Origin of the sequence: Maritimibacter sp. (assembly GCF_016774595.1) — a bacterium.
GTDB lineage: Bacteria > Pseudomonadota > Alphaproteobacteria > Rhodobacterales > Rhodobacteraceae > Maritimibacter > Maritimibacter alkaliphilus.
Map to the genome: position 1 here is coordinate 1 of NZ_JACBWT010000002.1, position 219,737 is coordinate 219,737.

The 219,737-nt window shown below is 64.0% G+C and carries 231 protein-coding genes, 2 tRNA genes, 2 pseudogenes and 1 riboswitch; of the genes and pseudogenes, 137 read left to right on the forward strand and 98 right to left on the reverse strand.

Translation table 11 applies throughout. From position 1 onward, the window contains the following. Positions 1–221: 221 nt before the first annotated feature. A complete protein-coding gene (locus tag HOY44_RS22715) occupies positions 222–488 on the forward strand; it encodes a helix-turn-helix domain-containing protein (protein ID WP_502710695.1) in 267 nt (88 codons plus the stop codon). Positions 489–636: 148 nt separating this feature from the next. Here the strand turns inward: HOY44_RS22715 and HOY44_RS11065 are convergent, their stop codons facing one another. Continuing rightward, a complete protein-coding gene (locus HOY44_RS11065; RefSeq protein WP_287434758.1) occupies positions 637–1,122 on the reverse strand; it encodes a hypothetical protein in 486 nt (161 codons plus the stop codon). 120 nt (positions 1,123–1,242) lie between these two features. Here HOY44_RS11065 and HOY44_RS11070 point away from each other — a divergent pair, with 120 nt between their 5' ends. After that, entirely contained in the window at positions 1,243–1,494 is a 252-nt protein-coding gene (locus HOY44_RS11070) for a helix-turn-helix domain-containing protein (protein WP_287434759.1), read from the forward strand. 156 nt (positions 1,495–1,650) lie between these two features. Here HOY44_RS11070 and HOY44_RS11075 read toward each other — a convergent pair whose 3' ends face one another. Together HOY44_RS11075 and HOY44_RS11080 are read right to left on the reverse strand one after the other, a co-directional pair. Beyond that, positions 1,651–1,887 (reverse strand): HGGxSTG domain-containing protein, encoded by a 237-nt coding sequence (locus HOY44_RS11075; RefSeq protein ID WP_287437215.1) that lies wholly within the window; start codon positions 1,885–1,887, stop codon positions 1,651–1,653. 86 nt (positions 1,888–1,973) lie between these two features. Continuing rightward, complete coding sequence (locus HOY44_RS11080; protein ID WP_287434760.1) at positions 1,974–2,501, reverse strand: hypothetical protein; 528 nt, start codon at positions 2,499–2,501, stop codon at positions 1,974–1,976. Between the two features lie 1,229 nt (positions 2,502–3,730). Here HOY44_RS11080 and HOY44_RS11085 point away from each other — a divergent pair. After that, positions 3,731–4,696 carry a UDP-glucuronic acid decarboxylase family protein gene (locus tag HOY44_RS11085; RefSeq protein ID WP_287434761.1) on the forward strand — a complete coding sequence of 322 codons (966 nt, stop codon included), beginning with the start codon at positions 3,731–3,733 and terminating at the stop codon, positions 4,694–4,696. 401 nt (positions 4,697–5,097) lie between these two features. Here the strand turns inward: HOY44_RS11085 and HOY44_RS11090 are convergent, their stop codons facing one another. Further along, positions 5,098–5,277 carry a DUF1674 domain-containing protein gene (locus tag HOY44_RS11090; RefSeq protein WP_008331954.1) on the reverse strand — a complete coding sequence of 60 codons (180 nt, stop codon included), beginning with the start codon at positions 5,275–5,277 and terminating at the stop codon, positions 5,098–5,100. Between the two features lie 65 nt (positions 5,278–5,342). Here HOY44_RS11090 and HOY44_RS11095 point away from each other — a divergent pair, with 65 nt between their 5' ends. The 10 genes from HOY44_RS11095 to HOY44_RS11140 all read left to right on the forward strand — a co-directional run bounded on the left by HOY44_RS11095 (position 5,343) and on the right by HOY44_RS11140 (position 17,469). Next, a complete protein-coding gene (locus tag HOY44_RS11095) occupies positions 5,343–6,605 on the forward strand; it encodes an RsmB/NOP family class I SAM-dependent RNA methyltransferase (RefSeq protein ID WP_287434762.1) in 1,263 nt (420 codons plus the stop codon). Positions 6,606–6,697: 92 nt separating this feature from the next. Then, positions 6,698–8,431 carry a heparinase II/III family protein gene (locus HOY44_RS11100; protein ID WP_287434763.1) on the forward strand — a complete coding sequence of 578 codons (1,734 nt, stop codon included), beginning with the start codon at positions 6,698–6,700 and terminating at the stop codon, positions 8,429–8,431. Between the two features lie 15 nt (positions 8,432–8,446). After that, complete coding sequence (purH, locus tag HOY44_RS11105; RefSeq protein WP_287434764.1) at positions 8,447–10,036, forward strand: bifunctional phosphoribosylaminoimidazolecarboxamide formyltransferase/IMP cyclohydrolase; 1,590 nt, start codon at positions 8,447–8,449, stop codon at positions 10,034–10,036. After that, complete coding sequence (gene lspA / locus HOY44_RS11110; protein WP_008331950.1) at positions 10,036–10,515, forward strand: signal peptidase II; 480 nt, start codon at positions 10,036–10,038, stop codon at positions 10,513–10,515. Before purH ends, lspA begins: the two co-directional genes overlap by 1 nt. 51 nt (positions 10,516–10,566) lie before the next feature. After that, a complete protein-coding gene (locus tag HOY44_RS11115; protein ID WP_287434765.1) occupies positions 10,567–11,100 on the forward strand; it encodes a DUF3035 domain-containing protein in 534 nt (177 codons plus the stop codon). Positions 11,101–11,253: 153 nt separating this feature from the next. Then, a complete protein-coding gene (locus tag HOY44_RS11120; protein ID WP_287434766.1) occupies positions 11,254–12,609 on the forward strand; it encodes a M16 family metallopeptidase in 1,356 nt (451 codons plus the stop codon). Beyond that, positions 12,606–13,916 carry a M16 family metallopeptidase gene (locus tag HOY44_RS11125; protein ID WP_287434767.1) on the forward strand — a complete coding sequence of 437 codons (1,311 nt, stop codon included), beginning with the start codon at positions 12,606–12,608 and terminating at the stop codon, positions 13,914–13,916. The genes HOY44_RS11120 and HOY44_RS11125 overlap by 4 nt, the downstream gene beginning before the upstream one ends. 110 nt (positions 13,917–14,026) lie before the next feature. Further along, on the forward strand, positions 14,027–15,859 hold the full coding sequence (mutL, locus tag HOY44_RS11130) for a DNA mismatch repair endonuclease MutL (RefSeq protein ID WP_287434768.1): 1,833 nt from the start codon (positions 14,027–14,029) through the stop codon (positions 15,857–15,859). Next, complete coding sequence (locus HOY44_RS11135) at positions 15,856–17,088, forward strand: DNA recombination protein RmuC (protein WP_287434769.1); 1,233 nt, start codon at positions 15,856–15,858, stop codon at positions 17,086–17,088. The genes mutL and HOY44_RS11135 overlap by 4 nt, the downstream gene beginning before the upstream one ends. A gap of 60 nt (positions 17,089–17,148) precedes the next feature. Next, entirely contained in the window at positions 17,149–17,469 is a 321-nt protein-coding gene (locus tag HOY44_RS11140; protein WP_008331939.1) for a DUF3775 domain-containing protein, read from the forward strand. A gap of 13 nt (positions 17,470–17,482) precedes the next feature. Here the strand turns inward: HOY44_RS11140 and HOY44_RS11145 are convergent, their stop codons facing one another. From HOY44_RS11145 to HOY44_RS11155, 3 genes are read right to left on the reverse strand one after another with little or no spacing between them, the layout of a single operon-like run. Then, positions 17,483–18,133, reverse strand: coding sequence for a histidine phosphatase family protein (locus HOY44_RS11145; RefSeq protein WP_287434770.1), 651 nt, complete (start codon positions 18,131–18,133; stop codon positions 17,483–17,485). A 57-nt stretch (positions 18,134–18,190) separates the two neighbouring features. Continuing rightward, positions 18,191–18,895, reverse strand: a complete 705-nt coding sequence (locus HOY44_RS11150) for a response regulator transcription factor (RefSeq protein ID WP_008331935.1) — start codon at positions 18,893–18,895, stop codon at positions 18,191–18,193. Beyond that, the gene (locus HOY44_RS11155) at positions 18,892–20,772 is read right to left on the reverse strand and encodes a hybrid sensor histidine kinase/response regulator (RefSeq protein ID WP_287434771.1); all 1,881 of its coding nucleotides are present in this window, start codon (positions 20,770–20,772) and stop codon (positions 18,892–18,894) included. Before HOY44_RS11155 ends, HOY44_RS11150 begins: the two co-directional genes overlap by 4 nt. 237 nt (positions 20,773–21,009) lie before the next feature. Between HOY44_RS11155 and HOY44_RS11160 the strand changes: the two genes are divergently transcribed. The 7 genes from HOY44_RS11160 to HOY44_RS11190 all read left to right on the forward strand — a co-directional run bounded on the left by HOY44_RS11160 (position 21,010) and on the right by HOY44_RS11190 (position 28,506). Beyond that, positions 21,010–22,986 (forward strand): long-chain fatty acid--CoA ligase, encoded by a 1,977-nt coding sequence (locus HOY44_RS11160; RefSeq protein WP_287434772.1) that lies wholly within the window; start codon positions 21,010–21,012, stop codon positions 22,984–22,986. Positions 22,987–23,017: 31 nt separating this feature from the next. Continuing rightward, complete coding sequence (locus tag HOY44_RS11165; RefSeq protein WP_008331932.1) at positions 23,018–23,839, forward strand: ABC transporter ATP-binding protein; 822 nt, start codon at positions 23,018–23,020, stop codon at positions 23,837–23,839. Positions 23,840–23,934: 95 nt separating this feature from the next. Beyond that, positions 23,935–24,921: a branched-chain amino acid ABC transporter permease gene (locus HOY44_RS11170; protein ID WP_008331931.1), complete on the forward strand. Its 987-nt coding sequence runs from the start codon at positions 23,935–23,937 to the stop codon at positions 24,919–24,921. A 2-nt stretch (positions 24,922–24,923) separates the two neighbouring features. After that, positions 24,924–25,172 (forward strand): hypothetical protein, encoded by a 249-nt coding sequence (locus HOY44_RS11175; RefSeq protein ID WP_138422470.1) that lies wholly within the window; start codon positions 24,924–24,926, stop codon positions 25,170–25,172. Further along, a complete protein-coding gene (locus HOY44_RS11180) occupies positions 25,172–26,248 on the forward strand; it encodes a branched-chain amino acid ABC transporter permease (protein ID WP_008331927.1) in 1,077 nt (358 codons plus the stop codon). Before HOY44_RS11175 ends, HOY44_RS11180 begins: the two co-directional genes overlap by 1 nt. Before the next feature lie 73 nt (positions 26,249–26,321). Next, entirely contained in the window at positions 26,322–27,608 is a 1,287-nt protein-coding gene (locus HOY44_RS11185; protein ID WP_287434773.1) for an ABC transporter substrate-binding protein, read from the forward strand. A 70-nt stretch (positions 27,609–27,678) separates the two neighbouring features. Further along, on the forward strand, positions 27,679–28,506 hold the full coding sequence (locus HOY44_RS11190; RefSeq protein WP_008331922.1) for an ABC transporter ATP-binding protein: 828 nt from the start codon (positions 27,679–27,681) through the stop codon (positions 28,504–28,506). Positions 28,507–28,547: 41 nt separating this feature from the next. Here HOY44_RS11190 and HOY44_RS11195 read toward each other — a convergent pair whose 3' ends face one another. Then, entirely contained in the window at positions 28,548–29,366 is an 819-nt protein-coding gene (locus HOY44_RS11195) for a hypothetical protein (protein ID WP_287434774.1), read from the reverse strand. 133 nt (positions 29,367–29,499) lie between these two features. Between HOY44_RS11195 and HOY44_RS11200 the strand changes: the two genes are divergently transcribed. Then, positions 29,500–30,720: a phenylacetate--CoA ligase family protein gene (locus HOY44_RS11200; RefSeq protein WP_287434775.1), complete on the forward strand. Its 1,221-nt coding sequence runs from the start codon at positions 29,500–29,502 to the stop codon at positions 30,718–30,720. 118 nt (positions 30,721–30,838) lie between these two features. After that, positions 30,839–32,485 carry a peptidoglycan-binding protein gene (locus tag HOY44_RS11205; RefSeq protein ID WP_287434776.1) on the forward strand — a complete coding sequence of 549 codons (1,647 nt, stop codon included), beginning with the start codon at positions 30,839–30,841 and terminating at the stop codon, positions 32,483–32,485. Between the two features lie 112 nt (positions 32,486–32,597). Here HOY44_RS11205 and ykgO read toward each other — a convergent pair whose 3' ends face one another. After that, positions 32,598–32,723, reverse strand: coding sequence for a type B 50S ribosomal protein L36 (ykgO, locus tag HOY44_RS11210; protein ID WP_005850168.1), 126 nt, complete (start codon positions 32,721–32,723; stop codon positions 32,598–32,600). A gap of 67 nt (positions 32,724–32,790) precedes the next feature. Further along, a tRNA-Val gene (locus HOY44_RS11215) sits at positions 32,791–32,865 on the reverse strand. Between the two features lie 147 nt (positions 32,866–33,012). Between HOY44_RS11215 and HOY44_RS11220 the strand changes: the two genes are divergently transcribed. After that, positions 33,013–33,873 carry an N-formylglutamate amidohydrolase gene (locus HOY44_RS11220; protein WP_008331910.1) on the forward strand — a complete coding sequence of 287 codons (861 nt, stop codon included), beginning with the start codon at positions 33,013–33,015 and terminating at the stop codon, positions 33,871–33,873. Here the strand turns inward: HOY44_RS11220 and HOY44_RS11225 are convergent, their stop codons facing one another. The 3 genes from HOY44_RS11225 to HOY44_RS11235 are packed head-to-tail and all read right to left on the reverse strand — an operon-like array spanning position 33,874 to position 36,402. Then, positions 33,874–35,127 (reverse strand): DNA polymerase IV, encoded by a 1,254-nt coding sequence (locus HOY44_RS11225; protein ID WP_287434777.1) that lies wholly within the window; start codon positions 35,125–35,127, stop codon positions 33,874–33,876. A 12-nt stretch (positions 35,128–35,139) separates the two neighbouring features. After that, positions 35,140–35,739, reverse strand: a complete 600-nt coding sequence (locus HOY44_RS11230; protein WP_287434778.1) for a Pr6Pr family membrane protein — start codon at positions 35,737–35,739, stop codon at positions 35,140–35,142. Between the two features lie 48 nt (positions 35,740–35,787). Next, on the reverse strand, positions 35,788–36,402 hold the full coding sequence (locus HOY44_RS11235; RefSeq protein WP_287434779.1) for a Pr6Pr family membrane protein: 615 nt from the start codon (positions 36,400–36,402) through the stop codon (positions 35,788–35,790). A gap of 74 nt (positions 36,403–36,476) precedes the next feature. On the opposite strand from HOY44_RS11235, the gene recO reads away from it, so the two are divergent. Next, positions 36,477–37,208: a DNA repair protein RecO gene (gene recO / locus HOY44_RS11240; protein ID WP_040884803.1), complete on the forward strand. Its 732-nt coding sequence runs from the start codon at positions 36,477–36,479 to the stop codon at positions 37,206–37,208. On the opposite strand, the gene HOY44_RS11245 is transcribed toward recO, so the two are convergent. Together HOY44_RS11245 and dapB are read right to left on the reverse strand one after the other, a co-directional pair. Next, positions 37,196–37,756, reverse strand: coding sequence for a TetR/AcrR family transcriptional regulator (locus HOY44_RS11245; protein WP_008331893.1), 561 nt, complete (start codon positions 37,754–37,756; stop codon positions 37,196–37,198). The two genes, recO and HOY44_RS11245, sit on opposite strands and share 13 nt — an antisense overlap. A gap of 196 nt (positions 37,757–37,952) precedes the next feature. Then, positions 37,953–38,762: a 4-hydroxy-tetrahydrodipicolinate reductase gene (gene dapB / locus HOY44_RS11250; protein ID WP_287434780.1), complete on the reverse strand. Its 810-nt coding sequence runs from the start codon at positions 38,760–38,762 to the stop codon at positions 37,953–37,955. 73 nt (positions 38,763–38,835) lie between these two features. Here dapB and rbfA point away from each other — a divergent pair, with 73 nt between their 5' ends. Then, positions 38,836–39,246 (forward strand): 30S ribosome-binding factor RbfA, encoded by a 411-nt coding sequence (gene rbfA / locus HOY44_RS11255; RefSeq protein ID WP_287434781.1) that lies wholly within the window; start codon positions 38,836–38,838, stop codon positions 39,244–39,246. Beyond that, positions 39,246–40,151: a tRNA pseudouridine(55) synthase TruB gene (truB, locus tag HOY44_RS11260; protein ID WP_287434782.1), complete on the forward strand. Its 906-nt coding sequence runs from the start codon at positions 39,246–39,248 to the stop codon at positions 40,149–40,151. The genes rbfA and truB overlap by 1 nt, the downstream gene beginning before the upstream one ends. A gap of 310 nt (positions 40,152–40,461) precedes the next feature. Here truB and deoA read toward each other — a convergent pair whose 3' ends face one another. Beyond that, a complete protein-coding gene (gene deoA, locus HOY44_RS11265) occupies positions 40,462–41,766 on the reverse strand; it encodes a thymidine phosphorylase (RefSeq protein WP_287434783.1) in 1,305 nt (434 codons plus the stop codon). A 77-nt stretch (positions 41,767–41,843) separates the two neighbouring features. Here deoA and HOY44_RS11270 point away from each other — a divergent pair, with 77 nt between their 5' ends. Continuing rightward, the gene (locus HOY44_RS11270; protein WP_287434784.1) at positions 41,844–42,350 is read left to right on the forward strand and encodes a DUF1643 domain-containing protein; all 507 of its coding nucleotides are present in this window, start codon (positions 41,844–41,846) and stop codon (positions 42,348–42,350) included. Between the two features lie 112 nt (positions 42,351–42,462). Here the strand turns inward: HOY44_RS11270 and serA are convergent, their stop codons facing one another. The 3 genes from serA to mobA form a co-directional block, all read right to left on the reverse strand. Beyond that, the gene (gene serA / locus HOY44_RS11275; protein WP_138422481.1) at positions 42,463–44,061 is read right to left on the reverse strand and encodes a phosphoglycerate dehydrogenase; all 1,599 of its coding nucleotides are present in this window, start codon (positions 44,059–44,061) and stop codon (positions 42,463–42,465) included. 94 nt (positions 44,062–44,155) lie between these two features. Further along, a complete protein-coding gene (locus tag HOY44_RS11280) occupies positions 44,156–45,301 on the reverse strand; it encodes a phosphoserine transaminase (RefSeq protein WP_287434785.1) in 1,146 nt (381 codons plus the stop codon). A gap of 159 nt (positions 45,302–45,460) precedes the next feature. Further along, positions 45,461–46,066: a molybdenum cofactor guanylyltransferase MobA gene (gene mobA / locus HOY44_RS11285; protein ID WP_287434786.1), complete on the reverse strand. Its 606-nt coding sequence runs from the start codon at positions 46,064–46,066 to the stop codon at positions 45,461–45,463. 104 nt (positions 46,067–46,170) lie between these two features. On the opposite strand from mobA, the gene HOY44_RS11290 reads away from it, so the two are divergent. Then, a complete protein-coding gene (locus tag HOY44_RS11290) occupies positions 46,171–46,881 on the forward strand; it encodes an AzlC family ABC transporter permease (RefSeq protein ID WP_040885664.1) in 711 nt (236 codons plus the stop codon). Then, positions 46,878–47,210, forward strand: a complete 333-nt coding sequence (locus HOY44_RS11295; protein ID WP_008331872.1) for an AzlD domain-containing protein — start codon at positions 46,878–46,880, stop codon at positions 47,208–47,210. The genes HOY44_RS11290 and HOY44_RS11295 overlap by 4 nt, the downstream gene beginning before the upstream one ends. On the opposite strand, the gene HOY44_RS11300 is transcribed toward HOY44_RS11295, so the two are convergent. Next, positions 47,207–47,839, reverse strand: a complete 633-nt coding sequence (locus tag HOY44_RS11300; protein WP_287434787.1) for a ribonuclease T2 family protein — start codon at positions 47,837–47,839, stop codon at positions 47,207–47,209. The two genes, HOY44_RS11295 and HOY44_RS11300, sit on opposite strands and share 4 nt — an antisense overlap. A 124-nt stretch (positions 47,840–47,963) precedes the next feature. Between HOY44_RS11300 and HOY44_RS11305 the strand changes: the two genes are divergently transcribed. Both HOY44_RS11305 and HOY44_RS11310 read left to right on the forward strand, forming a co-directional pair. Beyond that, positions 47,964–48,722, forward strand: a complete 759-nt coding sequence (locus HOY44_RS11305; RefSeq protein WP_287434788.1) for a DUF1013 domain-containing protein — start codon at positions 47,964–47,966, stop codon at positions 48,720–48,722. A 105-nt stretch (positions 48,723–48,827) separates the two neighbouring features. Then, a complete protein-coding gene (locus tag HOY44_RS11310; protein ID WP_287434789.1) occupies positions 48,828–49,391 on the forward strand; it encodes a DUF4453 domain-containing protein in 564 nt (187 codons plus the stop codon). Here the strand turns inward: HOY44_RS11310 and pbpC are convergent. Together pbpC and HOY44_RS11320 are read right to left on the reverse strand one after the other, a co-directional pair. Further along, entirely contained in the window at positions 49,388–51,445 is a 2,058-nt protein-coding gene (gene pbpC, locus HOY44_RS11315) for a penicillin-binding protein 1C (protein ID WP_287434790.1), read from the reverse strand. The genes HOY44_RS11310 and pbpC overlap by 4 nt on opposite strands. Next, positions 51,442–56,871: an alpha-2-macroglobulin family protein gene (locus HOY44_RS11320; RefSeq protein ID WP_502710696.1), complete on the reverse strand. Its 5,430-nt coding sequence runs from the start codon at positions 56,869–56,871 to the stop codon at positions 51,442–51,444. The genes pbpC and HOY44_RS11320 overlap by 4 nt, the downstream gene beginning before the upstream one ends. 142 nt (positions 56,872–57,013) lie before the next feature. Between HOY44_RS11320 and HOY44_RS11325 the strand changes: the two genes are divergently transcribed. Next, on the forward strand, positions 57,014–59,266 hold the full coding sequence (locus HOY44_RS11325) for an ATP-binding protein (protein ID WP_287434792.1): 2,253 nt from the start codon (positions 57,014–57,016) through the stop codon (positions 59,264–59,266). Here the strand turns inward: HOY44_RS11325 and yaaA are convergent. From yaaA to HOY44_RS11340, 3 genes are read right to left on the reverse strand one after another with little or no spacing between them, the layout of a single operon-like run. Beyond that, the gene (yaaA, locus tag HOY44_RS11330) at positions 59,251–60,027 is read right to left on the reverse strand and encodes a peroxide stress protein YaaA (RefSeq protein ID WP_287434793.1); all 777 of its coding nucleotides are present in this window, start codon (positions 60,025–60,027) and stop codon (positions 59,251–59,253) included. The genes HOY44_RS11325 and yaaA overlap by 16 nt on opposite strands. Next, complete coding sequence (gene recQ / locus HOY44_RS11335) at positions 60,027–62,072, reverse strand: DNA helicase RecQ (RefSeq protein WP_287434794.1); 2,046 nt, start codon at positions 62,070–62,072, stop codon at positions 60,027–60,029. The genes yaaA and recQ overlap by 1 nt, the downstream gene beginning before the upstream one ends. Before the next feature lie 36 nt (positions 62,073–62,108). Then, positions 62,109–62,396 (reverse strand): YggT family protein, encoded by a 288-nt coding sequence (locus tag HOY44_RS11340; protein WP_040884796.1) that lies wholly within the window; start codon positions 62,394–62,396, stop codon positions 62,109–62,111. Between the two features lie 125 nt (positions 62,397–62,521). On the opposite strand from HOY44_RS11340, the gene HOY44_RS11345 reads away from it, so the two are divergent. From HOY44_RS11345 to HOY44_RS11375, 7 genes are all read left to right on the forward strand, one after another. Next, on the forward strand, positions 62,522–63,055 hold the full coding sequence (locus HOY44_RS11345; protein ID WP_008331843.1) for an acyl-CoA thioesterase: 534 nt from the start codon (positions 62,522–62,524) through the stop codon (positions 63,053–63,055). 79 nt (positions 63,056–63,134) lie between these two features. Beyond that, positions 63,135–64,508 (forward strand): MFS transporter, encoded by a 1,374-nt coding sequence (locus tag HOY44_RS11350; protein WP_040884794.1) that lies wholly within the window; start codon positions 63,135–63,137, stop codon positions 64,506–64,508. After that, entirely contained in the window at positions 64,505–65,458 is a 954-nt protein-coding gene (mepA, locus tag HOY44_RS11355; protein WP_008331840.1) for a penicillin-insensitive murein endopeptidase, read from the forward strand. The genes HOY44_RS11350 and mepA overlap by 4 nt, the downstream gene beginning before the upstream one ends. Then, positions 65,431–66,387: an esterase-like activity of phytase family protein gene (locus tag HOY44_RS11360; protein WP_287434795.1), complete on the forward strand. Its 957-nt coding sequence runs from the start codon at positions 65,431–65,433 to the stop codon at positions 66,385–66,387. The genes mepA and HOY44_RS11360 overlap by 28 nt, the downstream gene beginning before the upstream one ends. Before the next feature lie 64 nt (positions 66,388–66,451). Next, positions 66,452–67,093 (forward strand): queuosine precursor transporter, encoded by a 642-nt coding sequence (locus HOY44_RS11365; protein ID WP_287434796.1) that lies wholly within the window; start codon positions 66,452–66,454, stop codon positions 67,091–67,093. 265 nt (positions 67,094–67,358) lie between these two features. Further along, positions 67,359–67,772: an alternative ribosome rescue aminoacyl-tRNA hydrolase ArfB gene (arfB, locus tag HOY44_RS11370; protein WP_008331837.1), complete on the forward strand. Its 414-nt coding sequence runs from the start codon at positions 67,359–67,361 to the stop codon at positions 67,770–67,772. A gap of 224 nt (positions 67,773–67,996) precedes the next feature. Then, on the forward strand, positions 67,997–69,088 hold the full coding sequence (locus HOY44_RS11375; RefSeq protein WP_287434797.1) for a hypothetical protein: 1,092 nt from the start codon (positions 67,997–67,999) through the stop codon (positions 69,086–69,088). On the opposite strand, the gene pncB is transcribed toward HOY44_RS11375, so the two are convergent. Then, entirely contained in the window at positions 69,085–70,377 is a 1,293-nt protein-coding gene (pncB, locus tag HOY44_RS11380) for a nicotinate phosphoribosyltransferase (RefSeq protein ID WP_287434798.1), read from the reverse strand. The two genes, HOY44_RS11375 and pncB, sit on opposite strands and share 4 nt — an antisense overlap. A gap of 38 nt (positions 70,378–70,415) precedes the next feature. On the opposite strand from pncB, the gene HOY44_RS11385 reads away from it, so the two are divergent. Further along, positions 70,416–71,342 carry an NAD(P)-dependent alcohol dehydrogenase gene (locus HOY44_RS11385; protein WP_287434799.1) on the forward strand — a complete coding sequence of 309 codons (927 nt, stop codon included), beginning with the start codon at positions 70,416–70,418 and terminating at the stop codon, positions 71,340–71,342. 238 nt (positions 71,343–71,580) lie between these two features. Then, positions 71,581–72,624, forward strand: a complete 1,044-nt coding sequence (locus tag HOY44_RS11390) for a patatin-like phospholipase family protein (protein ID WP_287434800.1) — start codon at positions 71,581–71,583, stop codon at positions 72,622–72,624. Here the strand turns inward: HOY44_RS11390 and pncA are convergent. Both pncA and HOY44_RS11400 read right to left on the reverse strand, forming a co-directional pair. Continuing rightward, positions 72,621–73,220 carry a bifunctional nicotinamidase/pyrazinamidase gene (gene pncA, locus HOY44_RS11395; protein ID WP_287434801.1) on the reverse strand — a complete coding sequence of 200 codons (600 nt, stop codon included), beginning with the start codon at positions 73,218–73,220 and terminating at the stop codon, positions 72,621–72,623. The two genes, HOY44_RS11390 and pncA, sit on opposite strands and share 4 nt — an antisense overlap. A 4-nt stretch (positions 73,221–73,224) precedes the next feature. After that, a complete protein-coding gene (locus HOY44_RS11400; RefSeq protein ID WP_287434802.1) occupies positions 73,225–74,604 on the reverse strand; it encodes a trypsin-like peptidase domain-containing protein in 1,380 nt (459 codons plus the stop codon). Between the two features lie 139 nt (positions 74,605–74,743). Between HOY44_RS11400 and HOY44_RS11405 the strand changes: the two genes are divergently transcribed. From HOY44_RS11405 to HOY44_RS11430, 6 genes are all read left to right on the forward strand, one after another. Beyond that, entirely contained in the window at positions 74,744–75,241 is a 498-nt protein-coding gene (locus HOY44_RS11405; protein WP_008331822.1) for a hypothetical protein, read from the forward strand. Positions 75,242–75,301: 60 nt separating this feature from the next. After that, a complete protein-coding gene (gene trhO / locus HOY44_RS11410) occupies positions 75,302–76,207 on the forward strand; it encodes an oxygen-dependent tRNA uridine(34) hydroxylase TrhO (RefSeq protein WP_287437218.1) in 906 nt (301 codons plus the stop codon). Between the two features lie 165 nt (positions 76,208–76,372). Continuing rightward, positions 76,373–76,768, forward strand: coding sequence for a hypothetical protein (locus HOY44_RS11415; RefSeq protein WP_287434803.1), 396 nt, complete (start codon positions 76,373–76,375; stop codon positions 76,766–76,768). 77 nt (positions 76,769–76,845) lie between these two features. Continuing rightward, on the forward strand, positions 76,846–77,574 hold the full coding sequence (locus HOY44_RS11420; RefSeq protein ID WP_138422503.1) for a ZIP family metal transporter: 729 nt from the start codon (positions 76,846–76,848) through the stop codon (positions 77,572–77,574). Between the two features lie 93 nt (positions 77,575–77,667). Next, positions 77,668–78,111, forward strand: coding sequence for a VOC family protein (locus tag HOY44_RS11425; protein ID WP_287434804.1), 444 nt, complete (start codon positions 77,668–77,670; stop codon positions 78,109–78,111). A gap of 8 nt (positions 78,112–78,119) precedes the next feature. Beyond that, a complete protein-coding gene (locus HOY44_RS11430) occupies positions 78,120–79,061 on the forward strand; it encodes a hypothetical protein (RefSeq protein WP_287434805.1) in 942 nt (313 codons plus the stop codon). On the opposite strand, the gene HOY44_RS11435 is transcribed toward HOY44_RS11430, so the two are convergent. Continuing rightward, positions 79,037–79,528, reverse strand: coding sequence for an MgtC/SapB family protein (locus tag HOY44_RS11435; RefSeq protein WP_287434806.1), 492 nt, complete (start codon positions 79,526–79,528; stop codon positions 79,037–79,039). The two genes, HOY44_RS11430 and HOY44_RS11435, sit on opposite strands and share 25 nt — an antisense overlap. Positions 79,529–79,679: 151 nt before the next feature. Here HOY44_RS11435 and HOY44_RS11440 point away from each other — a divergent pair, with 151 nt between their 5' ends. Next, entirely contained in the window at positions 79,680–79,949 is a 270-nt protein-coding gene (locus HOY44_RS11440) for a YMGG-like glycine zipper-containing protein (protein WP_287434807.1), read from the forward strand. 67 nt (positions 79,950–80,016) lie between these two features. On the opposite strand, the gene HOY44_RS11445 is transcribed toward HOY44_RS11440, so the two are convergent. The 4 genes from HOY44_RS11445 to HOY44_RS11460 are packed head-to-tail and all read right to left on the reverse strand — an operon-like array spanning position 80,017 to position 82,770. After that, positions 80,017–80,214, reverse strand: a complete 198-nt coding sequence (locus tag HOY44_RS11445; protein ID WP_008331802.1) for a CsbD family protein — start codon at positions 80,212–80,214, stop codon at positions 80,017–80,019. A 48-nt stretch (positions 80,215–80,262) separates the two neighbouring features. Continuing rightward, positions 80,263–82,044 (reverse strand): sensor histidine kinase, encoded by a 1,782-nt coding sequence (locus HOY44_RS11450; RefSeq protein WP_008331799.1) that lies wholly within the window; start codon positions 82,042–82,044, stop codon positions 80,263–80,265. Further along, positions 82,041–82,619 carry an RNA polymerase sigma factor gene (locus tag HOY44_RS11455; RefSeq protein WP_287434808.1) on the reverse strand — a complete coding sequence of 193 codons (579 nt, stop codon included), beginning with the start codon at positions 82,617–82,619 and terminating at the stop codon, positions 82,041–82,043. Before HOY44_RS11455 ends, HOY44_RS11450 begins: the two co-directional genes overlap by 4 nt. Next, on the reverse strand, positions 82,609–82,770 hold the full coding sequence (locus tag HOY44_RS11460; protein WP_008331795.1) for a NepR family anti-sigma factor: 162 nt from the start codon (positions 82,768–82,770) through the stop codon (positions 82,609–82,611). The genes HOY44_RS11455 and HOY44_RS11460 overlap by 11 nt, the downstream gene beginning before the upstream one ends. Before the next feature lie 139 nt (positions 82,771–82,909). Here HOY44_RS11460 and HOY44_RS11465 point away from each other — a divergent pair, with 139 nt between their 5' ends. Continuing rightward, positions 82,910–83,719 (forward strand): response regulator, encoded by an 810-nt coding sequence (locus HOY44_RS11465; RefSeq protein ID WP_502710697.1) that lies wholly within the window; start codon positions 82,910–82,912, stop codon positions 83,717–83,719. Positions 83,720–83,850: 131 nt separating this feature from the next. Then, complete coding sequence (locus HOY44_RS11470; protein ID WP_287434810.1) at positions 83,851–85,929, forward strand: SGNH/GDSL hydrolase family protein; 2,079 nt, start codon at positions 83,851–83,853, stop codon at positions 85,927–85,929. 65 nt (positions 85,930–85,994) lie between these two features. Here HOY44_RS11470 and HOY44_RS11475 read toward each other — a convergent pair whose 3' ends face one another. After that, entirely contained in the window at positions 85,995–86,165 is a 171-nt protein-coding gene (locus HOY44_RS11475; protein WP_008331790.1) for a DUF1328 domain-containing protein, read from the reverse strand. A gap of 214 nt (positions 86,166–86,379) precedes the next feature. Here HOY44_RS11475 and HOY44_RS11480 point away from each other — a divergent pair, with 214 nt between their 5' ends. After that, positions 86,380–86,679, forward strand: coding sequence for an ElaB/YgaM/YqjD family protein (locus tag HOY44_RS11480; RefSeq protein WP_008331788.1), 300 nt, complete (start codon positions 86,380–86,382; stop codon positions 86,677–86,679). Beyond that, positions 86,676–87,104, forward strand: coding sequence for a phage holin family protein (locus tag HOY44_RS11485; RefSeq protein ID WP_008331785.1), 429 nt, complete (start codon positions 86,676–86,678; stop codon positions 87,102–87,104). Before HOY44_RS11480 ends, HOY44_RS11485 begins: the two co-directional genes overlap by 4 nt. A 29-nt stretch (positions 87,105–87,133) precedes the next feature. Here HOY44_RS11485 and HOY44_RS11490 read toward each other — a convergent pair whose 3' ends face one another. The 4 genes from HOY44_RS11490 to HOY44_RS11505 form a co-directional block, all read right to left on the reverse strand. Beyond that, positions 87,134–87,574 carry a universal stress protein gene (locus HOY44_RS11490; protein WP_008331784.1) on the reverse strand — a complete coding sequence of 147 codons (441 nt, stop codon included), beginning with the start codon at positions 87,572–87,574 and terminating at the stop codon, positions 87,134–87,136. After that, complete coding sequence (locus HOY44_RS11495) at positions 87,571–90,189, reverse strand: TRAP transporter permease (protein WP_008331783.1); 2,619 nt, start codon at positions 90,187–90,189, stop codon at positions 87,571–87,573. Before HOY44_RS11495 ends, HOY44_RS11490 begins: the two co-directional genes overlap by 4 nt. A gap of 96 nt (positions 90,190–90,285) precedes the next feature. Continuing rightward, positions 90,286–91,251 carry a TAXI family TRAP transporter solute-binding subunit gene (locus HOY44_RS11500; RefSeq protein ID WP_287434811.1) on the reverse strand — a complete coding sequence of 322 codons (966 nt, stop codon included), beginning with the start codon at positions 91,249–91,251 and terminating at the stop codon, positions 90,286–90,288. A gap of 34 nt (positions 91,252–91,285) precedes the next feature. Then, positions 91,286–92,149: a MurR/RpiR family transcriptional regulator gene (locus tag HOY44_RS11505; protein WP_138422509.1), complete on the reverse strand. Its 864-nt coding sequence runs from the start codon at positions 92,147–92,149 to the stop codon at positions 91,286–91,288. Positions 92,150–92,282: 133 nt separating this feature from the next. Here HOY44_RS11505 and HOY44_RS11510 point away from each other — a divergent pair, with 133 nt between their 5' ends. Beyond that, positions 92,283–93,602, forward strand: a complete 1,320-nt coding sequence (locus HOY44_RS11510) for an aspartate aminotransferase family protein (protein ID WP_287434812.1) — start codon at positions 92,283–92,285, stop codon at positions 93,600–93,602. Beyond that, on the forward strand, positions 93,599–94,354 hold the full coding sequence (locus tag HOY44_RS11515) for a 3-keto-5-aminohexanoate cleavage protein (RefSeq protein WP_287434813.1): 756 nt from the start codon (positions 93,599–93,601) through the stop codon (positions 94,352–94,354). Before HOY44_RS11510 ends, HOY44_RS11515 begins: the two co-directional genes overlap by 4 nt. 238 nt (positions 94,355–94,592) lie before the next feature. Here the strand turns inward: HOY44_RS11515 and HOY44_RS11520 are convergent, their stop codons facing one another. Beyond that, the gene (locus HOY44_RS11520; protein ID WP_287434814.1) at positions 94,593–96,794 is read right to left on the reverse strand and encodes an NADP-dependent isocitrate dehydrogenase; all 2,202 of its coding nucleotides are present in this window, start codon (positions 96,792–96,794) and stop codon (positions 94,593–94,595) included. A gap of 318 nt (positions 96,795–97,112) precedes the next feature. On the opposite strand from HOY44_RS11520, the gene HOY44_RS11525 reads away from it, so the two are divergent. The 6 genes from HOY44_RS11525 to HOY44_RS11550 all read left to right on the forward strand — a co-directional run bounded on the left by HOY44_RS11525 (position 97,113) and on the right by HOY44_RS11550 (position 104,590). Next, the gene (locus tag HOY44_RS11525; protein WP_040884783.1) at positions 97,113–98,738 is read left to right on the forward strand and encodes a peptide ABC transporter substrate-binding protein; all 1,626 of its coding nucleotides are present in this window, start codon (positions 97,113–97,115) and stop codon (positions 98,736–98,738) included. Between the two features lie 79 nt (positions 98,739–98,817). Continuing rightward, positions 98,818–99,741, forward strand: a complete 924-nt coding sequence (oppB, locus tag HOY44_RS11530; protein WP_008331775.1) for an oligopeptide ABC transporter permease OppB — start codon at positions 98,818–98,820, stop codon at positions 99,739–99,741. 12 nt (positions 99,742–99,753) lie between these two features. Then, positions 99,754–100,686: an ABC transporter permease subunit gene (locus HOY44_RS11535; RefSeq protein WP_008331773.1), complete on the forward strand. Its 933-nt coding sequence runs from the start codon at positions 99,754–99,756 to the stop codon at positions 100,684–100,686. Between the two features lies 1 nt (position 100,687). After that, the gene (locus HOY44_RS11540) at positions 100,688–102,529 is read left to right on the forward strand and encodes an ABC transporter ATP-binding protein (protein WP_287434815.1); all 1,842 of its coding nucleotides are present in this window, start codon (positions 100,688–100,690) and stop codon (positions 102,527–102,529) included. Positions 102,530–102,595: 66 nt separating this feature from the next. After that, positions 102,596–103,639 carry a saccharopine dehydrogenase family protein gene (locus HOY44_RS11545; protein ID WP_287434816.1) on the forward strand — a complete coding sequence of 348 codons (1,044 nt, stop codon included), beginning with the start codon at positions 102,596–102,598 and terminating at the stop codon, positions 103,637–103,639. Between the two features lie 174 nt (positions 103,640–103,813). Then, on the forward strand, positions 103,814–104,590 hold the full coding sequence (locus HOY44_RS11550; protein WP_287434817.1) for a transglutaminase-like domain-containing protein: 777 nt from the start codon (positions 103,814–103,816) through the stop codon (positions 104,588–104,590). Between the two features lie 91 nt (positions 104,591–104,681). On the opposite strand, the gene HOY44_RS11555 is transcribed toward HOY44_RS11550, so the two are convergent. From HOY44_RS11555 to ectA, 4 genes are read right to left on the reverse strand one after another with little or no spacing between them, the layout of a single operon-like run. Next, positions 104,682–106,112: an aspartate kinase gene (locus tag HOY44_RS11555; protein WP_287434818.1), complete on the reverse strand. Its 1,431-nt coding sequence runs from the start codon at positions 106,110–106,112 to the stop codon at positions 104,682–104,684. Between the two features lie 16 nt (positions 106,113–106,128). Next, positions 106,129–106,524, reverse strand: coding sequence for an ectoine synthase (locus tag HOY44_RS11560; RefSeq protein ID WP_008331765.1), 396 nt, complete (start codon positions 106,522–106,524; stop codon positions 106,129–106,131). A gap of 6 nt (positions 106,525–106,530) precedes the next feature. Then, positions 106,531–107,832, reverse strand: coding sequence for a diaminobutyrate--2-oxoglutarate transaminase (gene ectB / locus HOY44_RS11565; protein WP_287434819.1), 1,302 nt, complete (start codon positions 107,830–107,832; stop codon positions 106,531–106,533). Between the two features lie 50 nt (positions 107,833–107,882). Further along, the gene (gene ectA / locus HOY44_RS11570) at positions 107,883–108,416 is read right to left on the reverse strand and encodes a diaminobutyrate acetyltransferase (protein ID WP_008331763.1); all 534 of its coding nucleotides are present in this window, start codon (positions 108,414–108,416) and stop codon (positions 107,883–107,885) included. 243 nt (positions 108,417–108,659) lie between these two features. On the opposite strand from ectA, the gene HOY44_RS11575 reads away from it, so the two are divergent. Then, positions 108,660–109,145: a MarR family winged helix-turn-helix transcriptional regulator gene (locus HOY44_RS11575; protein ID WP_287434820.1), complete on the forward strand. Its 486-nt coding sequence runs from the start codon at positions 108,660–108,662 to the stop codon at positions 109,143–109,145. 114 nt (positions 109,146–109,259) lie between these two features. Here HOY44_RS11575 and HOY44_RS11580 read toward each other — a convergent pair whose 3' ends face one another. Then, positions 109,260–110,240: an NAD(P)H-quinone oxidoreductase gene (locus tag HOY44_RS11580; RefSeq protein ID WP_287437220.1), complete on the reverse strand. Its 981-nt coding sequence runs from the start codon at positions 110,238–110,240 to the stop codon at positions 109,260–109,262. 5 nt (positions 110,241–110,245) lie between these two features. Next, positions 110,246–110,920: a COQ9 family protein gene (locus tag HOY44_RS11585; RefSeq protein ID WP_287434821.1), complete on the reverse strand. Its 675-nt coding sequence runs from the start codon at positions 110,918–110,920 to the stop codon at positions 110,246–110,248. Between the two features lie 154 nt (positions 110,921–111,074). On the opposite strand from HOY44_RS11585, the gene rpsU reads away from it, so the two are divergent. The 3 genes from rpsU (at position 111,075) to HOY44_RS11600 (ending at position 112,403) form a co-directional block, all read left to right on the forward strand. Further along, positions 111,075–111,281, forward strand: coding sequence for a 30S ribosomal protein S21 (gene rpsU / locus HOY44_RS11590; RefSeq protein WP_008331758.1), 207 nt, complete (start codon positions 111,075–111,077; stop codon positions 111,279–111,281). 136 nt (positions 111,282–111,417) lie between these two features. Further along, positions 111,418–111,948, forward strand: a complete 531-nt coding sequence (def, locus tag HOY44_RS11595) for a peptide deformylase (protein ID WP_138422519.1) — start codon at positions 111,418–111,420, stop codon at positions 111,946–111,948. A 2-nt stretch (positions 111,949–111,950) separates the two neighbouring features. Continuing rightward, positions 111,951–112,403 carry a hypothetical protein gene (locus tag HOY44_RS11600; protein ID WP_287434822.1) on the forward strand — a complete coding sequence of 151 codons (453 nt, stop codon included), beginning with the start codon at positions 111,951–111,953 and terminating at the stop codon, positions 112,401–112,403. Between the two features lie 3 nt (positions 112,404–112,406). On the opposite strand, the gene HOY44_RS11605 is transcribed toward HOY44_RS11600, so the two are convergent. Further along, positions 112,407–113,327, reverse strand: coding sequence for an alpha/beta fold hydrolase (locus HOY44_RS11605; protein ID WP_287434823.1), 921 nt, complete (start codon positions 113,325–113,327; stop codon positions 112,407–112,409). A 104-nt stretch (positions 113,328–113,431) separates the two neighbouring features. Here HOY44_RS11605 and HOY44_RS11610 point away from each other — a divergent pair, with 104 nt between their 5' ends. Then, a complete protein-coding gene (locus HOY44_RS11610; protein ID WP_287434824.1) occupies positions 113,432–113,788 on the forward strand; it encodes an ArsR/SmtB family transcription factor in 357 nt (118 codons plus the stop codon). 4 nt (positions 113,789–113,792) lie between these two features. Continuing rightward, positions 113,793–114,263 carry an SRPBCC family protein gene (locus HOY44_RS11615; RefSeq protein ID WP_287434825.1) on the forward strand — a complete coding sequence of 157 codons (471 nt, stop codon included), beginning with the start codon at positions 113,793–113,795 and terminating at the stop codon, positions 114,261–114,263. Here the strand turns inward: HOY44_RS11615 and HOY44_RS11620 are convergent. The 5 genes from HOY44_RS11620 to HOY44_RS11640 form a co-directional block, all read right to left on the reverse strand. After that, positions 114,260–114,898: an HAD family hydrolase gene (locus HOY44_RS11620; RefSeq protein ID WP_287434826.1), complete on the reverse strand. Its 639-nt coding sequence runs from the start codon at positions 114,896–114,898 to the stop codon at positions 114,260–114,262. The genes HOY44_RS11615 and HOY44_RS11620 overlap by 4 nt on opposite strands. A 152-nt stretch (positions 114,899–115,050) precedes the next feature. Further along, a complete protein-coding gene (locus HOY44_RS11625; RefSeq protein WP_287434827.1) occupies positions 115,051–116,046 on the reverse strand; it encodes a zinc transporter ZntB in 996 nt (331 codons plus the stop codon). 46 nt (positions 116,047–116,092) lie between these two features. Continuing rightward, entirely contained in the window at positions 116,093–116,221 is a 129-nt protein-coding gene (locus HOY44_RS11630) for a hypothetical protein (RefSeq protein WP_287434828.1), read from the reverse strand. Between the two features lie 116 nt (positions 116,222–116,337). Continuing rightward, positions 116,338–117,513 carry an elongation factor Tu gene (gene tuf, locus HOY44_RS11635; RefSeq protein ID WP_008331614.1) on the reverse strand — a complete coding sequence of 392 codons (1,176 nt, stop codon included), beginning with the start codon at positions 117,511–117,513 and terminating at the stop codon, positions 116,338–116,340. Positions 117,514–117,716: 203 nt separating this feature from the next. After that, the gene (locus HOY44_RS11640) at positions 117,717–118,472 is read right to left on the reverse strand and encodes a hypothetical protein (RefSeq protein ID WP_287434829.1); all 756 of its coding nucleotides are present in this window, start codon (positions 118,470–118,472) and stop codon (positions 117,717–117,719) included. Positions 118,473–118,570: 98 nt separating this feature from the next. Between HOY44_RS11640 and HOY44_RS11645 the strand changes: the two genes are divergently transcribed. Then, positions 118,571–119,932 carry a cytochrome P450 gene (locus HOY44_RS11645; RefSeq protein WP_287434830.1) on the forward strand — a complete coding sequence of 454 codons (1,362 nt, stop codon included), beginning with the start codon at positions 118,571–118,573 and terminating at the stop codon, positions 119,930–119,932. On the opposite strand, the gene HOY44_RS11650 is transcribed toward HOY44_RS11645, so the two are convergent. From HOY44_RS11650 to HOY44_RS11670, 5 genes are all read right to left on the reverse strand, one after another. Then, complete coding sequence (locus tag HOY44_RS11650; protein ID WP_287434831.1) at positions 119,929–120,720, reverse strand: endonuclease/exonuclease/phosphatase family protein; 792 nt, start codon at positions 120,718–120,720, stop codon at positions 119,929–119,931. The genes HOY44_RS11645 and HOY44_RS11650 overlap by 4 nt on opposite strands. 19 nt (positions 120,721–120,739) lie before the next feature. Then, positions 120,740–121,993 carry a M48 family metallopeptidase gene (locus tag HOY44_RS11655; RefSeq protein ID WP_008331735.1) on the reverse strand — a complete coding sequence of 418 codons (1,254 nt, stop codon included), beginning with the start codon at positions 121,991–121,993 and terminating at the stop codon, positions 120,740–120,742. Further along, positions 121,990–123,186, reverse strand: coding sequence for a DUF898 family protein (locus HOY44_RS11660; protein ID WP_287434832.1), 1,197 nt, complete (start codon positions 123,184–123,186; stop codon positions 121,990–121,992). The genes HOY44_RS11655 and HOY44_RS11660 overlap by 4 nt, the downstream gene beginning before the upstream one ends. A gap of 168 nt (positions 123,187–123,354) precedes the next feature. Further along, positions 123,355–124,140, reverse strand: coding sequence for a polysaccharide lyase family protein (locus HOY44_RS11665; protein ID WP_287434833.1), 786 nt, complete (start codon positions 124,138–124,140; stop codon positions 123,355–123,357). Positions 124,141–124,202: 62 nt separating this feature from the next. Next, positions 124,203–126,656, reverse strand: coding sequence for a DNA topoisomerase IV subunit A (locus tag HOY44_RS11670; protein WP_287434834.1), 2,454 nt, complete (start codon positions 126,654–126,656; stop codon positions 124,203–124,205). Between the two features lie 171 nt (positions 126,657–126,827). Here HOY44_RS11670 and HOY44_RS11675 point away from each other — a divergent pair, with 171 nt between their 5' ends. The 4 genes from HOY44_RS11675 to HOY44_RS11690 all read left to right on the forward strand — a co-directional run bounded on the left by HOY44_RS11675 (position 126,828) and on the right by HOY44_RS11690 (position 129,081). Further along, positions 126,828–127,403 carry an SH3 domain-containing protein gene (locus HOY44_RS11675; RefSeq protein WP_287434835.1) on the forward strand — a complete coding sequence of 192 codons (576 nt, stop codon included), beginning with the start codon at positions 126,828–126,830 and terminating at the stop codon, positions 127,401–127,403. Beyond that, entirely contained in the window at positions 127,400–128,236 is an 837-nt protein-coding gene (locus tag HOY44_RS11680) for an SDR family NAD(P)-dependent oxidoreductase (RefSeq protein ID WP_008331727.1), read from the forward strand. Before HOY44_RS11675 ends, HOY44_RS11680 begins: the two co-directional genes overlap by 4 nt. Before the next feature lie 63 nt (positions 128,237–128,299). Then, complete coding sequence (locus HOY44_RS11685; RefSeq protein WP_287434836.1) at positions 128,300–128,506, forward strand: twin transmembrane helix small protein; 207 nt, start codon at positions 128,300–128,302, stop codon at positions 128,504–128,506. Positions 128,507–128,508: 2 nt separating this feature from the next. Next, positions 128,509–129,081, forward strand: a complete 573-nt coding sequence (locus HOY44_RS11690; protein WP_287434837.1) for a cob(I)yrinic acid a,c-diamide adenosyltransferase — start codon at positions 128,509–128,511, stop codon at positions 129,079–129,081. A 67-nt stretch (positions 129,082–129,148) separates the two neighbouring features. Here the strand turns inward: HOY44_RS11690 and fmt are convergent, their stop codons facing one another. From fmt to def (HOY44_RS11705), 3 genes are read right to left on the reverse strand one after another with little or no spacing between them, the layout of a single operon-like run. Next, positions 129,149–130,048 (reverse strand): methionyl-tRNA formyltransferase, encoded by a 900-nt coding sequence (gene fmt / locus HOY44_RS11695; protein WP_287434838.1) that lies wholly within the window; start codon positions 130,046–130,048, stop codon positions 129,149–129,151. An 8-nt stretch (positions 130,049–130,056) separates the two neighbouring features. Further along, positions 130,057–130,551, reverse strand: coding sequence for a peptide deformylase (gene def, locus HOY44_RS11700; RefSeq protein WP_287434839.1), 495 nt, complete (start codon positions 130,549–130,551; stop codon positions 130,057–130,059). Next, the gene (def, locus tag HOY44_RS11705; RefSeq protein ID WP_008331722.1) at positions 130,551–131,072 is read right to left on the reverse strand and encodes a peptide deformylase; all 522 of its coding nucleotides are present in this window, start codon (positions 131,070–131,072) and stop codon (positions 130,551–130,553) included. Before def (HOY44_RS11705) ends, def (HOY44_RS11700) begins: the two co-directional genes overlap by 1 nt. Positions 131,073–131,165: 93 nt before the next feature. Between def (HOY44_RS11705) and HOY44_RS11710 the strand changes: the two genes are divergently transcribed. Continuing rightward, complete coding sequence (locus HOY44_RS11710; protein ID WP_287434840.1) at positions 131,166–132,341, forward strand: MalY/PatB family protein; 1,176 nt, start codon at positions 131,166–131,168, stop codon at positions 132,339–132,341. A 52-nt stretch (positions 132,342–132,393) separates the two neighbouring features. Here the strand turns inward: HOY44_RS11710 and HOY44_RS11715 are convergent, their stop codons facing one another. From HOY44_RS11715 to HOY44_RS11735, 5 genes are all read right to left on the reverse strand, one after another. Beyond that, positions 132,394–133,248, reverse strand: coding sequence for a LysM peptidoglycan-binding domain-containing protein (locus HOY44_RS11715; protein ID WP_287434841.1), 855 nt, complete (start codon positions 133,246–133,248; stop codon positions 132,394–132,396). 13 nt (positions 133,249–133,261) lie between these two features. After that, complete coding sequence (locus HOY44_RS11720) at positions 133,262–133,891, reverse strand: rhodanese-like domain-containing protein (RefSeq protein WP_008331719.1); 630 nt, start codon at positions 133,889–133,891, stop codon at positions 133,262–133,264. 248 nt (positions 133,892–134,139) lie between these two features. Further along, positions 134,140–135,375: a bifunctional folylpolyglutamate synthase/dihydrofolate synthase gene (locus HOY44_RS11725; protein WP_502710707.1), complete on the reverse strand. Its 1,236-nt coding sequence runs from the start codon at positions 135,373–135,375 to the stop codon at positions 134,140–134,142. A 32-nt stretch (positions 135,376–135,407) separates the two neighbouring features. Continuing rightward, positions 135,408–136,409: an acetyl-CoA carboxylase, carboxyltransferase subunit beta gene (accD, locus tag HOY44_RS11730; protein WP_287434843.1), complete on the reverse strand. Its 1,002-nt coding sequence runs from the start codon at positions 136,407–136,409 to the stop codon at positions 135,408–135,410. 30 nt (positions 136,410–136,439) lie between these two features. Beyond that, a complete protein-coding gene (locus tag HOY44_RS11735) occupies positions 136,440–137,354 on the reverse strand; it encodes a CPBP family intramembrane glutamic endopeptidase (RefSeq protein WP_008331715.1) in 915 nt (304 codons plus the stop codon). A 118-nt stretch (positions 137,355–137,472) separates the two neighbouring features. On the opposite strand from HOY44_RS11735, the gene HOY44_RS11740 reads away from it, so the two are divergent. Genes HOY44_RS11740 through HOY44_RS11750 form a run of 3 tightly spaced genes read left to right on the forward strand, consistent with a single transcriptional unit; the run spans position 137,473 to position 139,346 of the window. Next, positions 137,473–138,144 (forward strand): hypothetical protein, encoded by a 672-nt coding sequence (locus tag HOY44_RS11740; protein ID WP_287434844.1) that lies wholly within the window; start codon positions 137,473–137,475, stop codon positions 138,142–138,144. Between the two features lie 55 nt (positions 138,145–138,199). Continuing rightward, positions 138,200–138,973 carry a DUF6478 family protein gene (locus HOY44_RS11745; protein ID WP_138424544.1) on the forward strand — a complete coding sequence of 258 codons (774 nt, stop codon included), beginning with the start codon at positions 138,200–138,202 and terminating at the stop codon, positions 138,971–138,973. Position 138,974: 1 nt separating this feature from the next. Beyond that, complete coding sequence (locus HOY44_RS11750) at positions 138,975–139,346, forward strand: hypothetical protein (protein ID WP_008331704.1); 372 nt, start codon at positions 138,975–138,977, stop codon at positions 139,344–139,346. Between the two features lie 275 nt (positions 139,347–139,621). Here the strand turns inward: HOY44_RS11750 and HOY44_RS11755 are convergent, their stop codons facing one another. Continuing rightward, on the reverse strand, positions 139,622–141,259 hold the full coding sequence (locus HOY44_RS11755; RefSeq protein WP_287434845.1) for a thiamine pyrophosphate-binding protein: 1,638 nt from the start codon (positions 141,257–141,259) through the stop codon (positions 139,622–139,624). Between the two features lie 70 nt (positions 141,260–141,329). On the opposite strand from HOY44_RS11755, the gene HOY44_RS11760 reads away from it, so the two are divergent. Further along, a complete protein-coding gene (locus HOY44_RS11760; RefSeq protein WP_287434846.1) occupies positions 141,330–141,872 on the forward strand; it encodes an NADPH-dependent FMN reductase in 543 nt (180 codons plus the stop codon). Then, a complete protein-coding gene (locus tag HOY44_RS11765; RefSeq protein WP_287434847.1) occupies positions 141,869–142,648 on the forward strand; it encodes an HTD2 family dehydratase in 780 nt (259 codons plus the stop codon). The genes HOY44_RS11760 and HOY44_RS11765 overlap by 4 nt, the downstream gene beginning before the upstream one ends. Here the strand turns inward: HOY44_RS11765 and HOY44_RS11770 are convergent. The 3 genes from HOY44_RS11770 to HOY44_RS11780 form a co-directional block, all read right to left on the reverse strand. Beyond that, complete coding sequence (locus tag HOY44_RS11770) at positions 142,582–143,580, reverse strand: sterol desaturase family protein (protein ID WP_287434848.1); 999 nt, start codon at positions 143,578–143,580, stop codon at positions 142,582–142,584. The two genes, HOY44_RS11765 and HOY44_RS11770, sit on opposite strands and share 67 nt — an antisense overlap. Continuing rightward, a complete protein-coding gene (locus tag HOY44_RS11775) occupies positions 143,580–143,969 on the reverse strand; it encodes a hypothetical protein (protein WP_287434849.1) in 390 nt (129 codons plus the stop codon). The genes HOY44_RS11770 and HOY44_RS11775 overlap by 1 nt, the downstream gene beginning before the upstream one ends. Before the next feature lie 71 nt (positions 143,970–144,040). Continuing rightward, complete coding sequence (locus HOY44_RS11780; protein WP_287434850.1) at positions 144,041–144,598, reverse strand: TlpA family protein disulfide reductase; 558 nt, start codon at positions 144,596–144,598, stop codon at positions 144,041–144,043. Positions 144,599–144,622: 24 nt separating this feature from the next. Here HOY44_RS11780 and argH point away from each other — a divergent pair, with 24 nt between their 5' ends. From argH to HOY44_RS11800, 4 genes are all read left to right on the forward strand, one after another. Next, on the forward strand, positions 144,623–146,023 hold the full coding sequence (argH, locus tag HOY44_RS11785; protein ID WP_287434851.1) for an argininosuccinate lyase: 1,401 nt from the start codon (positions 144,623–144,625) through the stop codon (positions 146,021–146,023). Positions 146,024–146,075: 52 nt separating this feature from the next. After that, the gene (locus HOY44_RS11790; RefSeq protein WP_287434852.1) at positions 146,076–146,429 is read left to right on the forward strand and encodes a hypothetical protein; all 354 of its coding nucleotides are present in this window, start codon (positions 146,076–146,078) and stop codon (positions 146,427–146,429) included. 266 nt (positions 146,430–146,695) lie between these two features. Beyond that, entirely contained in the window at positions 146,696–147,778 is a 1,083-nt protein-coding gene (locus HOY44_RS11795; protein ID WP_287434853.1) for a Leu/Phe/Val dehydrogenase, read from the forward strand. Positions 147,779–147,785: 7 nt separating this feature from the next. Then, the gene (locus HOY44_RS11800) at positions 147,786–148,100 is read left to right on the forward strand and encodes a DUF2834 domain-containing protein (protein ID WP_287434854.1); all 315 of its coding nucleotides are present in this window, start codon (positions 147,786–147,788) and stop codon (positions 148,098–148,100) included. Between the two features lie 258 nt (positions 148,101–148,358). Here the strand turns inward: HOY44_RS11800 and HOY44_RS11805 are convergent, their stop codons facing one another. The 5 genes from HOY44_RS11805 to HOY44_RS11825 form a co-directional block, all read right to left on the reverse strand. Then, positions 148,359–150,386, reverse strand: coding sequence for an FAD-dependent oxidoreductase (locus tag HOY44_RS11805; protein WP_287434855.1), 2,028 nt, complete (start codon positions 150,384–150,386; stop codon positions 148,359–148,361). 286 nt (positions 150,387–150,672) lie between these two features. Beyond that, positions 150,673–151,281 (reverse strand): cob(I)yrinic acid a,c-diamide adenosyltransferase, encoded by a 609-nt coding sequence (cobO, locus tag HOY44_RS11810; protein ID WP_287434856.1) that lies wholly within the window; start codon positions 151,279–151,281, stop codon positions 150,673–150,675. 11 nt (positions 151,282–151,292) lie between these two features. Beyond that, a complete protein-coding gene (locus tag HOY44_RS11815; RefSeq protein ID WP_287434857.1) occupies positions 151,293–152,009 on the reverse strand; it encodes an LrgB family protein in 717 nt (238 codons plus the stop codon). Further along, complete coding sequence (locus tag HOY44_RS11820; protein WP_287434858.1) at positions 152,006–152,350, reverse strand: CidA/LrgA family protein; 345 nt, start codon at positions 152,348–152,350, stop codon at positions 152,006–152,008. Before HOY44_RS11820 ends, HOY44_RS11815 begins: the two co-directional genes overlap by 4 nt. A gap of 111 nt (positions 152,351–152,461) precedes the next feature. Next, complete coding sequence (locus HOY44_RS11825; RefSeq protein ID WP_287434859.1) at positions 152,462–153,667, reverse strand: TsoY family (seleno)protein; 1,206 nt, start codon at positions 153,665–153,667, stop codon at positions 152,462–152,464. Positions 153,668–153,802: 135 nt separating this feature from the next. On the opposite strand from HOY44_RS11825, the gene HOY44_RS11830 reads away from it, so the two are divergent. Next, complete coding sequence (locus HOY44_RS11830) at positions 153,803–154,096, forward strand: hypothetical protein (RefSeq protein ID WP_287434860.1); 294 nt, start codon at positions 153,803–153,805, stop codon at positions 154,094–154,096. Between the two features lie 108 nt (positions 154,097–154,204). On the opposite strand, the gene HOY44_RS11835 is transcribed toward HOY44_RS11830, so the two are convergent. From HOY44_RS11835 to cobW, 4 genes are read right to left on the reverse strand one after another with little or no spacing between them, the layout of a single operon-like run. Next, positions 154,205–154,669, reverse strand: coding sequence for a GNAT family N-acetyltransferase (locus HOY44_RS11835; protein WP_040884771.1), 465 nt, complete (start codon positions 154,667–154,669; stop codon positions 154,205–154,207). Further along, entirely contained in the window at positions 154,666–158,355 is a 3,690-nt protein-coding gene (cobN, locus tag HOY44_RS11840; protein WP_287434861.1) for a cobaltochelatase subunit CobN, read from the reverse strand. Before cobN ends, HOY44_RS11835 begins: the two co-directional genes overlap by 4 nt. Beyond that, positions 158,355–158,807, reverse strand: a complete 453-nt coding sequence (locus HOY44_RS11845) for a GNAT family N-acetyltransferase (protein WP_287434862.1) — start codon at positions 158,805–158,807, stop codon at positions 158,355–158,357. The genes cobN and HOY44_RS11845 overlap by 1 nt, the downstream gene beginning before the upstream one ends. Further along, positions 158,807–159,880 (reverse strand): cobalamin biosynthesis protein CobW, encoded by a 1,074-nt coding sequence (gene cobW, locus HOY44_RS11850; protein ID WP_287434863.1) that lies wholly within the window; start codon positions 159,878–159,880, stop codon positions 158,807–158,809. The genes HOY44_RS11845 and cobW overlap by 1 nt, the downstream gene beginning before the upstream one ends. 61 nt (positions 159,881–159,941) lie before the next feature. On the opposite strand from cobW, the gene HOY44_RS11855 reads away from it, so the two are divergent. Next, on the forward strand, positions 159,942–160,241 hold the full coding sequence (locus tag HOY44_RS11855; protein WP_287434864.1) for a DUF1636 family protein: 300 nt from the start codon (positions 159,942–159,944) through the stop codon (positions 160,239–160,241). Here HOY44_RS11855 and HOY44_RS11860 read toward each other — a convergent pair. The 3 genes from HOY44_RS11860 to HOY44_RS11870 form a co-directional block, all read right to left on the reverse strand. Then, a complete protein-coding gene (locus tag HOY44_RS11860) occupies positions 160,238–160,915 on the reverse strand; it encodes a CbtA family protein (protein ID WP_287434865.1) in 678 nt (225 codons plus the stop codon). The genes HOY44_RS11855 and HOY44_RS11860 overlap by 4 nt on opposite strands. A 15-nt stretch (positions 160,916–160,930) precedes the next feature. Continuing rightward, the gene (locus tag HOY44_RS11865) at positions 160,931–161,107 is read right to left on the reverse strand and encodes a CbtB domain-containing protein (RefSeq protein WP_287434866.1); all 177 of its coding nucleotides are present in this window, start codon (positions 161,105–161,107) and stop codon (positions 160,931–160,933) included. Between the two features lie 36 nt (positions 161,108–161,143). Beyond that, positions 161,144–161,361: riboswitch (cobalamin riboswitch) on the reverse strand. Between the two features lie 65 nt (positions 161,362–161,426). Continuing rightward, entirely contained in the window at positions 161,427–161,789 is a 363-nt protein-coding gene (locus tag HOY44_RS11870; protein WP_287434867.1) for a nuclear transport factor 2 family protein, read from the reverse strand. A 152-nt stretch (positions 161,790–161,941) separates the two neighbouring features. Here HOY44_RS11870 and smc point away from each other — a divergent pair, with 152 nt between their 5' ends. The 3 genes from smc to HOY44_RS11885 all read left to right on the forward strand — a co-directional run bounded on the left by smc (position 161,942) and on the right by HOY44_RS11885 (position 166,242). Continuing rightward, the gene (smc, locus tag HOY44_RS11875; protein ID WP_287434868.1) at positions 161,942–165,397 is read left to right on the forward strand and encodes a chromosome segregation protein SMC; all 3,456 of its coding nucleotides are present in this window, start codon (positions 161,942–161,944) and stop codon (positions 165,395–165,397) included. 63 nt (positions 165,398–165,460) lie between these two features. After that, positions 165,461–165,985: a YbjN domain-containing protein gene (locus HOY44_RS11880; RefSeq protein ID WP_008331659.1), complete on the forward strand. Its 525-nt coding sequence runs from the start codon at positions 165,461–165,463 to the stop codon at positions 165,983–165,985. Positions 165,986–166,056: 71 nt separating this feature from the next. Beyond that, the gene (locus HOY44_RS11885) at positions 166,057–166,242 is read left to right on the forward strand and encodes a hypothetical protein (RefSeq protein WP_287434869.1); all 186 of its coding nucleotides are present in this window, start codon (positions 166,057–166,059) and stop codon (positions 166,240–166,242) included. A 46-nt stretch (positions 166,243–166,288) separates the two neighbouring features. On the opposite strand, the gene HOY44_RS11890 is transcribed toward HOY44_RS11885, so the two are convergent. From HOY44_RS11890 to HOY44_RS11905, 4 genes are read right to left on the reverse strand one after another with little or no spacing between them, the layout of a single operon-like run. Beyond that, positions 166,289–167,482 (reverse strand): lytic murein transglycosylase, encoded by a 1,194-nt coding sequence (locus HOY44_RS11890; RefSeq protein ID WP_138424521.1) that lies wholly within the window; start codon positions 167,480–167,482, stop codon positions 166,289–166,291. A 45-nt stretch (positions 167,483–167,527) separates the two neighbouring features. Further along, positions 167,528–168,439, reverse strand: coding sequence for an adenosylcobinamide-phosphate synthase CbiB (gene cbiB / locus HOY44_RS11895; RefSeq protein ID WP_287434870.1), 912 nt, complete (start codon positions 168,437–168,439; stop codon positions 167,528–167,530). Beyond that, positions 168,436–169,380: a threonine-phosphate decarboxylase gene (locus tag HOY44_RS11900; protein WP_138424519.1), complete on the reverse strand. Its 945-nt coding sequence runs from the start codon at positions 169,378–169,380 to the stop codon at positions 168,436–168,438. Before HOY44_RS11900 ends, cbiB begins: the two co-directional genes overlap by 4 nt. Beyond that, a complete protein-coding gene (locus HOY44_RS11905; protein ID WP_287434871.1) occupies positions 169,377–169,751 on the reverse strand; it encodes a DUF1636 family protein in 375 nt (124 codons plus the stop codon). Before HOY44_RS11905 ends, HOY44_RS11900 begins: the two co-directional genes overlap by 4 nt. A gap of 168 nt (positions 169,752–169,919) precedes the next feature. Between HOY44_RS11905 and HOY44_RS11910 the strand changes: the two genes are divergently transcribed. Then, positions 169,920–170,309: a response regulator gene (locus HOY44_RS11910; protein ID WP_328591404.1), complete on the forward strand. Its 390-nt coding sequence runs from the start codon at positions 169,920–169,922 to the stop codon at positions 170,307–170,309. A gap of 63 nt (positions 170,310–170,372) precedes the next feature. Continuing rightward, a complete protein-coding gene (locus HOY44_RS11915; RefSeq protein WP_008331648.1) occupies positions 170,373–170,741 on the forward strand; it encodes an MAPEG family protein in 369 nt (122 codons plus the stop codon). Positions 170,742–170,827: 86 nt separating this feature from the next. Here the strand turns inward: HOY44_RS11915 and HOY44_RS11920 are convergent, their stop codons facing one another. Beyond that, positions 170,828–171,661: a class I SAM-dependent methyltransferase gene (locus tag HOY44_RS11920; protein ID WP_287434872.1), complete on the reverse strand. Its 834-nt coding sequence runs from the start codon at positions 171,659–171,661 to the stop codon at positions 170,828–170,830. 95 nt (positions 171,662–171,756) lie between these two features. Here HOY44_RS11920 and HOY44_RS11925 point away from each other — a divergent pair. From HOY44_RS11925 to nusG, 4 genes are all read left to right on the forward strand, one after another. Further along, positions 171,757–171,832 (forward strand) — tRNA-Trp (locus HOY44_RS11925). 141 nt (positions 171,833–171,973) lie between these two features. Continuing rightward, positions 171,974–173,716: a hypothetical protein gene (locus HOY44_RS11930; protein WP_287434873.1), complete on the forward strand. Its 1,743-nt coding sequence runs from the start codon at positions 171,974–171,976 to the stop codon at positions 173,714–173,716. 85 nt (positions 173,717–173,801) lie between these two features. Beyond that, complete coding sequence (gene secE, locus HOY44_RS11935; protein ID WP_008331634.1) at positions 173,802–173,999, forward strand: preprotein translocase subunit SecE; 198 nt, start codon at positions 173,802–173,804, stop codon at positions 173,997–173,999. Between the two features lie 189 nt (positions 174,000–174,188). After that, positions 174,189–174,722, forward strand: coding sequence for a transcription termination/antitermination protein NusG (gene nusG / locus HOY44_RS11940; protein ID WP_008331633.1), 534 nt, complete (start codon positions 174,189–174,191; stop codon positions 174,720–174,722). 54 nt (positions 174,723–174,776) lie between these two features. Here nusG and HOY44_RS11945 read toward each other — a convergent pair whose 3' ends face one another. Continuing rightward, positions 174,777–175,403: a YdeI/OmpD-associated family protein gene (locus tag HOY44_RS11945; protein WP_287434874.1), complete on the reverse strand. Its 627-nt coding sequence runs from the start codon at positions 175,401–175,403 to the stop codon at positions 174,777–174,779. Continuing rightward, positions 175,403–175,786 (reverse strand): VOC family protein, encoded by a 384-nt coding sequence (locus HOY44_RS11950; protein ID WP_287434875.1) that lies wholly within the window; start codon positions 175,784–175,786, stop codon positions 175,403–175,405. Before HOY44_RS11950 ends, HOY44_RS11945 begins: the two co-directional genes overlap by 1 nt. A gap of 214 nt (positions 175,787–176,000) precedes the next feature. On the opposite strand from HOY44_RS11950, the gene rplK reads away from it, so the two are divergent. Beyond that, positions 176,001–176,426 carry a 50S ribosomal protein L11 gene (gene rplK, locus HOY44_RS11955; RefSeq protein WP_008331629.1) on the forward strand — a complete coding sequence of 142 codons (426 nt, stop codon included), beginning with the start codon at positions 176,001–176,003 and terminating at the stop codon, positions 176,424–176,426. 1 nt (position 176,427) lies between these two features. Continuing rightward, a complete protein-coding gene (gene rplA, locus HOY44_RS11960; protein WP_008331628.1) occupies positions 176,428–177,126 on the forward strand; it encodes a 50S ribosomal protein L1 in 699 nt (232 codons plus the stop codon). An 87-nt stretch (positions 177,127–177,213) separates the two neighbouring features. Here rplA and HOY44_RS11965 read toward each other — a convergent pair whose 3' ends face one another. Next, positions 177,214–178,095, reverse strand: coding sequence for a hypothetical protein (locus HOY44_RS11965; protein ID WP_287434876.1), 882 nt, complete (start codon positions 178,093–178,095; stop codon positions 177,214–177,216). Between the two features lie 224 nt (positions 178,096–178,319). Then, positions 178,320–178,724, reverse strand: a complete 405-nt coding sequence (locus HOY44_RS22655) for a hypothetical protein (protein ID WP_353806642.1) — start codon at positions 178,722–178,724, stop codon at positions 178,320–178,322. Positions 178,725–179,494: 770 nt separating this feature from the next. Between HOY44_RS22655 and rplJ the strand changes: the two genes are divergently transcribed. The 4 genes from rplJ to rpoC all read left to right on the forward strand — a co-directional run bounded on the left by rplJ (position 179,495) and on the right by rpoC (position 189,159). Next, positions 179,495–180,007, forward strand: a complete 513-nt coding sequence (gene rplJ / locus HOY44_RS11975; protein WP_287434877.1) for a 50S ribosomal protein L10 — start codon at positions 179,495–179,497, stop codon at positions 180,005–180,007. A 71-nt stretch (positions 180,008–180,078) separates the two neighbouring features. Continuing rightward, positions 180,079–180,456: a 50S ribosomal protein L7/L12 gene (rplL, locus tag HOY44_RS11980; RefSeq protein ID WP_008331622.1), complete on the forward strand. Its 378-nt coding sequence runs from the start codon at positions 180,079–180,081 to the stop codon at positions 180,454–180,456. Between the two features lie 259 nt (positions 180,457–180,715). Continuing rightward, positions 180,716–184,858: a DNA-directed RNA polymerase subunit beta gene (gene rpoB / locus HOY44_RS11985; RefSeq protein ID WP_287434878.1), complete on the forward strand. Its 4,143-nt coding sequence runs from the start codon at positions 180,716–180,718 to the stop codon at positions 184,856–184,858. A gap of 53 nt (positions 184,859–184,911) precedes the next feature. Continuing rightward, positions 184,912–189,159, forward strand: a complete 4,248-nt coding sequence (gene rpoC, locus HOY44_RS11990; protein ID WP_287434879.1) for a DNA-directed RNA polymerase subunit beta' — start codon at positions 184,912–184,914, stop codon at positions 189,157–189,159. A gap of 91 nt (positions 189,160–189,250) precedes the next feature. Here rpoC and HOY44_RS11995 read toward each other — a convergent pair whose 3' ends face one another. Beyond that, complete coding sequence (locus HOY44_RS11995) at positions 189,251–189,886, reverse strand: hypothetical protein (protein ID WP_008331618.1); 636 nt, start codon at positions 189,884–189,886, stop codon at positions 189,251–189,253. A 397-nt stretch (positions 189,887–190,283) separates the two neighbouring features. Between HOY44_RS11995 and rpsL the strand changes: the two genes are divergently transcribed. The 9 genes and pseudogenes from rpsL (at position 190,284) to HOY44_RS12040 (ending at position 197,633) form a co-directional block, all read left to right on the forward strand. Beyond that, positions 190,284–190,655, forward strand: a complete 372-nt coding sequence (gene rpsL, locus HOY44_RS12000; RefSeq protein WP_008331617.1) for a 30S ribosomal protein S12 — start codon at positions 190,284–190,286, stop codon at positions 190,653–190,655. Between the two features lie 12 nt (positions 190,656–190,667). Beyond that, positions 190,668–191,138, forward strand: a complete 471-nt coding sequence (rpsG, locus tag HOY44_RS12005; RefSeq protein ID WP_008331616.1) for a 30S ribosomal protein S7 — start codon at positions 190,668–190,670, stop codon at positions 191,136–191,138. A gap of 26 nt (positions 191,139–191,164) precedes the next feature. Continuing rightward, complete coding sequence (gene fusA, locus HOY44_RS12010; RefSeq protein ID WP_008331615.1) at positions 191,165–193,288, forward strand: elongation factor G; 2,124 nt, start codon at positions 191,165–191,167, stop codon at positions 193,286–193,288. An 81-nt stretch (positions 193,289–193,369) separates the two neighbouring features. Beyond that, positions 193,370–194,545 (forward strand): annotated as a pseudogene (gene tuf, locus HOY44_RS12015) (elongation factor Tu). 73 nt (positions 194,546–194,618) lie between these two features. Then, complete coding sequence (gene rpsJ, locus HOY44_RS12020; RefSeq protein ID WP_040885642.1) at positions 194,619–194,927, forward strand: 30S ribosomal protein S10; 309 nt, start codon at positions 194,619–194,621, stop codon at positions 194,925–194,927. A 14-nt stretch (positions 194,928–194,941) separates the two neighbouring features. Beyond that, positions 194,942–195,814, forward strand: a complete 873-nt coding sequence (gene rplC / locus HOY44_RS12025) for a 50S ribosomal protein L3 (protein ID WP_008331609.1) — start codon at positions 194,942–194,944, stop codon at positions 195,812–195,814. Further along, on the forward strand, positions 195,811–196,428 hold the full coding sequence (rplD, locus tag HOY44_RS12030) for a 50S ribosomal protein L4 (RefSeq protein ID WP_008331607.1): 618 nt from the start codon (positions 195,811–195,813) through the stop codon (positions 196,426–196,428). Before rplC ends, rplD begins: the two co-directional genes overlap by 4 nt. Continuing rightward, entirely contained in the window at positions 196,425–196,721 is a 297-nt protein-coding gene (locus HOY44_RS12035) for a 50S ribosomal protein L23 (protein WP_008331605.1), read from the forward strand. The genes rplD and HOY44_RS12035 overlap by 4 nt, the downstream gene beginning before the upstream one ends. 177 nt (positions 196,722–196,898) lie before the next feature. Continuing rightward, positions 196,899–197,633: a L,D-transpeptidase gene (locus HOY44_RS12040; RefSeq protein ID WP_040884761.1), complete on the forward strand. Its 735-nt coding sequence runs from the start codon at positions 196,899–196,901 to the stop codon at positions 197,631–197,633. 2 nt (positions 197,634–197,635) lie between these two features. Here HOY44_RS12040 and HOY44_RS12045 read toward each other — a convergent pair whose 3' ends face one another. The 4 genes from HOY44_RS12045 to HOY44_RS12060 all read right to left on the reverse strand — a co-directional run bounded on the left by HOY44_RS12045 (position 197,636) and on the right by HOY44_RS12060 (position 199,392). Next, complete coding sequence (locus HOY44_RS12045) at positions 197,636–197,929, reverse strand: hypothetical protein (protein ID WP_138424449.1); 294 nt, start codon at positions 197,927–197,929, stop codon at positions 197,636–197,638. 208 nt (positions 197,930–198,137) lie between these two features. After that, on the reverse strand, positions 198,138–198,551 hold the full coding sequence (locus HOY44_RS12050) for an SRPBCC family protein (protein WP_138424450.1): 414 nt from the start codon (positions 198,549–198,551) through the stop codon (positions 198,138–198,140). A 3-nt stretch (positions 198,552–198,554) separates the two neighbouring features. After that, complete coding sequence (locus HOY44_RS12055; protein ID WP_287434880.1) at positions 198,555–199,058, reverse strand: SRPBCC family protein; 504 nt, start codon at positions 199,056–199,058, stop codon at positions 198,555–198,557. Next, positions 199,048–199,392 carry an ArsR/SmtB family transcription factor gene (locus tag HOY44_RS12060; RefSeq protein WP_287434881.1) on the reverse strand — a complete coding sequence of 115 codons (345 nt, stop codon included), beginning with the start codon at positions 199,390–199,392 and terminating at the stop codon, positions 199,048–199,050. The genes HOY44_RS12055 and HOY44_RS12060 overlap by 11 nt, the downstream gene beginning before the upstream one ends. A 108-nt stretch (positions 199,393–199,500) precedes the next feature. Between HOY44_RS12060 and HOY44_RS12065 the strand changes: the two genes are divergently transcribed. The 7 genes from HOY44_RS12065 to HOY44_RS12095 all read left to right on the forward strand — a co-directional run bounded on the left by HOY44_RS12065 (position 199,501) and on the right by HOY44_RS12095 (position 203,185). Beyond that, a complete protein-coding gene (locus HOY44_RS12065) occupies positions 199,501–199,851 on the forward strand; it encodes a DUF2200 domain-containing protein (RefSeq protein ID WP_138424453.1) in 351 nt (116 codons plus the stop codon). A gap of 321 nt (positions 199,852–200,172) precedes the next feature. Then, complete coding sequence (gene rplB / locus HOY44_RS12070; RefSeq protein WP_008331582.1) at positions 200,173–201,015, forward strand: 50S ribosomal protein L2; 843 nt, start codon at positions 200,173–200,175, stop codon at positions 201,013–201,015. A 3-nt stretch (positions 201,016–201,018) separates the two neighbouring features. Beyond that, complete coding sequence (rpsS, locus tag HOY44_RS12075; RefSeq protein ID WP_008331580.1) at positions 201,019–201,297, forward strand: 30S ribosomal protein S19; 279 nt, start codon at positions 201,019–201,021, stop codon at positions 201,295–201,297. Positions 201,298–201,300: 3 nt separating this feature from the next. Continuing rightward, a complete protein-coding gene (gene rplV, locus HOY44_RS12080) occupies positions 201,301–201,681 on the forward strand; it encodes a 50S ribosomal protein L22 (RefSeq protein ID WP_008331578.1) in 381 nt (126 codons plus the stop codon). Next, positions 201,681–202,388: a 30S ribosomal protein S3 gene (gene rpsC / locus HOY44_RS12085; protein ID WP_008331577.1), complete on the forward strand. Its 708-nt coding sequence runs from the start codon at positions 201,681–201,683 to the stop codon at positions 202,386–202,388. The genes rplV and rpsC overlap by 1 nt, the downstream gene beginning before the upstream one ends. 12 nt (positions 202,389–202,400) lie before the next feature. Then, on the forward strand, positions 202,401–202,814 hold the full coding sequence (gene rplP / locus HOY44_RS12090) for a 50S ribosomal protein L16 (protein ID WP_008331576.1): 414 nt from the start codon (positions 202,401–202,403) through the stop codon (positions 202,812–202,814). A 131-nt stretch (positions 202,815–202,945) separates the two neighbouring features. Continuing rightward, a complete protein-coding gene (locus tag HOY44_RS12095; protein WP_287434882.1) occupies positions 202,946–203,185 on the forward strand; it encodes a hypothetical protein in 240 nt (79 codons plus the stop codon). An 18-nt stretch (positions 203,186–203,203) separates the two neighbouring features. Here HOY44_RS12095 and HOY44_RS12100 read toward each other — a convergent pair whose 3' ends face one another. Further along, on the reverse strand, positions 203,204–203,827 hold the full coding sequence (locus HOY44_RS12100) for a TIGR02466 family protein (RefSeq protein WP_287434883.1): 624 nt from the start codon (positions 203,825–203,827) through the stop codon (positions 203,204–203,206). A gap of 104 nt (positions 203,828–203,931) precedes the next feature. Here HOY44_RS12100 and HOY44_RS12105 point away from each other — a divergent pair, with 104 nt between their 5' ends. From HOY44_RS12105 to rpmD, 15 genes and pseudogenes are all read left to right on the forward strand, one after another. Then, positions 203,932–204,615, forward strand: coding sequence for a cyclic nucleotide-binding domain-containing protein (locus HOY44_RS12105; RefSeq protein WP_287434884.1), 684 nt, complete (start codon positions 203,932–203,934; stop codon positions 204,613–204,615). 127 nt (positions 204,616–204,742) lie between these two features. Next, complete coding sequence (locus HOY44_RS12110) at positions 204,743–205,423, forward strand: Crp/Fnr family transcriptional regulator (RefSeq protein WP_287434885.1); 681 nt, start codon at positions 204,743–204,745, stop codon at positions 205,421–205,423. A 164-nt stretch (positions 205,424–205,587) separates the two neighbouring features. Then, positions 205,588–206,007, forward strand: a pseudogene (locus tag HOY44_RS22660) (acyltransferase family protein); the annotation flags it as partial. Positions 206,008–206,242: 235 nt separating this feature from the next. Beyond that, positions 206,243–207,463 carry an acyltransferase family protein gene (locus HOY44_RS12120; protein ID WP_287434887.1) on the forward strand — a complete coding sequence of 407 codons (1,221 nt, stop codon included), beginning with the start codon at positions 206,243–206,245 and terminating at the stop codon, positions 207,461–207,463. 169 nt (positions 207,464–207,632) lie between these two features. After that, on the forward strand, positions 207,633–207,836 hold the full coding sequence (rpmC, locus tag HOY44_RS12125) for a 50S ribosomal protein L29 (RefSeq protein ID WP_138424458.1): 204 nt from the start codon (positions 207,633–207,635) through the stop codon (positions 207,834–207,836). 14 nt (positions 207,837–207,850) lie between these two features. Beyond that, a complete protein-coding gene (gene rpsQ, locus HOY44_RS12130) occupies positions 207,851–208,081 on the forward strand; it encodes a 30S ribosomal protein S17 (RefSeq protein ID WP_008331559.1) in 231 nt (76 codons plus the stop codon). A 78-nt stretch (positions 208,082–208,159) separates the two neighbouring features. Then, positions 208,160–208,528, forward strand: a complete 369-nt coding sequence (rplN, locus tag HOY44_RS12135; RefSeq protein ID WP_005621870.1) for a 50S ribosomal protein L14 — start codon at positions 208,160–208,162, stop codon at positions 208,526–208,528. Position 208,529: 1 nt separating this feature from the next. Further along, entirely contained in the window at positions 208,530–208,835 is a 306-nt protein-coding gene (gene rplX, locus HOY44_RS12140) for a 50S ribosomal protein L24 (RefSeq protein WP_008331543.1), read from the forward strand. Next, on the forward strand, positions 208,835–209,398 hold the full coding sequence (rplE, locus tag HOY44_RS12145; RefSeq protein WP_008331541.1) for a 50S ribosomal protein L5: 564 nt from the start codon (positions 208,835–208,837) through the stop codon (positions 209,396–209,398). The genes rplX and rplE overlap by 1 nt, the downstream gene beginning before the upstream one ends. A 17-nt stretch (positions 209,399–209,415) precedes the next feature. Continuing rightward, positions 209,416–209,721, forward strand: coding sequence for a 30S ribosomal protein S14 (gene rpsN / locus HOY44_RS12150; protein WP_040884753.1), 306 nt, complete (start codon positions 209,416–209,418; stop codon positions 209,719–209,721). A gap of 12 nt (positions 209,722–209,733) precedes the next feature. Continuing rightward, positions 209,734–210,126, forward strand: coding sequence for a 30S ribosomal protein S8 (rpsH, locus tag HOY44_RS12155; RefSeq protein ID WP_008331536.1), 393 nt, complete (start codon positions 209,734–209,736; stop codon positions 210,124–210,126). 12 nt (positions 210,127–210,138) lie between these two features. After that, positions 210,139–210,672: a 50S ribosomal protein L6 gene (rplF, locus tag HOY44_RS12160; RefSeq protein ID WP_008331534.1), complete on the forward strand. Its 534-nt coding sequence runs from the start codon at positions 210,139–210,141 to the stop codon at positions 210,670–210,672. Between the two features lie 11 nt (positions 210,673–210,683). Continuing rightward, complete coding sequence (rplR, locus tag HOY44_RS12165) at positions 210,684–211,043, forward strand: 50S ribosomal protein L18 (protein WP_008331532.1); 360 nt, start codon at positions 210,684–210,686, stop codon at positions 211,041–211,043. A 152-nt stretch (positions 211,044–211,195) separates the two neighbouring features. Further along, positions 211,196–211,777, forward strand: a complete 582-nt coding sequence (rpsE, locus tag HOY44_RS12170) for a 30S ribosomal protein S5 (protein ID WP_008331530.1) — start codon at positions 211,196–211,198, stop codon at positions 211,775–211,777. A gap of 5 nt (positions 211,778–211,782) precedes the next feature. Further along, complete coding sequence (rpmD, locus tag HOY44_RS12175) at positions 211,783–211,971, forward strand: 50S ribosomal protein L30 (protein ID WP_008331528.1); 189 nt, start codon at positions 211,783–211,785, stop codon at positions 211,969–211,971. 405 nt (positions 211,972–212,376) lie between these two features. Here the strand turns inward: rpmD and HOY44_RS12180 are convergent, their stop codons facing one another. Beyond that, positions 212,377–212,691, reverse strand: coding sequence for a type II toxin-antitoxin system RelE/ParE family toxin (locus HOY44_RS12180; RefSeq protein ID WP_287434888.1), 315 nt, complete (start codon positions 212,689–212,691; stop codon positions 212,377–212,379). Next, positions 212,681–212,923 (reverse strand): type II toxin-antitoxin system ParD family antitoxin, encoded by a 243-nt coding sequence (locus HOY44_RS12185; RefSeq protein WP_287434889.1) that lies wholly within the window; start codon positions 212,921–212,923, stop codon positions 212,681–212,683. The genes HOY44_RS12180 and HOY44_RS12185 overlap by 11 nt, the downstream gene beginning before the upstream one ends. Before the next feature lie 151 nt (positions 212,924–213,074). On the opposite strand from HOY44_RS12185, the gene HOY44_RS12190 reads away from it, so the two are divergent. From HOY44_RS12190 to HOY44_RS12225, 8 genes are all read left to right on the forward strand, one after another. Further along, positions 213,075–213,863 (forward strand): MBL fold metallo-hydrolase, encoded by a 789-nt coding sequence (locus HOY44_RS12190; protein ID WP_287434890.1) that lies wholly within the window; start codon positions 213,075–213,077, stop codon positions 213,861–213,863. Between the two features lie 440 nt (positions 213,864–214,303). After that, positions 214,304–215,410, forward strand: a complete 1,107-nt coding sequence (locus HOY44_RS12195) for a Hint domain-containing protein (protein ID WP_287434891.1) — start codon at positions 214,304–214,306, stop codon at positions 215,408–215,410. Positions 215,411–215,476: 66 nt separating this feature from the next. Continuing rightward, positions 215,477–215,818, forward strand: coding sequence for a DUF1801 domain-containing protein (locus HOY44_RS12200; RefSeq protein ID WP_287434892.1), 342 nt, complete (start codon positions 215,477–215,479; stop codon positions 215,816–215,818). Between the two features lie 151 nt (positions 215,819–215,969). Next, entirely contained in the window at positions 215,970–216,434 is a 465-nt protein-coding gene (rplO, locus tag HOY44_RS12205; protein WP_008331514.1) for a 50S ribosomal protein L15, read from the forward strand. 105 nt (positions 216,435–216,539) lie between these two features. Then, positions 216,540–217,916, forward strand: coding sequence for a preprotein translocase subunit SecY (gene secY, locus HOY44_RS12210; RefSeq protein WP_040884751.1), 1,377 nt, complete (start codon positions 216,540–216,542; stop codon positions 217,914–217,916). Then, complete coding sequence (locus tag HOY44_RS12215) at positions 217,913–218,488, forward strand: adenylate kinase (RefSeq protein WP_008331507.1); 576 nt, start codon at positions 217,913–217,915, stop codon at positions 218,486–218,488. The genes secY and HOY44_RS12215 overlap by 4 nt, the downstream gene beginning before the upstream one ends. A 58-nt stretch (positions 218,489–218,546) precedes the next feature. After that, positions 218,547–218,933 carry a hypothetical protein gene (locus tag HOY44_RS12220; RefSeq protein ID WP_287434893.1) on the forward strand — a complete coding sequence of 129 codons (387 nt, stop codon included), beginning with the start codon at positions 218,547–218,549 and terminating at the stop codon, positions 218,931–218,933. Next, positions 218,918–219,301: a hypothetical protein gene (locus HOY44_RS12225; protein WP_287434894.1), complete on the forward strand. Its 384-nt coding sequence runs from the start codon at positions 218,918–218,920 to the stop codon at positions 219,299–219,301. The genes HOY44_RS12220 and HOY44_RS12225 overlap by 16 nt, the downstream gene beginning before the upstream one ends. On the opposite strand, the gene HOY44_RS12230 is transcribed toward HOY44_RS12225, so the two are convergent. Beyond that, positions 219,280–219,699 (reverse strand): BLUF domain-containing protein, encoded by a 420-nt coding sequence (locus HOY44_RS12230; protein WP_287434895.1) that lies wholly within the window; start codon positions 219,697–219,699, stop codon positions 219,280–219,282. The two genes, HOY44_RS12225 and HOY44_RS12230, sit on opposite strands and share 22 nt — an antisense overlap. Between the last annotated feature and the right edge of the window lie 38 nt (positions 219,700–219,737).

Here is a 219,737-nt window from a genome sequence, read left to right on the forward strand (position 1 = left end):
GTATGAGGATATCTACGCCCGGACCTAGCCGAACCTTGAGGTGTGGTCCCGCGTTGGGATGGGAAATGTCATAGTGCGCACGAATTGCATTTAGCCCAATCGCGTATTTGGTGTATTAGCGAAGAATGGCGCACCCTGTAGATGTTCAAATTGGCCTCAGAATTCGGGAAGAACGAGTGTCTGCGGGCCTCACTCAGAAAGAGCTATCAAGCATAATCGGAGTGAAATTCCAGCAACTTCAAAAGTATGAAACAGCCGCGAACCGCGTCTCCGGTTCTAGGCTATGGATGATCGCCAAGGCGCTTGCTGTCCCCGTTTCGACCTTCTTGCCTGACGACGATGAAACTTCCGAATCTGCGATTGAACGAGAACCTGCGAATGCTCGATTGATGAGGGATATTCTGAGGCTGGAGCCGGAAATAAGACGAGAGGTCGTCCGTTTCGTTCAAGCCATTTCCGGAGATCAAGATCAGACGGAAAACGACTGATCATTCAACCATCGTCCACCGCAAGCCACAGCATTGCAGTGGACTGATGGGGCAACAATCACCTCCTCTGTTATGGAGCTATCGCTGAAAACGTCCAGCGCCCGGAGAACCTGAGCAAAAAATCGCTCCATTCCCAGCTCCAAAGCGGCTAGGCCCAGCCGTTCTTCGTCGCGCCTGTAATGTTCACGAAGCACGGACTTAACACTTCTTGGTTCACCCCCATCCGAAAAAGATAGATTTTGCTATAGCCACGTCGGGAACCATACCCCCGAAAGGGCTCAATTAAGTAGCCTTCTCGGATCTTCGCGCGAACCGCCTTGACCATTTCATGCTTCTCCATGCCGAGGTCTGCGGCGACTTCTGGCAGCACGAGTCGTGATCCATTTCGCGCATCCAAGCTTGAGGGCTTCTTGAAATCCCGACTTATCTGGACAAGGATTTTGGTGTTTCGCTTGCGAAGGTGCGAGGGAAGGAAGCCGGTGATGTAAAGGTACGCCGCTCGGTCCCGTATTTGTTCACGCACCGCTTTTCCGGGCTCCATCAACTGGGCCCACTCACCGTACAACCTTTTTCGGTCGATCCGTGGCCCTCGGTCACGTGTTTTGGGCACTGGCTCGCCATAGAACGTGCTCATAAGTCCTCCTTCCATATTGTCAGGTTACGTCTCTGACACAGTCTATTTCACTCCCAATTTGGGGGCAATCCTGAAATGGGAGCATTTAGCCATATCGATTCGAAAAAGGACCATCGGTTCATGGCAGGCGCTGCGCGCTCAGAGTGCTATCAGGCAATGCTTAATGCCTTGATCGCGACCCGAAAGGATCGCAACCTATCTCAAGCGAAACTTGCCAAGAAGCTCGGCAAGCCTCCCTCTTTTGTCGCAAAGTACGAACTTGCAGAACGGCGTCTCGACGTGGTCGAATTCCTTGTGGTACTTTCAGCGTTGGACGAGGACCCGTTAGAATTCATCCAGCGTCAAATGACCTTAGTGCCAACAAAACTTTGATTTCGATTGGACTGATACCTTTGTGCGCACTTTCTTTGCTGACTCAACCCAGGGCACCCTTATCAACGAAGCGCGTTCTCGAAGTCTAGACGCAATAGAAGCGCACGCAGCAAGCGATTGCCGGTGCACATACAGTGCACATCAGCGAAAAAGTTATTAATCAACAATTTTTCGCAAGCGCGCATAGGCCTCAGAACGCTCGCGCCCAAGTGCGCGTATCTCTTGGACCTCCTTCGAATAGAGGCCGTGCTTGAACGCGTTTCGGTTCCCTGCGGGTGCGCCGCTCCCGGAGCTCCCGCCATGCATACGGCAGCGTGCCCGGCCACTGACCGCTGGCGACTTGCATGGCGTGCCCGATCTTGTTTTCGCGCCGCATCTTGGACTGGATAGCATGGGCTCAACGTTTCGCGCGTGGTGGCTCAAGTTTGTTTTGCTCCCTTGTGAAGGAACGTGTCCGGGAAGATCAACTGAGGCAGGCTTTACGAGGGCCGAGAGCGCGTGCGCACACGCGCGCTCTCGGCTGAGCTTGTCGACACGTTGCCAACAATGGCTTGGCCGCCCTTTTCAACATTCACATGCTCCACCGTGACCCTCTGCTGGGGTTGGCCGCGGCGCTTATCAAGTTTATTTGAAAATTCCAATAAACGCTTCTGGCAACGATCGGCCGACTTGAGCGCTTCGGCCTCTACGTGAGACCCATCAAGTGCGCGAACGGCCCTATGCGTCATAGCTATAAACAGTGCATGATTGACAACTATCTCGATGGCAAGAAGGACCTCAATTGGGTCTTTCGGATCGAGATCATTGTACATTTTGATCGAAAACGCGCAGCGGCGCTGAAAAGCCTCCCGAGTTTCGTCGGGAATTCTAGCCATGGCATGACAAATTTGGGAAACGACCTCCTCATGAACAAAATTCGGCCCAACTGAACTATGCAAGTAGCCAGCCGGGATCTTGTATTGGTTTTGAGGGAGGGTGCGCGAGCGAACTTGAGGGATCTCTGACATATAAATTTTCCTATCGAGGGTATTTGGCATCTATCAGGAAGGTCAAATACATTCCAGCAAAAACTTTTCTTCTTTGCATGGGGTTGACCCAGGAAAAACGCATCCCCCCCATACGATTGTTTTCCATCCGTGTAGCCGATCTAGTGGAGGCGACAAGCGTGGGTGGACCAAACGTTGCCCAGTAGCGGTACACCTTGTGATTTAGCAGAATTTTAGTATCCCCCCCCCCAAATAGTTTTCGTCCGGTCTATAATCCGAATTTCGATGGCAGAGACGCGTGGCTTCCGGATGGCGGCAACCAATAGTGTCTGCGAGACCACCAATCTGCGTTTGCGCGCACCGCGATTGAAAGAACGGAGGGAACTCCGGGTCTCAGTCCCTATTTCTTTGGGGGAAAGCCTCAATCCTTGCCAGTGCCACTGCTGGAACCTAGCTGATGTATCGAAGGGGTCGAGTGTCCGTCACGTCCGGCGGTCGAAGTAAAGAGCGCCTGATACCCTTACCCGCCGGGCTCGCCTTGCGATCAGTTTTTTGCAACCAGTTGCAACGGTTGCAACCAGCGGCTTGCAACGGGTTGCAATATTGCTGATGTAACGCGCTTAACAGCGCACAGACGAAGAGCGGGGTAGGTAGCCGCATCGGCGCTTTGAGGCTGCAATCACGAGCATCATGTCCAAATGTGCATATTTTTGGATTAGTGGGGCATCTAGGATAGATATGCGGGAAAGTCTTGAACTCTGATTTCCGAATAAAGATTGATTTAAAAGGTTTGGACCAGGAATGGTTTGGGAAAACAAAGTCTTATGTGTCCTGACAAACGCAAGTTCCGGTTCTATTGATCTGCGTGTGAAGGGCTTCTTCGTGGATATGCCTAATAACTCGTCCAATGTGGGTTGTGCAATTCGTCTCATTGCATTTTCTGCCTTCCATCCCGTCGTGGCGGCGTTCGGCGCTCTTCTAGCTGCGGAAGTGCGGAGTTTTATCGCAAGTGGTTCGAAACAAGTCGTTCGATCACAAAAAAATCCAGCCAAACTGTACGTCGGTGCTCATGGCCGAGTTCTCCGGCCGAGATGTCCAGCTGACCTCCGGTGCCTCTCATCAGCGCGACCCTTTCAGGTCGAAAGCTTTCTTGATCAAGGTAGCTCAAACCTGCAAAGAAGAAGAGGCCTGTCTGATTTCCATCATGGACTTGAAACCGGTTCATTGCGTCAGGGGTTAGGAAAGCGAAAGTGGCTCGCCTTTACGATAGTCGGAAACGTATCCTTGTGACCGGCGGGGCCGGGTTCATCGGTTCACACTTGATCGACCGGTTGCTGGCTGGCGGGCACGAGGTGATATGCCTCGATAACCTATTCACGGGCACGAAGCGCAACATTGATCACCTTCACGACAATCCGCGCTTCGAATTTATGCGCCACGATGTGACCTTCCCCCTCTATGTCGAGGTTGATGAGATCTACAATCTCGCCTGCCCGGCCTCACCGGTGCATTACCAATACGACCCAGTACAAACGACGAAGACCAGCGTGCATGGCGCGATAAATATGCTGGGGCTGGCAAAAAGGCTTCGATGTAAAATCCTGCAGGCTTCAACTTCTGAGGTCTACGGTGATCCAACCGTTCATCCTCAGGCGGAAAGGTATTGGGGCAACGTCAACCCAATTGGTCCGAGGTCTTGCTATGACGAAGGCAAGCGCTGCGCCGAGACGCTGTTTTTCGACTACCACCGCCAGCACGGGCTAGAGATCAAGGTTGCGCGGATCTTCAACACCTATGGGCCGCGCATGCACCACGCCGATGGCCGCGTTGTGTCGAATTTCATCATGCAAGCGCTGACAGGTCGAGACATTACGATTTACGGAGATGGTCAGCAGACACGGTCATTTTGTTATGTGGACGATCTTGTGGAAGGACTGCTCCGACTTATGGCGAAAGACAAAGATGTAACCGGACCAGTAAACCTCGGTAATCCGAGCGAAATCACGATTGCACAACTGGCAATGCACATAGTCGAAGCTACCGGGGCAAGTTCCAAGATCATCCACGCAAAGCTGCCGCGAGATGATCCCAGTCAAAGGTGCCCGGATATCGCGCTGGCGAAAACAGCTTTAGATTGGGAGCCATTGGTGACGTTGGACGCGGGGTTAAAAAAGACAGTTACACACTTTAGAAATGTTTTGAAGTCATTGAAATAAAGAAGGAAAGAGGCCTTCCGGGCGTTTGGAAGCAATCAGAAAAAACTGAAACATGTGGAACTCTGGTTCGTCACCTGATTTTGCTAATGTCGGGACCTCCCGCACGCTTTGGAATTCGTTTGGCTACAAGTGTTGCTACGAAGCCTTGAATGAGTCAGCCGAAAGATCGGGCAAAGATTGTCGGACCCGGCCTTGAAGACGAACCGGCAGGCCACGGCGACCGGTGTCTGATCCGGCTTGACGGCACGCATCACGTCGGGGTGGTTGAGAAGACCCATGAAGCAGCTCCTTGAACGGGGTGCGGGCGGCATTCGGATGAAGCCGCACATTCGATGGGTCTGATTTGAGGGAAGAGGAGTTAGGGCGGCGGAAATCGACCGCCCCGAGACGGTTAACGCCGTTCAGAAATCGATGGCGAGGCCCTTTTTCTCCCAGTCGCCATAGCGCACCGGCTCCGGCCCGTCGCGCCCGCCCAGCTCTTCGGGAAGCTTCAGGGCGGCGGCCTTCTTGCGCCGTTCCTCGGCCTCGGCCAGCGCCCGGATGGCGGCGGGGGGCAGGTCGCGTTTGGTTTCGTCACTCATGGCAGGCTTCCTTGTCTCGCGCCTTTGATATAGGCCGTCGCCACCGATTTGGCAAAGGAGGCCGCATGGCCGGTGATCCCAATCTGCCGCGCCGCGTCGCGCTGGACCTCATGGGCGACGTGATGGAGCATGGACGGCTCTTGCCGGAGGTGCTGCCGCGCCGTCTGGAAAAGCTCGCGCCCGAGGATCGCGCGCGCACGCAGCGGCTCGTCGCGACGGCGTTCCGAGTGATGGACCGTGCCGACCGCGTGCTCGGCCCGCACCTGCGCAAACGTCCGCCCCTGCGCATCCACAATATCCTGCGGCTGTCGGTCGCGGAAATCTGCGAACTCGGCGCCGCCCCGCACGGCGTGGTGAACACCGCGGTCGAACTTGCACGCGCCGACAAGAAAACCGCCGGGATGGCGGGACTGGTCAACGCGATCCTGCGCAAGGTCGACGCCGAAGGGTGGGCCGCGCTGCCCACGCCGCGCCTGCCCAAATGGCTGCGAAAGCCCCTGACCGACGATTACGGCAAAGACATCGTGGCGGCGATGGAGACGGCGTTCTACGCAGGGGCGCCGCTCGACCTGACACCCAAGGGCGATGCCGAGACGCTCGCGCAGGCGCTGGGCGGCACGGTGTTGCCCACCGGATCGGTGCGTGTGACGAACGCAGGTCAGGTTTCGACCCTGCCGGGGTTCGCCGAGGGCGACTGGTGGGTGCAGGACGCCGCCGCCGCCCTTCCGGCCCGCGTGCTGAACGCCCAGCCGGGCGAGACTGTGCTGGACCTGTGCGCCGCACCCGGCGGCAAGACGATGCAGCTTGCCGCCGCCGGGGCCGAGGTCACCGCCGTCGATATCTCGGAACACCGCATGGCGCGGGTGGGCGAGAACCTCGCGCGCTGCGGCCTGTCCGCCGACCTCGTCACGATGGACGCGCTGGAATACGAGGGCGGGCCGTTCGACGCGATCCTGCTCGACGCGCCTTGCACGGCGACCGGAACGATCCGGCGTCACCCGGATCTTCCATACGCCAAGGACGGGAGCGATTTTCCCGGCCTCTTCGAGCTTCAGGAACACCTGATCGACCGGGCGCTGGGTATGCTCAAATCCGGCGGGCGGCTGATCTATTGCACCTGTTCGCTGTTGATCGACGAGGGCGAGGAACAGGTGCGCGACGCGCTCGGGCGGCATGAGGGGCTTTCGGTGGACACCGCCGCGCTCGACCGCCCCGGCATCGACCCCGACTGGCGCACGGACGAGGGCGGGTTGCGCCTGCGCCCGGATTACTGGGCCGACAAGGGCGGGATGGACGGGTTCTACATCGCCTGCCTCGTTAAGGCATGACTCGCGCCCGCCCGACCTGTAGAGTGCGGCCAGAACCCGGTAAGGGTCGGCATCTGAGGTAAGGCAAGGCGACGTTGGCCAAGGATTTTCCCATGACCAGCCGCAGAACGCGGTGGCTCAACCGTTGGCACGCCCGGCGGGCGGCCCGCGCGAAGCCGGCGACGGGTTTCACGTCCAAGCCCGAACCGCGCACCATCGGCAGCTTCGCCAAGGGCAAACAGATGGTCGCGGGGAACTTCCTGTTCGCGGGGCACCTCGTCCAGTCCCCCGCCGACAGCATCTGGGCCATCACGCCCCCCTCCGACGATTTCGAAGCTGCGCTTCAGGGTTTCGGCTGGATGGACGATCTGGCGGCATTGGGCGACCGCGATGCGCGGGCGCGGGCGCAGTTCTGGACGATGGACTGGATCGACCGTTTCGGGCGGGGCACCGGCCCCGGCTGGGTGCCCGATGTCGCGGGCCGCAGGCTTATCCGCTGGATCAACCATGCCTTCCTGATCCTCAACGGGCAGGACAGCGACGCCTCGCTCCGGTTTCACCGCAGTCTTGGTCAGCAAGCGATCTTTCTGTCGAAGCGGTGGCAGGGCACCTCGCCCGGTCTGCCCCGGTTCGAGGCGCTTACCGGCCTGATTTATGCGGGGCTTTCGCTCTCCGGCATGGAGCATCTGACCGAACCCGCCACACAGGCGCTGGCCCGCGAATGCGACCGGCAGATCGACGCGGCGGGCGGCATTCCGACCCGCAACCCCGAAGAATTGCTCGAAGTCTTCACGCTCCTCAACTGGGCCGCCCTCGCGCTGCGCGAATCCGAGATCACGCCCAAACCCGCCCACCAGTCGGCCATCGAACGGATCGCACCCACGCTGCGCGCGTTGCGCCATGCCGACGGCGGTCTGGCCCGGTTTCACGGCGGCGGGCGCGGGGCCGAAGGGCGGCTGGATCAGGCGCTTGCCACATCCGGTGTGCGCGGTGGGCCGACGGATGGCCCGGCGATGGGTTTCGCCCGCCTGTCGGCAGGCCGCACCTCGATCATCGTCGATGCCGACAAGCCGCCGCTGGGGCCCGCGTCGTGGAACGCACACGCCTCGACCCTCGCGCTCGAGGTCACTTCGGGTCGTCGCCCGCTGATCGTGAACTGCGGGTCCGGGCGGCAATTCGGCGAGGATTGGGGCAAAGCGGGCCGCGCCACCCCGTCCCATTCGGTGCTTGGCCTGACCGGCGTGTCGTCCTCGCGCCTCAGCGATATGGAGGCCACGCCCTACGGGCCGCGCGCGCGCATGGTCGAAGTCCCGAACGAGGTCGAGGCGCGGCGGATCGGCGATGCCGACATGATCGGCCTCGTCAGCGGCCACGATGGCTATCAGCCACGGTTCGGTCTGGCCTATATCCGGCGGCTGGAACTGGCCGTGGACGGGCGCACCATCGCGGGCGAGGAAACGCTGGCGGCCGTGTCCGAATCCGAACAGGCCACCTTTGGCCGCGCGCTTGAACGCGAGGGCGAGAAAGGCGTGCCATTCAACATCCGCTTCCACCTGCACCCGGACGTGGACGCGACCATCGACCTTGGCGGCACAGCGGTGTCGATGGCGCTCAAATCCGGGGAAATCTGGGTGTTTCGCTACGATGGTGCGGCGAAACTGTCGCTCGAACCCTCGGTTTACCTCGAAAAGAACCGATTGAAGCCCCGTGCGTCGAAACAAGTGGTTCTATCCGGCGCGGCAATAGACTATGCGACGCGCATCCGCTGGTCCCTCGCCAAGGCGCAGGACACGCCCATCGGCGTGCGCGATCTGGTGCGGGATGAGGTGGACGAGCTGCCAGACTGACCCAAGGGACACCACATGACCGACCTTTCCCCCGTGCGCCGCGCGCTGATTTCCGTATCCGACAAGACCGGGCTGGTCGATCTGGGCAAGGCTCTGGAGGGGATGGGGATCGAGATCCTGTCCACCGGCGGATCGGCCAAGGCGCTGCGGGATGCGGGCGTTTCGGTCAAGGACGTGTCCGAGGTGACGAACTTTCCCGAAATGATGGATGGCCGTGTCAAGACGCTGCACCCGATGGTACACGGCGGCCTGCTCGCGCTTCGTGACAACGACGACCATGTGGCCGCGATGAATGAGCATGGCATCGGCGCGATCGACCTGCTGGTGGTGAACCTCTACCCGTTCGAGGCCGCTCTGGCCCGTGGCGCGGATTACGACGAGATGATCGAGAACATCGACATCGGCGGCCCGGCCATGATCCGTGCGGCGGCCAAGAACCACGGCTTCGTCACCACCATCGTCGATGTCGAGGATTACGGCGCGCTGCTGGACGAGTTGAAGACGAACGACGGCGCGACGACCTATGCCTTCCGCCAGCGTCAGGCGCAGATCGCCTATGCCCGCACCGGGGCTTATGACGCCGCCGTGTCCGGCTGGATGGCAGGCGCGATTGGCGAGGCATCGCCGCGCCGCCGCGTGGTCGCGGGCGAGTTGAAGCAGGTCATGCGCTACGGTGAGAACCCGCATCAGGATGCAGCGTTCTATGTCGATGGCTCGGCCCGCGAAGGCGTGGCGACCGCCGTGCAGCATCAAGGCAAGGAGCTGTCCTACAACAACATCAACGACACCGATGCGGCGTTCGAACTGGTCGCGGAATTCGACCCCGCCGATGGTCCCGCCGTCGCTGTCATCAAGCACGCCAACCCCTCGGGCGTGGCGCGGGGCGCGACGTTGCTAGACGCCTACAAGAAGGCGTTCGATTGCGACCGCACCTCGGCTTTCGGTGGCATCGTGGCGCTGAACCAGCCGCTCGACGTCGACACGGCGCGCGAGATCACCCAGATCTTCACCGAGGTCGTCATCGCCCCCGGTGCTTCTGACGAGGCGAAAGAGATTTTCGCGGCCAAGAAGAACCTGCGCCTCTTGACCACCGCCGGTCTGCCTGATCCGCTGATCGGCAGCCAGACGATCCGTCAGGTCGCGGGTGGCTATCTGTTCCAGAACAAGGACAACGGGCATATCGGGCTCGATGACCTCAAGGTGGTGACGAAGAAGGCACCGACCGACGAACAGCTCAAAGACCTGCTTTTCGCTTGGAAAGTGGCCAAGCACGTGAAATCCAACGCCATCGTCTATGTCAAAGATGGCGCGACCGTGGGTGTTGGCGCGGGCCAGATGAGCCGGCTGGACAGCTCCACCATCGCCGCCACGAAAGCGGGTCGCATGGCGGCCGAACTGGGCCTGTCCGAAAGCCCCGCCATCGGCTCCGCCGTCGCCTCGGACGCGTTCTTTCCATTCCCCGACGGCCTCTTGGAAGCCGCCGCAGCGGGTGCGACCTGCGTGATCCAGCCGGGCGGGTCGATGCGCGACGACGAGGTCATCAAGGCGGCTGACGAGGCCGGGCTCGCCATGGTGTTCACCGGTATGCGGCACTTCCGTCACTGATGCGCGCGCTGTCGATCACCGCGCTCATCGTCTTCGTCCTCGATCAGGTAACGAAATACTGGGTCGTGCAGGTGATGAACCTGAAGGAGGTCGGGGCGATCGACGTTTGGCCGCCCTTCCTCAACTACCGCATGGCGTGGAACGAAGGCGTGAACTTCGGACTGTTCTCGTCGTCTGAGGACACGATGCGCTGGATTTTGATCGGTGTGGCGCTCGCGATCTGTCTGGGCGTGCTATGGTGGGTGCGGCGCAAATCCATGACGCTGGCCGCACGCATTGCCGCAGGCGTGCTCGTCGGTGGTGCGCTGGGCAACGTGATCGACCGCGTGGTCTATGGTGCCGTCGCGGACTTTCTCAATATGTCCTGTTGCGGATTTACCAATCCCTATTCCTTCAATGTCGCTGATATTGCAGTGTTTGCCGGGGCCATCGGTCTGATCCTGCTGGCCGACAAAGCCGATGGGAAAAAGGCCCCGTGACGGGGCCCGCGAGTTGCGGTAAAGAGGTCGAAACGGGTGTTGGAGGCATAGATGCGGGTTCCTGCCATGAAATTCGGACTAGCCCTTGTGGGTCTCGGGCTGCTTGCGGCCTGTTCCAACGACGGCAATCCCGACCTCATGAACATCCGGTCCTCGACCCCGGACGAGTTTTCGATCCTGCCCAACAAGCCGCTTGAACAGCCCGAGGATTACAGCGCGCTTCCGACGCCGACCCCCGGTCAGACGAACCGCGCCGATGCCACGCCGACCGCCGATGCGGTGGCGGCCTTGGGCGGCAATCCCGATGCGCTCACCTCGGATCGCGCGAATTCCGGTGAGGGCACGCTTCTCGCCCATGCCGGTCGCTATGGCACCAACGGCAACATCCGCACGGTGCTGGCCGAGGAAGACCTGGAATACCGCCGCAAGAACAACGGCAAGCTGCTTGAGCGCCTGTTCAACGTGAACGTCTATTACGACAGCTACAGCCAGCAGTCGCTCGACCAGCAGCTCGAACTCGACCGGGTCCGCAATCGCGGGGTCTGGACCCCGGCGGCACCCCCCGATCCCGAGCGGTTCGAGTGAGGCGAAAGATGCGACGGGCCCGGCTGGGCCCGTTTCTTTTTCCCGCGCCACACAGGCGTGTTAACAACCTGTAATCCAATTCACACCACCGTCATGCGGGGTTGCTCCTCTGGCCGCTCCGGCTAACTGTGTCAGTGGAACGGAGGATTTCAGATGAAGCGACTTCTCTCGGCCTGTTTCGCCATCATGGCCGTCACGCTCCCTGCCACGGCGCAGGAGGTCACCGACTACACCCTCGACAACGGTATGGACGTAGTGGTGATCGAAGATCATCGTGCGCCGGTCGTGGTCCACATGGTCTGGTATCGCGCCGGGGCCGCCGACGAAGATCCGGGGGTCTCCGGCATCGCCCACTTCCTCGAACATCTGCTGTTCAAGGCGACCGACGACATGGAATCCGGCGAACTCAGCCGCGTGGTGGCTGAAAACGGCGGGTCTGACAACGCCTTCACCAGTCAGGACTATACCGCCTACTTCCAGCGCGTCGCCGCCGACCGGCTCGACCTGATGATGACGATGGAGGCCGACCGGATGCGCGACCTTCAGCTGTCCGAAGACGACATCGCGACCGAACGTGACGTGATCCTCGAAGAACGCGCGATGCGGACCGACAACTCGCCCGGCGCACTGCTGAACGAACAGATGCAGGCGGCGCTTTACCAGAACCACCCCTACGGCATCCCCGTCATCGGCTGGCGGCACGAGATGGAGCAGTTGGGGCTGGACGAAGCGATGGCCTATTACCGCAAATATTATGCCCCCAACAACGCGATCCTCGTGGTGGCGGGTGACGTGGAACCGGAAGAGGTGCTCGCGATGGCCGAGGAGCACTATGGCCCGCTCGAACCGACCGAAGGGTTGGAGCCGCGCGCGCGACCGCTGGAACCCGTGCCGCTTGCGGAACGCCGCATCACATACGAAGACCCGCGTGTCAGCCAGCCCTATGTCGTGCGCAGTTACCTCGCCCCTGAACGCAATCCGGGTGAACAGGAGGAGGCCGCCGCGCTCGTCTATCTCGCGGAAATCCTCGGTGGGAACTCGGCAACGTCGGTCTTCGGTCAGGCGTTGGAATTCGAACAGAATATCGCTGTCTCGACCTTTGCAGGCTACAGCGCGCTGAACCTCGACATCTCGTCGATCCGCATCGGCGTGGTTCCGGCGCAGGGCGTGTCGCTGGCCGAAGCCGAAGCCGCGATGGATGCCACCTTGGCCGAGTTCATGGAGAACGGGATCGACCCGGCGCAGTTCGAACGGATCAAGACCCGTATTCGTGCGGGCGATATCTACGCGCAGGATTCCATGCGTGGCCTTGCCAACCGCTATGGCGCGGCGCTGACGAGCGGTCTGACCATCGAAGACGTCAAAGCCTGGCCAGAGGTTCTGCAATCGGTGACGCCGGACGACGTAATGGCGGCTGCCGAGAAGGTTCTGCAACGCTCTCACGCCGTCACCGGTTGGCTGACCGGCCCCACCACGACCCCTGACACCGACGCGGAGGCCATCCAATGATCCGTCTCGCCATTGCGCTTTTCCTGATCGCCGCCGTTCCGGCCCGTGCTCAGGTTCCGATTCAGGAGGTCACGTCGCCCGGCGGCATCTCGGCCTGGCTGGTCGAAGAACATTCGATCCCCTTCGTCGCTCTCGAGCTTCGGTTCCGAGGCGGCACGTCGCTCGACCTGCCGGGCAAGCGCGGTGCGACGAACCTCATGGCCGGGCTGCTCGAAGAGGGGGCGGCCGACATGGACAGCCGCGCCTTCGCCGAGGCGAAAGAAGACCTCGCCACGTCGATCGACTTCGACGTTTATGGCGATGTCCTGACCGTGTCGGCCCAATTCCTGACCGAGAACATGGAGCCCTCCGTCGACCTGATCCGCGCCGCGCTGGTCGAGCCGACGTTCGATGATGTCGCGGTTGAGCGTGTGCGCGGGCAGGTCCTGTCCTACATCAACTCGCGCCAGACGGACCCCGACGAGCTTGCGGGCGATGCGATGAATGCCGCGGCCTATGGCGACCATCCCTATGGAAGCTTCGACGGGGGCACCGTCGACAGCGTAACCGCTCTGACCCGCGACGACATCGTGACCGCATGGGAAAACGCCATCGCGCGCGACCGGGTTTATGTCTCGGCGGTCGGTGACATCACGCCCGAGCAACTGGGCACGGTGCTGGACACCATTCTGGGCGATCTGCGCGAAGAAGGCGGGGCATACCCCGACCCGGTGCCTTTCGGCGCCACGCCCGGCATCTCGGTCGTGCCCTTCGACACGCCGCAATCGGTGGCGCGCTTCGGTCAGCCGGGCATGAAGATCGACAACCCGGATTTCTTCGCGGCCTATATCGTGAACACGATCATGGGCGGCGCGAATTTCGAAAACCGGCTGTTCGACGAGGTGCGCGAGAAGCGCGGCCTGACCTATGGCATCGGCACCTACCTGTCCGACAGCGACTATTCCGAAGTGCTGGGCGGCAGCTTTTCGTCGCAGAATGGCGTCATGGCCGAGGCCGTTTCGGTCGTGCAGGAGGAATGGGCCAAGATGGCCGAGGACGGCATCACCGAACAGGAACTGGCAGATGCCAAGAAATACCTGACCGGCGCCTATCCGCTGCGGTTCGACGGCAACAGCAACATCGCGAACATCCTGACCTCGATGCAGATGGACGGATACCCGATCGACTATCCGGAAACCCGGAACGAAAAGGTCATGGCGGTGACGCTGGAAGAGGCGAACCGCGTCGCGGCGAAGCTTTTCCAGCCCGAGAACCTGCGCTTCGTGGTGGTCGGCCAGCCCGAAGGTCTGGAGCCGACGGTGAACTGAGGGCCGCGCCCTTGCGGCGCTGAATACGACCGAAGACCCCTGTGAAAGACGGCCCTCGCGCCGTCTTTCGCGCTTTCAGAATCGCGCGTGCACATGCTAGGTCTAGTGGCATGCCCGACGACGCCCCCAATATAAGCCGGCCAGCCATACGCCAGCTTGATGACGCTGCAATCAACAGGATTGCGGCGGGCGAAGTCGTGGAGCGGCCCGCGTCAGCGGTGAAAGAGCTTGTCGAGAACGCCATCGACGCAGGGTCCACCCGCATCGATGTGGCCTATGCCGACGGCGGCAAGACCCTGATCCGGGTCACCGACGACGGGTGCGGCATTCCGGCCGAAGACCTGCCGCTCGCCATGTCGCGCCACGCGACCTCCAAGATCGACGGGTCCGACCTGCTCGACATTCACACCTTCGGTTTCCGGGGCGAGGCGCTGCCGTCGCTCGGCGCGGTCGGTCGGCTGACGATCACCTCGCGCTGCGATGGGGCGGCCGCCTGCATCCGTGTGGCCGGGGGCAAGGCCGAGCCGGTGAGGCCCGCGGCCCTGTCGCGCGGCACGGTCGTGGAATTGCGCGACCTGTTCTTCGCCACGCCCGCGCGGCTCAAGTTCCTGCGCACCGACCGGGCCGAGGCGCAGGCGATCACCGATGTGGTCAAACGCTTCGCCATGGCCGAGCCGCATATCGGCTTCACCCTGCGCGACGTTTCCGGCGGGGGCGAAGGGCGCGTGACCTTCCGGGCCGCGCCCGAGAACGGCGACCTGTTCGACGCGCTCCATGCCCGTCTGGGCGGTGTCCTCGGGCGCGACTTCGCCGAGAACGCCGTGCCGCTCGACGCGCTGCGCGAAGGCTTCCGGCTGACGGGCTACGCGGCCCTGCCGACCTATTCCCGTGGCGCGGCGGTGGCGCAGTTCCTGTTCGTCAACGGCCGCCCTGTGCGCGACAAGCTTCTGATCGGGGCGCTGCGCGGGGCCTATGCCGATTTCCTGTCCCGCGACCGCCACCCGGCGGCGGCGCTGTTCGTGACCTGCGACCCGAAACTGGTCGATGTGAACGTCCACCCGGCGAAGTCCGAAGTGCGTTTCCGCGAACCCGGTCTCGTGCGCGGGCTGATCGTCACGACGATCCGCCATGCGCTTGCCGAGGCCGGGCACCGCGCGTCCTCAACCGTCGCCCAATCCACGCTCGGCGCCATGCGGCCCGAGCCAACGCACGCCCGTGTGTACCAGATGGACAGACCGTCCCAAGTCGTCCTGCACACGGCACGCGAAGCCCAGTCCCCAGTGGGCTTCGCGGAAACTCCCTCGGCCCGGTTCGACCCCGTGATCGAACCGGAGCCGACACCCGAAACGCCGCCCGCCGAAAGCCTTCCGCTCGGCGCGGCGCGCGCGCAGGTGCATGAAAACTACATCGTCGCCCAGACCGAGGACGGCATGGTGATCGTCGATCAGCACGCCGCGCACGAACGGCTGGTCTATGAAAAGCTCAAGCGCCAGATGGCCGAAAACGGCGTGGCGTCGCAGGCGCTGCTCATCCCCGAGATCGTGGACCTGTCCGAGGGCGACGCATCCCTGCTTCTGGGCCTCGCCGACGACCTCGCCCGCTTGGGCCTCGTCATCGAGCCATTCGGCGGCGGCGCCATCGCCGTGCGCGAGACGCCCGCGATCCTGGGCCAGGTGAATGCCGAAGCCATGATCCGCGACATCCTCGACGAACTCGCGGACCTCGGCCAAAGCCAGACCCTTCAGGCCCGGATCGAAGCGGTGCTGTCGCGCGTCGCCTGCCACGGCTCGATCCGCTCCGGGCGCTGGATGCGCCCCGAAGAGATGAACGCGCTACTGCGCGAGATGGAGGCGACGCCCCATTCCGGTCAGTGCAACCATGGCCGTCCGACCTATGTCGAGTTAAAGCTGGCGGATATCGAACGGCTTTTCGGGCGCACATGATCCAGATCGGCGACACGACCCTCGACCTTTCCGACCCTCTGACCCTTGCCGCGTTCGTGGCCGGGGCGGTGCTGCTTCTGCTTGTCCTCCTGTTGATCGTTTTGCTCGTGCGGTCGGGCCGCGCCAGCGCCACCAATGCAGAGCTTGCGCGTCAGCTTGGTGGCATCGGTCATGCGGTGCAGGTGCTGGGGCAGGGGCAGGACCAGCTGTCGGGCGGCCTGCGCACCGTGTCGGACGCGCAGGCCAACGCGCAGAGCCGGATGATACAGACCATGGAAACGCGTCTCGCCGACGTGCAGCGGCAAATGCAGGACCGGTTGCACGAGAACGCGATGAAATCCGCGCGGGCCCTGTCCGACTTGCAGGAGCGGATGAACGAAACGCTCACGGGTTCGACCGTCAAGACCACCAAGTCGCTGACCGAATTGCAGGAACGGCTCGCCACCATCGACAAGGCGCAGGCGAATATCGAAAAGCTGTCGGGTGACGTTCTGAGCCTTCAGGACATCCTGTCCAACAAGCAGACGCGCGGGGCGTTCGGTGAAATCCAGTTGAACGACATCGTGTCCAAGGCGCTGCCGACCGACAGCTATGCGTTCCAGCATACGATGTCGAACGGAAAGCGGGCGGACTGCCTGATCCACCTGCCGAACCCGCCGGGCCCCATCGTGATCGACTCCAAATTCCCGCTGGAGCCGTATGAGGCGCTGCGCCGGGCCGAGACGCAGGCACAGGCCGCCGAGGCCGGACGGCTGATGAAAACGGCCGTGCGCGCCCACATCAAGGCGATCAGCGAGAAATACATCATCGAGGGCGAGACGGCGGATGGCGCGCTCATGTTCCTGCCGTCAGAAGCCGTCTATGCCGAACTTCACGCCAATTTCGCCGATGTGGTGCGCGAAGGGTTCAACGCCCGCGTCTGGATCGTCTCGCCCACCACCTGCATGGCGACGCTGAACACGATGCGCGCGATCCTGAAAGACGCCCGAATGCGCGAACAGGCGGGCGCGATCCGCAAGGAACTGCACCTGCTGTCGGCGGACGTCGGCCGGTTGGGCGACCGTGTCGCAAACCTCGACCGGCATTTCCATCAGGCCTCCAAGGACATCGCGGACATCAAGATTTCCGCCGAAAAGGCCGGAAACCGGGCCAAACGGCTCGACAATTTCGACTTCGAGGAACTGGCGCAGGACGACGCGGCAGCGGTGGTTCAGCTTCCCAAGACCTGATCCCTTGTCGCGCCCCCGCTTTCGCCCCTAAATGGGGGGCAAGCAATGAACAGGTCAGACATGCTCGAAATCAGCCCGTCCCGCGTCGCCCGCATCGCCATTCAGGCCCGCGAACTGCCCGACACCGAGAACGTGATCCGCAACTACATTTCGGATCTCAATACCGACGAACAGGCGAGCCTCGTGGCCGTCATGTGGATCGGGCGCGAGACGTTCGAAGCCGAGGAACTGGACGAGGCCATCGCGACCGCCAAGGCCGAGGCGACCGCGCCCACCGAGGATTACCTGCTGGGCGAGACGATGCTGGCCGACTATCTCGAAGCCGGGTTGGAAGCGTTGGGCTATGATGTCGAAGACCTTGAGGACGATCACCTGAAGTGATCCGCCGCCACCCTCAGATAAAGGTCTGGGCGTACTGACGATCCGGGTCGGCGAGATGTGGGACCGCGTTGAACTGGGTCAGGGTCAACCCGGCGCCGACCGGGTGCATCTGGTGCACAGAACTGTTCATGATGGTCAACGCCAGCCGCGCCATCGAATTCAGTTGCAGCCCCATGGCCACCTTGATCGACATGGCGATCCAGCCCCCTGAGGTCGAGACGAGCGCACGGCCCTTGCCCGCCGCGATTTCATGCAGCACGTCGTCCACGCGCCCTTCGAATTCGGCATAGGTCTCGATCGTGTCCTCGATCTGGCCCTCGCGCCATGCCGTGAAGACGAGCGGCAGGTGATTTACGAACTCGTCGCGGTTCTCGGGTGGCTTGATGCCCATCTGTTCGTGCATCTTCGCGGACAGATCGAAATAGGCGACTTCGTTCAGGCGCGGGTCTTGAACGGGTTCGGGAAACCCCATCGACTTCGCCGTCTCGACATGGCGGGTCAGAGTGCCGGAATAGATTCGGTCGAACCGTTCACCGACGCTGTCGAAATAGTTGCCCAGCCATCCGGTCTGCTGCCAGCCGAGGTCCGACAGCTTGTCGTATCCGTGTTCGTCGTTCGACCCGGAATTGGCCTGCCCATGCCGGACCAGCGTGACCTGTGACATCGTGTTCCCCCAACTGGCTCACCGGGTGCTAACCCGAAGACGTGACAGGGAAAAGACCTAGCGCCACGTGACGTCGCCCAGAAAGATGTATCCGGCGCCGTAGATCGTCTTGATGAGCTTGGGGTTCTTCGGGTCTTCGCCCAGCTTCGTGCGCAGGCGCGAGATGCGGACGTCCATCGCCCGGTCGAAGCTCTCGCCCGCAGCGCCTCCAAGGCTTTCCTGCATATGCGCGCGGGAAATCAGGCGTTTGGGCGCTTCGAGGAACAGGCGAAGCACTTCGCCCTCGGCATGGGAAAATCCGGTTTCGGCCCCGGTCGCGTCTTCCAGCACGTAACGGTCGAAATGCGCGGTCCATCCTGCGAAGCTCGCCGTGTTCGACTGGCCCGGCTTGGCCGCCTTGCCGACGCGCACGCGGGCGCGGACACGGGCCACGACCTCGGCCAGTTCGAACGGCTTGATGATGTAATCGTCCGCGCCAAGCTCCAGCCCCGTCACCCGGTCCTGAACCTGCGCGCGGCCCGAGATGATGATGATGGCGGCCCCGCTTTCCAGCGCGAGCCGGTGAACGAGCGTCAGGCCATCGCGATCCGGCAGGCCGAGATCGACGAGGCAGACGTCGGGCGCGGTCTTGCGCAACGCGGCCTCGAACTCGGTCGCGCGGCCGAACCCCGCGGTGCGGAACCCGGCGTCCTGCAAGGCGTCCGACAGCATTTGCCGGATCTCTGGTTCGTCATCCAGAATGGCAACCATCGGCGCGCTCATTCCGCCGCCTCCCGTGCAAGGGCATCGGCAAGGAACGCGGCAAGCTGGCCGCGCGTGAACGGCTTGGTCAGCACGGCATGGCCCGCCCGCCGCGCATCGCCCTGCGGCAGCGACGACATGAGCATCACGGGCGCTTCGATCCTGCCGACCAGCCGGTCCCCGGTCACTGCGCCGCCCAGCATGATGTCCGACAGAACCAGATCGATCCCTTCGATCCCGGCGAGGTCCAGCGCCTCTTCGCCCGAGGCCGCCTCGATCACCTGATGGCCGAGCGAGATGAGCATCTCGCGCACGTCCGCGCGAATGTCGTCCTGATCCTCGACCAGCAGCACGAGTTGCGGCGCGCCTGTCGCCACGGCGGGCTTCAACGGCACCCGGATCGTGACCCGTGCGCCCCGGTCTGTGTTGGCGAGCCGCACATGGCCGCCCGACATCTTGGCGTGGTCATAGACCATGGCGAGCCCAAGGCCCGACCCTTCGCCACCCTTCGTGGTGAAGAACGCGTCGAGCGCATGGTCGAGCGCGTCGGGGCTGAACCCAGGCCCCGTGTCGGTGACTTCGAATTCGATCCATGTCCCCGCCACTTCGCGCGCGACAATGGCGATCCGACCGGAGCCCGCCCCGATGGCGTCCTTTGCGTTCAGCACGAGGTTCAGGAGCGCATCCTGCGTCGCGCCCACGTCCAGCAACACCGGATGCGCCAGCCCTTCAACCTCGGTGGTCAGCGACAGGCCATCCGGCAGCGTCGGTTTCGCCAGCGTTTCGATCTCGGCCAGAAGGCGCGCGGCTTCGACTGGCTCCGGCCGCACCTCGCGCGCGCCGGACAGGGACGAGATCCGGTCGAGCAGTGCCCCGCCACGCCGGGCCGCGCCCGTCGTCGCCTGCACCAGCGCCTGCGCATCCTCGCCCAGAGGCATCGAGCCCAACCGCGCCTGAAGGCCGAGGATGATCGTCAACAGGTTCGAAAAGTCGTGCGCCATGCCCGATGTAAGCTGGGCGGCCAGTTCGCGTTTGCGGGTCTGGGTCAGCGCCGCCCGCGCCTGCGCCTCTTCGGTGACATCCATCGACAGGATATAGACCCCGGTGACTTCGCCGTTCTCGTCGGCATCGGGGGTGAAGGCCACGCGGATACGCCGGGCCACGCCTTCGTGTGCGAATTCCAAAACGCTGGCATCCCCGGCGAACGCACGCTCGAGGCTCGGCGTGATCTTCTCGAACGCCTCGTCGCCCAACGCGTCGCGGGCGTGCAATCCGACGATGTTGCGCGGCGTGAACGGCAGGATCGTGGCAAGCTGACGGTTGGAATAGGAATAGCGCCAATCCCTGTCGAGCCGCGCGATATGCGCGGGCATCATTTCGGCCGTGACGCGGGCGCGACTTTCCATCTCGGTCAATTGCCGCTTGGTTTCTTCGAGGGCCGCATTGGTCGCGGCCAGCGCCCGGTTGGTGTGCGACAACTCCTCGGCGTGTTCTAGAAGCTGATCCGACAGTTCTTCGGACCGCGATCTGAGCAGCGTTTCCTGCCGCTTGATCGCGGTGATGTCGGTATAGACCGTGACCCAGCCGCCTTGCGCCAGCGGCGACCCTTCGACCGAGATCATGCGCCCGTCGGCCCGCTGCCGTTCCACATAATGCGGTTCGAACGCCAGCGCCTGATCGACCTTGTCCTGCACGAAGGCATCATGGTCGTCGACCTCGCCGTATTCGCCGCGTTCGACCAGAAAACGGATCGTATCGTCGAACCGCGCGCCGCGTGTCACCAGACTGTCGGGCAGGCCGAACATCGTCTGGAAGGTCCGGTTGCCGACCACGAAGCGCAGGTCGCTGTCATAGATCGACAGCGCCTGTTGGATCAGGTTCAGACCGGCCTGCGTCAAGGCGGCGATATCGGTGTACTTGGTGTTCAGAGAACGTCCTCCCCCTTTCTCGCTAGCACCGTGGCGACCGCTCTGGAAGCCCCCGGTTTCGCGTCCGCAGCACCCGCAACAATTCGTTACATTCTGGAAAAACTACGGAAATGTTTGACGTGGAACTCTGCTTGGCAAGAATATTGCGTGTCGCCTTCGGGTGACGCGGAACGCCGGTCGGGGAGGGCCGGTGTGGGAGGAGACAATTTGGCACAGGTTCAAACCGCGACCAGCGGTCTGTCCTCGGTTCCGGCGCTTCTGGCCCGGAATGCGAAGGAGTTCGGCGGTCGTCCCGCTTATCGTGAAAAAGAGTTCGGCATCTGGCAGACATGGAGCTGGGCCGAGACCGCCGAGGAAATCGACGCGCTGGCGATGGGCCTGATCGCGCTGGGAATCGAACCCGGCGATCATGTCGCCATCATCGGCCGCAACCGCCCGGCACATTACTGGTCGATGGTCGCCGCGCAGAAATGCGGCGCCGTTCCCGTGCCGCTTTATCAGGACGCCGGCCCGGAAGAGATGGACTATGTCCTCGACCATTGCGGTGCGCGCTTCGTGATCTGCGGCGATCAGGAACAGGTCGACAAGGTCATCGAAGTGAAGGACCGCGTGCCGAAGATCGAGCATGTGATCTACGTCGACAAGCGCGGGATGCGCAAATACGACCATACGCATCTGAACTGGTTCGACGACGTTCAGGCCGAGGGGCGCGGCGGGCATTCGCGGCTCGAACCGATCATGCGCGAGCGCACCGAGAAGCTGGACTACGATTCCACCTGCGTGATGCTCTACACCTCCGGCACGACCGGAAAGCCCAAGGGCGTGGTGCTGTCGAACCGCAACGTCATCGAAAGCGCCAAGAATTCGTCCGAGTTCGATCACCTGACCGCAGGCGACGACATTCTCGCCTATCTGCCGATGGCCTGGGTCGGCGACTTCATCTTTTCGCTCGGTCAGGCCTACTGGACCGGGTTCTGCGTGAACTGCCCCGAGTCCGAAGAGACGATGATGACGGACCTGCGCGAGATCGGTCCGACCTATTTCTTCGCTCCGCCGCGCGTGTTCGAGAACCTTCTGACGACGGTCATGATCCGCATGGAGGACGCCACGCGGCTCAAGAAACGGTTGTTCGACCACTACATGAAGGTCGCGCGCCGGGTCGGTCCCGCAATCCTCGACGGTAAGCCGGTGTCGGGTGGCGACCGCTTTTCCTACTGGCTCGGCAATCTGCTGATTTTCGGGCCGCTCAAGAACACGCTCGGGTTCAGCCGCGTGCGCGTGGGCTACACGGCGGGCGAGGCGATCGGGCCTGAGATCTTCGATTTCTACCGCTCGCTCGGCATCAACCTGAAACAACTCTACGGCCAGACCGAGGCGACGGTGTTCATCACCGTGCAGCCCGATGGCGAGGTGCGGCCCGATACGGTCGGCGTGCCTGCCCCCGGCGTGGAACTGCGCATCGACGACAACGGCGAGGTCTATTACCGCAGCCCGGGCACCTTCGTGGAATATTACAACAACCCCGAAAGCACGGCGTCGACCAAGGATGCCGAAGGCTGGGTCGCGACGGGCGACGCCGGTTTCATCGAACCGGACACCGGGCACCTGCGGATCATCGACCGCGCCAAGGACGTGGGCAAGATGGCCGACGGGTCGATGTTCGCGCCGAAATACGTCGAGAACAAACTCAAGTTCTATCCGAACATCCTTGAAGCCGTGGTCTTTGGATCGGGGCGTGAGATGTGCACGGCCTTCATCAACATCGACCTGAACGCGGTGGGCAACTGGGCCGAGCGCAACAACATCTCCTATGCCTCCTATCAGGAACTGGCGAACCATCCGCAGGTGCTCGACACGATCCAGCGCCATGTCGAAGAGGTGAACGCGAGTGTGGCCGAGGATGAAATGCTGTCGGGCTGCCAGATTCACCGCTTCCTCGTCCTGCACAAGGAACTGGATGCGGACGATGGCGAGATGACGCGGACCCGCAAGGTGCGGCGCGGTGTGATCTCGGAAAAATTCGGCGATCTGGTCGAGGCGCTCTATTCCGGCAAGACCGAGCAATACACCGAAACCGAAGTCACCTACGAAGACGGCCGCAAGGGCAAGATCAAGGCGACGCTGGAAATCCGCGACGCCAAGGTGGTGCCGACCGCCCCGAAGCAGGGGATCGCGGCGGAATGACCTTCACACAATACGGAACCGGAGGGGCCCAATGAACGACATGAGCCCGGACAGCTACGTGACCGCGGACGGCCGGACTATCGGCGGCGTGGTGATGGAAATGAAGAACATCACCCTGCGTTTCGGCGGCGTGGTCGCGATCAAGGATATTTCCTTCGACATCCGCGAAGGGGAAATACGCGCGATCATCGGCCCGAACGGCGCTGGCAAGTCGTCGATGCTGAACGTCATCTCGGGCTTCTACGTGCCCCAAGAAGGCGAGGTGTGGTTCCGTGGCAAGCGCCGCCCGCAGATGAAGCCCTATCAGGTCGCCTCACAGGGTATCGCGCGCACGTTCCAGAACATCGCGCTGTTCGACGGTATGAGCGTTCTGGACAACATCATGACCGGTCGCCTGACCATGATGAAGACGGGTCTGCTCAGTCAGGCGATGTGGTTCGGCCGGGCGGAGAAGGAAGAGAACCATCACCGCGAGCAGGTCGAAAAGATCATCGACTTCCTCGAAATCCAGAACATCCGCAAGACGCCTGTTGGCCGTCTGCCCTATGGCCTGAAAAAGCGGGTCGAACTGGCCCGCGCGCTGGCCGCCGAGCCGAAGCTTCTGCTTCTGGACGAGCCGATGGCGGGTATGAACGTCGAAGAGAAAGAGGACATGAGCCGCTTCATCCTCGACGTGAACGACGAGTTCGGCACCACCATCGCCCTGATCGAGCACGACATGGGCGTGGTCATGGACCTGTCCGACCGTGTCGTCGTGATGGATTACGGCAAGAAGATCGGCGACGGCACACCGGACGAGGTGCGCGGCAATCAGGCGGTCATCGACGCTTATCTGGGGGTGGCACATGACTGACGCGACCTTCCTCGCCTCCGTCGGAGGTTCTTCGCAATACTTGGGCATGAACGGCGCCGCGCGCTGGACACGCCGTTTCGGGACGGGAGGAACCCATGCCTGATCAGCTTCTCTACGCGATGGAAGTCACCCTGAACGGTCTGATGGCCGGGGTGCTTTACGCGCTTGTCGCGCTGGGCTTCGTTCTCATCTTCAAGGCTTCCGGCATCTTCAACTACGCCCAAGGGGTCATGGCGCTGTTCGCCGCGCTGACGCTCGTGGGCATTCAGGACGGGCAGGTGCCGTTCGCCCACCTCATCAACGCGATCTTCGGGACCGACGTGCACCACTTCGGCTGGCATGTGCCCGCCATTCTCGCGATCCTTCTGACCGTGGTGGTGATGGTCGCCTTCGCATGGATCGTCGAGCGATACATCCTGCGACATCTGGTGAACCAGCCGGGCATCATCCTGTTCATGGCCACCATCGGACTTGCCTATTTCATGGAAGGCTTCGGCGACATGATGTGGGGGTCCGACATCAAGAAGCTGGACGTGGGGCTGCCGCAGGGCATCAACATCGCCATCGACGACACCACCTTCAACTGGTTCGGTTACGGCTTCTTCATCGACAATCTCGACATCTCGGCGACCATCGTGGCGGTGATCCTCGTCGTCGCGCTGACCGTGTTCTCGCAATACTCGAAGCAGGGCCGCGCGCTGCGGGCCGTGGCCGACGACCACCAGGCGGCGCTGTCGGTCGGCATTTCGCTCCGGTTCATCTGGGTGCTGGTCTGGTCGATCGCGGGCTTCGTCGCACTGGTCGCGGGCATCATGTGGGGGTCCAAGTCGGGCGTTCAGTTCTCGCTCTCGCTCATCGCGCTCAAGGCGCTGCCGGTTCTGATGCTGGGCGGCTTCACCTCGATCCCCGGCGCCATCGTCGGCGGGCTTATCATCGGGGTGGGTGAGAAGCTGTTCGAATTCGCCATCGGCCCGCTGGTCGGCGGCGCGACCGAGAACTGGTTCGCCTATGTCCTCGCCCTTCTGTTCCTCGTCTTCCGCCCCCAAGGGCTGTTCGGCGAAAAGATCATCGAGAGGGTGTGACGATGCAGAAACTCATCGCCATCGCCAACACCGTCGCATGGTCCGGCTTCTGGGCCTTCGGCTACCTCGCCCTGTCGGCCCCGACCGATACCGGCAATCAGGCGCTCGTCGCTTCGCTGCTGGCGGCCGTCGGTGCCGCCATCGGCCTCGCCTGCTGGTTCCAGCTTGTCCGCCATTCGGAAGCCACGGGTTACGCCAAACGCGCGAACCGCGTGCCTTCACACCTCAAAACTGACGGGGAGATCGCCTGATGCTCTATCGCGAGGCCGGAGATTTCAAAACCTCCTACCGGGACGACAGCCAGACGTTTCCGATCAAGTTCGACCGGATCGCCTATTACGTGCTGATCGCGGTCGCGCTCATCGTCGTGCCCTTCGTCATCAACGACTACTGGGCCAACGCGGTGCTTCTGCCGTTCCTGATCTACGCCATCGCGGCGCTGGGGCTGAACGTGCTGACGGGCTATGCGGGTCAGGTGTCGCTGGGCACGGGCGGTTTCATGGCCGTGGGCGCTTATGCCAGCTACAAGCTCATGACGTCCTTCCCGGATGTGAACATCTTTTTCCACATCATCCTGTCGGGCGGGATCACCGCGCTGGTGGGGATGCTGTTCGGTCTGCCCTCGTTGCGGATCAAGGGCTTCTATCTGGCCGTGGCAACGCTTGCCGCGCAGTTCTTTCTCGTCTGGCTGTTCAACCGGGTGCCGTGGTTCTACAACTACTCCGCCTCGGGCCAGATCAGCGTGCCGGAACGTGCGGTGTTCGGGATCAAGGTGACCGGACCGCAGACCGAGGCCTGGGCGACCTACCTCTTCTGTCTCGTGTTCGTGTTCCTGTCGGCCTGGATCGTGCGCAATCTGACGCGCGGGTCGACGGGGCGCAAATGGATGGCGATCCGCGACATGGACATCGCCGCCGAGATCATCGGGGTGAACCCGCTGACCGCCAAACTCAGCGCCTTCGCCGTTTCGTCGTTCTTCGTGGGCGTCGCGGGTGCGCTGTTCTTCTCGGTCTACCTTGGCGCGGTCGAAGTGGGCGAGGCGTTCGGCATCCAGAAATCGTTCCTTGTCCTGTTCATGATCATCATCGGCGGGCTGGGCTCGATCTTCGGCAGCTTCGCGGGCGCGGCCTTCATGGTCCTCATGCCCGTGCTTCTGAAAAACACGCTCGTGGGCGGACTGGGCTGGGCCACGGACCTTGCCGCGCATCTTGAGTTCATGATCGTCGGCGGGCTGATCCTGTTCTTCCTGATCGTGGAGCCGCACGGACTCGCCGCGCTGTGGAAGGTGATGAAAGAAAAACTCAGACTCTGGCCTTTCCCGCACTAGGGCGGGGCCGGGCAATAAGCGGGGCGGGAACCCCGACTGGAAACATCGGACCAACCAAGGGAGGAGACACCCGATGAAAATGAAACTTGCAACTGTCGCACTGGGCGCCGCGGTCGCGGCCAGCCCGGCTTTGGCCGACCTGACGTTCACCGCGCTCAGCTACCGGACCGGCCCCTACGCCGCGAACGGTATCCCGTTTGCGGATGGCTATGCCGACTACTTCACGCTTCTGAACGAGCGTGACGGCGGCATCGGTGGCGAGATGATCGAACTGATCGAATGCGAAACCGGCTACAACACCGAAAAGGGTGTCGAATGCTACGAGTCGACCAAGGGCTCCGGCGCACTGGTCTATCAGCCGCTTTCGACCGGCATCACCTACCAGCTCATCCCCAAAGCGACGGCGGATGAGATCCCGGTGCACTCGATGGGCTATGGCCGGACCTCGGCCAAGAACGGCGAAGTGTTCAACTACATCTTCAACTATCCCGCCAACTACTGGGATGGGGCCTCGGTGGCGATCAAGTATCTGCTGAACGAAAACGGCGGCTCGCTGGAAGGCAAGAAGATCGCGCTGGTCTACCACAACTCCGCCTACGGGAAGGAGCCGATCCGCACGCTGGAAGAGCTGTCGGCAAAGCATGGCTATGAGCTCATCACGCTGCCGGTCGACCACCCCGGTCAGGAGCAGAAGTCGCAGTGGCTTCAGATCCGTCGCGACAAGCCCGACTACACCCTGATGTGGGGCTGGGGCGTCATGAACCAGGTCGCCATTCAGGAAGCGGTGAACATCCGCTACCCGATGGAAAACTTCATCGGCATCTGGTGGTCCGGCTCTGAAAACGACGTGCTCCCGGCGGGCGAAGGTGCGAACGGCTACAAGGCGCTGACCTTCCACAATGTCGGCTCCGACTACCCGGTCTTCGACGACATCCAGCAGTACGTGGTGGATGCGGGCAAGGCTGCGGGCGCCGGCGACCAGATCGGCACCGCGCTTTACAACCGGGGCCTCTACGCCGCCATGCTCGCCGCCGAAGCGGCCAAGACGGCGCAGGAGATGCACGGCACCTCGACCCTCACCCCGCAGCAGATGCGCGACGGGATGGAGAACCTCGAGATCACCGAAGCCAAGATGACCGATCTGGGTCTGCCGGGCTTCGGGCCGGAGTTCTCGGTGTCCTGCCAGAACCACGGCGGCGACGGCTATGCAGCCGTGGCGCAGTGGGATGCGGCAGCGGGCGAGTGGAGCCTGATCACCGACTACATGCAGGCCGATCTCGACGTTCTGTCGCCGCTGATCGAGGAAGACTCGGCAGCCTTCGCCGCGGAAGCCGGCATCGAACCGGGCTGCGCGATTTAAGCCCTCCCCCCCCGGCCCGCATGTCCCGCGGGCCGGGGACCACGACCACGACGAACAGACGGATTTCGCCATGCTCGACGCCCAGCCGACCCAGACCGAGACAGTGCTCGAGGTCAACAATATCGAGGTGATCTACAACCACGTGATCCTCGTCCTGAAAGGTGTGAGCCTCACGGTGCCCAAGGGCGGCATCACCGCGCTTCTCGGGGGCAACGGGGCGGGCAAGACCACCACACTCAAGGCGATTTCCAATCTCCTGCGCTCCGAGCGCGGCGAGGTGACCAAGGGGTCGATCCAGTATCGCGGCGAAAAGGTGCAGGATCTGTCGCCCGCCGACCTCGTGACCAAAGGGGTCATTCAGGTGATGGAGGGGCGGCATTGCTTCGAACACCTGACGGTGGAAGAGAACCTTCTGACCGGCGCCTATACCCGCAAGGCCGGGCGCGGCGACATCGACGCCGACCTGAACATGGTCTACGACTATTTTCCGCGCCTGAAAGAGCGCCGCAAAAGCCAAGCCGGCTATACCTCGGGCGGTGAGCAGCAGATGGTCGCCATCGGCCGCGCGCTCATGTCCCGTCCCGAAACGATCCTTCTGGACGAGCCGTCGATGGGCCTGGCCCCGCAGCTGGTCGAGCAGATTTTCGAGATCGTGAAGAACCTGAACGAGAACGAGGGATACACCTTCCTTCTGGCCGAACAGAACACCAATGTGGCGCTCCGCTATGCGCATTACGGCTATATTCTGGAATCCGGCCGGATCGTGATGGACGGCCCCGCCGCCGCCCTGCGCGAGAACCCGGACGTCAAGGAATTCTACCTCGGCATGTCGGACGAAGGGCGCAAGTCCTTCCGCGACGTGCGCTCCTACCGCCGGCGGAAACGCTGGCTCTCATAATGACCGAACACAGCGCGAACATAACCGTCAGGTGGGCAGACCTAATGCTCCGCCATCTCCGACTTCATCTCGTCGATGCGCGCCAGCGCCTCTTCGCGGGTGTTGCGGATGTTCGGGCGGAACTGCTGGCTTTCGGCCCGCATACGGATGGTTTCCTCGGTTTCCGAGCCGGGGGCGTAGCGCACCGAGCCCATAGACCAGCGTTCGTTCAGTCGCTTGCCGCGCCGGGCATAGGCGACCCAGGCTTCTTCGAAGATCCGGCAACCCTCGTAGTTGATGAGGAAGAACCAGCGCACCGCGGTCTCTTCCAGCCGCGCCTCGATATGATCGTAGAACGCGTTCACGTCGGCGGAATGGTGAAACACGAAGTTCGAGAAATCGACGTTCATGATTTCGGCCGCCCCGTCGAACGAAATGCGCTTGGCGAATTCCGCGTACGAATAACCCATGTCGTGAACGACCTTCGCGCGACGTTTCGACGGAAGCTCGGCGACCCGCGCCAGCGCGCCGTCACGATCCGCGAACAGGTTGGGATCGAAGCTTTCGGTCTCCGCCGTGCGTTCGATCTGGCGCTGCGTTTCCTCGCTCATGTCGAAGCGGACCGTGCCCATGCTGTGACCGAGGTTCAGCGCCTTGCCGCGCCGGTGGTGGGTATACCAGGCGTCGCTGTCGATCCGGAAGTCCGAGTAGTTGATGACGAAAAACCACAGCTCTTCACCGGATTCCGCCAAGGCCGCTTCGATCGCATCGTAAAGCGCGTTCACCTCGCCCGACGTGTCCAGCCGGAGGCCGGACAAATCGATCTCGGCCACCTGAAGATCGTCGTTCAGCGTTACGCGATGCAAATACCTATGCGGCATATAAGTTTCTCCCGAATCACAAATCAGCTTACTCAACGTCAATTTAACCAGATCGTCCACGCGATACTTCCGCGCAGGCCGTTTGGGCGGATTGTCGCAGAAACCGTGCAACACCCGGGAAAGGGGCCCTGTCATGTCTGAGTTCTTCGACGACCTCGAAACCCGTTCGGCCGACGAGCGCGCCGACGATATCGCCCGCGCCCTGCCGCGCCAGATCGCCCGCGCCAAGGCGTTGCCGGGGTATGCCGACAGTCTGCGCGACGTGGACCCGGCGGCGATCACGAGTGTCGAGGCCCTGTCGGCGCTTCCCGTCCTGCGCAAGTCGGAACTCGGCAAGTCGCAGGCCGCCCATGCTCCGCTGGGTGGCTTCGCGGCGAAAAAGACGCATGAGTATGGCCACATCTTCCAAAGCCCCGGTCCGATCTATGAGCCGGGTGGAATCGGTGATGACTGGTGGCGGATCGGGCGCTTCCTGCACGCCGCGGGCGTGGGCAAGGGCGATATCGTCCAGAACTGCTTTTCCTACCATCTGACCCCCGCCGGCATGATCTTTGAAAACGGCGCCCGCGCTGTCGGGGCCGCCGTCGTGCCCGCCGGCATCGGACAGACCGAGTTGCAGGTGCGCGCCGCTGCCGACATCGGAACGACTGCTTATGCGGGCACGCCCGACTACCTCAAGATCATTCTCGACAAGGCCGAAGAGATGGGCGTGAGCCTTGGCATCACCAAGGCCACGGTCGGCGGTGGAGCCCTGTTCCCGTCGCTCCGGCAGGAATACGCGGATCGGGGCATTCGCTGCCTTCAGAACTACGCCACCGCCGATCTGGGCAACATCGCCTACGAATCCCCCGCGATGGAGGGGATGATCGTGGACGAAGGCGTGATCGTCGAAATCGTGCGCCCCGGCACCGGCGACCCCGTGGCACCGGGCGAGGTGGGCGAGGTGGTCGTCACCAGCTTCAACGCCGACTATCCGCTGATCCGTTTCGCGACCGGCGACCTGTCGGCGGTGATGGAAGGGGCAAGCCCCTGCGGGCGCACCAACCTGCGCATCAAGGGCTGGATGGGCCGGGCCGACCAGACGACCAAAATCAAGGGCATGTTCGTGCGCCCCGAACAGGTCGCGGATTTCGTCGCCAAACACCCCGAGATCGCCAAGGCGCGCGTCGTGGCCAGCCGCGAGGGCGAGGCGGACGTCATGACGGTGCAGGTCGAATCCAACGGCGGCGACGCAGATGCCTATGGCCGGACCATCGCCGATGTCCTGAAGCTCAAGGGCAAGGTCGAGATCGTGGCGCCCGGCGCATTACCCAACGATGGCAAGGTGATCGACGACGTGCGCACCTACGACTAGGGGCCGTGAGCGGCGGATCACCGCCGGAACATATCCCATAGCAACCCGTTGATATTGGATATCGGGGCGGGACGGCACAGGTTTGCAGCAATCGCGACCCTGACCAATGGGAGGTTCCATGCGACACAAACCCTTCGCCACGCTGGCGACCAGCTTCGCCGTTCTGGCCACAGTCCCGCAGATCGCCGCCGCCGACGCGGCTCTCATCATCGTGCAATCCGAATACGAAAGCCTGCCCGACGTCTCGGGCGCGGCGCAGGCCGTGACACTGGCCCAGAAACTCGAGGACAGCGGTTTCACCGTCACTTCGTCGCTCGATCAGGAGGCGGACGATGTGCGCGATGCCGTGCAGGAGTTCCGCGAGGACGCGGAAGGGGGCGACCGCGTGTTCGTCTACCTTGCCGGACATATGGTCGGCGGTCCGCGCGACAGCTACCTCCTGACGCACGAGGCGGACCGTCCCAACGCCGTGTCGGTGGCGGGCGAGGCGCTGGCGATCGGCCCCATCCTCGACGTTCTGGCCGAGTTCCAAGGGCAATCCATCCTCATGGCCGCCCCTGCCGGCGAGGAAGTGGCGGGAACGGGCCTGTCCGACACGTTCGAGCTTGAGGCGCCGCAGGGTGTCACCATCCTGACCGGACCCGTCGACCGCATCATCCGCGTCGCGAACGAAGTGGTTCTGGTGCCCGGCCTGCCCTTGGGCGAGGGTCTGGACGGCGGGCCGGGTGGCGTCACCGCGACCGGGTTCGTCTCCAACGTGGTTCCGTTCCTGCCCGCAGGCGACGAGGGCCGGGTGGTGATCGAGCGCACCGAGCAATCGCCCGACGATGCCTTCTGGGTCGTTGCGCGCACGATGGACGGCGAGGAGGGGTATTCGCTCTACCTCGAATACTTCCCCAGAGGGGCCCACAATCAGGAAGCGCGCGCGGCTCTGCGCCAGATCGAAGACAACCGCGCCAATCGCGATGAGACGGCCGAGGCGGCGCTGAACCTAAATCAGGCCGCACGCCGTCAGGTGCAGCGCAACCTCGCGCTTCTGGGGCACGACCCCAAGGGCATCGACGGGATCTTCGGCCCCGCGACCCGTGCCGCGATCCGGTCCTACCAGTCCGCCAACGATTTCACGGTGACGGGATACCTGAGCCGCGACATGCTGGCCCGGATGACCGCACAGGCGGACGCCCGCGCCGAGCAGTTGGAACGCGAAGCCGCCGAGCGGCAGGCGCGTCAGGAACGCGAGGATCGGCGGTACTGGGAACAGATCGGTCAGGGCCGGGACGAGGCCGGGCTTCGCGCCTATCTCGACCGTTACCCGGACGGGCTCTTTTCCGAGGTCGCACAGGATCGTCTGGACGACATCGAGGCCGCGAAACGGTCGGAAGCGCAGGCGCAGGAGCGGGACTTCTGGGATCGCGTCCGTAACGAGGACAAGCCGGGCAGTTACCGCGCCTACCTCGACCGTTATCCGAACGGGCTGTTCGCGCAGGAGGCGCGGGCGCGGCTGGATCAGCTTTCGCAGAACCAGCAGAACGAGGCCCAGATGGCGGCGGCGGAACGAGAAGAGCAGACCGTGGCCGGAAATCAGGTGACGCGGCTGTTGGTCGAAAACAGGCTGGTCAGCCTTGGCTTCGACATTCCCGAGGTCGATGGCGTGTTCGGCCCCACAGCCCGCCGCGCGATCCGCCGCTTCCAAAGCTCGCGCGGGCTGCCGGTCACGGGGTTCGTCACGCAGGAGACGATGGTGCGGCTGCTGGCCGCGTTCTGACCGGGGCGGGTGCCCACCACGGCCGGGGCGTGCGACCCCGGCCCGCCACCGACAAAAGAAAAAGGGCCGCCGGATCGTTCCGGCGGCCCTTTTGCAAAACTGAGCTTGCCGATCAGCCCTGACGGGCTTTGAAACGGCGCTGGGTCTTGTTGATCACGTAGACGCGGCCCTTACGGCGCACGACACGGCAATCCCGATGCCGGTTCTTCAGCGAGCGGAGCGAGTTGCGGACTTTCATGGCCCTTCTCCTCATTCGCGGCGCTGGTCGCGCCTTTGTGTTCATGCCTCACGTGTGAGGCGGTTCATGGTGGGCGATACTGGGATCGAACCAGTGACCCCTTCGATGTCAACGAAGTGCTCTACCGCTGAGCTAATCGCCCTGAATTTCCTGTCCGGGCGCTAACCCAAACAAACAGACGCGGGAAACCCCGCGCCGGTCCGCGTGTCTATAAAAGGAGTCGAACCACCTTGCAAGGGGCTTTTGGCAGGGTCTGTTATCGGTCTATGTTGTGGGATCAGGAGAGAAAATGAGTCCCTCGCATCGCGTCGAATATCCGAGCCTCAGATCGACCTCGGCCATATTTTCCTCGCCCCATTCCGGGCGGGATTACGGGTGGGGGTTCCTGCGGCGCACGGTGCTCGATTCGCGCACCATCCGCTCGTCGGAAGATGCCTTCGTGGACGAATTGTTCGCCACCGCTCCGTCACACGGTGCGCCGCTGTTGTCGCTGAACGTGCCGCGTGCCTTCGTCGACGTGAATCGCGGGGCGGAAGAGCTTGATCCGGCGCTGATCCGGGGGGTCGAGAAGGGCACGCACAACCCGCGCGTGGCTTCGGGCCTTGGGGTCATCCCCCGCGTCGTCGCCGGGGGGCGGCAGATCTATCGCGGGAAAATCCCGCTGGCCGAGGCCGAAGCGCGCCTGCGCTCGCACTGGCACCCGTATCATGCCCGGCTCAAGACGCTGGTGAACGAGTCGCATCGCCTGTTCGGGCAGGCGATCCTGATCGACTGTCATTCCATGCCGCACGAGGCCATCGACAGCCTGTGCCGGGGTCGGCGCGAGAAACCCGAGATCGTTCTGGGCGACAGGTTCGGCGCCAGCGCCGGGGGCGAGATCGTGGACGAGATCGAACTGGCGTTCCGGGACGAGGGCTTCAAGGTCGGGCGCAACACGCCGTTCGCGGGCGCTTTCACGACCCAGCACTATGGCCGCCCCTCACGCGGCCAGCACGCGATCCAGATCGAGATCGACCGGGCGCTGTACATGAACGAGGCGAAACTGGTCCCCAACGGCAATTTCACCGCCATGCGGGAATCGCTGGACCGCGTCATCGCGCGCATTGCCGAGGTCGGGCGACCGCAAGACCTGCCGCTCGCCGCCGAATAGTCAGCGGATCGCGCGGCCTTTCAGGATCGCCCCATCGCCGAATTTCGCCCGGATCGCATCCGTCGCCTTTTCCGCCGCCCGCCGTTGCGCCGCCTGCGGGTCGAGCAGATCGCCCGCCGTGTCCGCGCCGTCGGCACCCGTGATCTCGGAAATCCCAACGCCGATCAGCCGGAACGGCCCTTTGTTCGCCACGGTGTCGAACAGGCTGCGCGCCGTGCGATAGATGCGGTCGGCGCTTTGCGTGGTGTCGTGAAGGCTGGTGCGTTTGGTGATGAGCTTGAAGTCGGCCCGTTTGAGCTTCAGCGTCACCACCCGGCCCGCGCGCCCTTTGGCCTTGGCCCGGTCCGCGACCTTTTCCGACAGACGCCAGAGATGGCCGTCGAGCAGGTCGGGGTCCGACGTGTCCTCGAAGAACGTGGTTTCGTTCGAAATCGACTTCACGGGCGCATTGGCCGAGATGCGGCGGAAATCCTCGCCCCGCGCAAGATGCCAAAGCCGCTCGCCCATACCCCCGAACCGTTCGATGAGCGCCTGTTTGTCCCAGCGCAGAAGGTCCGTGAAGGTGCGGATGCCCGCCCGTTCGAGCGAGCTTTGCGCGGCGGCACCCACGCCCCAGATCATGCGGACGGGTTTCCCGGCCAGAAAGTCCATCGTCTCGCCCTTGCCGATCACCGAGAACCCGCGCGGCTTGTCGAGATCGCTCGCCACCTTGGCCAGAAACTTGTTGTGGCTGAGGCCGATGGAGCCGGTCAGGCCCAATTCGTCCTCCATCCGTTTGACCAGCCGGGCCAGCATGACGGCGGGTGGATGGTGGTGCAGCCGTTCCGTGCCCGTCATGTCCAGAAACGCCTCGTCCAGCGAGAGCGGTTCGACGGCGGGGGTCAGCTCGTCCATCATCGCGCGAATCTGTTTCGAGACAGCGGCGTAATGCGAGCCGCGCGGTTTGATGACCACGGCGTCGGGGCAAAGCTCCAGCGCCTTGAACATCGGCATGGCCGAACGCACGCCCCGGATGCGCGCGACGTAGCAGGCGGTCGAAACGACACCACGCTTGCCGCCGCCGATGATGACGGGCTTGCCGGCAAGGCTGGGGTCGTCGCGTTTCTCCACGCTCGCATAGAACGCATCGCAATCCATATGCGCGATGGACAGGTCGAAGAGTTCGGGGTGCGACAGGACACGCGGCGACCGGCACGCGGGGCAGCGTGTCCCCTCGTCGAATGTGGTCAGGCAGGATCGGCACAGCGCGGGCATGGCGCGATCATATCACCGGCGAAACGCCCTCGCGATGGCAATGATGCCCAGCCCGCCAAGGTAGAACGCCACCGACAGCCCCACGATGTTGATCGCGGTCTGCGTGAGGGTCAGGTCATTCAGGTCAAGGAACGGATAGGGGTATTCGCCAGAGCCCAGACCGCGCAGCATCGCGTAGACGCAGTAAAGGATCGGCCACCAGAGCCAGATCAGCGCCGCCCGCCACGGCAGGGGCGCTTTCGGCGCGAAAGCGAGCCAGTACAGCGCCGTCGCCAGCGGGATCGCGGTGTGAAAGCCCAGGTCCGTCCACCAGCGCAGGCCGGTTTCGCTGAAGAGGTGGGCGAGCAGGGTGTGATAGACGATGGCGACGATCAGAATCCACAAGGTCAGACCGCCAAGCCAATGGGCCGACAGGCTTTGCCCCCGGATCGACATGAGGCCGAAGGACACGCAGACCATCGCATTCGTCAGCAGGGTGAAGAACCAGCCGAGCCGCCAGAGGGTCGCGCCAAGGCTGCCGTAATCCTGATAGGTGAGCGGCACCTGAACGGCGATGGTGGCGAGAGCCAGTAGAAAGACGAGGCTGGCGGAAATGCGGGCAGGGCGTGTCATGGGGCGAAACTGCCAGACGGCACCGTATCCGCAAAGCAGGGCGTCGCGTCAGGCGGCGACGTTTTGTCCGCGCAGCGCCCGTGCAAGGCCGACGAACACCAGACCGCCGAGGAAGAACGCGACGGTCAGACCGACCGAGTTCACCGCGACCTGTCCGGCGGTCAGCACGTTCAGGTCGATGAAGGGATAAGGGTATTTTTGCGTGAAGATCCCCCGGACGAGCGCGTAGATCACGTAGATCAGCGGCCAGCCCAGCCAGCGCACCGCGTCCATCACACCCAAGCCCCCCTTGGGCGCGAAGGCGAGCCAAAAGGCGAGGGTCAGAAGCGGCGTCACCGTGTGAAGCCCCTGATCGGCCCAGAGCGCCAGCCCCTGCGGCTCCCATATATTCGCGAGCAAGGTGTGGTAGACGACCCCGACGATGGCGATCCAGAGCGTCAGACCGGCCAGCCAACCGGCCGACAGCATCCGGCCTGTCGCGGCCATGCGCGCGAAACTCGCGAAGACGAGGATGTTGGTGAGGACCGTGAAATACCCGAGGATCACCCAGAGCATCGCGCCGAACCCGCCGGCCAGCCCGTAGGACACCACGCATTGCATCACCAGCGCGGCGAGGGCGGCGAGCGCGATCAGGGTGGCGGCAAGGCGGGCGATCGGTGTCATGGCCCCATCAGGTCCGACTCCGTCCGGTAAATCAAGCCCTTGCGTGCGTCCCACCCCCGCGCACAATGGCGCGCATGGAGTGGCGGGATCAGGGCACGCTGTTGAGCGTGCGCAAGCATGGCGAAACCTCGGTCATCATCGAGGTTTTCACGGCCGAACACGGTCGCCACGCGGGCGTGGTCCGGGGTGGCGTGTCGCGCAAGATCGCCCCGATCCTGCAACCCGGATCGCAACTCGACCTTGTGTGGCGGGCGCGGCTGGAAGAACACATCGGCGCGTTCACCGTCGAACCCGTGAAAAGCCGTGCTGCGGCGATCATGGGCGATCGCAACGCGCTGGCGGGCCTGAACGCGATCACCGCGCTTCTGTCCTTCGCCCTGCCGGAGCGTGAAGCGCACCCCCGCCTCTACACCCGCAGCATCGCCATGCTCGATCTTCTGGCCGAAACGCCCGCCTGGCCGGTCGGATACCTGCAATGGGAACTCGCGCTGCTGGAGGAGCTTGGATACGGCCTCGACCTGACCGCCTGCGCGGTGACGGGCGGGGCCGAGGATCTGGCCTATGTCTCGCCCAAGTCCGGGCGGGCGGTGAGTGCCGAAGGGGCGGGCGAATGGGTCGACCGGCTGTTGCCCTTGCCCGAGGAGCTTCTGGGCGTCGTGACACAGGATCTGGCTGGCATCCCCGACGGCCTGCGCACCACGGGATACTTCCTGACACACGGGCTGGCTCATGCGCTGGGCGACCGGCCCCTGCCCGAGGCGCGGGCGCGGCTGGTGGATCGCCTCTCGCGGCGTCAGGCGTCCTGAAGCGCGAGCATCGCGGCGGTCAGGGTCGACAGCGCATCGGTGTTGTCCTGCCCGTCGGTGGCGGACAACGTGCCCATCCCGATATAGGCGCCATACAGGATGCGCGCGAATTCGGGATTGGTCAGGCCGAGCTGCTTCAACGTCGCGGCGAGGTAGGCCATGCGCTTGGCATCGATCTCTTCGATGGCATCCGCCACCTCGACATCCGACTGCGCCCAAGCGCGAATCGCCGGCTCCAATGCTGCACCGCCGAAAGACCCGGAGTCGGTCGAGGCGATTTCATTGATCCGGTAAAGCCGCTGGCTGGCGGTGCCGCCCGCATCCACGGCAGCGGTAAGCGCGCCGATCACGCTCGACTGCCAGTGATGGAGCATCTTGGTCTTGAAATCGGGCACATCTTTGAAATGCCAATAAAAACTGCCCTTCGTGGTCTCAAGGTCGCGCGCCAGAGGCTCGGCCTTGAGCGCGTCGGGGCCTTTGGTGACGAGGGCGCGAAAACCGGCGGCGATCCAGTCCTGAGCGGTGAGACGCGTTTTCTTCGAAGACATGGTGAAACACCCATACTGCAATGTATTCAGTCTACTTTGCAGGTGCAGCATTTTCAATGTTTTTGGCGAGGGCGCCCCGGTTCAGGTCAGGATTGGACGCGCCGATCCCACATTCCGCACGTTTCGCGGTGCGTTGTCGGATGCGATGCCCGAAGTCGCCGCGCCCTGCCGTGAAAACAGGCAGCGGGCGGTCGGGTCAAAGACCCAGCACGTCCATCATGTCATAGGCGCCGGGCTTGCGACCGATCCCCCAGAGCGCCGCCTTGACCGCCCCGCGCGCGAAGATCGCGCGGTCGGTGGCGACGTGGCGCAGGATGATGCGCTCGCCCGGCCCGGCGAAGATCACGTCATGTTCCCCCACGATGTCGCCGCCGCGAATGGCCGAAAACCCGATGTGCCCCTCTTTGCGCGCCCCGGTGATCCCGTCGCGGCCCCGGTCCGCCACATCCGTCAGGCGCACGCCGCGCCCCTCGGCCGCGGCCTCCCCCAGCATGAGGGCGGTGCCGGACGGCGCGTCGACCTTATGCTTGTGGTGGGCTTCCACGATCTCGATGTCGAACTCCACGTCCAGCGCGCGGGCGACCGTCTCGGTCAGCTTGGTCAACAGGTTGACCCCGAAGCTCATGTTGCCCGCTCGGATCATCACGGCATGGCGCGCGGCGGCGTCGAGTTTCGCGATGTCGTCCTCGTCCAGTCCGGTGGTGCCGATCACGTGGACCGCCCGCGCCTGCGCTGCGATCTCGGCCAGTGGCACGGTGGCGGCAGGGGCGGTGAAGTCGATGACGGCCTGCGCGCGCGACATGGCATCGAGCGCGTCGTCGGTCACGGTCACGCCCAGTTCGGCCCCGCCCATCGCGGTTCCGATGTCCCGCCCGATCCAGTCATGCCCGGCGCGCTCCAACGCGCCGACGAGCCGGCAGGCCGGGTTCTCGGACACCAGTCTGACGAGCATCTGACCCATCCGGCCCGACGCCCCGTTCACCACGATACCCGGCAATTCGCTCATCTGACCCTCCGTCGTTCGGCCTTTGTCCTAGTGCCTGTTGCGCGAACACGCAATCGGCACTACATCGCGCCACATGTCGAAGAACCGATTCAACGAAGGCACGGGCCCGTCCCAGCGCCAGTTGCGCGTGGGTGAACTGATCCGCCGCACCCTGTCCGACGTGCTGATGCGCGGCGAGATCCACGACCCGGACCTCAACCGCATGTCGATCACGGTGGGCGAGGTGCGCACGTCCCCCGACCTCAAAATCGCGACCGCATACGTGCTGCCGCTCGGCGGCAAGAACCCCGACGAAGCGATCAAGGCGCTCGCCCGCAACAAGCACGAACTGCGCCGCTTCATCGGCAAGGTGACGAACCTCAAGTTCACGCCGGACCTCAGGTTCATGATCGACGAGACCTTCGACCAGATGGACGCGACCCGCCGCCTGTTCTCGGACGAGACGGTGCAGCGCGACATCCACGCAGGCGACGAGGAAAAATAATGGGACGCCGCAAGAAGGGGCGCGACGTCCACGGCTGGCTGGTCGTGGACAAGCCGGCGGGCATCACGTCGAATGCCGTCGTGAACAAGGTGCGCTGGGCGTTCGATGCGAAGAAGGCCGGGCACGCGGGCACCCTTGACCCCGAGGCGACCGGGGTTCTGGCCGTGGCGCTGGGCGAAGCGACCAAGACGGTGCCCTATATCACCGACGCGCTGAAAGCCTACCGCTTCACCGTGCGGCTTGGGCAGGCGACGAATACCGACGACGCCGAGGGCGAGGTGATCGCGCAAAGTGACGCACGCCCGTCGGACGACGAGATCGTCGCGGCCCTCGCGCCTTTGACGGGCGACATCATGCAAGTGCCGCCCAAGTTCTCGGCGGTGAAGATCGACGGTCAACGCGCCTACAAGCTCGCCCGCGACGGCGAAGATGTCGAGATCGAGGCCCGCCCGCTCTTCGTCGAGGACTTGAAGCTTGTGGATCGTCCCGACGCCGATCACGTCACGCTGGAAATGACCTGCGGCAAAGGCGGCTACGTGCGCGCCATCGCCCGCGATCTGGGCGAGGCTCTGGGGTGCTACGGCCACGTGCGCGAGTTGCGCCGCATCTGGTCCGGCCCCTTCGTGGCCGAAGAGGGCGTGAGCATGGCGCGGATCGAAGAACTCGCGAAATCGGATGAGATCGACGCGCTGCTTCTGCCGCTGTCCGAGGGCCTGACCAGCCTGCCGGAGCTGAAATGCACGCACGAGGGCGCGACCCGTCTGCGCCACGGCAACCCCGGCATGGTCATCGCGTCCGACGTGGACTACGGCGACGAAGCCTGGGCGTCCTATGAAGGTGAGCCGGTGGCGGTCGGCATTTACAAGGCGGGCGAACTTCACCCCAGCCGGGTCTTCAACCTCTGACCGGGCAGGGGGGCGCTGCCCCCCTCGCCTCATTCGCGGGGCGAATGAGCCTCACCCCCCGAAGTATTTGTGAAACGAAGAAGCGGGGCGTGGTCCACCCCCGACCAAAGGCCGGGGGCTTCTCCGTTTACGTCCATCGGCTCTTCAGCCTGTAACGCACCACCACGATAGCGCGTTAACCTTAATGGTCGGTAAACGCGCCCCTTCTCTGTTTCAAAAATACTTCGGGGGGCGGGCTTGCCCGCTTGCGGGAAAGCCCATGGGGGGCTGGCCCCCCATCCGGGTCGACGCGCCCAGCGCGGCGAAACGCCTAGGTGATGATCTCGAGCACCGGGTCGGTCTGCTCCGGAGCCTCCCCGATCCGGTAGGCGGCCCGGATCTGCTGTTCCGCGGCGTCGAGTTGGTCCTCGGTCCGCGCATGGATCGTGCACATCACCGTGCCTTCCCGAACCGTCTGGCCAAGGTCGATCATCCCCGTGATCCCGACGGCCGGATCGATTTCATCCGCCGACCGCCGTCGCCCGCCACCCAGTTCGACCACCGCCAGCCCGATGCCCCGCGTGTCGATCGAGGCGACATGCCCTTCGACAGGCGCTTCGATATCCCGCGTCAGGGGTGCTTTCGGCAGATGATCTTCGTAGCGTTCCACGAAATCGGCCGGGCCTCCAAGACCTGCGACCATCTTAGCGAACACCTCTGCCGCCCGCCCGTCTTCGAGCGCCGCGCGTGCGACCGAGAACCCGGTTTCACGGTCCTTCGTCAGCCCCGCCAGCGTCAGCATCTCTCCGGCCAGCGCCAGCGTCACCCATTCGAGCCTGACGTTGCGGTGCACATCGGTCAGGAACTCGACCGCGTTCCTGACCTCGACGGCGTTGCCCGCGTCCCGCGCAAGCGGCTGGTCCATCGCGGTGAGGAGCGCATGGCACGGCACACCCGCCGCCGTCGAGACCCGCGCGATGCTCCGGGCAAGATCCCGCGACGCCTCGAAGGTCGGCATGAAGGCCCCGTTGCCCGTTTTCACGTCCATCACGAGCGCATCCAGCCCCGCAGCCAGTTTCTTGGACAGGATCGACGCGGTGATGAGCGGGATCGACTCCACGGTCGCTGTCACGTCGCGGATGCCGTAAAACCGCTTGTCGGCGGGCGCGATGGTGCCGGTCTGGCCGATGATGGCGCAGCCGACTTCGTGCACCACACGCTCGAACGTGGCATTGTCGGGTGTGGCGGAATAACCGGGGATCGCCTCCATCTTGTCGAGCGTCCCGCCGGTGTGCCCCAGCCCCCGGCCCGAGATCATTGGGACATAGCCACCGCAGGCCGCCACGATAGGCGCGAGCATCAGGCTGACGTTGTCGCCCACGCCCCCGGTCGAATGTTTGTCCACCACCGGGCCGGGCAGATCCCAGCGCATCACGTCGCCCGAATCGCGCATGGCCAGCGTCAGGGCCGCGGCCTCCTCGGCCTCCATGCCCTGAAAATAGACAGCCATGCCGAAGGCGCCCACCTGCTCGTCCGAAGCGGACCCATCGGTGATGCCAGTGACCAGCGCGGCGATCTCGGCCTCGTCCAGCGTCGCCCCGTCGCGTTTCTTGCGGATGATTTCGGATATCAACATGGGTCCAACCTTGACCTATTGGTCAAATTCCGCAAGCGCGACTTGAGTTCCTGCGCACGCCGGGCAAGAACCGCCGCATGATTACGCGAGAACATACGAAAGGCGATGCCCCGTCGGTCGCCGTCTATTCCGACTGCGAACGGTATCGCTACACCCTCACCCGCGTCTGGGACCCGGCGGGCAGGCGTGCGCTTTTCATCATGCTGAACCCGTCGACAGCGACCGAAGTGCAGAACGATCCGACCGTCGAACGCTGCGAACGGCGCGCCCGTGCGCTGGGTTTCGGAAGTTTCCGGGTGCTCAACATCTTCGCCTGGCGCGACACCGACCCGCGCGCGATGCGTCGGGCGGGCGACCCTGTGGGGCCGGAAAACGATGCGGCTATCGTCGAAAGCACGGGTTGGGCCGATCAGATCATATGCGCCTGGGGCACGCACGGCGAACACCTCGCCCGCGGTGCGCAGGTCGAGGCGCTTCTGCGCCAGACCGGCAAGCCGCTCTACCACCTAGGGCTGTCCAAGGCAGGCCACCCGAAACACCCGCTCTACATCGCCTACACCCAGCAGCCCGAACTCTGGACGTAAAAAAGGCCACCGAAACGGCGGCCTCTTCTTCGTTTCAAAAAACCTCGGAGGGGGTCTGGGGGAGGCAGCGCCTCCCCCAGCCGGTCGGACCGGCGTCAGCCGGTTCGAAACCTCAGATCGCGAATTGCAGTGCGCTTACGTTCTGGAACATGCCCGTGTCGCTCAGCGCCTTGCGCACGTTCGCGGGCACTTCCGCATCGACGTAGAGGAGCGCGATGGCATCGCCGCCCTGCTGGTTGCGGCCAAGGGTGAAGTTGGCGATGTTCACGCCCATTTCGCCAAGCGTGCGGCCCAGCGTCCCGATGATGCCCGGCACGTCCTTGTTGGTCGTGTAGAGCATGTGCTCGCCGATCTCGGCGTCGATGGTGATGCCCTTGATCTGGATGAAGCGCGGCTTGCCGTCCGAAAACACGGTGCCCGCGATGGACCGTTCGCGCTTGTCGGTCTTCACGACGATCTTGATGTAGCCGTCGAAAACGCCGGTTTTGTCCTGCGTCGTGGTGGACGATTTGATGCCACGGTCCTTCGCCACGATGGGCGCCGACACCATGTTGATCTCGGCGTTCTGCGGCTTCATCAGACCCGCCAAGACCGCGCAGTCCAGCGCCTTGACGTTCATCTTCGACGCGACACCGTCCAGCGTCACGTTGATTTCCTTGATCGGCTCTTCGGTCATCTGACCGACGAAAGCCCCCAAATGCTCGGCAAGCTTGATCCACGGACCCATGACCTTGGCTTCCTCGGCGGTCACCGACGGCATGTTCAGCGCGTTGGTGACGGCGCCCGTCAGCAGGTAGTCCGAGATCTGCTCGGCTACCTGAAGCGCCACGTTCTCCTGCGCCTCGGTGGTCGACGCGCCGAGGTGCGGGGTGCAAACGACGTTCGGCAGACCGAAAAGCGGGCTGTCCTTGGCGGGCTCGACCTCGAACACGTCGAAGGCGGCACCGGCGACGTGGCCGGACTTGATCGCCTCGGCCAGTGCGGCCTCGTCCACCAGACCGCCACGGGCGCAATTGATGATCCGAACGCCTTTCTTGGTCTTGGCAAGGTTTTCGGCGTTCAGGATGCCGCGCGTTTTGTCGGTCAGCGGCACGTGCAGGGTGATGAAGTCGGCGCGGGCGAGCAGCTCGTCCAGCTCGACCTTCTCGACGCCCAGCTTGTCGGCGCGTTCCTGGCTCAGGAACGGGTCGAACGCGATGACTTTCATGCGCAGGCCCTTGGCGCGGTCGGCGGCGATGGAACCGATGTTGCCGCAGCCGATGACGCCCAGCGTCTTGGCGGTCAGTTCGACCCCCATGAATTTGGACTTCTCCCACTTGCCGGCCTGGGTCGAGGCATCGGCTTCGGGGATCTGGCGCGCGACCGCGAACATCATCGCGATGGCGTGCTCGGCGGTGGTGATCGAGTTGCCGAAGGGCGTGTTCATCACGATCACGCCTTTCTGCGAGGCGGCCGGAATGTCGACGTTGTCGACACCGATCCCGGCGCGCGCGACGACCTTAAGCTCGGTCGCGGCGTCCAGCACTTCTTGTGTGACCTTGGTGGCCGAACGGATGGCAAGGCCTTCATAGCCGCCGTCGCGCAGTTTTGCGATCAGGGCGTCTTTGTCTTTGCCGAGTTTGGGTTCGAAATCGACCTCCACACCGCGATCACGGAAGATCTGGACGGCGGATTCGGAGAGGGCGTCGGAAACGAGAACTTTGGGAGCCATTGGTCTTGGTCCTTTGGTTTGGAATGGAGGTGGTGGGTTTCACCCACCCTACGAAGCGCCGTAGGGTGGGTGCCAACCCACCATTACGTTGGAATTACTGCGCTGCGATCTCGGCGTTGAACGCCCAGTCGAGCCACGGCATCAGAGCTTCGATGTCCGAGGTTTCGACCGTGCCGCCGCACCAGATGCGCAGGCCAGCGGGCGCGTCGCGATAGGCGCCGATGTCGAGCGCGACACCTTCGGCTTCCAGCCGCTTGGCCACGGCTTTGGCGAAGACCGCGCCGTCCTTGATCCGGTCGTCGGTGAACTTGAGGCACACGCTGGTGTTGGACCGCGTGGCCGGATCGTCGGCAAGGTTCGCGATCCAGTCATGCGCGTCGCAGAAGTCGTGGATGACCTTTGCGTTGGCGTCGGCGCGGGCGATCAGGCCGGCAAGCCCGCCCTCGGATTTCGCCCAATCGAGCGCGACGAGGTAATCCTCGACCGCGAGCATCGACGGGGTGTTGATCGTCTCGCCCACGAAGATGCCGTCGATCAGCTTGCCGCCTTTGGTCATGCGGAAGATCTTCGGCAGCGGCCAGGCGGGCGTGTAGCTTTCCAGACGTTCCACGGCGCGGGGCGACAGGACGATCATGCCGTGGGCCGCTTCGCCGCCCAGAACCTTCTGCCACGAGAAGGTCGTCACATCGAGCTTGTCCCACGACAGGTCCATCGCGAAGGCGGCGGAGGTCGCGTCGCAGATGGTGATGCCTTCGCGGTCGTCTGCGATCCAGTCGCCGTTCGGAACCCGCACGCCCGAGGTCGTGCCGTTCCACGTGAACACCACGTCGGTCGCGAAATCGACCGAGGCGAGGTCGGGAAGCTGGCCATAGTCGGCCGTCATGACGGTCGCGTCGAGCTTGAGCTGCTTGGCCACGTCCGTGACCCAGCCGGAGCCGAAGCTTTCCCATGCCAGCATAGTCACGCCGCGCGCGCCCAGCATGGACCACATGGCCATCTCGACCGCGCCGGTGTCGGATGCGGGCACGATGCCGATCTTGTAATCGGCGGGGATGCCAAGGATCTCGCGCGTCGTTTCGATCGCGGCCTTGAGCTTCTGCTTGCCGATCGCGGCACGGTGCGAGCGTCCGAGGGCGGCATCGTTCAGCTTGTCGAGGGTGAAAGTCGGAATCTTGGCGCAGGGGCCAGACGAAAAGCGCGGATTGGCCGGCCGCGTTGCCGGTTGAACCAAGTCGGTCATGGTATCCTTCCAGATATATGCTCCGCGTTGGGGCGGAGTGTCCCGCCGACGCATCTACGGCTGGTCCGCGGCCCGCACAAGATGGAAAATCGCGCATATGCGACCATTTGGTGGGGCACTGCGACGCAGTTTGGAGCGGATCGGAAACTTGCCACCCGTTCAACGCAGGGCGCGCAGGCGGGCCTCGGCAATGTCCAGATCTTCGGGCGTGTTCACGTTGAAGAAGTCCTCGGCGGCGAAAAACGCGCTGACCGCATCCTTTTCCTCCGTGAAATCCGTCACCTTGCGCGTGCCGGTCTGGATAGACCCACGCAGCCCGTTCGCAAGTTTCGTATACCAAAGCCCCGCCACCGGCTCGACCCCCGCCGGGGTTTCGGCCAGCACGATCGGTGCACGCGACGCGTTCTGGGCGCGGATCAGGCGGTCGACGAGTTTGGCCGGGATGAACGGTGTGTCGGTCGCGACCGTCACCACCCAGTCCGACTTCAACGTCAGCGCCCAGTCCATCGCGGCGAGGATTCCGGCGAGCGGTCCGGGGTGATCCTCGATGCTGTCCGACAGGATTGGGTGGGACGAGGTGAAGGCCGAGGGGTCGCCGTTTGAGTTTATCGCGATCCGGGACACCTGCGGTTCCAGCCGGGCGATCACATGCGCGACCATCGGGCGACCGTCGAGCGTCACGAACGCCTTGTCCCGCCCGCCCATGCGCCGCGCCTGACCACCGGCGAGGATGACGCCGGGCGGGATTTGTGTGTCGCCACTCATCGCAGAAAGGTGGCCTTCCACACCCGGTTGCGCAAGGTCCGGGTTGCATGACCCGGCCCGCCGGGATAGCGGTTGTGCGTGAGGTGAGTATGCAAGGCGATGCCATGAAGTATACAATGGGTCGGCAGTATTTCGACGGGCTGCGCTACGGCGCGCCTTTCATGTTCATGGTGGTGCCGTTTTCGATCCTGTTCGGCGTCGTCGCGACCGAGGCTGGCCTCGACCTTCTGCAAACGATGGTGATGACGATGCTGGTCGTCGCGGGCGCCTCGCAGTTCGCCGCGATTCAACAGATGGTCGACAACGCGCCGGTCGTCATGGTTCTGGCGACGGCCTTTGCGGTCAACATGCGTATGGCGATGTATTCCGCGTCGCTCGTTCCCTATCTCGGCAAGGCAAAGCTCTGGCAGCGGGCGCTTGTCGCCTACCTCCTTGTCGATCAGTCCGCCGCTGTCGCGAACGACAAGTTCGAGAAAGAGCCGGACATGCCGATTCCGCTCAAGATCATCTACCTGATGGGCGTGCTGACCCCGATCGTCCCGGTCTGGTTCCTGTTCACCCTGATCGGTGCGCTTGTCGGCTCAAGCATCCCGGACGGCTTCGGCATCGACTTCGCCGTGCCGCTCACCTTCATCGCGCTCTTCGCCCCGATGCTGAAGACGCTGGCCCACGTTGCGGCGGCGGCGACGTCAGTAGTGTTCACGCTCCTGCTCTCATTCATCCCCTACGGCCTCGGCCTGATCGTCGCGGCGGTGATCGCGATGGCGGTCGGCTCGCTGGTCGAGGTCTGGATGGCGCGGAGGCAAGTGCCATGATTACGATGCCCGATTCGACCGTTTGGCTTGTCATCGTCCTGCTCGGGGTCGGCACATTCCTGATCCGGTTCTCGTTCCTCGGCCTGATCGGTGACCGCGATCTGCCGCCGTGGATCCTGCGCGCCCTACGCTATACGCCCGTTGCCGTGCTGCCGGGTCTCGTCGCGCCGCTCGTCCTGTGGCCAGCCGCCACGAATGGCGAGCCGGACGCGACCCGGCTCGTCACCGCCGCCGTCACGCTGGCGGTGGGCATGATTACCAAGAACCTCGTGGCCGGTATCCTGTCGGGGGCCGGAGCGTTCTACCTTATGACCTGGCTGGTCGGCTAACGGATCGGCTCGATCAGCGCCTTCTGCATGGTGCAGTCGCGCCGGGTGTCGGGGGCGCAGGGGCGCGGATCAAGGTCGGTGGTCAGGCAAATCCGCGCTTCCTGAATATGGCCGTCGCGGCAAGTGATCGTCACCATGTCCGGCTCCCACTCCGGATTGGCTTGCAGAAACGCTTCTTCGATCAGACTGGCGGGTACCGCGAAGGTCCGGTCGATCTTGCGCAGAACCTCGGGCTTGTTCACCGACACAAAGGCCTCGCGAGCCAGATCGTAATAGACGTCCGCCTCAAGCCCCGAGCACACCCCGTGCTTTTTCCACTGATACCACGCAGCCCCGCCCGCGCCGAAAATGTCGGCCTGCGCCGCCGTCATCTGCCGCGAAGGCGCGCGCGCCGTGGTCGGGCAATAGGCGGGCCAGCCGTTTTCGTACTGCGGCCAGAGCCCGTGGACGACCCAGCCGAGGTCGCGATCGCATTGTTCGGAGTCGCGCGCATCGCCCTCCAGCTTGCACCAGTTGGGCGACCACGACAGCGACAGCACGTAGTAGTCGAAGTCACCGGCGCGTTCCCCGTCCGCACGGGCGGGGAGGGCGAAATGGCCGAGCAGCAGGATCAGGATCAGGACACGCATTCACTCTTTCCTCAGACGTTTGCCCGCACTATAAGGCAGCCAAGTTTCCCCACAACGGTGACCCAGCCTGCAACAGGCGCCCCTTTCCGGGGACTGGCACCGGCGTATCTGAAGGAGTGTCGCTATGGACAAACCGATCATGGCCAAAGCCACCGCTGTCTGGCTGGTGGACAACACGACGATCAGCTTCAAGCAGATCGCCGATTTCTGCGGTCTGCACGAACTTGAGGTGCAGGGCATCGCCGATGGCGAAGTCGCGCAGGGCGTGAAGGGCTTCGACCCGATCTCGAACAACCAGCTCACGCAGGAAGAGATCGACAAGGCCGAAGAAAACCCGCTCCACAAGCTGAAGCTCAAGTTCAACGCGGCCGCCGTGGGCGAAGAAAAGCGCCGTGGCCCGCGCTACACCCCGCTGTCCAAGCGTCAGGACCGCCCGAACTCGATCCTCTGGCTGGTGAAGTTCCACCCGGAGCTGACGGATGCGCAGATCGCCAAGCTGGTCGGCACCACCAAGCCCACGATCCAGTCGATCCGCGAGCGCACGCACTGGAACATTCAGCAGATGGAACCCATCGACCCGGTCGCGCTGGGCCTGTGCAAGCAAAGCGAACTGGATGCCGCCGTGCAGAAGGCCGCCAAGAAAAAGGCCGCCGAGGGCGATGCGATGTCGGACGACGACCGTCGCAAGCTGCTGTCGACCGAGCAGAGCCTTGGCATGGAAGCCGAGCCGAAGATGCCGACCGCGATCGAGGGGCTCGAGACCTTCACCCTGTCGGGCAACGACGATGACGACGAGGATGAGAAGCGGAACGCGCCGGTGGATGCGGACAGTTTCTTCAACCTGCCCGACTCGGATGATGAGGACGAAGACGACGACAACTGATCGTCGCACCAACGAAATTCCAAAGGCCCCCCACCCACGGTGCGGGGGCTTTTCTTTTGCTGCGCTGCGGCTAGCATCCGATCACCATTTTCAGGAGTGATTTTCATGCTGCGATTCGCCGCCCCTCTATTTGCCGTTCTCACACCCCTTCCTGCCGTCGCGGACGCCTGCGACGAGATGTGGTTTATCCGGAACCTGCATTTCGACCGCGCCGGATACTGCTTCGGGTCCACGCTGGGGCAGAACATCTTCGACAACGCCGGATGCACCGGCAAGGACGTCCAGCTCAGCTCCGAGGCGCAGAAATCCATCGCGTTCATCAAAGAGATGGAGGGGCTGCACGGCTGCAAAGTGAACACGGCGGGCGAGCGGATCGACCTCTATTACGACTACATGCTCCGCGCGCTCGAAGATTTGCCGGTGCCATCCGAGTTCGGCTCGGCCTGCATTGGCTGGAAGGGGCCGGACGTGCCGGTTCTGGCCGGTCACCGGGCGGGGGCAGCGCAGATCGGCACCGTCAAGCGCGGCATGGACGTGATGTGGGACTATGAGCATTTCGGCCCGAATGGCTGGCAGGTCGTGTCGCTCTACGATGGGTCCGACCGGGTCGGTATTGGCTGGGTGCAGGGCGGGATCGACGAGGCTCAGTGCGGCCAACTCGCAGGCTAGCGTAGTTCCACCTGCGCACGCGCGGCCCGTCCATCGGCGTCGATAACCGACAGTGTGACATGGCCGGGGCCGGGCAGGTCCAGCATGTCCTCGCGCGCATGGCTGGCCACGCGCACCGGCGCGCCGTTTGCGAGCACGGTGAAGGGCGGACGACCGTCCCTGATCTTGACCGCGAGCGGCATGCCCCCGGTCTCGACCGTCGCGCCATCGGGGGGAAAGGCCAGTTCCGGCTGACCCTTGGGCGCGGCGAATACCGCCCCGCGCGGTTTGAACTCCCGCAGGGGCAGTGGAAGGGCGGCGTGGCTCAACATCAGCGTCCCGGGCGGGGGTGGCCCGAGCGGTTCGATCTGTGGGGTGACGCGGCTGAAGGCTTCGAACAGGATCGGCGCGGCCATGTCGGCCCCGAACGCCCCCGGCACGGGCGTCCCGTCAGGCCGCCCCATCCAGACCGTCACGACATAGCGCCCGTCGAACCCCACGGCCCATGTGTCGCGGTGGCCATAAGACGTTCCGGTTTTATAGGCGAGCCTCATGCGCGGCGCGTTCGGCGGCGGTGGCACCGACGACAGGATATGTGCGACCTGCCACGCGGCCTCCGGCGTCACCAGACGCGCGGGCACGGCACGCGGCGTGTCGGGGCGATGACGCAGGGCCGTCACTTGTCCGCCGTTCGCGAGCGCGGCGTAAAGCGCGGTCAGCCCCTCCGGCGTCACCCCCAGACCGCCCAGCGCGATGGCCAGACCGGGCGCGCCACCGGGCAGTCGCGGATCGGTGCCCGCCGTCTCCAGCGCCGCAAAGACCCGCGCCGGGCCGATCTCGGACGCCAGCGCGACCACGGGGATGTTCAAGGACAGGCGCAGCGCCTCGGCCACGGTCACCGGGCCGCGATAGGCCCCGTCGAAATTCTCGGGCGCGTAAGATCCGAAAGCGATGGGCGCGTCGTCGATCAGGGTTTCGGGATGGGCGAGGCCATCGTCAAAGGCCATCGCGTAGATCAGCGGTTTCAGCGTCGATCCGGGTGAGCGGTGGGCGATTGTCATGTCGACGAACCCCTGCCGATCCGTCGGCGCATAGCCCGCCGATCCGACGCTTGCGAGCACCTCACCGCTCACATGATCGGCCACCACCATCGCGATGGACAGCCGCCCCGCGCCGTGATCCGCCACCGCCCGCGCGGCCAGCGTTTCGAGCCGCGCTTGAAGGCCCGCGTCCAGCGTCGTCGTGATCCGCCCGTCCGGTCCCGGCCCCTCCCGCCGCGCACGGTCTGCCAGATGCGGGGCAAGCGCGGGCATGTCGCGGCGCACCTTCGGCACCGGATCGCGCCGCGCCGTGTCGGCCAGATCGGCGGTGAGCACGCCCTGTCGCTCCATCCGGTCGATCACCCGGTCTCGTGCGACGAGCGCGGCCTCGCGGTGGCGATCCGGGCGGCGGGTTTCGGGCGACTGGGGCAGGGCCACGAGCAGCGCGGCCTCTGCGGGCGTCAGCCGTCGCGGCTCCTTCCCGAACCATGTGCGGGTCGCGGCGCGGATGCCTTCGGTGTTGCCGCCATAGGGCGCGCGGTCGAGGTAGAGCGCGAGGATCTCGTCCTTCGTAAGCCGCCGTTCCAGCGCAAGCGCCAGCCTGATCTGTCTGAGCTTGCCTGAGATAGTCCCGGTCGGCCCATCCTCCAGCAGACGCGCGGTCTGCATGGTCAGCGTGGATGCGCCCGACACGACACCGCCGTTCACCAGCGCCTGCCCCACGGCCCGCGTCATGGCGACCGCGTCGACGCCGTTGTGCCGGTAGAACCGCTTGTCCTCATAGGCGACGAGCATCCTGAGGAAGAGCGGATCGACGGGCGCGCCCTGAAGCCCCATCCGCCAGCGACCATCCGCGACCGTATAGGCGCGCAGGAGCTGCCCATCACGGTCCAGCACTTCGTCCGACACCTCGACCGTGAGCGATGGCACCTCGGTCCGGTCCACCCAGTCGTCCAAAGCATCGCGCCCCGCCGCCGCACCCCAGAGCGCGACGGCAGCGGCCAGCCCACCGATCAGGGTGGCGCGGCGTGTCACTCGATCACCACCGTCCCGGTCTCACCCGTCGCGCGGTAGTCGGGGCGATACATATCCTCGACCGACACGGCGGGATGATGGAACGTCCCCGGCGTCACCGCCCGCACGATATAGGCAAGGCGGAAGGCGCGGTCGGACTGCCAGTCGACGGCGGCGAGGAACCGGTCCTGCCGGAACTCGCTGTTCTCCAGATCGCTGGTCAGTTGCAGCCAGTCGAGCGCCTTGATGTCGCCGCCCCGGATCAGGTTCGGGTTATCGATCTCGAACCCGGCGGGCAGCGGATCGGACACAATGAGGCGCCCGTCCGAATAGCCCTGCGGCGTCACGGTGACGACCGTGACCAGCCGTTCGCCCTGCGCCACACGCGACACGTCCACCGGCTCGCCCTCCATCGAGTAATACTGACGCCCGATGGAGTAGCCATTCGAGGTCGGCGGTTCCGGCTGGGTCGGCACGCCAAAGGCGGTGAGCGTGATGTCCACCGGCCCGTCGCCCGTATTCTCGACCGTCCACGGGCGTGACAGCGACACCGGATTCATCACCTCGACCATCGGCCCTGTCATCGGCTCGCCGTTCAGAACCAGCCCGGCGTTCGGGCTGTCTTCGAGCAGCGCATTGGCGGCAAGCAGCGACCACGTCGCCTCCTGCGTCGACCAATAGCGGTCGCCCTGCGCGATCAGGTTCACCAGCGCGTTGCGGTCCACCGCCTGCGATCCGGCTTCGACCGCGAGTGTCAGGACGGCGGCGGCATCGCGCAGATCGGTGCCGTAATCCGCGCGCCATATCTGCCCCTCCGGTTCCGGCTGGGCCATCAGGTCGGCGGCCTGCGCGAACATCCGGTCGGCGCGGGTCGGGTCGCCATAGGCAGCGAGTGCGGCACCCAATTGCGCCGCGGCCAGAGGCCCGTCGAACTCGGCGGCCTTTACGTCTGCATAATAGCGCAGATCGCCCATCGCCGCCGCGCCCTCACGCGCGAGGACGTAGAGCGCATAGGCGAGGTCTTCGCCCCCGTCCTCAAAGTCCGGGTAGTAGTTTACCCGGTTCCTCAGGTTGTCCATCGCCGCACGGAACGCGGTATCCGGCACGGCGTAGCCCTGTGCGCGGGCGCGCGAGAGGAAGTCGGACACGAAGCTGTCGAGCCACATGTCGCCACTGTCCGGCCGCCACAGCCCGAAACTTCCCGACGAGGACTGGTTCGACAGGATCGCCTCGATCGCCTCGTTCACGCGCTGGGGCAGGTCGTCACGATCCTCAAGCCCCATCGCTTCGGCCACACCGCCCATATAGAGCAGCGGGAGCGCGCGACTGGTCTGCTGTTCGGTGCAGCCATAGGGGTAGCGGTCGAGTCGGTCCAAGAGGCCGGGCGCGTCGATCTTGGCGAGCGGCCCGGCGGCGATGGTGGCGCGGGCCGAGGCCAGCGTCAGACCATCGAACACGTCCTGCGTGAAGGTGAAGGTATCCCCGGCGGCAAGCGTGAAGCGGTTCTGGCGCACCACTTCGGGGTCGAGGGTTTCGACCGGGATGGTCAGCGTCTTGGTCAGTTCCTCACCCGACGGGGTTTTCAGCACCAAAGCGATCTGGTGGATGCCCTCTGACACGGCGGCGATGGGCACGGAGACCCGCGCCGTTTCGCCCTCGCCCAGCGTGATGTCGTCGGCCAGAACGCCGCCGCCGATCTGTAGCCCCGCCGAGGTCGCGGTGACGGTCACGTCGCCGGTCGGCCCGCTGGCATGGGTGAGTTCCAGCAGCATACGCGCCTCGTCCCCCGGCGCCATGAAACGCGGGACCGAGGCGGTCATCACCACGGGGTCACGCACCAGCACATCGCCGCCCGCCTGACCCACGCCGGTGTCAGACCACGCGACCGCCATCAGGCGGACCGAGCCGTTGAACTCCGGCAGGTCGATGGTGGCGGTGGCGCGGCCATCGACCACTTCGAGCGGGCCGAAGAACTGTGCCATCAACTCTTCCGTTGGGGGCGGGGCTTGCATCCGCATCGACGCGGCGGCGTCACCACCAGAGCGGATTTCGCCCATCTGGCCGGTCATGCCGTCGATAAGATTGCCGTACAGGTCGCGAATACCCATGCCGAGCCTGCGCTGGCCAAAGTAGTGATCCTCGGGGTCCGGATCCTCGAAAGAGGTGAGGTTCAGGATACCCTGATCGACGGCGGCGAGGGTGACATAGGCGGTTTCGCCCGCCGCGATCCCGTCCACCGTCACCGCGACCTCCATCGGGCCGCGCGGCTTGGCGGTTTCCGGCGCGTCCAGACCGACGCTGAGGCGATGGTCGCCCGGATCGACGCTGGCGTGAGCCAGCCCCAAAGCGCGGGTCGGGTTGCGCCCTTCGGCCTCGTCCAAAGGCTGGATGAGCGAGGCGGTGACATAGGCACCCGCGCCCCACTCCTCGGTCACGGGCAGCGAGACGGTGGTCTCCCCGTCCACCTCGATGGCCTCCATATGAATCAGCCGGTTCGAGACGACCGTGACCAGCGCCGTGCCGGGGTTGCGCGGCAGGATGCGCAGGGTCGCGGTGTCGCCGGGTGCATATCCCTCGGCGTCCAAAGACATCTCCAACATGTCCGGCGTTTCCGACACGTCGGCGGGCACATACCAGCCGGCGTAAAAGTCCATCGACGAAGCGAGGTAGGCGCCGCTCGTGCGGCTCACCACAATCTCGTAGCGGCCCCATTCGACCTGTGCGGACACCTCGACCGGATCAGCGCCCAGCGTGGCGGTCCCGGTCGCGACCTGTTCGCGGGTCGTCACAGGCTCCCAGTCCCAATAGCCGTCCGAGGAATACCACTGATAGCGCGTGCGCACCCGGTTCACGGCCCATGTCACCTCCATCGCCTTGCCCGCAAGATCAGGGCCGAGGCCGATGAGGTCGAAGGTCGCGGTGGAATTCTCGGACACGTCCCCGTCGAACCCCGGTTTGATGCCGATAAGGTCGGTCGCAGGCGTCACGGCAAGGCTCGCCTGCCGTTCCACGGGCCGCCCCGAGCCCTCCTTGACCCGCACCGTCACGGTGGCGTTGAGCGGCCGCCCCGGCGCTTCGATCTCGGGGAAGCTGAGGGTGGTCTGCGCCTGTCCGGCCTCGTCCGTCGTGCCGGGGGGGACCGAGCCGTATTGCGGATAAAGCTCATCCCCCCACATCCCGAAGCGGTAGCCTGGGAAGGCGTCGAGGCTGTCGGCGGCGGTCAGGCGAATGTCGCCCTCATAGTCCAGATCGGCCCCCGGCGCGCCAAACAGATAACGCGCGTCGATGCCCAGCGTGGGCGAGGCGTCGGCGCTCACCGGCCCGGTGGGCAGGCTCAGGTCGAAATCGATGCGTTCCGGCAGGAAATCCTCGACCAAAAGCGTGGTGGAGGCGAGCGCCGGCTCCTCGGTGTCGGTATAGACGTCCAACCGCCACGTCCCACGCGGGGCCGCGCCAGACACGGGCAGGGCATAGACATGCCCGCCTGCGCCCGCGCCGTCCGACACCTGACGCGAATACTCCACCCCATCGGGGCGCGTCAGGATCGCGGTGAGCGGCAGACCGGGGATCGCCTCGGCCATGCCGTCACGGGCCAGCGCGGTGGCGTTGATCGTCTCACCCGCGCGGTAGGCCCCCCGGTCGGTCGTGAGGAACACGTCGATGGGCGGGGCGGCGGGATTGCCCTCGACCCCGCGATCCGACAGATCGAACTCCGGCCCGCGCAGGGACAGATAGACAAGGTCATTCTCGCCCTCGGCCACAACCAGCGCAGGCGCGGCAGAGCCCTGACCCATCGTCATCGCGGCGGGGAAACTGGCATAGCCCATCGCGTCGGTGGTCGCGGTTCCGATCACCTCGTTCGCGTTCGAGACGAGCTCGACCGTCATACCCTCCATCGCATCAGCCGAGGTGAGCGAGCGGGCAAAGACGTGCAGCCCATCCGCGCCCCACATCGATGTCAGGCCGATGTCCGAGATCACGAACCACTGGGTCGCGGGCGGCGTGTCGTAGGGGTCTTCGCCTTCGATGCTGGCTTGAAGGGCATAGACCCCCGGCTCCATCTCCGCGATCGCTTCGCCAATCGGCAGGCGGGTGGTCACGTCGGTGTTGAGTTCGCTTGAAACGCTCGCAGACCCTTCCCAGACGACCGTCGCCATTTCACCTTCAAGATAGCTGGCCATCCAAGGGTCCACGGAATTGCCGAGGATGTTTTCCTGCATGGTCCGCACGAGGTTACGGTCCGACACTTTCATCAGCTTCAGCGCCAATTCGTCAGCATTGACCGCGATCACCGGAAGCCCGGCATCCTCGGTGCGCGGCAGCACGTAAGCCTTGCCGGGGAAGACGACCGAGGGCGAACGGTCGCGCACGTAATGCGTGACCTGCACCGGCGCGCGCAGCGCTTCGCCATTGGCGGCAGGCAGGCCAGAGCGCAGCGTGATCGTATAGCGCCCCCCATGCTCGACCCCGGCAACGCACAGCTGGCTGCCCGATGCGGTGACGGCGAGCCCGGACGTCTCGGACTGCACGAAATCGGAATAATCCTGCCCGGTTTCGATCAGCGGTTCCGAGAAACTGGCGCAGATGCGCGGCTGGGCGGCGTCCGACTGCACCTCGGTATCGGTCACGCGGAAACCATATAGCCCCACGGCCCGGTCGAGCGCGGCGGAGGTATCGTCGCGAGGGCTCAACTCCTGTGCCAGCCGCAGTGCGGGGATCATGTCGCGGCCCCGGTCGAGCTGTTCGAGGGTCTCGGCCATGATGATAAGCGCGTTGGCCCGTGCCGCCGGGTTCGACAGGCGGGCATAGGCGGCGATGGACCCCTCGAACGCCTGCTGCATCAGCCGCCGACGCTCGCTGTTCTCGGTCGTGACGTTGGCTGCGGCATAGGTCAGGCGGGCGTATTCCAGCCAGTCGCCTCCCGCGCCGCTCACCACTGTAGCGGCCCCCATGTTGCGATAGGCGTTGACGAAGTTCCCTTCGCGCTCGGCATCCAGCGCGATGCGGGACAGGTCTTCGGCGGTCCAGCCGCCCGCGACGTAATCGTTCGAAATCCAGCGGGCCTCCTGCGCGGCGGCGGAAATGTCGTAGGGGCGCAGGAACGCCATCAATTCCGCTTCCCGGTCGGCTGCGGCGGCGAGGACGGCCTGCGGTTCGTTCACGATCTCGCCCGAGAAGGCACCGGAATACTCCGCCTCGTCGGAAATCGACGATTTCAGGAAGCACGAGGAATTGCGCGTGTTGAAGGTGAAGGCTCGGCACTGGGTATCGCCAAGGCAGGCGGATTCACAGTTTTCGAGGGATGTATCGAAGATCGATTGCAGGTCGGAGCCGAAGAAATCGACATCGCGGTGGAGGACGAACCTTCGGTCGGGGACGAGATCCTGCGCCATGGTTTGTGCTGAAAAACTAAAGAAAATTGCAATGAAAATGAAAAGCTTCCGCATGACAGTGTCCTCCTGTGCGCCGTCATGTTGCCACGAGGCCCCTTGAGCTGACAACGATTCCTCCCTTTGGCCCTGCGCCCGTTAAGCCGGCGTTCACCTTGTTGGGTGATGGTCGCGGCACTGGCGACGATGGGAGAGCGCGATGACGAATGATGATCTGTTGACCGGCGAACGGCGCGCGCGGATGGCGGCGGAACGGCTGCTCGCCCAGAAAGAGGCCGAGTTGAACGAGGCGAACAGGATGCTGTCACGCCATGCGCGTTCATTGTCCGAAGATCTGGTGGAAACACGCGAAGAGGTGGTCGAGGTGCGCGAGGATCTGGAACGCAAGACGGTCGAGGTCGACATCGCCAAAAGGCGGCTCTGGTCCTCGATCGAAACGGTGCAGGACGGGTTCGCGGTGTTCGATGCCGAAAGCCGTCTGGTGATCGCGAACCCCGCTTATTACGCGCCCTTCGACGGGCTGGAATGCATCCGCCCCGGCGCGCATTACGAGGAAATCGTCGAGGCCGCGCTGTCCGAAGGCATCGTCGACATAGGTGAGCGGACGGTGCCCGAATGGCGCGACTGGATGCTGGAACGCTGGGCGACGGATGCGCCGGAGCCGCGCCAGATCAGGCTGTGGAACGGCGCCTACCTGCGGCTGGTCGACCGGCGCGCACCGGGCGGCGACACGGTTTCGATGGCGATGGACGTGACGCAAGCGATCCGGCGGCAGGACGCGCTTCGCGCCGCCCGCGCACGGGCCGAAGCCGCGAGTCGCGCCAAGTCCGCCTTCCTCGCCAACATGAGCCATGAAATCCGCACGCCGATGAACGGTGTCGTGGGAATGGCCGATCTGATGGCCGAGCACGATCTGGACGAAGAGATGGCGAGCTACGTCGATACGATCCGCTCGTCTGGCCGGGCGCTGCTGACCATCATCAACGATGTGCTGGATTATTCGAAGATCGAGGCGGCGAAGCTGGAGCTGCATCTCGAACCCTTCGATCTTGAGCAGACGATCCTCGACGTGATCGCGCTGGTCATGCCCTCGATCCGCGAAAAGGGCCTCAAGATCATGCTGGACGTCGATATGTTCCTGCCGACCCGATACGAAGGCGATCCGGTGCGGGTGCGCCAGATCCTCACCAACCTGATCGGCAACGCCGTCAAGTTCACGGCCAAGGGGCATATCCTTGTCCGTGTGATCGGGATGCCGGACGGTCGCGACGCCCGACAGCGCGTGCACGTCACGGTCGAGGACACCGGCATCGGTATTCCGCAGGACATGCAGGATCATGTGTTCGGCGAGTTCAATCAGGTCGAGGACGAACGAAACCGCAGTTTCGAGGGCACGGGGCTGGGTCTCGCCATCACGCGGCAACTCGTCTCGCTCATGCATGGCGAGGTCTGGGTGGAAAGCGAAGAAGGTATCGGGTCTTGTTTCGGTTTCGCCCTGTCCCTGCCCGTCGTGGCCGAGGCGAGCCTGCCCGATGCGCCCGACTGGCTGGACCGCGCCCTGCTTGTCATGCCCGACGACCTGAACCGCTCGATCCTGGCCAAGCGGCTGATCGCCCTCGGGATGGAGGTCGCCGAGGCCGACAATGTCGAAGCGGGGCAGGGGCTGTCACCCGGAATGGACGTGATCTTCGTGGACCAGAAATTGATCCGGGCCGATATGGCCGAAATGTGCGCGAAGGCCCCGGCCCCGATCATCACCGTTGCCGATCCGCTCGCCGGCGATCACGCCTGCAACGAGGAGCGGATCTTGCACAAACCCCATTCCCGGCCCGCGCTCATGGCGCAACTCGCGGCCCTGCCGGAACCGAAATTGCCGGGCTTCCGGTCGATCCGGTCGGTGGTCGAGGAAAACCTGTTCACGGGCGACACCGCCGAGGACGAAGCGGATTTGCCCGAGGGCAACCTGTTCGGCTTGTCGGAACCCGAGGCCCATCTGCCTTTGACGCCGGAGGCGCCGTCCGCGCCCCGCAAGATGCGGGTGCTGGTCGCCGAAGACAACAAGACCAACCGTTTCGTCTTTTCCAAACTGGTCAAGGCCTGCGACATCGACCTGATCTTCGCCGCGAACGGGTTCGAAGCGGTGGACGAGTTCGAAAACGGCCAGCCCGACCTGATCTTCATGGACATTTCCATGCCCGGCCTCGATGGCAAGGAGGCGACGCGGACAATCCGCGAGATCGAAACCGAGCGCGGCCTGACCCGGACCCGGATCGTCGCGCTCACGGCCCATGCCATGACCGGGGATGGCGACGATATCATGGGGCACGGGCTGGACGCACACCTGACCAAGCCCTTTCCGAAAGACGCCATTCTGGCCGAAATCGCCGAGAATTGCCCGGCGGCGGCTCTGCCCGCGCTGCCCGACAAGGATCAGGCTCAGGCGGCGTCCTGATCGACCTCGCCGCGCACGAAGACCGGGCGGTTCGGTGCGCTCATGTCCGGCCGGTGCTCATAGCCGCCGAGGTTGAAGTCCGCCAGCGCCGCCGGATCGGTGATCCGGTTCTCGCAGATGAACCGCGCCATCGCGCCACGCGCCTGTTTGGCGAAGAAGCTGACGATGCGCGGCTCGCCATTCTTGGTCTCGTAAAACGTGGGCGTCACCACGCGCAGTTTCAGGGCGGGCCTGTCGGCGGCGGTGAAATATTCGACCGAGGCACAGTTGACCAGCGTGTCGGTGCCAAGATCCTTGGCCTCTGCCACCAGCCGCTTGGCGATCCGGTCGCCCCAGAAATCGTATAGCGACTTGCCCCGCCGGGTCTTGAGCCGCGTGCCCATTTCCAGCCGGTGCGGCGCGATCACGTCGCGAGGCCGCAACAGGCCGTAAAGCCCGGACAGGATGCGCAGATGATCCTGCGCATAGTCCATCGCGTCGGCGTCGAGCGAGGCCGCGTCGAACCCAGTATAGGTGTCGCCCGCGAACATCTCGATCGCCTGCTTTTCGCCCTCGCCCGACCCGAACCGCTTGAACCGCTCGGCGTTCAGCTTGCCCAATGCCTGCGAGATATCCATCAATGCCTCGAGTTTTCGGGGCTGTTTCAGCACGGCCGTTTTCGCGAGCGTCGCGGTGTCGTCCGCGAAAAACGGCGTGGTGCCTCCGGTGGCGACGGCCTCGGTCTCATCGAGGCGTTTGGCGGGGGACACGGTGATAAGCATCAGAACCTCTCGTGAATGAGCGACAGGAAAGCCGACCCGAACCGGTCGATCCGGGCGGTGTCCATGCCCTTGATACGGGCGAGATCGTCTTCGGATGAAGGACGGCGCTCGGCGATCTGCTTGATCTGTCCGGGGGTCAGCGACAGAGGCTTCGCATAGCCGTCGATCCCGCGATATAGGTCACGTGCCGCTTCGGCCAGACGGTCGTAAAGCACGCCACTTTCCGACCCTGCAAGCTTGCGGCGCGAGGGATGCATCGCTTCCGCCTCGCCCGCGATGACCGATAGGAAATCGTCGCCATACCGCTCCAGCTTCTTCGCGCCGACGCCTGAAATTTTGGCCATCTCGTCGATGGTCTGGGGCCGGGTCTCGGCCATTTCGATGAGCGTCCGGTCGGTGAAGACGACATAGGCCGGCACCCGCTGTGCCTCGGCCAGTGCGCGGCGCTTGGCCTTGAGGGCAGAGAGCAGCGGCGCATCCTCGTCCGACACCAGCGCCTTGACGGCGGGCCGGGCCTTGGATTTCGACACGGTATCGCGGCGCAAGGTCACTGAAGCCTCGCCCTTGAGCACCGGATGCGCGGCCTCGGTCACGCGCAGCGCGCCGTGGCGTTCGGGATCGGGGCGCACGAAGTCCAGCCCCATCATCTGCCGGAAGAGCGCCTGCCACTGACCGCGGTTCATGTCGCGACCCACCGCGAAGGTCGGCAAGTCCTGATGGCCCCGCTGTTTGACCTTGTCCGTCTCGTTGCCCGTCAGAATGTCGATCAGGTGCCCCGCGCCGAAGCTTTCGCCGGTCCGCAGGGCCGCCGACAGCGCCTTCATCACCGGAACCGTGGCGTCGAACGTCTCGGGCGGCTTGTCGCAGTTGTCGCAATGGCCGCAGGGCTCGGCCTCTTCCCCGAAATAGCCGAGCAGCCGTTGACGGCGGCAGCCATGCGCCTCGGCCAGACCAAGGAGCGCGTTCAGCCGCGCGTGATCGGCGGCGCGCCGTTCGGGCGGTGCCAACCCCTCGTCGATCTGGGTTCGGCGCAGGCGGATGTCGTCCGGACCGTAGAGCGTGAGTGTCTCGGCAGCCGCCCCGTCACGGCCCGCGCGACCGATTTCCTGATAGTAGGACTCGATGGATTTCGGCAGGTCGGCGTGCGCCACCCAGCGGATGTCCGGTTTGTCGATCCCCATGCCGAAGGCGACGGTTGCGACGACGATCAGCCCGTCCTCGGTCTGGAACCGCCGCTCGACGTCGCGCCGCCGCTCGGGGTCGAGCCCGGCGTGATAGGCGACAGCCTCGTGCCCCGCACCGCGCAGCGCCTCGGCCAGCGTTTCGGTCTTGGCGCGGGTGGCGGTGTAGACGATGCCGGACAGCCCTTTGCGCGGCGCGGCGAAGTCGAGGATCTGACCGCGCGGGCCATCCTTGACCGCGAAGGCGAGGTGGATGTTCGGGCGGTCGAAGCCACGCAGGAAACTGCGCGGCGCCTTGCCCGCGAAAAGCTTGGTGACGATCTCGGCCCGCGTTTCTTCGTCCGCCGTGGCGGTGAAGGCGGCAAGCGGCACGCCGAGCGCGGACTTGAGATCACCGATCCGCAGGTAATCGGGGCGGAAGTCGTGGCCCCATTGGCTGACGCAATGCGCCTCGTCCACGGCGATCAGCGTCACGCCCGCACGTTTGAGCAGGTTCACGGTCCCGCCCGAGGCAAGCCGTTCGGGCGCCATGTAAAGAAGCTTCAACCGGCCCTCGGAAATGGCACGGAACACCTCGTCCGTCTCTTCCTCGGTGTTGCCGGAGGTCAGCGCGCCCGCTTCGACCCCTACGGCCCGCAGGGCGCGGACCTGATCGCGCATCAAGGCGATAAGGGGGGAAATGACGACCGTTACGCCGTCGCGCAACAAAGCGGGAAGCTGGTAGCAGAGGGATTTGCCGCCGCCCGTCGGCATGATGGCCAGCGTATCTTCGCCCGCCGTCACCGCCGACACGATCTCATCCTGACCCGGTCGGAAGGCGTCGAAGCCGAAGACGGATTTCAGAAGGTCGAGGTCGCGGGGCATGGGCCGGGTTTAGCCACAACCCGTGCCCCTCGCAACCTAGTAGAAGTGGTACATGTTGTTCTGAATGACCGTGCGGATCGCGAAGAGCGCGAGCAGCACGATGACCGGCGACAGATCGAGCCCGCCCATGTCCGGCATGAAGCGGCGAATGCGCGAATAGACCGGATCGACGAGCCGGTTCAGCCCATACCAGACCTGCGCCACGAACCGCTGCCCGAGGTTGAGAACCTGAAAGTTGATCAGCCACGACATGATGATGTGAACGATCACGATGAACCAGATCACGTTCAGGATGGCCAGGAGGATTTGCATTATCGAAAGCATGGGCGGTCCGTTCTTTGTCCGTGCACTGACCTAGGGGCACGGGGGCGCGAGCGCAAGTGTGACGCGCGGGAACGGTTGACGCGCGCTTTTCGCAGGCGCAGCACGCGGGGACAAAGGAGCGCCCCATGTATCCCTTCGTCCGTCTCGCCAAGGAAATCGTCAAATCGTTCGGCCAGTCGCGGCTACCCATCGACGGGGTTCACGTCAGCCACCACATCTGTTGGCCGTGGGATCTGGATATGTTCATGGAGTTGAACAACGGGCGCACGCTGACCCTGTTCGATCTGGGCCGCGTTCCGTTCGGTATCCGCACGGGCATCGCGCAGACCACCGCGAAGCAGAAATGGGGCGGCGCGGTCGCGGGGGCGAGCGTCATGTACCGCCGCCGGGTCAAGATGTTCGACCGGATCGAACTGCGGACCCGGCTGATCGGCTGGGACGACAAGTTTTCCTATATCGAGCAGTCGATGTGGAAGGGCGAGACCTGCGCCAACCATATCCTCGTGCGGACCGCCACGACCGACCGAAACGGGATCGTGACGACGGACCGTGTGCTCGCGGCCATGGGCTATCCCGATCTCAAGTCGCCGCCCTTGCCAGACTGGGTTTCGGGCTGGATCGAGGCTGATACCCACCGGCCATGGCCGCCGGAATTCTAATCCTTCCCCAACGTAAGGTGCTTGCTTCTAAGGTATAACTCCGGCCATACAGTTAACCATAATGAGGTGGGAGGGGCAGATGGCCACCGGGGACAGGAAGCGCATATGGGGCTGGTACTGGTTCGACTGGGCGAGCCAGCCGTATCACACCGTTCTGCTCACATTCATCTACGGGCCCTTCTTCGCCACGGTCGCGACGGCGTTCTTTCTGTCGTCCGGGATGGCCGAACAGGCCGCGGATGCGCGGGCCCAGACCGTTTGGTCGATGTGCCTGACGATCACGGGTCTCATCATCGGGTTCGGCGGGCCGATCCTTGGGGCGCTTGCGGACACGTCGGGCCGCCGCCGCCCGTGGATTTACCTGTTCACGCTGCTCTACGTCGTCGGTGCCTGGTCGCTTTGGTATACCGATCCTGCGGGCGGGAATATGTGGCTGATGCTGTTCGCGTTCGGCATCGGTTTCATCGGCGCTGAATTCGCGTTGATCTTCGTCAACGGCCAGTTGCCCGGATTGGTCGAGGATAGCGAGGTCGGCAAAACCTCGGGTTCCGGCTTCGCTTTCGGCTATGTCGGCGGGATCGTCGCGCTCATCATCATGCTCGCGATCTTCGCCGAGGGTGACAACGGCAAGACCCTGATCGGTCTGGAGCCCGCGTTCGGCCTTCTCGACGGTTCGACGCGTGAGGGCACGCGGTTCGTCGGGCCGTTCGTCGCGATCTGGTTCATCGTCTTCATGGTGCCTTACTTCCTGTGGGTGCGCGAAGACGACCTGCCGCGCCGCAAGCATTCCATATCCAAAGCCCTCGGCGGGCTGGGCCGTTCGCTGCGCGCGCTCAAGGATCGCCGGTCGCTTTTGAACTTCCTGCTTTCGTCGATGTTCTATCGCGACGCGCTGAACGGGCTTTACGGTTTCGGCGGCGTCTATGCGACGCTCGTTCTCGACTGGCAGGTCACGTCGATCGGGATCTTCGGCATCATCTCGGCGATCTCCGCCGCCCTGTTCTCGTGGCTCGGCGGCAAGGTCGACAGCTCGATCGGACCCAAGCCGGTGATCGTCGGCGCGATCCTCGGCCTGAGCCTCGTCATCGTGACCATCGTGTTCATGGACCGGCAGTCGGTTTTCGGCATAGCGCTCGCCGAAGGCTCCAAGCTGCCGGACATCATCATGTTCGGCGCAGGCATCGTGATCGGCGGTATGGGCGGCACGCTTCAGGCCGCGTCCCGCTCGCTCATGGTGCGCCATGCCGACCCGGCATCGCCCACCGAATACTTCGGCCTCTACGGTCTGTCGGGCCGCGCGACCGCCTTCATCGCGCCCGCCCTGATCGGGCTCGCCACGACCATCACCGGGTCGGCGAGACTTGGCGTATCCCCTCTCATCCTGCTCTTTCTTCTGGGACTCGTTCTGTTAGTCTGGGTGCGACCGGATGGAGAGGAGTTCACCACCCCATGATCCGCCGCATTCCCCGTGCGCTTGTCGCGACCGTCGCGCTGACGGGCGCGCTTCTGGCCTGTTCGTCGGACAACCGTCCGGTAAGCGGCAAGGCCCCGCCCGCAAGCGAATACGACCTGACGGCCGCGCGCGAAATCATCTCGACCGCGAACGAACCGGCGAAGCAACTGTTCGGCCATAAATCCGGGCCGTCGGCACAGACTCCGGCGGCGTGGGGGTTCTACTCCAAAGGGTGCCTTGCCGGTGGGGCGCAACTGCCCGAAACCGGGCCGACCTGGCAGGCGATGCGCCTTAGCCGCAACCGGAACTGGGGTCACCCGCAGCTGATCGACTACGTTAAGGATCTGTCGGCCAAGGCCGCGCGTCAGCCGGGCTGGGCCGGGCTTTACGTGGGGGATATGAGCCAGCCCCGTGGCGGGCCGATGCTGACAGGCCACGCCAGCCACCAGATCGGGCTGGACGCCGACATCTGGATGCTTCCGCCCACGCGGCTCGACCTGACCCCGACCGAGCGCGAGAACCTGTCGTCGATCTCGACCCGTCGCGCCAACGGTGCCTATGTGAACGAGAACTGGACGCCGCAGCATCATCAGGTGCTGAAGGCCGCCGCATCCGACCCGCGCGTCGCGCGCATCTTCGTGTTTCCCGGCGCCAAGGTTCAGATGTGCAATGACGAGACCGGCGACCGGTCCTACCTGCGCAAGATCCGGCCCTGGTACGGTCACCACTATCATTTCCACGTGCGCCTGAACTGTCCTGCCGGCATGTCCGGTTGCACGAACCAAGATCCGCCGCCACCGGGTGACGGGTGTGACGACGCGCGTCAGTGGGTCGCCAACATTCTCAACCCGCCGCCACCGGATCCGAATGCGCCGGCCCCGCAGCCGCGCCGTGAAATCCGCCTCGCGGATCTGCCTCAGCAATGCGCCGCCGTCTTGCAGTCGCAATAACCGCCTTCGCGCTGGCGCCCTCCGCCATCGCCCAATCGCCGCAGCCCGCCCAATTCGCCTCCAGCACGCTCTGGTCGATTGCGGACGAGTCCTTCGGCGGCTGGTCGGGGTTCGAGGTCGATCCCGACGGGGTCGGCTTCGTCACCGTATCGGATCGCGGCCTGATCGTTTCGGGGCGGCTGTTGCGTAACGCGAACGGCTGGCTGATCGGGACCGAAACGGGGCCGATCCTGACGCTGACCCACACCGACGGCGACCCGCTTCCGCGCTATTGGGACGACAGCGAAGGGCTGGCGGTCGCCCCCGATGGCCGTGTCTTCGTGTCGTTCGAGGCCGAGCACAGGATCAACGAATATAACGACGCCGCCGTCGACCGCGCGGTCCACCTGCCGCGCGCCGAAGGCTTCAAGGATCTTCAGAACAATTCCTCGCTCGAGGCATTGGCGATCGATGCCGACGGTGCCCTTTATACCCTGCCCGAACGCTCGGGCGAGCTGACCCGACCGTTCGACGTGTTCCGGTATCGTGACGGCGAATGGACGATCCCTTTCACCATCCCGCGCCGGGGCGATTTCCTGCCCGTTGGTGCCGACATCGGCCCGGACGGGCGGTTCTATCTGCTCGAACGCCGCCTGTCGTCGTCACAGCTTGGCTTCGCCTCCCGCGTGCGCCGCTTCGATCTGGGCGAGGATACGCTGGACGGTGAGATCACCCTGCTCGAAACCCAGCCGCGCACGCATGACAACCTCGAAGGCATCGCGGTCTGGCGGGACGCGCTGGGCGACATGCGCATCACCATGATCTCCGACGACAACCACCGCTTCTTTCAGAAGAACGAGATCGTCGAGTACATCGTGCCGGGCGACCTGCCGCCGCCCGAGGATAACCTGTCCGACGAAACGCTTGATCCGGACGACGAGAACCTGTAGGCCCCGCCCGTCCTGCATGAGCAGGGCCATGTCTCCGACCACCATGTCAAAACGGATCAAACACATGACCCGCATTCTTCCCGGCATTCTTGCCATGGCCGCCGTCGTGGTGGCCTCGAACATCCTCGTCCAATTCCTGCTCGGCAACTGGCTGACCTGGGGCGCGTTCACCTATCCCATCGCGTTCCTCGTGACCGACGTGATGAACCGCGTCTACGGCGCGCAGGCCGCGCGCCGCGTCGTCTTCACGGGCTTCCTTGTCGGCGTCGTCTGCTCGCTGATCGGCAGCCAGATCATGTTGCAGGGCGACGGCTACGAATTCGCCGCCGTATCCTTGCGCGTGGCCGTTGGCTCCGGCATCGCGTTCCTGACCGCGCAGCTTCTGGACGTCGCCATCTTCGACCGCCTGCGCGGCGGCCGCTGGTGGCGCGCGCCCTTGGCCTCAACCCTCATCGGGTCGGCGGTCGATACGGTGCTGTTCTTCTCCATCGCCTTTTCCGCCACCATCGGTGTTTTCTTCAGTGAAAACGCGAACTTGGAGACGTCTTGGGCGACCGAAGACGTCCCATTCCTGGGGGTCGGCGGCGTGGTCCCGCTCTGGGTCAGCCTCGCCTTTGCCGACTGGCTTGTCAAACTTTCGCTCGCTTTGGTGGCACTTGTGCCGTTTCGTGTGCTTGTCGCGAAACTTTCACCAAATCCTGCGTAAAAAATGTTGACCCATACCAGATATGTGGCACCCTTTTCATATCGTTATTCAACTCGAGGAAAGGAGGTGTCCATGTCTAGAGAATTCACGGAGAGAGGTGCCGGGACAAAGTAGAAGCGCCCAACCGGGGCAGCCCTCGGTTGGTAGCGGGCTAGGCTGACATTGTCTAACCGGCCCCACCTCCAGACTTCTCGAAGGGCCACCCCAGCGGTGGCCCTTTTCGCATTGCAGGGAACTCCCCCGGTGGGGGACTGATTGTAAGACCATGATCCGCGTAAACGACCAGATCACCATTCAGGACTGGGAACTGACCGAGAGCTTCGTGCGCGCGTCGGGCCCCGGCGGGCAGAACGTGAACAAGGTGTCCACGGCGGTGGAGTTACGGTTCGAGGCCGAACGCTCGCCGCATCTGCCCGACCCGGTGAAACGGCGGCTCAAGCGGCTGGCCGGGCGGCGCTGGACCACCGACGGCGCGCTGATCGTGTTCGTGCAGGACACCCGGTCACAGGCGAGGAACAGGGAACTGGCCGAGGAGCGGCTGGCGGAGATGATCCGCAAAGCCTGCGAAAAACCGAAACGCCGCATCCCGACGAAGGTCTCGGCCAACCAGAAGCGCAAACGCGTGGACGCGAAGAAGAAGCGCGGGGAGGTGAAGGCGCTCAGGGGGAAGGTCAAGTAGGGTGGGTGAAACCCACAGCCCGGCGGATCGCACCCCGCAACGATGACCCCGAAAGTAAGACCCCGTAGGCCGGGGTTCGCCCCGGCAAGCGCGCTGGCCGGTGGGGGCGCGGTGGTGGGCTGAAGCCCACCCTACGCTTGCTACGCTGCGCAAGGGGCTTGACTTGTCATATAGGCGACGATCTGCTCAGAAAATAATGTTCATTAGGAGATTGGGGGAATACGTTGGTAACGGTTCTTATCGACGACTACCCGCGGCCAGTCTATCGGCTGCCCATACACTTTGACATGGAAACTCATGTCCTTTCTCTCGATACATTCATCGCAACGACGCGCGAATTTGAAAATTCCTTTGAGTCGCTTGTTCAAGAGCATATAGGGCCGGATCTTCAGTTCAAAACGCTTGTGTTACCGCCCGAAGAAGGCGGCTTCAAGGCTGTGTTAGCTTGGACGTTTACTGTAGCTGGCGGAGCGATTGCTTTCTTGGAGACCGATGTTGGGTCGGGGTTTGTAGAAGGATCCACCGGGAAGACACCTAGCGAATGGACGAAGGAGATTGGGGCAGAAGTTAGAAGCATATACGAAGACGTCTCTGGCGGTCCGAGCGTCCTTTCAGCACAAAACATAAAGGGATTTGCTGCCTGCGGCGTTCTGGTCGAAGCAACGAAGGGCTTTTTTGAGAAGCCAACGTCAGAACTAATCGAAGCCGGAATAGAGCCGTCGTTCTTTCCGGAAATGTTCGCAGCAAAGAACTCGTTCTACAAAACTTGTGAAGAGGATGCCTCCGTCTTGGGGGTTGGCTTCAACGACACGCACGAATTTCCGGTTCCACGAGAATTCTTCCAGACACGGATCGCCCACCTGCCTCGGGATGACGAAAGCGTTTGGTTGGTTCAAGTTGTGGAATATGTTGTGACTTCGCCGAATTGGGATCGGTATGATCGCAAGCGACAATGGAAAGGCCGCGACGGAAACGGAAACGTTGTATTCTTCACGATTTCTGACAACTCTTTTTGGATCAAAATCGAGCAAGACGAATTGGTTTCTTCACATTTGGACAAGATAGTTGCTCAAGCGGCTATTCGACGTTCGGGGGCACGTTCCCATGAAATAATTCTACTTAACGTGTTGAGTTATAACGACGTGCACCTATCAGATGCATTAGGTGAGAACGAACTGATGGAATTGCTCCCCGAAAACGCCGCACCTCGGACGGGCACCGAAGACCTCTTCGAAAGGCAATCAAGTCCTTGGTTTCACGATGCAGATTGGATTGATGAAGACGACGAAGAGCCCCCGCTGCTTTTGGGCCCCTAAACCACAACCTCCCGCCGGGCCTGATCCCCAACTCCAAACACCCGCTTATACCGGGCCACTTCGCCCTCAGGCCCCAACGCCTTCGCCGGGTTGTCCGAGAGTTTCACCGTGGGCCGCCCCTCGGCGGCAACGGCCTTGCACACCAGTGAGAACGGCGCCAGCGCGTCCCCCGGTGCCAGCCCCCGAAAGTCGTTCGTCAGCAGCGTCCCCCAGCCGAAGCTGACCCGAACCCGGTCCGCGAACAGCCCGTGCAGCCGCTCGATCTCCGCCACGTCCAGCCCGTCGGAAAAGATCACCATCTTCTCGGCAGCATCCTCGCCCCGCTCCTGCCACCAGCGGATCGCCGTCTCGGCCCCCTCGACCGGGTCGCCGGAATCCACGCGGATGCCCGTCCAACCGGCCAGCCAGTCGGGCGCGTTGTCCAGGAACCCCTTGGTCCCATAGGTGTCGGGCAGGATGATGCGCAGGTTCCCCGAATGCTCCTCATGCCAGTCCGCCAGCACGTCATAGGGCGCGCGGGCCAGCGCGGCGTCATCCTCCGCCAGCGCCGCCGTCACCATCGGCAGTTCATGCGCATTGGTCCCGATCGCCTCAAGATCGCGGTTCTTGGCGATGAGGCAGTTGGACGTGCCGACGAAGGCGGGGCCGAGCCGTTCCACCATCGCCTGCACCGCCCAGTCCTGCCACAGGTAGCTGTGGCGGCGGCGGGTGCCGAAATCGGCGAGTTTCAGGCCGGGCAAGCCCCGCAGACGCTCGGCCTTTTCCCACAGCCGCGTCATGGCGCGGGCATAGAGCACCTCCAACTCGAACCGCGCCATGTCGCGCAGCACGGCGCGCGAGCGCAGCTCCATGAGGACAGCAAGGGCCGGGATTTCCCACAGCATGACCTCGGGCCAAGCGCCTTCGAACGTCAGCTCATACTGATCGCCGACGCGGGTGAGGTGATAGGGCGGCAGGCGCAGCCCCTCGAACCACTCCATGAACTCCGGGCGGAACATCTGGCGCTGGCCGTAGAACGTGTTCCCGCGCATCCACGTGCTCTCGCCACGGGTCAGTGACAGCGTGCGGATATGATCCAACTGCTCCCGCAACTCCCCCTCGTCGATCAGGGTTGCGAGCGGCACCTCGGTGGCCCGGTTGATCAGCTGAAACGTGACCTGCGTGTCCGGGTGGTTGCGATGAACCGACTGACACATCAGGAGCTTGTAGAAATCGGTGTCGATCAGCGATCGGACGATCGGATCGATCTTCCAAGTGTGATTGTAGACGCGTGAGGCTATGTCGACCATGATCCGCATGTGAGCCGGGGCGGCAGGGGATTTCAAGCATGAAGGCGGTGGTGATGCGCGGCTACGGGGCGGATGCGTTCCGGGTGGAGGACATCGCGGAGCCAACCGTGCGGCGCGGCGCGGTCCGCGTCCGGGTCATGGCCTGCGGCGCAAACGCATCCGACTGGGAATTCGCGACCGGGCGGCCGTTCTACGGGCGGCTGGCCCGAATGGTCATGCGTGTGCGGGTGGCAGGCTCCGACGTGGCGGGCGTGGTCGACGCGGTGGGCGAAGGCGTCACCGGGTTTTCCGTGGGCGACCGCGTGGTGGCCGATACATTCGAAAGCTTCGGGGGCTTCGCCGGCTTTTGCGCCGCCAAGGCCGACCGCTGGGTGCGCCTCCCCGACGACATGGATTTCACGACCGCCGCCGCCCTTCCCCAATCCGGTGCCATCGCCATCGAGGCTTTCGAGGGCAAGCTCGCCCCCGGCCAACGGGTGCTGATCAACGGCGGCGGGGGCGGCGCAGGGCCGCTCGCGATCCAGATGGCGAAACGCGCGGGGGCCGAGGTTTGGGCCGTGGACAACGCCGCCAAACAGGTGGTGATGCGTGCGGCGGGGGCGGATCACCTGATCGACTACCGCAAGACGGACTTCGCCACGCTGTCCACCACATTCGACAGCATCCTCGACCTTGTCGCGACACGGCCGATGCGGACCGTCGCCGGATGCCTGACACCAACGGGCCAGTACCGCCTCGTCGGAGGTGCCACCAAGTTCATCATCGCGGGCGCGCTGCCGCCAAAGCGCACCGGCCTCCTGATGGTTCCGCAGGGCCCCGACATGACCCGGCGCATGGTCGCCCTCGCCGCAAGCGGCGACATCACGCCCCACATCGGCGAAACCGCCCCGCTCGGGGACGCGCCCGCCGCGCTGGCCCGGATGGGGGCCGGCGAGATCGCCGGAAAACTGGTCATCACCCCCTGATCTTCTCTGTTTCCCGAAACCTCGGAGGGGAGCCGGTGCTTTGCCCCGCAAAGGACCGGCTGGGGAGGCTGGCCTCCCCACCGCGTCGACCTGCCGCAAGGCGGGGCGGCGAAAAAGCTGCGCGCGCAAGCGCACGAATTGCGACCCCACGGTCTCGTGACGCGTGGGGGCTTCGCAATTCGTTCGCGAGTGCCCTATATCCGGAGTATGCTGCAATGCAGCAAAGAAAGGCCGGGTGATGGACGGAACGACGATCAATGCCGTGAAACTGGATGTGGCGCTTCAGGGCGGCGGGGCACATGGCGCCTTCACCTGGGGTGTGCTCGACCGGCTCCTCGCTGAGGAGAGCATCGACATCACCGCGATTTCCGGCGCCTCGGCGGGCGCGATGAACGCGGTCGTCGCGGCCTCCGGTCTCGCCGTCGGGGGCCGGGACGGTGCGCGGCGGTCGCTCGCGTCGTTCTGGGAGGCCGTGAACCGGGGCGCACGGCAACTCGCGCCGTTCATCGCGGTCTTCGACGCTTTCCCGAAGTGGACGTCGGCCACGGCGTCATGGTTGAACCTCATCTCCGGCGCACAACTGTCGCTGACCCCGCATCCCCAGAACGGGCGGCCCGCACAGATGCTGCTGGAAGAGATCGTGCGCGATCACGTCGATTTCGCGGCGCTCCGACGCCCGGATGCGCCGCGCATCTTCATCTCGGCCACCAATGCCCGCTCCGGTGCCGCGCGCATTTTTCGAAACGACGACGTGACGCTGGAGGCGGTCATCGCCTCGGCCTGCCTGCCGCTGGCCTTTCCGGCGGTCGAGATCGACGGTGAAGACTATTGGGACGGTGGTTATTCCGCCAATCCGCCGCTGGTGCAGCTAGTGCAGGAAAGCGGGAACCACGACCTCGTGCTGGTCACGGTCAACCCGATCAACCGCAGGCGCACCCCGTCCTCGCCGGACCGTATACCGGACCGGATATCGGAACTGACCTTCAACCAGACGCTGACCAAGGACATTCGCGCCATCGCCTTGCTGAAGGCGGAACTGGACGGGCGGCCGCCGGTCTGCGGCGTGCCGTTCATCCAGTCGATCGCGAACCTGCGCCTGCATGAAATCCAGAACGAGATCGCGATGCGGGAGTTCGACCCGAAATCCAAGATGTTCCCTTCATGGTCCTTGCTCACGGACCTGCACGGACTTGGGTCCGACACGGCTGCGGAGTGGCTGGCGGTCCACAGGGCATCTCTCGGCGTGACGGGCACGGCAAAGCTCGAAGAACGCTATCTCTAACCGATCAGCGTAACGCCGGCGTCGCTCATGCCGGCCAGTGCCGTGTCGAGCGACCCGTCCGCGTCGATGGCCCGGCACAGGTCCAGCCGCACCGTCACCGCGAAGCCAAGCCGCGTGGCGTCCATCGCCGACCAGCCGACACAGAAATCGGTCGCCAGCCCGACGTAGGTCAGCCGTGTCGCGCCCCGACTGCGCAGGTATCCCTCCAGCCCGGTGGACGTGCGGTGATCGTTCTCGAAAAAGGCCGAATAGCTGTCGATCTCGGGCCGAAACCCCTTGCGAAGGATCAGGTCGGCAGGGTCCGTCATCAGGTCTTCGTGGAGCGCCGCGCCATCGGTGCCCTGCACGCAATGGTCGGGCCAGAGCACCTGCGGCCCATAGTCCATGTCGACCATTTCCAACGGCGCCTTGCCGGGATGGGACGAGGCAAAGGAACTGTGGCCGGCCGGATGCCAGTCCTGCGTGAACACGCGGATGGGAAAGTCGCGGATCAGCCGGTTGATGCCCGGCACGATCTCGTCCCCGCCGTCCACGGCAAGCGCACCACCGGGGCAGAAGTCGTTCTGAACGTCGATGACGATGAGCGCGTCGGTCATACCGTCACCCGTTGAACCGGGCCGTGATGCGCCGCCCGCCGCGCGAAAAATCGACCCGCCACCAGCGTGACCCGCTTTCCAACACGGCCTGAAGCTCATCGGCCGATGTGACGCTGATCTGGTTGACCGCATGGATCACGTCGCCGCGCTGGAACCCGGTGCGCTGGGCGGGCCCTTCGGCTTTGACCACCACCACGCCGGTCGCGTCCATCGGTTGCCCGAGGTTGCGCGCGATGTCCGGGGTCAGGGGCGAAAGGGTCAGACCCTGAAACGGGCCGGGCACGGATATGGTGACCAGCGCCGCGAGCGTCCCGCGCGGGGCGGCCACGAGCGTCACGCGGGCGGTGTGATAGCCATCGGCATTCAGATAGCGAACCGACACCTTTTCCCCCATCGGGTAGGTGGCGAGGCGGAAGTCGAGTTCGGCGGCGGCATTCACCGGCAAATCCTCGATCGCCACGATCACGTCGCCCGTCTTCAGCCCGGCGACCGCGAAAGGGCTGTCCTTGGAAATCGAGCGGATCAGAACGCCCATAGGCAGGTCGAGCCCCAGAGCGCCGGCAAGCGAGGCATCGACAAGCTGCACCTCGACCCCGGACCATGGCCGCTCGAACCGGTCGTTGCCCCCGGCGGCCTGGGCCACCACTTGTTTCACGAGGTTCGCGGGGATCGCGAAGCCGATGCCGTTCGACCCGCCGGATCGCGTGACGATCTGCGTGTTGATACCCACGAGGTCGCCGTTCATATCGACCAGCGCGCCGCCGGAATTGCCGGGGTTGATCGGGGCATCGGTCTGGATGAAATAACGCCCGCCCTGAAGCAGCGCCCCGCCGCCCTGCCCGGTCCGCGCAAGGCCGGAAATGATGCCCGACGACACGGTCTGACCCACGCCGAAGGGGTTGCCTATGGCAAGCACGAGGTCGCCGACGGCAAGCGCATCGGAATCGGCGAAGTCGAGCGCGGGCAGATCGGGCGCATCTTCGAGCCGGATCACGGCCAGATCGGCGGCCTCGTCTGCCAGAACCAGCGTTCCCGCGTATTCGCGGCGGTCGGCCAGAACGATCTGGATGTCGGTCGCGTTGCCGACGACGTGGTAGTTGGACACGACCAGACCGTCCCCCACGATCACGCCTGAGCCGAGCGAGTTCTGCTGTTGGGGCGGAATCTCGAAGTCCCTGAAAAACTGCGAGAAAAACGGATCATCCGCAAAGGGGTTTCGCCGTTCGATCACGCGCGAGGCATAGATGTTCACGACCGCCGGGGCGGCCTGTTCGACGACCGGCGCGAAGGACAGTTGCATCTGCGCGGTCGAGGTCGGCACCTGCGCCGGGGCCGCCGCGGCCAGAGGCAGAAGGGCAATGCACAAGGCGAGGGTGCGGATCATGGGCTCCTCCGTGTTGCGTTTCGATTTGGCGCAGCGCCCCGGCAAATTCAAGACAATGCACCGATCCGGCCCAAATGCCGCCTCAATCCGGGGCGAGATTCATCCCATCGAATGTGCTGCCACTCCCGGATTTCGACGAATGACCCACGAAACCTACGAATATACGCTGACGACCGCCAAGGGCTTTCTGCTGATGGTGATCTGCGGGCTGATTACGGTCTGGGCCGCCTATATGGCGATGACCCACAACGGGAGCCTCGATCTGGGCGCGGTGACCTTCGGCCCGCAAGGGGCGACCTTCGCCTATGGCGTGCTCGGGCTGGTGACCGGCTGGGTCACCTTTGACGAGGTGCGCAACTGGATGCGCCCGTCGGAACAGAAAGCGCCGATCGTGCTGGACAACGAGGCGATTTCGGCCCCCGCGCAACCGGACAATCCCGCCGTTCTGCGGCTGACCTACAAGGGCATCTCCGACATCAAGACGCGTTCGGTCTCCGGCACCCGTGTGATCGAGATCCGGCATATGGACGGCAACCTGACCATTTCGGGCTCGGCTCTCGGCAGCCGCGAGGCGTTCGACAGCCTGCTCCAGTCGCTTCAGGCCCGCGTTGCGCTGACCCGTGGCTATCGCTACTGAGCGTCGCACGCCCACCAGAGAGACTTGATCGGAACCGGCGCCGGGCGTAAGCCCCGCGCCATGTTCACCGTCTGCGCCCTGTATCACTTCACGCCGTTCGACGACCCCGCCGCGATCAAGGGGCCGTTGGCGAAGTTCTGTTGCGAGCGCGGGATCACCGGATCGCTGCTGCTCGCGCGCGAGGGGATCAACGGGACCGTGGCCGGGACAGACGCGGCGATCCGCGAGCTTGTCGCCTATATCAACGCGCTGCCGGGCTGTGCCGGGTTCGACTATAAACTCTCGCAGGCATCCGAGCAGCCGTTCGGACGGATGAAAGTGCGGCTCAAGCGAGAGATCGTGACGATGGGCCAGCCCGACGTCGACCCGCGCGCCTCGGTCGGCCACTACGTTGACCCCGCCGACTGGAACGCCCTGATTTCGGCGCCCGATGTGGCCGTGATCGACACCCGGAATGACTACGAGGTCGCCATCGGCACGTTCGACGGTGCGGTCGACCCCGAAACCGCGAGCTTTCGCGATTTCCCGGCGTGGTGGGAGGCGAACAAGGATCGCTTCCACAATAAGCGGATCGCGATGTTCTGCACCGGGGGCATCCGCTGCGAGAAATCGACGAATTACCTGATCGGGCAGGGGGTCGAAGACGTCTTTCACCTCAAGGGCGGCATCCTCAAGTATCTCGAAGAGGTGCCGGAGGACGAAAGCCTCTGGCACGGCGAATGCTTCGTCTTCGACGGACGGGTGAGCGTGGGGCACGGGCTGGTCGAAGGCCCGCATGAGATGTGCCACGCCTGCCGCCGCCCGATCCTGCCCGAAGACAAGGCCCGGCCCGAGTACGAAGAGGGGGTGTCCTGCCACCAATGCATCGACGAGTATGACGACGCCCGGCGCGAGCGGTTTCGCGAACGCCAGCGCCAGATCGCGCTGTCCAAGGCGCGCGGCGAAAAGCACCTCGGCCCGCGATAGTGGTTTCGTCGCAGGCTGATGCCTGCGCCGACCCGTTGGGAGGCCAGCCTCCCCAAACCCCTCCGAAGTATTTTTGAAACAGAGAAGGTTGGACGGATGCTCGTTTGGGGGTTCGGATGTGTGGCGGGTGATGCTAGCCTGACAGGATAGGGCAGGAGGGGCGTTTTGCGGAAGTTAGGGGCGATCGTCGGGTTCGCGGTGATGTGCGCGAGTGGCGCGGCGGCGCAGGGCTGGGAGACGATGGAGACCATCGGTGGCGCTTGGGACACCGAATGGGGCGAGGTCTGGGTCTTTCAGAACGGGTCGCGTTACGACGGCAATTATTCCGAGGACAACGGGCGTTTCTGGCTCGAATTCACCGATCACGTGTTTGAAGGCTACTGGGCCGAGGACCTGTCGGACGTGCGCTGCGACGTGGAATACATGGGGTCGTGGTATTGGGGGCGGTTGGAGCTTTCCAACAGCGACCATTTCCCCGGCTTCCTGATGCGCTGGAGCTATTGCCGCGCCCCGGTGGACCGGATGTGGGCCTTCTACGAACGCCTGCCGGACGGGCTGTGACGGGAAAGCGGCACGGGTTTCGGCAGGCGCCGGGCGCGCCAGTTTGACGGGGCCTGGCGGTTCTGGGAGTTTCTGTGATGCCTGATTTCATTCTTGCGCTTCTTTACGGCGCCGCCGTCGGATTGATGATCCCGCTTGGCGGGGCGCTGGCACGGATCGAACGGCTTCAGCCCCGCTGGCTCGAGCAGGAGTTCCGCCACAGCATGATCGCGCTGGCGGGGGGCATCCTCGTCTCGGCCGTCGCATTCGTTCTTGTCCCGGATGGGCTGGAGCTTCTGCCGCTCGGGCCGGGACTGGCCGCGTTCTTTGCCGGCGGGGCGCTGTTCGCGCTGATCGAACGGCGTCGCAAGGCCCGTGGGCGCGCGGCCAACGCGCAATTGAGCGCCATGCTGACCGATTTCGTGCCCGAGGCGTTGGCGCTGGGTGCGCTGATGGCGACGGGGTCTGGAAACGGCGCGCTTCTGGCCTTTTTCATCGGGGCGCAGAACCTGCCGGAAGCATTCAATGCCTTCCGCGAGATGATGGCGCATGGCAAACGCAGCGCGGCGCGGGTGACGGGTGCGTTTTTCGCGCTGGCCGCGGTCGGACCGATCGCGGCGGCGGTCGGGTTCCTGTTTCTGAGCGAATTGCCTGCGGTCACCGGGAGCATCATGCTCGCCGCCGCAGGGGGCATCCTGTTCCTGACATTCGAGGACATCGCGGTGAAAGCGCACCTGAAATACAGCGAAGCCCCGTCGCTGGCGGCGCTGGCGGGGTTCGGGCTGGGGATCGTCGCCATGTCCGTCGTCGGTGCCGGGGCGCCCTGATCGCCCGACGCCACGTTTCCGTAGGTTCGTGAAACCTTTGGTTGAGGTCAACCCGTTCCTTTCTTACCTGTTGGGAAACGAAAAGGAGTTCCCATGCGCTATGTGCACACGATGGTCCGTGTGACCGATCTGGAAGAAAGCCTAGATTTCTGGGTGAACAAGGTCGGCATGGTCGAGATCCGGCGCAAGGATGTGCCCGAAGGCAAGTTCACACTCGTCTTTCTCGCCGCGCCCAAGGACAAGGAGAGCGCCGAGGCGACGGCCGCGCCCGAGCTTGAACTGACCTACAACTGGGACTCGGATGAGACCTACGAGACCGGGCGCAGCTGGGGGCATCTGGCCTACAAGGTCGATGACATCTACGGCTTCTGTCAGAAGCTGATGGACGCGGGCGTGACGATCAATCGCCCGCCGCGCGATGGTCGCATGGCGTTCTTTAAATCCCCTGATAATATTTCCGTGGAATTGATTCAGGACGGCCCCGCGCTTGAGAAACAAGAGCCGTGGGCTTCGATGGAGAACACGGGAGACTGGTAGGAGGTATCATGTCCCGCAGACTGCAAGATCTGGTTCGACTGAACGCCCGCGACCGGCGCGGGATCGCCCCTGTGGGTGAGGGCGATGGTGCATCGCCCGCATCCTTTGCCGCACACCAGCCCGCCGATCTGAGGGCCGAGACCGAGGTGGCGCTGGGTGCGCTGCCCAACGGCCTGGCCGACCGGATACTGGCGCGCTTCGACCCGGGCCGGGTGATCCCCGGATCGTTCGGCACCGACCGCGACATCCTGTTTTTCGTCCATGTGCCGATGACGGCGGGCAATGCCGTGATGGGCACGCTCAAGGGCGTGTTCGACCGCACGCGGACCATCGGGGCCAATGCGCTGGGCGGGGACCTCAAGGCCGAGTGGCAGGCGGCGCTCGACGCGCGGGAGGCGGCCAAGGGGCGCTTGCGTCAGGCTCTTGCCGGGCCGCTCAAGTTCAAGCGCTTGTCCGAGGTTGTGAAAGGGGCCAGCGAAGTTCAATTCGCGAGCTTCATTCGCAATCCGGCGGATCGGCTGTTTTCCGACTACGTGGCGCAATCGTCGCCGGACAACCCGGACCACGCGGCGTTTCTGGAGGAATTTCCGACGTTCGAGGCCTATGTCGACGGCGCCCCCGCGAACCCGCAGCTTGCGCAACTCGTGGGCAAGGCGGGCAATGTGTCGGAGATGCTAGAGCGGCTGGTGTCGACTTATTCCTTCCTCGGGGTGAGCGAGCATGTTTCGGCCTCGCTCGAACATTTCCGGCGCTCGCACAACCTGCCGACGCTGAGCGACATCTCAGAAGCGGCGGCGGGGCAGGCGGCCAAGCTCACACCTGCACTCAGATCGCGGATCTGCAAACGGCACATGGCCGACTGGCTGGTCTTCTCGCTTGTGGAACCGGCGATGGCCGGGTTCGAACAGCGGCTGGCGGCGGTGGCCTATCCGGATCGCTCGCGCCCCTGAAGCCGCCGTTCGGCGATACCGATGAGCCAGACGATCGTGATGGCGGGCAGGGTGACCATCAGCGCCAGCGCCCACAGGCCCAGCCCGCAGGCCAGACCGACCGAGGCCGCCAGCCAGAGTGAGGCACCGGTCGTCAGGCCCTGAACCTTGCCGCCGCTGAAGACGATCATCCCGGCGGCAAGAAAGGCGACACCGGCGGTCACCGCCTCGATCACGCGGATCGGGTCATAGCGTGCCCCGTCACCCCAGGCCTCGCCCCGGTTCATGAGTTCCAGCATCAGGATGCAGTAGACGGCGGCAGCCATGCCGACGAGCATATGTGTGCGCAGTCCCGCCGGGCGGTCGCGCGCCTCGCGTTCGAACCCGATCAGGCCGCACAACAGCAAGGCGCCCGCCAGACGGAGGGCGAGAATGCCCAGCGGCAGGAACGTGGTGGTCGAGAATTCTTGGGCGAGTGTGTCTAGCATGGCGGTATGGGTAACCACCCGACAGGCCCTGCGGTTCCCGGTGACTCTCCGCTTATTTGCGGAAGCTACGGAAACTTCGGAACAAATCTGTCGCAAGGTTTGTTAGGGTTGCATCGAATCTTGCAAAAAACAGGGAACGTAGGAGACAATCATGAAAGCCCCAATTTTCGCGGTCGCGGCCGCTTCGGCCCTTTTCCTCGCCGGGTGTGAAACCCAGAACCAGACGACCGGAACGGCGGTCGGTGCGGCCACGGGTGCTGCGATCGGCGGTCTGACCTCGGGCTCGCTCGCGGGTGCAGCCGTGGGTGCGGCGACCGGTGCGGCCGCAGGCAACCTGATCGGTCGCGCGGCGGACGAGCGCAATATGTGCATCTATCAGGACAGCGCCGGCAACCGTTACAAGGCGGCCTGCCCGACCTAATCCGACCCACAACGGACAAAAGAAAAGCCCCGCTCAGGCGGGGCTTTTCGCGTTTCAGGGGGCGGGATCAGGCGGCGTTGAGCCAGTCGTCGACTTCCCGCTGGACCTCTTCCTTGGACTTGCCGTAGCGCTCCTGAAGGATGCCTTCCAGCTTGGTCCGGTCGCCGTTGATCACGTCGAGGTCGTCATTGGTGAGCTCGCCCCAATGGGTCTGCGCGTCACCTTTGATCTGCTTCCACTTGCCTTGCACTTGGTCCCAGTTCATCGGGAGCCTCCTTTCGTTGCAGCATGCAAGCGAAACGTTCGATCTCGTCTAACGGTTCCCGACCGGAATCGGCGGATGCGTGTGGTCCGAGGGAATGATCTCGGCGTCGAAACCGTGGATCGGAAAGTCGATGACGACAGAGTAATGGGTGTCGGTCTGGTCGCGGGTGACCTTGGCCTCCATCGTGCCCACGAAAGCGCGCACGAGTTGCTCGCCCAGCCCGGTGGACACGTCGTCCTCAGGCTCTTCCCGGTCGAGCGCCAGCGTGTTTCGCACGGTCACCACGCCCCGGTCCGTTCCCGGTGCACAGTCCAGCCGGACCTCGATGACCGGCGTTTCGCCCGTGCTCGTCGGCCCCATGTGTTTGAGCGCATTGGTAACCAGTTCCGACACGGCGAGCGATAGGGGCACCGCCTGATCCGGGTAAACCTCGCAGTCGTCGTAATGCGCTTCGAGCCGGACGTCGGTGGAGTCCCCGGTCTGAGCGGATTTCACCATCTGGGCGACGATGGTCTGGAGCAGTTCGCCCGCCCGCACCCGTTCGGCCGTCGATGTCTCGTAAAGGTTCTGGTGGACGCGGGCGATGGACATGACCCGCTGCTGAATGTCGCCGAGCGCGGATTTGATGGCCGGTGTGCGCGCCTTGCGGATCTTCATGCCGAGGATCGACACGATGAGCTGAAGGTTGTTCTTCACCCGGTGATGCACCTCTTTCAACAGAACGGTGCGCTGGTGGATCGTGTCGTAAAGCTCGGCCTCGTCATGCAGGATGTTCTCGGCCAGCCGCATCCAGGTTTCTTCCATGTCCCGAATCTCGGTCGGCAGACGGCGATCGGCCCGCGGTTCGACAAGTTTGCGCGAGCGCATGAACTGAAGCATCCGGGCGCGCAAGTTGCGTGTCGGTTTGATGACCATGCGCTGCACGGCGTAGAACGCGACCAGAAGGCTCACGAGCCACATGAGCAGGGGAAACAGCATCGAGGTGCCGAAACTCATGCCGTTGGCCACGGTGTTGCGGCGGTACTGCCAGCTTCCCAGCGCATAGACCTGTCCCTGCACGATGGGGACGAGCGCGAACACGCGGCGCTGGCCGCGGGCGTTTTCGGCGATGAAGGCCACTTCGCTGCCACCGGCGGCAAGCGCCCGGAGGGATCGGTTCGCAGGCAGGTTCGCCGAAAGGTTGGTGGCGTCCGAGGACGAGGTGAGAACCTCGCCATCGCCATTGAAGGTGATGAGTTCGAGGGGGCGACTCGCCGCCTCTTCATCGGTGATGGTCGGTGTCGTGAGACTGCGGTGCGGCAGCGAGGCGACGACATAGCCGTCGTAATCGCCGCCGTTGATGACCGGAAGCGACACGACGATGACCGAGGTCTGGCTGATCGAACCGCGCAGCGAGAATTTGACGCGCGGGCCGGGGTTGTCGACGAATTCCTTGTGCAGGGGCCGCTCCGCCAGGCTCGACCCCATCGCGTCGGAGGCACACAGTATATCGCCGTTTCGCCCGACATACCCGATGAAGGACAGCTCGGGCGTGTCTCTGAGCAGCGCGGACATCGGTTGCTCGCACGGATACCCCGCTTCGCGCAGGACCGGGATCATGGTCACGACGGTCTTGGCCACGCCGGTCGCGGTTCTGATCGCCGCCTCCTGTTCGGCGGCGGCGTCAGACGTGAGCGCCAGAAGCGTGTCCGCCAGATCGCGGTCGGCGCGATCCAGCAGCTGATAGGTGGTGGCAACGGAAATGAGGCCAACGGGCAAGAGCGCGATGGCAAGGAGACCGGCGATCCGAAAGGTAAGCGACCGGCTCCGTTCCCGGAACGTATTGATCAATGACCGGTCTTCCTCACTTGCATTCCGGAATTCAGGACGGCCATGGTCGCGCTGTCGGTAAGTTCCAGTCCATCGTCTTCGTTCAGTTCGAGAAGCTCGGCCAGCCGGGCACGGCCCCGGTTGATCCGGCTCTTGATCGTGCCGATCGCGACGCCACAGGTCTCGGCGGCCTCCTCATAGGACATGCCCGAGGCGCCGACGAGGATCAGCGCCTCGCGCTGCTCGACCGGCAGTTCGGCGAAGACCTTTTCGAAATCCGCCATCGCGAGCCGTCCGTCATGGTGGGGCTTTTCGCTGAGCGTGCTGGCCATGGCACCGTCCACATCTTCGACCTCGCGCTTTTTCTTGCGCAGGTCCGAGTAAAAGGTGTTGCGCAGGATGGTGAACAACCACGCGCGCAGGTTGGTGCCGGGTTTGAATTTGTCGAAGTTTTTCCACGCCTTGACGATCGTGTCCTGCACGAGGTCGTCGGCGGCGGCGGAGTTTCGCGTCAGGCTCGCGGCAAAGGCACGCATCGCCGGCAGATGCTCGACAACGGCTTCGCGCGGGTCCACAGGTCGCACATCATTTGCCATGAGCGGACCCCTGATCGTCCTGCTCGCGCAGTTGCGCCAACAGTTCCATGAACTTGTCCGGTACGTCTTCGTCAAGCTTGCTTTGAAAGACTTTCCGGAGGTTCTGGTCGATCTTTTCGTCCCAGCGATCCTTATCGTTGTCCTTGGTCATAGTCGTCCGTGTCCCATCGTTTCTTATCTGCCTCGATTGCGCACACTTTTTTTGCCGTCTTCGGGAACCAAACCCGGTCCGGCGTGTTTTGTTCCCGACGAACGTGAAAAAAATGGGGAAATAAACAGGGATGGATGGGATGCCCGACTCCGATACAGAATTTCTCTCAGTCAAGATCGCCGCGCTGCTTCCGTATCTGCGGCGCTACTCGCGTGCACTGACCGGGAGCCAGAAGACCGGCGACACCTACGCGGCGGCCACGCTTGAGGCGTTGCTCGAAGATCGCTCGGTCTTTGAACTCGGCTATGACCACAAGGTCGCGCTGTTCCGCGCGTTCCACCAGATCTGGTCAAGCTCCGGCTCGCCGGTCGAAGTGGGGGAAGAGGGCATTCATGCCCGCGCCCAGCGTCATCTGGCCAAGCTGACGACCAACACCCGCGAGGCGCTGCTGCTCTATACCGTCGAAGAATTTCCGACCTCGGACATCGCCAAGGTCATGGACATCGACGAGGACGAGGTGAACCACCTCATCACCGTCGCGCGGCGCGAGATGGAAGACAGCGTGAAGGGTCGCATCCTCGTCATCGAGGACGAGGCGATCATCGCGATGGACCTTCAGGATATCGTGGCCGACATGGGCCACGCGATCACCGGCGTCGCCCGGACCGAACGCGGTGCCGTCGATCTGGCGGGGAAAGAGACGCCGGACCTGATCCTGTCGGACATTCAGCTTGCCGACGGCTCCTCGGGTATCGACGCGGTGAACGCGATCCTCAAGAGCGCGGGGGACATTCCGGTGATCTTCATCACCGCCTTCCCCGAACGGCTCCTGACCGGCGAGCGGCCCGAACCGGCTTTCGTCATCACCAAACCCTATTCCGAGGATCAGGTGCGCTCGGCCGTCAGCCAAGCGATGTTCTTCTCCTCGACCGAGACGCTGGAGACCTGAACCAGCCACACTAAAGGTGCGAAGCGGCGTTCCCCACCCTCGGGAGCGCCGCTTTTTTTGTCGCGCCGACGCCTTCACCTGCCGGGCAGGGGCGTTAAGATCGGCCCCGTCGTATTTTGCGGGGTCGCGTCATGGCATTCGGGATGAGGTTGGTTTTTTCGGGGATCGTCGCGGCATTGGTCGCAAGCGGGGCGACCGCCGCGCCGGATTATCGGATCGACTGGGAAATCACCAATCGGTTCGGCCCTTTCGAGGCGCTGAACCTGCCTTCCGCTGTGTTTCAGGAGTATCGGCTGCGCGACGAGGACGGGGGTTTCGACGGCTGGCACGCCCGGCTCGACCGCAGGCCCGGCGGTATGAAATCGCCCTATGCCGATGCCATCCGGTCGGGTGCGACGCTCCATTGGGATCCGATACGCCAGCTTCATTCGCCGCGGGTCACGCGGTTCGTGAAGCACGAGAAAGACCCGCAGACGACCGTTTCCGCCCGGTTCCGGCTGACGGTCGAGGGCGAAGACCCGCTTGCCGAGGGCGCGATGTGCATGTGGGAAGGGGGGGCGCCGCAGCCCTGCGATGCGCCTTTCGATACACGTGTGCCGCTCAGGGGCAGTTTCGTTTCCGTTGAGGTCGGGGGGGAAACCGTGCTGGCCTGGATCAAGCCCGAGCACATGGTGATCGTCGGGGTGGGCGATTCCTATTCGTCGGGCGAGGGGAACCCGGATCTGCCGGCCGAATGGAAACCGCTGCGGTTTCCCAATTCCAACGACATCGGCTGGCTTGCGGAACGGCGCAGCCAATTCCTTGAACCCGGACCGGATCGGCGCTGGATCGACAACACCTGCCATCGCAGCTTTTTCTCTTACCAAGGTCTGACCGCGCTGCGCCTTGCCTCCGAAGACCCGCATAGGTTCGTGTCGTTTCTGCATTACTCGTGCAGCGGCGCCGAGATTTTCGACGGGCTCATCTTCCCGCAACGCCGCGTGATCGAAGAGGGGTCCGACGGGCCGGTCTGGCTGAGGTATGCGCAGGTCAACGCGGTGGTGCAGGATCTGTGCGCCGGTGGGCTTTCGCAAAACCCTCGCCACCGCGCCCATCCCGATTACTTCCCGGTGACGGACAAGGAACTGGGCGGACTTTCGATCCGCGACTTCGAAAGGACTTACAGGGGAACCGAGCTTGCACCGGGTGGGCGCTCGGAACCCTGGATGCGCCCGGCCCGCGAGGCGGGGGGGATCAGCCGATCTTATCCGCACGACGGGTTGATGGACTGTGACGAACTCAGGGTGCCCGACCATGTGTTTCTTTCCATCGGCGGCAATGACGTCGCTTTCGGCGAGATGGTGCGCTACTACATCCTGCCGGTCGATTACGAGGATAGCTGGCTGAAATCCATCGCGGCGCCAGCGGTCTGCCCGCCGCCGGTCTATCAGGCGGACAAAAGATTGCACCCGGCGGCCTATGCGCGCTGCGCCCGTCTGCGCGGTGCCAACGGCTATGACGCGATGGACCTTTTGACCGGGTCCGAGCGGAACGGGCAGCTTGTCGGCGGCATTGACCAGCGTTTTTCGCTGGCCGTCTCGATCCTCAAGCACCGGCTTAAGGTTCCGGCCGAGGCGATTTCCATGGCGCAATACCCGGACCCCTTGCGCACCGTGCCGCCGGTTACGCCGCCCTGCGCGCGGCTGCGCTATACGGATCAGGTCGTCTATGGCGCACAAAGCGATACCTATGACGATCTCAGTGCCTGGAACGGGATCGACGAGGCGACGCGCGTCATATCCTGGACGAAACAATGGGAATACGTGGTGACCGAGGAAGAAGCGTGGAAGGCGCTGGATTTCTTCGACACCTTCCGGGTCAGGCTGGCGGATACGGCGCAGGATCTCGGGATCAGTTTCGTGTGCGAAACGCGTGATGCCTTCGTGGGTCACGGCTGGTGGACCGGCGAACATCTGGCGCTGCCGCACCTCGTGCCCCAAGGCCGGCCCGGTCACTGGAACATCGAAGACCTCGACCCCTACGGCTACCGCGTCGCCGGGCGCGCGATCCGAACGGCGAACGACAGCGTGCTGATCCAGCCGAGCCTCGTGCGGGTCGCGACGCGCAACACCTCGGTTTCGGGGACGTTCCATCCGAATTTTTTCGGACATCGGCTTGTGGCTGAGGGGTTTTATCAGTCGCTGTTCGGGGGCGAGGCCCGGAAGGACTGAACGGCCAAAAAAAATGGGGCGCCCGAGGTACGGGAGCGCCCCACCTTTTCAGGGTCTTGTCCGGCTTACACGCGCCGACCACGCACCGCACGGGCGATGAGGGCGACGACGAACAGGACGAGGAACACGAAGAACAGAATCTGCGCGATCCCGGCCGAGGCCGAAGCGATGCCACCGAAGCCGAACACGGCGGCGATGATGGCGATGACGAGGAATGTGAGAGCCCAACCGAGCATGACGAAACCTCCTTCTTTCAAGTTGTTACAGGGTGCGCCATGCGGCGCGGATCATTGGATTTGAAACTGAGCCGGGGTCAGGAAAGTTCCGAAAAAGAATCTGCTGGCGGTGGAACAGCACCCGCGCGCATGCGTTGGACCCCTGAATGGACAGACCACCCCGGAAGGAGTTTTCCCAATGGCCACTGCCGCACAAAGTTCGAATGGAAAAGCAATGGACAGCCACGTCAAAGATCTCGAAGCACAGGTCGCTTCGCTGAAAACCGACGTGTCATCGCTGACCGCCACGCTCAAAGATCTGACCACCACCGCCGGTGCCGAAGCCAAGTACCGCGCATCCGCGACCGCCAAGAAAGCGCGGGCGCAGGGTGAAAAGGCCTATGCCGACGCGCAGGACGCGACCGTCGCGGCCTATCGCAACGCCGAAAACCAGGTTCGTGAAAACCCGGCGGCCGCCGTGGGGATCGCCGCCGGTGTCGGCTTCATCGTCGGGCTGTTTCTGGCGCGCAAATGATCGCCGCGCTTGAATACCGCATCAGACTTGCCGTTCGTCGCACCATGTTCGGTGTGGCGAGCGGCATCATGCTGTTCGTGGGCTTCGCCTTTCTCGCCGTCGCGGGCTGGATCGCGCTCTCCGCGTTCTTCGAGCCGATGCAACTGGCGCTGATTTTCGGCGGGATTTTCGTGGGTCTCGGCCTGATCTGCCTTGCCATGACCCGCACCAGCCGCGCGAAGATTTCAATGGCACCCAGCGTGAACGCACCTGTTTCGACGGTCGCGCCTGCCGCCGGTGTCGCCGCGGTCGGAACGCTCGGCACGGCCTTTATTCAGGGCATTTCAGCCGGCATGGCCGCGCGCAAGACGACCAAGCCGTCCGCGCCGCCGCCGGGATACGATCCGGCGTATGAGCCGCATCCCCACGATCTGCATCATCATTGAAAAGGGCGGCAAGAGCCGCCCTTTTCGTTTCAGACTTCCCGCACCACGTAGACTGACGCCTTGGTGTGGCGCACCACCCGCGCCGCGTTCGGGCCGAGAAGATAGTCGGACAGATCGGGGTCATGGGCCCCGAGGACAATCAGATCGGCCTCATCCTTTTCCGCCACCTTGAGGATTTCCTGATAAGCCTTGCCGACCGCGACCACGTGACGGCAGGCCGCGTTTGCCTCTTCGCCCAGCACCTTGCCCACCGCGTCGCAAAGCAGCGCATGGGCGTGTTCCACGGCCTTTTGCGTGTGCTTCTCGTCAAAGTAACCGCCGACCACCGACATGCCGTAATCGGGCACGACGGTGATGACGTCGAGTTGCGCGCCCTCGGCCTCGGCGATCTTGTGCGCGCGTCTCAGCACGATCGCTTCGGCTTCGGGCCGGTTGATGTCGATGGCACAGAGCACGGTCTTGATGGTCATGCCGGCACTCCTTTGCGGGCAGGGGCCGCCGTTTCGGCGCGGCGGGACTGGAGGAAGGCGATCAGCGCCATGAGCGCCAGCGCCGGGATGAACATCAGCTCCTTCGGCAATTGCTCGGCAGGTGCGCGCACCGCCGAGATCGTGACGGGTTCGTCACCGTAGAAGTCGAACGAGGCAAGCTGATCCGACAGCGGCGTGCCGAACATCGGCTCTTCGAGAATGACCTGATCGCCTTCGGGCAGAAGCAGGAGACCCCATTCATCCAGCCGGGCCTGCGCGCCCTCGACTTCGGGCACGGTGAGGACCACGGTCAGATCCTTCATCTCGAGCGTGTCGAAGTCGGGGCCCGAAATCACGACGCGCAGGTCACGCCCCGCCGGGGCCTGTTCCAGACGTTGCTCCAGCGCCGTCGGCTCCACCTCGTCATAGGGTGGCTGGATCATGTCCATGAAGAAGCCGGGGCGGAACAGGGTGAAGGCGATCAGAAGCATCGCCACCGTTTCCCAGATCCGGTTTTTCGTCAGGAACCATCCCATCGTCGCGGCGGTGAAGATCAGGATGCCGATGGTCGCGACGATGAACACGAGAATTCCCTGCACCAGCGTCACGTCGATCAGCAGAAGGTCGGTGTTGAAGATGAACACGAAAGGCAGGGCGACGGTGCGCAGACTGTAGAAGAACGCGGTGAAGCCCGTCTTGATCGCGTCACCCCCCGACACGGCGGCGGCCGCGAAACTCGCAAGCCCCACGGGGGGTGTCACATCCGCCATGATCCCGAAATAGAAGACGAAGAGGTGAACGGCGATCAGCGGCACGACAAGGCCGGATTGCGCGCCCAGCTCCACAACGACGGCGACCATCAGCGACGAGACGACGATGTAGTTCGCGGTCGTCGGCAGGCCCATCCCGAGGATCAGCGATAGGATCGCCACGAAGATCAGCATCAGGATCAGGTTGCCGCCCGACAGGAACTCGACAAAGTCCGCCATCACCTGACCGATCCCGGTGAGCGACACGGTGCCCACGATGATCCCGGCGGTCGCGGTGGCGAGGCCGATGCCGATCATGTTGCGCGCGCCGTCGATCAGGCCCGCGACAAGGTCGAAGAGCCCGTCCTTGAGCTTGCCGACCGCAGCCGATTCACCCCGGAACATCGCCTTGAGCATCCGCTGGGTCAGCAGGATGCCGAAAAGCAGGAAGGTGGCCCAGAACGCCGACAGGCCCGGCGACTTGCGCTCGATCATCAGGAAATAGACCAGCACGATGATCGGGAGCAGGTAGTAAAGCCCCGACTTGTAGATGCTCGGGATGTGCGGCAGCTCGACGTTTTCCGAATTCGGATCGTCGGGTTCGAGATCCGGCACGGTCGAGGCGAGGTAGATCAGGCCAAGGTAGACCAGCCCCAGAAGCGCGGCGAGAATCCAGCCCGACCCGGTCGGCACCATCGACGTGACGAGGCGGACGGGGAATTGCGTCGCGTAGCACAGGATCGCGAAGCCCGCGAAGAACAGGAACATGCCCAAGACGGTGCGCCACAGCTTGACGACCTTGTCGCCCAGCGTCGGCATCCGGTTCTTCACCGCTTCGAGGTGCACGATATAGACCAGCGCGATGTAGGAGATGATCGCGGGCAGGAAGGCGTGGGTGATGACCTCGACGTAAGAGATGCCGACATATTCGACCATCAGGAACGCCGCCGCGCCCATGACGGGCGGCATGATCTGACCATTGACCGAGGAAGCGACCTCGACCGAACCGGCCTTTTCCGACGAAAAGCCCACGCGCTTCATCAGCGGGATGGTGAAGGTCCCGGTGGTCACGACGTTGGCGATGGACGAACCAGAGATCAGGCCGGTGGCCGCCGAGCCGACGACCGCCGCCTTGGCGGGGCCGCCGCGCAGGTGACCCAGTGCCCCGAAGGCCATCTTGATGAAGTAGTTGCCCGCGCCCGCCTTGTCCAAAAGCGCCCCGAAGAGGACGAAGAGGAACACGAAACGGGTCGAAACGCCCAGCGCGATGCCGAACACGCCCTCGGACGTGATCCACATATGCGACATGGCCTTGCGCAGGCTCGCGCCCGCCCATCGGATTTGCTCGGGCACCACGTCGGACGATCCGAAGAACACGTAGGCAAGGAAGATCATTGCGAGGATGACCATGACCGGGCCGAGGGTCCGGTAAGCGGCGATGAACAGCAGGGCCAGACCGGCAAGCGATGCGATGGCGTCGGTCTGGTCGGCCAGCCCGCCGTTCGAAACGATCTTGTCGTAGAAGAAATAGCCGTACAGGGCGAGGAGGGCACCGCCGATGGCGAGCACCCAGTCATACCACGGCACTTTGTGCTTGGGCGCGCGCTTGAACAGCGGATAGGCCATCGCGGACAGGAAGATCGCGAAGGCGAGGTGGATCTGGCGCGAGTTGTTGATCGCGTCGGAGGGCAGGATATAGGGCGCCCAGGGCGAGGCGAGCAGGACCTGGAAAATCGACCAGATCAACGCGACGGCCGCGATGAAGATGCCCAGATTGCCCGGAACGGAACGCGCCCCGCTGTCTGAGGCCGCGACGAGCTCCTGAAGCTCCTGTTCGTTCAGTGCTCGGTTTTCCTTGTCGGACATGGTCCCTCCGTCCCGGCCAGATCGGCGCTCAGAAATCGTTGATTTACTTTGGGAGGGGAGGGCGGCGGACCGCCCTCCTGATCGGCACGGGTTGGATTATTCCATCCAGCCTTTTTCTTTGTAGTACTTCTCGGCGCCCGGATGCAGCGGCGCGGATAGACCGGCCGAGATCATCTCTTCGGGCACGAGGTTCGCGAAGGCCGGGTGCAGGCCCTTGAAGTCCTCGAAGTTCTCGAACACCGACGAGACGACCGCATAGACGGCATCTTCCGACACCGCGTCCGAGGTGACGAAGGTCGCGCCGACACCGAAGGTCATCGTGTCTTCGTCATTGCCGCGATACATGCCGCCGGGGATGGTCGCCGTGCGGTAGAACGGGAATTCGTCGACCAGCGCCGTCACGGCGTCGCCCGACACCTCGACGAGGACCGAGTCGCAGGCGGTGGTGGCTTCCTGAATGGACCCCGACGGGTGGCCGACGGTGTAGACCATCGCGTCGATCTGGTTGTCGCACAGGGCGGCGGACTGTTCGGCGGCCTTCAGCTCGGACGCGAGCGCGAAGTCGTCGGCGGTCCAGCCCATCTTCTCCATCAGCACTTCCATCGTGGCGCGCTGGCCCGATCCGGGGTTGCCGATGTTGACGCGCTTGCCCTTGAGGTCGTCGAAGGTCGTGATGCCGGCATCGGCGCGCGCAACGACCGTGAACGGCTCGGGGTGGACCGAGAACACGGCGCGCAGGCCTTCGAAGGCCCCGTCTTCGAACTGCACCACGCCGTTATAAGCGTTGAACTGGATGTCGGACTGGGCGACGCCGAACTCGAGCTCGCCTTCCTTGATCGTGTTCACGTTGTAGACCGAGCCACCCGTCGATTCGACCGAACAGCGGATGCCGTGATCCTTGCGTCCCTTGTTCACCAGACGGCAGATCGCGCCGCCCGTCGGGTAATAGACACCCGTGACACCGCCGGTGCCGATGGTGATGAACTCTTCCTGCGCCATCGCCGGGGCCGTGAAGGCCACGGTGGCGAGGGCGGCGAGCCCGTATCTGAGATGCTTTGTCATATCTTTCTCCCGTTAGTTTGGTTGGTCTTGTGGTTCAGAGGCCGATCACCTCGCCCAAGGCGCGGTTCGCGGTCTCGACATCCGCGATCCGTTCGGTCGCGGTGGGTCCTGCGCGTTGCGCGATCATGGCCATCAGTGTTTCCACGAAGAACATGGTCGCCACGTAGGACGAAAAGAAATTGGGGCTTTCGGTCGGCACGACGACCCGCGCCGATGCATGGCGCAGGGCGGGGCAGGTGTGCGTATCGGTGACGACGAGCACGTAGACGCCCCGCGCCCGCGCGAATTCCGCGGCCCGGATCGACGTGTTCGCGAAGGGCGGCTTGGTAAAGACGATCAGAGCGTCGCGCCGATCGAGGTCGGAGAGCGCCGCCCCGACCGAGGCCCCCATGCGCCCCGCGGGCATCCAGTTGTCCCCCAGGAAGTTGCCCATATAGGCGGCGTATTCCGCAATGGCCGTGGAGCCGAGACCGCCAAGCAGCACGACCCGCCGCGCGGCATGAAGGTGATCGGCGATGGTGTCGAATTTCGCGGTGTCGATCTCGTCCGTCAGGCGGTCGATATTGGTTAGCGATGCTTCGCGGGTCCGGCGGATGAGGTCGGCGCTTCCCCCGTCGCTCGCCCCCTGAAGCGCGTCGGCACGGGCCGCGAAACTGGCCTGCCGCCGTTCAAGCCGCCGCCGCATTCCTTCGCGCAATTCCTCGAAATTCTCGTAACCCAGCGCCTTGGACAGGCGGGTGAAAGTCGCGGGGGCGAGGCCGGAGTGGTCGGCCACGGCCCGAAGCGACCGGGTGGCGGTGTCGAGAGGGTTGGCGGCGATGTAATCGCCCGCTTCGCGCAGCCGCGCCGACAGCGCGTCGTAGTTCGAGGCCAATCGTTCCTCAAAACTGTGCAGCACGAAAAGTTACCCCGGCGAAACTGAAACACCCGACTCGGACCGTTTCATCTGTTTCATATCTTGTCAACGTGTGAACCATCTGTTTCATGCTGAAACCGTGCAATCGACCGAGTCGGTCCTGGAGTCCAAGGCCATGAGCCACGTTTTTCATCGTTCCGCCAAACAAACGCCCCCCGTCGCGACGCGCGGTGAGGGGGTCTATATCTTTGATAAGGCTGGAAAACTCTACCTCGACGGCTCGGGCGGCGCGGCCGTGTCCTGTCTGGGGCACTCCGACCCCGACGTGATCGCGGCGATCAAGGCGCAGGCCGATGCGATTCCCTTCGCCCACACCGGGTTCTTCACCTCCGAACCGGCGGAACGGCTTGCGGACCGCTTGATCGACCATGCGCCCGAAGGCTTGGACAAGGTTTATTTCGTCTCCGGCGGGTCCGAGGCGGTGGAAGCGGCGCTGAAAATGGCGCGGCAGTATTTCGTCGAGATCGGCGAGGAAAGCCGGGGCCGTTTCATCGCGCGGCGGCAAAGCTATCACGGCAACACGCTGGGTGCGCTGGGCACGGGCGGCAATGCGTGGCGGCGCGCGCAGTTCCAGCCGCTGATGGTCGAGACCAGCCACATCGCCCCCTGCTACGCCTATCGCGGGCAGGCGGAGGGCGAGGATCTGGTGGCTTACGGCCAGCGCGTCGCGGACGAGTTGGAAGCCGAGCTTCTGCGCGTCGGCCCCGACACCGTCATCGGCTTCATCGCGGAACCCGTGGTCGGTGCGACCATGGGCGCGGTGCCTGCGGTGCCCGGCTATTTCAAGCGCATCCGGGAGATCTGCGACCGCTACGGCATTCTCATGATCCTGGACGAAGTGATGTGCGGCATGGGCCGGACCGGCACGCTTTTCGCCTGCGAACAGGACGGGGTATCGCCCGACATCGTGACCATCGCCAAGGGGCTGGGCGCGGGCTACCAGCCGATTGGCGCGACGCTTTGCACCTCCCGCATTTTCGACGCCTTCCAAAACGGATCGGGCTTTTTCCAGCACGGCCACACCTATATCGGCCACCCGATGGCCACGGCGGCGGCGGACGTGGTCGTGACCAAGCTGACCGACGGCGGCATGGCCGCGCGCGCGGCGGATATGGGCGAGAAACTGGGGGCGGCGCTGGTCGAGGCGTTCGGCCAGCATCCCCACATCGGCGACATCCGGGGGCGCGGCATGTTCCGGGGTCTCGAAATCGTCGCGGACCGCGAGACGAAGACACCTTTCGACCCGGCGCTGGGCATCAACAAAAAGGTCAAGGCGGCGGCCTTCGAGGCCGGGCTCATCTGCTATCCGATGGGCGGCACCATCGACGGCGTGCAGGGCGACCACGTGCTGCTCGCGCCGCCCTTCATCCTGACCGACGATCAGTTGGGCGAATTGGTCGAAAAACTCGGCACGGCGTTCGGGGCGGTGCTGTGAGCCTGCCGTCGCTCATGGTTGCACCCAACGGGGCGACCAAGACCAAGACCGATCACCCCGCGCTCCCGATCACCTTGGACGAGGTGGCGGAAACGGCCCGCGCCTGCATGGCCGCCGGAGCGGACGGGCTGCACCTGCACCTGCGCGACATCGAGGGCGGGCATCTGTTGGACAGTGGCGCCTATCGTGAGGCGCTGGAGCATCTGGCGCGCGAACTCCCCGCGCTTCCCGTTCAGATCACGACCGAGGCGGGCGGGCGCTATGACCCCGGCCATCAGAAATACGTGGCGCTTCATTCCGGGGCGCGGCTGGTGTCGGCGGCGTGGCGCGAAATCACGCGGGAAGAGGGCGCGCCTTCGTTCTACGCCTATGCCGCCGAACGCGGGGTCGCCGTGCAGCACATCCTATATGACGTGTCCGATGCCGAAGGCCTCGCCGCGACCCTGCCCGAGGGCCTGCTGCGCGATCCCGCGCTGCAACTGATCTTCGTGCTCGGGCGCTATGTCGATGGGCAGGTGTCGAAACCCGCGATGCTCAAGCCCTTCACCGACTGGATGAAACGCGAGCGGCTAGAGCCGGACTGGATGCTCTGCGCCTTCGGTCAGGGCGAAACCGACTGTCTGCGCGCCGCGAATAAGTCGGGCGGCAAGTGCCGTGTGGGTTTCGAGAATTCGCTGGTGAACAAGGACGGGAGCGTGGCGCGGGATAACGCGGAACGGGTGGCCGAGGTGGTTTCGAAGTTGGGTCTCTGATCCGTCCGGAATCAAGGCCGTCAGGCCGCCGGACGAACGCCTGCCCGTTCCCGCGGGCTGGCGCTGTGTAGACGTTCGCGCGAGGATTGAGGTCGTCCGGTCTTGGCTTGGATAAAGCGCTAACCATGAAGGTTCGGAGCGCCACCCCACGGGCAGGTGCTCGCCCGGCTAGTCACAGGCGGCAAACGAAAAGGGGCGCGCCGCAGCACGCCCCTGTCTCAGTCTCTCCCACCGACCCTTAGTCGATGATGCCGTTCAGCGTCGCCGAGGGCCGCATGACGGCAAAGGTCTTGGGTTCGTCGGGGTGGTAGTAGCCGCCCAGATCGACCGCTTCGCCCTGACCGGCCATCAGTTCTTCGAGGATCTTCGCCTCGTTCTCGACCATGGCCGCCGCAACGGGCTGGAAATGCGCGGCGAGGTCGGCGTCGGTGTCTTGCGCCGCCAGCGCCTCGGCCCAGTAGCGGGCGAACCAGTAGTGCGAGGTGCGGTTGTCGGGCTGGCCGACCTTGCGCTCCGGCGAGTTGCCGTTTTCCAGCACCTTCTGCGTGGCCACGTCCACCGCGTCGCCCAGCACCTGCGCCTTGGCATTGCCACGCGCATCGGCAAGGAACTTGAGGCTTTCGCCCAGCGCACAGAACTCACCCAGCGAGTCCCAGCGCAGGTGGTTCTCTTCCACCAGCTGCTGCACGTGCTTGGGTGCCGAACCGCCCGCGCCAGTTTCGAACAGGCCGCCGCCGTTCATCAGCTTCACGATCGACAGCATCTTGGCCGAGGTTCCAAGCTCGAGGATCGGGAACAGGTCGGTGAGGTAGTCACGCAGCACGTTGCCGGTGATCGTCACGCAATCCTCGCCCTTCACCATCGTCTCGAGCGTGAAACGGGTGGCTTCGCGCGGGGCCATGATCGGAATGTCGATCCCGGCCTCTTTCAGCGCGGGCTCGACGTATTTGATGAGCTCCGCGTCATGCGCCCGATTCGCGTCCAGCCAGAACGCGGCCTTGCCGGTTGCCTTGGTGCGGTCGATGCCCAGCTGAATCCAGTCGAGGATCGGCGCTTTCTTGGCGGTGGCCGAACGCCAGATGTCGCCCTCGTTCACCGAATGCTCGTGCAGGATATCGCCGTTGTCCAGAACGATGCGCACCTTGCCCGAGGCCGGGATTTCGAAGGTGGTCGGGTGCGAGCCGTATTCTTCGGCCTTCTGCGCCATCAGGCCCACGTTCGACACGGCACCACAGGTGGTGACGTCGAGTTTGCCGTTCTCTTTGAAGTATTCGATCGTCTCGTCATAGACCGGCGCATAGCAGTTGTCGGGGATGCAGCACTTGGTCGGCGCGGCTTTCCCGTCCGGGCCCCAGCCGATGCCGCCGGCGCGGATCACGGCGGGCATGGAGGCGTCGATGATGACGTCCGAGGACACGTGCAGGTTGGTGATGCCGCGATCCGAGTCGACCATGTACATCGGGGGCTGCTTGTCCATCACGGCCTTGAGGTCGGCTTTCAGGTCTTCGTCGCCTTCGATCTTGCTTTCCAGCGCGCCGATGCCCGAATTCGGGTTCCAGCCCAGTTCCTTCAGCTTTTCGCCGTGCTTCGAGATGAACTCTTCCAGATAGATCGCGACGAAATGGCCGAAGATGATCGGGTCCGAGACCTTCATCATCGTGGCCTTGAGGTGAACCGAGAACAGAACGCCCGGCTCCATGCTGTCGATCTCGGCGCGGATGAAATCGCGCAGGGTCGAAGCCGACATGAAGGTCGCGTCGACAACGGTGCCTTCTTCGTACTTGAGACCGTCCTTCAGCGTGCGGCTGTTGCCGTCATCGGACAGGAACACGATCTTGGCGCCACCCGCCTGTTCGGCCGTGATGGTGGCCGACTTTTCGTTCGCGAAGAAGTCGTTGCCCGGCATCGAGGCGACGGTAGTCTTGGAATCCTTGGCCCAGTCGCCCATCGAATGCGGGTTGGCCTTGGCGTAGTTCTTCACAGCCTTGGCGGCGCGGCGGTCCGAGTTGCCTTCGCGCAGCACCGGGTTCACGGCGGAGCCTTTGACGGCGTCGTAACGCGCCTTGATATCCTTCTCCGCGTCGGTCGACGGCTCATAGGGGTAGTCGGGCAGCTTGTAGCCTTGTTCCTGAAGCTCCTTGATCGCGGCGTCGAGTTGCGGCTGGCTCGCCGAGATGTTGGGCAGCTTGATGACGTTGGCGCCCGGCTGTTTAACGATCTCACCCAGAACGGCGAGGTCGTCTTCGACCTTATGCTCGTCCGTCAGCACGTCGGGGAACTGGGACAGAACCCGGCCCGCGAGCGAGATGTTGCGGATCGCGACGTCGATATCCGCCGCCTGCGCGAAGGACCGGATGATCGGGAGGAGCGAGTGGCTCGCCAGTTCCGGGGCTTCGTCCACCTGGGTGTAGATGATGTCGGGGGTATCGCCGTTGGCCATGTGTCGCTCTCCGCTGGATCGGGGTGACGCGAGGGGAGAATCCACCCCGCGTGAGGTTGCTGACCGCCTAATTCACGACCGCTCACAAGTCAATGTGTGCAACGGTATACCGAATAGATTCGCACCGTTTTTCTATCTGAGACAGGGTGGACGCGGCGTTCTCGCTAATATTTGAGCAAATTCCCGCAGGCTTTCGTCGCGTAAGGCTTGCATCACCTTGCCGGAAGACTAGTCCCGGTTAGAGTTGACCGATCGGAAAAAAGATCGGGGCCGCCCAAGGGCGACAACCGCACCTCATCAAAACAGGGAGAACGCGAAATGAAACATATGAGCAAATTGGCATTGGCGGCGCTTATGTCGACCACCATGCTGACCGGCGCGGCGCTGGCGGAAAGCCACGTGCCCGAGGGTGTGACCCTTGCCGACGACCAGACCTTCACCTACCGCCAGCTTGACGAATTCTCGTCGCTCGACCCGCAGATCGTCGAAGACGTCGATGGCTCGGACGTGGTGCGCGACCTGTTCGAGGGCCTGATGAACCAGGACGCCGACGGCAATCTGGTGCCGGGCGTTGCCACGGGCTACGAGGCGTCCGAGGACAAGAAGACCTACACATTCACCCTGCGTGAGAACGCCAAGTGGTCGAACGGCGATCCGGTGACGGCGAACGATTTCGTCTATGCCTGGCGCCGTGCGGCGGACCCCGAAACCGCGTCCCCCTATCAGTGGTTCATGGAGCTGATGTCGCTTGAGAACGCGTCGGAGATCGTCGCGGGCGAAGCCGATCCCGAAACACTCGGCGTGACCGCGATCGACGACTACACGCTCGAGGTCAAACTGACCGCGCCGCTGCCCTACTTCCCGCAGATGACCACCCATTCCACTACCTTCCCGTCGCCGCAGTCGGTGATCGAAGAGCATGGCAGCGAATGGACCAAACCGGAGAACATCGTCTCGAACGGCGCCTACGTGCTGGAAGAGCACCTGCCGGGCGAGCGTTCGGTGCGCGTGCGCAACGAGATGTATTGGGACAACGAGAACACGATCATCGACCGTGTCGTGGCTCTGGTCATCAACGACGAGAACGTGGCGCTGACCCGTTACCTCGCCGGCGAGCTCGACCGCACCGACATTCCGGCCGGTCAGTATCCGTCCCTCTCCGAAGAATACCCGGACGAAGCGGTGAGTTTCCCGCGTCTGTGTAACTACTACTACACCTTCAACGTGTCCGATTCCGGCCCCGAAGCGTTCAAGGACGTGAACGTGCGCAAGGCGCTCGCCATGGCCGTGGACCGCAACATCATCGTCGAGAAGGTGATGCAGGGCGGGCAGCCCCCGGCCTATACCTTCACCCCGGCCGCCGTCGCGGGCTTCGAGCCGCCGACCCTGCCGTGGACCGAGATGAGCCAGGCGGAACGCGACCAGATGGCCAAAGACCTTCTGGCCGAAGCGGGTTACGGCCCCGACAATCCGCTGGAATTCGAGATGGTCTACAACACCTCGGAAGCGCATGAGAAAGTCGCGGTGGCCCTGAGCCAGCTTTGGAAGCAGAAGCTGGGCGTTCAGGCGACGCTCGCCAACATGGAATGGAAAGTGTTCCTCGAAGAGCGCGGCAACCAGAACTTCGAAATGGCCCGCGGCGCATGGTGCGGCGACTACAACGAAGCCTCGACCTTCCTCGACCTGCTCGACAGCCAGTCGGGCTATAACGACGGCAAGTATTCCAACGAGCGCGTCGACGAACTGCTGGAACAGGCCAAGACGTCCGACGACACCTCGCCGCTCTACACCGAGGTCGAGGAAATCCTTTACGAAGAGATGCCGGTGATCCCGATCTACCACTACGCCGGTGTCTACATGCTCGACAGCGATCTGGGCGGCTGGCCCGTCGATAACGTCGAACAGAACTGGTACTCGAAAGATCTCTACAAGATCGCCGAGTAATCAGAGCCTTTCACATCGTTGAAATGCGCGCGCCCCGGACCGTCCGGGGCGCGCACCCCATTTTCCAAAAGGGTGGCCCGTGGTTTCCTACATCATCCGGCGACTTCTGATCGCGATCCCGACGATCCTGATCCTCATCATCGCCTCGTTCTTCCTGATCCAGTATGCGCCCGGCGGCCCGTTCACCTCGGAACGCCCCCTGCCGCCCGCCGTGCTCGCCAACCTCGAAGCGCGCTATGGGCTGGATCAGCCGCTTTGGAAGCAACTCTGGGACTACCTGACCAACATCGTCCTGCATTTCGATTTCGGCCCGTCGTTCAAGTTCAAGGACCGCGACGTGAACGACATCATCGCGCAGGGTTTCCCGATTTCGCTGACTTACGGATCGCTGTCCTTCATCGCGGCGACGGTGGTGGGCGTCGGCCTCGGCGTCGCCGCCGCGATCCGGCACAATTCGTGGATCGACTATGCCGCCGTCAGCATGGGCATCGGCGCACAGGCGCTGCCCAACTTCATCATGGGCCCGATCCTGATCCTCGTTTTCACGCTCTGGCTGGGCTGGCTGCCGGGCGGCGGCTGGAACGGCGGGCAGTGGCAATACCTCATCATGCCGGTGATCGCGCTCTCGACCTCCTACATGGGCAACATCGCGCGCCTCACGCGCTCGTCCATGCTCGAAGTGCTGAACTCCAACTTCATTCGCACGGCGCGGGCCAAGGGCCTGCCGACCCGCACGGTGATCTGGCGCCATGCGATGAAACCGACGCTTCTGCCGGTGGTCAGCTACCTTGGCCCGGTCTTCGTCTATGTGCTCACCGGCTCGGTTTTCGTCGACCTCTACTTCTCGACCGGCGGTCTTGGCGCGGCGTATGTCGGATCGGCGCTCACCCGCGACTACGCCGTGCTTCTGGGCGTCACGATCCTTTACGGCACGCTCACCGTGTTCGTGAACCTCATCACCGACCTCGCCTATGCGTGGTTCGATCCCAAGATCCGTTACTGAGGGGGAAACGACATGGTTTTCGGAAGCTCCCAACGTGCCGCCGCCGTGGCGGACGATTTCACCGACCAGATTCCGGTCAAGGGCCGCTCGCTCCTGAAAGACGCGCAGATCCGGTTCGTTCAGAACAAGGCCGCGATGGCGAGCGTCTTCGTGCTCGCCCTGATCGTGATCTTCGTGATCGTCGGCCCGCTCTTCGCCCAGTGGTCGAACGAAGAGATCGACTGGGATCGGATGGGGAACATCGCGTCCGAGGGCGCGCCGTCCATCGCCAACGGCCACTTCTTCGGTCTGGATGAGCTTGGCCGCGACCTGTATTCCCGCGTCATTCAGGCGACGCGCACCTCGCTGCTCGTGGGCCTCGTGGGCGCGCTCACCGCGCTCATCATCGGCACGACCTATGGGCTTGTCGCGGGCTACGTGGGGGGCCGGGTCGACAGCGCCATGATGCGGTTCGTCGACATCCTGCTGGCGATCCCGCTGACCCTCGTCATCATTCTGCTGCTGGTCATCGCCGGGCGCTCGTTCTTCATGCTCTTCGTGTCGCTGGGTGCGGTGGGCTGGCTGACGATGAGCCGGATCGTGCGCGCCCAGACCCTGTCGCTGAAGACCCGAGAATTCATCGAGGCCGCGCGCGCCTCGGGCGTGTCCGAGGTGCAGATCATGATCCGCCACATCCTGCCCAACCTGATCGGCGTCGTGATCGTCTATGCCTCGCTCCTCGTGCCCGAGATGATCCTGACCGAGTCGTTCATCTCGTTCCTCGGGCTGGGCATTTCCGAACCCTACACGTCGCTCGGCAAGCTGATCTCGGAAGGGGCCGGGACGATGGCCTATGGCACCACATGGCAGCTTTTGTTCCCCCTGTTTTTCTACGTCGCGATCATCATCACCATGTTCTTCATCGGTGACGGTCTGCGCGATGCACTCGACCCGAAGGACCGCTGATATGACCGTGTTGTCCGCCCGCGACCTGCGCGTTTCTTTCTCGACCCCGGACGGCGAGGTTCAGGCCGTCAAAGGCGTGTCGTTCGATATTCAGGCCGGCGAATGCCTTGGCATCGTCGGGGAATCCGGCTCCGGCAAGTCGCAAAGCTTCATGGCCGCGATGGGCCTTTTACCGCCAAACGGCCGCGCCACCGGATCGGTGACGTTTCAGGGAAACGAAATCCTGAACCTGCCTGTGGGTAAACTGAACCGCCTGCGCGGCTCGGACGTCGGCATGATCTTTCAGGACCCGCTGACCGCGCTGACGCCCCACCTCAAGGTCGGCGACCAGATGGCCGAGGTGCTGAAGGTGCACAAGGGCCTCTCTGGTGCCGCCGCCCGCCGCGCCTGCCTCGATTGGCTCAATCGCGTGCAGATCCCCGAGGCCGAGCGGCGCATGACGCAGTATCCGCACGAACTGTCTGGCGGAATGCGCCAGCGGGTGATGATCGCGCAGGCCATGCTGTGCGAGCCGAAGCTGCTGATCGCGGACGAGCCGACCACGGCGCTCGATGTGACGGTGCAGGCCGAAATCCTCGACCTCATGCACGAATTGCAGACCCAGAGCGGGACGGCCATCGCGCTCATCACGCATGACATGGGCGTGGTGGCACGCATGTGCGACCGGATCGAGGTGATGAAGCTGGGCGAATATGTCGAGTCCGGCGACGTGATGCAGGTCTTCAACGCTCCAAAACACGACTATACGAAAAAGCTGCTCGACGCGATGCCGCGCATCGACGACGAGGGCGCGCCGGAGGGCACGGCAGAGACCGCCGAACCGCTTCTGTCCGCGGACGACATTCAGGTGCATTTCCCGATCCGCGTGAAGGGCGGGTTGTTCGGGCGGACCATCCCGCTCAAGGCCGTGAACGGCGTGACCTTCGACCTTGCCAAGGGCGAGACGCTGGGGGTCGTGGGCGAGAGCGGCTGCGGCAAGTCCACGCTGGCCCGCGCCGTGCTGCGCCTGATCGAACCCACGGGCGGCGCGGTGTCGTGGCTGGGGTCGTCTTTCACGGACCTCGACAAACGCGCGCTGACCAAGTCGCGCAAGGACATGCAGTTGGTGTTTCAAGACCCGCTCGCCTCGCTCGACCCGCGCATGACGATTTCCGACAGCATCGCCGAACCGCTCAAGACCTTCCGCCCGGAGTTGTCGAAGTCCCAGCGCAAGGACGAAGTGCTGGCGATGATGGACCGCGTGGGTCTGGAACGCGGCATGTTCAACCGTTACCCGCATGAGCTGTCGGGCGGTCAGAACCAGCGCGTCGGCATCGCCCGCGCCATGATAAACAAGCCCAAGCTCATCATCTGTGACGAGGCTGTTTCGGCCCTCGACGTCTCGATTCAGGCCCAGATCGTGCGGCTGCTGAAAGACCTTCAGGCCGAGTTCGGCATGTCGATGATCTTCATCAGCCACGACCTATCCGTCGTCCGCGCGATTTCGAACCGGATCATGGTGCTTTATCTGGGGCGGATCGTGGAACTGGCGGATGCCGGGACCGTGGTCGAAGATCCGGTGCACCCCTACACCAAGGCGCTGATTTCCGCGGTTCCGATTCCGGACCCGGAACTGGAACGCACGCGGGAACGTATCCGCATCCCCGGTGAACTGCCCTCGCCGCTGGACCCGAAAGCCGCGCTCAGGTTCCTTCCATCCAAGCTGCGGGCCGGGAACGAAGACTATACGCCGCGACTGAACCAGATTTCGCCGGGGCATTGGGTGGCCGAGCACGATCCGCTCGACGTGATCCTCGCCGCCGAACCGATGGTCAGCGACGAGGTGGTGGAACCCGTCCGCTAGGCACAGATTGGGACAGGCCGTTTGCGATCTGCTAGCGTCGGCCCACGCGGGACCGGGGAGGATGGAATGGCAGGACAGATCCTGATCTACGGGGCTTATGGCTACACCGGCGAACTGATCGCGCGCGAAGCGGTGAAGATGGGTCTGACCCCGCGCCTCGGCGGGCGCGACGCGACGAGGCTGGGGCCGCTTGCCGAGGATCTCGAGCTGGAATGGGTGGCCTTCAGCGTCGATGACCGTGCGGCGACCCGCGCGGCCCTCGACGGAATCGACACGCTGCTGAACTGCGCCGGGCCGTTTCGCGAAACCTACGCGGCGCTGACGGAGGCCTGCCTTGCGACGCACACCCACTATCTCGACATCACCGGCGAGATCGACGTGCTCGCGGGCTGCGCCGCGCTGGATGAACGGGCCAAAGCGGCGGGGATCACGATCATGCCGGGGACCGGCTTCGACGTTGTGCCGACCGACTGCATGGCGGCGATGCTCAAGGAACAACTGCCGGATGCGACCAAGCTGACGCTCGCCTTCAAAGGCATGGCGCAGGCGTCGCGCGGGACCGCGATGTCCTCGATCCCGCATCTGGGCAACCCGCCCTATGTGCGCCGCGACGGCGATCTTGAGCCGCGTCCCGGCGGTGTTTTTTCCACGCTGGATATGGGCGAGGGGCCGGAGCGGGTGGCTGCGATCAGCTGGGGCGACGTCGTGACGGCCTGGCATACGACCGGCATTCCGAACATCGAGGTCTTTCTCGTCCCGCCCAAGGATATGGTGACCCTTTTGAGGCTGCCGCTTTTCTTGCGCCGTTTTCTGGCCGGTGCCGGACGCCCGATCGTCAACCGGGTGCTTGCGCGAATGCCGGAGGGCCCCGACGCCACAGCACGGGCCATCGGGCGGTGCATCGTCTATGGCCGCGCCGAGAACGCCAAGGGCGACGCCGTGCAGCACGTCATGACGACCGCCGAGGGTTACCACCTGACCAGCCTGACCGCGACACGCATCGCCAAGGCGGTGTCCGAGGGGCAGACGGCCCCAGGTTTCCTCACCCCCGCGCGTGCGTTCGGGTCCGACTACATCCTCGGATTCGAGGGGAGCGTGCTGCGAAACTGAGGGATCGAAGGCGCGGCACCGGGCCACCCCGCAATCCCCCATTGATCGCCGCGCGAAGGCCGGATAGTGGGGCGGCGAAACACCCTGACTGAAACCGACATCGGAACCGCTCCCCGCCCGTGAGGGTTGGCGAAGCGCGCCCGTTTCTTGTCACCAAACCTTGTGGAGCCGCCAATGCGCCTGAACATCGACGTCACCATGCACTACGGCTTCACGCAGGCGAATACCGTCTTTCTGGCGCTGGAGGCGGCGCATACCGACGGGCAGGAAATCGCGGAAGAATGGATCACCTTCGGGGATGCGACCATCGACCGGATCACGGGCGATTCCGGCGTCGGCCAGCGGGTCTGGGCGCGGGTGCCGGGCAACGAGATGTATCTGACCTATCAGGCCAAGGTGGACGTGACGCGCAAGAACGTGCCGCTGGACAGCCTGTCCGCCGTGCCGATCCACCAGCTGCCCTCCGAAGTCGCGCCCTACCTGCGCCCGTCGCGCTACGTGCAGTCGGACAAATTCGTTGCCTTCGTCGGCAAGCGTTTCGGCGATCTGTCGGGCGGGGCCAAGGTGGCCGCGATCCGCGACTGGATCGAACACAACCTGTCCTACGTGCCCGGAAGCTCGGATGCGGACACCAACGTCCTCGAAACCTTCGCGGGCCGTCAGGGCGTCTGCCGCGACTACGCCCACCTGATCTGCGCCATGGTCCGCGCCGCGCAAATCCCGGCCCGCATGGTCGCCGCCTACGGCCCAGACGTCTGGCCCGCCGATTTCCACGCGGTGGCCGAGGTTTGGCTCGACGGGGCATGGCACCTCGTCGACCCGACCGGCATGGGCACACCCGACACGCTGGCCAAGATCGCCGTGGGCCGCGATGCCTACGACATCGCCTTCATGGAGTCGCAGGCGCCCGCGAACCTGATCTATCAGGCGGTGTCGGTGGTGCGGGGATAAACGCCACAAAAAAGACCCCCCGGCTCGTCACCGGGGGGCCTCAGTCTATGCCTGACGTTCTTTTTGGAACTTTGGAGTGTCAGGCAATTCCTTACGCTGCTTCACGCAGCTGGTCTTTTTTTTCCTGTTCGACCAGCGCACGGTGGAGAACCTTGATGGCCTCGTCCGCCTCGTCGCGCGGCATCAGGAACTGGACGTCCACATTGCGCGGCGTCGCGTGGGCGGCGATCACGTCGAGCCCGGCTTCGTCCAGCGCGGCAAGGCCACGGCCCAGCACCGACTGCTTGCGCAGGTCACGACCGATGGCCGACACGATGCACTGGCTGCGGATCTTGATCTCGGCCTGCGGGAAACGTTCCTGAACGTCGGCCTCCACGCGCTTCACGGCCTTGAGCGAGCCTTTGACGTAATGCGTGATGGTGTTCGCGTTCGACGTCTTGGACACGATCCAGACCTTGTGACGCTTGAGCGCCTCCAGAATGGTCGTGTCGTAGCCCTTCACGCCCACCATGTCCTGTTCAAACACCTCGATCGAGATAACGTCCAGCCCGGTCACGATCTCGACCCCCGGCGTATCGCCGCGGCTGTCGTCGATCAGGGTGCCCGGATCTTCCGGCTCGAACGCATTCGTCACGCGCAGCGGCACATCGGCCTGACGCAGCATCTTGGCGGCCGAGGGGTGGATCGCCTCCATCCCGAGGTTCGACAGCTGATCGGCCACGTCGTAGTTGGTGTGACCAAGCTTGCGCACGTTGTCTTCGCCGACGAGGTTCGGGTCGGCGGACGAAAGGTGGAACTCCTTGTGGATGATCGCCTCTTTCGCATGGGTCTGCGCCGCGATGCGGGCGAAGGTCACTTCCGAGTAGCCCCGGTCGTATTCCTTCATCAGCCCTTCCTTGCACTGGGCATAGCCGGTGACGATGGGCATCTCGGCGGCCAGATCGACGTCTGCCAGACCCTTTTCGATGCGCTCGTTCAGGTCGCAGTCGCCCTCGTCGCGCCAACCGGACAGGTCGACGAACCGGGCCGACACGCCCGCACGCTTCAGCATCAGGGTCGTGACATAGGCGGAATGCGCCTCGCCCAGACCCGACAGAAGCTCGCGGACCATCGACATGTGCTCGGTCAGCCGGAAATGGCCGTAGGAGCACAGGCGGCCGAGGTCGATCAGGAACGAGCGTGCGCCCGCCATCCGGTCGGCCACGAAGTCGTTCGCGTCCGCGATGTCGGCCGGATGGTCGAGCACCGCGCGATGCGCCTCTTCCATCGCCGCGCCGGTTTTCTTCAGCGCGGCCATCCAGGCGTGGTCGTCGGTTTCGCTGTCGGCGAACGCGGCATAAACGCCTTGCTCACCGGTTTTCTTGTGTTCCAACAGAAGGTTGGTGATCCCGCCGAAGGCAGAGACGACGAACACGCGGTTATAAAGATCGCCTTCGCGAATGAGCAGCGTATCGCGCAGCTCATTCACACGGCTCATCGACGTGCCGCCGATCTTTTCGACAGTATGATTTCGGTCAGACATTGGTCTTTCCCCGTTTTCAGGCAGCGTCTTCGTCGGGCGCGGCGTAGGAGCCATCTTCGCGATGCACTTCCTTGCCGGTCACCGGCGGGTTGAAACAGCAGGCCAGAACCAGCGTTTCATCGGCCACCAGCGTGTGCTTGTCGTGCTCGTTGAGCGCGTACATGACACCCGGTTTGATCTCATGCGTCTCGTTCTTGGCGAGGTCGGTGATCCGACCCTTGCCCGAGATGCAGTAGACGCTCTCGAAGTGGTTCTTGTAGTGGAACGTGTGCTCCGAACCGCCTTCGATCGTGGTGATGTGGAACGAAAAGCCCATACCGTCATCGGCGAGAAGCATCCGCACGGAGTTCCAGCGCGCGTCCGAGACGGACTTGTCGGTGTTCTTCAGTTCGTTGAAGTCGCGAATAAGCATGTGTCGTTACTCCGCAGCGTATTTGTGATTTTCGTTCAGCACTTCGCGGGCGGCGTCGACAACGATGTCGAGACCCTTCTGAAGCACGTCGTTCGGGATGTTCAGCGCGGCGAGCACCTTGACCACCTCGTCGTCGGCACCCGACGTTTCGATGATGAGGCCTTTTTCGAAGGCGCGGGCACAGATGTCTCCGGCCAGCTCACCGCTGCCTACGTCGACACCGCGCATGAAGCCACGGCCCTTGAGGTAAGCGCCCGGCATGAGGTCGGCGAGTTTCCCGAGACCTTTCTCGAGGATCTCGGCCTTCTCGGCGGTCGAAGCTTCCATCGCGTCTTTGTCGGCCCAGAATTTCTCCAGCGCGACACGACCCGTGACGAAAGCATGGGTGTTGCCGCGGAAGGTGCCGTTGTGCTCGGCAGGCTTCCACACGTCATACTCGCGCTTGATGAGCAGACAGGCGAACGGCAGACCGAACCCCGACAGCGATTTCGCCTGGGTGATGAGGTCCGGCTCGATGTCCATGCCTTCGAAGCCGAAGTATTTGCCGGTGCGGCCGATGCCCGCCTGAATGTCGTCGACGATCAGCAGCGCGCCGTGTTTCTTGGCAAGCTTGGCGATGCCTTCCATCCATTCTTTCGACGCGGCGTTCAGACCGCCTTCGCCCTGAACGGGTTCGAAGATGAACGCGGCCGGAGCGTCGACGCCGGACGAGCCGTTGTCCAGCATCGTTTCGATGAAGGCGAGCGTATCGACGCCTTCGCCCATCGCGCCCTCATAGGGCATATGGGTCACGCCACCCAGCGGCGTGCCCGCGCCACCACGCTTGCCGGCGTTGCCGGTCAGCGACAGCGAACCCATGGTCATGCCGTGGAAGCCGTTGGTGAACGAGATGATGTTGCGACGGCCCGTGATCTTGCGGGCGAGTTTCATCGCGGCTTCGACGGCGTTGGTGCCGGTCGGACCCGTCATCATCACCTTGTAGTCGTCCATGCCACGCGGCTTGAGAACGATATTCTCATAGGCTTCGAGCCACTTTGCCTTTTCCTCGGTGTACATGTCGAGGCCGTGGGCGATGCCGTCGTTCGTGATGTGCTCGACCAGCGCCGCCTTCATGTCGGCGTCGTTGTGGCCGTAGTTCAGGGACGAACACCCGGCGAGAAAGTCGATGTACTCGGTGCCGTCCGTCGCGGTCATGATCGAGCCTTGCGCCTTGGCGAAGGTGGTCGGGAAACCGCGGCAGTACGAGCGGGCTTCCGACTCGCGGCGTTCAAAAACGAGATTGTTCGCAGACTGTTTGTCTGTCGTCATAACGTGTTCCTTCGATGTCTGATTGTGAAAAGGACGGGGGGCCGCGTCGATTACGCGGCCTTCGCCATGTCATCCTCGTCCGGCAGCGTGATCGTCACCATGTGTTCGGTGTCGTGACGGCCTTCGAAGTGATCGTCCTTTTTGAAATGAGCTTCGTCCTCAAGCTCGCCGCCGTGGCGTTTCGCGAACTTCTTGAACAGCGCCCACGAGGCGTCGTTGTCTTTCGTAATGGTGGTCTTGAGGACGTTGGCATCGTCGCATTCTTCGCGACCGAAGATTTCGTCCAGCATCAGACCACCCAGACCCATACCCCGGGCCTTGGAGCTTACGGCCACCTGCCACACGAAGAGCGCCTCTTCGTTCGGCACGAGATAGCCGGAAATCCAGCCGACAATGTCGCCGTCCAGTTCCGCCACCACGCAGGTGTCACGGAAATGGTCGCATTGCAGCAGGTTGCAGTAGACGGAGTTCTCATCGAGCGGCTTACACTCGCGGATCAGGTCCCAGATTTGCGCTCCGTCCTCGGAATTCGGCTTACGAAGGCGGAGCTTTCCGGATCGGGGAAGGTCTTTCGCAGTATGCATGTTTCGGTCCTCTCCAAAGTTCCTTTGTAGACTAAAGTAGTTTGGGTGGCGTTTTGTTTCAACCTTCAAAGGAAAAAATGCCGGAATTTGGCTGAAATCGCCAGTTTTATGGGGAAATCGCGTGAATTTACTTAGTAAATGAGCGACTCAAAACCTTTAATTCATGAAAGATTAGTCTATCTAAGTAACATGATTGCTTCAGACCTCCTCGCTATGCCATCAAAGCTCTTGGAAGGAGATGGGATGGACCGGACCGATATCAGCCTGATCGCCCTGCGGCGCATCCTGCGCGCGACCGAGCTTTACGGCAAAGAGCTGGCCAATGCGGCCAAGCTGACCGCCGCGCAGTTCCGTGCGCTTCAGATCGTGGGCGAGATCGGGCATGCGACCCCGTCGGACATCGCGACCCGCATGGGCGTGAGCCAGGCGACCATCACCGCGCTGGTGGACAAGCTCGTGGCGCGTGGTCTCGTGACCCGCGAGCGGTCGGAGCGCGACCGGCGCCAGACCAACGTGACGATCACGGCCGAAGGTCAGGGGACCGTCGACGAAGCCCCCGATGCGCTGCAACAGCGTTATGTGCGCAAGTTCGAGGCGCTGGAGGACTGGGAGCAGGCGCAGATCATCGCGTCACTGGAGCGCGTGGCGGCCATGCTGGACGCAGAAGACATCGACGCCTCGCCGGTTCTGACGACGGGCGACATTCATCACGGCGGCAAGCGGCACTGAGCGGTTTCGAATGGGCTGAACCCCATCCGACCGAAGCGGGGGCGCTGCCCCCGCACCCCCGAGGTATTTGAGGACCAGAGAAGACGATGCGTGCCCGGGGCGATCCTGAGTGCGTCAGACTTCCAGCACGATCTTTCCGATATGGGTGGAGCTTTCCATATGGGCGTGGGCCTTGGCGGCTTCGTCCAGCGGATAGGTGCTGTCCATGATCGGCTTCACGCGGCCCGCGTCCAGAAGCGGCCAGACGTGTTCGCGCAATTCGGCGGCGATGGCGGCCTTGGCGGCGTCCGACTGCGGGCGCAGGGTCGAGCCGGTGATCGTCAGGCGACGGGCCATGATCTGCGCGAAGTTGATCTCGGCCTTGGGGCCGGTCAGGAATGCGATGTGGACCATCCGGCCCTCGTCCGCGAGCGCCTTGATGTTGCGGGCGATATAGCTGCCGCCGACCATGTCGAGGATCAGGTTCGCGCCGCCCGCTTCTGCCATGACCTCGACGAAATCCGCGTCTTTGTAATTGATCGCCACCTCGGCCCCAAGGTCGGTGCAGACCTTGCATTTGTCGTCCGAGCCTGCGGTGGTGAAGACGCGCGCGCCGAGTGTGCTCGCAAGCTGGATCGCGGTCGTGCCGATGCCGGAGGAGCCGCCGTGGACGAGGAACCGCTCGCCCGCCTTCAGCCCGCCGCGCATGAACACGTTCGACCAGACAGTGTAATAGGTCTCGGGCAGGCAGGCGGCCTCTTTCAGACCCATGCCCTTGGGAATCGGCAGCGCGTGTGCCGCCGGGGTCGTCACGTATTCGGCATAGCCGCCACCGGGGAGGAGCGCGCAGACCTCGTCCCCCACCGCCCATTCGGTCACGCCGGGGCCGATGGCGGCCACGGTCCCCGCGCCTTCGAGCCCCGGCAGATCGCTCGCCGTCGGGGGCGGGGCGTACATGCCCGCCCGTTGCAGCGCGTCGGGGCGGTTGACGCCCGCATAGGCCAATTTGATGAGGATCTCGCCATGACCCGGCGCGGGCACGGGCCGCGTGGTCGGTTGCAGCACCTCGGGGGCGCCGGCCTTGGTGATCTCGACGGCGCGCATGGTCTTGGGCAGGGTCATCAGCGATGGGTGCTCCAACGTCCGGGGTATCCGGTGCGGTGTTCGCCGGGCGCGCGGATGTTGTCCAGCACGCGACCCGGCCCTTTCATGAAGGCATCGACCAGCGCGTTCGAGCGCAGCTTGCCCTTCACCTTTTCGAACTGCATGACGTTCTCGATCCGCCGGTCGAGAAAGGCCCAGGTGGCCTCGTGCCCTTCGCTGTCGTCGCCGAGCCAGTAAAGCACGGTCGAGGAATAGACGGCCGAAAGCGTCGCGCGTTTGGTGTACCAGTTCACATCGGGCGAAGTGTCGCCCAGCGTGTCCCAGATCAGGCCCGAGGTCTCCCAGAGTGCCTTGGACCCGTCGGCGGCGTGCTGGGGCAGGGCGAAAAGCGCCATACCGCGCCGCACAAGCTCCTTATCCGCGACTTCGATCCGTTTGCGCACGGCCGCAGTCACCTTTTCGCGGAACTTGAGCGTGGACAGGTCCATCGCCTTAAGCGACTCGACCATCTGCCGGTCGCCGCGTTTGTGATAGGCAAACGCCATGTCCACGGCTCCGCGCGGGAATATCGCATGGGCGGTGTCGAGGGGTGTGTCGGTGTCCTCGCAGGCAGCCCTGAGCGCGGCGTCGGACCAGCCGTCGAAGGGAACGTGCATCTGGATGGCGTCGAGAAGCGTGTCTTGATCGGTCATGGAGAAATAAGTGGCATGTGGGCGAGGCGCCTTCAAGGCGGGGGAGTGGATTTGCGCGGGTCCGGCGAACTGGACAAGCGCGCGGATCGCCGCTATAAGGCCGCTTCCTGCAATTTCTCTTGCAACTCAAACCTAGAAAGGTGGTGACAACCACATGCAGGTATCGGTTCGCGATAACAACGTCGACCAGGCGCTTCGGGCTCTGAAGAAGAAGCTTCAGCGTGAGGGTGTGTTTCGTGAAATGAAGCTCCGGCAGCATTTCGAGAAGCCCTCCGAGAAGAAGGCGCGCGAGAAGGCGGAAGCAATCCGTCGTCAGCGTAAGCTGGCTCGCAAGAAAGCGCAGCGCGAGGGGATGCTCTAAGCTTCTCTGACGCAATGCAGGTCGGCGTGCTGACCAGACGACCCCCGTGGCATCCGCCCGGGGGTTTGTCGTTTCTGGGGTTGCGGTCTTTGACACCGTGGGTGTGAATCGGTGCGTATTTGACGGAGTCTTTCTCATGCCCGACGATCCCATCCTTCCCATCGATCATCCGCTCCTGTCGCGTCCCAGTGCGACGGTCGACGCATTCGGACCGAACCTTGCCGCGCTGGTGGCGGAGATGTTTCGCATCCTCGACCGCGAGCAGGGGGCTGGGCTGGCTGCTGTGCAGATCGGTGTGGCGAAACGCGTTGTCGTGCTCGACATGCCGGATGCGTCCGGCGAGCGGCATCGTCTCGCCATGGTGAACCCGAGGATCACCGCTCTGTCGGATCGGGTGGTGACCGGGTCCGAGGGCTGTTTGTCCATGCCGGATTACTGGATGGACATTCCGCGCCGGGATCTCGCCCAAGTTGCTTATCAGGACTGCGATGGAGAAGAGCAGTCGCTCGTCGCGACGGGGCCGCTTGCGGTCGGTGTTCAGCACGAAGTCGATCATACGCAGGGTGTGCTGTTCTACGATCACGCGTCGCGGCTCAAACGAGACCGGGCCAAGTCTTATTTCCGCAAGGTGCGCCGGGCCCATGAGCGTGCCACGAAGGGGCTCTAAGAATGACCCGGCAGATTACCGTCACCGCGCACTATTCCCGCGACGCCGACACCGTCTTTGCCGAGGCGATCCATTTCTCGGAGATGGTCGACGCGATGAAGGGGATCGCGCGGTATGAGGGCCTGCCCGACGATGTTGTGCGCGAGGGCGAGACCTATGTGGTCGACATCACGCTTTTCGGCATCATGAAGAACCCCGGCCATACGATGTTCGTCGAACTCCTCGACCGGGACTCGCGGGTGATCCAGAGCCGTGAGCACAATGCGCAGGTCAAGCGTTGGGATCATACGTTGTCGATCCAGCCCAGCGGCACGGGCTGCATCTGGACCGACAAGATCGTCATCGAAGCGGACCGGATGGAATGGTTCACGGCGCGTTTCGCGGCCTATGTCTACACCCGCCGGCACAGGCATCGGGAGGCCGCGAGCCTCGACACCGTGGTGCGCAGGCTCTGAGGTTCAGACTTCGCGGAAAAAGGTGGTGATCGCCGTGATGATCTCGTTCGGGGCGGCATGGGGCAGGGCGTGGCCGACGCCCTCGACGACGTGGTGGCGGGCGGTGCGATTCCACTGGGTCATCTTGCCCATTGCGGTCAGCGGGATCACCTGATCGTCGCCCGCCCAGATCGCCAGAACGGGGATGCCGGTCTTGCCGAGGTCGCGGTGCAGGTTCTCAAGGTCGATGGCCAGCGTTTCACGATGTGCGGACAGGACCGACCGCAGGTATCCGCGCCGCGCCGTCTCGTCCGCCATGCGTTGTTCGAGGTCGGGGATCACGGTCGGCTGTGACGCATCCCGCGCGGCGGCGCGACGCAGCGATCCGGGGCCGGTGATCCGCCAGAGCCAGTTGCCGATTACGCCGAGATTGCCGCACCGGCGAAGCGGCTGACCGGGGGTGTAGTCGATCCCGCCGGTGGCGAGGAAAATGACGCGATCCACGCGGGCGGGATTGGCGGTGGCGAAGGCGGCCGCGATGATCCCGCCCATCGAATAGCCCATGAGCGAGACGGGGCCATCCAGCCCCTGTTCGGTCAGCAGTTCGTCGAGCTGGTTCACGAAGAACTGCGGCGTCTGGGCGTTTGTCGGACGATCCGACAGCCCTCGCCCGTAAAGGTCATAGGCAAGCACTTGGTAGCCCAGCAGGTTCAGGCCGCGCACGAGGCCGGAGAACACCCAATGCGGTGTCGTCAGCCCATGGATCACCACGATGACATGCGAGGTCGGCGCGCCGAACCATCGATAATAGGTCTTGCCGTCCGACAACTGGGCATAACCCCCGTCGTCATCGCCCCGCGCGGCGCTGACGGGCGTGCGAAACCACTCGCGCACGAAGGGTGCGATGGCGATAAGGCCGACAATTCCGACGATGAACCAAGCCATGGGTACTGCTCGCTTTTGGCGGTGAGTGTGCCGTTTGCGGGGGCGGCACGCAACGGCTTTGCGTGAGGCTTGCTTTATATCATCGTGAGTTTATATAAATGAATATGGAATCAGTAAGCGCAATCCCCGACATGGACGCCGCCTTTGCGGCACTGTCCGACCCGACACGCCGTGCGATCCTTGCCGGGTTGGCGAAGGGCGAAATGACGGTCAGCGAAATCGCGGCACCCTTCGACATCAGCCAGCCCGCGATTTCGCACCACCTGAAGGTGCTGGAGCAGGCCGGGCTCATCACCCGGCGAATCGACGGCCAGCGCCGCCCCTGCCGACTGGCCGGGGGAACGCTGGAGGAACTGGAGGCATGGCTCGACAGGCTGCGCCGGACCATGACCGCGAATTACGACCGGCTGGACGCGGTTCTGGCCGAAGAAATGGCGAAACAGGATTTGAAAAAGGATTGAAACGATGCCCAAACCCCTGACGTTCGAACTGATCGGTGACACGCAGCTCGTCGTCACCCGTGACTTCGACGCCCCGCCCGCGCTCGTCTGGCGCGCGCATATGGAGCCGGACCTGCTCATGAAATGGCAGTCCGGGAACGACGCGTTCAACGTGGTCGAGTGTGAGATCGACGCGACCGAAGGCGGCACATATCGGATCGTCCATTCCTCGGCGGACTACACCTTCACGATCACCGGGACTTTTCTCGAACTTGAGGAACCGAACCGCATCTTGCAGGAGGAGGTGATGTATCTGCCTGACCCGACCCCGCCCAATCTGGTCGAGACGCTTTTCAAAGCCAAGGGTCAGGCGACGCATATGGTCGTGACCATGACCCTGCCGGACGCGCAGACCCGCCGGGAGATGATGGAAACCGGAATGCTCGACGGGATGGAGATTTCCTACAAGAACCTCGACGCGCTGGAACTGGCCTAAGCCGCTTCACCGGGCGTCAGCAGGCCGGCCGCGACAAGGCGGTCGGCCCACCCTTTCGGCCCCTCGAACAGATGCACCTGCCACCCGCGCCGGGCCGCGGTGTCGATGTTGTCGGGCCTGTCGTCGGTAAAAAGCAGGCGCTCGGGCGCGATCCCGCAATCGTCCTCGACCATCTCGTAGATGCGCGGGTCCGGCTTGGTCACGCCCATGTGGCCCGAGATATAGCGCCGGTCGAACTCTGTCAGAAACGTATCGCGCGCCTCGGACAGGGCGAAGCTGTCGATCCCGAAATTCGTGAGCGCGAAGACCGGCACGCCCTTGGCCCGCAGCGCCCGCAGGAGCCGGACGGAATGGTCGATCGGCGGGCGGGCAAGGTCGAGCCAGCGGTCATGCCACATCAGGATCTCGTCGCGGAATTCGGGATAGGTTTCGGCGGTTTCCTGCACCACGTCGCGAAACACCTCTCCCCGGTCGAAGCGTTCGTTCATGGCGTGCAGGTCCACAGTCGCGAACATCGCCTCGCGCCGCGCGCGCCCGATCATCTCGTCGTACCGATCCTCCGGCTGCCAAGTGATGAGCACGTTACCGATGTCGAAAATCACGGCCTCGGGGCGGGGGAGTGTCGGGTCTGTCATGCGGTGAGCCTAGGGCAGGCGGCGAGGAAGGGAATTGCGAATGGGGCGTCTCGGACAGGATACTAGAATACTAGTATTCTGGAATGCTGAGATCGTCACAAACCATTGAAAAACGAAAGATTATCCAAGTTAATAGAGGTTAACGCGCCGCCTCAGCGCCGGCGCCTACTGAACCTGATCCAGCGCACGCGCCACAGGAAAAAGACCAGAATACCGACCAACAGCGACAGCCAGCCCACCAGCCAGTAGAATGCATCGCCATCGTTCACACCGGGCATTCCGCCCACGTTCACGCCGAACAGGCCGGTAAGGAACCCGAGCGGCAGGAAGATGACCGAGACGACCGACATGACGAACATGTTGCGGTTCAGCCGGTCCGAAAGCTGCCCCGACAATTCTTCGCGCAGGATCATCGCCTGATCGCGCAGCTCGTCGAGGTCTTCGACGATCCGCGTCATCTTCAGCGCCTCTTCCTCGATCTCGCGGTGCGTCTCGGAATCGATCACCGGGTTGTCGCTTTCCGCAATTGCGCGGATCACGTCCCGCTGTGGGCCAAGAAAGCGCCGCGCCGCGATGACCTGAAGTCGCAGGTTCACGACCTCGCCGCGCAGGTGGTCGCCGCTCTCTGCGATGATCTGCTCTTCCAGCGCCTCGGCCTTAGCGTCCAGATCGGTCTGGAAATCGCCGATCTTGCCGGTGAGGTCTTCGATCAGCGCGACGAGGAAGGCGCCCGTCGTCTCGGGCCCTTCGCCCTGCGAAAGCCGCGCATCCAGCCGCTCGATCGCGCGCACCCGGCGCAGGGACACGGTGACGATCCGGTGCGCATCGGCCCAGATCCGCAACGAGATCATGTCCTCGGGATCCGCACCCTCGTTGAAGTTGATCGCGCGCAGAATGATCATCAGCCCATCGCCCAGCCGTGTCAGCCGGGGGCGCGAGGCCCGGTCGACCAGCGCCTCGACCGCCTGCGGGTCGAGATAGTCGAGGTGCTCGCCGATCCACGCCTCGGCATCCGGGTGGTTGCCGTCGATATGCACCCAGCCCAGCGTGTCGTCCTTCAGCACATGCCGCATCTCCTCCTCGGTGATGGCGCGGCCCTTGTCGGGACCATTCAGGACATGGGCGTAGGTGATGTGGGTTCCGGTCATGGCCGCAGAATGTGGGGCCGGGGCGGAAAAGGGAAGGGGTCGGGGGTCAACGTGCGGCCATCGTCGCGCGCGTTTCGGTCGGGCCGTCGGCGGACCCCATGACCGCATCGGTGTGATGCAGGGCAGCGGCCATGAGCAACCCGGCTGTGGCGTAGGCGAGAACAAGCGGTTTCATATGACGACCCTGCGGTTGGACGGGGGTCAAACGGTGCCGGGGCGCCTTTCCGTCGGCCCGACAAAGAAAAAGGGCCGCCCGAAGGCGACCCTTTCGATCTCAAACGGCAGTGCCGATCACTCGAGGATTTTCGAGACGACGCCGGAACCGACGGTGCGGCCGCCTTCGCGGATGGCGAAGCGGAGGCCGTCTTCCATGGCGATCGGGGCGATCAGCTCGACGGTGAACTTCAGGTTGTCGCCCGGCATCACCATCTCGGTGCCCGAGGGAAGCTCGACCGTGCCGGTCACGTCCGTCGTGCGGAAGTAGAACTGCGGGCGGTAGTTGGCGAAGAACGGGGTGTGACGGCCGCCTTCATCCTTCGTCAGGATGTAGACCTCGCACTCGAACTTCGTGTGCGGCTTCACCGAACCCGGCTTACACAGAACCTGACCACGCTCGACCGCGTCACGGTCGATGCCGCGCAGCAGGGCGCCGATGTTGTCGCCGGCTTCACCACGATCCAGCAGCTTGCGGAACATTTCCACGCCCGTGCAGGTCGTCTTCTTGGTGTCCTTGATGCCGACGATTTCCAGTTCGTCGCCCACGTTGATCACGCCACGCTCGACACGGCCGGTCACAACGGTGCCGCGGCCCGAGATCGAGAACACGTCTTCGATCGGCATGAGGAACGGCTGATCCACGGCGCGCTCCGGCGTCGGGATGAAGTCGTCGACGGCCGCCATCAGTTCCTTGATCTTCTCTTCGCCGATTTCCGGGTCACGGCCTTCGAGAGCGGCCAGAGCCGAACCCGCGATGATCGGAATGTCGTCGCCCGGGAATTCGTACTCGGAGAGCAGTTCGCGGACTTCCATTTCGACGAGCTCGAGCAGCTCTTCGTCGTCGACCTGGTCGACTTTGTTCAGGAACACGACCAGCGCCGGCACGCCGACCTGACGGGCGAGCAGGATGTGCTCACGGGTCTGCGGCATCGGGCCGTCGGCCGCGTTCACCACGAGGATGCCGCCGTCCATCTGGGCCGCGCCGGTGATCATGTTCTTCACGTAGTCGGCGTGGCCGGGGCAGTCGACGTGGGCGTAGTGACGCGCGTCCGTCTCGTATTCCACGTGCGCCGTCGAGATCGTGATCCCGCGCGCTTTCTCTTCCGGTGCGCCGTCGATCTGGTCGTAGGCTTTGAAGTCACCGAAGTACTTCGTGATCGCCGCCGTCAGCGTCGTCTTGCCGTGGTCAACGTGGCCGATGGTGCCCACGTTCACGTGCGGTTTGTTACGTGCAAACTTTTCCTTAGCCATTGGCCATACGCCTCGTCTGTAAAGGAACCCAACACGGGTCCGATTCATGATACGGGGGGCAAGTAGCCAATGAATCCGGGAAAATCAAGCGCACATGGTGCCCACGCGGGCCTCACGTGGCGACGCAGGCGCATTTCTTGCCGACGGGGCCTAGGACCACGCGGCAAAGGTCTGACGAAACGCGGAATTCCGCCGCGTCGGGATCAGGAAGAGGACTCGACCACCGTGGTGCCGGTCGTCGTGGTCTCGACCCCGCCGGGGGTTTCGCTGCGCACGCCGGACGACGTGCCGCCGACCTCTTCGCCGCCTTCCAGAACGGCCCCTTCGGCTCCTTCTTTCACCCGGGCGAACTGCGGCGGGACCGTGCCCGCGGTCGCGGCAGGCGTACCCGCGGACGTGGTCGCCGGGTCCATGAGCGAGGCGTCACCGAACCACGCGATGTTCTCCATCATGTATTCCTGCACCGACTTGGCGAGCGAGCGGGCGAGCGACAGCATTTGTTCGTCGGCGGTCTTTGTCAGGCCGGTGCCGATCAGAGCCTCGGGCGACAGTTCTTCGGACACGGTGAAGATCTTGGGATCGTCCGTGACCGGCGCGCCCTTTTCATCGTCCCAGATCGTCACGGACGCGATCAGCACCGATTTCGGCGTGAAGACCACCGGCACCCCGATCATGGCGAGCGCGTAGCCGTCCACCTTTGTCGCGATGTGGAAATACTTGTCCCCGTCCCAACGCCCGAAACGCTCTTCCATCGCGAAGTTGATCGCGGTTTCCCACGCTTCGTCGGTGGCTTCCCGCGAAAACGGGCCGATTTCGGGTTCTTCGACCACGGTCACGGTGTGGCCAAGCAGGAAGCGCCCCATCGGTTCGGGCACCTGTGCGAGATCGTCGGTGTTGGCACAGGCCGAAACGGAAAGCGCGGCGGCGGCCAGGGCGGCGAAAGTCGTCAGGCGGGGCATGCTCACTCCTCAAAAGATTCACTCGTGCATACCCGCTGGGACGGGGTTGTTCAATTCACGACCTTGCTTGCCCGGCGCATCGGCGCGAAACTCACGCCATGACGCTCGATCAGCCCCCCGAACGCAAACCCGTCGCGGTCCCTGTCCCCGAACGCCCGCGGCGCTTTCTGGAGGCCGTTCGCGCCATGCAGGGCAATGCACTGGCGCTCCTGCCCAAGATCGCCTTCACCCAGCCCATCGTCTCCGGTCATGTCGTTCGGCGGTTCCACATGGTCATGGATCCCCCGTCTTTGAAGCGGATTTTAAAGGATGCGGCGGCGGATTACCCGAAAAGCGAAGAGGCGCAGGCGATGCTGCGGCCCGCGCTCGGCAACGGTCTGTTCCTTGCCGAAGGCGCGCATTGGCGTTGGCAGCGGCGCGCCGCGATGCCGGTCTTTGCCCCGCGCAACCTGACCGCGCTCACGCCCGTGATGACCGAGGCGGCCGAGGCGTCGTGTCGGCGGATTGCCGCCAGACCGGGGCGGCAGGATATGTATCAAGAGATGCTTCAGACCGCGTTTGAGGTGATCGCGGCCGTGTCGATGTCCGAGGATACGGCGATTCCGCGCGAAGTCGCGCATCGTGCGATCGACAGGTATCTGGAAACGGCGGGCAAAGCCTCGCTCCTCGACATTCTCAAGGTGCCCGCCTTCGTGCCGCGCCCCAAGCGGGTGGTGGGCAAGGCGATCATCTCCGACCTGATCCGCGCCACCGACAAGGCGGTCGAAGCGCGCATGGGGCGTGAGCCTGCCGATCCGCCGCCGCTGCTCGACCTGTTGATCGGCGCGTCCGACCCCGAGACGGGGCGGACCATGACGGCAGAAGAACTACGGGACAACTTGCTCACTTTCCTCGTCGCCGGGCATGAGACGACCGCGCTGACGCTGTCTTGGGCGCTTTACCTCGTGGCCTTCGATCCTGCGGTTCAGGAGCGGGCGCGCACCGAGGCGCGTGCGGTGCTGGGCGACCGCCCCGCCGGGGCCGAAGATGTCGCGAACCTACCCTACATCCGGCAGATCTTGCTTGAGACGATGCGCCTGTATCCGCCCGTCGCGATCCTGTCGCGCACGGCGATGAAACCCGACCAGCTTCGCGACCGCGAGGTGCGCGCAGGCGACGTGATGCTCCTGCCGTTCTACGCGCTGCATCGGTCCGAGGTGTTGTGGGACGATCCGAACGGGTTCGATCCCAACCGGTTCGCGGACCCCAAGGCCATCGACCGCTACGCCTTCCTGCCGTTCGGCGCGGGGCCGCGCGTGTGCCTCGGCATGGATTTCGCGATGCAGGAGGCGGTGATCGTGCTGGCCACGATGCTGGCCCGATTCCGGTTCACCGCAATTCCGGGCCGCGACCCCGAGCCGGTCATGATCCTGTCGCTCAGACCCAAGGGCGGTGTCTGGCTGGACGTAGAACCCGTCTAAAGCGTCAGCACCAGCGGGCAGTGGTCCGATACTTCCGGGTCGCGCACCACCTCGAACGCGGCGGGCCGAGTGTCCGGGCCGACCAGCATGTAATCGGCGAACCGCCCCGGTTTCGGGTAATGGCTGGTCCGCGTCGTCGGGTGCCCCCCACCGGTCACCAGTTCGTCGAACCCCTCTTCGGCTAGATAGCTCAGGGTTTCGCTGCCCGGTTCGACGTTGAAATCGCCGCACAGGACAGTGGCGTCCCCCGGCTCGGCCACGGTGCGTAGGAGCCCAAGGAACCTGCGGGCCTGCACGGCGCGCTCCGGCGTGTCCATCTTGCCCGCAAGGTCGCGCAGTCCGTGCATCTGGGCGATGCTCACCCCCCGGTCCAGCCGGTCGTCCCAGACCCGGACGGCATGGCCGCTGCGCGAGCGCGGATGCTCGCCGAACCCGTGTGCCTCGAACCCCTTGTGGACGAAACCCTGCACCTGCCCGACGATGGGTAGATCGCGGTGAACGAAGGTCGCGAGACCCCAGAACGATGGCACCGGGTCGTCCTCGTCCCACAGCGTGCCGCGCGCAGCCGGGCAGAACAGCGGAACGTGGTCGGGCAGCGCCCCGGTCACGTCACGAAGCAGGTTGGCGCGTTGGTCGAGCACGTGATCGCCGTCGCGGTAGATCAGCCAGTCGCGCGGCGAGGCCGGGGAATGCACGACCTCTTGCAGGCACAGCACATCCGGCGATTCGTCGCGCAGATAGGGAAGCAGGCTGTCCCACAGCGTGCCGCCCCAACTGTTCAAAGACATGATCCGCATCGGTCCGCGCTCAGTTCTCGCCGCCGAGCGTGCCGCCGCCGCGCCCCGCATCGGGCTCGTCCACCCGGCGTTCGATCCGTCCGCCGCCGTTTTCATCGTCCTCGGGCGCGTCCTGTTCGGCATGGCTATCGCCGCACATGCTGCGCATGTCCTGCCACTGGGCTTCGGTGATGACCGGCAGACCGTATTCGCCGCCCTCAGACGCCGCCTGCGCGCTTTCGATCCGGCGGATCATCTGCGGGTGCGAGGCGAAATGGGCCGCGATCCCTTCGGCGTCGCCGTATTCGTCCATCAGCCGCTGGAAGATCGTGCCGAGTGCTGCGGGGTCGAGGCCCGCGTCACGCATCAGGTCGTGGGCATAGTCGTCGGCCCCGGTTTCGGCGGCCTGCGAATACTTGGCGTTGATCAGCTGGTTGGCGAGCATCAGAACCACCGTCCCGCCCGCGAAGTCGCCGAAGAGCAGACCCAGCACACCGATGGACCCGGCCGACCGCAGCGCATCGCGCGTGGGGTCGCGGTTCACGACATGCCCGATCTCGTGCGCGAGGATCGAAGCGACCTCTTCGGGGTTCTCCGCCTCGTCGATCAGCCCCCGGAACAGGATCACACGACCGCCGGGCAGGGCGAAGGCGTTGACGAGTTCATGGTCCAGCACGGCGATGCGAACGGGATAGGGCAGGTCGTCGTCCGGGGCCAGCCGATCCACCATCGCGTCGATAGCGGCAAGCCCGTCCGAATCCTCGCACAGCCTGACCGCGGCGTTCTCACGCCCCAAGGCACCCCGGATCTGCTCGAACGTGGCATCGCCCAGCGCCTGTTCGCCCTCGGGCGGCAGGTAGGTGGCAAGCTGGTCCGCCATGATCGGCACCAGCACGAAGATGATGAGCGCGACGCTCGCCACCGCACCACTGGCCCAAGCGCCGATCCTGCCCCAGTTCGTCACCGGCTGCGCCCGGTTGAGCCGCGGCGCGACCGCGCGCAGTTCCTTGGCCACGAAGGGGTTGTCGACCTTGAGCCGCGCCATGTCGTCGAAGCCCTGCGCCAGAACCACCCCATCGGAATAGGCCTGATCCTTCAGCGCGCGCACCTCGTCCAGCGGCCACAGGATGCGTTCGCCATCGGGCATGATGATGTTCAGATGGCTGCGCGACAGTTCCAGCGACACGCGGTGCATGACCGGGTCCGTGCCGTCGACGTAATCCGCATAAACCGCCTTGTCTTCCGGTTCTTCCACCGCAGGGGCCGCGCCGTAAATATCGGTCAAAACGCATCTCCCAGCGGCAGGGCATCGGCAAAGCCTTCGGCCTCGGCGAATTCGTCACGGGCGCGCTGCTTGATGCCGAGCAGCGCCTGCGGGTTCTCGATCTCGGTCGTTTCCGCAAAGTGCTGGGCGACGGGAAGGGTGATGAACACCTCTTTCAGCACGCCCCAGAAGATGAAGATCGCGAAATAGGTGATGATCCCGAACAGGATCGGGACGAAGGCGGGCAGGTTGCCGAGCGTGGTGAGATACCCGTCCTCGTCGATGTTTTCGAGCGCGAAGCCGGTCGCGGCGAAAATGATCCCGAACAGGATCGAGACGCCGATACCGGCGGCGATGAAGATACCGCCCATCGCGGCCCATCCGCCCGCATAGATGCCGACGATCCGCCCGGTGCGGGGGCTGGCCTTGAGCCGCGCATCCCCGATGGTCTTGGTGTTGGTCAGCGCACGAAAGCTCCCCGCCTTCCATGCCGCGAGGCCGAAGAAAAACCACGGCACGGCGATGAAGATGAGGGGCGCGAAACGCGGGTCTTCGGTGGCGATGAGCATCCCGATGGTGCCCGCGAGCAGGGCGGCCGACAAGTACAGGTGCAGCATCGGTTTTATGAGCATCCGCCACGACCCGCCCTGATGCATCCGCTGGTCGCCATAGAAGGTCCGGTCGGTCCGGTACTTTTCCAGCCAATAGGTCTTGACCGGCCAGTAAAGCCCGGCGGTCAGCACCGTCAGCCCCCAATGAAGCAGCGAACGCCAGACAAAGCCCGCGACACCCGGTTCGAGCCCGAAGCGGATACCGCGCCACCGCGTGCGGGCCAGCACGTAGCGGCGGGCACGGTATTGGGCGAAGAAGATCAGCGGCGTGATCCCGACGACCGAAATGGCATAGGCCGGCGCGTTCCCCTCGAACAGCGAGAACGAGAAGAACATCAGGATCAGGTTCACGATCCCGATGTAGAAGGCGAGGAAGACGACAGCGGTCAGAAAGCCGAGCAGCTTCTCGGTCGGTCGTCCGACATATTCCAGCGGCATCCCGCCGGGGCGGATCGCGCTCCAGTAATACCGGCGCATCCGCGTCTTCATCCAGAAGCGATAGAACCCGGCGGTCAGAACCGTGCGGATACCCGTCGCCAGCGCCAGCCGGAAGATCGCCCCCTTGGCACCTTTGTAGTCGGTCGTGAGGTCAGCGAAGGCCATGGTTGCGTCCGGTGTCCGAATAATGTTGTCCCCGTCGGGGTTTGCGGCCCCGCCGGCAGGTTTGCCGATCCGGGCACGCATGTCCACAGTCCCGCGCCAAGGATCGGTCGCTTCGGCGGTGCGTGTGGATCGTGACCTAGGGTGCCGAACCCATCAGATCCCGTCAGGTTACCGCACCTGAATGCGTGACACCCGGATATTGCGCATCTGGACGGTGAAACCGCCCTCGGGCGGGACACGCCCCATGCGGCTCAGGCCGTCGAGACGCCCCCGTTCGCCATAGCCGCGAAACAGGATGCCGACTTGGAACTGCACGGGCTGGTTCACGCGCTGAAGATCCGGCACGCACTGAAAGACGCCGGGCTGGCCGCAATCGCGGGGGATCGCGGTTTGCCCCCGGAAACTCACGACCGGCGTGTCGTTGCAGATCACTTGCAGGAACCCGTCATCCCCCGCCGACCATTTCACCTGAACCTTGACGCTGTTCCACTGACCGAAGGCGCTGGGCGGGATGCAGCGGGTGTCGTCGAAGGTAAGCCCCTTGACGCTGTCGAGGTGGAGCGTGTGGATGTGGTTCTTGATCGTGTTGATCCGCTGCCACTCCGCCACTTCCAGCAAACTGCGCCGGTTCGGTCCGCCGCCATAGCGGAACCCGGCGGGCACGAAGATCTGCATCGCGTATTCCAGACTTTGGCCAAGGCTCGCATGGTCGCGATAGGCGAGCCGGGATCTGAGATTGCCGTTGAAGCAATCGCTTTCCCCGCGCCCGTCGCCATAGTCCCGGCTGCTGCAATCGCCGTCTTCGACGTGAAAGGTCACAACCCCGCCCTGCGTCACCGGCGCACGTCCGTTGAACACGTGGTTCTGAAAGCCGTTCGGGGCGGCCTGAACGATCACGGGCATAAAGCACAGAGTCAGGGTCAGCCGAAGAACGGCGGCAAAGGCATGTTTCATCTGGAAATCCCCCCGTCAAAGAATGCTCTGAGACTATGGGAGAAACGCCGTTCAGGCAATTTTCAGGTAAAGGTGTTGGACTTCGGGAAACCGTGGGGCGGCATCTTGCCCACGCCGGCGCGTTTGCCGATCCACGGGCTCATGTCCACCTCGGTGCGTGTCCGGTCGCCTGTAGCGGCCCAGCTCAGCCCGGCGGCAAGGTCGAAGGTCGTGAGGTCCGACAAGCCCCCGTCAAGGTCGAGTGTCCCCTGACGTCCGCGGGCAGAGCCGTATTTTTGCAAGCGAACACCTTTGCCGCGCCCCATTTCGGGCAGCTCGGCGATCGGGAAAACCAGCAGCTTGCGGTTCTCGCTGACCACGGCGACATGATCGCCCACGACGGGTTTGACCAGCTTCGCCACGTCATCCGACACGTTCAGCACCTGCTTGCCGTTCTTGGTCTGCGCCACCACGTCCGCTTCCGGCACGATGAACCCGTTACCGCCCTTGGAGGCGACGATGAGTTTGCGGTCCGGCGCATGGACGAACATGTCGATGATCTCGACGTCGTTCGGCAGATCGACCATCAAGCGAAGCGGTTCGCCCATCCCCCGCCCGCCGGGCAGGTTCGAGGCACCCAAGGTATAGAACCGCCCGTTCGCCGCGAAGACGATGATCTTGTCTGTGGTCTCGGCATGGAAGGCGAACCGCGGCCCGTCGCCGTCCTTGAATTTGAAGTCGCGGGTCAGGTCGACATGGCCCGACATCGCTCGAATCCAGCCCATCTGGCTGCACACGATCGTCACCGGCTCGCGCTCGATCATGGCTTCCAGCGGCACGTCCGGCACTTCGGCGGCCTCGGCAAATTGCGTGCGGCGGGCCCCGGCGACGTAATCCTTGCCGAACTTCTTCTTGGCGTCCTTCAGCTCGTCCCCGATCCGGCCCCACTGAAGGTCTTCGCTGTCGAGCAGGTCTTCGAGCCCCGCGCGCTCTTCCATCAGCGCGTCGCGCTCGAGGATAAGCTCCAGCTCTTCGAGGCGGCGCAAGGACCGCAGACGCATGTTCAGGATCGCGTCCGCCTGAACGTCCGACAGACCTTCGGACCGACCGACGAACCGCTTGGGCGTGGCGCCCGACCCGGTGTTGTCGGTGATGATCTCGGGCGCGGTGGCGCTCTCATCCTCGCGCAGTTCCAGCGATGCGACGTCGATCCCGGCCAGTGGCGACACGTAGTCATGTTCGTTGGTCGCCCGCGCGATGGTGTCCTGATGCGGGCGCGACCAGTCCTCGTACATGAGCGCGGCCTTGGGGTCGTCGTCGTAACGGATGATGTCGATCACCCGGTCGAGGTTAAGGAAGGCGATGATGAAGCCTTCGAGCACCTCAAGCCGATGGTCGATCTTTTCCATCCGGTGTTGCGAGCGGCGGATCAGCACCTCGCGCCGGAAGTCGAGGAAAGCGCGCAGCACTTCCTTGAGCGAACAGACCTTGGGCGTCAGCCCGTCGATCAGCACGTTCATGTTGAGCGAGAAGCGCACTTCGAGGTCCGAGTTGCGGAACAGAAGGCCCATCAGCATCTCGGGTTCGACGTTGCGCGTCTTGGGCTCCAGCACGATCCGCACGTCGTCGGCGCTTTCGTCCCGCACGTCGGCCAGAAGCGGCACCTTCTTGGTCTGGATGACCTCGGCCAGCTTCTCGATCAGCTTGGATTTCTGAACCTGATAGGGAATCTCGGTGACGATGATCTGCCACTGACCCCGCCCCAGATCCTCGACCTCCCATTTCGAGCGCAGGCGAATCGAGCCACGGCCCGTGCGATAGGCTTCCGCGATATTCTCGCGCGGCTCGACGATCACGCCGCCCGTGGGGAAGTCGGGGCCGGGGATGTAGTTCAGAAGCGTGTCGTCGCGCGCATCCGGCGTCTTGATGAGATGCAGGCAGGCGTCCACCAGTTCCGCGATGTTGTGAGGCGGAATGTTCGTGGCCATGCCGACCGCAATCCCGGCGGCACCGTTGGCCAGCAGGTGCGGGAACGTCGCGGGCAGCACCACGGGCTCGCGCAGCGTGCCGTCGTAATTCTCGCGGAAATCGACCGCGTCCTCGTCCAGCCCTTCGAGCAGCGCCTCGGCCACGATGGTCATTCGCGCCTCGGTATACCGCGACGCCGCCGGGTTATCCCCGTCGATGTTGCCGAAGTTCCCCTGACCGTCGACCAGCGGGTAGCGGACGTTGAAATCCTGCGCCAGGCGCGCCATCGCGTCATAGATCGCGGCATCGCCATGCGGGTGATAGTTACCCATCACGTCGCCCGAAATCTTCGACGACTTGCGGAAACGCCCCCCGGAATTAAGCCGAAGTTCACGCATCGCGAACAGGATGCGGCGATGCACAGGTTTAAGCCCATCCCGCGCGTCCGGCAGCGCCCGATTCATGATCGTGGACAGCGCATAGGTCAGATACCGGTCACCGATCGCGCGGCGCAGCGGTTCGGCGAATTCGGAAATCGGGTTGTCGGGATCGTCCACCGTGTCGGTCATGTTTTCCGAATACCGAAGGAACGGAATCTCGTAAAGCGCGTTCGATTCATGGATGAGGGAAGTGACACAGGTGCCACCAAAAGGCCCGCTTTGTCCCACATCGTCCGGTCGAATCATTGCCAGCCGATGCCTGCGGCGGGTACCTTGGGAATCCTTGAAGGGGTGAATTTAATGCAACTCGTGCGTCTTTCCGTCATGACGATCGTCGGCCTTGGGGCCGCGTTGTACTGGTTCGGACGCGATGCGGGGTTGCCGGACGATTCCATCGGTCGCGAGACCGCCCTCATCTCCCCTGATCTCATGGCCTCGATCACCGGGATCGTTCAGGAACCGGCCGAAGAGGATGATCGCCTCGCGCTCGCCCTCGCGTCGGACGCAAGCCCCGAGACCGCGACGCTCGTCGCCTTCCGCCCCTCTGCGGAAAAGGCGACGATCCAGCCCGCGGTCGCCACGGTCGACGATGGCGAAACCGCCGTCGTTTCCACCGCGTCCGAGCCGGAGGCCACCAAGCCCCTGTCGGGCACGGAAAAGGCCGCGCCGGAACCCGACTACCTTTACGTCACCGGCAGCCGTGTGAACGTGCGCGGCGGACCGTCGACCGCCTATGGCGTGATTTCGTCCCTCAGCCTCGGCACGCAGGTCGAGGATATGGGGGATGCAGGCGACGGCTGGCGGCAGATCGTATTGACGGACACCGGCGAACGCGGCTTCATGGCCGGACGTTTCCTGTCGTCCGTTGAGCCTTGAGTCACCAGAAATCCATTCTCATCACAGGGTGTTCCTCCGGTATCGGCTACGATGCCGCCCACACCCTTGCGCGTAACGGCTGGCGGGTCTTCGCGACCTGCCGGGCCGAGGATGACTGCGCCCGCCTGCGTGGCGAGGGGCTGGAAAGCCTGCGCCTCGACCATCGTGACGTGGCGAGCATCGAGGCCGCCTTGCTCGAAATCCTCTCCCGCACCGGCGGCACGCTCGACGCGGTGTTCTGCAACGCGGGCTACGGCGTCCCGGTCCTGGCCGAAGACCTGCCGGGTCACGTCCTGCGCGACATGATGGAGACCAACTTTTTCGGTGTGCATGAAATCGTGCGCCGCGTGATCCCCGTGATGCGCGCGCAGGGCGGCGGGCGCATCGTCAACTGCTCCTCCACCCTCGGCCTCTCCGCGATCCGCTGGCGCGCGCCCTACGTCGCCTCGAAATTCGCGCTCGAAGGCTACACCGACACCCTGCGGCTCGAACTCGCCCCCGACGACATCCACGCGATCCTGATCGAACCCGGCCCGATCACCTCCAACTTCCGCCTGAACGCCAAGGCCCAGTTCGAAGCGCATATCGACTGGCAGGCCTCGGCCAGCCGCGCGGGCTATGAAGCAAAGATCCTGCCCCGGTTCGACCGCGACATCGACGCGAAAGACCCGTTCGAACTGCCCGCCTCGGCCGTCACCGCCAAACTCATCCGCGCGTTGGAGGCGAAACGTCCGAAACCCCGCTATCTCGTCACCACGCCCACCTATGTCTCCTACTGGGCGCGCCGGCTCCTGCCCACGCGGCTCGCCGACTGGTTCCTCGCCAAGGCGTGACGACGCGCCGCTCGCATCCCGCCCGCAGACGCGCTATCCCTCGGCCAAACCAAGGATGGACCCATGTTCGAAGATCCCCTTCTGATTATCCCGCTCGTAGCGGTGCTCGTCGTCCTGCTGATCCTGCTGACCGGCATCGGCAGCTTCGGGCGCGGCGGCGAATTCAACAAGCGCAACGCCAACAAGATCATGCGCTATCGCATCTACGCTCAGGCCGTCGCGATCGTGCTGATCCTCGGCTACGTCTGGCTCAGGCGGCAGGGGGGCTGACCATGGTCGTGCTGAACAAGATCTACACCCGCACCGGCGACAAGGGCGACACCGCGCTGGGCGACGGCACCCGCGTTCCGAAACATTCCCCGCGGGTCGAGGCCTATGGCACGGTGGACGAAACCAACGCGACCATCGGCATGGCGCGCCTTCACGCCTCCGGCGACACCGACGCGGCGCTCGCCCGCATCCAGAACGACCTTTTCGATCTGGGCGCCGACCTGTGCCGCCCCGACATGGCGAAGGACGGCGAAGCCGAATACCCGCCGCTGCGCATGACCGACGCGCAGGTCGAGCGGCTCGAGGCCGAGATCGACGTGATGACCAAGATCCTCGAACCCCTGCGCAGCTTCATCCTGCCGGGCGGCTCACCGCTCGCCGCCTACCTGCACCTGACGCGCACGGTTTCACGCCGCGCCGAACGGCTGGCCACCGAACTCGCCACGGTCGAAGAGGTGAACCCGGCGGCGGTGAAATACCTCAACCGCCTCTCTGACTGGTGCTTCACGGCGGCACGTATGGCCAATGACGACGGCAAATCCGACGTCCTCTGGGTCCCCGGCGCGAACCGCTGACCTCTTCTCTGTTTCAAAAAACCTCGGGGAGCGCGAGGGGCAGCGCCCCTCGCTCCCGAGCGCCGTGTCAGTCCACACGCTCCGGAATCTGAAACCCCCGCAGGAACTCGTCCGCGTCCATCCCGCGCCCACCGGGCTTCTGCGCCCGCGTGATTTCCACCGCACCTTGCCCGCAGGCCACCGTCAAAGGCCTGATCACGGCCCCCGGCGCTCCGCTCCCTGCGACGAGGCGCGCGCCGAGGAGCTTCACGCGCACCCCGGCCATTTCGCACCACGCGCCAGGAAAGGGCGATAGCCCCCGGATCAGGCGGTCGATCTCGGTCGCCGGGCGGGTCCAGTCGACTCGCGCCTCGGCCTTGTCGATCTTCTCGGCATAGGTCACGCCGTCCTCCTGCTGCACCTCGGGCGTCAGACTATCCAGCGCCCCCAGCGCCTCGACGATGGTCTCGGCCCCCAGCGCCGACAGGCGGTCGTGCAATTCACCCGTCGTCTCTTCGGCCCCGATCTCCACGGCCCGCCGCATAAGCACCGGCCCGGTATCCAAACCGGCCTCCATCTGCATGATGCAAACGCCCGTTTCGGCATCGCCCGCCATGATCGCGCGATGGATCGGCGCGGCCCCGCGCCAGCGCGGCAGGAGCGAGGCGTGGATGTTCAGACAGCCCTTGGCGGGCGCGTCCAGCACAGCCTGCGGCAGGATCAGCCCATAGGCCACGACCACGGCCACATCGGCCCCGAGTGCCGCGAATTCGGCCTGCTCCGCCTCACCCTTCAGGGATTTCGGATGGCGCACGGGCAGACCAAGCGCCTCGGCGCGGGCTTGCACCGGGGTCGGGCGGTCTTTCTTGCCGCGTCCGGCGGGGCGGGGCGGCTGGCAGTAGACGCAGACGACCTCGTGCCCCGCCGCGACCAGAGCGTCAAGGACCGGGACCGAGAAATCCGGGCTGCCCATGAAGATGACTTTCATATCGCCCCCTACCGCTTCGCTTTCCTGGCCTTCGCGATCAGCCGGTCGCGCTTCAGTTTCGACAGATGGTCGAAATACATCTTGCCGTTCAGGTGGTCGATCTGGTGCTGCACGCTGGTCGCCCAAAGCCCGACGAAATCCTGCTCGCGCACGGCGCCCGCCTCGTCCAGAAACCGCACCGTGACCGCGCGCGGGCGGCTGATCGTGGCCCAGACGCCGGGCAGGTTGGGCGAGGCTTCGTCGTGCTCCCGCAACTTCACGCTGGCGTGGAGGACTTCGGGGTTCGCCATGCGCACGGCCTTGCCCCGCTCTTCGGACGCATCCACGACCGCCAGACGCAGCATGATCCCCAGTTGCACGGCGGCCAGCCCGACCCCCGGCATCGCATCCATCGCTTCGACCATCTCGTCCCAGAACTCGCGCACCTCATCGGTCACGGCTTCGACCGGCTGGGCGGCCGTGCGCAGCCGCTTGTCCGGCCACATGACGAAAGGACGGGGCATCAGACCCGCGCCCGCTCGCGTTTCAGCTTCTGGGATTTGCGCGTAATCATCTGGCGCTTCATCGGCGACAGGTAGTCGATGAACAGCTTGCCGTTCAGATGGTCGATCTCATGCTGCACGCAGGTCGCCCACAGCCCTTCGAAATCGCGTTCCTGCTCTTCGCCCGCGCGGTTCAGCCAGCGCACCTTGACTGCGGCGGGCCGGGTGACTTCGGCGTATTGGTCGGGGATCGACAAGCAGCCCTCTTCGTAGACGTTTGTATCGTCCGACGACAGGATCACCTCGGGGTTGAACATGACCAGCGGTTGCGGCTCGGCGCTTTCGTCCTTGATGCAGTCCAGCACGATCAGCCGTTGCAGCACACCGACCTGCGGCGCGGCCAGACCGATGCCCGGCGCGTCGTACATGGTTTCGAGCATATCGTCGGCGAGCGTCAGCAGCTCGTCGGTCACGTCGCGCACCTTCTCCGCCTCTTTCTTGAGGCGCGGGTCGGGGTGAATAAGGATCGGTTTCAAGGCCATGACGGATCAATTAGGCGGTTGCGACGCGTTTCGCAATGTCCCCTTGCACTCCACCGTGTCGCAGATAGCTTGGCGCCTCAATCCGGAGGCATCATGAGTTACGATTTCGACCGCATCATCGACCGCGTTGGGACCCATTCGGCGAAGTGGGACAAGATGGAGGCGATCTATGGCGTGTCGCCCAAGGATGGCATCCCGATGTGGGTGGCCGACATGGATTTCGCCGCCGCCCCGCCGATCCAGAAGGCGCTTGAGGATATGCGCAGCATCGGGGTCTATGGCTACTACGGCGACGATGCCAGCTATCTGGGCGCGATCCGGTGGTGGATGTCCGAACGTCACGGCTGGGATGTCGACCCGAACGCGATCTTCACGGTGCACGGGCTGGTGAACGGCACCGCTCTGTGCGTCGACACCTTCACCGATCCGGGCGACGGCGTGATCCTGATGACCCCCGTCTATCATGCCTTCCACCGCGTGATCCGCGCGGCGGGGCGCGAGGTGATCGAATGCCCACTGGCGCGTAACGATGGGCGGTACGAGATGGATTCCGACGCCTGGGACGCGCAGATGACGGGGCGTGAGAAGATGCTTGTCCTTTGCTCCCCGCACAACCCGGGCGGTCGCGTCTGGACCCGCGCCGAACTCGAAGGCGTTGCGGCCTTCGCCAAGCGCCACGACCTGATCCTCGTGTCAGATGAGATTCACCACGACCTCGTGTTTCCCGGCACCAAGCACACGCCGATGGCGCTGATCGACGGGATCGCGGACCGGCTGGTGATGATGACGGCCACCACCAAGACCTTCAACATCGCGGGCACCCATTCGGGCAATGTCATCATCCACGACCCCGATTTGCGCAAACGGTTCGCGGCCAAGATGTCGGGCCTTGGTATTTCGCCCAACTCCTTCGGGTTGATGATGGCCGAAGCCGCCTATTCGCCCGAGGGGGCCGCGTGGGTCGATGCGCTGGTCGCCTATCTCGACGGCAACCGCCGCATCCTCGACGAGGGCCTCAATGCGATTCCGGGGCTGAAGAGTATGCCGATGGAGGCGACCTACCTTGCGTGGGTCGATTTCGAAGGCACGGGGATGGAGCCGACCGATTACCTGCGCCGTGTCGAGCAGGACGCGAAGATCGCCGTCAACCACGGCATCAGCTTCGGCAAAGGCGGCGAGCGGTATTTGCGGTTCAACTTCGCCACGCCGCGCCCTCTGGTTAAGCAGGCGGTGGCACGAATGCAGGACGCGTTCTCGGACCTGCAATAAAAAAAGGCCCCGGCGGTGTGCCGGGGCCAAGTCTCCTGCTTCGTCTTGCCTGTTATCCGGGTATGCGCAGTTTCTGTCCCACGCGAATGAGGCTGGGGTTGGCGAGCACGTCTCGGTTCGCCTCGTAAATCCGTTCGTATTGGGCCGCGTCGCGGTAAAAAACCAGCGCGATATAGGCGAGGCTGTCGCCACTCTCGACCGTATAGATCCGTTCGCCCGACACCACCTGCACCACCGGCGTGGCGGCGGTGGTGGCCCCGGCTTCGGCTGCGATGGCCTGAATCGTCGCGTCCTCCGCCGTGCCCATGGATTGCTGCACGATCGAGGCGAGCAGGGTGCGTGTATCCACCCGACCCTCGGCGGTGATGAGCGAGTCCGGCACCTGCACCGCGCCGGATGCCACGGCTTCGTGCAGGAGCGCGTCCATATACGCATCGCTTTCGCCCGCCCGCATGGATTGGGCGATGAGGGCATTCAGGTCCTGCGGGGGGCGTGCCGTCGGCGCGGCCATCCCGTTCAAGCTTGCAAGCACGGCTGCCGTCGCAGCTTCCATCCCGCTGTCGCCGGTCATCGGCGCGGCCGGTGCGGGGGTGCCGAGGCCGGCTAGCACGCTGCTGGTCAGGGCGGCCAACCCTGCGTCCGCCGTGGCGGCCGGCGCCGGTTCCGCCACCGGGTCGGGCGCGACCGAGGCGCGCACGGCATCGGTCAGCGCCGCGATGTCCACCGGCGCCGGTGCAGGCGTGGGCCGTGTCGTCGTAGCCGACATTTGCGCCACGTTCTCGATCTCGACATCTGCAAGGTCGGGGGCGACGGCGGCAAGGTCGCGGGGGTCGCGGTTGCCCTGCATCCAGAGCATGCCCGTGACGGCGATCAGGAACCCGGCGACAAGGATGAGGATGCGGAACATGGCGCCTCCTCCCTTATGCGCTGGGGGTCTGGACGGTCAGGCCGAGCAGCAGCCAAAGCTGCATACCGCCGCGATAATACTGGATTTTCTCGGTCGGATAGCCCGCGTCGACAAGGTTGCGGATCGCGCGTGGGCTCTGGTCGCACCACGGCCCGTTGCAGAACAGCGTGAGGTTTCGCGCCGAGGTGAAATCCCATCCCGCGCCCGCCTTGGCCCCGCCCAAAGCCTGAAGGATCTGGTCGCGATAGGGGTTCGACGGTTCGAGGGTCGAGAAGGGCACGTTCACTGCACCGGGGATCGTGCCCTTCGCGAACCACTCGGGCAGGCGGCTGTCGATCAACAGCCCCGTGCCCTTGGCCACCGCACTTTCGATGAAGTCGATGACTTCGAGTTCGCCCACCGTTGCCACACCCGGTGCTGCCGAAATCGGGTGAATGCAAAACGGCGGGCAGGGGCGCGATGTCTTCGTGAACTCCGTGGTGAGCTTGTGACTTGTGTCCTGAATGCGCTCGATGGTGAGGAGCTTTCCGCCCACTTCAACAGAGAAGGACGAGGTATCGGGCGTGATCCGCACCTCTTGCGCCAGGATTTCATTATTTGTGATCACAAGCGCCAGAAAGGCGCCCAAGAGCAGCCGAAGCATCGTTTGTCCCCCTGTTCCTGTCCTGCTCGACAGGTTAAATGCCGCCGGGTGGCAGCCCGGCACAGTCCTGAATGTTCAACATCTTGGGCGAATCACCCGAATCGGTCAATATTTCGTGTGATTCGCGGCGCAGGGCGGAAACGGTCGAAAAAGTGAGTCCTGCCAGTCGCTTGAAGCGGCTCGATAGCAGAAACGGCCCGAAACGCACCCGAAGAATTAGGCGGGGCGAGTCATTTTCGCCACAGATCTCAGCCGTTTTCCCGGAGAATGGCGCCCGCCAGATACAGCGAGCCGCAGATCAGAATGCGGGCGTGCGCGTCATCGGCGACGATCTCGCGGATCGCCGTGCCCACGTCAGGAGAGGTGCGCGCGTCAAGCCCTGCGCCACGTGCGAATGCGGCCGTTTCATCGGCGCTCAGGGTCGCGGCCTCGCCGGGGATCGACACCGCCCGCAGGTCTTTCGCGACATCGGCCAGAGGGCGCATGAACCCGGTGATATCCTTGGTGTTCAACATGCCGCAGATCAGGTGCAAAGGCCGGTCGGTCATTGAGGCGAGCGCCTTTGCCAGCGCCTCGCCCGCCGCCGGGTTGTGCCCGCCGTCGAGCCAGAGTTCGGCGCTTCCGGCGGCCTCGACCAATGGCCCCTCGCGCAGTCGCTGCATCCGCGCGGGCCAGGTCGCGTTGGTCATCGCAGCCTCGCTGGCCTCTTCTCCAAAGCCGAGCGCGCGCAGCCCGGCCAGCGCCGCGCCCGCGTTCATGATCTGATGCTCGCCCAACAGGGCAGGCCGGGGCAGGTCGAGCAGGCCGCTTTCATCCTGATAGATCAGCCGACCACGTTCTTCCCAGACCTGCCAATGCTGGCCATGGACGAGCAGCGGGGCACCCAGCCGCTCTGCCGTGGCCTCGATCACGTCGAGCGCCGCATCCTCCTGCGGGCCAACCACGCAGGGCACGCCACGCTTGATGATCCCCGCCTTTTCGCCCGCGATGGCGGCGAGCGTGTCGCCCAGAAACTGCGTGTGGTCGATCGAGACGGGCGTGATGACCGTCAGTTCCGGCGCGATCACGTTCGTCGCGTCCAGCCGTCCGCCAAGCCCGACCTCGAGCAGCGTGTAATCCGCCGGGGTTTCGGAAAAGGCGAGCAGCCCGGCGACCGTCGTGATCTCGAAATAGGTGATGCTCTCGCCGCCGTTCGCCGCGTAACAGCGGTCCAGCACCTCGGTCAGATGATCTTCCGAGATCAACTCACCTGCAAGGCGGATGCGTTCGTGAAACCGGGCGAGGTGGGGCGAGGTATAGGCATGGCAGGTCTTGCCCGCCCCTTCCAGCCCGGCCCGCATCATGGCCAGCGTCGAACCCTTGCCGTTGGTCCCGGCGATATGGATGACGGGGGGCAGACGCCGCTCCGGGTGATCCAGCGCGTCCAGCAGCCGCCAGACACGGTCCAGCGTCAGGTCGATCACCTTGGGGTGAAGCGACATCATCCGGTCGAGGATGACGTCCGAGCCTGCCTTGCTCACTTCTTCGGCGCCTCTTTCGGTGGCGCGGTCTTCTGCTGCGCGGGCTTGGCCGGTTCAGCCTTTGCCTGCGGTTTGGGGGCAGGTTTCGGCTCGGCCTTGGCGTCGGCCTTTTTCGGCTCCGGCGCGGGCAGATCGCCGCGCACCGCAGGCCCCTGACCCAGAAGCATCCGCAGGATGGTGATAAGCTCTTCGCGCAACTCCTTGCGATGTGTCACCCGGTCGAGCATCCCGTGGTCGAGCAGGTATTCGGCCCGCTGGAACCCTTCCGGCAGCTTCTCGCGGATCGTCTGTTCGATCACGCGGGGGCCCGCGAAACAGATCAGCGCGTTCGGCTCGGAAATCTGAACGTCGCCCAGCATCGCGTAGGACGCGGTCACACCGCCCGTGGTCGGATGGGTCAGAACGACGATATAGGGCAGCCCCGCCTCTTTCAGCATCTGCACCGCCACCGTCGTGCGCGGCATCTGCATGAGGCTCAGGATACCCTCCTGCATCCGCGCCCCCCCGGCGGCGGAGAACAGGACGAGCGGGCGCTTCAGCTTCACCGCCCGTTCGGCAGCGGCGATGATGGCGTTGCCCACGTACATCCCCATCGAGCCGCCCATGAATGAAAAGTCCTGACAGGCCGCGACGATGGGCGTGCGCCCGATCTCGCCCTCGGCGACCAGCATCGCCTCTTTCTCGCCGGTGGCCTTCTGCGCGGCCTTCATCCGGTCGGGGTATTTCTTCTGATCCTTGAACTTGAGCGGATCGTCGATCGGCGCGGGCACGCTCACCTCGGCGAAGGTGCCGCCGTCAAAGAGCTTGGCAAAGCGTTCGCGCGGGGTGATCGCCATGTGGTGATCGCAGTTGGAACAGACATTCAGATTGTCCGACAGTTCCCGGTGAAACAGCATGGTCCCGCATTCGGGGCACTTGATCCACAGGTTCTCCGGCACCTCCCGCCGCGAAAACAGCGAGTTGATCCGGGGCCGGACGTAGTTGGAAATCCAGTTCATCGCGCCTTCCTTGCCACGTTCGCGCCCTACCTATGCCGGGAGGCCCGCCTTTGCAATCTTGTCCCGGCGGTTCATCCAGAACCACCAGATCGTGAACAGAACCAGCGTGAACGCGGTCTGGCTGAGGATGGAATAGGCGGTATAGCCCGACTCCAGCTCCATCCCCACGACGAACAGCGAGAAGCCGTCGAGATTGCCGTCGATGCCGATCATGATGAGCGCCGCGTTGTTCCCGAAATGCAGCCCCGCCGCCGCGCCGAGGTTGCCGGTGCGGATCGTGATGAGACACAGGAGAATGCCGGTCGTGGTCGTGTTGATGACATAGGCGAGCGCGTTCATCGTGCCATATGTCGACGCGTCGAAGTGCAACAGACCGAAGATGAACGACGGCAGCACGGCCCAGACGAACACGCTGGCGAACCGCGCACGCAGTTGTTGCAGCAGGTAGCCGCGAAACAGCGCCTCCTCCGCGAAGGTTTGCAGAAAGATCAGAACGATGGCCGGGACAAGCCAGACCAGCCAGTCGGACAGCGGCCTGATCTGGCGCACCGTCGGTTCGACACCATCGGGCAGGAACACCCGCTCGACGAACATCACGCCGTAAAGGAAGGTCGCAAGCGCAAGCGTCACCGCGGTCCCGATCGCGAAATGGCGCAGGTTCAGCCGCCGGGTCGGCCCGAACAGCGTCGGGTAGCTTCGCTTGTGCAAAAGCGGCAGGACGATCAGCAAGCCGATATGGAACCCGATGAAGGTCGCGAAGAAGATCGACGCGCTCGCCGGATTGCCTCCGCCCAGCATCGTGGCCGGGTCGGACGAGATCAGCCGCGACCCGACCTCGAACAGCGCGAAGGTGGCCGCGAAGAACATCGCGATCAGCAGGACGAAGCCCAGCGCCGTGCGCCAGATCTGCACTTTCGGCAGGGCTGGGGACCAGAAATCCTGCATTCATCACTCCGCGTTCTCGTTTCACGAACATAGTGAACACATCACCGGTCACAAGGTCGGCTTGCATCGCACCGCCGCGCGACCTATCCCGTCGCCCAATGGTTCCGGGACGAAAAGCATGACGATGCGCGCGAAATCAGGGCTGGTCGCGGCCTTATTTCTGCTGGCGGGTTGTGGCGGCCAGACCGCCGGACCGGGGGCCGGGACACCTGTCTTTGGCGGTCAGGTCGTGATCGCCGCGCCTCGCGGCTACTGCCTCGACCCCACGCAACGGCGCGAGGGCCCTTCGGGCGCCTTCCTGCTTTTCGGCACCTGTCCGGGGATCGAAGGGGCGGGGCCGAACCCGGTCGCCCCTGCGGTTCTGACGGCAGCGGTCGCGCCCGGTGCGGGTGACCTCGGCCCGAACCAGATGGCGGCGCTTGCCGACATTCTGCGGGGACCGGAGGGAAAAGCCACGCTCTCGCGCAGCGGATCATCCGACCGCGTCTCGGTGGCGTCTTTCGAACAGACCGACGACCTTTTGGTGATCCGCGCCCGCGACGGCGACACCATCGACCTGTCCGAAGATTACTGGCGCGCGGTCTTTCCGCAGTCCGGTGCACTTGTCACGCTCACCGTGTCCGGCACCGCCGCCACTCCGCTCGACCCGGCGACCGGCAAGTCGCTCCTGCTCGCATTCACCAAGGCGGTGCGCCGGGCCTCACCGAAATCCCGCCCCGCGCCGCCCTCAGAAACGGACACGTCCACCGGCGACAAAGGCCTCCGCAGCCTCCTCAACCGTTTGCTTTAGGTCAATAATTCTGGTGTAGATGACGCCATTGTTCACGAAAGGTAAACAATAACCGATGTCCAACCGCGCCTTCGGCCCCTTCGATGCGATGCTCCATCACCTCGTCATGCGACGCTGGCGCAAGATCGCAGCGGCGGCGGATGACATGGGCCTCGACCGCCTGCGCCGCGTCCGCCTGCGCGCGTTGGAGCTTCGGCAGGTCACCGACCGGCTGCTCTACGTCTCGAACGGCCGCCTCGCGCTCCCCCTCATCGGGTCGAACGCGTTTTCCAAACCGCTCCATTCCGACTGGTCGTGGCGGCCCGAGCTGTGGCGCGGCCCGATCTTCCCGCCCGGTCAGGCCGCGGTGGAAAGCAAGACCGGCTTCGGCGACGAGGTGAAGATCTTCCACGACTGCCGGATCTCGGAACTCACCGTCCGCCAGCTCCGCAACACGCATGAGGACGACCTCGCCCCCTATGGGTTGCGCATGGACGTGTTCCAATTCGACGGCTCGTTCCTGTCGCTGGTCGTCGATCTGCCGGAAAGCGCGATGCGGGGGCTGGGGCGCAAGCACCTGATCCGCATGAACGCGGTGGTGGAAACCGAAAAGCCCTTGGAAATCTTCGCGCGCCTCAACATCCAGCACGGTCCCAACACCGAACAGATGGTGCGCGAACTGCCCCTGTCGGACCGGGAGCTTTCAGTCGACTTCGACCTCGCCTACACCAAGCTCAACGAAAAGCGGGTGGAGCGGGCCTGGGTCGACCTGATCTTCGAGGGGCCGGAAATGAATCAGGTGATGCTGCGGGACGTGAACTTCTCACGCCGCCCGCGGGCGGAGGTGTAAGATGGCCGAGATCGTGCTGACCAAGACGCGCATTCACGCGGGCGTATGGGAGGGGGTGCTGACCGGGGCCGACACGCCGCCCGACATCACCGTCACGCATAATGGACAAGGTATCGAGGGCGCGACCCTGCGCGAAGATCCCGAGGTCGAAGGCCAGTTCCGCGTCGCCGTCCCGATCCCCGCCGAACTTTTGTCGGAAGGCGTGCAGACCTTCCTGATCGCGAACAAGGCGACCGACGAACGGCTCGCAAGCTTCACGGTCGTCACCGGTCAGCCGCTGGACGAAGATTTCCGCGCCGAGATGGAGCTTCTGCGCGCCGAACTCGACATGCTCAAACGCGCCTTCCGCCGCCACTGCGTCGAGACCTCCTGAAGGATTTCGCCCGGGCTTGCGCCCGGTCGACCCGCTGGGGGAGGCCAGCCTCCCCCAGACCCCCTCCGAGGTTTTTAGAAACAGAGAAGGGGAAAGCGCCGCCCGTCCTGCTTCTCTGTTTCAAGAAACCTTCGGGGGGAGCGCGCAAAGCGCGTGGGGGGCAGACAGCCCCCCTCCACGTCGGTCATCCACGCGCTGACCGTGGGCAAGCGCACCGCCGAGCGAAGCGAGGCCCACCGCGACGGGGCGAAGCCCCGGCGCAACCCCTCGTCGGATCAGAAGCCACGCACCTCGGTCAGCGTCTGGCCGGGAGTCAGCGCCTCGGGGTCGAGCTTCAGGTCGATGACCGCGAGCCCACCCGAGGCGAGGGCGGCCTCGAAGGCGGGCGCGAAGTCTGCCTGTGTGGCCACCATCGCGCCGAAGCCCCCATAGGCGCGCGCCAGCGCTGCGAAGTCAGGGGCGGCAAGATCGGTGCCGGACACGCGCCCCGGATAGGCGCGTTCCTGATGCGCGCGGATCGTGCCGTAACGGCCGTTGTTTGCCACCAGCACCACCACCTGCGCGCCGTGTTGCACCGCTGTCGACATTTCGTTCAGCGTCATCTGGAAGTCGCCGTCCCCGGCCCAGCAGATCGACGCCCGCCCTGTCTCCAGCGCCGCCGCGATGGCCGCCGGAAATCCATAGCCCATGCTGCCCGAGGTCGCGCCGAGATAGCGGTTTCGGCGGGAGAACCGGAAATACCGGTGCAGCCAGATGTTGAAATTGCCCGCCCCGTTCGTCAGCGCCGCGCCTTCTGGGATCATGTCCTGAAGCGTCAGCACCACCTGTTCCAGCTTGACCGCGCCCGGCGTCTCGACCGGTTGCACATACGCCTCGTAATCGGCCCGGAGTCGTGCGGTCCAGTCGGCACGGTCGTTGCGCCGGGTGCCGTCCAGCCGGGCCAGAGCGGCGAGCATCGCGGGGGCCGCCGCCGGGACGCTCAGGTCCGGGCGATAGACCCGCCCGACCTCGTCCGGGTCCGGGTGCACATGGACGATGCGCGGCCCCGGCGCGCCCGGCGTGCGGGCATAGGCGTTCGACGTGATGTCGCCGAAACGCGACCCCAGCACCAACAGAAGATCGGCCTCGTCCAACGCCCGCTTCAGCCCCGGCCGCATCCCGACCGACAGGTCCCCCACGTAATTCGCATGTCCGTTGTCCATGTAGTCCTGCCGCCTGAACGACAGCGCAACGGGGATGCCCTGCGCCTCGGCGAAGGCCTCCAGATCCGCCGCTGCCCGGTCCGACCAGCCCGGCCCGCCCGCGATGACCAGCGGGCGCGCGGCCTCGTCCAGCAGCGCGGCGACGGCCCCCACGGTCTCCGGTGCGACAGCCACCGGAACCTCGGCCCGCGCGGGGATGTCTGGCACATCGGCGGTGGCCGACAGCATGTCCTCCGGCAGGGCCAGCACCACCGGCCCCGGCCGACCGGACTGCGCGACATGAAACGCACGCGAAATGTATTCCGGCAGCCGCTCGGTCTGGTTCACCTCGGCCACCCATTTGGCGAGGCCTTGGAACATCTGGACGTAGTCCACCTCCTGAAACGCATCGCGGTCGCGGTGATCCCGCGCCACCTGCCCGACGAACACGACCATCGGCGTCGAATCGTGTTTCGCCACGTGGATGCCGGACGACGCGTTCGTCGCCCCCGGCCCGCGTGTGACGAACAGCACCCCCGGCTTGCCGGTCAGTTTCCCATGCGCCTCGGCCATGATCGCGGCACCGCCTTCTTGCCGGCAGACTACGTTCTCGATCCCCGACTGATACAGCCCGTCCAGCGCGGCGAGGAAGCTTTCGCCCGGCACGGAAAACACCCGCCGCACGCCTTGTATCTTGAGCTGATCGACGAGAATCTGGCCGCCGTGACGCATGGGCACCTCTTTTTGAACCTTCCCCCGCGCCGTCTCGTTTCCTACCAAGACAGAAACGACAGGAGAGCATATGTCTGACCCGATCCTGCTTGGCATTCCCGGCGCGCTGCGTAAAGCCTCGACCAACCGGCTGCTGCTGAAGGAGGCCGCGCGCGCCTTCGGTCCCTGCGACTACGTCGAGGCCGACATCGACTTTCCCGTGTTCAATCAGGACATTCAGGATGGGCCGGGCATTCCGGACGCGGTGCTCAAACTGCACGAACAGATCGGCGCGGCGGATGCCGTCGTGATCTCGTCGCCCGAGTACAACAAGAACATCCCCGGCGTTCTGAAGAACGCGCTCGACTGGGTGAGCCGGGTCAAGGGCAACCCCTGGGCGGACAAGCCGGTCAGCCTGATCGCCGCGTCGGACGGGCGTGCGGGCGGCGAGCGGATGATGCACAACCTGATCCTGTGCATGATGCCGTTCAGGTCGAACCTTGTGTACGGCCCCGAGGTGTTCATCGGAAATTCGAGCGAGGCGTTCGGCGCGGATGGTCGGCTGAAAGACGAGGTGTCGGTCAAGTTCCTGACGCAGCTGATGGAAAAGCTGCGGGCCGAGGTGGAAAAGTGATCTCGGACGTCGTCGATCCGGCTCGCGCCAATGCTCTGGCAGTGACGCTGGGCTTGCCGGAGCGGTTCGCGGCGGGGGATGCGCTGCCGCCCTTCTTTCACCAGATCTATTTCTGGGAACCGCAGCCGGCCGAGGCGCTGGGCCGGGACGGGCATCCGAAAACCGGCGTCGGGTTGATCCCGGACATGGGCCTGCCGCGCCGGATGTGGGCCGGTGGGCGGCTTGAATTCGCAGCGCCGTTTCGCGCGGGCGTTCCGGCGGAAAAGGTGTCGTCCATCGAAACAACCACCCGCAAAGACGGTCGCACGGGTCCGCTGGCGTTCGTCACCCTGCGCCACGACATCTCGCAAGACGGCACGCTCTGCATCCGCGAGTTTCAGGATCTCGTCTACCGCGAAGACCCATCGCCCGACGCGCCCGCGCCCACGACTCGCGCCGCACCCGCCGATGCGCAGGGCGAAGAGGTTTCGGTCACGACGACGACGCTGTTTCGCTACTCGGCGCTCACCTTCAACGGCCATCGGATTCACTACGATCTGGATTATGCGCGCGAGGTCGAGATGTACCCGGGCCTCGTCACCCACGGCCCGCTCATCGCCCAGCACCTCATGCTCAAGGCGGTGCGGGAACTTGGATCGCTCGTCGGGTTTTCATTCCGAGCGGCCTCGCCGCTCGCGCATTACGAAGCCCTGACGCTTTGCAGGTCCGGTCAGGAGCTTTGGGCGCGTGCACCTGATGGTCGGGTCGTGATGGAGGCCGTGGCGGACGCCGGGTAGTTTTCGAACCCCGGCGTGCCCGCCGCATCGGGATGATTGGCGACGTAGTCGGCCTTGAGCCGTTCCGACCCGCCGCCGCTGCCGTCATGGCGCCAACCGGGGGGCATCACGGCATAGCGCAGCCGATCCCACAGGGTCAGCCCCGGTTGCCGCCAGTCGCGAAAGATCGCGACCCATTCGTGGAACGCGACCCGGAAGGGATTGAACGTCCCGATGTTGTGGACGAGGCCATAGTCCGGCCTGTCGTCCGCCTGCTCGGGCACGAAGGTGCCGAACAGCTTGTCCCAGACGATGAAGACTCCGGCGTAGTTGGCATCCAGATAGCGCGGGTTGCGGCCATGATGCACCCGGTGGTGCGAAGGCGTGTTCATCACCGCCTCGAACCAGCGCGGCATCTTGTCGATCGCCTCGGTGTGAATCCAGAACTGGTAGATCAGGTTCAGCCCGCCGACGAACAGGATCATCGCCGGATGAAAGCCAAGCAGCACCAACGGCGCGGACAGGAGCATCATGAAGGTGAACGTTCCGGTCCACGTCTGCCTGAGCGCCGTGGTCAGGTTGTAATGCTGGCTGGAATGGTGGTTCACGTGGCTGGCCCAGACCCAGCGGATGCGGTGCCCGAAACGATGCACCCAGTAATACCGCAGATCGTCCAGTACGAAGCACAGGGCGACGACCCAGACGCTCGTGCCCAGATCGAGCGGCGTGATCTCCCACAGCCACATCAGGAACCCGTAGGTGATGAAACCAAGAAGGATACCGACGACCACGTTGCCCACGCCCATCGCGAGCGAGGTCATGGCGTCGCGCGCCTCATACCGCCCGCCGCGCTTCTTCACGAAGATCCATGTGACCTCGAAGATCACGGCGGCGACGAAGAAGGGCACCGCAAGCGACACCACATCGGGATAGGTTAGGGACGACAGGTCCATCAGGCGGCCTCCTCGATCATCGGTTTCCACCTCGCCTTCTCATCTTCCGTCAGGGTGAGCGTCACGCTAGGTGCCGCGAAGTCGGGCAGGCGCAGGGTCAGCCCCGTGCCGGCCTCGCTCACCCGCGCTCGGGCGACATTGTGGGTCGCCACATCCTGCCCCATGACCCAGAGGACATAGGTGGACCCGCCGGCATGGATGAGCGCGGATTGTCCTGATTTGGCAAGGTGAATGTCCTCGGGCACGAGGCCGGGGTTGTCGGTCGCGAATTCCTCCGCCGCGATGTCATGTGTCAGGACCAGCGGCCGGTCGAAGCCATAGACCCGCATGATAAGCCAGATCGCGGCCAGCCCGACGACGACGATGGTGCCCAGAAGCCAAAGCGGCATGGTGAAATCCTCCGCCTTCAAAGGAAGCGGGAGAGCGCCGCCCTGTCAATCTTGGCGCTACGGAAAGCGGGTTACGATCCCGCGCCCTGTTCGATCATCGCCGCGATGATGGCCATGGCGCTGTCCGACGACCAATCCGCGTCGCCCATCATGCGCGCGATCTCGTTGCCCTCGCGGTCGAGCAGGACGGTCACCGGCAGGCCCATCACGCCCATCTCGCGGGCCAGCCCCTGTTTCGGGTCCATGAGGATGGGCAGATGTTCGACGCCGATCTCTTCGAAGAACTTTACGATCGCCATTTCCTTGTTGCGGCCCGTGGCCACCGTCACGACCTGAAAATCGTCGCCGCCATATTCCGCCTGAAGTGCATCCAGCATCGGCATCTCATGGCGGCAGGGCGCGCACCATGTCGCCCAGAAGTTCAGAAGCACGACCTTGCCGCGATAGTCGGCCAGCGACACCTCGTTGCCCTCGGTATCGGTAAACGTCGCCGTGCCCGCAGGTTTCGCTTCAGAAAACATGAGCTTCTTCATGTCCCCGTCCTTTAGCGCCTCGATCTGCGCCATGTCCGCAAAGGCGGCGTTTGCACCCAGCATGAGGGCCGCGTATAGCAGCGTTCGAATGTTCATCCGGTTCTCCGAGGCTCTTGTGCCATGACAGACAACAACAAAAAAACCGCTAACGCCATGTGGGGCGGTCGCTTTGCCGCAGGCCCCGACGCGATCATGGAAGCGATCAATGCGTCGATCGGCTACGACAAGCGGCTGGCCCCCCAGGACATCACCGGCTCTCGCGCCCATGCCGCGATGCTCGCGGCGACAGGCATCATTACGGATAACGATGCCGAGGCGATCCGGGAAGGGCTGCTCACGGTACTGTCAGAAATCGAGAACGGCGAGTTCCAGTTTTCGGCGGCGCTCGAAGACATCCACATGAACGTGGAAGCGCGGCTGAAAGAGCTGATCGGCGAACCTGCCGGGCGGCTCCACACCGCGCGTTCGCGCAACGATCAGGTGGCGACCGATTTCCGCCTCTGGGTCCGCGATCAGGTGGACGCGGCCATCGAAGGGCTCGACGCGCTCATCCGAGCTTTTCTGGATCAGGCCGGGGCGGGGGCCGATTGGGTCATGCCCGGCTTCACCCATCTGCAAACCGCGCAGCCGGTCACATGGGGTCATCACATGATGGCCTATGTCGAGATGTTCGCGCGCGACAAATCCCGGTTCGAGGATGCGCGCCGCCGGATGAACGAGTCGCCCTTGGGCGCCGCCGCGCTCGCAGGCACGGGCTTTCCGACCGACCGCCACATGACCGCCGAGGCGCTGGGCTTCGACCGGCCCATGGCCAACTCGCTCGACGCCGTGTCCGACCGCGATCACGCGCTCGAATTCCTGTCGAACGCCACGATCTGCGCCGTCCACCTCAGCCGCTTTTCCGAAGAGCTGGTGATCTGGTCGTCTGCGCAGTTCCGCTTCGTGACCCTGTCCGACCGCTTCTCCACCGGCTCTTCGATCATGCCGCAGAAAAAGAACCCGGACGCCGCCGAACTGATCCGGGCCAAGATCGGGCGGATCATGGGGGCGATGGTGGCACTGTTCACCGTGATGAAGGGCCTGCCGCTCGCCTATTCAAAGGATATGCAGGAAGACAAGGAACAGGTGTTCGACGCCGCCGACAACCTGATGCTGTCGCTTGCCGCGATGACGGGCATGGTCAGCGACCTGACCGCCAATCGCGAGGCGCTGGCCGCCGCCGCATCCTCGGGCTTCTCGACCGCGACCGACCTTGCCGACTGGCTGGTGCGCGAACTGGGCCTGCCGTTCCGCGATGCCCACCACGTCACCGGGTCGCTCGTCGCGATGGCCGAGGGCAAAGGCTGCGACCTGCCGGACCTCACCCTCGCCGACATGCAGACGGTTCACGCGGACATCAACGAAGGCGTGTTCGACGTGCTGACGGTGGAGGCCTCCGTCGCCTCGCGGCAATCCTACGGCGGCACCGCCCCCGTGCGCGTGCGCGAACAGATCGCCCGCTGGCGGGCGGCTCTCGGCTGATCCGGTGGTGCGGGTCTTTACCCCGTGCGCGAAAGCCGCCATTGAACCGCGCATGTTGATACGTGCTCTTCTGACCGCGACGGTCACGCTCTTCGCCTCAGCGGCCCTTGCCGATTGTGAAACCATCACGCTGGACGGCGACACCACGATCGAAGGCGAAGCGCCTGCGGATGGTGCGCTGTGCTACACCTTCGAAACGCTGCCCTCGAACAACCTGTCGATCGAAGTCGTGCGCGGCCAGAACACCGCCGTTTCGGTTCCCGGTTATTACGATGCCCGCTCGGACCGGATGTTCATGGCGGGGCTGCCCAAGACGCTTGAAGTCCGGGTGTTTCAGGTGATGCGCACCGCCGCGCCCGAACCCTTCTCGGTTCTCATCCGGCTGGAACCGCCGGGCAACGGCTGACGCCGAACCGCTCGGGCGATTCGCTTTGCGTGCAGTCCGCGCGCGACACCCGCCCGATACCGTCCCGGATCGGCGCAATTTTCCTGCGTGATCGTGGCGCGCAAAGGTCCGATCGGTCGCATTGCGTTGCCTCGGCGAAAGGATCGAACGGCTGGGCAGATTGCTGCCGGAACCACGCGAAAGTGTCTTTTTCTCAAGGGCTTGAGGAGTAGGCTGGCCGCAGGGGCTGCACGGCCCCGACCCGGATTGCAGGAGAGGAGGCCCGCATGACCGTGTTCCAGCATCTCGATTTCGACGCCCATGAAACGGTGGTGTTTGCCCATGACGAACCGTCCGGGCTGAACGCCATCATCGCCATTCATTCCAGTGCGCTCGGCCCTGCGGCGGGCGGGTGCCGCGTCTGGACCTATCCGACCGAAGGTGCGGCGCTTGCCGACGCGCTGCGCCTGTCGCGCGGCATGACGTTCAAGAACGCCGCCGCCGGGTTGGACCTTGGCGGGGGCAAGGCCGTCATCATGCTGGCCGAGGGGCAGAAGAAGACGCCGGAACTGATGCGGGCCTTCGGGCGTGCGGTCGAGCGGCTGAACGGGGCCTATACCACCGCCGAGGATGTGGGTGTCACGCCCGCCGACATGGCCGAGGTGCGCAGCCAGACCCGCCACGTCGCAGGTCTCGCCACCGGGGCACATGCCAGCGGCGACCCCTCGCCCGTCACGGCGACGGGTGTGTTCCAGTCGATCCGAACGGGCGTGCGCGAGGTGACGGGGCGCGAGGATCTGGCCGGGCTTCATGTCGCGGTGCAGGGCCTGGGTCACGTCGGCACCGCGCTTTGCGACCGGCTTGCCGCCGCCGGGGCGCAGCTCACCGTCGCGGATATCGCGCCGGCCCGCTGTGACGAGGCGCGGGTGCGCTACGGCGCCACCGTCGTGGCCCCGGATCGTATCCATGCCACCGACTGCGATGTCTTTGCCCCCTGTGCGCTGGGCGGGGTTCTGTCCGAAGACACGATCCCCGACCTGCGCGCGCGCCTTGTCGCCGGGGCGGCCAACAACCAGTTGGCGCGCGACGACCTCGATACCGCGCTGGCGGCGCGCGGCATCACCTATCTGCCGGACTTCGTGGTGAACGCGGGCGGCATCATGAACGTCGCCGCCGAAATCGCGGGCGTCGACGATCCGAACTGGGTCAAGGGCAAGCTGGACGGGCTGCAAGAGCGCGTGACCGAGATTCTGCGCCGTGCCAAGTCCTCCGGCAAAACGCCTCAGGCCGTCGCGGTGGAGATGGTGCGGGAGCGGCTTTCGGCGGCAGGCGAAAGATCAGTTGCATCCGAAGCCGCCCCCGTTACGTAATCGGGGCATGTCAAAGCTGCGCCTTGTTTACATGATCCTCGCCATTGTCGGTGCCATCTGGCCGATGTGGCATTTCCTGACCTATCTCACGTCCGAGGGGGCCAGTCTTGGCGGCCTGTTCGCGCAATGGACCCAAGGGCCGGCGGTGACGGGCATGGCCATAGACCTGATGATCGCCGGGTTGACGCTGACGGTGTGGATCATCGCCGAAACGGCGGTGCGCCGGAACTGGTCGGCATTGCTTGCGATCCCCGCCGCGCTGTTCATTGGCGTGTCCTGCGGCTTTCCGCTTTACCTGTTCCTGCGCACCCGGCCCGTCTGAGGGCTGGCGGGGCGCTCTGATGGTCCGTCGGGGGCGGCTGCGTTAACTTTTTGCGGTGCGGCGTGGTGTGTAAGCTTTTGAAAGCAGGTTACATTCACGTATTGAAGTTTCTAGAATCCTAGGATTCTGGTATTCCTGATCTCCGACAGAGCACTCTGACCCGGCACGCGTCCCGTCTGCGGAAAACACCGCAATCGCCCGCGCGCCTTGGCGCGTGAGCGTCGCGTTGGTTAGGGAAGGATCAATCGCAAGCACGCCCTACAAAGACGCAGCCAACCGCGTGCCCTGATCTATGGCGCGTTTGGCGTCGAGTTCCGCCGCCACGTCCGCGCCGCCGATGACATGCGCTGTGATACCCCGTTCCGCCAGCGCATCGGCAAGGCTGCGCTCGCTGACCTGTCCGGCACAGAGCACGATGGTATCCGCCGAGATCACGCGGGGGTCGTCGCGCGTCTCACCGGACGAGACGTGCAGCCCGTCCGCGTCGATGCGCTCGTAGTTCACGCCGCCCACCATCTCGACGCCCTTCATCTTGAGCGAGGCGCGGTGAATCCACCCGGTCGTCTTGCCCAGCCCCTTGCCCAACGCCTTGGCCTTGCGCTGCATCAGCGTGATCTGGCGCGGCGAGGGCACCGGCTGCGGGCCTTCGGGGTCAAGCCCGCCCTCGGCCACGGCGGGATCGGTCACGCCCCATTCCTCGCGCCACAGGTCAAGGTCGAGCGCGGGGCTGGTGCCCTGATGCGACAGGAACTCGGCCACGTCGAACCCAATGCCGCCCGCGCCGATGATCGCGACACGCTCGCCCACCTCGGCCTTGTGCAAAAGCACATCGATGTAGGACAGCACATTTTCGCCGTCCTGCCCGGCGATGCCCGGGTCGCGCGGGGTCACGCCCGTCGCCACGATCACCTCGTCGAAACCGGCGAGGTCGTCGGCGGTGGCCTCGGCCCCCAGCCGCGTCTCGATCTGCCACTTGGCGACCATCGTCTTGAACCAGTCGATCAGCCCTATGAACTCTTCCTTGCCGGGGATCGCGGCGGCCATGTGAAGCTGCCCGCCGATCCGGTCCGCCTTGTCGAAAAGCGTGACCCTGTGACCGCGCTCGGCGGCGGTGAGGGCAGCCGACAAGCCCGCAGGCCCGGCCCCGACGACGGCGATGGACTTGAGCGTGGCCGCAGGCTCCACCACCAGTTCCGTCTCATGGCAGGCGCGCGGGTTCACGAGACAGGAGGTCATCTTGCCCGAGAACGTATGATCCAGACAGGCCTGATTGCAGGCGATGCAGGGCGCGATCTCGTCCGCGCGATCCTCGGCGGCCTTCACCACGAAATCGGCATCCGCGAGGAACGGCCTCGCCATCGACACCATGTCGGCGGCCCCTTCGGACAACAGCTCCTCAGCCACCTCCGGCGTGTTGATCCGGTTCGAGGTGATGACCGGGATCGACACCTTGCCCATCAGCTTCTGCGTGACCCAGGCCCAGCCTGCGCGCGGCACGCTGGTCGCAATTGTCGGCACCCGCGCCTCATGCCAGCCGATGCCGGTGTTGATGATCGTCGCGCCGGCTTTCTCGATCTCCTGCGCCAGCTGAACCACCTCGTCGAAGGTGGAGCCGTTCGGGACGAGGTCGATCATCGACAGGCGGTAGATGATGATGAAGTCGTCGCCCACGGCCTCACGCACCCGGCGCACGATTTCGATCGGCAGGCGGATGCGGTTCTCATACGACCCGCCCCAGCGGTCTTCGCGCTTGTTGGTGTGGGTGACGATGAACTGGTTGATGAAATAGCCCTCGGACCCCATGATCTCGACCCCGTCATAGCCCGCCTCGCGGGCGCGGGTGGCGGAGGTGACGAAATCCGCGATCTGTTTCTCGATCCCCTCTTCGTCCAGCTCCTTGGGCGGGAAGGGAGAAATCGGGGATTTCACCGGGCTCGCCGAGACGCATTTGGGGCCATAGGCATAGCGCCCGGCATGCAGGATCTGCATGGCGATCTTGCCGCCCGCGTCATGCACCCGGTCGGTGACGACCTTGTGGTTCGCGATATCCTCGGGCGTGTAAAGCCCCGCCGCCCCCGGAAACACGCCCCCTTCTTCGTTGGGCGCGATCCCGCCCGTGACCATCAGCGCCGCCCCGCCGCGCGCGCGGGCGGCATAGTATTCCGCGACCCGGTTCCAATCGCCGCGCTCTTCGAGCCCGGTGTGCATGGAGCCCATGAGCACGCGGTTCTTCAGCGTCGTGAAGCCGAGGTCGAGCGGGGCGAGCAGGTGCGGATATTGGGTCATGTAAGGCCTCCCTTTGGTTGGGCGAGGATAGGGACGGCGCGTGCCCTGTCACTCCCCAACGCTGCGTCAGGAGGGATTGCGCCGGGGCTGCGCCCCGTCGCGGTGGCGCCTATGCCGGGCGGCGGGGGAGGAGGGGGGCGTCTGCCCCCCACGCGCGTGCCGCGCGTTCCCCCCGAAGGTTTTTTGAAACAGAGAAGCCCAAGGGGCGTTGCGTGCGTTGCGTTCACCAGAACGCCGCATTTACTTGTTTTTAAAGGGAAACCTTCCCCGCGGGGAAGATCCCGGCCTAGTATTCGATGCCCGCCTGCGCCTTAATGCCGGAGCGGAACGGGTGCTTGACCAGCTCCATTTCCGTGGCGAGGTCGGCAAGCTCGATCAACTCGTCCTTGGCGTTGCGGCCCGTCAGGATCACATGGGTCATCTCGGGCTTTTCGTTGGTCAGAAACTCGACGACCTCGAAGATGTCGATGTAGTCGTAGCGCAGCGCGATGTTGATCTCGTCCAGAAGGACCATGCGGATGTTCGGATCGCGGATCAGCTCTTTCGATTTCTCCCACGCCGCCTGCGCCATTTCGATGTCGCGCGATTTGTCCTGCGTTTCCCAGGTGAAGCCTTCGCCCATGGTGTGGAACTGGCACAGGTCCGAGAAGTTCTGCTCGATCAGGTCGCGTTCGCCCGTGCCCATGCCGCCTTTGATGAACTGCACCACGGCGCAGGGCATCCCGTGGGCGATGGCGCGGAAGATCATGCCGAAGGCCGAGGACGACTTGCCCTTGCCCTTGCCGGTGTGGACGATGACGAGGCCCTTCTCTTCGGTCTTGGTCGCCATGATCTTGTCGCGCGCGGCTTTCTTCTTGGCCATTTTCTGTGCGTGGCGGTCGGTGTCTTCGCTCATGCGGTCCTCCCTCAGATGAACAGTCGGATGATGACGGGGGCGATCAGCGCCGTGAGTATGGCGTTCAGCCCCATGGCGACGCCGGAAAAGGCGCCGGATGTCTGGCTTTCCTGAAACGCGCGGGCGGTGCCGATGCCGTGGCTTGCCGTGCCGAGCGCGAAGCCACGCGCGCGGTCGTCGCGGATGCGCAGGAGGTTCAGGATGGGCGAGGCGATGACGGCCCCGGTGATCCCGGTCAGGATCACGAGCACGGCCGTGAGCGTGGGCGAGCCGCCGATCGCCTCGGCCACGCCCAGCGCCACGGGCGCGGTCGCGGATTTCGGGGCGAGCGAGATCAGGACATCGCCGGACACGCCCAGTGCGTGGGCGATGGCGAGCGCCGACAGAATGGCGACCAGCGACCCGGTGACCAGCGCGGCCAGCATCGGCAGCGCCGAGGCGCGGATGAGTGCGCGGTTGTCGTAAAGCGGGATCGCCAGCGCGACTGTTGCCGGGCCGAGCATGAAATGGACGAACTGTGCGCCTTCGAAATAGATCTCATAGGTCGTGCCGGTCAGGACCAGTACGCCCGCCAGCAGGGCGACCGCGATCAGCACTGGGTTCACCCAAGGCTTTGTGCCCGACAGTTTTTGCAGCCAGGCCCCGAAGAGATAGGCGATCAGCGTCGCGGTCAGCCACAGAAGCGGGCCTTGCGCCAGATAGGACCAGATGTCCGCGAAATCGGTCATCGGCGCGTCACCCGGTCGACGAGGACGAAGACGGTGGCGCCTGCGGCGATGGCCAGCGCGGTCGAGGCGACGATGGCGACGAGAACCGCGACGCTTTGATCCCCGAGGCTGGAGATATGGCGGACGATGCCGACACCAGCCGGGACGAAGAGCAGCGACAGATGCGCGAGCAGCCCGCGCGCCGTGTCCGCGAGCATCGCGTGAAGCGGCGGCCAGACGAGGAACGTCAGGAACAGGGCGGCGAACCCCAGCACGGGTCCGGGCAGGCTGAGACCCAAGGCGCGCGCGGTGACTTCACCGGCGAGTTGGTATCCCAGCAGGATGGCAATGGCTCGGATCATCGGGTCCCCGTTCGCGCGTCCGCCGATGGTAGCCGCGGCAGGGCCGAGCGCAACCGCACAAACGAAACGGGGCGAGCTTGCGGCCCGCCCCGTTTTGGTGATCGCGGTCGGTTACTCGGCGGGCACGGCGGCGGCCGTGGTGCGCCCGAAGTGCTGGCGGTTCAGGCGGAACACCAGCCAGACCATCGACCACTGGAAGGCGAGCGCGATGGCGATGACGACCCAGTAGGCGACCGAGAACTTGTCGACGATCCCGGCGGCGACCAGACCCTTGTGCAGGAAGAACTGCGTGAGCACCGAGATCGCCACGCCGGGGCAGACCAGCGCGTAGGAGCCGGGCGAGGTCTTGGAGCCGAAGACGAAGTCCTTGAAGTATTCCTCGCGCTTGAGGACGACGAGGCCGAGACCGAGGAACATGACCTGCACCGACACGAGGCGGGCGAGGAAGATCATGGTTTCGGCGGCACTCGTATGGCTTTCGAACGTGGTGTGCATCCCGTGGTCCTGGCGCAGGAACATGATGCCGAGAATGGTCATCAGCGGGATCAGGATCATCAGCGTGGGTGCCGATTCCTTGGCGGTGCCGTAGTGCAGCATCGAGTTGAACGCGGTGAACAGCGCCACGGCGGCGTAGATGATCGCGACGGTCGAGAAGAAGGTCGAGCCGATCAGCGCCACGCCGACGACGAGCGCATTGGTCGACATCGCGGCCGGGGCGGCGAGGCCGACGGCGACCATCGCCAGCGCGAAGGTCGGCAGCATCTGGGCGAAGCTGTTATGCGCCGTCACGTCGAACAGCCCGCCCTTGGTCAGCACGCGGCCAAGGAAATCGCCGATGATCGACAGGGCGAAGATCCCGATGGCGAGGAAGGCAGCCATGGCAAAGGGGAAGAGGATCTCGACGATGCTCCACAACCCCGGCACGAAGACGAGGCCGACGATGAACAGCCCGTTCACCGACATGGCAAGCGCCAGCGGATAGGCGAGCAGGGTGGTTTCGGCGTTGGAATTGCGCAGCTTCTGGTAGCCTTCGGTTTTGCGGAAGCGGTTGAAGGCCGAGATGTTCCAGAACAACTTTTGAAGATTGATGAAGGCGAAGACCGCAATGCCGGCCATCGCGATGATGATGGCGGTCTTGAGCGGTGCGCCCCCGGTCGAGAAGGCGGCCATGATGTCCTCGAAGATCGGGACGGGACGGCCCGGGTGCGGCACCCAGAACATCAGGTACATGAAGAACGTGACCGAAAGGCCACCGGCCCCGACGGAGGCGAGGAAGTAGAGCGGCGAGTAATTGTCCGCTGGACGGTTCGTTTGCATGGCAGATCCCTTCAAATTCACGAATTGGAATATGTTGTAAGTGAAACGATCCGGGAGAGGGCTGTGACAAGGTGATGCAGGGGCAGGCGGGGCGTTGTTAACGGCGCATTAACCAAGACACGGTTTGATGGCGTCATGCGGATACTGTTTCTTCTCACGGCCCTCGCGCTCATCGGCTGCAACAGCCCCAGCCCGCGGTTCATGGATTCGCCTCATGTCGAGGTGGAAGTGGACGGCAGCCGGTTCTCGGTCTGGCGCGACGGTGACCGGGTGGAGGTGATCCGGACTTCGCCGGAAGTGCTGCCCCGGTTGTCGGTCGTGCTCGCCCGCGCCGAGGTGGCGATCCAACGGGCGACCGGGTGTCAGGTCTGGTCCGGGAGCCTGAAAGGCGATCAGGCCGTCGTGACCGCACGATTGGCCTGTGGCTGACCTGTCCGAAAGGTGCCGCGCACGGCGCGGCGCATGGTCAGCTCAGAACCGCCGATGGCGGCTCTGAGCGGCGTGCCTCCGGCGGGGATATTTCGGGACCGGAAAGAGCTAGAGCCGTTTTTCGAAGGTGATCGAGGTCGGGCGGGTATAGCCCGGATGGCCCGTGACGGCGATCTTGGTGAAACCCAAATGGCGGAACGTGGTGTGGTTTTCGGTGAGTTCGATGCGCGACTGGAGCGTGAGGCGGTCGAAACCGAGCGCGCGGGCGCGGGTTTCGGCATGGGCGACGAGGGCGCGGCCATGGCCTTTGCGCCGGGCCGTAGCGGCGACGGCGAGTTTGCCGAGGTAGAGCGCGGGGGCGTCGGGGGTCAGGAAAATGCAGGCTTCGGGGCGTGCTGGTTCGCCAAGCGTCCAGATCTCGCCGGTCGCGATCTGGTCGCGGATGCTTTCGGTCGTGAGCCGGGTCATGGAGGAGGGCGGGTCGATCCGGCCCTCCATATAGGCGAAGCTTTCGCGGATCAGGGCGAGGAGGGCGGTGGGATCGTCCCCGTCCTGCATCCGGCGGGGTGTCATGCCAGCGACTCGAGCAGCGCACGGGCGGAGTTGGAGCGAGGGGTCCAGAGGCCACGCTCCATCGCCTCGGACAGGCGCTGGGCGATTTCCGCAAGGGCAGGGGCGTTGTGGCGTTCGATGAAGGCGCGGGTGTCTTCGTCTTCGAGAAAGGCCGAGTGGACGAGGTCGAAGTGGTGGCTTTTGACCGCGCCGGTGGTGGCGGCGAAGGCGAAGAGGTAATCGACCGTGGCGGCGATTTCGAACGCGCCTTTGTAGCCGTGGCGTTTCACGCCGTCGATCCACTTGGGGTTCACGACGCGGGAGCGGACGACGCGGCCGATTTCTTCGTCCAACGTGCGGATCACGGGGCGTTCGGGGCGGGAATGGTCGTTGTGGAAGACCGGGCGGTCGCGGCCCTGCAGGGTCGAGACGGCCGCCGCCGCGCCCCCTTCGAACTGGTAGTAATCGTCGCTGTCCAAGAGGTCGTGTTCGCGGTTGTCCTGATTCTGGACGATGGCTTCGGTCTGGCTCAGGCGTTGTTCCAGCCCTTCGCGGTCGCGCGTTCCGGTGGCGTCGGCGCCGTAGGCGTAGCCGCCCCAGTCAAGATAGGCGTCGGCGAGGTCGGCTTTCCGTTCCCACAGCTTTTCGTCGATCATGGCTTGCAGGCCCGCGCCGTAAGCGCCGGGTTTCGAGCCATAGACGCGCGACTGCGCCTCGCCTGCGCGGGCGCGGGCGGCGGCGGGGTTGTCGTCGGCAGGCTCATCAAGGTTCTGGACGGCGCGGGCGGCGCTATCGACCAGAGCGATGAGCGAGGGGAAGGCGTCGCGGAAGAAGCCGGAGACGCGGAGTGTGACGTCGACGCGGGGGCGGCCCAAGGCGGTCGAGGGTATGATTTCGAACCCGGTGACGCGGCGGTTGGCGGCGTCCCATGTCGGTTTCACCCCCATGAGGGCGAGGGCCTGTGCGATGTCGTCGCCGCCGGTGCGCATGTTGGCGGTGCCCCAAGCCGTGACGAGCATTGTGCGGGGCCAGTCGCCGTGGGTCTGGAGGTATTTGTCGATCAGCAGGCTCGCCGATTTCCACCCCAGTGCCCATGCGGTGGGCGTTGGGACCGCGCGGCTGTCGACCGAGAAGAAGTTGCCGCCGGTGGGGAGCGTGTCGAGCCGCCCGCGCGTGGGCGCGCCGGAGGGTTTGGGGGCGACGAACCGGCCTGCGAGGGCGGTAAGGAGGCCGGTGCCTTCGTTCGGGCCGCAGATGGTGACGGCGGGGCGGACGGTGGTTTCGATTTCGTCCATGACGGCGCCGCTCATCGGTCCCGGCGGGATCGCTTCGCCGTCGATGAGGCGGGTGGCGAAGTCTTCGAGCCGCTCCACCGTGTCGCCATTGGTGCGCCATGTGCCGCCGGCCAGCGCCTCGGGGCGGGGGCCGGTCCACGGGACCGCCATGTCGCAGTCGAGCGGGTCGAAACTCATCCCGAAGTCGGTGGCCAGCGCGCGGATGAGCGAAGCGTTCGGCCCCTTGCCGTCGCCGCGCGGGACGCGGACAAGGGCCTGCACCAGGTCACGCTGGAGCCGCCCTTCGGGGGACTGGCCGAAGACGTGCAGCCCGTCGCGTATTTGCGCTTCCTTGAGTTCGCAGAGATAGGCGTCGAGCTTGGCGAGGTCGGTGTCTTCATCCTCGCCCGACATGCCGACATCGGCGACGAGCCCGGTGGCGGCGGTGAGGGTCAGGATCTCGCGCCGCAGATGGTCGATGCGCCGGGGATCGACGCCCGCGGCCTCGTAATATTCATCCACCAGCGCCTCGAGGTCTTTCAAGGGGCCATAGGTTTCGGCACGGGTGAGCGGCGGGGTCAGGTGGTCGATGATGACCGCCTGTGTGCGCCGTTTGGCCTGCGTGCCTTCGCCGGGGTCGTTCACGATGAACGGGTAGATGTGGGGCATCGGGCCGAGCACGGCCTCGGGCAGGCAGGTTTCGGACAGGGCCAGCGCCTTGCCGGGGAGCCATTCGAGGTTGCCGTGCTTGCCCATATGGACGATGGCGTTCGATCGGTGCACGTCGCGCAGCCAGATGTAGAAGGCGAGGTATCCGTGGGGCGGGACCAGATCGGGCGAGTGGTAGGTGTCGGTCGGGTCGATGTTGTAGCCGCGCGCGGGCTGGAGGCCGACGACGACGTTGCCGAACGTCAGCACCGAGAGCTTGAAGCGCCCACAATCGACCTCCCCCGGTTCGAAGAACGGGTCCGCCTCGGGGCGGCCCCAGCGTTCTTCGATGCGCTGGCGCACCTCCCACGGAAGTTGACCATAGGCGATCTGGTATTCCGCCATCGAAAGGTCGACCCCCCCGGTGCGCGCGACCCGGTCGGTGAGCCAGTTCGTCGGTCCGGCCATGATCGACTGCATGAGCGTGTCGCTGTCGGCGGGGGCATTCTCGACGCGGTAGCTTGCGGAGGCGAGCAGGTTCAGCGCGTGGACCGTGGCCGCAGGCGTGTCGAGGCCGACTCCGTTCGCGAGCCGCCCGTCCTTGTTCGGATAGTTGGCGAGGACCAGCGCGACCCGGCGCTCGGGCGCGGGGGTGGCGCGCAGGGTCGCCCAGTTGGCGGCGAGGCGGGCGACGAAATCGATCCGGTCGCCTTGGGCGCGGTAGGTGGCGATGGCGCATTGGGTGGCATCGTCGTAGTACGCTTCGCCCTTGAAGCTGATCGCGCGGGTCAGGACGCGCCCGTCGACCTCGGGCAGCGCCACGTTCATCGCGATGTCGCGGGCGGAGAGGCCGTTCAGGCCCTCGGCCCAGGCCTCTTCGGAACTGGCGGAAAGGACGACCTGAAACACCGGGGCGGCGTTGGCGGCCTGCATCGCCAGGGGGTTTTCCGGGCTGTCGTCGCCTGCATGCGGGCTGCCGACGGCGAAGGAGGTGGCGTTCAGGATGACGCTGGGCGAGGCCTCGGTGAAAAGGTGTTCGAGGGTCGCGGTCGAGACTGGGTCTTTCAGCGATGCGACGAAGATGGGGAGCGGGTTCAGGCCCTGGCGCAGGAGCGCCTTGACCATGCGGTTGATCGGGTTGAGGCCCGCGCCTTGCACCAATGCGCGGTAGAAGATGAGGGGGACGACGGGCGCATCCGGGTTCCACATCTCGCGGATGGTGGCGAGGTCCGAGACACCCGCGCCGGGCCAGTAGACGCCTGCACGCAGGAGCGGGCTGGCCGGGGCCGGTTTCTCGCCGCCGTCGAGCATCGCGCGGGCATAGGCGAGGAAGTTGGTCGCGTTCTGCGGCCCGCCCTCGACGAGATAGGCCCAGAGCGCGGCGTAGTCTTCGTCCGAGACGGTCGAGAGCGCGGCGAGTTCGGCGTCGGGCTTGTCATCGCCGGGGAGAAGCGCGAGGGGCACGCCCGCCTCGGCCATGTGGGCCGCGTATTGCTCGGCCCCGTAGCGCCAGTAGCCAGTGCCGCCGAGCACTCGGGCGATCACCAGCCGGGACTGCTTCGCGCAGGTGTCGATGTGCAAGTCCACCGACATCGGGTGATTGAGATGCGTGAGGTTCGCGAGACGCAGGGAGGGAGGCGCGTCCATTTCCGCGCGCGCCTCGGACAGGGCGGCAAGCTCGGTATCGGCGGCGGAGATGAACACCACGTCGGCAGGCGTCTGGCCCAGATCGACGGCGTCCTTGCCATCGTCGATCTGGCCGGGGGTCGCGGCGAGGAGGTGCATCAGTCCAGAACCTTGGTCATGAACAGGCTGATCCCGTCGTCCTCGTAGTCACCGAACGCGCCGGAGCGTTTGAAGCCCTGACGTTCGTAGAGCCGGACGGCGGCGGCGAGTTCTTCGCCGGTCTCCAGATGCAGCACCGGCAGCTTTTCCTCGCGTGCCGTGTCTTCGATCATGCGGAGCAGCGCCGCGCCCACGCCTTTGCCGCGCGCGGCGTCCGAGGTGAACATGGCTTTCACTTCGCCGTAGCCGTCACGGATGGCCAGCGCACCTACGCCCAGCACCGTGTCGCCTTCGCGCGCGGCGAAAAAGCGGATGTCGGGGGCCGCGAGCGCCTCGGTCGGCAAAGCGTGGTTGTTTTCCGGCGCGTAGGTTTCCGCCTGCAACGCCTGCGCCTTCGCCAGAAGGGCCGAGGGCGCAGGGTCGAGCGGGTTCGCCGGTTCGACGATCAGCATCAGGCCTGAAGCGCGGCCTCGATCCGCGCACGGTCGAGCCCGGTCTGGCCGATCACGACGAGCCGAGTGGCGCGAGGTGAAGCGCCGAAGGGCTGGTCGAAATAGGTGTCGACGCGCGGCCCGACCGCTTGCAGCGTCAGGCGCATCGGCTTGCCCTGAACGGCCGCGAAGCCCTTGAGCCGCAGGATGCCGTTCTGGCGGATCACGTCTGCGACCTGCTCGGCAAAGGCCTTGGGGTCCGCGATTTCGCCGCGCTCGACAACGAACGACTCGAACTCGTCATGGCCGTGATCGTGCTCATGGTCGTGGTGATGATCGTCGTCGTGGTGGTCATCGTCATGGTGGTGATGATGATGGACCTCGTGCCGTCCCTCCATGCTGGTCTCGGCCGCGGCGCCCTGACCCAGAAGCACCTCGATCGGGAGGAGACCCATGGAGGTCTTGACCACCTGCACGCCCTTACGCGCTTCGCCCGACAATTTGCCGGTGAGGGCTGTCGCCTCATCCTCGCCCAGAAGGTCGATCTTGTTCACGACGATCATGTCGGCGCAGGCGATCTGATCCTCGAACAGCTCGGACAGCGGGGTTTCGTGGTCGAGGTTCTCGTCGGCGCGGCGCTGGGCTTCGACCGCTTCGAGGTTCGCGGCGAACACGCCCTCGGACACGGCCTTGCCGTCGACCACCGTCACGACGCCATCGACCGTTACGCGGGTCGAAATCTCGGGCCACTGAAACGCGCGGACCAAGGGTTGCGGCAGAGCGAGGCCGGAGGTTTCGATGACGATGTGGTCGGGGGGCGTGTCGCGGTCGAGAAGCTTTTCCAGCGTCGGCACGAAATCTTCGGCCACGGTGCAGCAGATGCAGCCGTTCGACAGCTCCATCACATCATCCTCGGTGCAGGTCTCGTCCCCACAGCCCTTGAGGATGTCGCCGTCGACCCCGAGGTCACCGAATTCGTTGATGATAAGCGCGATCCGCTTGCCGTTCGCGTTTTGGAGCATGTTGCGGATCAGCGTGGTCTTGCCAGCGCCGAGGAAGCCGGTGACGACGGTGGCGGGAATCTTGGCACGCATGGCGGTCTCCGATATGGGGCGTTAGGGGCTTGTCGCCCGAAACGGCGTGGAAGGAAAGGGTATGGCAGGGCGCGTGGCCGTCTGCATCGGGTGCGATGGGGGCACGGCCTTGGCCGATGCGCTTGGCACGAAGATGGAGGTGGAGCGGGCGCATTGCATGAATGCCTGCGCCCGTCCGGTATGCCTGTCCGTGCGCCAGGAGGGCAAGGCGGCATACCTTTTTGGGGATGTGGATCCCTCGCTCGTCGGTGAGGTCGAGATGTTCTTGGGCCTGTATGACGCGGCGAAGAAGGGGATCATCACCGACGCCCGCGCGCTGGAACGGTTGAGGTTCAAGCTCATCGGGCGCATCCCGGCCTAGTCGTCCTGTCCGGCGAAGTACCCGGCGATGGTGCCGAGCACGACCCAACCCACCGCAGCGAAACCGAGCGAACGGGTGGCGAAATGAGCCGCCAATTCCGGGGCCGCGACACCGTAATAGGTGTCGAGATGCGGCGCGCCGATCACGTGGGGCAAGAGCAGCAGCACGATGGCTGCGCCGATCGCCCAGACCTGCGGCACGAAGGCGATGAGCCAGAGTGCCAGCGCGGTGACGACGATGGTGCCGCTCCACCAGATCTGACGCGGCAGCACTTCGGGCGCGATGGTGCCGGGCAGTTCCGGCGGCAGGCCGATGGCGGGCGCCAGTTGCACGGCGACGAAGCCTGCGACCCCCCAGACGATCCCGCGGCGCGCGTCGACCTTGTGCCCCTGCCGCAAGGCCAGCGCCATGAACCCGGACAGGATCAGCGCATAGGCGGTGTAACTGACCACGTCGAAGGTCACCGTCATCAGGTGGCGCGACCAGTCGTTGCCCAGACCCGGCGTGCCGGAGGGGCTTTGCGGACTGCCCGCACCGAAATGAACCCGCGCCCCGGTTTCGTAAAGCTCGCCTTCCAGAATGTACGGGATGACGAACGCGAATTGCAGCGCCGCGGCGGTAACGCCGGACGCGACACCGGCGATCAACGCGCCGGTCAGCAGTTTCTTAAGCATGGAAGATCAGCTGCCTCAGTGGCAGGGGAACGCCATTGCGTGACGCTGATCGTGGGCCGCGTCGTGCAGCACGGTCGCCTGCGCGTAACCGGCGGCGAAAAGCAGAACCGCGCCGAATGCCAGTACGGCGAAGATCGCGCCCAGACGGGTGTCGGCCTGAACGGCGGTATTTTGGATGGTCTTGGTCGTCATGTCGTGGTCCCTCTTTGGCCCGTCTCCCCGACGGGTGGGGTTTCGTTTCACATGGCAGGTCTCCTGGCTTTGCGGGTCGTCGCGCTTCGCCACCTTCCCGAGCCGAGGCTCAGTGGTATCCGGCGGGCGCTCGCCGCGTCACAGTCGCGGGGGCGGCTGCGGCTGAAGGCTCCGGTTTGGATCACCCCTCCGCATTCCCATATTCTCCCTTGGCGCTTTGCGCCGTGTCGGGAACCATGCCTTATCCTTGTGGCGCGGCGGATGGGGGCGGGTCAAGCGCGATCATCGTTGCGGCGTCGCCGTGACGCGCCGGATGCCGCTAGAGGCCGATGCTGCGTCGGTTTTTCTCCGTGTCTTCCATCACGTGCCAAACCGTGACCGCGTCTTCGATCACTTCCACCCGCCAAAGCGCGGGACCGGCGAGGCGCGGGTCGTCGCAGACCGAATGTCCGCGAATCATCGCATGCGCCCCTTCCGCGTGGATATCCTCGAACACGTTCTTGTAGCCGGGAAAGGTGGCGAAGAACCCGCGCCAGGCGGCCAATACGTCGTCCTTCCCGCGCACTTCGTGTCCGGCCGGGTCGATGAACACGTGATCCGGCGCGAAAAGGGCGCCGAGCGCGCCGAGGTCGGCCCGCGTGATCGCGTCATTGAAGGCGATGAGGGTCTCGCTGGTTGTCATGCACCGAGTTTACCACAGGTCGCTGTGTCAGGTTTGTGACAATATCTTGTGGATAACCCGCTCACGCCTGCCATATCCTGCGCTCCTGCGTTGACTCCGCGCTGCGGCGTCGGGATCATGCCGGGATAACCCGGAATCAGGATCCGCTCCCCGTGCAGTTCACCCGCCTGCGCCTCAATGGCTTCAAAAGCTTCGTCGACCCGACCGATCTGGTGATCGCGAACGGGCTTACGGGCGTCGTCGGCCCGAACGGCTGCGGCAAGTCGAACCTGCTCGAAGCTTTGCGCTGGGTCATGGGCGAAAACCGCGCCAAGGCGATGCGCGGCGACGGGATGGAGGATGTGATCTTCGCGGGCACCTCGTCACGCGGGGCGCGTAACTTTGCCGAGGTCGTGCTTCAGATCGACAATTCGGAACGTCTGGCCCCGTCCGGGTTCAACGAGACGGATATGCTCGAAATCGTGCGCCGGATCACGCGGGATGCGGGCTCGGCCTACAAGGTGAACACCAAGGACGTGCGCGCGCGTGACGTGCAGATGTTGTTCGCCGATGCTTCGACGGGCGCGCATTCGCCCGCGCTGGTGCGGCAGGGGCAGATATCGGAACTCATCAACGCCAAGCCCAAGAACCGCCGCCGGATTCTGGAAGAGGCGGCGGGGATTTCGGGGCTGTATCAGCGCCGTCACGAGGCGGAGCTGAAGCTCAAGAGCACCGAACAGAACCTTGCCCGTGTCGATGACGTGATCGAACAACTGGCGACCCAATTGGGGCAACTTGCCCGGCAGGCGAAACAGGCGCAGCGGTATCGCGAGATCGGGTCGCAGCTTCGCACCTCCGAAGGTCTGCTGCTCTATCGCCGCTGGAAAGAGGCGGATGAAGCGCGGGCCAAGGCGCAGGAAGCCTTGACCGACATGGTGCGCGCCGCCGCCGCCGCCGAGGGCGCGGCCCGCTCGTCCGCCAAGGCGCGGGTCGAGGCCGAGGACAAGCTGCCGCCCAAGCGCGAGGAAGAGGCGATCGCCGCCGCCGTGCTGCAACGCCTGACCGTGTCGCGCGATCAGTTGACCGAGCAGGAGGAACAGGCCGCGCGACGGATCGAGACGCTGACGAACCGGATCGAACAGCTCACCCGCGACATGGAGCGCGAGGAATCGCTGAACAAGGACGCGGGCGAGACCATCGAACGGCTCGAATGGGAGCGCGGTGAGTTGGCCAAGGCGTCCGAGGGGCACGAGGGGCGGCTGGAAGAGGCCGCCGATGCCGCCCGCGACGCCAAGCGGGTGCTGGGCGAGCGCGAGGATGCGTTGAGCCAGTTGACCGAAGATGTCGCGCGGTTGGCTGCCCGGCACCAGTCGGCGCACCGGCTGCTGGACGATTCGAAAAAGACGCTGGAGAAATCCGAGGGCGAGGCAGAACGCGCGCGGGCGGCCGTCACCTCGGCCAAAGCCGCGCTCGACGCGGCGAAGCTGGCGTTCTCGGAAGCCGACTATGCCCAGACGCAGGCGACCCAGATGGCCGAGGCCGCCGAGGCCGCGCTGGTCGATGCCGACGAGGCGCGGGCCGCGGCGCAGGGGCGCGAGGCGGATGCGCGGGCTGAACGATCCGAGGCCGAGGGCGAAGTGAATGCGCTACGCGCCGAGGTCATGGCGCTGGCCAAGGTGATCGAACGCGACACTGCCGAGGGCGGTCAGGTGCTCGACCTCGTGCGGGTGAAAAAGGGCTATGAAGCCGCGCTTGGTGCGGCGCTGTCCGACGATCTGCGCGCGCCTGCTGTGGACGACCCCGAGGCGTCGGGCTGGCTGACCCTGCCCGGCTATTCGGACGCGCAGACCTTGCCCGAAGGCGTTGCGGCGCTGACCAACTACGTCACCGTACCCGAGGTTTTGGGGCGGCGCATGTCGCAGGTCGGGCTGGTTGAAGCAGAAGATGCCGCGCGTCTGCAACCGCTTCTGCGCCCCGGTCAGCGGCTGGTCACGATCGAGGGCGATCTGTGGCGGTGGGATGGCTACCGTGTCGCGGCCGAAGACGCGCCGTCGGCGGCGGCGCTGCGTCTGCAACAGATGAACCGGCTCGAAGAACTCAAGCAGGATCTGGAGCGCGCCCAGTCGCGCGCCGATGGGGCCATGCGGGCGCATGAGGCGCTGCGCGAGGAGCTGACACGTGCGACCGAGGCCGACAAGGCTGCGCGCGAGGCCCGTCGCGATGCCGACCGGGCCGTAGCCGACGCCAACCGGGCGCAGTCGCGGGCCGAAGCGGATCGTAACATCGCGGAAGGCAAGCTCGAGAACATGACGCTGGCCGTCACCCGGCACGAGGACGAAGCCGCCGGGGCGCGTGCACGTCTGACCGAGGCCGAGAAGGCGGTCAAGGATCTGCCGAACCTCGACGATGCCCGCGCCGAGGTCGAAGACACCAAGATGACCGTCGAAGCCGCGCGGATGACGATGATGTCCAAGCGGTCCGCTCATGACGAGGTCAAGCGCGAGGGCGAGGCGCGGGTGAAGCGGTCGCAGGAAGTGACCAAGGAAATCTCCGGCTGGAAGCACCGTCTGGAGACCGCGGGCAAGCGGATCGCGGAACTCGGCGAGCGCAAGGCGGCGTCGGAAGTCGAGTTGAAGGACGCGCGCTCGGCGCCCGAGGAACTCGCCGCGAAACGAGACGAGCTGTCGCGCCAAGTCGCCGAGGCCGAAGCGCGCCGCGCCAAGGCGCAGGATGCACTGTCGGCGGCGGAATCGGCGCTTCGTGAGGCGCAGATGGCGGAACGCGATGCCGAACGCGAGGCGGGCGAGGCGCGCGAAGCACGGGCGCGGGCCGAGGCACGGGTGGACGGAGCCAAGGAAACCGTCGCTTATGCGGTCGAGCGCATTCAGGACGAGATGGAGACGACGCCCGAGCAGCTTCTTGAAAGCCTCGACGTGGTGCCGGACCAAATGCCGTCGTCCGAGCAGATCGAAGCCGATGTGAACCGCCTGAAACGTCAGCGCGATGCGCTGGGCGCGGTGAACCTGCGTGCCGAGGAAGACGCCAAGGAAGTGCAGGTCGAGCACGATACGCTGGTCAGCGAAAAGTCCGATCTGGAAGAGGCCATCGGCAAGCTGCGCCACGGTATCGCATCGCTGAACCGCGAGGGGCGCGAGCGGCTGCTGACGGCGTTCGAGCAGGTGAACGAGAACTTCGGCACACTTTTCACGCATCTTTTCGGGGGCGGCGAGGCGAACCTCGTTCTCGTGGAATCCGACGACCCGCTCGAAGCCGGGCTTGAGATCATGTGCCAGCCGCCGGGCAAGAAGCTGTCGACCCTGAGCCTTCTGTCGGGCGGCGAGCAGACTCTGACCGCGCTTGCCCTGATCTTCGCCGTGTTCCTTGCCAACCCCGCGCCGATCTGTGTGCTGGACGAGGTGGACGCGCCGCTCGACGATGCGAACGTGACGCGCTTCTGCGATCTGCTGGACGAGATGACGCGCAAGGCCGACACTCGCTTCCTCATCATCACCCACCACGCGGTGACGATGAGCCGGATGGATCGCCTGTTCGGCGTCACCATGCAGGAGCAGGGCGTCAGCCAGCTTGTCAGCGTCGATCTGAAGAAAGCCGAGGCGCTGGTCGCCTGATCCGGTTTGCGATGTAGCGATTCCCCGCTAAGCTGCCTGTAAAGGGCATTCAGGGAGAGCGTTATGTCACGCAAAGTCATTGCGGCCGTCTTGGCCATTCTTGCAGCGCCGGCACTGGCACAGGAACAGAAGTCGCTGGAATCCAAGCCGCTCGACGCGCCCGCGTCGGTTCAGGCGCCGATGTCGGACCGCGTGATCGCCTCGGACCCGCAGACCTTCGTGGCCTTCTTCGAAGATGCTGGGATGCCGGCCCGACTGACCGAAGACACGGTGGGCGATCCGCTCGTCGAATATCGGTCGAACGGCGACAAGATGAGCCTGTTCTTCTATGACTGCGAGGATAACGTCGACTGTCAGGCGGTGCAGTTCTACGCGGGCTACCGGGCCGAGAACGTGACGCTCGAAACGATCAATTCGTGGAACACCGACCGCCGCTTCGTCCGGTCCTACCTGACAGACGAGGGCGTCGCGCGGATCGAGATGGATGTGGCGACCAGCAACGACGGTCTCAGCACCGGCGATTTCGACGCGCTGCTCGAATTGTGGCTCGACAGCGTGGTGCTGTTCGAGGACCACATCAAATGGTGATGGTTATCGCCATCTGAACCATTGGGAGATCATCCTCCAACCGTCGCGACACTTCGCGGCGACTGGTGGTGATGGCACTGGACGAACAACGATTTCGAAAATGGATGGTGACACTGGCAGCGGCTTCGCTGTTGCTCGCATTCATCCGCCTCTGGATCGGCCAGCAAGCTGAAATAGAGAAGCCCCGCAGAGTAGCAGCTCTGCGGGGCCGTTTTTTCGGTGATAACACTGAAAACACTTTCCGATTGCTTCAGTGAATACCACGTTTCTTGATTTTCTGGAAACGCGCGCCCGCCAATATGGTCAAAGTGCGTTCAGCAGCGCCGCCGTGGGCCAAGCATCCGCCGGAAGGCCGAGACGCACCTGTTCGGCCTGAACCGCCGCGCGGGTGCCGGAACCCAGAATGCCGTCGATCTTGCCCACGTCGTGACCGCGCGCCTGCAATTTCTGCTGAAGCGCCTTCATCTGGCCGCCCGAAAGGCCCGGTTCGGGGTTGCCCGCGTCGTAGACCGGGGCGCCTTCGAGCCGGGTGGCGAAATAGGCGGCGGTGAGGACGTAGGTGAAGCTCTGGTTCCACTCGAAATAGACGTCGAAGTTGGGATAGGCGATAAAGGCAGGCCCTTTCCGCCCCTGCGGCAGGATGATCTTTCCGGGCAGGTTGGTCGCAAGCTGACCGTTGCGGGCCTGCACGCCCATCTGCTGCCACTGGCTCGTGGGCAGGCTGTTGTCGGTGCCAGTCTTGGACCAGTCGAGGTTGTCGGGCACGATGACCTCTTGCAACCACGGCTCGTTGGGGCGCCAGCCGAGGTTCGACAGCATGTGACCGCCGGACATGAGCGCGTCGGGGGCAGAGGTTTTCAGCCGGACGTGCCCGTCGCCGTCACCATCGACACCAGCCTCGATGATGTCGGCGGGCAGCATCTGGACCATGCCGATCTCGCCCGCCCAAGCGCCCGTGGTGCCCGTGGGGGAAAAGTCGCCATGCGTGTAAAGTTCGAGCGCGGCCAAGACCTGCGGCTGGAACAGGCCGGGGCGGCGGCAGTCGTGGCTGAGGGTCATCAGCGAGTTGAGCGTGTTGAAGTCACCCTGAAAGCCGCCGAAATCGGTCTCGAACGCCCAGAAGGCGGTCAGCACCCCCCGGCTCACGCCATACCGGCTTTCGATCTGGTCGAAGATCGCATCGTAACGCTGCATGTTGGCCTGACCGTTCTGCATCCGGTTGGCCGAGATCAGCGAGCGCGAGAAGTCGATGAAGGTCTTCTGGAAAAAGCCCTGCCCGCGATCCGCGTTCAGCGTCGCGCCGTCCTGACGGGCCGAGGCGAAGAACTGGTCGACGGTGCCGCGATCATACCCCCGGCTGACCGCCAGTTCTTTCATCCGGCCCACGAAGTCCGACCACGATCCGCCGCATTGGATCAGCGGGGCGGGGATCGCCTGCGCGGATGCGCTGACGGGAAGAGAAAGCGCAAGGGCTGCGGCGGCGAGAAAGGTCTTCATTCGAAACTCCGGAATCTTGGTCTCTGCGACCCTAGCAAACCGGGCTCACCAGACAACCGCGATGATGAACACGAGAACGAGAAGGGCGACCCATGCGCGCCAAAGCACCGACACGGCGCGGTCGATCTCGGGCGCGCCGATGTCGCGTTCGCCGTGTTCGTTGACGAAGGGGAAATCGCGCCGCGCGCCCTCGTAGCTGCGCGGCCCGGACAGCGCCACATCAAGGCTTACGGCCATCGCGGCTTCGGGCCAGCCCGCGTTGGGCGAACGGTGCAGGGGCGCATCGGCGGCGATGGTGGCCCAGCCGCCGGGGCGGTGATTGATGAGGAAGATGAGGCCAGCGGAAATCCGCGCGGGAATCCAGTTCAGCACGTCGTCCAGCCGCGCGGCGGCCTTGCCGAACTGTTCGTGGCGCGGGGTGCGGTAGCCGATCATACTGTCGGCGGTGTTCACCATCTTGTAGGCCAACAGGCCGGGAAGGCCCGCTACGAGGAACCAGAAGGCAGGGGCCACGACCCCGTCAGAGAAATTCTCGGCCCCGCTTTCGATCGCGGCGCGGGCGACATCGGCATCGTCCATGTCCGTGATGTCGCGGCCCACGATCTGCGCCACGGCGCGTTTGCCCTCACCCAGCGACCGGGTGAGGGCGTCGGCCACCGCCTCGACATGATCGACGAGCGAGCGGTGGGCGAGGAGGATCGCGGCGACGAGCGCCTCGACCAGCCAGCCGATCTGGCCGAGCATCCAGCCCAGCGTGGCGGCGAGGCCCGCGAGCGCGGCGATGGTGACCGCGCCGGTCATCAGCCGCCCCTTGCCCGCGTTCAGCTTGTCGTCGCACCAGCCGACCGCGCGACCCATGAGAACGGCAGGATGCGGAACGCGCCCCCAGATCTCCTCCGGCTCACCCGCCACGGCGTCGATCAGCAGGGCGAGGATCAGGACGGCGGCGAAGCTCACAACGCGGCCTCCAATCGGTCCCAGCCGTGCTCGGGTGGGAGACCCAAGCGCATCCACCGGGGTTCGTAGGGAAACACGCGGGTCCAGACGTGGGATTTGGCGAGCCGGTCCTGCCACGCTGCCGCGTCGCCCACATCGTAGAGCCGGAAAAGCGCGGTGCCGCCCACGACCTCGGCCCCTTTGGCCTGCATCATGGCGTCGAGGCGGGCGACGTCGACGTGAAGCCGCTGGCGCGTGCGGTTGGCCCAGTCCATGTCTTCGAGTGCGGCGCGGCCAGCGATCAGCGCGGGGCCGGAGACGGGCCACGGGCCGAGCATGTCGCGCAAGCGGTCGATCAACGCTGGGTCGCCGATGGCGAAACCCAACCGCAGACCTGCAAGACCCCAGAATTTCCCGAGCGATTTCAGAATGAGGGTGCCGGGTTCGGTGGCCTTGCCGCGCACGTGGGTGTTGCCCAGAGCGATGTCGCAAAAGCTTTCGTCGATCACGGTGAGTGTGCGGGGGTCGGGGTCGTCACCGCTCCACAGCATGCCCGTCGGGTTGTTCGGATGGACGACGACGCGGGCCTCGGCGGGGCCGGAGCGCACAACCTCCCACCCTGCGATGTCGAAGGCGGCGGCGTGTTCGTTGTAGGTGCGTTCCGCGATCTGCACGCGGGCCTTGGGCGCCAGTGCCGGGATGCGCGCGATCAGGGCGGAGGCGCCGGGGGCGGCCAGAACGGCGGCACCGGCCGGGACCATCCAGAAGTCGCGCGCGGCGGCTTCCAGCGCGTCCATCGCGGCGCGGTCGGGCAGGGCCTGCCAGGCTTCGGCGGGGATGGGGGGGAGCGGGTAGGGCCGGGGGTTGATGCCGGTCGACAGGTCGATCCAATCCGCGCGGGTGCCGCCGAACCGGGCAATGGCGGCATCGAGACCGCCGCCGTGATCGCGCGGCGTGGTCATTCGCCCTCGGGCAGAGGGGGATGGCGGGTGACGAAGTGCCCCTTCACCGCGACCGGCCATGTCCGATAGGGCACCTGCCCGGTTTCGCTTTCCGAATGCAGAACGGCCCAGTCCACGATGCCCTGCGCCGCCTCGTCCGTGGGCTCGAACCGCCCGAGCGTGTAGTTCAGCTTCCCTGCGGCCTGCACCGCGACGTTGCAGGAGTGATCGCATCCCATCAGGCAACTCGTGCGCCGAACGCGCAGCGCGGTGCCGCGGGCGGCGGCTTCGACCAGTTCGGAAAGCGCCTGCCCGTCGGTGCGCTCGACCCCCTTCGCGGCCCAGTCTTCGCGTTTGCAGGTGTCGCAGATGGTGATCCAGGTCGGTGTCATGGCGGTCCTTTCGCGCCCCGCATGAAACCCAAATCGGCCCCGAAAGCAATGGGATCGGGCCGTTATCCAAGTTTATCGGGTCAGGTTTCCAAACCCGTAGGGAAACGTTAATTTCCCGTGGTGATGCGCATGGTGTAGAGTGAGGTTACACACGCAACCGGAAAGCGAGTGAAGCCGAGTGATTCTTTGGATGTCCTGATCGTAGAAACGGATCCGGATCTTGGACGCCTTTGGCAAAGGCATCTGGAACGGGAAGGGGCGAGGGTGACCTTGACCCAGACGGCCGAGGCCGGATTCGACCGCCTGCGCGAAGGGCATGTCGACATGATCGTCGCGGACCTCGACCTGCCGGGGTCGGGCGCGATGGCCGTGGCGGATTACGCCGCTTACCGGCATCCGGCCGCCAAGGTCGTGTTCGTCACAGCGTCGTCCTTTTTCTCGGACGGGCTGGTGTTTTCGATGAGCCCCAATGCCTGCGCCTTCCTGCCGTCCAAGACCCCGCCCGAGGACCTTGCGACCATCGTGTCACATCACGGCGACAGGGTGGCCAAGCACTGACACGACAATTGGCGGATCGCCCGCGCGCCGCTACGCTCGCCCCCGTGAACGGAGGAGAGTTTCATGTTGTTCTGGATTTTCGCCGCACTGATCCTGCACGCGGTCTATGTCTTCACCCCGACGATGCTGTTTTTCCCGACCGAAGGCGTGTCGCGCCATATGGGCGGGCGGGACGATCTGCCCGAGCCGTCGCCGGTGACGGGCCGCGCGCGCCGCGCCCTTGCCAACTGGCAGGAAAGCCTGCCGGTCTTCATCGTGCTGGCCTTGCTCGCGGTGGTGCTGGAGGCCGACGCCACGCTGGGCGCGGCGATTTTCGTGCTGGCGCGGGTGGCCTATCTGCCGCTCTACATGGTCGCGATCCCCGGCCTGCGTACGCTGGCCTGGGTGGTGGCGGTCGTCGGTCTTTTGATGATGGCCTTCGCGCTGGTCTGAGGTTTCGGGGCAGCAAGCTGCCCCGACCCGCTGGAGGGGCCAGCCCCTCCAGACCTCCCCGAGGTATTTGTAGACCGAAGAAGGGGTCAGGGGCGTGACATCTTCCATGCGTCGCGCACGCCGGGTGAGGCCGCGATGGCGGCCAGCATGGTGTCGAGCTGGTCGGTGGTGCCGTAATCTTCGAACAGGGCGCGGTTCGAATTCAGGATCGCCGCAAGAGCCTTGTCGCGAAGTCCCGTCGTCAGCCCTTCCTCGATCGCGCGTGAGTCGGGCGTTCGCGTCACATGAAAGGCGAAGGTCGTGTCATGGGCATGGGCGAGCGGGGTGAACCAGTCGCGCATGAGCAGCATCTGGGCCATCACCCACGGCTCGCGCCAGTGCAGCGCGCCGCAGTGCACGACGATGGCACCGGGCTGGAGCGCCGGGTAGAATGTGCGGGCGATTGCGTCGAGCGTCGCGGTCGATTTGGAGGCGTCCACCACGAGGATTTCGATGGGTTCCCTCGGCCAGACCGTGTCTTTCAGGTCTTCCTTGTAAAGCGAGATGCGATCCAGCCACGGGGTGAGGAGCGCCGTCGCGGCCGGAAGCAGGTCTTCGCCCTCGAACCGGGCGACCCCGGCGGGGTAGAGAAACCGGCGCTTCGCCGCCTCGTCCGCGCCGAACCGGTCGTAGGCGTGGATGGGCGCACTATGCCCGGCCTGCCGCTGACCTTCGGCCAGCCGCGCGGTCGACCCGCCCGCGAAACATCCCAGATCGACGACCGCGCCGGACCCTTGCGCCCAAGCGGCGGTGAGCCAGTAGAGCAGAAGTTCCTCTTCATGGGCCAGCATGGTCGGGATCGCTCTGGCCGGACCGAGCCGGTCGGGCCCGCCCGCCAGCCACGGGCTTTCGTCGAAAACGGACGTGTCGCGCAATGTCATGGACTGCGATTAGCACGGCGCCCATGACCCGCCAAGCCGGGCGCGAATTGCCCTTGAAACGGGCGGCGGGCTGTCGTATCTCCCAGCCCGGTCCTAGGGGTATAGCTCAGCTGGTAGAGCGACGGTCTCCAAAACCGTAGGTCGCGGGTTCGAACCCTGCTGCCCCTGCCACCACCTTCCGCAAAGCATTGAATTGCTACGGTTTGCCGCATCGGTGGCACCGATTCCCCCGCATTTTCCCCGTATCGGCCCCAATCACGCCCGATTTCGCCTGTTGTCTTGTGGGTGGCGAGTTTGCTTCGGGGTTCTGGCGTGCAAAGGCTGATTATCCTCTTTTTCCTGCTGCCGTGGTGGGCCTATGTCCCGATCGCGGGCGGCGTGGCGTATCTGGGGAACGAGGTCTACAAGCACGAACTCGAGACCGAAGCCGAGCGTGAGGCCGCGCTGGACCTTGGCGCGCCGTTGCCGGTCGATCTGTCGCTATTCGACGAGGACGTGCATATCGGGCCTGCCGGTGAAGTGAACGTGCTGGGCTGGATCAACACCGACTACAACTACACGCTGACCAAGCGCACGAACGGGGTGAAAACCTCGGAGCGGTATCTCTACATGGTGTTCGGCATGGGCGACGATCTGTCGTCGCGGACCGTGCGGGCGGCGATCGTGCTCACCGAGCGCGACAAGGATTACTTCGTCGATCACATCGAAGATTACATCGTGTCCTATCAGAAGGAGGAGCCCCTGTTCCGGCTGGGCGGGTTCGCCTCCGGGTATGATTCCATGTCCTCGATGGTTTCGGATGCCATCGAAGAACAGGGTCTGCGAAAGGCGGACGACTTCTTCTACCTCGAACCCTTTCTTGCGGGGCGGGAAGCGGCTTTGGCCGCGCAGGGCGCGCCGGAGCTTGCCCGCAAGCAGTTCTGGGCCGCCGCACTGGCCATCGCCCTGTTGGGTCTGGCAAAGCGCGTCTTTGGCTGGGGGCGCAAGCCGAGCGAGGCGTCCCGCGCCATCGACCCGCGCAAGGCCGTGCAGGTGCAGCCGCCGGCCGGGGCGAACAAGGCGCATGACTACGATTACACGTTCAAGGCCAAGCGTCGCGACGTCGAACTGTCGAAGGACATCTCACCCGACAGCCCGCTTGGGCGGCTGGCGACCCGTGGCGCGCCGGTCCAGACGCAGGGCGACACGGCGGAGGGGGCCGAAGCCGCGCCGGAACGCGTGCTGACTGGCGAGGCCGAGGCGGCGGTCGCCGCGCATTTTGCGCTGAAGGGCCATTTCAGGAAAACGCTCGTCCGGCTCGTGCTTCTCGCCGTCGCGGCGGGTTCGGGCGTCTGGGTGGTGGCTCAGAGATACGGGCAGGACTTCGCGGTGCTCGCGGCGCTCCTCGGGTCCGCCCTGCTCGCGCTGTTCGCCATCGGGGCGGTCGTCGCGTTTTTCGTCAGGATTGGTTCACGCCAGAAAGCGATGCGGGCCGCCGGCTTGTCGATGAGCGATCTGCGCGCGATTCTGCGCGGTGACAGATCGGTCGGCACGATCGTTGAGAGCGCCGAACCCGAACCGGCGATGTCGACCGCGGCGGATGAGCCGGAGCCTGAGCACGCGCAAGCGCGCCCAAAGACTGCGCGCGGGGGCACAGGGGCACGGGCGCTTTTCGGCCTTGCAGCCCTGCTCGCCGTGATCGGTTACCTGAACTCCAAGGGCACGGCCCTGGTGAGCCTGCCGATCAACGGTTTCGATCCGTTCGCCCAACCGATGCCGCTGTTCGCCGTCGCCGGTTTTCTCATGGCGCTTTCGGTCCTTAGCGGGCTGGGCAAGTCGCGAAATGCTAAAGGCGATGCGCCGCAGATCATCCCGCGTGTCGCGGACCCGGCGACGGGGGCCACGCCCCAGCCAGTGCAGAAGGCGGCCGAGCGCCTGTCGGGCAGCCGCGCATGGGTGAAGTCGGCGGGGCGCGGCAAGCCGTCAACCCCGACGGCGGTCAACGCGGACATGCGCGACCGGATGAAAGCCGACCCTTTCGACCGTTTCGCGGAACAGGCGCGCGCGCTGAGATAGAGGCGAAGGGCGCGAACATGCGGATGCGGGTTGAAAACCCGCGCCCGGTGGCGTATCTGCCCCTCGTTCACGAGAAGGCACGATCATGGCAAGAACCAACCCGTTCCAGTTCATTCAGCAGGTCCGTTCCGAGGTGTCGAAAGTCACCTGGCCGACCCGCCGCGAAGTCATGCTGACCTCGGGCATGGTCATCGCGCTGACCGCGCTGGTCGCCGTGTTTTTCTCGCTCGTCGACCTTGCGATCCGCTCGGGTCTGACCGGGCTTCTGTCCTTCCTCGGCTGACACGTCCCCCGGCCTTTCGCGGGATCGGGCCTTGGCGCGCCGAGGCTTGAAAATCCGGCGAGAGGGGGGTATCTGACCCACCATTCCCCATGAGGCGTGCAATGATTCGAGTTGCACGCCCGTTTTTTAAGTCCGGGGCAAAAGTTGAAAAAGGCGGCTCGCGTCGCCCGCAGGAACAGGACAAGCACGATGGCGAAACGGTGGTATTCGGTGAGCGTTCTCTCGAACTTCGAGAAGAAGATCGCCGAGCAGATCAAGACCTCCGTGGCGGAAGCCGGGCTGGAAGACGAAATCGACGAAGTGCTCGTTCCGACCGAAGAAGTCATCGAAGTGCGCCGCGGCAAGAAGGTCACGACCGAGCGCCGCTTTATGCCCGGCTACGTGCTGGTCCACATGGAAATGTCGGACGAGGGCTATCACCTCGTGAACTCGATCAACCGCGTCACCGGGTTCCTCGGGCCGCAGGGCCGCCCGATGCCGATGCGCGATGCCGAGGTCGAAGCGATCCTGGGCCGTGTCGAGGAGGGCGTGGAAGCGCCGCGTACGCTCATCACCTTCGAGATCGGCGAAAAGGTCGCGGTCACCGACGGCCCGTTCGAGGGCTTCGACGGCATGGTCGAGGGCGTGGACGAGGACAACCAGCGCCTCAAGGTGTCGGTGTCGATCTTCGGTCGCGCCACTCCGGTCGAGCTGGAATACACGCAGGTGTCCAAACAGGGCTGATCCCTTGCCGGAATTTCGGAAAGGCGCCGCGACCGTGCGGCGCCTTTTGCATGTCTACCGTTCCATCGCGCCCTTGCCCGCGAAGATCTTGTCGCGGAACTTTTCGATCCGGGCAAAGCGGGTCTCGGGCTTCTTGGCCTGAGCCAAGTTGAAGGCATAGCTTTTCTGTCGCCCCGGCGTGAGGGCGAAGAAGGCTTCGGCAAGCTCGGGGTCGCCGTCCAGCGCCTCGACCAGTTCGTCGGGCATCTCGATCTCACGCTCGACCTTGGGGGGCTTCACGCCGCGTTCGGCGTAATCCATCAGCTCGGCAAGGTAGGCGCGGATGATCGGCTCCGTCTTCGCGGGGCCGTCGTTCGTGGTGAAGTAGAGCACGTTCTTCACGACCGAGTTCGGCCCGGCGGTTTCAAGCACCCCTTCGGGGTCTTTCAGAAGGCCGCCGTTCATGAAGGTGAAGCGGTAGTCGCCGCGAAACGCGCCCATCATCGCGATGTTTCGGTCCGCGTGCATGTAGACGGGGTGCGCCCATTTCACGTGTTCGGACAAGCCCATGTCGAGACAGATCTCGCGCAGCTTGTTCTGGCCCTCTTTCCACTGCTGGATCGAGCAGTCCGGGGTGTCGAAGCGGTCGCAGCGGCCGCAGCCTCGGGTGAAGTAGTCTTCGATGTCGGTAATCATCGCCATCAGTCGCGGGTCTCCATCAGGCAGAAGCCGTTGCCGAAAGGGTCGGCGCAAAAGGCGGTCTTGGGGCGGTTCTCCATGTCGAAGACCTGTTCGACGGTGCCGCCCGCCGCCGTCAGACGGTCGAGCGCGGCGTCGAAATCATCGACCTCGATGTCCATGTGCACGGGCGTCCAGTGGCGGGTGTAGTGACGGCGGTCGTCCGTTTCGGGCGCGGGCTGTGAGCCTTCGGGTTTCTGGATGATCCCGAATGCCTGTCCGCCGCTCCCGCGCAGGACCGCGTAGGTTTCGATGGGCCGGGCGACCTCCTGCACGCCGAAGACATCGGTGTAGAACGCGATGCCTTTGGCAAGGTCGGGCACGTCGATGGAGACGGAATACTTCATGGCGGAACGCTAGCCTGCGCGGGGCCTGCCCAAAAGGGGGGAATCGCTTGCAATGTGTGCCCGAGTTGCGTATTGCCGCCCCGTTCAGGGACGCCCAAGGGTGATCCCTGTCCTATTCGTGTGGGAGGCGAGGCGGTCGCGATCGTCGGACCTGACCACGGCAACATCAAGCTGAAGGGCGCGCCCTGAGGCTGTTGGAAGAAGGAGAGGCCGGATGGCCAAGAAACTTGCTGGCAAGATGAAGCTGCAGATCCCTGCAGGTCAAGCCAACCCGTCGCCGCCCGTGGGCCCCGCCCTGGGTCAGCGCGGCATCAACATCATGGAATTCTGCAAGGCGTTCAACGCCAAGACGCAGGAGATGGAGCAGGGTGCCCCTTGCCCCACCGAGATCACCTACTATCAGGACAAGTCCTTCACGATGGACATCAAGACGCCGCCGGCGTCGTACTTCCTGAAGAAGGCCGCCAAGCTGAAGTCGGGCGCGAACAACCCGGGTCGTGAGACCGTGGGCACCGTGACCGCCGCTCAGGTCAAGGAAATCGCGGAAGCGAAAATGAAAGACCTGAACGCGAACGACGTCGAAGCTGCGATGCAGATCATCCTGGGTTCCGCCCGCTCCATGGGCATCGAGGTGAAGTAAGATGGCAAAGCTCGGAAAACGCACCGCCGCTGCCCGCGAAGCTTTCGCCGGCAAAGAGTTCGTCACCGTCGAGGAAGCCGTCGCGTTGGTGAAAGCCAACGCATCGGCCAAGTTCGACGAGTCGGTCGAGATCGCCATGAACCTCGGCGTCGACCCGCGTCACGCCGACCAGATGGTCCGTGGCAAGGTCAGCCTGCCGAACGGCACCGGCAAAGAGGTCCGCGTGGCCGTCTTCGCCCGTGGCGACAAGGCTGAGGAAGCCAAGGCCGCTGGCGCCGATATCGTGGGCGCAGAAGACCTGATGGAAACCGTGCAAGGCGGCAAGATCGACTTCGACCGCTGCATCGCCACCCCGGACATGATGCCCGTCGTCGGCCGTCTGGGTAAGGTTCTGGGTCCGCGCAACCTGATGCCGAACCCGAAGGTCGGCACCGTGACCATGGACATCAAGGAAGCCGTGGAAGCCGCCAAGGGCGGTGAGGTTCAGTTCAAGGTCGAGAAGGCGGGCATCGTCCACGCCGGGATCGGCAAAGCCTCGTTCGACGAAGGCAAGCTGGCCGAGAACGTCCGCGCTTTCGTGGACGCCGTGTCGAAAGCCAAGCCGGCCGGCGCGAAGGGGTCGTACCTGAAAAAGGTCTCGATCTCGTCGACGATGGGACCGGGCGTTTCGATCGACGTCGAGAACGCCACCGGCAACTGAGCCGACGGACAGACAGATTGACGAAGGGCGCCTTTCGGGGCGCCCTTTTTCGTGCCGTGGACGGACGCCCGGCTGCGACACCGCGTTTCAGGTCAAAAGCTCTCGCGGGAACGTCCTGCCGCTGGCAGCGTCGAGATGCTCGTGGTTTTCGTTCAGGAACCACGGCACGATGAACAACCTTGCCCCCTCGGCGCGCATCTGGGCGTGGAGCGACACATGCTCGCATATCACCATGCCCTGACTGCCGCGGGACCGATAGGTTTTACCGCGCAACGCCGCCGTGCGATACAGCCCCGCCCCACCGAAGGCGGAGTCGACCTCGATCCACGGATAATCCGCGGGAATTCTGTATTGAAGCTGGTGGACATACCGGATTTTCAGTTCCTGCCGCGATCTGGGTGTCCGGTCGAACGGGTTGAGGCGGCTGAGAAGCTTTTCGAACCTCGGGCGCCCGGCGACCTGCTTCCACTCATGGTTCAGTTTCGGCATGAAATTGTAGTCGCACCAGTTTGGCCGTCGGAGCGCGTAGATATCGAAATAGGCGTTCGGCTGGTTCGCGAACACCGCCTGCCAGTCGCCGTGCGCGTCATCCATCAGGCGTTTGACGACGACCGGGTCCAGCGTGTTGTTCAACCCATCCATATCGAGGATCAGCGTGAAGTCGGGCACGGACGTAGACGCGAACAGGGCCTCCAGCGAGGCCTGCCGCGCGACCGCAAGCCGATCCACCCGCTGCTCGTGTTCGGATGCCAGCCCGTCCATGTTGATGATCGTCAGCGGCAAAGGTCCGCGCCGGGCTTGATCGAGCACGGCATCGGTGCCGTCTTCGTTGTCGTTCGTGACGATGATGACGCGCTCGAGCGTGACGGTAGCGGCCAGCCGTTCCATCATCGCGAAGGCTCCGGGCAGGTGGGGCGCAGTGTTTCGGGCCAGACCGATGATGGCGAGGGTCTTGTCTGGTCCCGACATGCGGCAATGTCCTGTCTGTCAAATGGAGCGATCAAATGGGGCCGATTGGAATGCGACGCATCTTAAATGAGGCTGTCGTGACCTGTCCATCCAGAGGCCGGAAGCAGGCGCGGATCGCGCCGCCCACTATTGGCGGCATTTGCGAGATCTGAAGACCTTGCGGTTCAGCCGACAAAAAAAGGGCGCCTCGCGGGGCGCCCTTTTTCAGTGTCTGTCCGGCGGTATCAATATTCGTAGAAGCGCGTGGTTTCGCCGCCCGAATAGTCGGAGATGAAGTTCTTCCCGTAGGTGTTGGGGAAGGACGACGTCTGGCCGGTGTCGTAGTCGCTCCGGTAACAGGTCGCGCCTTCGCAATCGAGAAATCCGTTTGCCGGGGCGTCGATGTCCCATTCGTTGCCGGTTTCTCCCAGTCCCGCGACTTCGACTTCCGAGATTGCGGTGCTGGTCTTGTCGGCCAGAGCATTCGTGCCGCCCGATACGGACAACAGAACTGCGGTGCCGATGCCGACGATCGCGGCGGTGAGCACTACCCAGTCGACGGTCACGGCGCCGGAGGTATCCGACAGGAAATGGCCGAGCCGGCGCCGCTTGGCGGCCGGAATATTCTCAAGTTCGAAATCTGCGTTCATTCTGTCTGTCCCTTGCTATGCGGTGGTCGCATTAACCTTGATGCGATCTGAATGACCGTAATTTGCGGTCGAGATATAACTTTCCTGTGGTGCCTCGGGGGTGTTTTCACGGCGGATTTCAGCGGCGCCCGTGGTGGCGAAAAGGCGCGGGAATGGCGGGATTGTGTATCTCGATGCGCGGGCGCCTCGTCTCGCGGTCTGGACGGCGCCTCGATAAGTGACGGGATCACGACTGCGCCCGGAGCCTAGGGCGGCGCGGCACCGCCTTATTGCGAGGTTTCGACAATGCCGGGGTGCGCCACCCGACTGATGACGGGGGAAACGCGGGCGGGGCAGGGGCATCCGCCCGCCTGCGAAATATGGTCTTTCCGCGTGCAAAGAGGTCACGCTCAACCGGGGCGGGCACAAATGTCTCGCCGTGTGCGATGTGGCATGTTATACTTATTGTACATTCGAGGGGACCGGGACGCGCGTGATGGCCTATCACGCGCTCGTGGCAATTTCCCCCTTTCCTTTTCACCGAATCCGCTCTACACCCCGCCGGGTCTGACGCCCTGACTCTGTCCGTGCGTCCGACGATTCGTCCGAGAAGGTGGGTGGAGCAATCCATAAATCCTGCCTGAGACGGGAAAGAACCAGATTTCTTCGGGCCGCCTTTCGGGGTGCCTCGGGTGATCTTGGACGGACCCGTAAGGACCCGACCATCGGGTGCCTGCACCCGGTGTAAATAGAGCCGGAGGGGTCGCACCCTCCATACTTGGAGTGAAACTGTGGATAGAGCCCAGAAAGAGAAAGTGGTCGAGGAACTCGGCCAGATCTTCGAAAGCTCTGGCGTCGTTGTGGTTGCCCACTACGAAGGTCTCACGGTTGCTGAGATGCAGGACCTCCGCGCACAAATGCGTGACGTGGGTGGTTCGGTGCGTGTCGCCAAGAACAGGCTCGCCAAGATCGCTCTGGAAGGCAAACCGGCGGCTTCGATCGCCCAGTACCTGACAGGCATGACTGTCCTCGCCTATTCCGAAGACCCCGTGGCTGCGGCCAAGGTCATGGATAAGTACGCCAAGGATAACGAGAAGCTCGTGATCCTCGGTGGTGCTATGGGTGGGGAAGCACTCGACACCGCTGGTGTCGGCCGTGTCGCCAAAATGCCGTCGCGTGAAGAGCTTCTCGCTCAGATCGCATCGTGCATTGGCGCGCCCGCGTCGAACATCGCCGGTGCCATTGGCGCTCCTGCTTCGAACATCGCATCCATCCTTTCCACCATCGAGGAAAAGGCTGCGTAAGCAATCTAGAGGCCGACGTAGCGTTGCAATCGCTCACGTTGGAACACATCTGAAAGAACGGAAACAGTACTATGGCTGATCTGAAGAAACTTGCTGAAGAGATCGTGGGTCTGACCCTTCTCGAAGCTCAGGAACTCAAAGAGATCCTCAAAGAAGAATACGGCATCGAGCCCGCTGCTGGCGGCGCTGTCATGATGGCCGGCCCTGCTGGTGGCGACGCCGGTGCAGCTGCTGAAGAGAAGACCGAATTCGACGTCGTTCTCAAGTCGGCTGGCGGCAACAAAATCGCCGTCATCAAAGAAGTTCGCGGCATCACCGGTCTTGGCCTGAAAGAAGCCAAAGACCTGGTCGAAGCCGGCGGCAAGATCAAAGAAGGTGTCGACAAGGCGGAAGCCGAAGACATCAAAGGCAAGCTGGAAGCGGCAGGCGCCGAAGTCGAGCTGGCCTAAGGGCGAGGTGGGTTCGCACCCACCTTACGATATCGAGGCTGGGTCCGGAGAAATCCGGGTCCAGCCGAACCTGTCTTGGCGAGGGCCATTCGCGAAGCATCCGCTTCGGTGACCTTCCCCAAGGCGCGGTTCAAGGATCGGGCGGAAACCTGTGGGAAGGTTTCCAGGTATGGATCCGAACCCCCGTTTCGAACGGCGTGCAGGCCGGTGCCCCGGCGGCCCCGCACGTCAGTGAGAAAGCAACAAAGGTGTCCACCTTATGGCGCAGTCCTACCTCGGCCAGAAACGTCTTCGTAAATACTACGGCAAAATCCGCGAAGTGCTGGAGATGCCGAACCTGATCGAAGTCCAGAAGGCCTCTTACGATCTTTTCCTCAACTCCGGCGACCAGCCCGAGCCCGCTGACGGCGAAGGCATCAAAGGCGTGTTCCAGTCGGTCTTCCCGATTTCGGATTTCAACGAGACGGCGACGCTGGAGTTCGTCCGCTACGAGCTCGAGCATCCCAAGTACGACGTGGAAGAGTGCCAGCAGCGCGACATGACCTATTCGGCGCCGCTGAAGGTCACCCTGCGCCTCATCGTGTTCGATGTGGACGAGGATACCGGCGCCAAGTCGGTGAAGGACATCAAGGAACAAGACGTGTTCATGGGTGACATGCCGCTCATGACCCCGAACGGGACGTTCATCGTGAACGGGACCGAGCGCGTCATCGTCAGCCAGATGCACCGTTCGCCGGGCGTCTTCTTCGACCACGACAAAGGCAAGACCCACAGCTCGGGCAAGCTGCTCTTCGCCTGCCGCATCATTCCCTACCGCGGCTCGTGGCTCGACTTCGAATTCGACGCCAAAGACATCGTCTTCGCGCGCATCGACCGCCGCCGGAAACTTCCGGTGACGACCCTGCTCTATGCTCTCGGGCTGGATCAGGAAGGCATCATGGATGCCTATTACAACACGGTCGACTACACCCTTGAGAAAAACAAGGGCTGGGTCACCAAGTTCTTCCCCGAGCGTATTCGCGGCACCCGTCCGAACATGGACATCGTCGACGCGGATTCGGGCGAGATCCTGTTCGAGGCCGGCAAGAAGGTCACGCCGCGCGCGGTCAAGAAGCTGATCGACGAAGGCACGGTGAAGAACATCCTCGTGCCGTTCGACAACATCGTCGGCCGCTATGTCGCCAAAGACATCATCAACGAGGAAACCGGCGCGATCTATGTCGAGGCCGGTGACGAGCTGACGCTGGAATACGACAAGGACGGCGATCTGATCGGCGGTTCGGCGAAAGAGCTGATCGACGCGGGCATCACCGACATTCCGGTGCTCGACATCGACAACGTCAACGTCGGCCCCTACATCCGCAACACCGTGGCCGCGGACAAGAACATGAACCGCGACACCGCGCTCATGGACATCTACCGCGTCATGCGTCCGGGCGAGCCGCCCACCGTCGAAGCCGCGTCGACCCTGTTCGACCAGCTGTTCTTCGACAGCGAGCGTTACGACCTGTCCGCCGTGGGCCGGGTGAAGATGAACATGCGTCTGAACCTCGACGCCGAGGACACGCAGCGCACCCTGCGCCGCGAAGACATCATCGCCTGTATCAAGGCGCTGGTGGAACTGCGTGACGGGCGCGGCGAAGTCGACGACATCGACCACCTCGGCAACCGCCGTGTGCGGTCGGTCGGCGAGCTGATGGAAAACCAGTACCGCGTCGGCCTGCTCCGCATGGAGCGCGCGATCAAGGAGCGTATGTCGTCGGTCGAGATCGACACGGTGATGCCGCAAGACCTCATCAACGCGAAGCCGGCCGCCGCTGCCGTGCGCGAGTTCTTCGGCTCTTCGCAGCTCTCGCAGTTCATGGACCAGACCAACCCGCTGTCGGAAGTCACGCACAAGCGTCGTCTCTCCGCGCTCGGGCCGGGCGGTCTGACCCGCGAACGTGCAGGCTTCGAAGTGCGCGACGTGCACCCGACCCACTATGGCCGGATGTGCCCGATTGAAACGCCGGAAGGCCCGAACATCGGCCTTATCAACTCGCTGGCCACCTTCGCCCGCGTGAACAAGTACGGCTTCATCGAAACCCCCTACCGCGTCGTCAAGGGCGGGCAGGTGACCGATGAAGTCCACTACATGTCCGCGACCGAGGAAATGCGTCACACCGTGGCGCAGGCGAACGCATCGCTCGACGAGAGCGGCAAGTTCGTGAACGAGATGGTCAACACCCGCCAGTCGGGCGAATACACCCTCGCGCCGGTCGACAGCGTCGACCTGATCGACGTGTCGCCCAAGCAGCTGGTCTCGGTCGCTGCCTCGCTCATCCCGTTCCTCGAAAACGACGACGCCAACCGCGCGCTCATGGGCTCGAACATGCAGCGTCAGGCGGTTCCGCTTCTGCGGGCCGAGGCGCCGCTGGTCGGCACAGGGATCGAGGGCAAGGTTGCCGTCGACTCCGGCGCTGCCATTCAGGCTCGTCGCGCCGGCGTGATCGACCAGGTGGACGCCACGCGTATCGTCGTTCGCGCCACCGCCGATCTGGAGCCGGGCGATCCGGGCGTCGACATCTACCGTCTGCGCAAGTTCCAGCGGTCGAACCAGAACACCGCCATCAACCAGCGTCCGCTGGTGAAGGTGGGTCAGGACGTCGAGAAGGGCGAAGTCATCGCGGACGGTCCGTCCACGGATATGGGGGAACTGGCGCTCGGCAAGAACGTCGTCGTCGCCTTCATGCCCTGGAACGGCTACAACTACGAAGACTCGATCCTGATCTCCGAGCGGATCGCGCAGGACGACGTGTTCACCTCGATCCACATCGAGGAATTCGAAGTCGCCGCTCGTGACACCAAGCTTGGGCCGGAAGAGATCACCCGCGACATCCCGAACGTCGGCGAGGAAGCTCTGCGCAACCTCGACGAGGCGGGCATCGTTTACATCGGTGCGGACGTTGAGCCGGGCGACATTCTTGTCGGTAAGATCACGCCGAAGGGTGAAAGCCCGATGACGCCGGAAGAAAAGCTTCTGCGCGCCATCTTCGGTGAGAAAGCGTCCGACGTGCGTGACACGTCGCTGCGGGTCAAGCCGGGCGATTACGGCACGGTCGTGGAAGTTCGCGTCTTCAACCGTCACGGCGTCGAGAAAGACGAACGTGCGCTTCAGATCGAGCGTGAGGAAGTCGAACGTCTGGCCCGTGACCGGGACGACGAGCTCGCCATCCTCGACCGCAACATCTATGCGCGTCTGCGTGACATGATCGAAGGCAAGACCGCCGTGAAGGGGCCGAAAGGCGTCAAATCGGGGTCGGTCATCGACGACGCGCTGCTGGGTGAACTCAGCCGTGGCCAGTGGTGGCAGCTCGCCCTTGAGGATGAAGCCGACGCCCAGATGGTCGAAGCTCTGAACGCGCAGTACGAGGCACAGAAACGTGCGCTCGAGCACCGCTTCGAGGACAAGGTCGAGAAGGTGCGTCGTGGCGACGATCTGCCCCCGGGCGTGATGAAGATGGTCAAAGTCTTCATCGCCGTGAAGCGCAAGCTTCAGCCGGGCGACAAGATGGCCGGTCGTCACGGGAACAAGGGTGTCATTTCGCGGGTCGTCCCGATGGAAGACATGCCGTTCCTCGCAGACGGCACGCCTGTCGACTTCTGCCTCAATCCGCTGGGCGTGCCGTCGCGCATGAACGTCGGGCAGATCCTCGAAACCCACATGGGTTGGGCCGCACGCGGTCTGGGTCTGAACATCGACGAGGCTCTGGGCGAATACAAACGCTCGGGCGATCTGACCCCGGTTCGGGATGCGATGAAGCATGCCTATGGCGAAGACGTCTATGCGGAAGGCATCGAAGGTATGGACGAAGAGCGCCTGATCGAGGCGGCTTCGAACGTCACCCGCGGTGTGCCGATCGCAACGCCGGTCTTCGACGGTGCGAAAGAGCCGGAAGTGAACGACGCCCTCACGCGGGCCGGGTTCGACACCTCGGGTCAGTCGGTGCTGTTCGACGGCCGCACGGGCGAGCAATTCGCGCGTAAGGTCACCGTCGGCGTCAAGTACCTGCTGAAGCTTCATCACCTTGTCGACGACAAGATCCACGCCCGTTCGACCGGGCCCTACTCGCTCGTCACCCAGCAGCCGCTTGGTGGTAAGGCGCAGTTCGGCGGTCAGCGTTTCGGGGAGATGGAAGTCTGGGCGCTCGAAGCCTACGGCGCGGCCTACACGCTGCAGGAGATGCTCACCGTCAAGTCGGACGACGTGGCAGGCCGGACCAAGGTCTACGAGTCGATCGTCAAGGGCGAGGACAACTTCGAAGCGGGCGTGCCCGAGTCGTTCAACGTGCTCGTGAAGGAAGTCCGGGGTCTCGGCCTCAACATGGAACTCCTGGATTCGGAAGGGGAGCCGGATGAGTGAGGCCCTGAGCCTCACCCCATCCCCCCAACGAACCCAGATTTGAGGAAATCCAAATGAACCAGGAACTGACAACCAACCCGTTCAACCCGCTGGCGTCGCAGAAGATCTTTGACGAGATCAAGGTGTCGCTCGCGTCGCCGGAACGGATTCTGTCGTGGTCCTATGGCGAAATCAAAAAGCCTGAGACCATCAACTACCGGACCTTCAAGCCCGAGCGCGACGGCCTGTTCTGCGCCCGTATCTTTGGCCCGATCAAAGACTACGAATGCCTCTGCGGCAAATACAAGCGCATGAAGTATCGCGGCGTCGTCTGCGAGAAATGCGGTGTCGAAGTGACGCTCCAGAAGGTGCGCCGCGAGCGTATGGGCCACATCGAACTGGCCGCGCCCGTCGCCCACATCTGGTTCCTGAAGTCGCTGCCCAGCCGGATCGGCCTCATGCTCGACATGACGCTGCGCGATCTGGAGCGGATTCTCTACTTCGAGAACTACGTGGTGATCGAGCCGGGCCTGACGGACCTTCAGTACGGTCAGCTCATGTCCGAAGAAGAGTTCAACGACGCGCAGGACACCTATGGTGCCGACGCCTTCCAGGCGAACATCGGCGCCGAAGCGATCCGTGAAATGCTGTCGATGATCGACCTTGAGCAGGAAGCCGAAACGCTGCGCGCCGATCTGGCCGAAGCGACCGGCGAACTGAAGCCCAAGAAGATCATCAAGCGTCTGAAAGTCGTGGAAAGCTTCATCGAATCCGGCAACCGCCCGGAGTGGATGATCCTGACCGTGATCCCGGTCATTCCGCCGGAACTGCGCCCGCTGGTGCCGCTGGACGGTGGCCGGTTCGCGACCTCGGACCTCAATGACCTGTATCGCCGCGTCATCAACCGGAACAACCGCCTCAAGCGGCTGATCGAATTGCGCGCGCCGGACATCATCGTGCGCAACGAAAAGCGGATGCTTCAGGAATCCGTGGACGCGCTGTTTGACAACGGCCGCCGTGGCCGCGTCATCACGGGGGCCAACAAGCGCCCGCTGAAGTCGCTGTCGGACATGCTGAAAGGTAAGCAGGGCCGCTTCCGTCAGAACCTTCTGGGGAAACGCGTCGACTTCTCCGGTCGTTCGGTCATCGTGACCGGCCCGGAGCTGAAACTGCACCAGTGCGGTCTGCCCAAGAAGATGGCGCTCGAACTGTTCAAGCCGTTCATCTATTCGCGGCTGGAGGCCAAAGGTCTGTCTTCGACCGTGAAGCAGGCCAAGAAACTGGTCGAAAAAGAGCGCCCCGAGGTTTGGGATATCCTCGACGAGGTCATCCGTGAGCACCCGGTTCTTCTGAACCGCGCGCCCACGCTGCACCGTCTTGGTATTCAGGCGTTCGAACCCACGCTGATCGAAGGCAAGGCCATTCAGCTTCACCCGCTCGTCTGTTCGGCGTTCAACGCCGACTTCGACGGTGACCAGATGGCCGTTCACGTGCCGCTCTCGCTGGAAGCCCAGCTTGAAGCGCGCGTGCTCATGATGTCGACGAACAACGTTCTGTCGCCCGCCAACGGCGCGCCGATCATCGTTCCGTCGCAGGATATGATCCTTGGCCTCTATTACATCACGATGGAGCGCAAAGGCATGGTCGGCGAAGGCATGGTCTTTGCCGATGTGGACGAAGTGCAGCACGCGCTGAACGCTGGTGAAGTGCATCTGCACGCCAAGGTCTCGGCCCGCATCAAGCAGATCGACGAAGAAGGTCAGGAAGTTTACCAGCGGTTCGAAACGACGCCGGGCCGTATCCTTCTGGGGGCGCTCCTGCCGCTCAACGCCAAGGCGCCCTTCGACCTCGTGAACCGCCTTCTGCGGAAGAAAGAGGTGCAGCAGGTCATCGACACTGTCTACCGCTACTGCGGTCAGAAAGAGTCGGTCATCTTCTGCGACCAGATCATGTCCATGGGCTTCAAGGAAGCGTTCAAGGCCGGCATCTCGTTCGGTAAGGACGACATGGTCATCCCGGACTCCAAGTGGACCATCGTGGACGGTGTCCGCGAGCAGGTGAAAGAGTTCGAACAGCAGTACATGGACGGCCTCATCACCCTTGGCGAGAAATACAACAAGGTGGTCGATGCCTGGTCGAAGTGTTCCGATCAGGTGGCCGACGCGATGATGGGCGAAATCTCGGCTGTGCGCGTCGACGACAAGGGCGCCGAGATGGAGCCGAACTCGGTCTACATGATGTCGCACTCCGGTGCGCGGGGTTCCCCGGCACAGATGAAGCAGCTGGGCGGTATGCGTGGCCTCATGGCCAAGCCGTCGGGCGAGATCATCGAAACGCCGATCATCTCGAACTTTAAAGAAGGCCTTACCGTGCTCGAGTACTTCAACTCGACCCACGGCGCCCGTAAGGGTCTGGCCGATACCGCGCTCAAGACCGCGAACTCGGGTTACCTGACCCGTCGTCTCGTGGACGTGGCGCAGGACTGCATCGTGCGTGACATCGACTGCGGCACCGAAAACGCGATCACGGCTTCGGCTGCGGTCAACGACGGTGAAGTGGTCGCGACGCTGGCCGAGCGCATCCTTGGCCGCGTGTCGGCCGACGATGTTCTGCACCCGGCCACCGGCGAAGTGCTGGTCGCGAAGAACGAGCTGATCGACGAGCGCAAGGCGGACATCATCGAGGAGGCCGGTGTCGCCTCGATGCGCATTCGCTCGCCGCTGACCTGTGAAGCCGACGAAGGCGTCTGCGCCAACTGCTATGGTCGTGACCTCGCCCGCGGCACCCGCGTCAACGTGGGTGAAGCGGTCGGCATCATCGCCGCGCAGTCGATCGGTGAACCGGGCACGCAGCTGACGATGCGGACCTTCCACATCGGCGGTATCGCCCAAGGTGGTCAGCAGTCGTTCCAGGAAGCCGGTCAGGAAGGTGTGATCGAGTTCCGCAATGCAAACACCCTGACCAACGCGTCGGGCGAGCTCATCATCATGGGCCGCAACATGCAGGTTGCGATCATGGATGAGAACGGCGTGGAGCGTGCGAGTTACAAGCCGGGCTACGGGTCCAAGCTGTTCGTCGAGGACAAGCAGAAGATCAAGCGCGGCGACAAGCTGTTCGAATGGGACCCGTACACCCTCCCGATCATCGCGGAAGCGGCGGGTCAGGTGAAATTCGTCGACCTCGTGTCGGGCATCTCTGTCCGGGACGAGACCGACGATGCGACGGGCATGACCCAGAAGATCGTGTCGGACTGGCGTTCGGCGCCGCGTGGTTCGGACCTCAAGCCCGAACTCATCCTCGCGGGTCCGGACGGCGAGCCGGTGCGCAACGATCAGGGCAACCCGATCACCTACCCGATGTCGGTCGACGCCATTCTGTCGGTCGAGGATCAGTCGGACGTGCAGGCCGGTGACGTTATCGCGCGTATCCCGCGTGAAGGCGCGAAGACGAAGGACATCACCGGTGGTCTGCCGCGTGTGGCCGAACTCTTCGAAGCGCGTCGTCCGAAAGATCACGCGATCATCGCCGAGATCGACGGTTACGTGCGCTTTGGCCGCGACTACAAGAACAAGCGTCGCATCGCGATCGAGCCGTCGGACGAGAGCCTGGAGACCGTGGAATACATGGTGCCGAAGGGCAAACACATCCCGGTGGCCGAGGGCGACTTCATCCAGAAGGGCGAATACATCATGGACGGCAACCCTGCCCCCCATGACATTCTCGCCATTATGGGTGTCGAGGCGCTGGCCGAGTACATGATCGACGAAGTGCAGGACGTGTATCGACTGCAAGGCGTGAAGATCAACGACAAGCACATCGAGGTCATCGTGCGCCAGATGCTCCAGAAATGGGAGATCATGGAAAGCGGTGACACGACGCTCCTCAAGGGCGAGCATGTCGACAAGGCAGAGTTCGACGCGGCCAACGAGAAGGCGCTCGAGCGCGGCAAGCGTCCGGCGGAAGGCCAGCCCATCCTGCTCGGGATCACCAAGGCGTCGCTGCAAACCCGCAGCTTCATCTCGGCGGCCTCGTTCCAGGAAACCACGCGTGTTCTGACCGAGGCATCGGTGCAGGGCAAGCGCGACAAGCTGGTCGGCCTCAAGGAAAACGTCATCGTGGGCCGCCTGATCCCGGCGGGCACCGGCGGCGCGACCATGAAGGTCCGTCACATCGCGCAGGAGCGTGACCGCAAGGTCATCGAAGAAGCGCGGGCCGAGGCCGAAGCGGCGGCGGCACTGGCTGCCCCGGAGGAAGAGATCGATCCGTTCGGCGATTCCGGTCTGGTCGAAACGCCCGAAGCCGGCGGCGACGAACAGCCCTAAGGCTTTGACATGAAAAGGAAAGCCCCGCCGATCCGGCGGGGCTTTCTTGTTTTTGGAAGCAGGTAACGTGCGTCGGCGCGGGTGCCGGACCCTATTGCTCGATCGCGTAGAACTTCCCGTTGTCGAGCGCGAAGTCGAAGCCCCCGGTGCCGCTGCCTGTCGTCGTGCCGGTCATGGCGCTCGCGCGGCCCTCGCTCTTGAGGTTGCGGAAATCGCCGTTGAACCGGAGCGTCGCGTCGGATTCGAGACCGGTCGAGTTGTCGCGAATGTTGTCGGTGCCGTTCGCGGCCAGACCCGTGCCCGTCACGGTGCCGTTCAGAAACACCTCACCCGCGAAGGTGCGGTTCTGCGATCCATCGGCATTGTAGAGTGCGATTTCATCCACCGTGCCGCTGACGACCCCGGTGTTGAAGCTCTCGACGGTCATGTTCACCGCGCCGGTCATGAACCCCGCGATGTCGCCGGTCACGTCCGCACCGAAGCCGCCCAGATAGTCGGCGCTTCCCGAGTTCGGCATGGTCGTGGTCGCCTCCTGACCCCGGACATACTGGAACGCGGACTGGAAATCGGCCTCGCCCGTGGCGTCGTCCAGCCGGGAGACGTCGATCCCCGGCGATGTGTCGAGAAGTTCGGCGCCCTGGCCGTTCGTGGCCCTGCCGCCGAAAATACTGCATCCGCCAACAGCGGTGCACGCGGCCAGAGCCGCGGTAATCTGAAGAAGTTTCATTGTCTGCTCGCCTCGAATGCGGTTAGGGTCGAGACCGTTGTTCGGCCTTCGAAATTGGGCCGAGTATCCGCCCAAAACCGCTTTTAAGCAAGGTTTTCCGGCTTTGTGCGCCGGTGCTGCGGATTCTGGCGCATCAGCGTTGACAAGCTATCCGACTCCCCATATACGGCGCGCACCCGGGCAAAGGGATACGTGTATCCGACCGCCCGTCTACAGATATGAAGTGGCCACGATCCGGGCCTTGTTGCCCCGATCCTCTGATTATCCACCGCGTCGCCCCGGCTGACTGGGGCGGGGGCGGTTCATTGCGTTTTTTGGACGCGAAAGACGCAAGTCGACTGAAACCGGGGCGCGCGCCCCATGAACATAAGTGTTGCAACACGGGGAACGAAGCCCAATGCCCACGATCCAACAGCTGATCCGCAAGCCGCGTCAGCCCAAAGTCAAACGCTCCAAGTCCCAGCACCTGGAATCCTGCCCGCAGAAGCGTGGCGTCTGCACGCGCGTCTACACGACGACGCCGAAGAAGCCGAACTCCGCTATGCGTAAAGTCGCCAAGGTCCGTCTGACCAACGGCTACGAAGTCATCAGCTACATCCCCGGTGAAAGCCACAACCTGCAAGAGCACTCCGTCGTGCTCATCCGTGGCGGCCGTGTGAAAGACCTTCCGGGTGTCCGTTACCACATCCTTCGCGGTGTGCTCGACACCCAGGGCGTCAAAGATCGTAAGCAGCGTCGTTCGAAGTACGGCGCGAAGCGTCCGAAGTAAGGAGAGACTGGTATGTCCCGTCGTCACGCTGCTGAGAAGCGCGAAATTCTGCCTGACGCCAAGTACGGCGATAAGGTTCTGACCAAGTTCATGAACAACCTCATGGTCGACGGCAAGAAGTCTGCCGCCGAGAAGATCGTCTACAACGCGCTTGGTCGCGTCGAAGACAAGGTGAAGCGGGCTCCGGTGGAAATCTTCCACGAGGCGCTCGACAACATCAAGCCGTCGGTAGAGGTCCGCTCGCGCCGCGTTGGTGGTGCCACCTATCAGGTTCCCGTCGAAGTGCGCCCCGAGCGTCGTGAAGCTCTGGCGATCCGCTGGCTCATCACCGCCTGCCGCGCCCGCAACGAGAACACGATGGAAGAACGCCTTGCCGGCGAGCTGCTCGACGCAGTCAACGGTCGCGGCACCGCCGTGAAGAAGCGTGAAGACACCCACAAGATGGCCGACGCCAACCGTGCGTTCAGCCATTACCGCTGGTAACCGAACACCGATAGAGGCCCATTCCAATGGCACGCGTATATCCCCTCCAACGCTACCGTAACTTCGGCATCATGGCTCACATCGATGCCGGCAAGACCACGACCACGGAGCGCATCCTGTACTACACCGGCCGGTCGCATAAGATCGGTGAGGTGCACGACGGTGCGGCCACCATGGACTGGATGGAGCAGGAGCAGGAGCGGGGGATCACCATCACCTCGGCTGCGACCACGACCTTCTGGCAGTGGCAGGAAGACCCGACCGAAGAAGGGACCGATGACACGAAGTTCCGCTTCAACATCATCGACACCCCCGGCCACGTGGACTTCACCATCGAAGTCGAGCGTTCGCTCGCCGTTCTCGACGGCGCCGTCGCGCTGCTCGACGGTAACGCCGGTGTCGAGCCGCAGACCGAAACCGTGTGGCGTCAGGCTGACCGCTACAAGGTTCCGCGTCTCGTGTTCGTCAACAAGATGGACAAGATCGGTGCCGACTTCTTCAACTGCGTCGAGATGATCAAGGACCGTACCGGTGCGACTCCGGTCCCCGTGAACTTCCCGATCGGTGCCGAAGACAAGCTCGAAGGCATCGTCGACCTCGTGACCATGGAAGAGTGGGTCTGGCAGGGCGAAGACCTAGGCGCCTCCTGGGTGCGCCAGCCGATCCGTGACGACCTCAAGGATCTGGCCGACGAGTGGCGTTCGCACCTCATCGAAAACGCCGTCGAAATGGACGACGACGCGATGATGGAATACCTCGAAGGCAACGAGCCCGACATTCCGACCCTGCGTTCGCTGATCCGCAAGGGCTGCCTCGACCTGAAATTCGTTCCGGTTCTGGGTGGTTCGGCGTTCAAGAACAAAGGCGTTCAGCCGCTGCTCAACGCGGTCGTCGACTTCCTGCCGAGCCCGCTCGACGTGGTCGACTACATGGGCTTCGCGCCGGACGACGAAACCGAAGAGCGCAACATCGCCCGCCGTGCGGACGACGAGATGCCGTTCTCGGCGCTGGCGTTCAAAATCATGAACGACCCGTTCGTCGGCTCGCTGACCTTCACCCGCATCTACTCGGGCAAGCTCAACAAGGGCGACAACATCCTCAACTCGACCAAGGGCAAGAAAGAGCGCATCGGTCGTATGATGATGATGCACTCGAACGACCGGGAAGAGATCGAAGAAGCGTTCGCGGGCGACATCATCGCGCTGGCCGGTCTGAAAGAGACCACCACGGGCGACACGCTCTGTGCCTCGAACGCGCCGGTCGTGCTTGAAACCATGACCTTCCCCGATCCGGTCATCGAGATCGCGGTCGAGCCGAAAACCAAGGCCGACCAAGAGAAGATGTCCCAGGGCCTTCAGCGTCTTGCCGCCGAGGACCCGTCCTTCCGCGTCGAAACCGACCTCGAGTCCGGTCAGACCATTATGAAGGGCATGGGCGAACTTCACCTCGACATTCTCGTCGATCGTCTGAAGCGCGAGTTCAAGGTCGAAGCCAACATCGGTGCGCCGCAGGTGGCTTACCGTGAGACCATCGGTCACGAGATCGAGCACACCTACACCCACAAGAAACAGTCGGGTGGTTCGGGTCAGTTCGCTGAAGTGAAACTGGTGATCTCGCCGACCGAGCCGGGAGAAGGCTACTCGTTCGAGTCGAAGATCGTCGGTGGTGCGGTTCCGAAGGAATACGTGCCGGGCGTCGAAAAGGGCATCAAGTCGGTCATGGACTCCGGTCCGCTCGCCGGCTTCCCGGTCATCGACTTCAAGGTCGCGCTGCTGGACGGTAAGTTCCACGACGTCGACTCGTCGGTTCTCGCGTTCGAAATCGCGTCGCGGATGTGCATGCGCGAAGGTCTGCGTAAGGCCGGTGCGAAGCTGCTCGAACCGATGATGAAGGTCGAAGTCGTGACGCCGGAAGAATACACCGGCAACATCATCGGCGACCTCACCTCCCGTCGTGGTCAGGTGTCGGGGCAGGAGCCGCGCGGCAACGCCGTTGCGATCAACGCCTTCGTGCCGCTGGCCAACATGTTCGGCTACATCAACAACCTGCGTTCGATGTCCTCGGGCCGCGCGCAGTTCACGATGCAGTTCGACCACTACGAACCGGTTCCGGCGAACATCTCGGAAGAGATCCAGTCGAAGTACGCATAAGCAGCGGTGCGGGGGAGCCCCCGCACCCTACCACCCCGTAGGGTGCGCCTCGGGCGCACCGCCAATGATAAGGAGGCCATCATGGCTAAGGAAAAGTTTGCACGTAACAAACCGCACGTGAACGTGGGCACCATCGGCCACGTTGACCACGGCAAGACGACGCTGACGGCGGCGATCACGAAATACTTCGGTGACTTCAAAGCCTACGACCAGATCGACGGCGCACCGGAAGAGAAAGCGCGCGGGATCACGATCTCGACGGCGCACGTGGAATACGAGACGGACGCGCGTCACTACGCCCACGTCGACTGCCCCGGCCACGCCGACTACGTGAAGAACATGATCACCGGCGCGGCCCAGATGGACGGCGGCATCCTCGTGGTGAACGCGGCCGACGGCCCGATGCCGCAGACCCGTGAGCACATCCTGCTCGCCCGTCAGGTCGGCGTGCCGGCGCTGGTCGTGTTCCTGAACAAAGTCGACCAGGTCGACGACGAAGAGCTGCTCGAGCTCGTCGAAATGGAAGTCCGCGAACTGCTCTCCGAGTACGAATTCCCGGGCGACGACATTCCGATCATCGCGGGTTCGGCTCTGGCCGCTCTCGAAGGCCGTGACCCGGAAATCGGCGAAGAGAAGATCAAGGAACTGATGGCGGCCGTCGACGACTTCATCCCGACGCCGGAGCGCGCCGTGGATCAGCCGTTCCTCATGCCGATCGAAGACGTGTTCTCGATCTCGGGCCGCGGCACCGTTGTGACCGGCCGTGTCGAGCGATGGCGTGATCAACGTGGGCGACGAACTGGAAATCGTCGGCATCAAGGACACCAAGAAGACGACCTGCACGGGCGTGGAAATGTTCCGCAAGCTGCTGGATCGTGGTGAAGCCGGCGACAACATCGGCGCCCTGCTGCGCGGCATCGACCGTGACGCGGTCGAGCGTGGTCAGGTTCTGTGTAAGCCGGGTTCGGTGAAGCCGCACACGAAGTTCGAGTGCGAGGTCTACATCCTGACGAAGGATGAAGGCGGCCGTCACACCCGTTCTTCGCCAACTACCGCCCGCAGTTCTACTTCCGCACGACGGACGTGACCGGCACGGTCGAGCTTCCCTCGGGCACCGAGATGGTGATGCCGGGCGACAACCTGAAGTTCACCGTCAGGCTGATCGCCCCGATCGCCATGGAAGACGGCCTCCGCTTCGCCATCCGCGAAGGCGGCCGCACCGTGGGTTCCGGCGTCGTCTCGAAAATCCTCGAGTAATTAACGGGTTCGACGAGGGCTTCCGGATGAGCCGGAGGTCCTCCTCTCAACTGAAAAGGACAAGACAATGGCCATTCAAAGCCAGAACATCCGGATCCGCCTGAAGGCGTTCGACTACCGCGTGCTGGACGCCAGCACGCAGGAGATCGTTGCGACCGCCAAGCGGACCGGTGCGCAGGTGCGCGGGCCGATCCCGCTGCCGAACAAGATCGAGAAGTTCACGGTTCTCCGTGGGCCGCACATCGACAAGAAATCGCGCGATCAGTTCGAGATCCGGACGCACAAGCGTCTGCTCGACATCGTGGACCCGACCCCGCAGACCGTGGACGCGCTGATGAAGCTCGACCTCGCTGCCGGCGTCGACGTGCAGATTTCCGTTTAAGGAGGGCATGAGCAATGATGCGCTCTGGTGTTATCGCAAAAAAGGTCGGCATGACCCGCCTCTTCCTCGAAGACGGCAAGCAAGTGCCGGTCACCGTTCTGCAACTCGACGGGTTGCAGGTCGTGGCCCAGCGGACGACCGAGAAGGACGGCTACACCGCCGTTCAGCTTGGCGCCGGATCGGCCAAGGCCAAACGGACGTCCAAAGCCATGCGTGGCCACTTCGCCACCGCCAACGTTGCGCCCAAGCGCAAGGTTGCCGAGTTCCGCGTGGATGCCGAGAACCTGATCAACGTGGGTGAAGAGATCACCGCTGACCACTACTTCGCGGGTCAGTTCGTGGACGTCTCGGGCACCTCGATCGGTAAAGGCTTCGCCGGTGCCATGAAGCGGCACAACTTCGGTGGTCTGCGCGCCTCGCACGGTGTGTCGATCTCCCACCGTTCGCACGGTTCGACGGGTCAGTGTCAGGACCCCGGCCGCGTGTTCAAGGGCAAGAAGATGGCCGGTCACATGGGTGCTGCCCGTGTCACCACCCAGAACCTCCAGGTCGTGAAGACGGACAGCGAACGCGGTCTGATCATGATCAAAGGTGCCGTTCCGGGTTCCAAAGGTGGCTGGGTCACCATCAAGGACGCCGTGAAGAAGCCGTTCCCCGAGAACGCCATTCTCCCGGCTGCCCTGAAGTCCGCCGCTGAAGAAGCTGCGAAAGCCGCGGAAGAAGCCGCTGCCGCCGCTGCCGCCGAGGCGGAAGAGGAAGCCAAGCGTCTGGCCGAAGAGCAGGCTGCTGCCGAAGAGGCCGCCCTGAAGGAAGCCGAAGCCGAGATCGACGCCGAAAAGGGTGAAGATGCCGGCTCCGACGCCGAGAAGAAGGAAGGCGACGAATGAAACTCGACGTGATCAAACTGGACGGCGGCAAAGCCGGGTCGGTCGAGCTGGACGAGGCCCTTTTCGGGCTCGAGCCGCGCGCCGACATCCTGCACCGTGTGGTCCGCTGGCAGCGCAACAACGCGCAGCAGGGCACCCACAAGGTGAAAACCCGCTCGGAAACCAGCTACTCGACCAAGAAGATCTATCGCCAGAAGGGCACCGGTGGCGCACGCCACGGCGACCGCAACGCGCCGATCTTCCGCAAGGGTGGTATCTATAAGGGTCCGACCCCGCGCTCGCACGGGCATGAGCTGACGAAGAAATTCCGCAAGCTCGGCCTCAAGCACGCGCTCTCCGCCAAGGCGCAGGAAGGTGCGATCGTCGTGATCGACACCGCCGAAGCCGACGGCAAGACCAAGGTGCTGGCCAAGCTGGTCAAGGATCTGGGCTGGAAGCGCGCGCTCATCATCGACGGTGCCGAGGTGAACGAGAACTTCGCCAAGGCCGCGCGCAACATCGAAGGTCTCGATGTGCTGCCGTCGATGGGCGCCAACGTCTATGACATCCTCAAGCGTGACACGCTCGTGCTCACGAAAGCGGGTGTCGAAGCTCTGGAGGCTCGTCTGAAATGACCGACAAAGCCGCACTCTACGACGTGATCCGCAAGCCGATCATCACCGAGAAATCCACGATGGCCTCCGAGGCCAACGCCGTGGTGTTCGAAGTGGCGATCGACGCGAACAAGCCGCTGATCAAGGAAGCGGTGGAAACGCTCTTCGGTGTCAAGGTGAAGGCCGTGAACACGACCGTCACCAAAGGCAAGCAGAAGCGGTTCCGGGGCCAGATGGGCCGCCGCAACGATGTCAAGAAAGCCTATGTGACCCTCGAAGAGGGCAACACGATCGACGTGACCACCGGTCTGTGATCGTGTCGGCGGGCAAACCCGCCACACAAAGACTTGAGCCCTCCAGCCCAGGCTGGGGGGCTTTTTCTTTTGTGATAGGATAAGCATCTGGAACACGCTGCCGGGCGATTCCGTTTTGAACGGGACAGGGACCGGCACACCAATCCGTCAGCCGGTTCGACAAGAAGGAACCTCGCCATGCTCACTCGCCGTCATTTCGTGATGACCACCACCGCACTGTTCTCGGCCCCGATCGCCGCCTGGGCACAGGACGAGGACGCGGAAGCGACCGTCGAGACGCCGGCGGAAACGACAGAGGCCGAAGCGGCAGCGCCCACGCCGCCGCGCCCGACGTCGAACCCGGCCAACTGGGACCGGTGGGACGCGCAGATCACACCTGCGGGCTACGATCCGGCCACGTCGAACCCCTGGGGGCTGGCCCCCCGCTTTCTGCCCCGTCGGGTCGAGGCCAATCCCGGCCTCACCCCCGGCGATCTGCATGTCGATGCCGTCGCGCGGTATCTCTACCACATCGAAGCGGGCGGGACCGCGATGCGCTATGGCGTCGCCATCGCGCGCGGCAACCTGTACGAGCCGGGGGTCTACACCGTCGGGCGCAAGGCGAAGTGGCCGATCTGGACACCCACCGCCGCGATGATCAAACGCGATCCGCACCTCTACAAGCAGCATGAGAACGGGATGAGCGGCGGGCCCCGCAATCCGCTCGGCTCACGGGCCTTCTATCTTTACGAAGGCAACCGCGACACGCTCCTGCGCATCCACGGTTCGCCTTCGCCGGGGTCGATCGGCGGTCGCGCAAGTTCCGGCTGCGTGCGCATGGTCATGGCCCATATCAACGACCTGTATCCGCAGGTCTACAAGGGCGCGACGGCGCATCTGCACCCGCCAGAGCGCATCACCGCCGCAAGCTGATCTTACGCAGGCGCCGGGTCGCCCGGTGCCCGCGTGCAGATCGGGCGGCCGTCGCGCGTGCGCAGCGGCAGATAGGTCGTCTCGACCGGCCCGAAATACTGGTATTCGTAGCACCCGTCCAATTCGTTGATCCTGACCGAATTCAGGTTCTGACCCGGCGCGGCAAGCTCGGCGATCCGTTCCGGCACGTTCGAAATTGTGCCTTGCGACGCGCCTGCCGTGGTCGTCGCGGGCATATCGCACGCCGCGAGGGTCAGGGGCAGCGCGGCAAGCGCGATGATCGTTTTCGTCTTCATGGCGATCTCCTGTATCTTGCCCGCACCTTCGGGGAACAAGGGCGGAATGGCCAGTGCAATTTCCCGTGGGGCCGTAAGGCCGCAGCACGGCGCTTTGCGTGTTTCGGGTGCCGACGGATGAAGCCCTGCCTATCCCGGCCGACGAGATCGCCCGCGTGCCCAAGCCCAAGCCCAAGGCGCGACGCCCCGCGCGAGGGGCACTCCGACCTCAGCTTTCCGCGTGCGCCTTGAAGTTGTTCAGGATCGCCTGCCAGCCGCCCCGCTGCATTTCGACATCGTTTTCAGTTTCGGCGTCGAACACCGTCGTCACCTGCGTTTGGCCGCCGATGGGTTCGAAGGTCGTGGTGACCATGCGCCCGTCCTCCAGCCTGTAGGTGAGCGACCGTTCCGGCGTGATGTCGGTATAGATCGCCTCGAAATCGAAGCCGAAGCTGCCGTCCTTCGCCTCCATCCGGGCCGAATACTTGCCGCCGATCTGCATGTCGTTCGAGGCGGACGGGCAGCACCAGTCGTCTGACGCGAAGTTCCAGCGCGTGATATGGTCCGGGTCGGTATAGCGGGCCCAGACGGTTTCGACCGGGGCATCGACCGTGGCGTCGATGGTGATTTTCTCGGTGGACATGGGTTATCCTTTCAAGGTCTCGATGAGATCGTCCAAGGTCACATAGGTGGCGCCAAGCCCTTCCTCCATGCCCATGTCGATCACGGTTTGCAGGCCCTCGGGCGAGCCATAGTCGATGACGGTGCGCACGATCGTGCGGTCGCCCGCGTCCTCGAACGTGATGATCCAGTCGGCGACGGGCAGGTCGGTGTTCGGCGCGCCCGTCGCATCGGAAAAGGCGTCACGGGTCGTATACCGCTCTTGCGGGTCGATGGTGACATAGTCGGTCCACCCCCAGTATTCGGTGCCGTCGTCCTCATACATGGCGTAATGCCAATGCCCACCCTCGCGAAACTCCATGCTCGCGGTCTTGGTCTTGAGCGGCTTGGGGGCGAACCATTTCTCGAGCAGCTCCTGCTTGGTGTAGCAGTCCCAGATCAGGTCGCGCGGACCGGCGAATTCGCGCTTGATGCGCAGGGTATGGCCCGGCACGTCGGCCAGGAACTGAAATTGCAGGTCACTCTTCATCTTTCTCTCCCTGTAGCGCCGCAACCAGATCATCCAGTTGGGCGTATCTGCCTTGCCAAAACGCGCGTTGCTCTTCGAACCACCTTTCGGTCGCGGTCATGGTCGCGGGATCGAGCGCGCAGGTGCGCACACGTCCCACCTTGTCGCTTTTCATCAGCCCCGCCGCCTCCAGCACGCTCAGGTGCTTCATGAAGGCGGGCAGGCCCATGTCATGCGGCCCGGCCAGATCGCTGACCGTCGCCTCGCCCTTGACCAGCGCCTGCACCACCGCCCTGCGGGTCGGATCGGCCAGCGCGTGAAAGACGGCATCGAGGTTCGGTTCATTGTTCTCCATGTGGTGAAGTATCCGGTGAGTCGGATAGTTCTGTCAATGGTGAAGTATTGACCCGTTGGCGACCGGCGGGCAGGGCCCTATTCTGGGCGCGCGAACAGGAGGCCCCAAATGGCAAAGCACCGCATATTCGGCATCAGTTTCGGAAGCGTCTATCCGCATTACATCACCAAGGCCGAAAAGAAGGGGCGGACCAAGGAAGAGGTGGACGAGATCATTCACTGGCTCACCGGCTACGACGACGACGGTCTGGGCCGGGTGCTGGAGGATAAAACGGATTTCGAGACGTTCTTCGGCGAAGCCCCCGCATTGAACCCGGCCCGGTCCGAGATCAAGGGCGTCATCTGCGGCGTCCGGGTCGAGGAGATCGAAGACCCGCTGATGCAGGAAATCCGCTATCTCGACAAGCTGATCGACGAATTGGCGCGGGGGAAGAAGATGGAGAAGATCCTGCGGGGGTGAGCTTCGAGCCGGGCTCGCCATAGCGCCCGCAACGCCGGGCGCCAGCGCCACCCCGATCGGACCCGGCGGCGTTTCGTGGGTTAAGGCATGCCTTTCGTCAAAGGGCTGCGCGCAACACAATCGGCGACGCCGCACTGGACACATCCCCACAACACCGCTATAGCGCAACGGTCCATGGCCCCGGGATTCGTTCCGGGGTCTTTGACTTATTGAATTCGGCCACCTTCGGGGGGCTACACCCGGGCACCGCTCAGCGAGCAAAGCCCACACACAGACAAGCGGGGCACGCACCCCGCTGCAAAGCAACGGAAGACTGAAAGCATGGCACTCAAGTCGTATAAACCGACGACGCCGGGCCAGCGTGGGCTGGTTCTGATCGACCGTTCGGAGCTTTGGAAAGGACGTCCCGTCAAATCCCTCACCGAGGGTCTGACGAAGTCGGGCGGCCGGAACAACACCGGACGGATCACCTCTCGCCGCCGTGGCGGTGGCGCGAAGCGTCTTTACCGGATCGTTGATTTCAAACGGAACAAGTTTGACGTCGCGGCCACCGTGGAACGGATCGAATACGACCCGAACCGCACCGCCTTCATCGCCCTCGTGAAATACGAAGACGGCGAGCAGGCTTACATCCTCGCGCCGCAGCGCCTCGCCGTTGGCGACAGCGTCGTCGCGGGCCAGAAGGTCGACATCAAGCCGGGCAACGCGATGCCGTTCTCGGGCCTGCCGATCGGTACCATCGTTCACAACATCGAGCTGAAGCCGGGCAAGGGCGGTCAGATCGCGCGCGCCGCTGGCACCTATGCCCAGTTCGTCGGTCGTGACGGTGGCTACGCCCAGATCCGCCTGTCCTCGGGCGAGCTGCGCATGGTCCGTCAGGAATGCATGGCCACCGTCGGTGCCGTGTCGAACCCCGACAACTCGAACCAGAACCTCGGTAAAGCCGGCCGCGTCCGCCACATGGGCAAGCGTCCGTCGGTCCGTGGTGTTGCGATGAACCCGATCGACCACCCGCATGGTGGTGGTGAAGGCCGCACCTCTGGTGGTCGTACCCCGGTTACCCCGTGGGGCAAGGACACCAAGGGCAAGCGCACCCGCAACAAGAACAAGGCGTCGCAGAAGCTGATCATCCGCTCGCGTCACGCCAAGAAGAAGGGCCGGTAATCTATGGCACGTGCTGTATGGAAGGGGCCTTTTGTCGACTCTTACGTCCTCAAGAAGGCCGAGAAGGCGCGCGAAAGCGGCCGCAACGAAGTCATCAAGATCTGGTCGCGCCGTTCGACGATCCTGCCCCAGTTCGTGGGCCTGACGTTTGGCGTGTACAACGGGCAGAAGCACATCCCCGTTAACGTGACCGAGGAAATGATCGGACAGAAATTCGGTGAATATTCGCCGACCCGTACCTACTACGGGCATGCTGCCGACAAAAAAGCGAAGCGGAAGTAAGTCATGGGCAAGGAAAAGAACCCCCGCCGCGTGGCAGACAACGAAGCAATGGCAAAACTGCGCATGCTTCGCACCAGCCCGCAGAAACTGAACCTCGTGGCCGCGATGATCCGTGGCAAGAAGGTCGAAAAGGCTCTGGCCGATCTGACCTTCTCGAAAAAGCGGATCGCCGTCGACGTGAAGAAATGCCTTCAGTCGGCCATCGCGAACGCCGAGAACAACCACAACCTCGACGTCGACGAACTGGTCGTCGCCGAAGCGTTCGTGGGCAAGAACCTTGTCATGAAGCGCGGTCGCCCGCGTGCCCGTGGCCGTTATGGCCGCATCAACAAGCCGTTCTCGGAACTCACCATCAAGGTGCGTCAAGTTGAGGAGCAAGCCTAATGGGTCAGAAAGTCAATCCGATCGGCATGCGCCTTCAGGTCAACCGCACCTGGGACAGCCGCTGGTACGCCGATACCAACGAATACGGTGATCTCCTTCTTGAAGACCTCAAGATCCGTGAGTTCATCAAGGAAGAGTGCAAGCAGGCCGGCGTCAGCCGTGTGATTATCGAGCGTCCGCACAAGAAGTGCCGCGTCACGATCCACACCGCCCGTCCGGGCGTCATCATCGGCAAGAAAGGCGCGGACATCGAAGTGCTCCGCAAGAAGCTCGCCAAGATGACCGACAGCGAACTGCACCTGAACATCGTGGAAGTGCGCAAGCCGGAACTCGACGCGCAGCTGGTGGCCGAATCCATCGCCCAGCAGCTCGAGCGTCGTGTGTCGTTCCGTCGCGCGATGAAACGTGCCGCTCAGAACTCCATGCGCATGGGTGCCCTCGGTATCCGCGTGAACTGCGCTGGCCGTCTGGGTGGTGCCGAAATCGCACGGACCGAGTGGCTTCGAGAAGGTCGTGTGCCGCTGCACACGCTCCGCGCCGACATCGATTACGCCCTGGCCGAAGCCAAGACCCCCTACGGGATCATCGGCATTAAGGTCTGGATCTTCAAAGGCGAGATCATGGAGCATGATCCGTCCGCGCGTGATCGTAAGCAACAAGAGCTCCAGGACGGTCCGGCCCCCCGCGGTGCCGGTGGCCGCCGCTAAGGAGGAACTGAGATGCTACAACCGAAGCGCACAAAATTCCGCAAGATGCACAAGGGCCGCATCAAGGGTCAGGCCAAAGGTGGCTCTGACCTCAACTTCGGCACCTACGGCCTGAAGGCTCTCGAGCCTGAGCGTGTGACCGCACGCCAGATCGAAGCCGCACGTCGTGCCATGACGCGCCACATGAAGCGTCAGGGCCGTGTCTGGATCCGCATTTTCCCGGACGTTCCGATCTCGGCCAAGCCGATCGAAGTTCGTATGGGTAAAGGTAAGGGTTCGGTCGACCGCTGGGCCGCCAAGGTCAAGCCGGGCCGCGTGATGTTCGAGATCGACGGCGTGTCCGACGAGATCGCGCGCGAAGCCCTGCGTCTGGCCGCGATGAAGCTGCCGATCAAAACCCGCACCGTGGTCCGCGAGGACTGGTAATCGGGTGGTGGGTTTCACCCACCCTACGAATTGGACCCCCGGCGTGTGAGTGTCGGGGGTTTTTCGTTGACACTGTCAGAACGTCCGTTTGAAAAATCTAATTTGCCGCAGAATTGATAATGAGGTTTCGGATGGTCCTAGCCTGGGTCTCAAAACTACTTGGCATCCTGATTTTGGGCTTTGGCGCGCTTCGCATCGTCATCGCGCTTTTCATTTTAGAGTCCGGGGATATTGAAACGCTCAGTCGGAGCTATCTCGGATCCGACACGCCCGGCGAAGCGATTGATGGCGGGATCTATGCCGCTCTAGTCGGATTCGCTTTTGTCATGCTGGGACAGATTCTGCATGAACTGAGGCGGCGCCGACTGTGATTTTCCTTGCGACGCCCGTCACCCCTCCCACTTATAATTGAAACTCACCGAAATCCGCTCTTCCTCGGCCATGTTCATAGGCACCTCGTGCCGCAGCCATGACTCCCAGAGCAGGACGTCGCCCACCACCGGTTTCACGTAGACGAAGGTGCGCTGGTCCTCCCGTGCGGACTTTTTGCGTGGGGGGGCGGCCATCAGGCGCGCCGAGCGGGGGTCTTCCAGCTTCAAGGCCGAGGTGCCCTCCGGCATCGCCACATAGGTCGTGCCGGAAATCACCGAATGCGGATGCAGGTGGGACGTGTGCATCCCGCCTTCGGGCAGAATATTGATCCACAGATCCTCGAGCACCAGTTTGCCGTCGCCCAGATCGAATTCCAGTTCCTCGGCGAAGGCGGCGACATGGGCATCCAACGCCTTTTCCAACGCCGCGAAGATCGGCGAGCGCCATGGCAGGTCGGTCAGCGAGGCATAGGAGGTATAACCGGGATACCCCTCCTTCTCGCACCATGCCTGCCCGGCCTCGTCATCCTCGTAGATCGCCCAGCACGAGGCCTCCAGTTCGTCGGTGTCCACGTCCGCCCCCAACTCGTTCAGCCGGGCGCGGTAGAGGCGGGTTACGAAAAGCGATGAGATGTCAGCCATGGCGGCCTCCGGTCAGGTGCGTTTTCCTTTGAATACGCCATGCGGCTTGGGTAGCAATACCGCGTATCTCCATTCTGCATTGCAGCGTCGACGGGACGCACCTTATGGACCTGACATTTCTGACCGACGGCTTCTTCGGCCATCTGTCCTATATCCTGCTTATCGTCTCGTCGCTGATGCGGCGGATGTTCTGGCTGCGCCTCTTCGTCATGGGCTCGGCCATCGCCGGAATCATCTTCGACTGGTTCATGATCGGCAATGTCGTCGGTGCGTTCTGGCAGGCGCTGCTCGTCCTCGTGAACGTGGTTCAGATCGTGCTTCTGTGGACCCGCGATCACCGCGCCAAGTTCTCGGACGAGGAAAAGCACATGATAGAGACATGGCTCACGGGTGGCACGCCGGGGGCGCGGCGTCTGCTCCTAGACATGGGGCGGTGGGAGACGTTGGCGCCGGGCGAAGTCTTGACCGAGGAAGGCGTCAGGCCCCGGTTCCTGACCTACATCGTCAGCGGTGCGGCGGTCGTCACATCGGACGGGTCCGAGGTGGCGCGGGTCGCCCCGGATCACTTCATCGGCGAGATGTCTCTGATGGGCGATGGTCTTGCCACGGCCGATGTGTCGGTCTCGGACACCGCGCGGGTCTGGCAGATCGAGCGCAACAAGCTGGACCGGATGAAGGTGAACCAACCGCATCTTTACGGGCTGATCGAGGCCGGAACGGCATTGAACCTGCGGGCCAAGGTCATCCACGGGAACCAGAGGACCAAGCAGTCCCCGACCGCCGCCTGACGGGTCGCGGCCTTGGAAAAGAAACATACCCGGACGAATTGTTTTTCTTTGCCTTGGCGCGCGCAGGCGGCCTAACCTGTTTCATCCGATGGATTTTCGCGGGTGTGTAGTGTCCGATATTTTTGGAATGGGGTTTCTGACCGACGGGTTGGTCGGTCACCTGTCCTACATATTTCTGATCGTTTCGAGCCTCATGCGACGGATGATGTTGCTGCGGCTCTTCCTCGTCGCCTCGGCTGTCACCGGGATCGCCTATGACTGGATCTGGCTCGGCAATGTCGTCGGCGTATTCTGGGAGGGGCTTCTGATCGCGGTGAACGTGGTTCAGATCGCGCTTTTGTGGCACCGGGACCGGCGTGCCCGGTTCAGCGATGAAGAACGGCGCATGATCGCGCGGTATTTTCGCGGGGGCACACCTGGCCACCGCCGGGCGCTGTTCGATCACGGCGAGTGGGTTGATCTGGAGCCGGGGCACGGTTTGACGTGGCAGGGCGAAAAGCCTCGGTGGCTGACTTACCTGTCCGATGGGCGCGCGCATTACACCGTCCATGGTGTGCGGTTGGGCGAGATCGGGCCGGGTCATTTCGTGGGCGAAATGTCGATGCTTGGCGAAACCACCGCGACGGCGGATGTTGCGATCGACGTTCCGACACGGGTTTGGCGGATCGACCGAGACAAGCTCGATCGGTTACAGGACACGAACCCCGACCTGTTCGGGTTGGTGGCGGCGGCCATCGCGCTCGACCTCAGGGCCAAGATGGTCGCGTCAAACACCCGCGCGCTCGAGGTGGCGCTCGGACCGGCCTGATTAAACCTTTTCAACCCCGCGACCTGTTATTACCAATGCGACCGGGAGCCGGGCGTGACGGCCCAGGGTCATTTGAGCATGGGTTGCAGGCGACGGGGGCCGGAATGTCATTGAAGTATCGGCCCGAAATCGACGGGCTGCGCGCGGTCGCGGTTCTGTCGGTGATGATCTATCACCTCAAGATATCGCTGGGCGGCGCCGCGCTGATCCCCGGCGGCTTCCTAGGGGTGGACCTGTTCTTCGTCCTGTCGGGTTACCTCATCACGCTGATCCTGCTGCGTGAGAAGGAAAAGACCGGCCGCATCTCATTCGGCCAGTTCTACCTGCGCCGGGTCCGGCGCATCCTGCCCGCACTGTTCCTCGTCATTCTGGTGAGCCTTCCTGCGGCGTGGATCTTGTTCCTGCCGTCCGAACTGGCCCGGTTCGCTGAATCGATCCCGGCGGCGCTGTTTTTCTACAGCAACGTCTTCTGGTTCTACGTGCAGGGCGAATACGGCGCGCAATCGTCGCTGTACCAGCCGCTTCTTCACACCTGGAGCCTCGCCATCGAAGAGCAGTTCTACCTGCTCTTTCCGCTGTTCGTCCTGATCGTGCCGAAGCGATGGTTCGCGCCTGCCGCAGGCGTCGCTCTGGTCCTGACGCTCGGACTGGCCGAGGCGACGACACAGGCCAGCCCGCGCATCTCCTTCTTCTCGCCGGTCAGCCGCGCGTGGGAGCTTCTGGCGGGCTCGATGCTCGCGGTGGCGCAGTTGCGGGGCTGGACGTTGGGGCAGGGGCGGCGATGGGCCGCTTTAGTCCCCCCCTGTCGCGCTGGCCGTCGTGATCGCCTCGGTCAGCCTGATCTCGCTCGACCGAGTTGGGCACCTGGGCCTCGCCACGAACCCCGTGGTCGCCGCGACCTGCGCGCTCATTTGGTTCATGCGGCCGGGCGAGGCCGTGTCGCGTGTGTTGTCGATCCCGGCGGTCGTCTGGATCGGGAAGCTGTCCTATTCGCTTTACCTCTGGCACTATCCGATCTTTGCCTTCGGGCGGATCTCGGCGCTTGGCGACCCCGGTCCGGTCGACATGGTGGTGTGGCTGATCCTGACCTTCGCCCTCTCGGCGGCGGGCTATTACCTCGTAGAAAGACCCTTCCGGTTCCGTCTGTCGGCCCCGCGGATGGGCGGCGGTCTGGCGGTCATGTTCGTCGTGATCCTCGGGTTCTTCGGGATCGTGCAGACCGGCGTCGGGCTGGACCAGCGGACCGCGAAGCTCGATGCGCTTTACGGCGACAACGAACCGGACAATGAAAAGCTGGCGTCGCAGACCTGGACCTACATTGAAGACATCGTCGAGGCGGCCGGTGCGGGCAGTATGCTCGACAACATCCCCGCTCGCGACGCGCCGGACGCGCAGATCTTTCCCGACGACGCGCGCCTTAAGGTGCTGGTGGTCGGCGACTCCCACGGCAAGGATATGTTCAACGCCCTACACCAGAACCGGGAGGCATCGGATGGCTTGGCCTTCGTCCGGTTCGTGATGTACGTGCGGTGGCCGGGCAACCAGCTCAAGGCCCTGCGCGCCTCGCCCAGCTACGCTGCGGCTGACGTCATCCTGATCGCCCAGCATTACACGCCCGAAGGGCTGGCGCGTATTCCCGCCGCCATCGAGGCCTTCAAGGCGGACGGAAAGCGCGTGATCGTGACCGGCCACCGGGCCGTGTTCCGGTCGCCCTCAGAATTGCCGATCTTCGACTGGTATCTGCGCCGCAACGGCGAGATTGCCGATCAGGACGTGGTCGACCGGCTCGCCTACAAATACGAGGCGCCGGGTGCGCGCAAGGACTCGGTCCGTCTGGCGGAAATCGCAAAGGCCGCCGGGGTGCCGTACCTTGATGTGCGGTCACTGGCCTGCGACGACGCCGCCAAAATGTGCGAGCTGACGACGCCGGAGGGCAAGAAGGCGATGTATGACGACCATCACTGGACGCTGGCGGGTGCGGCGTTCTACGGTCGGCGCGCGGCCGAGGCCGGTTGGTTCGACGTGATCGCAGGCGACTGACGTATTCGCCAAGAAATCCTGATCTTTTCCTTGCCCGTAGGGGATGCTGCCTTTATAGAGCGGCATCTCACGATTCCCGTGCGCGGGATTCGTGTGTTTTGCATGAACCCACCGGGCCAAGGGTCACCCCGCAATCGGGGGCCCGCCGGTGATTGGAAAGGAAAAGGCGATGAACGCCAGTGAACTTCGCGACAAGAGCGCGGACCAGCTGAAAGACCAGCTGGGCGACCTCAAGAAAGAGGCCTTCAACCTGCGCTTCCAGCAGGCCACCGGCCAGCTCGAGAACACCGCGCGCATGCGTCAGGTCAAACGTGACGTGGCCCGTGTGAAAACCATTCTGAACGAAAAAGCCGCGCAAGCGGCCGGCAACTGAGGGAGGCCTGACAGATGCCCAAACGTATCCTGCAAGGCACCGTGACCTCGGACGCCAACGCCCAGACCGTGACCGTGAGCGTCGAACGCCGCTTCACGCACCCCGTTCTGAAAAAGACGATCCGGAAGTCGAAAAAGTACCGGGCCCACGACGAGAACAACACGTTCAAAGTCGGTGACTCCGTCCGCATTCAGGAATGCGCGCCGAAGTCGAAAACCAAACGCTGGGAAGTCATCACCGCCTGACGGCGGCTGACAACCAGTTCGATCGAAACCATGGGGCGGTGATGCCAGAGGCTAGCCCCACAGGTCAGGAGAAACCCTATGATCCAGATGCAGACCAATCTGGATGTCGCTGACAACTCCGGCGCTCGCCGGGTGCAGTGCATCAAGGTCCTGGGTGGTTCCAAGCGTAAATACGCTTCGGTGGGCGACATCATCGTCGTCTCCGTCAAGGAAGCCATCCCGCGCGGCCGCGTGAAGAAAGGTGACGTCCGCAAGGCCGTCGTCGTGCGCACCGCCAAAGAAGTCCGTCGTGAAGACGGCACCGCGATCCGCTTCGATCGCAACGCCGCCGTCATCCTCAACAACAACAACGAGCCGGTCGGCACCCGTATCTTCGGGCCGGTGGTTCGTGAGCTTCGCGCGAAGAACTTCATGAAGATCATCTCGCTCGCTCCGGAGGTGCTGTAAGATGGCTGCGAAACTGAAAAAAGGCGACAAGGTCGTCGTGCTGGCCGGTAAAGACAAAGGCCAGACCGGGGAAATCACCTCGGTTTCGCCCAAGACCGGCAAGGCCGTGGTCGACGGCGTGAACATGGCGATCCGTCACACCCGCCAGAGCCAGAACAATCAGGGCGGCCGCCTGCCGAAGGCGATGCCGATCGACCTGTCGAACCTGGCGCTTCTCGATGCCAACGGCAAAGCGACCCGCGTCGGCTTCCGCATGGAAGGTGACAAGAAGGTCCGTTTCGCCAAGACCACTGGGGACGTGATCTGATGCTCGATACTGCGAATTACACCCCCCGCCTCAAGGCCGCCTATCGCGAGACGATCAAGGCTGCCCTGAAAGAAGAGTTCGGCTACACCAACGACCTGCAGATCCCGCGTCTGGACAAAATCGTCCTGAACATCGGCTGCGGCGCCGAGGCCGTGAAGGACTCCAAGAAAGCGAAATCTGCCCAGGAAGATCTCACCAAGATCGCCGGTCAGAAAGCTCTGGTGACGAAGGCGAAGAAATCCATCGCCGGTTTCCGTGTCCGCGAGGACATGCCGCTGGGTGCGAAAGTGACCCTGCGCGGCGACCGGATGTACGAATTCCTCGACCGTCTCATCACGATCGCCATGCCCCGCATCCGCGACTTCCGCGGCGTGCCCGGTACCTCGTTCGATGGCCGTGGCAACTACGCCATGGGCATGAAAGAGCACATCGTGTTCCCGGAAATCGACTTCGACAAAGTCGACGAAGTCTGGGGCCTCGACATCGTGATCGCCACCACTGCGAAGACCGACGCAGAAGCAAAGAGCCTGTTGAAGCACTTCAACATGCCCTTCAACAGCTGATCCTTGGAGACCGAGTAATGGCTAAAAAATCCATGATCGCGCGTGAAGCCAAGCGTCAGAAGCTGGTGGAACAGTACGCCGAGAAGCGTGCCGCGCTGAAAGAAATCATCAACGACGAGTCGAACCCGATGGAAGAGCGTTTCCGCGCTTCCCTCAAACTGGCGAAGCTGCCCCGCAACTCCTCGCCGACCCGTCTTCACAATCGTTGCCAGCTGACTGGCCGTCCGCATGCGTACTACCGCAAGCTGAAGGTCAGCCGGATCGCGCTGCGGGAACTCGGCTCCATGGGCCAGATCCCCGGCCTGGTGAAATCGAGCTGGTAAGGAGATCAGAAGATGAACGATCCTATCGGCGATATGCTCACCCGCATCCGCAACGCCCAGATGCGCCACAAGTCCACCGTCTCGACGCCGGCCTCCAAGCTGCGCGCCTGGGTTTTGGACGTGCTGGCCGACGAAGGCTACATCCGCGGCTATGAAAAGGGGACCGACGCAAACGGTCACCCGACGCTGGAAATCAGCCTCAAATATTTCGATGGCACCCCGGTCATTCGCGAGTTGCAGCGGGTTTCGACCCCCGGCCGCCGCGTCTACATGGGCGCCAAGGAGATCCCGCAGGTCCGTCAGGGCCTTGGTGTCTCGATTGTCTCCACGCCCAAGGGCGTGATGTCGGATGCAAACGCTCGTAGCCAGAATGTTGGCGGCGAAGTGCTTTGCACCGTATTCTAAGGAGGTCTGGTAATGTCTCGTATTGGTAAGAAACCGGTCGAGATCCCCTCGGGCGTTACCGCGTCCCTGTCGGGTCAGACCGTCGAAGTGAAGGGCCCCAAGGGCACCCGCAGCTTCACCGCCACCGATGATGTCACGATCAAGATCGAAGACAACATCGTGTCGGTCGAGCCGCGCGGCAAGTCCAAGCGTGCCCGTCAGCAGTGGGGCATGTCCCGCACCATGGTCGCCAACATGATCACGGGTGTCTCGGACGGCTTCAAGAAAGAGCTGGAGATCACCGGTGTTGGTTACCGGGCTCAGATGCAGGGCAACACCCTGAAGCTGAACTTGGGCTACTCGCACGAAGTCGATTTCGAAGCGCCGGAAGGGGTGACCATCACCGCGCCGAAGCAGACCGAAATCGTCGTCGAGGGCAACGACCAGCAGCTCGTCGGACAAGTCGCGGCCAACATCCGCGAATGGCGTTCGCCGGAGCCCTACAAGGGCAAGGGCATCCGCTACAAGGACGAGTACATCTTCCGCAAGGAAGGCAAGAAGAAGTAAGGACGCGAAAAATGGCAAACAGCAAACGAGACCTGTTTCTGAAGCGCCGTCTGCGCGTTCGGAACAAGCAGCGGAAAGTGAACCCCGGCAAGCTTCGCCTGTCGGTTCACCGCTCCAACAAGAACATCAGCGTCCAGCTGATCGACGACATCGCCGGCGTGACTCTCGCCTCGGCTTCGTCGCTCGAGAAGGATCTGGGCATTGTCGGCAAGAACAACGTGGAGGCCGCCGCCAAGGTGGGCACGCTGATCGCCGAACGTGCCAAGAAAGCGGGCGTGGAAGAGTGCTACTTCGATCGTGGCGGCTTCCTGTACCACGGGCGCGTCAAGGCTCTGGCCGACGCCGCGCGCGAAGGTGGTCTGAAGTTCTGAAGAGTTTGGTGGGTTGTCACCCACCCTACCTGAGAGGGGCGGCACGTTCGCCCCTCCGATGATCCGGGAGACAGTCCCTTTCGTGGGCACGCTCACCAAGGATCGAGTAAAACCGGCGCCCACATGCGCGCCACCCATTGAAGGAATGCCTGATGGCAGAACGTGAAAACCGCCGGGGTAACCGCCGCGACCGCGAGGAAGCAGCCCCCGAATTCGCCGATCGTCTGGTTGCGATCAACCGTGTGTCCAAGACCGTCAAGGGTGGTAAGCGCTTCGGCTTCGCCGCTCTCGTCGTCGTGGGCGACCAGAAGGGCCGCGTCGGCTTCGGCAAAGGCAAAGCGAAAGAAGTGCCCGAGGCGATCCGCAAGGCCACTGAATCCGCCAAGCGCAACATGATCCGCGTGCCGCTGCGTGAGGGCCGGACCCTGCACCACGATATCGACGGTCGTCACGGCGCTGGCCGCGTCGTCATGCGCACCGCCCCGACCGGTACCGGGATCATCGCCGGTGGTCCGATGCGTGCCGTGTTCGAAATGCTGGGCGTTCAGGACGTCGTCGCCAAGTCGATCGGCTCGCAGAACCCCTACAACATGATCCGCGCCACGCTGAACGGCCTCACCAAGCAGGCCAGCCCCCGTTCGGTGGCACAGCGTCGCGGCAAGAAAGTCGCCGACATCCTGCCGGGCCGCGATGAGGCCCCGGCCGAGTCGAGCCAGGTTGCTGAGGAGGCCTGAGACACATGGCAAAAACCATCGTCGTAAAACAGATCGGCTCCCCGATCCGCCGCCCCGCCAAACAGCGTGAAACGCTCGTCGGGCTCGGCCTGAACAAAATGCACAAAACCCGCGAACTGGAGGACACCCCCTCCGTGCGTGGAATGGTCAACTCCATCCCACACCTCGTGGAAATCGTAGAAGAGCGCGGCTAAGGCCAGCCTCTCACGTGTGAGCATTAGAGCACCCCGGTCAGAAATGGTCGGGGTGTTTTTCTGACCCGCACAGCTTAGTTCATGCTATCGTTAACCATTGTTAACGCCCGTTTTGGGGGGGGATATGAAACGAGCTGCTGTTTTTGCCTTCGCGCTTTCGATGTATGGTCATGGGGCCATCGCGGACACCATGGAAAACGTGGTCATCCAACCGACAACCGTCGTTGAGCATGGTGGGGGCTGCCGAAAGAACTCGCCGCCGGGGCAATGCTGCCACAAGCAGACGAGCACCGGCACAGTCCACTGTCACTGACGTTCGACGCATGAGGGGTTTCTGCCCGGTCGATACCGCACCGCGAAACGCGTAAGTTCGAGGATCTTCGATTTGTTTGTCGTGAGAAACGCTCACGACCGTTCGTCGAGTTTGGCGAGAATTGCCAGCCAATCCTGACGGGCACCAAGGACACGCAGAACATCAAGTGCGCCCCCGGCAACGCGGTACACGATGATATGTGAGCCCGTTGGATGAAGTCGGACGGCCGGGGTTATCTCAGTCCTTTCTCGCGCGAGCGCAGGCATTTCGCACAGTCGATACATCGCTTCCGTCAGGCCGTCTTGATAGCGTTCAGCCTGTTTGGCGGACCATTTTTCCGTGGTGTATCCCCAGATGTCGTCAAGATCGCGCAATGCCTGCGGCGTGAGCCGAAGTTCAAGCGCCATGTTTGGCGTGCATCTCGGCCTTGAAGGCTTCTGCGTCGAAAGGCTCCGGCTCTCCGCTTCTCAAGCCTTCGTCTACGGCCGATTGCAGGTGCGCCATCGCCTGCGCGTGTTCCTGATCCTTGCGTATTAGGTGACGTACGTAGTCTGACGTGTTGCCGAAGCGACCGTCCTTCAGCTGGTCTTCAACCCAGTCTTTCATTTGGTCAGGTAGCGAGACGTTCATCGTGGCCATGCGCGGCTCCTTTCCAAAGAAGATGAGAGTCATGGCAAAGTTTGTCAATCTCACCCACTCACCCCATCGTGATCCCTCCCGCTCACAAGTGAACCCTGCGTCACCTCGCGCGTAGTACCCTCAGAACCACAGCGAAACAGGGAGAGACGCAATGAAAACCACACGCCGCACGTTCCTCGCGACGGCTGCCGCCAGCGCGGGCGCGATCACCATACTGCCCTATGCCGGGATGGCCGCCGCCCATGCCTCCAACATGTTCACGACCGACGCGGGGGACATCACGGTTCATCCCGTGTCCCACGCGTCCTTCGTGATGGAGACGCCCAAGGGTGTGATCTATGTCGACCCGGTGGGGTCGCCCGACGATTACGCCGATTTTCCGGCCCCCGATCTGATCCTCGTCACGCATGAGCACGGCGACCATTACAATGCCGAGGTTCTGACCGCCCTCGTCGGGGCCGAAACCGCACTCATCACCAATCCCGCCGTGAACGGCATGTTGCCCGCCGAGATCGCCGACGGCGCCGTGTCGATGGCGAACGGTGACAGCATGGATTGGGACGGGCTCGGCATCGAAGCGATCCCGGCCTACAACATCACCGAAGAGCGCAAGAACTTTCACCCCGAAGGGCGCGACAACGGGTATGTCCTGAGCTTCGAGGGTTTCCGCGTCTATATCTCCGGCGACACCGAGGACATTCCCGAGATGCGTCGCCTGGAGAATATCGACCTCGCCTTCGTCTGCATGAACCTGCCGTTCACGATGGACGCCGCGGCGGCGGCCAGCGCGGTGTCGGAATTCGGCCCGACCTACGTCTACCCCTACCACTACCGTGGCCGCGACGGTGGCACGCAGGACCCGGAAGAGTTCGCGTCGATGATCGAAGGCGACACCGAGGTCAAGATGGGCGGCTGGTACGGCGAAGGCGATCTGGGCTGACGCGCCGACCTTTCGGCAGGCACTTGAAACGGGACCGGCCGCCGGTCCCGTTCTCATTTTGAAGACAGACTCGCCCCCGACGCCACAATCGTGTCACGATTGGCAGGGGAAAGGTGAGGGTATCCCGACCCATGCTGCCCCATTTCCGCCATAGATCGTTTCTTGGCGGCGTGAAAAGAATGAACCAGTCCGTTCACTGTTTCCGATTGAAGCCCGGTGTTTTGGGCGCGTTGTCCAGCGCCCGCTGGATCGTAGGCCGGGTAACGCAATGATTTATTAGGGTTAATTCAGCAGGTGCATCGGCCGCAGGGCCGCACGCCGCGAAGAATGCCCGCAGACTGAACGAAAAGCCCCCTGCGGCAGACTTTTTCCCCAGTTTCGAAACGAAGCCTCCCCGACCCGGCCCTGTTCCTAAGTCATTAATAACGGCGGAGGGACAGATGCCGTTTCTAGCGATCTACAGCATCAGCGACACGACGCACACGGGGCCGAACCCATGGCCGCCGGGGTCCAATTCGAATCCGGCGTCGGCGGGCAGCACCGTCATCACACTCAATCCCGGCGCGGGGTTTCAGGTGGTCGAAGTCACCGACCTCGACACCACGCTCGACGACGATCCCACGTTCGACGACAGCTCGTCCGAGCAGTACCTGACCAATCCGACCACGATCAACGGCACGAACTACGCCGCCGGTCAGACGATCGAGAACGAATACGCCTATATCATCCGGCCCATCGGATCGTCGGACCCCGCGGACAACATCACGATCTACGTACTGGACGAGGGTGGGGCCACGCCCAGCATCGGTTTCGTGTCGTCGCAGGAACTCGTCGCGGGGCAGAGCTATCAGGTCGTTGGCACATCGACCGACGAACCCTCCACGCCTTACACCGAGATCTTCGCCTGTTTCGGCCCCGACACCCTGATCGAGACACAAAGCGGGGCGCGCCGGGTCTGCGACCTGCGGGCCGGGGACAAGGTGCTGACGCTCGACAACGGCGCGCAGGAGGTGCTGTGGATCGGCGCGCGCGAGGTTCAACTGACGGGCGCGCGCAAACCGCAAACGCCGCTCTTGTTCCCAAAGGGCAGCCTTGCGCCGGGTATGCCCCACAGCGACCTGATCCTGTCGCCCTTCCACCGCGTGATGGTGTCGTCGCACAAGAACGACCGCGTGACGGGCGGGGAAGAGGTGTTCGCGCAGGCCCGATCGCTCGCCAAACGCGGCGGTGTGCGCAAGATGCTGGGGCGCAAGTCCATCACATACTATTCCGTCCTGTTGCAGCGGCACGAGGTGATCTTCGCCAACGGCGTGCCGAGCGAGAGTTTCTACCCAAGCCCCTATAGCATGTCGCTTCTGACCCCTGCCGAACGTCTTGCCGTGCTCGCGCGCCTGCCGGGGCTGTCCGATGACGTGGCGGGCAGCTATGGCCCCCTCGCGCGGCGCGATCTGACGGCGCTCGAAGGGCGCAAGCTCAAGCGCAAGCGGCCGATCTTCGAAGGTCCGGCCATCGATGCTTGGCCGATCTGGTCGCTTCAGTCGGCCTGAGGCAGCGGATACTGCACGCCCGACACGGCCATGTTATCCTGACGTGAGTTTGCCAAGGGGGGCTTCATGACAGACGCCGATGACTGGTTCGCGACGTTGGGTCCGGCGCAGGCCGAGACTCTCGGTCGTCTGCGTGCCCTGATCCTTGCTTCGGCTGACGGGATCACGGAAGAGATCAAGTGGCGCCAGCCATGTTTCAGCCGGAACAAGCTGTTCTGTTACCTGCAGAAATCGAAAAGCCATGTGACGCTCGGCTTTCAGCAGGGGGCCCGGATGCCGGACGCGCCCGGCCTGCTCGAAGGCGAAGGGAAAGAGTTGCGGCATGTCCGGTTCACCCCCGGCGCCGACATTCCCGAAGAGGCGGTGAAAACCCTGATCGGCGAGGCACTGGCGCTCGACGGCGCATAGCGTCACGACCCGGCGATGCGCCTTGACCCCCATGGGCCTTACCCCTTATACGCGCCCGGTGGCCCCGAGTGGGTCTACGACTCACATATAGACAAAGCCGTGGTTGGCCCGTTTTCGCTTCGAGGGTCACATCCGGCATAGGAGAAGCGATATGAAACTGAATGAACTCCGGGACAATCCCGGTGCCGCCAAGAAACGCATGCGCGTTGGCCGTGGTCCGGGCTCGGGCAAAGGCAAAATGGGTGGCCGTGGTATCAAAGGTCAGAAATCCCGTTCGGGTGTGGCCATCAACGGCTACGAAGGCGGCCAGATGCCCCTCTACCAGCGTCTTCCCAAGCGTGGCTTCAACAAGCCGAACCGCAAGAAGTTCGCTGTCGTGAACCTGGGCATCATCCAGAAATTCATCGACGCCAAGAAGCTGTCCGGTGACATCACCGAGGACGCTCTGGTCGAAGCCGGCGTCGTTCGCCGCAAGCTTGACGGTGTGCGGGTTCTGGCCAAGGGCGAGTACTCGGCGAAGGCCAACATCACTGTGACCGGTGCCTCCAAATCGGCTGTGGAAGCCGTTGAAAAGGCTGGGGGCAAGCTGACCACCACGGCGGCTGCGGCAGAGTAACGCTTGTGACCCGCCCACGGGCGGCTTAAGTAAGCGCACGGAATTCCATGAGCGCCGCCGGAGCCGGGAAACGGTCCGGCGGCGTTTCCACGAACAGGGGGCCATATGGCATCTGCAGCGGAACAAATGGCGTCGAACCTTTCATGGGGCGCGCTGGGCAAGGCGACTGACCTTCGCAAACGCATTTTCTACACCATCGGGCTTCTGATCATCTACCGCATCGGGACCTATATCCCGGTGCCGGGGATCGACGCGGGCGCGCTGCGTGACTTCATGGAACAGGCCGCAGCCGGGATCGGCGGCATCCTGTCGATGTTCACGGGCGGTGCGCTGGGCCGGATGGGTGTCTTTGCCCTGGGCATCATGCCCTACATCTCGGCCTCGATCATCGTTCAGCTTCTGGCGTCGATGTGGGAGCCGCTGAAGCAGCTCAAGAAAGAAGGCGAGCAGGGCCGCAAGAAGATCAACCAGTACACGCGTTACGGCACCGTGGCGCTGGCGACCGGGCAGGCCTTCGCGTTGGCCAACAGCCTTCAGGCCGGCGACCTCGTGTCGACGCCGGGGCCGTTCTTCATCGCCTCCGCCGTCGTGACGCTGGTGGGTGGCACCATGTTCCTGATGTGGCTCGGTGAACAAATCACCGCACGCGGCATCGGCAACGGCATCTCGCTTATCATCTTCGTGGGCATCGTGGCCGAACTGCCCGCAGCCGCCGCGCAATTCCTGAGCCAGGGTCGTTCGGGCGCCATCAGCCCTGCGGTCATCATCGGCGTGCTGGTCATGGTCATGGCCGTGATCGCCTTCGTCGTGTTCATGGAACGCGCGCTGCGCAAGATCCACATCCAGTATCCGCGCCGTCAGGTGGGGATGAAGATGTATGACGGCGGCTCCAGCCACCTGCCGATCAAGGTGAACCCGGCAGGCGTCATCCCGGCGATCTTCGCCTCGGCGCTGCTGTTGCTGCCGACGACGCTGTCGACCTTCAACCAGGACGGCAACGCCGGCCCGGTGATGTCGACGCTGCTTGCCTATTTCGGCCCCGGTCAGCCGCTCTACCTGCTGTTCTTCACCGCCATGATCGTGTTCTTCACGTTTTTCTACACCAAGGAAGTGGCGTTCAAGACCGAGGACGTGGCCGACAACCTGAAAAACCAGAACGGTTTCGTTCCGGGCATCCGCCCCGGCAAGAAAACCGCCGAATACCTCGACTATGTGGTGACCCGCATCCTGACGCTGGGCTCGATCTACCTTGCAGCGGTCTGTCTGCTGCCCGAGATCCTGCGCAGCCAGCTTGCCGTGCCGTTCTATTTCGGCGGCACCTCGGTGCTCATCATCGTGTCCGTCACGATGGATACGATCCAGCAGGTTCAGAGCCACCTGCTTGCACATCAATACGAAGGCCTCATTGAGAAATCGCAGCTGCGCGGTAAACGCGGAGGGACTGCTGCGAAAAAGGGACGGAAGGGACCAGCCAGACGATGAATATCATTCTTCTTGGACCGCCGGGTGCAGGGAAGGGCACTCAGGCGAAAAAGCTCGTGGACGAACGCAACATGATCCAGCTCTCGACGGGCGACATGCTGCGTGAAGCGCGCACCTCGGGCACCGAGATGGGCAACAAGGTCGCCGCGATCATGGATGCGGGCGAACTTGTGACGGACGAGATCGTGATCGGGCTGATCGCCGAGAAGCTCGAAGGCGACAATGCGGGCGGCTTCATCTTCGACGGCTTCCCGCGCACGCTGGGTCAGGCCGACGCGCTGGGCAAGTTGCTGGCGGAAAAGGGTGCGTCGCTCGACCATGTGATCGAGATGCAGGTCGACGACGAAACGCTGGTGCAGCGCGTCGTGAACCGCGCGAAGGAAGCGGCCGAAGCCGGTCAGCCGGTCCGCGCCGACGACAACGCCGAAAGCATGCGCACGCGGCTGATGGAATACTACAAGAAGACCTCGCCGCTCATAGGCTATTACTATGCCAAGGGCGACCTGAAATCGATCGACGGCCTTGCCTCGATCGACGAGGTTGCGGGTTCGATCAAGGCCATCCTCGGCTGACGATTGACCGATAACCGGTTTGAGACGATCCTCCGGGCATAGCTCGGAGGATTTTTCTTTGCGATATCCCTTTTTTCTTGCGCTCCTCGTTGCCGGTGCGCCCGTTTCGGCGCAGGACATGACGCTTTTCGTCTCCGGCCCCGATGCCTGCGCGGTCGTGGCGGGCACGGGCGGCGACGGCGGGCCGATCCACGCCCTTGGCCCGGACAACAACATTCTGGACTATGAACGCATCTGGGGCGGCGCCGTCGAATGCGCGTTCGACGGGCGGATCTCGCTCGACCCCGACGGTGGCCCGGAACAGATCGACGGCACCTGCTTTGCGCCGGACGAACCCGAATTGAGCGGGACGTTCGACATCGTCTATTCCGCGCGGGGCATGACGGTCGTCACCTTCTCGCACTGGTCCGAACCCAAGGTCTTCATGTCATGCGCCACCAACTGATCGCGCTGGCCATCGGTCTGGCCCTGCCTGCCGCCGCATCCGCCAATGCTTTCGTCAACGGCCCGCGCGGCTGCGGCTTTCTCGATGGGTTCGACGATTATGGCCCGATCTTCACGGTGGACGAGGATCACCTCGTCCTGAGCCGGCAGGGCCTTGTCGGGATCGAATGGAATTGCGATTTCGACACCCCGTTCGATCCCTATCTCGAAGAAGGCGAGATCCAGACCCGCATGGGCTATTGCATGGAGCCCGGACCATTCGTCGATCCCGGCGTCTTCACGCTGATGGAAATGGGCGATGGCACGGTGCAGATGGATGGGTCGAACTGGGATCAGCCGCTGATCCTTCAGATCTGCGTGGCGCCATAGCATTCGTCCCCCTGTGCACCCGCGCTCTTGCGCAGGCGACAAAGAATGCGATCGCGGTCCTTCCATGCGTCCCGCCCCACGCCTTTGGGCATGATGAACCCGTCACGGCCAAGCGGCCCGTACCCCATCGCCCAGCCGTCGAAACCGCGCATGAGGATGGGGTAGGGGCCCCAGGCCCGCATGACCCTGTGACGCGGATCGCGCAGGGCTGCGTCGAACATGCGGGCAACGGCGGCACCGTCCCCCTCGAACGCGCCCGCAAAGGCCCATTCGGTACGCAGGAGGAACCCCGTCAGGTTGAACTCGGCGGCCTGTCGCCGGGCCACGCGCAGAATGTCCGCGTCGCTTGGGTGACCCATTGGATAGACCGCATGACTGGCATATACTGCTTGAAACATCATGGCGCCTCGCGAAGTGGGCCACGCAACGGGGCTAT

Excerpts from the sequence above, each read along its gene's own strand:
- HOY44_RS11065 (WP_287434758.1), bottom strand. The coding sequence starts at position 1,122 with ATGAGCACGTTCTATGGCGAGCCAGTGCCCAAAACACGTGACCGAGGG.
- HOY44_RS11070 (WP_287434759.1), top strand. The coding sequence starts at position 1,243 with ATGGCAGGCGCTGCGCGCTCAGAGTGCTATCAGGCAATGCTTAATGCC.
- HOY44_RS11075 (WP_287437215.1), bottom strand. The coding sequence starts at position 1,887 with ATGCTATCCAGTCCAAGATGCGGCGCGAAAACAAGATCGGGCACGCCA.
- HOY44_RS11080 (WP_287434760.1), bottom strand. The coding sequence starts at position 2,501 with ATGTCAGAGATCCCTCAAGTTCGCTCGCGCACCCTCCCTCAAAACCAA.
- HOY44_RS11090 (WP_008331954.1), bottom strand. The coding sequence starts at position 5,277 with ATGAGTGACGAAACCAAACGCGACCTGCCCCCCGCCGCCATCCGGGCG.
- HOY44_RS11095 (WP_287434762.1), top strand. The coding sequence starts at position 5,343 with ATGGCCGGTGATCCCAATCTGCCGCGCCGCGTCGCGCTGGACCTCATG.
- HOY44_RS11100 (WP_287434763.1), top strand. The coding sequence starts at position 6,698 with ATGACCAGCCGCAGAACGCGGTGGCTCAACCGTTGGCACGCCCGGCGG.
- purH (WP_287434764.1), top strand. The coding sequence starts at position 8,447 with ATGACCGACCTTTCCCCCGTGCGCCGCGCGCTGATTTCCGTATCCGAC.
- lspA (WP_008331950.1), top strand. The coding sequence starts at position 10,036 with ATGCGCGCGCTGTCGATCACCGCGCTCATCGTCTTCGTCCTCGATCAG.
- HOY44_RS11115 (WP_287434765.1), top strand. The coding sequence starts at position 10,567 with ATGCGGGTTCCTGCCATGAAATTCGGACTAGCCCTTGTGGGTCTCGGG.
- HOY44_RS11120 (WP_287434766.1), top strand. The coding sequence starts at position 11,254 with ATGAAGCGACTTCTCTCGGCCTGTTTCGCCATCATGGCCGTCACGCTC.
- HOY44_RS11125 (WP_287434767.1), top strand. The coding sequence starts at position 12,606 with ATGATCCGTCTCGCCATTGCGCTTTTCCTGATCGCCGCCGTTCCGGCC.
- mutL (WP_287434768.1), top strand. The coding sequence starts at position 14,027 with ATGCCCGACGACGCCCCCAATATAAGCCGGCCAGCCATACGCCAGCTT.
- HOY44_RS11135 (WP_287434769.1), top strand. The coding sequence starts at position 15,856 with ATGATCCAGATCGGCGACACGACCCTCGACCTTTCCGACCCTCTGACC.
- HOY44_RS11140 (WP_008331939.1), top strand. The coding sequence starts at position 17,149 with ATGCTCGAAATCAGCCCGTCCCGCGTCGCCCGCATCGCCATTCAGGCC.
- HOY44_RS11145 (WP_287434770.1), bottom strand. The coding sequence starts at position 18,133 with ATGTCACAGGTCACGCTGGTCCGGCATGGGCAGGCCAATTCCGGGTCG.
- HOY44_RS11150 (WP_008331935.1), bottom strand. The coding sequence starts at position 18,895 with ATGAGCGCGCCGATGGTTGCCATTCTGGATGACGAACCAGAGATCCGG.
- HOY44_RS11165 (WP_008331932.1), top strand. The coding sequence starts at position 23,018 with ATGAACGACATGAGCCCGGACAGCTACGTGACCGCGGACGGCCGGACT.
- HOY44_RS11170 (WP_008331931.1), top strand. The coding sequence starts at position 23,935 with ATGCCTGATCAGCTTCTCTACGCGATGGAAGTCACCCTGAACGGTCTG.
- HOY44_RS11175 (WP_138422470.1), top strand. The coding sequence starts at position 24,924 with ATGCAGAAACTCATCGCCATCGCCAACACCGTCGCATGGTCCGGCTTC.
- HOY44_RS11180 (WP_008331927.1), top strand. The coding sequence starts at position 25,172 with ATGCTCTATCGCGAGGCCGGAGATTTCAAAACCTCCTACCGGGACGAC.
- HOY44_RS11185 (WP_287434773.1), top strand. The coding sequence starts at position 26,322 with ATGAAAATGAAACTTGCAACTGTCGCACTGGGCGCCGCGGTCGCGGCC.
- HOY44_RS11190 (WP_008331922.1), top strand. The coding sequence starts at position 27,679 with ATGCTCGACGCCCAGCCGACCCAGACCGAGACAGTGCTCGAGGTCAAC.
- HOY44_RS11195 (WP_287434774.1), bottom strand. The coding sequence starts at position 29,366 with ATGCCGCATAGGTATTTGCATCGCGTAACGCTGAACGACGATCTTCAG.
- HOY44_RS11200 (WP_287434775.1), top strand. The coding sequence starts at position 29,500 with ATGTCTGAGTTCTTCGACGACCTCGAAACCCGTTCGGCCGACGAGCGC.
- HOY44_RS11205 (WP_287434776.1), top strand. The coding sequence starts at position 30,839 with ATGCGACACAAACCCTTCGCCACGCTGGCGACCAGCTTCGCCGTTCTG.
- ykgO (WP_005850168.1), bottom strand. The coding sequence starts at position 32,723 with ATGAAAGTCCGCAACTCGCTCCGCTCGCTGAAGAACCGGCATCGGGAT.
- HOY44_RS11220 (WP_008331910.1), top strand. The coding sequence starts at position 33,013 with ATGAGTCCCTCGCATCGCGTCGAATATCCGAGCCTCAGATCGACCTCG.
- HOY44_RS11225 (WP_287434777.1), bottom strand. The coding sequence starts at position 35,127 with ATGCCCGCGCTGTGCCGATCCTGCCTGACCACATTCGACGAGGGGACA.
- HOY44_RS11230 (WP_287434778.1), bottom strand. The coding sequence starts at position 35,739 with ATGACACGCCCTGCCCGCATTTCCGCCAGCCTCGTCTTTCTACTGGCT.
- HOY44_RS11235 (WP_287434779.1), bottom strand. The coding sequence starts at position 36,402 with ATGACACCGATCGCCCGCCTTGCCGCCACCCTGATCGCGCTCGCCGCC.
- recO (WP_040884803.1), top strand. The coding sequence starts at position 36,477 with ATGGAGTGGCGGGATCAGGGCACGCTGTTGAGCGTGCGCAAGCATGGC.
- HOY44_RS11245 (WP_008331893.1), bottom strand. The coding sequence starts at position 37,756 with ATGTCTTCGAAGAAAACGCGTCTCACCGCTCAGGACTGGATCGCCGCC.
- dapB (WP_287434780.1), bottom strand. The coding sequence starts at position 38,762 with ATGAGCGAATTGCCGGGTATCGTGGTGAACGGGGCGTCGGGCCGGATG.
- rbfA (WP_287434781.1), top strand. The coding sequence starts at position 38,836 with ATGTCGAAGAACCGATTCAACGAAGGCACGGGCCCGTCCCAGCGCCAG.
- truB (WP_287434782.1), top strand. The coding sequence starts at position 39,246 with ATGGGACGCCGCAAGAAGGGGCGCGACGTCCACGGCTGGCTGGTCGTG.
- deoA (WP_287434783.1), bottom strand. The coding sequence starts at position 41,766 with ATGTTGATATCCGAAATCATCCGCAAGAAACGCGACGGGGCGACGCTG.
- HOY44_RS11270 (WP_287434784.1), top strand. The coding sequence starts at position 41,844 with ATGATTACGCGAGAACATACGAAAGGCGATGCCCCGTCGGTCGCCGTC.
- serA (WP_138422481.1), bottom strand. The coding sequence starts at position 44,061 with ATGGCTCCCAAAGTTCTCGTTTCCGACGCCCTCTCCGAATCCGCCGTC.
- HOY44_RS11280 (WP_287434785.1), bottom strand. The coding sequence starts at position 45,301 with ATGACCGACTTGGTTCAACCGGCAACGCGGCCGGCCAATCCGCGCTTT.
- mobA (WP_287434786.1), bottom strand. The coding sequence starts at position 46,066 with ATGAGTGGCGACACACAAATCCCGCCCGGCGTCATCCTCGCCGGTGGT.
- HOY44_RS11290 (WP_040885664.1), top strand. The coding sequence starts at position 46,171 with ATGAAGTATACAATGGGTCGGCAGTATTTCGACGGGCTGCGCTACGGC.
- HOY44_RS11295 (WP_008331872.1), top strand. The coding sequence starts at position 46,878 with ATGATTACGATGCCCGATTCGACCGTTTGGCTTGTCATCGTCCTGCTC.
- HOY44_RS11300 (WP_287434787.1), bottom strand. The coding sequence starts at position 47,839 with ATGCGTGTCCTGATCCTGATCCTGCTGCTCGGCCATTTCGCCCTCCCC.
- HOY44_RS11305 (WP_287434788.1), top strand. The coding sequence starts at position 47,964 with ATGGACAAACCGATCATGGCCAAAGCCACCGCTGTCTGGCTGGTGGAC.
- HOY44_RS11310 (WP_287434789.1), top strand. The coding sequence starts at position 48,828 with ATGCTGCGATTCGCCGCCCCTCTATTTGCCGTTCTCACACCCCTTCCT.
- HOY44_RS11320 (WP_502710696.1), bottom strand. The coding sequence starts at position 56,871 with ATGCGGAAGCTTTTCATTTTCATTGCAATTTTCTTTAGTTTTTCAGCA.
- HOY44_RS11325 (WP_287434792.1), top strand. The coding sequence starts at position 57,014 with ATGACGAATGATGATCTGTTGACCGGCGAACGGCGCGCGCGGATGGCG.
- yaaA (WP_287434793.1), bottom strand. The coding sequence starts at position 60,027 with ATGCTTATCACCGTGTCCCCCGCCAAACGCCTCGATGAGACCGAGGCC.
- recQ (WP_287434794.1), bottom strand. The coding sequence starts at position 62,072 with ATGCCCCGCGACCTCGACCTTCTGAAATCCGTCTTCGGCTTCGACGCC.
- HOY44_RS11340 (WP_040884796.1), bottom strand. The coding sequence starts at position 62,396 with ATGCTTTCGATAATGCAAATCCTCCTGGCCATCCTGAACGTGATCTGG.
- HOY44_RS11345 (WP_008331843.1), top strand. The coding sequence starts at position 62,522 with ATGTATCCCTTCGTCCGTCTCGCCAAGGAAATCGTCAAATCGTTCGGC.
- HOY44_RS11350 (WP_040884794.1), top strand. The coding sequence starts at position 63,135 with ATGGCCACCGGGGACAGGAAGCGCATATGGGGCTGGTACTGGTTCGAC.
- mepA (WP_008331840.1), top strand. The coding sequence starts at position 64,505 with ATGATCCGCCGCATTCCCCGTGCGCTTGTCGCGACCGTCGCGCTGACG.
- HOY44_RS11360 (WP_287434795.1), top strand. The coding sequence starts at position 65,431 with ATGCGCCGCCGTCTTGCAGTCGCAATAACCGCCTTCGCGCTGGCGCCC.
- HOY44_RS11365 (WP_287434796.1), top strand. The coding sequence starts at position 66,452 with ATGACCCGCATTCTTCCCGGCATTCTTGCCATGGCCGCCGTCGTGGTG.
- arfB (WP_008331837.1), top strand. The coding sequence starts at position 67,359 with ATGATCCGCGTAAACGACCAGATCACCATTCAGGACTGGGAACTGACC.
- pncB (WP_287434798.1), bottom strand. The coding sequence starts at position 70,377 with ATGGTCGACATAGCCTCACGCGTCTACAATCACACTTGGAAGATCGAT.
- HOY44_RS11385 (WP_287434799.1), top strand. The coding sequence starts at position 70,416 with ATGAAGGCGGTGGTGATGCGCGGCTACGGGGCGGATGCGTTCCGGGTG.
- HOY44_RS11390 (WP_287434800.1), top strand. The coding sequence starts at position 71,581 with ATGGACGGAACGACGATCAATGCCGTGAAACTGGATGTGGCGCTTCAG.
- pncA (WP_287434801.1), bottom strand. The coding sequence starts at position 73,220 with ATGACCGACGCGCTCATCGTCATCGACGTTCAGAACGACTTCTGCCCC.
- HOY44_RS11400 (WP_287434802.1), bottom strand. The coding sequence starts at position 74,604 with ATGATCCGCACCCTCGCCTTGTGCATTGCCCTTCTGCCTCTGGCCGCG.
- HOY44_RS11405 (WP_008331822.1), top strand. The coding sequence starts at position 74,744 with ATGACCCACGAAACCTACGAATATACGCTGACGACCGCCAAGGGCTTT.
- trhO (WP_287437218.1), top strand. The coding sequence starts at position 75,302 with ATGTTCACCGTCTGCGCCCTGTATCACTTCACGCCGTTCGACGACCCC.
- HOY44_RS11420 (WP_138422503.1), top strand. The coding sequence starts at position 76,846 with ATGCCTGATTTCATTCTTGCGCTTCTTTACGGCGCCGCCGTCGGATTG.
- HOY44_RS11425 (WP_287434804.1), top strand. The coding sequence starts at position 77,668 with ATGCGCTATGTGCACACGATGGTCCGTGTGACCGATCTGGAAGAAAGC.
- HOY44_RS11430 (WP_287434805.1), top strand. The coding sequence starts at position 78,120 with ATGTCCCGCAGACTGCAAGATCTGGTTCGACTGAACGCCCGCGACCGG.
- HOY44_RS11435 (WP_287434806.1), bottom strand. The coding sequence starts at position 79,528 with ATGCTAGACACACTCGCCCAAGAATTCTCGACCACCACGTTCCTGCCG.
- HOY44_RS11440 (WP_287434807.1), top strand. The coding sequence starts at position 79,680 with ATGAAAGCCCCAATTTTCGCGGTCGCGGCCGCTTCGGCCCTTTTCCTC.
- HOY44_RS11445 (WP_008331802.1), bottom strand. The coding sequence starts at position 80,214 with ATGAACTGGGACCAAGTGCAAGGCAAGTGGAAGCAGATCAAAGGTGAC.
- HOY44_RS11455 (WP_287434808.1), bottom strand. The coding sequence starts at position 82,619 with ATGGCAAATGATGTGCGACCTGTGGACCCGCGCGAAGCCGTTGTCGAG.
- HOY44_RS11460 (WP_008331795.1), bottom strand. The coding sequence starts at position 82,770 with ATGACCAAGGACAACGATAAGGATCGCTGGGACGAAAAGATCGACCAG.
- HOY44_RS11465 (WP_502710697.1), top strand. The coding sequence starts at position 82,910 with ATGCCCGACTCCGATACAGAATTTCTCTCAGTCAAGATCGCCGCGCTG.
- HOY44_RS11470 (WP_287434810.1), top strand. The coding sequence starts at position 83,851 with ATGGCATTCGGGATGAGGTTGGTTTTTTCGGGGATCGTCGCGGCATTG.
- HOY44_RS11475 (WP_008331790.1), bottom strand. The coding sequence starts at position 86,165 with ATGCTCGGTTGGGCTCTCACATTCCTCGTCATCGCCATCATCGCCGCC.
- HOY44_RS11480 (WP_008331788.1), top strand. The coding sequence starts at position 86,380 with ATGGACAGCCACGTCAAAGATCTCGAAGCACAGGTCGCTTCGCTGAAA.
- HOY44_RS11485 (WP_008331785.1), top strand. The coding sequence starts at position 86,676 with ATGATCGCCGCGCTTGAATACCGCATCAGACTTGCCGTTCGTCGCACC.
- HOY44_RS11490 (WP_008331784.1), bottom strand. The coding sequence starts at position 87,574 with ATGACCATCAAGACCGTGCTCTGTGCCATCGACATCAACCGGCCCGAA.
- HOY44_RS11495 (WP_008331783.1), bottom strand. The coding sequence starts at position 90,189 with ATGTCCGACAAGGAAAACCGAGCACTGAACGAACAGGAGCTTCAGGAG.
- HOY44_RS11500 (WP_287434811.1), bottom strand. The coding sequence starts at position 91,251 with ATGACAAAGCATCTCAGATACGGGCTCGCCGCCCTCGCCACCGTGGCC.
- HOY44_RS11510 (WP_287434812.1), top strand. The coding sequence starts at position 92,283 with ATGAGCCACGTTTTTCATCGTTCCGCCAAACAAACGCCCCCCGTCGCG.
- HOY44_RS11520 (WP_287434814.1), bottom strand. The coding sequence starts at position 96,794 with ATGGCCAACGGCGATACCCCCGACATCATCTACACCCAGGTGGACGAA.
- HOY44_RS11525 (WP_040884783.1), top strand. The coding sequence starts at position 97,113 with ATGAAACATATGAGCAAATTGGCATTGGCGGCGCTTATGTCGACCACC.
- HOY44_RS11535 (WP_008331773.1), top strand. The coding sequence starts at position 99,754 with ATGGTTTTCGGAAGCTCCCAACGTGCCGCCGCCGTGGCGGACGATTTC.
- HOY44_RS11540 (WP_287434815.1), top strand. The coding sequence starts at position 100,688 with ATGACCGTGTTGTCCGCCCGCGACCTGCGCGTTTCTTTCTCGACCCCG.
- HOY44_RS11545 (WP_287434816.1), top strand. The coding sequence starts at position 102,596 with ATGGCAGGACAGATCCTGATCTACGGGGCTTATGGCTACACCGGCGAA.
- HOY44_RS11550 (WP_287434817.1), top strand. The coding sequence starts at position 103,814 with ATGCGCCTGAACATCGACGTCACCATGCACTACGGCTTCACGCAGGCG.
- HOY44_RS11555 (WP_287434818.1), bottom strand. The coding sequence starts at position 106,112 with ATGTCTGACCGAAATCATACTGTCGAAAAGATCGGCGGCACGTCGATG.
- HOY44_RS11560 (WP_008331765.1), bottom strand. The coding sequence starts at position 106,524 with ATGCTTATTCGCGACTTCAACGAACTGAAGAACACCGACAAGTCCGTC.
- ectB (WP_287434819.1), bottom strand. The coding sequence starts at position 107,832 with ATGACGACAGACAAACAGTCTGCGAACAATCTCGTTTTTGAACGCCGC.
- ectA (WP_008331763.1), bottom strand. The coding sequence starts at position 108,416 with ATGCATACTGCGAAAGACCTTCCCCGATCCGGAAAGCTCCGCCTTCGT.
- HOY44_RS11575 (WP_287434820.1), top strand. The coding sequence starts at position 108,660 with ATGGACCGGACCGATATCAGCCTGATCGCCCTGCGGCGCATCCTGCGC.
- HOY44_RS11585 (WP_287434821.1), bottom strand. The coding sequence starts at position 110,920 with ATGACCGATCAAGACACGCTTCTCGACGCCATCCAGATGCACGTTCCC.
- rpsU (WP_008331758.1), top strand. The coding sequence starts at position 111,075 with ATGCAGGTATCGGTTCGCGATAACAACGTCGACCAGGCGCTTCGGGCT.
- def (WP_138422519.1), top strand. The coding sequence starts at position 111,418 with ATGCCCGACGATCCCATCCTTCCCATCGATCATCCGCTCCTGTCGCGT.
- HOY44_RS11600 (WP_287434822.1), top strand. The coding sequence starts at position 111,951 with ATGACCCGGCAGATTACCGTCACCGCGCACTATTCCCGCGACGCCGAC.
- HOY44_RS11605 (WP_287434823.1), bottom strand. The coding sequence starts at position 113,327 with ATGGCTTGGTTCATCGTCGGAATTGTCGGCCTTATCGCCATCGCACCC.
- HOY44_RS11610 (WP_287434824.1), top strand. The coding sequence starts at position 113,432 with ATGGAATCAGTAAGCGCAATCCCCGACATGGACGCCGCCTTTGCGGCA.
- HOY44_RS11615 (WP_287434825.1), top strand. The coding sequence starts at position 113,793 with ATGCCCAAACCCCTGACGTTCGAACTGATCGGTGACACGCAGCTCGTC.
- HOY44_RS11620 (WP_287434826.1), bottom strand. The coding sequence starts at position 114,898 with ATGACAGACCCGACACTCCCCCGCCCCGAGGCCGTGATTTTCGACATC.
- HOY44_RS11625 (WP_287434827.1), bottom strand. The coding sequence starts at position 116,046 with ATGACCGGAACCCACATCACCTACGCCCATGTCCTGAATGGTCCCGAC.
- HOY44_RS11630 (WP_287434828.1), bottom strand. The coding sequence starts at position 116,221 with ATGAAACCGCTTGTTCTCGCCTACGCCACAGCCGGGTTGCTCATGGCC.
- tuf (WP_008331614.1), bottom strand. The coding sequence starts at position 117,513 with ATGGCTAAGGAAAAGTTTGCACGTAACAAACCGCACGTGAACGTGGGC.
- HOY44_RS11640 (WP_287434829.1), bottom strand. The coding sequence starts at position 118,472 with ATGCCCCGCCTGACGACTTTCGCCGCCCTGGCCGCCGCCGCGCTTTCC.
- HOY44_RS11645 (WP_287434830.1), top strand. The coding sequence starts at position 118,571 with ATGACGCTCGATCAGCCCCCCGAACGCAAACCCGTCGCGGTCCCTGTC.
- HOY44_RS11650 (WP_287434831.1), bottom strand. The coding sequence starts at position 120,720 with ATGTCTTTGAACAGTTGGGGCGGCACGCTGTGGGACAGCCTGCTTCCC.
- HOY44_RS11660 (WP_287434832.1), bottom strand. The coding sequence starts at position 123,186 with ATGGCCTTCGCTGACCTCACGACCGACTACAAAGGTGCCAAGGGGGCG.
- HOY44_RS11665 (WP_287434833.1), bottom strand. The coding sequence starts at position 124,140 with ATGAAACATGCCTTTGCCGCCGTTCTTCGGCTGACCCTGACTCTGTGC.
- HOY44_RS11670 (WP_287434834.1), bottom strand. The coding sequence starts at position 126,656 with ATGACCGACACGGTGGACGATCCCGACAACCCGATTTCCGAATTCGCC.
- HOY44_RS11675 (WP_287434835.1), top strand. The coding sequence starts at position 126,828 with ATGCAACTCGTGCGTCTTTCCGTCATGACGATCGTCGGCCTTGGGGCC.
- HOY44_RS11685 (WP_287434836.1), top strand. The coding sequence starts at position 128,300 with ATGTTCGAAGATCCCCTTCTGATTATCCCGCTCGTAGCGGTGCTCGTC.
- HOY44_RS11690 (WP_287434837.1), top strand. The coding sequence starts at position 128,509 with ATGGTCGTGCTGAACAAGATCTACACCCGCACCGGCGACAAGGGCGAC.
- fmt (WP_287434838.1), bottom strand. The coding sequence starts at position 130,048 with ATGAAAGTCATCTTCATGGGCAGCCCGGATTTCTCGGTCCCGGTCCTT.
- def (WP_287434839.1), bottom strand. The coding sequence starts at position 130,551 with ATGCCCCGTCCTTTCGTCATGTGGCCGGACAAGCGGCTGCGCACGGCC.
- def (WP_008331722.1), bottom strand. The coding sequence starts at position 131,072 with ATGGCCTTGAAACCGATCCTTATTCACCCCGACCCGCGCCTCAAGAAA.
- HOY44_RS11710 (WP_287434840.1), top strand. The coding sequence starts at position 131,166 with ATGAGTTACGATTTCGACCGCATCATCGACCGCGTTGGGACCCATTCG.
- HOY44_RS11715 (WP_287434841.1), bottom strand. The coding sequence starts at position 133,248 with ATGTTCCGCATCCTCATCCTTGTCGCCGGGTTCCTGATCGCCGTCACG.
- HOY44_RS11720 (WP_008331719.1), bottom strand. The coding sequence starts at position 133,891 with ATGCTTCGGCTGCTCTTGGGCGCCTTTCTGGCGCTTGTGATCACAAAT.
- HOY44_RS11725 (WP_502710707.1), bottom strand. The coding sequence starts at position 135,375 with ATGATGTCGCTTCACCCCAAGGTGATCGACCTGACGCTGGACCGTGTC.
- accD (WP_287434843.1), bottom strand. The coding sequence starts at position 136,409 with ATGAACTGGATTTCCAACTACGTCCGGCCCCGGATCAACTCGCTGTTT.
- HOY44_RS11735 (WP_008331715.1), bottom strand. The coding sequence starts at position 137,354 with ATGCAGGATTTCTGGTCCCCAGCCCTGCCGAAAGTGCAGATCTGGCGC.
- HOY44_RS11740 (WP_287434844.1), top strand. The coding sequence starts at position 137,473 with ATGACGATGCGCGCGAAATCAGGGCTGGTCGCGGCCTTATTTCTGCTG.
- HOY44_RS11745 (WP_138424544.1), top strand. The coding sequence starts at position 138,200 with ATGTCCAACCGCGCCTTCGGCCCCTTCGATGCGATGCTCCATCACCTC.
- HOY44_RS11750 (WP_008331704.1), top strand. The coding sequence starts at position 138,975 with ATGGCCGAGATCGTGCTGACCAAGACGCGCATTCACGCGGGCGTATGG.
- HOY44_RS11755 (WP_287434845.1), bottom strand. The coding sequence starts at position 141,259 with ATGCGTCACGGCGGCCAGATTCTCGTCGATCAGCTCAAGATACAAGGC.
- HOY44_RS11760 (WP_287434846.1), top strand. The coding sequence starts at position 141,330 with ATGTCTGACCCGATCCTGCTTGGCATTCCCGGCGCGCTGCGTAAAGCC.
- HOY44_RS11770 (WP_287434848.1), bottom strand. The coding sequence starts at position 143,580 with ATGGACCTGTCGTCCCTAACCTATCCCGATGTGGTGTCGCTTGCGGTG.
- HOY44_RS11775 (WP_287434849.1), bottom strand. The coding sequence starts at position 143,969 with ATGCCGCTTTGGCTTCTGGGCACCATCGTCGTCGTCGGGCTGGCCGCG.
- HOY44_RS11780 (WP_287434850.1), bottom strand. The coding sequence starts at position 144,598 with ATGAACATTCGAACGCTGCTATACGCGGCCCTCATGCTGGGTGCAAAC.
- argH (WP_287434851.1), top strand. The coding sequence starts at position 144,623 with ATGACAGACAACAACAAAAAAACCGCTAACGCCATGTGGGGCGGTCGC.
- HOY44_RS11790 (WP_287434852.1), top strand. The coding sequence starts at position 146,076 with ATGTTGATACGTGCTCTTCTGACCGCGACGGTCACGCTCTTCGCCTCA.
- HOY44_RS11795 (WP_287434853.1), top strand. The coding sequence starts at position 146,696 with ATGACCGTGTTCCAGCATCTCGATTTCGACGCCCATGAAACGGTGGTG.
- HOY44_RS11800 (WP_287434854.1), top strand. The coding sequence starts at position 147,786 with ATGTCAAAGCTGCGCCTTGTTTACATGATCCTCGCCATTGTCGGTGCC.
- HOY44_RS11805 (WP_287434855.1), bottom strand. The coding sequence starts at position 150,386 with ATGACCCAATATCCGCACCTGCTCGCCCCGCTCGACCTCGGCTTCACG.
- cobO (WP_287434856.1), bottom strand. The coding sequence starts at position 151,281 with ATGAGCGAAGACACCGACCGCCACGCACAGAAAATGGCCAAGAAGAAA.
- HOY44_RS11815 (WP_287434857.1), bottom strand. The coding sequence starts at position 152,009 with ATGACCGATTTCGCGGACATCTGGTCCTATCTGGCGCAAGGCCCGCTT.
- HOY44_RS11820 (WP_287434858.1), bottom strand. The coding sequence starts at position 152,350 with ATGATCCGAGCCATTGCCATCCTGCTGGGATACCAACTCGCCGGTGAA.
- HOY44_RS11825 (WP_287434859.1), bottom strand. The coding sequence starts at position 153,667 with ATGCAAACGAACCGTCCAGCGGACAATTACTCGCCGCTCTACTTCCTC.
- HOY44_RS11830 (WP_287434860.1), top strand. The coding sequence starts at position 153,803 with ATGCGGATACTGTTTCTTCTCACGGCCCTCGCGCTCATCGGCTGCAAC.
- HOY44_RS11835 (WP_040884771.1), bottom strand. The coding sequence starts at position 154,669 with ATGACACCCCGCCGGATGCAGGACGGGGACGATCCCACCGCCCTCCTC.
- cobN (WP_287434861.1), bottom strand. The coding sequence starts at position 158,355 with ATGCACCTCCTCGCCGCGACCCCCGGCCAGATCGACGATGGCAAGGAC.
- HOY44_RS11845 (WP_287434862.1), bottom strand. The coding sequence starts at position 158,807 with ATGCTGATCGTCGAACCGGCGAACCCGCTCGACCCTGCGCCCTCGGCC.
- cobW (WP_287434863.1), bottom strand. The coding sequence starts at position 159,880 with ATGCGTGCCAAGATTCCCGCCACCGTCGTCACCGGCTTCCTCGGCGCT.
- HOY44_RS11855 (WP_287434864.1), top strand. The coding sequence starts at position 159,942 with ATGGCAGGGCGCGTGGCCGTCTGCATCGGGTGCGATGGGGGCACGGCC.
- HOY44_RS11860 (WP_287434865.1), bottom strand. The coding sequence starts at position 160,915 with ATGCTTAAGAAACTGCTGACCGGCGCGTTGATCGCCGGTGTCGCGTCC.
- HOY44_RS11865 (WP_287434866.1), bottom strand. The coding sequence starts at position 161,107 with ATGACGACCAAGACCATCCAAAATACCGCCGTTCAGGCCGACACCCGT.
- HOY44_RS11870 (WP_287434867.1), bottom strand. The coding sequence starts at position 161,789 with ATGACAACCAGCGAGACCCTCATCGCCTTCAATGACGCGATCACGCGG.
- HOY44_RS11880 (WP_008331659.1), top strand. The coding sequence starts at position 165,461 with ATGTCACGCAAAGTCATTGCGGCCGTCTTGGCCATTCTTGCAGCGCCG.
- HOY44_RS11885 (WP_287434869.1), top strand. The coding sequence starts at position 166,057 with ATGGCACTGGACGAACAACGATTTCGAAAATGGATGGTGACACTGGCA.
- HOY44_RS11890 (WP_138424521.1), bottom strand. The coding sequence starts at position 167,482 with ATGAAGACCTTTCTCGCCGCCGCAGCCCTTGCGCTTTCTCTTCCCGTC.
- HOY44_RS11900 (WP_138424519.1), bottom strand. The coding sequence starts at position 169,380 with ATGACCACGCCGCGCGATCACGGCGGCGGTCTCGATGCCGCCATTGCC.
- HOY44_RS11905 (WP_287434871.1), bottom strand. The coding sequence starts at position 169,751 with ATGACACCGACCTGGATCACCATCTGCGACACCTGCAAACGCGAAGAC.
- HOY44_RS11915 (WP_008331648.1), top strand. The coding sequence starts at position 170,373 with ATGTTGTTCTGGATTTTCGCCGCACTGATCCTGCACGCGGTCTATGTC.
- HOY44_RS11920 (WP_287434872.1), bottom strand. The coding sequence starts at position 171,661 with ATGACATTGCGCGACACGTCCGTTTTCGACGAAAGCCCGTGGCTGGCG.
- secE (WP_008331634.1), top strand. The coding sequence starts at position 173,802 with ATGGCAAGAACCAACCCGTTCCAGTTCATTCAGCAGGTCCGTTCCGAG.
- nusG (WP_008331633.1), top strand. The coding sequence starts at position 174,189 with ATGGCGAAACGGTGGTATTCGGTGAGCGTTCTCTCGAACTTCGAGAAG.
- HOY44_RS11945 (WP_287434874.1), bottom strand. The coding sequence starts at position 175,403 with ATGGCGATGATTACCGACATCGAAGACTACTTCACCCGAGGCTGCGGC.
- HOY44_RS11950 (WP_287434875.1), bottom strand. The coding sequence starts at position 175,786 with ATGAAGTATTCCGTCTCCATCGACGTGCCCGACCTTGCCAAAGGCATC.
- rplK (WP_008331629.1), top strand. The coding sequence starts at position 176,001 with ATGGCCAAGAAACTTGCTGGCAAGATGAAGCTGCAGATCCCTGCAGGT.
- rplA (WP_008331628.1), top strand. The coding sequence starts at position 176,428 with ATGGCAAAGCTCGGAAAACGCACCGCCGCTGCCCGCGAAGCTTTCGCC.
- HOY44_RS11965 (WP_287434876.1), bottom strand. The coding sequence starts at position 178,095 with ATGTCGGGACCAGACAAGACCCTCGCCATCATCGGTCTGGCCCGAAAC.
- HOY44_RS22655 (WP_353806642.1), bottom strand. The coding sequence starts at position 178,724 with ATGAACGCAGATTTCGAACTTGAGAATATTCCGGCCGCCAAGCGGCGC.
- rplL (WP_008331622.1), top strand. The coding sequence starts at position 180,079 with ATGGCTGATCTGAAGAAACTTGCTGAAGAGATCGTGGGTCTGACCCTT.
- rpoB (WP_287434878.1), top strand. The coding sequence starts at position 180,716 with ATGGCGCAGTCCTACCTCGGCCAGAAACGTCTTCGTAAATACTACGGC.
- rpoC (WP_287434879.1), top strand. The coding sequence starts at position 184,912 with ATGAACCAGGAACTGACAACCAACCCGTTCAACCCGCTGGCGTCGCAG.
- HOY44_RS11995 (WP_008331618.1), bottom strand. The coding sequence starts at position 189,886 with ATGAAACTTCTTCAGATTACCGCGGCTCTGGCCGCGTGCACCGCTGTT.
- rpsL (WP_008331617.1), top strand. The coding sequence starts at position 190,284 with ATGCCCACGATCCAACAGCTGATCCGCAAGCCGCGTCAGCCCAAAGTC.
- rpsG (WP_008331616.1), top strand. The coding sequence starts at position 190,668 with ATGTCCCGTCGTCACGCTGCTGAGAAGCGCGAAATTCTGCCTGACGCC.
- fusA (WP_008331615.1), top strand. The coding sequence starts at position 191,165 with ATGGCACGCGTATATCCCCTCCAACGCTACCGTAACTTCGGCATCATG.
- rplC (WP_008331609.1), top strand. The coding sequence starts at position 194,942 with ATGATGCGCTCTGGTGTTATCGCAAAAAAGGTCGGCATGACCCGCCTC.
- rplD (WP_008331607.1), top strand. The coding sequence starts at position 195,811 with ATGAAACTCGACGTGATCAAACTGGACGGCGGCAAAGCCGGGTCGGTC.
- HOY44_RS12035 (WP_008331605.1), top strand. The coding sequence starts at position 196,425 with ATGACCGACAAAGCCGCACTCTACGACGTGATCCGCAAGCCGATCATC.
- HOY44_RS12040 (WP_040884761.1), top strand. The coding sequence starts at position 196,899 with ATGCTCACTCGCCGTCATTTCGTGATGACCACCACCGCACTGTTCTCG.
- HOY44_RS12045 (WP_138424449.1), bottom strand. The coding sequence starts at position 197,929 with ATGAAGACGAAAACGATCATCGCGCTTGCCGCGCTGCCCCTGACCCTC.
- HOY44_RS12050 (WP_138424450.1), bottom strand. The coding sequence starts at position 198,551 with ATGTCCACCGAGAAAATCACCATCGACGCCACGGTCGATGCCCCGGTC.
- HOY44_RS12055 (WP_287434880.1), bottom strand. The coding sequence starts at position 199,058 with ATGAAGAGTGACCTGCAATTTCAGTTCCTGGCCGACGTGCCGGGCCAT.
- HOY44_RS12060 (WP_287434881.1), bottom strand. The coding sequence starts at position 199,392 with ATGGAGAACAATGAACCGAACCTCGATGCCGTCTTTCACGCGCTGGCC.
- HOY44_RS12065 (WP_138424453.1), top strand. The coding sequence starts at position 199,501 with ATGGCAAAGCACCGCATATTCGGCATCAGTTTCGGAAGCGTCTATCCG.
- rplB (WP_008331582.1), top strand. The coding sequence starts at position 200,173 with ATGGCACTCAAGTCGTATAAACCGACGACGCCGGGCCAGCGTGGGCTG.
- rpsS (WP_008331580.1), top strand. The coding sequence starts at position 201,019 with ATGGCACGTGCTGTATGGAAGGGGCCTTTTGTCGACTCTTACGTCCTC.
- rplV (WP_008331578.1), top strand. The coding sequence starts at position 201,301 with ATGGGCAAGGAAAAGAACCCCCGCCGCGTGGCAGACAACGAAGCAATG.
- rpsC (WP_008331577.1), top strand. The coding sequence starts at position 201,681 with ATGGGTCAGAAAGTCAATCCGATCGGCATGCGCCTTCAGGTCAACCGC.
- rplP (WP_008331576.1), top strand. The coding sequence starts at position 202,401 with ATGCTACAACCGAAGCGCACAAAATTCCGCAAGATGCACAAGGGCCGC.
- HOY44_RS12095 (WP_287434882.1), top strand. The coding sequence starts at position 202,946 with ATGGTCCTAGCCTGGGTCTCAAAACTACTTGGCATCCTGATTTTGGGC.
- HOY44_RS12100 (WP_287434883.1), bottom strand. The coding sequence starts at position 203,827 with ATGGCTGACATCTCATCGCTTTTCGTAACCCGCCTCTACCGCGCCCGG.
- HOY44_RS12105 (WP_287434884.1), top strand. The coding sequence starts at position 203,932 with ATGGACCTGACATTTCTGACCGACGGCTTCTTCGGCCATCTGTCCTAT.
- HOY44_RS12110 (WP_287434885.1), top strand. The coding sequence starts at position 204,743 with ATGGGGTTTCTGACCGACGGGTTGGTCGGTCACCTGTCCTACATATTT.
- rpmC (WP_138424458.1), top strand. The coding sequence starts at position 207,633 with ATGAACGCCAGTGAACTTCGCGACAAGAGCGCGGACCAGCTGAAAGAC.
- rpsQ (WP_008331559.1), top strand. The coding sequence starts at position 207,851 with ATGCCCAAACGTATCCTGCAAGGCACCGTGACCTCGGACGCCAACGCC.
- rplN (WP_005621870.1), top strand. The coding sequence starts at position 208,160 with ATGATCCAGATGCAGACCAATCTGGATGTCGCTGACAACTCCGGCGCT.
- rplX (WP_008331543.1), top strand. The coding sequence starts at position 208,530 with ATGGCTGCGAAACTGAAAAAAGGCGACAAGGTCGTCGTGCTGGCCGGT.
- rplE (WP_008331541.1), top strand. The coding sequence starts at position 208,835 with ATGCTCGATACTGCGAATTACACCCCCCGCCTCAAGGCCGCCTATCGC.
- rpsN (WP_040884753.1), top strand. The coding sequence starts at position 209,416 with ATGGCTAAAAAATCCATGATCGCGCGTGAAGCCAAGCGTCAGAAGCTG.
- rpsH (WP_008331536.1), top strand. The coding sequence starts at position 209,734 with ATGAACGATCCTATCGGCGATATGCTCACCCGCATCCGCAACGCCCAG.
- rplF (WP_008331534.1), top strand. The coding sequence starts at position 210,139 with ATGTCTCGTATTGGTAAGAAACCGGTCGAGATCCCCTCGGGCGTTACC.
- rplR (WP_008331532.1), top strand. The coding sequence starts at position 210,684 with ATGGCAAACAGCAAACGAGACCTGTTTCTGAAGCGCCGTCTGCGCGTT.
- rpsE (WP_008331530.1), top strand. The coding sequence starts at position 211,196 with ATGGCAGAACGTGAAAACCGCCGGGGTAACCGCCGCGACCGCGAGGAA.
- rpmD (WP_008331528.1), top strand. The coding sequence starts at position 211,783 with ATGGCAAAAACCATCGTCGTAAAACAGATCGGCTCCCCGATCCGCCGC.
- HOY44_RS12180 (WP_287434888.1), bottom strand. The coding sequence starts at position 212,691 with ATGGCGCTTGAACTTCGGCTCACGCCGCAGGCATTGCGCGATCTTGAC.
- HOY44_RS12185 (WP_287434889.1), bottom strand. The coding sequence starts at position 212,923 with ATGGCCACGATGAACGTCTCGCTACCTGACCAAATGAAAGACTGGGTT.
- HOY44_RS12190 (WP_287434890.1), top strand. The coding sequence starts at position 213,075 with ATGAAAACCACACGCCGCACGTTCCTCGCGACGGCTGCCGCCAGCGCG.
- HOY44_RS12195 (WP_287434891.1), top strand. The coding sequence starts at position 214,304 with ATGCCGTTTCTAGCGATCTACAGCATCAGCGACACGACGCACACGGGG.
- HOY44_RS12200 (WP_287434892.1), top strand. The coding sequence starts at position 215,477 with ATGACAGACGCCGATGACTGGTTCGCGACGTTGGGTCCGGCGCAGGCC.
- rplO (WP_008331514.1), top strand. The coding sequence starts at position 215,970 with ATGAAACTGAATGAACTCCGGGACAATCCCGGTGCCGCCAAGAAACGC.
- secY (WP_040884751.1), top strand. The coding sequence starts at position 216,540 with ATGGCATCTGCAGCGGAACAAATGGCGTCGAACCTTTCATGGGGCGCG.
- HOY44_RS12215 (WP_008331507.1), top strand. The coding sequence starts at position 217,913 with ATGAATATCATTCTTCTTGGACCGCCGGGTGCAGGGAAGGGCACTCAG.
- HOY44_RS12225 (WP_287434894.1), top strand. The coding sequence starts at position 218,918 with ATGCGCCACCAACTGATCGCGCTGGCCATCGGTCTGGCCCTGCCTGCC.
- HOY44_RS12230 (WP_287434895.1), bottom strand. The coding sequence starts at position 219,699 with ATGTTTCAAGCAGTATATGCCAGTCATGCGGTCTATCCAATGGGTCAC.